This is a genomic window from Mangrovimonas spongiae, assembly GCF_003944795.1.
Lineage (GTDB): Bacteria > Bacteroidota > Bacteroidia > Flavobacteriales > Flavobacteriaceae > Mangrovimonas > Mangrovimonas spongiae.
This window is the reverse complement of sequence record NZ_RWBG01000001.1, coordinates 346,029-576,714: the sequence shown is the minus strand read 5'-3', so window position 1 is coordinate 576,714 and position 230,686 is coordinate 346,029. Positions and strand designations below refer to the sequence as shown.

General features: G+C 34.3%; 199 protein-coding genes and 1 tRNA gene (2 of these 200 only partly in view). 86 read left to right on the top strand and 114 right to left on the bottom strand.

The window, feature by feature from the left end; all coding sequences use genetic code 11:
• Nucleotides 1-451, top strand: the final stretch of a protein-coding gene (locus tag EJA19_RS02635) for a M16 family metallopeptidase (RefSeq protein ID WP_125466788.1). 1,613 nt of this gene lie to the left of the window's left edge; the window shows 451 of its 2,064 coding nt (coding positions 1,614-2,064); the start codon falls outside the window, past its left edge; its stop codon occupies nt 449-451.
• A 35-nt stretch (nt 452-486) separates the two neighbouring features.
• On the opposite strand, the gene EJA19_RS02630 is transcribed toward EJA19_RS02635, so the two are convergent.
• Complete coding sequence (locus tag EJA19_RS02630) at nt 487-1,371, bottom strand: DMT family transporter (protein ID WP_125466787.1); 885 nt, start codon at nt 1,369-1,371, stop codon at nt 487-489.
• A gap of 89 nt (nt 1,372-1,460) precedes the next feature.
• On the opposite strand from EJA19_RS02630, the gene EJA19_RS02625 reads away from it, so the two are divergent.
• Complete coding sequence (locus EJA19_RS02625; protein WP_125466786.1) at nt 1,461-1,967, top strand: heavy-metal-associated domain-containing protein; 507 nt, start codon at nt 1,461-1,463, stop codon at nt 1,965-1,967.
• Nucleotides 1,968-2,017: 50 nt separating this feature from the next.
• Here the strand turns inward: EJA19_RS02625 and gldD are convergent, their stop codons facing one another.
• The 4 genes from gldD to mutY form a co-directional block, all read right to left on the bottom strand.
• On the bottom strand, nt 2,018-2,599 hold the full coding sequence (gldD, locus tag EJA19_RS02620) for a gliding motility lipoprotein GldD (RefSeq protein WP_125466785.1): 582 nt from the start codon (nt 2,597-2,599) through the stop codon (nt 2,018-2,020).
• A gap of 3 nt (nt 2,600-2,602) precedes the next feature.
• Entirely contained in the window at nt 2,603-3,910 is a 1,308-nt protein-coding gene (locus tag EJA19_RS02615) for a gliding motility-associated protein GldE (protein WP_125466784.1), read from the bottom strand.
• Between the two features lie 36 nt (nt 3,911-3,946).
• Nucleotides 3,947-4,393, bottom strand: coding sequence for a single-stranded DNA-binding protein (locus EJA19_RS02610; protein WP_125466783.1), 447 nt, complete (start codon nt 4,391-4,393; stop codon nt 3,947-3,949).
• Nucleotides 4,394-4,477: 84 nt separating this feature from the next.
• Nucleotides 4,478-5,512, bottom strand: coding sequence for an A/G-specific adenine glycosylase (gene mutY / locus EJA19_RS02605; protein WP_125466782.1), 1,035 nt, complete (start codon nt 5,510-5,512; stop codon nt 4,478-4,480).
• 119 nt (nt 5,513-5,631) lie between these two features.
• Between mutY and EJA19_RS02600 the strand changes: the two genes are divergently transcribed.
• Nucleotides 5,632-5,940 (top strand): HU family DNA-binding protein, encoded by a 309-nt coding sequence (locus EJA19_RS02600; RefSeq protein WP_317124821.1) that lies wholly within the window; start codon nt 5,632-5,634, stop codon nt 5,938-5,940.
• A 308-nt stretch (nt 5,941-6,248) separates the two neighbouring features.
• Nucleotides 6,249-7,793, top strand: coding sequence for an Rne/Rng family ribonuclease (locus tag EJA19_RS02595; RefSeq protein ID WP_125466780.1), 1,545 nt, complete (start codon nt 6,249-6,251; stop codon nt 7,791-7,793).
• Nucleotides 7,794-7,851: 58 nt separating this feature from the next.
• On the opposite strand, the gene EJA19_RS02590 is transcribed toward EJA19_RS02595, so the two are convergent.
• The 6 genes from EJA19_RS02590 to EJA19_RS02565 form a co-directional block, all read right to left on the bottom strand.
• On the bottom strand, nt 7,852-9,759 hold the full coding sequence (locus tag EJA19_RS02590) for an OmpA family protein (protein WP_125466779.1): 1,908 nt from the start codon (nt 9,757-9,759) through the stop codon (nt 7,852-7,854).
• Nucleotides 9,760-9,780: 21 nt separating this feature from the next.
• Nucleotides 9,781-10,692, bottom strand: coding sequence for a PorP/SprF family type IX secretion system membrane protein (locus EJA19_RS02585; protein WP_125466778.1), 912 nt, complete (start codon nt 10,690-10,692; stop codon nt 9,781-9,783).
• Nucleotides 10,693-10,718: 26 nt separating this feature from the next.
• Nucleotides 10,719-16,478: a T9SS type B sorting domain-containing protein gene (locus tag EJA19_RS02580; protein ID WP_125466777.1), complete on the bottom strand. Its 5,760-nt coding sequence runs from the start codon at nt 16,476-16,478 to the stop codon at nt 10,719-10,721.
• 219 nt (nt 16,479-16,697) lie between these two features.
• Nucleotides 16,698-17,735, bottom strand: a complete 1,038-nt coding sequence (locus tag EJA19_RS02575; protein WP_125466776.1) for an aldo/keto reductase — start codon at nt 17,733-17,735, stop codon at nt 16,698-16,700.
• A gap of 57 nt (nt 17,736-17,792) precedes the next feature.
• Nucleotides 17,793-18,752, bottom strand: a complete 960-nt coding sequence (locus tag EJA19_RS02570; RefSeq protein ID WP_125466775.1) for an OmpA/MotB family protein — start codon at nt 18,750-18,752, stop codon at nt 17,793-17,795.
• Between the two features lie 21 nt (nt 18,753-18,773).
• Nucleotides 18,774-19,538 carry an exodeoxyribonuclease III gene (locus EJA19_RS02565; protein WP_125466774.1) on the bottom strand — a complete coding sequence of 255 codons (765 nt, stop codon included), beginning with the start codon at nt 19,536-19,538 and terminating at the stop codon, nt 18,774-18,776.
• 124 nt (nt 19,539-19,662) lie between these two features.
• Between EJA19_RS02565 and EJA19_RS02560 the strand changes: the two genes are divergently transcribed.
• The gene (locus EJA19_RS02560; RefSeq protein WP_125466773.1) at nt 19,663-23,097 is read left to right on the top strand and encodes a hypothetical protein; all 3,435 of its coding nucleotides are present in this window, start codon (nt 19,663-19,665) and stop codon (nt 23,095-23,097) included.
• A gap of 189 nt (nt 23,098-23,286) precedes the next feature.
• Here the strand turns inward: EJA19_RS02560 and EJA19_RS02555 are convergent, their stop codons facing one another.
• From EJA19_RS02555 to EJA19_RS02515, 9 genes are all read right to left on the bottom strand, one after another.
• The gene (locus EJA19_RS02555; RefSeq protein WP_125466772.1) at nt 23,287-23,586 is read right to left on the bottom strand and encodes a hypothetical protein; all 300 of its coding nucleotides are present in this window, start codon (nt 23,584-23,586) and stop codon (nt 23,287-23,289) included.
• Between the two features lie 27 nt (nt 23,587-23,613).
• A complete protein-coding gene (locus EJA19_RS02550) occupies nt 23,614-24,045 on the bottom strand; it encodes a DUF6705 family protein (protein WP_125466771.1) in 432 nt (143 codons plus the stop codon).
• Nucleotides 24,046-24,097: 52 nt separating this feature from the next.
• Nucleotides 24,098-24,358 carry a hypothetical protein gene (locus EJA19_RS02545; RefSeq protein WP_125466770.1) on the bottom strand — a complete coding sequence of 87 codons (261 nt, stop codon included), beginning with the start codon at nt 24,356-24,358 and terminating at the stop codon, nt 24,098-24,100.
• The gene (locus EJA19_RS02540; protein WP_125466769.1) at nt 24,355-24,612 is read right to left on the bottom strand and encodes a hypothetical protein; all 258 of its coding nucleotides are present in this window, start codon (nt 24,610-24,612) and stop codon (nt 24,355-24,357) included. Before EJA19_RS02540 ends, EJA19_RS02545 begins: the two co-directional genes overlap by 4 nt.
• A gap of 26 nt (nt 24,613-24,638) precedes the next feature.
• Nucleotides 24,639-25,115 carry a hypothetical protein gene (locus EJA19_RS02535; RefSeq protein WP_148101709.1) on the bottom strand — a complete coding sequence of 159 codons (477 nt, stop codon included), beginning with the start codon at nt 25,113-25,115 and terminating at the stop codon, nt 24,639-24,641.
• Between the two features lie 100 nt (nt 25,116-25,215).
• Nucleotides 25,216-25,683 carry a hypothetical protein gene (locus EJA19_RS02530; protein WP_125466767.1) on the bottom strand — a complete coding sequence of 156 codons (468 nt, stop codon included), beginning with the start codon at nt 25,681-25,683 and terminating at the stop codon, nt 25,216-25,218.
• A 12-nt stretch (nt 25,684-25,695) separates the two neighbouring features.
• A complete protein-coding gene (locus EJA19_RS02525) occupies nt 25,696-26,091 on the bottom strand; it encodes a hypothetical protein (RefSeq protein ID WP_125466766.1) in 396 nt (131 codons plus the stop codon).
• Nucleotides 26,092-26,326: 235 nt separating this feature from the next.
• On the bottom strand, nt 26,327-26,944 hold the full coding sequence (locus EJA19_RS02520; protein WP_125466765.1) for a DUF6705 family protein: 618 nt from the start codon (nt 26,942-26,944) through the stop codon (nt 26,327-26,329).
• A 14-nt stretch (nt 26,945-26,958) separates the two neighbouring features.
• On the bottom strand, nt 26,959-28,494 hold the full coding sequence (locus EJA19_RS02515) for a hypothetical protein (RefSeq protein WP_125466764.1): 1,536 nt from the start codon (nt 28,492-28,494) through the stop codon (nt 26,959-26,961).
• Nucleotides 28,495-28,821: 327 nt separating this feature from the next.
• Here EJA19_RS02515 and EJA19_RS02510 point away from each other — a divergent pair, with 327 nt between their 5' ends.
• The 4 genes from EJA19_RS02510 (at nt 28,822) to EJA19_RS02495 (ending at nt 35,965) form a co-directional block, all read left to right on the top strand.
• On the top strand, nt 28,822-29,856 hold the full coding sequence (locus EJA19_RS02510) for a flavin-containing monooxygenase (protein WP_125466763.1): 1,035 nt from the start codon (nt 28,822-28,824) through the stop codon (nt 29,854-29,856).
• A gap of 92 nt (nt 29,857-29,948) precedes the next feature.
• A complete protein-coding gene (locus EJA19_RS02505; protein ID WP_125466762.1) occupies nt 29,949-30,338 on the top strand; it encodes a hypothetical protein in 390 nt (129 codons plus the stop codon).
• Nucleotides 30,339-30,403: 65 nt separating this feature from the next.
• On the top strand, nt 30,404-34,723 hold the full coding sequence (locus tag EJA19_RS02500; protein WP_125466761.1) for a CusA/CzcA family heavy metal efflux RND transporter: 4,320 nt from the start codon (nt 30,404-30,406) through the stop codon (nt 34,721-34,723).
• Between the two features lie 93 nt (nt 34,724-34,816).
• The gene (locus tag EJA19_RS02495) at nt 34,817-35,965 is read left to right on the top strand and encodes an efflux RND transporter periplasmic adaptor subunit (protein ID WP_125466760.1); all 1,149 of its coding nucleotides are present in this window, start codon (nt 34,817-34,819) and stop codon (nt 35,963-35,965) included.
• A 76-nt stretch (nt 35,966-36,041) separates the two neighbouring features.
• Here the strand turns inward: EJA19_RS02495 and EJA19_RS02490 are convergent, their stop codons facing one another.
• Both EJA19_RS02490 and EJA19_RS02485 read right to left on the bottom strand, forming a co-directional pair.
• Complete coding sequence (locus tag EJA19_RS02490; protein WP_125466759.1) at nt 36,042-37,583, bottom strand: glycine--tRNA ligase; 1,542 nt, start codon at nt 37,581-37,583, stop codon at nt 36,042-36,044.
• Nucleotides 37,584-37,646: 63 nt separating this feature from the next.
• On the bottom strand, nt 37,647-38,447 hold the full coding sequence (locus EJA19_RS02485; protein ID WP_125466758.1) for a hypothetical protein: 801 nt from the start codon (nt 38,445-38,447) through the stop codon (nt 37,647-37,649).
• 141 nt (nt 38,448-38,588) lie between these two features.
• Between EJA19_RS02485 and EJA19_RS02480 the strand changes: the two genes are divergently transcribed.
• Both EJA19_RS02480 and EJA19_RS02475 read left to right on the top strand, forming a co-directional pair.
• Entirely contained in the window at nt 38,589-39,266 is a 678-nt protein-coding gene (locus EJA19_RS02480; RefSeq protein ID WP_125467127.1) for a ComF family protein, read from the top strand.
• Nucleotides 39,267-39,327: 61 nt separating this feature from the next.
• Nucleotides 39,328-40,959 carry an Ig-like domain-containing domain gene (locus EJA19_RS02475; protein ID WP_125466757.1) on the top strand — a complete coding sequence of 544 codons (1,632 nt, stop codon included), beginning with the start codon at nt 39,328-39,330 and terminating at the stop codon, nt 40,957-40,959.
• Here EJA19_RS02475 and EJA19_RS02470 read toward each other — a convergent pair.
• The 3 genes from EJA19_RS02470 to EJA19_RS02460 form a co-directional block, all read right to left on the bottom strand.
• On the bottom strand, nt 40,919-41,698 hold the full coding sequence (locus tag EJA19_RS02470; protein WP_125466756.1) for an amidohydrolase: 780 nt from the start codon (nt 41,696-41,698) through the stop codon (nt 40,919-40,921). The genes EJA19_RS02475 and EJA19_RS02470 overlap by 41 nt on opposite strands.
• 1 nt (nt 41,699) lies before the next feature.
• Nucleotides 41,700-42,176, bottom strand: coding sequence for a hypothetical protein (locus EJA19_RS02465; protein ID WP_125466755.1), 477 nt, complete (start codon nt 42,174-42,176; stop codon nt 41,700-41,702).
• Nucleotides 42,177-42,250: 74 nt separating this feature from the next.
• Nucleotides 42,251-43,393: a methionine aminotransferase gene (locus EJA19_RS02460; protein WP_125466754.1), complete on the bottom strand. Its 1,143-nt coding sequence runs from the start codon at nt 43,391-43,393 to the stop codon at nt 42,251-42,253.
• Nucleotides 43,394-43,479: 86 nt separating this feature from the next.
• Between EJA19_RS02460 and EJA19_RS02455 the strand changes: the two genes are divergently transcribed.
• Nucleotides 43,480-45,570 carry a S46 family peptidase gene (locus tag EJA19_RS02455; protein WP_125466753.1) on the top strand — a complete coding sequence of 697 codons (2,091 nt, stop codon included), beginning with the start codon at nt 43,480-43,482 and terminating at the stop codon, nt 45,568-45,570.
• 56 nt (nt 45,571-45,626) lie between these two features.
• Here EJA19_RS02455 and EJA19_RS12795 read toward each other — a convergent pair whose 3' ends face one another.
• The 6 genes from EJA19_RS12795 to EJA19_RS02430 form a co-directional block, all read right to left on the bottom strand.
• Nucleotides 45,627-46,142 carry a MutS-related protein gene (locus EJA19_RS12795; RefSeq protein WP_317124820.1) on the bottom strand — a complete coding sequence of 172 codons (516 nt, stop codon included), beginning with the start codon at nt 46,140-46,142 and terminating at the stop codon, nt 45,627-45,629.
• Between the two features lie 6 nt (nt 46,143-46,148).
• Nucleotides 46,149-47,396 carry a DNA mismatch repair protein MutS gene (locus tag EJA19_RS02450; RefSeq protein ID WP_317124818.1) on the bottom strand — a complete coding sequence of 416 codons (1,248 nt, stop codon included), beginning with the start codon at nt 47,394-47,396 and terminating at the stop codon, nt 46,149-46,151.
• A gap of 85 nt (nt 47,397-47,481) precedes the next feature.
• On the bottom strand, nt 47,482-48,228 hold the full coding sequence (locus tag EJA19_RS02445; RefSeq protein WP_125466752.1) for a succinate dehydrogenase/fumarate reductase iron-sulfur subunit: 747 nt from the start codon (nt 48,226-48,228) through the stop codon (nt 47,482-47,484).
• Nucleotides 48,229-48,236: 8 nt separating this feature from the next.
• Complete coding sequence (locus tag EJA19_RS02440; RefSeq protein ID WP_125466751.1) at nt 48,237-50,249, bottom strand: fumarate reductase/succinate dehydrogenase flavoprotein subunit; 2,013 nt, start codon at nt 50,247-50,249, stop codon at nt 48,237-48,239.
• Between the two features lie 12 nt (nt 50,250-50,261).
• Nucleotides 50,262-50,936 carry a succinate dehydrogenase cytochrome b subunit gene (locus EJA19_RS02435; protein ID WP_125466750.1) on the bottom strand — a complete coding sequence of 225 codons (675 nt, stop codon included), beginning with the start codon at nt 50,934-50,936 and terminating at the stop codon, nt 50,262-50,264.
• A 104-nt stretch (nt 50,937-51,040) separates the two neighbouring features.
• A complete protein-coding gene (locus EJA19_RS02430; RefSeq protein ID WP_125466749.1) occupies nt 51,041-51,910 on the bottom strand; it encodes a hypothetical protein in 870 nt (289 codons plus the stop codon).
• 120 nt (nt 51,911-52,030) lie between these two features.
• Here EJA19_RS02430 and EJA19_RS02425 point away from each other — a divergent pair, with 120 nt between their 5' ends.
• Nucleotides 52,031-53,323, top strand: a complete 1,293-nt coding sequence (locus EJA19_RS02425; RefSeq protein ID WP_125466748.1) for an aminopeptidase P family protein — start codon at nt 52,031-52,033, stop codon at nt 53,321-53,323.
• Between the two features lie 51 nt (nt 53,324-53,374).
• Here the strand turns inward: EJA19_RS02425 and EJA19_RS02420 are convergent, their stop codons facing one another.
• Nucleotides 53,375-54,697: an aspartate kinase gene (locus EJA19_RS02420; protein ID WP_125466747.1), complete on the bottom strand. Its 1,323-nt coding sequence runs from the start codon at nt 54,695-54,697 to the stop codon at nt 53,375-53,377.
• 106 nt (nt 54,698-54,803) lie between these two features.
• Here EJA19_RS02420 and EJA19_RS02415 point away from each other — a divergent pair, with 106 nt between their 5' ends.
• From EJA19_RS02415 to EJA19_RS02405, 3 genes are all read left to right on the top strand, one after another.
• Nucleotides 54,804-55,460: a hypothetical protein gene (locus EJA19_RS02415; protein ID WP_125466746.1), complete on the top strand. Its 657-nt coding sequence runs from the start codon at nt 54,804-54,806 to the stop codon at nt 55,458-55,460.
• Between the two features lie 8 nt (nt 55,461-55,468).
• Entirely contained in the window at nt 55,469-56,242 is a 774-nt protein-coding gene (locus EJA19_RS02410; RefSeq protein WP_125466745.1) for an alpha/beta fold hydrolase, read from the top strand.
• Between the two features lie 66 nt (nt 56,243-56,308).
• On the top strand, nt 56,309-56,542 hold the full coding sequence (locus EJA19_RS02405) for a hypothetical protein (protein WP_170160045.1): 234 nt from the start codon (nt 56,309-56,311) through the stop codon (nt 56,540-56,542).
• 341 nt (nt 56,543-56,883) lie between these two features.
• Here the strand turns inward: EJA19_RS02405 and thiL are convergent, their stop codons facing one another.
• Entirely contained in the window at nt 56,884-57,930 is a 1,047-nt protein-coding gene (thiL, locus tag EJA19_RS02395; RefSeq protein WP_125466742.1) for a thiamine-phosphate kinase, read from the bottom strand.
• Between the two features lie 134 nt (nt 57,931-58,064).
• On the opposite strand from thiL, the gene EJA19_RS02390 reads away from it, so the two are divergent.
• The 11 genes from EJA19_RS02390 to sufD all read left to right on the top strand — a co-directional run bounded on the left by EJA19_RS02390 (nt 58,065) and on the right by sufD (nt 68,933).
• Nucleotides 58,065-59,513 carry a choice-of-anchor B family protein gene (locus EJA19_RS02390; RefSeq protein ID WP_125466741.1) on the top strand — a complete coding sequence of 483 codons (1,449 nt, stop codon included), beginning with the start codon at nt 58,065-58,067 and terminating at the stop codon, nt 59,511-59,513.
• 4 nt (nt 59,514-59,517) lie between these two features.
• A complete protein-coding gene (locus EJA19_RS02385; protein ID WP_240640190.1) occupies nt 59,518-60,867 on the top strand; it encodes a choice-of-anchor B family protein in 1,350 nt (449 codons plus the stop codon).
• 3 nt (nt 60,868-60,870) lie between these two features.
• Complete coding sequence (locus EJA19_RS02380; protein ID WP_125466740.1) at nt 60,871-62,217, top strand: hypothetical protein; 1,347 nt, start codon at nt 60,871-60,873, stop codon at nt 62,215-62,217.
• A gap of 7 nt (nt 62,218-62,224) precedes the next feature.
• Nucleotides 62,225-62,995, top strand: a complete 771-nt coding sequence (locus EJA19_RS02375) for an MbnP family protein (RefSeq protein ID WP_125466739.1) — start codon at nt 62,225-62,227, stop codon at nt 62,993-62,995.
• A 7-nt stretch (nt 62,996-63,002) separates the two neighbouring features.
• Nucleotides 63,003-64,085 (top strand): cytochrome-c peroxidase, encoded by a 1,083-nt coding sequence (locus EJA19_RS02370; RefSeq protein ID WP_125466738.1) that lies wholly within the window; start codon nt 63,003-63,005, stop codon nt 64,083-64,085.
• Between the two features lie 102 nt (nt 64,086-64,187).
• Entirely contained in the window at nt 64,188-64,517 is a 330-nt protein-coding gene (locus EJA19_RS02365; protein ID WP_125466737.1) for a HesB/IscA family protein, read from the top strand.
• Between the two features lie 21 nt (nt 64,518-64,538).
• Nucleotides 64,539-65,987: a Fe-S cluster assembly protein SufB gene (sufB, locus tag EJA19_RS02360; RefSeq protein WP_125466736.1), complete on the top strand. Its 1,449-nt coding sequence runs from the start codon at nt 64,539-64,541 to the stop codon at nt 65,985-65,987.
• A gap of 11 nt (nt 65,988-65,998) precedes the next feature.
• A complete protein-coding gene (locus EJA19_RS02355; protein ID WP_125466735.1) occupies nt 65,999-66,379 on the top strand; it encodes a hypothetical protein in 381 nt (126 codons plus the stop codon).
• A gap of 4 nt (nt 66,380-66,383) precedes the next feature.
• Nucleotides 66,384-67,136 (top strand): Fe-S cluster assembly ATPase SufC, encoded by a 753-nt coding sequence (sufC, locus tag EJA19_RS02350; RefSeq protein ID WP_125466734.1) that lies wholly within the window; start codon nt 66,384-66,386, stop codon nt 67,134-67,136.
• Between the two features lie 42 nt (nt 67,137-67,178).
• On the top strand, nt 67,179-67,538 hold the full coding sequence (locus EJA19_RS02345) for a four helix bundle protein (RefSeq protein ID WP_125466733.1): 360 nt from the start codon (nt 67,179-67,181) through the stop codon (nt 67,536-67,538).
• A gap of 81 nt (nt 67,539-67,619) precedes the next feature.
• A complete protein-coding gene (gene sufD, locus EJA19_RS02340) occupies nt 67,620-68,933 on the top strand; it encodes a Fe-S cluster assembly protein SufD (protein ID WP_125466732.1) in 1,314 nt (437 codons plus the stop codon).
• Between the two features lie 38 nt (nt 68,934-68,971).
• Here sufD and EJA19_RS02335 read toward each other — a convergent pair whose 3' ends face one another.
• From EJA19_RS02335 to EJA19_RS02325, 3 genes are all read right to left on the bottom strand, one after another.
• The gene (locus EJA19_RS02335) at nt 68,972-70,627 is read right to left on the bottom strand and encodes a serine hydrolase domain-containing protein (protein WP_125466731.1); all 1,656 of its coding nucleotides are present in this window, start codon (nt 70,625-70,627) and stop codon (nt 68,972-68,974) included.
• Between the two features lie 179 nt (nt 70,628-70,806).
• Nucleotides 70,807-71,235: a hypothetical protein gene (locus tag EJA19_RS02330; RefSeq protein WP_125466730.1), complete on the bottom strand. Its 429-nt coding sequence runs from the start codon at nt 71,233-71,235 to the stop codon at nt 70,807-70,809.
• Nucleotides 71,232-71,570, bottom strand: coding sequence for a PadR family transcriptional regulator (locus EJA19_RS02325; RefSeq protein ID WP_125467125.1), 339 nt, complete (start codon nt 71,568-71,570; stop codon nt 71,232-71,234). The genes EJA19_RS02330 and EJA19_RS02325 overlap by 4 nt, the downstream gene beginning before the upstream one ends.
• Before the next feature lie 121 nt (nt 71,571-71,691).
• Here EJA19_RS02325 and EJA19_RS02320 point away from each other — a divergent pair, with 121 nt between their 5' ends.
• The 8 genes from EJA19_RS02320 (at nt 71,692) to EJA19_RS02285 (ending at nt 77,954) form a co-directional block, all read left to right on the top strand.
• Nucleotides 71,692-72,921, top strand: a complete 1,230-nt coding sequence (locus EJA19_RS02320) for an aminotransferase class V-fold PLP-dependent enzyme (protein WP_125466729.1) — start codon at nt 71,692-71,694, stop codon at nt 72,919-72,921.
• Nucleotides 72,922-73,080: 159 nt separating this feature from the next.
• A complete protein-coding gene (locus EJA19_RS02315) occupies nt 73,081-74,154 on the top strand; it encodes a zinc metalloprotease (RefSeq protein ID WP_125466728.1) in 1,074 nt (357 codons plus the stop codon).
• A gap of 78 nt (nt 74,155-74,232) precedes the next feature.
• Nucleotides 74,233-74,691 (top strand): hypothetical protein, encoded by a 459-nt coding sequence (locus EJA19_RS02310; RefSeq protein ID WP_125466727.1) that lies wholly within the window; start codon nt 74,233-74,235, stop codon nt 74,689-74,691.
• Nucleotides 74,692-74,730: 39 nt separating this feature from the next.
• Nucleotides 74,731-75,153, top strand: a complete 423-nt coding sequence (locus tag EJA19_RS02305; protein WP_125466726.1) for a SufE family protein — start codon at nt 74,731-74,733, stop codon at nt 75,151-75,153.
• A 1-nt stretch (nt 75,154) separates the two neighbouring features.
• A complete protein-coding gene (locus EJA19_RS02300) occupies nt 75,155-75,481 on the top strand; it encodes a DUF59 domain-containing protein (protein WP_125466725.1) in 327 nt (108 codons plus the stop codon).
• A gap of 4 nt (nt 75,482-75,485) precedes the next feature.
• Nucleotides 75,486-75,992, top strand: coding sequence for a DUF2480 family protein (locus EJA19_RS02295; RefSeq protein WP_125466724.1), 507 nt, complete (start codon nt 75,486-75,488; stop codon nt 75,990-75,992).
• 73 nt (nt 75,993-76,065) lie between these two features.
• Nucleotides 76,066-77,007, top strand: coding sequence for a DUF3078 domain-containing protein (locus tag EJA19_RS02290; protein ID WP_125466723.1), 942 nt, complete (start codon nt 76,066-76,068; stop codon nt 77,005-77,007).
• 26 nt (nt 77,008-77,033) lie between these two features.
• Nucleotides 77,034-77,954: a DUF3078 domain-containing protein gene (locus EJA19_RS02285; protein ID WP_125466722.1), complete on the top strand. Its 921-nt coding sequence runs from the start codon at nt 77,034-77,036 to the stop codon at nt 77,952-77,954.
• Between the two features lie 34 nt (nt 77,955-77,988).
• Here the strand turns inward: EJA19_RS02285 and hflX are convergent, their stop codons facing one another.
• Nucleotides 77,989-79,197 carry a GTPase HflX gene (hflX, locus tag EJA19_RS02280; protein ID WP_125466721.1) on the bottom strand — a complete coding sequence of 403 codons (1,209 nt, stop codon included), beginning with the start codon at nt 79,195-79,197 and terminating at the stop codon, nt 77,989-77,991.
• Between the two features lie 86 nt (nt 79,198-79,283).
• Between hflX and EJA19_RS02275 the strand changes: the two genes are divergently transcribed.
• Nucleotides 79,284-80,228: an endonuclease/exonuclease/phosphatase family protein gene (locus EJA19_RS02275; RefSeq protein ID WP_125466720.1), complete on the top strand. Its 945-nt coding sequence runs from the start codon at nt 79,284-79,286 to the stop codon at nt 80,226-80,228.
• A gap of 50 nt (nt 80,229-80,278) precedes the next feature.
• On the opposite strand, the gene EJA19_RS02270 is transcribed toward EJA19_RS02275, so the two are convergent.
• Both EJA19_RS02270 and EJA19_RS02265 read right to left on the bottom strand, forming a co-directional pair.
• Nucleotides 80,279-81,661: a DUF5689 domain-containing protein gene (locus EJA19_RS02270; protein WP_125466719.1), complete on the bottom strand. Its 1,383-nt coding sequence runs from the start codon at nt 81,659-81,661 to the stop codon at nt 80,279-80,281.
• A gap of 40 nt (nt 81,662-81,701) precedes the next feature.
• Nucleotides 81,702-84,518, bottom strand: coding sequence for a carboxypeptidase regulatory-like domain-containing protein (locus tag EJA19_RS02265; protein WP_125466718.1), 2,817 nt, complete (start codon nt 84,516-84,518; stop codon nt 81,702-81,704).
• Nucleotides 84,519-84,657: 139 nt separating this feature from the next.
• Between EJA19_RS02265 and EJA19_RS02260 the strand changes: the two genes are divergently transcribed.
• Nucleotides 84,658-85,719: an endonuclease/exonuclease/phosphatase family protein gene (locus EJA19_RS02260; protein ID WP_125466717.1), complete on the top strand. Its 1,062-nt coding sequence runs from the start codon at nt 84,658-84,660 to the stop codon at nt 85,717-85,719.
• Nucleotides 85,720-85,780: 61 nt separating this feature from the next.
• On the opposite strand, the gene EJA19_RS02255 is transcribed toward EJA19_RS02260, so the two are convergent.
• The 10 genes from EJA19_RS02255 to uvrC form a co-directional block, all read right to left on the bottom strand.
• Nucleotides 85,781-86,218 (bottom strand): hypothetical protein, encoded by a 438-nt coding sequence (locus tag EJA19_RS02255; protein ID WP_125466716.1) that lies wholly within the window; start codon nt 86,216-86,218, stop codon nt 85,781-85,783.
• A 100-nt stretch (nt 86,219-86,318) separates the two neighbouring features.
• Nucleotides 86,319-88,925, bottom strand: coding sequence for a TonB-dependent receptor (locus tag EJA19_RS02250; protein WP_125466715.1), 2,607 nt, complete (start codon nt 88,923-88,925; stop codon nt 86,319-86,321).
• Nucleotides 88,926-89,110: 185 nt separating this feature from the next.
• Nucleotides 89,111-90,754 (bottom strand): glucose-6-phosphate isomerase, encoded by a 1,644-nt coding sequence (gene pgi, locus EJA19_RS02245; RefSeq protein ID WP_125466714.1) that lies wholly within the window; start codon nt 90,752-90,754, stop codon nt 89,111-89,113.
• An 8-nt stretch (nt 90,755-90,762) separates the two neighbouring features.
• Nucleotides 90,763-92,076, bottom strand: a complete 1,314-nt coding sequence (locus tag EJA19_RS02240) for a M23 family metallopeptidase (RefSeq protein WP_125466713.1) — start codon at nt 92,074-92,076, stop codon at nt 90,763-90,765.
• On the bottom strand, nt 92,034-92,951 hold the full coding sequence (locus EJA19_RS02235) for a tryptophan 2,3-dioxygenase family protein (RefSeq protein WP_125466712.1): 918 nt from the start codon (nt 92,949-92,951) through the stop codon (nt 92,034-92,036). Before EJA19_RS02235 ends, EJA19_RS02240 begins: the two co-directional genes overlap by 43 nt.
• Nucleotides 92,952-93,737, bottom strand: a complete 786-nt coding sequence (locus EJA19_RS02230; protein WP_125466711.1) for a DUF3108 domain-containing protein — start codon at nt 93,735-93,737, stop codon at nt 92,952-92,954.
• Between the two features lie 148 nt (nt 93,738-93,885).
• Complete coding sequence (gene hppD, locus EJA19_RS02225; protein ID WP_125466710.1) at nt 93,886-95,046, bottom strand: 4-hydroxyphenylpyruvate dioxygenase; 1,161 nt, start codon at nt 95,044-95,046, stop codon at nt 93,886-93,888.
• A 238-nt stretch (nt 95,047-95,284) separates the two neighbouring features.
• Nucleotides 95,285-96,442, bottom strand: a complete 1,158-nt coding sequence (locus tag EJA19_RS02220; protein ID WP_125466709.1) for a homogentisate 1,2-dioxygenase — start codon at nt 96,440-96,442, stop codon at nt 95,285-95,287.
• A gap of 198 nt (nt 96,443-96,640) precedes the next feature.
• Nucleotides 96,641-98,866 (bottom strand): patatin-like phospholipase family protein, encoded by a 2,226-nt coding sequence (locus EJA19_RS02215; RefSeq protein ID WP_125466708.1) that lies wholly within the window; start codon nt 98,864-98,866, stop codon nt 96,641-96,643.
• Nucleotides 98,863-100,656 carry an excinuclease ABC subunit UvrC gene (gene uvrC, locus EJA19_RS02210; protein WP_125466707.1) on the bottom strand — a complete coding sequence of 598 codons (1,794 nt, stop codon included), beginning with the start codon at nt 100,654-100,656 and terminating at the stop codon, nt 98,863-98,865. The genes EJA19_RS02215 and uvrC overlap by 4 nt, the downstream gene beginning before the upstream one ends.
• A gap of 114 nt (nt 100,657-100,770) precedes the next feature.
• On the opposite strand from uvrC, the gene EJA19_RS02205 reads away from it, so the two are divergent.
• Genes EJA19_RS02205 through EJA19_RS02190 form a run of 4 tightly spaced genes read left to right on the top strand, consistent with a single transcriptional unit; the run spans nt 100,771 to nt 103,608 of the window.
• Nucleotides 100,771-101,190: an ATP-dependent zinc protease family protein gene (locus tag EJA19_RS02205; RefSeq protein ID WP_125466706.1), complete on the top strand. Its 420-nt coding sequence runs from the start codon at nt 100,771-100,773 to the stop codon at nt 101,188-101,190.
• A gap of 1 nt (nt 101,191) precedes the next feature.
• Nucleotides 101,192-102,067 carry a 30S ribosomal protein S6--L-glutamate ligase gene (gene rimK, locus EJA19_RS02200; protein ID WP_125466705.1) on the top strand — a complete coding sequence of 292 codons (876 nt, stop codon included), beginning with the start codon at nt 101,192-101,194 and terminating at the stop codon, nt 102,065-102,067.
• Nucleotides 102,064-103,035, top strand: a complete 972-nt coding sequence (locus EJA19_RS02195; RefSeq protein ID WP_125466704.1) for a succinylglutamate desuccinylase/aspartoacylase family protein — start codon at nt 102,064-102,066, stop codon at nt 103,033-103,035. The genes rimK and EJA19_RS02195 overlap by 4 nt, the downstream gene beginning before the upstream one ends.
• A gap of 6 nt (nt 103,036-103,041) precedes the next feature.
• Complete coding sequence (locus tag EJA19_RS02190; RefSeq protein WP_125466703.1) at nt 103,042-103,608, top strand: 5-formyltetrahydrofolate cyclo-ligase; 567 nt, start codon at nt 103,042-103,044, stop codon at nt 103,606-103,608.
• Between the two features lies 1 nt (nt 103,609).
• On the opposite strand, the gene EJA19_RS02185 is transcribed toward EJA19_RS02190, so the two are convergent.
• The 9 genes from EJA19_RS02185 to panC form a co-directional block, all read right to left on the bottom strand.
• Nucleotides 103,610-104,230, bottom strand: a complete 621-nt coding sequence (locus tag EJA19_RS02185) for a lipoprotein signal peptidase (RefSeq protein ID WP_125466702.1) — start codon at nt 104,228-104,230, stop codon at nt 103,610-103,612.
• Between the two features lie 30 nt (nt 104,231-104,260).
• Nucleotides 104,261-104,860: a hypothetical protein gene (locus tag EJA19_RS02180; RefSeq protein WP_125466701.1), complete on the bottom strand. Its 600-nt coding sequence runs from the start codon at nt 104,858-104,860 to the stop codon at nt 104,261-104,263.
• Nucleotides 104,861-104,928: 68 nt separating this feature from the next.
• Nucleotides 104,929-105,312 carry a TraR/DksA family transcriptional regulator gene (locus EJA19_RS02175; RefSeq protein ID WP_125466700.1) on the bottom strand — a complete coding sequence of 128 codons (384 nt, stop codon included), beginning with the start codon at nt 105,310-105,312 and terminating at the stop codon, nt 104,929-104,931.
• Nucleotides 105,313-105,316: 4 nt separating this feature from the next.
• Nucleotides 105,317-108,721: an isoleucine--tRNA ligase gene (ileS, locus tag EJA19_RS02170; protein WP_125466699.1), complete on the bottom strand. Its 3,405-nt coding sequence runs from the start codon at nt 108,719-108,721 to the stop codon at nt 105,317-105,319.
• A gap of 72 nt (nt 108,722-108,793) precedes the next feature.
• Entirely contained in the window at nt 108,794-110,158 is a 1,365-nt protein-coding gene (radA, locus tag EJA19_RS02165) for a DNA repair protein RadA (protein WP_125466698.1), read from the bottom strand.
• Nucleotides 110,158-111,306, bottom strand: a complete 1,149-nt coding sequence (locus tag EJA19_RS02160) for an alpha/beta hydrolase (RefSeq protein WP_125466697.1) — start codon at nt 111,304-111,306, stop codon at nt 110,158-110,160. The genes radA and EJA19_RS02160 overlap by 1 nt, the downstream gene beginning before the upstream one ends.
• A 70-nt stretch (nt 111,307-111,376) precedes the next feature.
• Nucleotides 111,377-112,354: a lysylphosphatidylglycerol synthase transmembrane domain-containing protein gene (locus tag EJA19_RS02155; protein ID WP_125466696.1), complete on the bottom strand. Its 978-nt coding sequence runs from the start codon at nt 112,352-112,354 to the stop codon at nt 111,377-111,379.
• A gap of 3 nt (nt 112,355-112,357) precedes the next feature.
• Entirely contained in the window at nt 112,358-112,708 is a 351-nt protein-coding gene (gene panD, locus EJA19_RS02150) for an aspartate 1-decarboxylase (RefSeq protein WP_125466695.1), read from the bottom strand.
• 13 nt (nt 112,709-112,721) lie between these two features.
• Entirely contained in the window at nt 112,722-113,570 is an 849-nt protein-coding gene (gene panC / locus EJA19_RS02145) for a pantoate--beta-alanine ligase (protein ID WP_125466694.1), read from the bottom strand.
• A 108-nt stretch (nt 113,571-113,678) separates the two neighbouring features.
• Here panC and EJA19_RS02140 point away from each other — a divergent pair, with 108 nt between their 5' ends.
• From EJA19_RS02140 to EJA19_RS02105, 8 genes are all read left to right on the top strand, one after another.
• A complete protein-coding gene (locus tag EJA19_RS02140; protein WP_125466693.1) occupies nt 113,679-114,488 on the top strand; it encodes a glycogen/starch synthase in 810 nt (269 codons plus the stop codon).
• 34 nt (nt 114,489-114,522) lie between these two features.
• Nucleotides 114,523-116,079, top strand: coding sequence for a DUF4270 domain-containing protein (locus tag EJA19_RS02135; RefSeq protein WP_125466692.1), 1,557 nt, complete (start codon nt 114,523-114,525; stop codon nt 116,077-116,079).
• Nucleotides 116,080-116,084: 5 nt separating this feature from the next.
• A complete protein-coding gene (gene glmS, locus EJA19_RS02130) occupies nt 116,085-117,932 on the top strand; it encodes a glutamine--fructose-6-phosphate transaminase (isomerizing) (protein WP_125466691.1) in 1,848 nt (615 codons plus the stop codon).
• Nucleotides 117,933-118,106: 174 nt separating this feature from the next.
• Complete coding sequence (locus tag EJA19_RS02125; RefSeq protein WP_125466690.1) at nt 118,107-120,854, top strand: TonB-dependent receptor; 2,748 nt, start codon at nt 118,107-118,109, stop codon at nt 120,852-120,854.
• A gap of 12 nt (nt 120,855-120,866) precedes the next feature.
• Entirely contained in the window at nt 120,867-122,471 is a 1,605-nt protein-coding gene (locus EJA19_RS02120) for an SGNH/GDSL hydrolase family protein (protein ID WP_125466689.1), read from the top strand.
• 171 nt (nt 122,472-122,642) lie between these two features.
• Nucleotides 122,643-124,151: a F0F1 ATP synthase subunit beta gene (gene atpD / locus EJA19_RS02115; protein WP_125466688.1), complete on the top strand. Its 1,509-nt coding sequence runs from the start codon at nt 122,643-122,645 to the stop codon at nt 124,149-124,151.
• A 90-nt stretch (nt 124,152-124,241) separates the two neighbouring features.
• Nucleotides 124,242-124,535 (top strand): F0F1 ATP synthase subunit epsilon, encoded by a 294-nt coding sequence (locus tag EJA19_RS02110; RefSeq protein ID WP_125466687.1) that lies wholly within the window; start codon nt 124,242-124,244, stop codon nt 124,533-124,535.
• A 78-nt stretch (nt 124,536-124,613) separates the two neighbouring features.
• A complete protein-coding gene (locus EJA19_RS02105) occupies nt 124,614-125,156 on the top strand; it encodes a hypothetical protein (RefSeq protein WP_125466686.1) in 543 nt (180 codons plus the stop codon).
• Here EJA19_RS02105 and EJA19_RS02100 read toward each other — a convergent pair.
• From EJA19_RS02100 to EJA19_RS02070, 7 genes are all read right to left on the bottom strand, one after another.
• The gene (locus EJA19_RS02100) at nt 125,143-126,795 is read right to left on the bottom strand and encodes an MFS transporter (protein WP_125466685.1); all 1,653 of its coding nucleotides are present in this window, start codon (nt 126,793-126,795) and stop codon (nt 125,143-125,145) included. The genes EJA19_RS02105 and EJA19_RS02100 overlap by 14 nt on opposite strands.
• Nucleotides 126,796-126,842: 47 nt before the next feature.
• Nucleotides 126,843-127,283: a LexA family protein gene (locus EJA19_RS02095; protein ID WP_125466684.1), complete on the bottom strand. Its 441-nt coding sequence runs from the start codon at nt 127,281-127,283 to the stop codon at nt 126,843-126,845.
• Nucleotides 127,277-128,536, bottom strand: coding sequence for a Y-family DNA polymerase (locus tag EJA19_RS02090; protein ID WP_125466683.1), 1,260 nt, complete (start codon nt 128,534-128,536; stop codon nt 127,277-127,279). Before EJA19_RS02090 ends, EJA19_RS02095 begins: the two co-directional genes overlap by 7 nt.
• Before the next feature lie 121 nt (nt 128,537-128,657).
• On the bottom strand, nt 128,658-128,864 hold the full coding sequence (locus EJA19_RS02085) for a helix-turn-helix domain-containing protein (protein ID WP_125466682.1): 207 nt from the start codon (nt 128,862-128,864) through the stop codon (nt 128,658-128,660).
• A 2-nt stretch (nt 128,865-128,866) separates the two neighbouring features.
• Nucleotides 128,867-129,343: a DUF2975 domain-containing protein gene (locus tag EJA19_RS02080; RefSeq protein WP_125466681.1), complete on the bottom strand. Its 477-nt coding sequence runs from the start codon at nt 129,341-129,343 to the stop codon at nt 128,867-128,869.
• Nucleotides 129,344-129,345: 2 nt separating this feature from the next.
• Complete coding sequence (locus EJA19_RS02075; RefSeq protein ID WP_125466680.1) at nt 129,346-129,855, bottom strand: DUF2975 domain-containing protein; 510 nt, start codon at nt 129,853-129,855, stop codon at nt 129,346-129,348.
• Between the two features lie 53 nt (nt 129,856-129,908).
• Nucleotides 129,909-131,399, bottom strand: coding sequence for an aminotransferase-like domain-containing protein (locus tag EJA19_RS02070; RefSeq protein ID WP_125466679.1), 1,491 nt, complete (start codon nt 131,397-131,399; stop codon nt 129,909-129,911).
• A 78-nt stretch (nt 131,400-131,477) separates the two neighbouring features.
• On the opposite strand from EJA19_RS02070, the gene EJA19_RS02065 reads away from it, so the two are divergent.
• The 3 genes from EJA19_RS02065 (at nt 131,478) to EJA19_RS02055 (ending at nt 134,793) form a co-directional block, all read left to right on the top strand.
• On the top strand, nt 131,478-133,295 hold the full coding sequence (locus EJA19_RS02065; RefSeq protein ID WP_125466678.1) for a TonB-dependent receptor plug domain-containing protein: 1,818 nt from the start codon (nt 131,478-131,480) through the stop codon (nt 133,293-133,295).
• Nucleotides 133,296-133,356: 61 nt separating this feature from the next.
• A complete protein-coding gene (locus EJA19_RS02060; protein WP_125466677.1) occupies nt 133,357-134,226 on the top strand; it encodes a cupin-like domain-containing protein in 870 nt (289 codons plus the stop codon).
• A gap of 39 nt (nt 134,227-134,265) precedes the next feature.
• On the top strand, nt 134,266-134,793 hold the full coding sequence (locus tag EJA19_RS02055; RefSeq protein ID WP_125466676.1) for a DUF6646 family protein: 528 nt from the start codon (nt 134,266-134,268) through the stop codon (nt 134,791-134,793).
• 47 nt (nt 134,794-134,840) lie between these two features.
• Here the strand turns inward: EJA19_RS02055 and EJA19_RS02050 are convergent, their stop codons facing one another.
• Nucleotides 134,841-135,314: a regulatory protein RecX gene (locus EJA19_RS02050; protein WP_125466675.1), complete on the bottom strand. Its 474-nt coding sequence runs from the start codon at nt 135,312-135,314 to the stop codon at nt 134,841-134,843.
• Nucleotides 135,315-135,430: 116 nt separating this feature from the next.
• Between EJA19_RS02050 and EJA19_RS02045 the strand changes: the two genes are divergently transcribed.
• Entirely contained in the window at nt 135,431-140,317 is a 4,887-nt protein-coding gene (locus EJA19_RS02045; RefSeq protein ID WP_125466674.1) for an InlB B-repeat-containing protein, read from the top strand.
• 52 nt (nt 140,318-140,369) lie between these two features.
• Here EJA19_RS02045 and EJA19_RS02040 read toward each other — a convergent pair whose 3' ends face one another.
• The 4 genes from EJA19_RS02040 to gdhA form a co-directional block, all read right to left on the bottom strand.
• Complete coding sequence (locus EJA19_RS02040; protein ID WP_125466673.1) at nt 140,370-142,775, bottom strand: TonB-dependent receptor; 2,406 nt, start codon at nt 142,773-142,775, stop codon at nt 140,370-140,372.
• 8 nt (nt 142,776-142,783) lie between these two features.
• Nucleotides 142,784-143,500: a DNA repair protein RecO gene (recO, locus tag EJA19_RS02035; protein ID WP_125466672.1), complete on the bottom strand. Its 717-nt coding sequence runs from the start codon at nt 143,498-143,500 to the stop codon at nt 142,784-142,786.
• A complete protein-coding gene (gene porZ / locus EJA19_RS02030; RefSeq protein WP_125466671.1) occupies nt 143,500-145,848 on the bottom strand; it encodes a type IX secretion system anionic LPS delivery protein PorZ in 2,349 nt (782 codons plus the stop codon). Before porZ ends, recO begins: the two co-directional genes overlap by 1 nt.
• 120 nt (nt 145,849-145,968) lie before the next feature.
• Complete coding sequence (gene gdhA / locus EJA19_RS02025; protein WP_125466670.1) at nt 145,969-147,312, bottom strand: NADP-specific glutamate dehydrogenase; 1,344 nt, start codon at nt 147,310-147,312, stop codon at nt 145,969-145,971.
• A gap of 236 nt (nt 147,313-147,548) precedes the next feature.
• On the opposite strand from gdhA, the gene EJA19_RS02020 reads away from it, so the two are divergent.
• Nucleotides 147,549-148,379: a THC0290_0291 family protein gene (locus tag EJA19_RS02020; RefSeq protein WP_125466669.1), complete on the top strand. Its 831-nt coding sequence runs from the start codon at nt 147,549-147,551 to the stop codon at nt 148,377-148,379.
• Nucleotides 148,380-148,457: 78 nt separating this feature from the next.
• On the opposite strand, the gene EJA19_RS02015 is transcribed toward EJA19_RS02020, so the two are convergent.
• Nucleotides 148,458-149,597, bottom strand: coding sequence for a cystathionine gamma-synthase (locus tag EJA19_RS02015; protein ID WP_125466668.1), 1,140 nt, complete (start codon nt 149,595-149,597; stop codon nt 148,458-148,460).
• A gap of 100 nt (nt 149,598-149,697) precedes the next feature.
• Between EJA19_RS02015 and EJA19_RS02010 the strand changes: the two genes are divergently transcribed.
• Nucleotides 149,698-150,423, top strand: coding sequence for a DUF3298 and DUF4163 domain-containing protein (locus tag EJA19_RS02010; protein WP_158611344.1), 726 nt, complete (start codon nt 149,698-149,700; stop codon nt 150,421-150,423).
• A 12-nt stretch (nt 150,424-150,435) separates the two neighbouring features.
• Nucleotides 150,436-150,789, top strand: coding sequence for an arsenate reductase family protein (locus tag EJA19_RS02005; protein WP_317124816.1), 354 nt, complete (start codon nt 150,436-150,438; stop codon nt 150,787-150,789).
• Between the two features lie 30 nt (nt 150,790-150,819).
• On the opposite strand, the gene EJA19_RS02000 is transcribed toward EJA19_RS02005, so the two are convergent.
• Nucleotides 150,820-151,296: an acyl-CoA thioesterase gene (locus EJA19_RS02000; RefSeq protein WP_125466665.1), complete on the bottom strand. Its 477-nt coding sequence runs from the start codon at nt 151,294-151,296 to the stop codon at nt 150,820-150,822.
• A gap of 173 nt (nt 151,297-151,469) precedes the next feature.
• Between EJA19_RS02000 and EJA19_RS01995 the strand changes: the two genes are divergently transcribed.
• The 4 genes from EJA19_RS01995 (at nt 151,470) to EJA19_RS01980 (ending at nt 155,744) form a co-directional block, all read left to right on the top strand.
• The gene (locus EJA19_RS01995; protein WP_125466664.1) at nt 151,470-152,327 is read left to right on the top strand and encodes a YicC/YloC family endoribonuclease; all 858 of its coding nucleotides are present in this window, start codon (nt 151,470-151,472) and stop codon (nt 152,325-152,327) included.
• A complete protein-coding gene (gene gmk / locus EJA19_RS01990) occupies nt 152,327-152,908 on the top strand; it encodes a guanylate kinase (RefSeq protein WP_125466663.1) in 582 nt (193 codons plus the stop codon). The genes EJA19_RS01995 and gmk overlap by 1 nt, the downstream gene beginning before the upstream one ends.
• Nucleotides 152,905-153,483, top strand: a complete 579-nt coding sequence (nadD, locus tag EJA19_RS01985) for a nicotinate (nicotinamide) nucleotide adenylyltransferase (RefSeq protein WP_125466662.1) — start codon at nt 152,905-152,907, stop codon at nt 153,481-153,483. Before gmk ends, nadD begins: the two co-directional genes overlap by 4 nt.
• A 446-nt stretch (nt 153,484-153,929) precedes the next feature.
• Nucleotides 153,930-155,744 (top strand): sulfatase-like hydrolase/transferase, encoded by a 1,815-nt coding sequence (locus EJA19_RS01980; RefSeq protein ID WP_158611342.1) that lies wholly within the window; start codon nt 153,930-153,932, stop codon nt 155,742-155,744.
• An 81-nt stretch (nt 155,745-155,825) separates the two neighbouring features.
• Here the strand turns inward: EJA19_RS01980 and lysM are convergent, their stop codons facing one another.
• Nucleotides 155,826-156,320 carry a peptidoglycan-binding protein LysM gene (gene lysM / locus EJA19_RS01975; protein WP_125466660.1) on the bottom strand — a complete coding sequence of 165 codons (495 nt, stop codon included), beginning with the start codon at nt 156,318-156,320 and terminating at the stop codon, nt 155,826-155,828.
• Nucleotides 156,321-156,469: 149 nt separating this feature from the next.
• Nucleotides 156,470-157,417, bottom strand: coding sequence for a nicotinic acid mononucleotide adenyltransferase (locus EJA19_RS01970; protein WP_125466659.1), 948 nt, complete (start codon nt 157,415-157,417; stop codon nt 156,470-156,472).
• Between the two features lie 133 nt (nt 157,418-157,550).
• Here EJA19_RS01970 and EJA19_RS01965 point away from each other — a divergent pair, with 133 nt between their 5' ends.
• From EJA19_RS01965 to EJA19_RS01935, 6 genes are all read left to right on the top strand, one after another.
• Nucleotides 157,551-158,552 carry an NAD(P)H-dependent glycerol-3-phosphate dehydrogenase gene (locus tag EJA19_RS01965; RefSeq protein ID WP_125466658.1) on the top strand — a complete coding sequence of 334 codons (1,002 nt, stop codon included), beginning with the start codon at nt 157,551-157,553 and terminating at the stop codon, nt 158,550-158,552.
• Nucleotides 158,553-158,625: 73 nt separating this feature from the next.
• Nucleotides 158,626-159,093 carry a hypothetical protein gene (locus tag EJA19_RS01960; protein WP_125466657.1) on the top strand — a complete coding sequence of 156 codons (468 nt, stop codon included), beginning with the start codon at nt 158,626-158,628 and terminating at the stop codon, nt 159,091-159,093.
• Nucleotides 159,094-159,285: 192 nt separating this feature from the next.
• Nucleotides 159,286-159,528 (top strand): type II toxin-antitoxin system ParD family antitoxin, encoded by a 243-nt coding sequence (locus EJA19_RS01955; RefSeq protein WP_125466656.1) that lies wholly within the window; start codon nt 159,286-159,288, stop codon nt 159,526-159,528.
• A complete protein-coding gene (locus EJA19_RS01950) occupies nt 159,525-159,827 on the top strand; it encodes a type II toxin-antitoxin system RelE/ParE family toxin (protein ID WP_125466655.1) in 303 nt (100 codons plus the stop codon). The genes EJA19_RS01955 and EJA19_RS01950 overlap by 4 nt, the downstream gene beginning before the upstream one ends.
• Before the next feature lie 264 nt (nt 159,828-160,091).
• Complete coding sequence (locus EJA19_RS01940) at nt 160,092-160,655, top strand: helix-turn-helix domain-containing protein (protein WP_125466653.1); 564 nt, start codon at nt 160,092-160,094, stop codon at nt 160,653-160,655.
• Nucleotides 160,652-161,458: a hypothetical protein gene (locus EJA19_RS01935; RefSeq protein ID WP_125466652.1), complete on the top strand. Its 807-nt coding sequence runs from the start codon at nt 160,652-160,654 to the stop codon at nt 161,456-161,458. The genes EJA19_RS01940 and EJA19_RS01935 overlap by 4 nt, the downstream gene beginning before the upstream one ends.
• 28 nt (nt 161,459-161,486) lie before the next feature.
• Here the strand turns inward: EJA19_RS01935 and EJA19_RS01930 are convergent, their stop codons facing one another.
• Complete coding sequence (locus EJA19_RS01930; RefSeq protein WP_125466651.1) at nt 161,487-161,882, bottom strand: hypothetical protein; 396 nt, start codon at nt 161,880-161,882, stop codon at nt 161,487-161,489.
• 64 nt (nt 161,883-161,946) lie between these two features.
• On the opposite strand from EJA19_RS01930, the gene EJA19_RS01925 reads away from it, so the two are divergent.
• Entirely contained in the window at nt 161,947-164,310 is a 2,364-nt protein-coding gene (locus EJA19_RS01925) for a S9 family peptidase (protein ID WP_125466650.1), read from the top strand.
• Here EJA19_RS01925 and EJA19_RS01920 read toward each other — a convergent pair.
• From EJA19_RS01920 to EJA19_RS01890, 7 genes are all read right to left on the bottom strand, one after another.
• Entirely contained in the window at nt 164,307-164,894 is a 588-nt protein-coding gene (locus EJA19_RS01920; RefSeq protein ID WP_125466649.1) for a TetR/AcrR family transcriptional regulator, read from the bottom strand. The two genes, EJA19_RS01925 and EJA19_RS01920, sit on opposite strands and share 4 nt — an antisense overlap.
• A 4-nt stretch (nt 164,895-164,898) precedes the next feature.
• Nucleotides 164,899-166,296: an efflux transporter outer membrane subunit gene (locus EJA19_RS01915; RefSeq protein WP_125466648.1), complete on the bottom strand. Its 1,398-nt coding sequence runs from the start codon at nt 166,294-166,296 to the stop codon at nt 164,899-164,901.
• 2 nt (nt 166,297-166,298) lie between these two features.
• Nucleotides 166,299-169,436: an efflux RND transporter permease subunit gene (locus tag EJA19_RS01910; protein ID WP_125466647.1), complete on the bottom strand. Its 3,138-nt coding sequence runs from the start codon at nt 169,434-169,436 to the stop codon at nt 166,299-166,301.
• A gap of 19 nt (nt 169,437-169,455) precedes the next feature.
• Complete coding sequence (locus EJA19_RS01905) at nt 169,456-170,583, bottom strand: efflux RND transporter periplasmic adaptor subunit (protein WP_125466646.1); 1,128 nt, start codon at nt 170,581-170,583, stop codon at nt 169,456-169,458.
• A 13-nt stretch (nt 170,584-170,596) separates the two neighbouring features.
• On the bottom strand, nt 170,597-171,085 hold the full coding sequence (locus tag EJA19_RS01900) for a GbsR/MarR family transcriptional regulator (RefSeq protein WP_125466645.1): 489 nt from the start codon (nt 171,083-171,085) through the stop codon (nt 170,597-170,599).
• A 127-nt stretch (nt 171,086-171,212) separates the two neighbouring features.
• Nucleotides 171,213-172,232 carry a phenylalanine--tRNA ligase subunit alpha gene (pheS, locus tag EJA19_RS01895; protein ID WP_125466644.1) on the bottom strand — a complete coding sequence of 340 codons (1,020 nt, stop codon included), beginning with the start codon at nt 172,230-172,232 and terminating at the stop codon, nt 171,213-171,215.
• Between the two features lie 34 nt (nt 172,233-172,266).
• Nucleotides 172,267-172,623 (bottom strand): hypothetical protein, encoded by a 357-nt coding sequence (locus EJA19_RS01890; protein ID WP_125466643.1) that lies wholly within the window; start codon nt 172,621-172,623, stop codon nt 172,267-172,269.
• A gap of 50 nt (nt 172,624-172,673) precedes the next feature.
• Between EJA19_RS01890 and EJA19_RS01885 the strand changes: the two genes are divergently transcribed.
• The gene (locus EJA19_RS01885; RefSeq protein WP_125466642.1) at nt 172,674-173,204 is read left to right on the top strand and encodes a CvpA family protein; all 531 of its coding nucleotides are present in this window, start codon (nt 172,674-172,676) and stop codon (nt 173,202-173,204) included.
• On the opposite strand, the gene EJA19_RS01880 is transcribed toward EJA19_RS01885, so the two are convergent.
• The 17 genes from EJA19_RS01880 to EJA19_RS01800 all read right to left on the bottom strand — a co-directional run bounded on the left by EJA19_RS01880 (nt 173,201) and on the right by EJA19_RS01800 (nt 193,443).
• A complete protein-coding gene (locus EJA19_RS01880; RefSeq protein WP_125466641.1) occupies nt 173,201-175,384 on the bottom strand; it encodes a PepSY domain-containing protein in 2,184 nt (727 codons plus the stop codon). The genes EJA19_RS01885 and EJA19_RS01880 overlap by 4 nt on opposite strands.
• Nucleotides 175,385-175,395: 11 nt before the next feature.
• Nucleotides 175,396-175,878 (bottom strand): DUF2271 domain-containing protein, encoded by a 483-nt coding sequence (locus EJA19_RS01875; protein WP_170160044.1) that lies wholly within the window; start codon nt 175,876-175,878, stop codon nt 175,396-175,398.
• A 49-nt stretch (nt 175,879-175,927) separates the two neighbouring features.
• Nucleotides 175,928-177,406 (bottom strand): ankyrin repeat domain-containing protein, encoded by a 1,479-nt coding sequence (locus EJA19_RS01870; protein ID WP_125466640.1) that lies wholly within the window; start codon nt 177,404-177,406, stop codon nt 175,928-175,930.
• 124 nt (nt 177,407-177,530) lie between these two features.
• On the bottom strand, nt 177,531-179,396 hold the full coding sequence (locus EJA19_RS01865; RefSeq protein WP_125466639.1) for a SulP family inorganic anion transporter: 1,866 nt from the start codon (nt 179,394-179,396) through the stop codon (nt 177,531-177,533).
• 87 nt (nt 179,397-179,483) lie between these two features.
• On the bottom strand, nt 179,484-180,113 hold the full coding sequence (locus EJA19_RS01860) for a carbonic anhydrase family protein (RefSeq protein ID WP_125466638.1): 630 nt from the start codon (nt 180,111-180,113) through the stop codon (nt 179,484-179,486).
• A 15-nt stretch (nt 180,114-180,128) separates the two neighbouring features.
• On the bottom strand, nt 180,129-180,923 hold the full coding sequence (locus EJA19_RS01855; RefSeq protein ID WP_125466637.1) for a universal stress protein: 795 nt from the start codon (nt 180,921-180,923) through the stop codon (nt 180,129-180,131).
• Nucleotides 180,924-180,928: 5 nt separating this feature from the next.
• Nucleotides 180,929-182,521: a SulP family inorganic anion transporter gene (locus EJA19_RS01850; protein ID WP_125466636.1), complete on the bottom strand. Its 1,593-nt coding sequence runs from the start codon at nt 182,519-182,521 to the stop codon at nt 180,929-180,931.
• Nucleotides 182,522-182,594: 73 nt separating this feature from the next.
• Entirely contained in the window at nt 182,595-182,900 is a 306-nt protein-coding gene (locus EJA19_RS01845; protein ID WP_125466635.1) for a hypothetical protein, read from the bottom strand.
• Nucleotides 182,901-182,968: 68 nt separating this feature from the next.
• Nucleotides 182,969-183,718 (bottom strand): SH3 domain-containing protein, encoded by a 750-nt coding sequence (locus tag EJA19_RS01840; protein ID WP_125466634.1) that lies wholly within the window; start codon nt 183,716-183,718, stop codon nt 182,969-182,971.
• 1 nt (nt 183,719) lies between these two features.
• Entirely contained in the window at nt 183,720-185,489 is a 1,770-nt protein-coding gene (locus EJA19_RS01835; protein WP_125466633.1) for a BatD family protein, read from the bottom strand.
• Nucleotides 185,489-186,334: a tetratricopeptide repeat protein gene (locus EJA19_RS01830; RefSeq protein ID WP_125466632.1), complete on the bottom strand. Its 846-nt coding sequence runs from the start codon at nt 186,332-186,334 to the stop codon at nt 185,489-185,491. The genes EJA19_RS01835 and EJA19_RS01830 overlap by 1 nt, the downstream gene beginning before the upstream one ends.
• Before the next feature lie 128 nt (nt 186,335-186,462).
• On the bottom strand, nt 186,463-187,506 hold the full coding sequence (locus tag EJA19_RS01825) for a vWA domain-containing protein (RefSeq protein WP_125466631.1): 1,044 nt from the start codon (nt 187,504-187,506) through the stop codon (nt 186,463-186,465).
• A gap of 15 nt (nt 187,507-187,521) precedes the next feature.
• Nucleotides 187,522-188,526, bottom strand: a complete 1,005-nt coding sequence (locus EJA19_RS01820; protein WP_125466630.1) for a vWA domain-containing protein — start codon at nt 188,524-188,526, stop codon at nt 187,522-187,524.
• On the bottom strand, nt 188,526-190,226 hold the full coding sequence (locus EJA19_RS01815) for a BatD family protein (RefSeq protein WP_125467123.1): 1,701 nt from the start codon (nt 190,224-190,226) through the stop codon (nt 188,526-188,528). Before EJA19_RS01815 ends, EJA19_RS01820 begins: the two co-directional genes overlap by 1 nt.
• Before the next feature lie 4 nt (nt 190,227-190,230).
• The gene (locus EJA19_RS01810; protein WP_125466629.1) at nt 190,231-191,097 is read right to left on the bottom strand and encodes a DUF58 domain-containing protein; all 867 of its coding nucleotides are present in this window, start codon (nt 191,095-191,097) and stop codon (nt 190,231-190,233) included.
• A gap of 113 nt (nt 191,098-191,210) precedes the next feature.
• On the bottom strand, nt 191,211-192,212 hold the full coding sequence (locus tag EJA19_RS01805) for an AAA family ATPase (protein ID WP_125467122.1): 1,002 nt from the start codon (nt 192,210-192,212) through the stop codon (nt 191,211-191,213).
• Between the two features lie 154 nt (nt 192,213-192,366).
• On the bottom strand, nt 192,367-193,443 hold the full coding sequence (locus EJA19_RS01800) for a DUF4382 domain-containing protein (RefSeq protein WP_125466628.1): 1,077 nt from the start codon (nt 193,441-193,443) through the stop codon (nt 192,367-192,369).
• A 179-nt stretch (nt 193,444-193,622) separates the two neighbouring features.
• On the opposite strand from EJA19_RS01800, the gene EJA19_RS01795 reads away from it, so the two are divergent.
• Nucleotides 193,623-194,762: an ATP-binding protein gene (locus EJA19_RS01795; RefSeq protein WP_125466627.1), complete on the top strand. Its 1,140-nt coding sequence runs from the start codon at nt 193,623-193,625 to the stop codon at nt 194,760-194,762.
• Nucleotides 194,763-195,052: 290 nt separating this feature from the next.
• Here the strand turns inward: EJA19_RS01795 and amaB are convergent, their stop codons facing one another.
• On the bottom strand, nt 195,053-196,606 hold the full coding sequence (amaB, locus tag EJA19_RS01790) for an L-piperidine-6-carboxylate dehydrogenase (RefSeq protein WP_125466626.1): 1,554 nt from the start codon (nt 196,604-196,606) through the stop codon (nt 195,053-195,055).
• A 130-nt stretch (nt 196,607-196,736) separates the two neighbouring features.
• On the opposite strand from amaB, the gene EJA19_RS01785 reads away from it, so the two are divergent.
• Together EJA19_RS01785 and EJA19_RS01780 are read left to right on the top strand one after the other, a co-directional pair.
• A complete protein-coding gene (locus tag EJA19_RS01785; protein WP_125466625.1) occupies nt 196,737-197,042 on the top strand; it encodes an antibiotic biosynthesis monooxygenase family protein in 306 nt (101 codons plus the stop codon).
• A 70-nt stretch (nt 197,043-197,112) separates the two neighbouring features.
• A complete protein-coding gene (locus tag EJA19_RS01780; protein ID WP_125466624.1) occupies nt 197,113-198,024 on the top strand; it encodes an AEC family transporter in 912 nt (303 codons plus the stop codon).
• A gap of 3 nt (nt 198,025-198,027) precedes the next feature.
• Here EJA19_RS01780 and EJA19_RS01775 read toward each other — a convergent pair whose 3' ends face one another.
• Together EJA19_RS01775 and EJA19_RS01770 are read right to left on the bottom strand one after the other, a co-directional pair.
• Complete coding sequence (locus EJA19_RS01775) at nt 198,028-198,567, bottom strand: YciI family protein (RefSeq protein WP_125466623.1); 540 nt, start codon at nt 198,565-198,567, stop codon at nt 198,028-198,030.
• Between the two features lie 7 nt (nt 198,568-198,574).
• Nucleotides 198,575-199,048 (bottom strand): CYTH domain-containing protein, encoded by a 474-nt coding sequence (locus tag EJA19_RS01770; RefSeq protein WP_125466622.1) that lies wholly within the window; start codon nt 199,046-199,048, stop codon nt 198,575-198,577.
• Nucleotides 199,049-199,093: 45 nt separating this feature from the next.
• Between EJA19_RS01770 and dinB the strand changes: the two genes are divergently transcribed.
• Entirely contained in the window at nt 199,094-200,197 is a 1,104-nt protein-coding gene (dinB, locus tag EJA19_RS01765) for a DNA polymerase IV (RefSeq protein WP_125466621.1), read from the top strand.
• Nucleotides 200,198-200,225: 28 nt separating this feature from the next.
• Here dinB and EJA19_RS01760 read toward each other — a convergent pair whose 3' ends face one another.
• A complete protein-coding gene (locus EJA19_RS01760) occupies nt 200,226-201,710 on the bottom strand; it encodes a helix-turn-helix domain-containing protein (protein WP_125466620.1) in 1,485 nt (494 codons plus the stop codon).
• Nucleotides 201,711-201,834: 124 nt separating this feature from the next.
• Between EJA19_RS01760 and aceB the strand changes: the two genes are divergently transcribed.
• Together aceB and EJA19_RS01750 are read left to right on the top strand one after the other, a co-directional pair.
• A complete protein-coding gene (aceB, locus tag EJA19_RS01755; RefSeq protein ID WP_125466619.1) occupies nt 201,835-203,433 on the top strand; it encodes a malate synthase A in 1,599 nt (532 codons plus the stop codon).
• Nucleotides 203,434-203,507: 74 nt separating this feature from the next.
• Nucleotides 203,508-205,142 (top strand): isocitrate lyase, encoded by a 1,635-nt coding sequence (locus EJA19_RS01750; RefSeq protein ID WP_125466618.1) that lies wholly within the window; start codon nt 203,508-203,510, stop codon nt 205,140-205,142.
• A gap of 80 nt (nt 205,143-205,222) precedes the next feature.
• Here the strand turns inward: EJA19_RS01750 and pyk are convergent, their stop codons facing one another.
• From pyk to EJA19_RS01725, 5 genes are all read right to left on the bottom strand, one after another.
• Entirely contained in the window at nt 205,223-206,665 is a 1,443-nt protein-coding gene (gene pyk, locus EJA19_RS01745) for a pyruvate kinase (protein ID WP_125466617.1), read from the bottom strand.
• On the bottom strand, nt 206,665-207,159 hold the full coding sequence (locus EJA19_RS01740) for an IPExxxVDY family protein (RefSeq protein WP_125466616.1): 495 nt from the start codon (nt 207,157-207,159) through the stop codon (nt 206,665-206,667). The genes pyk and EJA19_RS01740 overlap by 1 nt, the downstream gene beginning before the upstream one ends.
• A gap of 126 nt (nt 207,160-207,285) precedes the next feature.
• The gene (rnc, locus tag EJA19_RS01735) at nt 207,286-208,026 is read right to left on the bottom strand and encodes a ribonuclease III (protein WP_125466615.1); all 741 of its coding nucleotides are present in this window, start codon (nt 208,024-208,026) and stop codon (nt 207,286-207,288) included.
• Nucleotides 208,027-208,033: 7 nt separating this feature from the next.
• Complete coding sequence (gene fabF / locus EJA19_RS01730; protein WP_125466614.1) at nt 208,034-209,284, bottom strand: beta-ketoacyl-ACP synthase II; 1,251 nt, start codon at nt 209,282-209,284, stop codon at nt 208,034-208,036.
• Nucleotides 209,285-209,299: 15 nt separating this feature from the next.
• On the bottom strand, nt 209,300-209,533 hold the full coding sequence (locus tag EJA19_RS01725) for an acyl carrier protein (protein ID WP_008269813.1): 234 nt from the start codon (nt 209,531-209,533) through the stop codon (nt 209,300-209,302).
• Between the two features lie 181 nt (nt 209,534-209,714).
• On the opposite strand from EJA19_RS01725, the gene purN reads away from it, so the two are divergent.
• Entirely contained in the window at nt 209,715-210,281 is a 567-nt protein-coding gene (gene purN, locus EJA19_RS01720) for a phosphoribosylglycinamide formyltransferase (RefSeq protein ID WP_125466613.1), read from the top strand.
• On the top strand, nt 210,274-210,915 hold the full coding sequence (locus EJA19_RS01715) for a ribonuclease H1 domain-containing protein (protein ID WP_125466612.1): 642 nt from the start codon (nt 210,274-210,276) through the stop codon (nt 210,913-210,915). The genes purN and EJA19_RS01715 overlap by 8 nt, the downstream gene beginning before the upstream one ends.
• Before the next feature lie 44 nt (nt 210,916-210,959).
• On the opposite strand, the gene ygiD is transcribed toward EJA19_RS01715, so the two are convergent.
• The 3 genes from ygiD to EJA19_RS01700 form a co-directional block, all read right to left on the bottom strand.
• Complete coding sequence (gene ygiD, locus EJA19_RS01710) at nt 210,960-211,784, bottom strand: 4,5-DOPA-extradiol-dioxygenase (protein WP_125466611.1); 825 nt, start codon at nt 211,782-211,784, stop codon at nt 210,960-210,962.
• 87 nt (nt 211,785-211,871) lie between these two features.
• Nucleotides 211,872-212,453, bottom strand: coding sequence for an ester cyclase (locus EJA19_RS01705; RefSeq protein ID WP_125466610.1), 582 nt, complete (start codon nt 212,451-212,453; stop codon nt 211,872-211,874).
• Between the two features lie 86 nt (nt 212,454-212,539).
• Nucleotides 212,540-213,373: a helix-turn-helix transcriptional regulator gene (locus tag EJA19_RS01700; RefSeq protein WP_125466609.1), complete on the bottom strand. Its 834-nt coding sequence runs from the start codon at nt 213,371-213,373 to the stop codon at nt 212,540-212,542.
• Between the two features lie 301 nt (nt 213,374-213,674).
• Here EJA19_RS01700 and EJA19_RS01695 point away from each other — a divergent pair, with 301 nt between their 5' ends.
• Both EJA19_RS01695 and EJA19_RS01690 read left to right on the top strand, forming a co-directional pair.
• Nucleotides 213,675-214,601, top strand: coding sequence for a PfkB family carbohydrate kinase (locus EJA19_RS01695; RefSeq protein WP_125466608.1), 927 nt, complete (start codon nt 213,675-213,677; stop codon nt 214,599-214,601).
• A gap of 62 nt (nt 214,602-214,663) precedes the next feature.
• Nucleotides 214,664-216,562, top strand: coding sequence for an amidophosphoribosyltransferase (locus tag EJA19_RS01690; RefSeq protein ID WP_125466607.1), 1,899 nt, complete (start codon nt 214,664-214,666; stop codon nt 216,560-216,562).
• Nucleotides 216,563-217,023: 461 nt separating this feature from the next.
• Here EJA19_RS01690 and EJA19_RS01685 read toward each other — a convergent pair whose 3' ends face one another.
• Nucleotides 217,024-217,632 (bottom strand): superoxide dismutase, encoded by a 609-nt coding sequence (locus EJA19_RS01685; RefSeq protein WP_125466606.1) that lies wholly within the window; start codon nt 217,630-217,632, stop codon nt 217,024-217,026.
• A 139-nt stretch (nt 217,633-217,771) separates the two neighbouring features.
• On the opposite strand from EJA19_RS01685, the gene EJA19_RS01680 reads away from it, so the two are divergent.
• The 6 genes from EJA19_RS01680 to EJA19_RS01655 all read left to right on the top strand — a co-directional run bounded on the left by EJA19_RS01680 (nt 217,772) and on the right by EJA19_RS01655 (nt 228,010).
• Nucleotides 217,772-220,921, top strand: coding sequence for a UvrD-helicase domain-containing protein (locus EJA19_RS01680; protein WP_125466605.1), 3,150 nt, complete (start codon nt 217,772-217,774; stop codon nt 220,919-220,921).
• A 22-nt stretch (nt 220,922-220,943) separates the two neighbouring features.
• On the top strand, nt 220,944-222,137 hold the full coding sequence (gene kbl / locus EJA19_RS01675; RefSeq protein ID WP_125466604.1) for a glycine C-acetyltransferase: 1,194 nt from the start codon (nt 220,944-220,946) through the stop codon (nt 222,135-222,137).
• A gap of 125 nt (nt 222,138-222,262) precedes the next feature.
• Nucleotides 222,263-223,621 (top strand): OmpA family protein, encoded by a 1,359-nt coding sequence (locus tag EJA19_RS01670; RefSeq protein WP_125466603.1) that lies wholly within the window; start codon nt 222,263-222,265, stop codon nt 223,619-223,621.
• 72 nt (nt 223,622-223,693) lie between these two features.
• The gene (locus EJA19_RS01665) at nt 223,694-226,438 is read left to right on the top strand and encodes a PD-(D/E)XK nuclease family protein (protein ID WP_125466602.1); all 2,745 of its coding nucleotides are present in this window, start codon (nt 223,694-223,696) and stop codon (nt 226,436-226,438) included.
• A 95-nt stretch (nt 226,439-226,533) separates the two neighbouring features.
• Nucleotides 226,534-227,301, top strand: coding sequence for a hypothetical protein (locus EJA19_RS01660; RefSeq protein WP_125466601.1), 768 nt, complete (start codon nt 226,534-226,536; stop codon nt 227,299-227,301).
• Nucleotides 227,302-227,530: 229 nt separating this feature from the next.
• Complete coding sequence (locus tag EJA19_RS01655; protein ID WP_125466600.1) at nt 227,531-228,010, top strand: hypothetical protein; 480 nt, start codon at nt 227,531-227,533, stop codon at nt 228,008-228,010.
• 86 nt (nt 228,011-228,096) lie between these two features.
• Here EJA19_RS01655 and EJA19_RS01650 read toward each other — a convergent pair.
• Together EJA19_RS01650 and EJA19_RS01645 are read right to left on the bottom strand one after the other, a co-directional pair.
• Nucleotides 228,097-228,170 (bottom strand) — tRNA-Ala (locus EJA19_RS01650).
• A gap of 55 nt (nt 228,171-228,225) precedes the next feature.
• Complete coding sequence (locus EJA19_RS01645) at nt 228,226-229,023, bottom strand: universal stress protein (RefSeq protein ID WP_125466599.1); 798 nt, start codon at nt 229,021-229,023, stop codon at nt 228,226-228,228.
• 137 nt (nt 229,024-229,160) lie between these two features.
• Between EJA19_RS01645 and EJA19_RS01640 the strand changes: the two genes are divergently transcribed.
• A complete protein-coding gene (locus EJA19_RS01640) occupies nt 229,161-230,495 on the top strand; it encodes an MATE family efflux transporter (RefSeq protein WP_125466598.1) in 1,335 nt (444 codons plus the stop codon).
• Nucleotides 230,496-230,502: 7 nt separating this feature from the next.
• Nucleotides 230,503-230,686: the 5' portion of a hypothetical protein gene (locus tag EJA19_RS01635; RefSeq protein ID WP_125466597.1), read on the top strand. 2 nt of this gene lie beyond the right edge of the window; the window shows 184 of its 186 coding nt (coding positions 1-184); the start codon lies at nt 230,503-230,505; its stop codon straddles the right edge of the window (only 1 of its three bases is visible, at nt 230,686).

Below are 230,686 nucleotides of genomic sequence, written 5' to 3'. Positions count from 1 at the left end.
CGCACCAATGATGACTGTTGTTGTTACTCAAGAAGAAACTTTTATGAAAAGAGGTGGCATGAAACAACCACTTCCTGAAAATATGGCTAATGACATGAAAATTATGGCAGGCTTATTTTTAGAAAAAGATTTATTAAACTCGGACAAAGCCAAGCTTTCTGGGATAGAAAAAATCGATGGTAAGGATGCTTATAAAGTTGATGTTGCTGGAGAAGTTGTATCTGTTAGCATGTATTACGATATAGAAACAGGTCTTAAAGTAAAAGAAGTTCAAACCACTTCTATGCAAGGACAAACACAAACTCAAGAAGCCGTTTTAAAAGATTATAAAGATTACGATGGTATTCTTTTCCCTTCAGTTAAAGAAGGTACTCAAATGGGACAACCTATTACATCTAAATTAATTGAGGTAATCATTAACGAAGGGGTTTCTGAAGAAGACTTCAACTAAGTTTTAAACTTAAATATTTTAAAAGCCCGAATGATTTATTCGGGCTTTTTTCGTTTATGAGAAAGATAAACTCCTAATAAGATAATAAAGGTTGCTAAAGCTTGTAACACACTAAAACCTTCTCCATCTAAAACACCCCATAACAACGCTATAACAGGCATTAAATACGTTGCCGACGAGGCGAATACTGGTGTTGATATTTGCACCAATCTATTAAATATAACTTTTGCCATTGCTGTACCAAACAACGCTAAAATGGCTACAAATCCCAATGCTTCCATAAACATAACTCCATGAATGGTTTTTGACGTAAAAAACCCTGAAAAAATCAAAACCAATAGTGCTGGCAAGAAAATAACAAGATAATTCCCTGTGGCAATAGCCAATGGTTTAACATCTTGTAAATACCGCTTAATAATGTTTACATTAAACGCATACATAACCGTCGCAGTAATCACGAAAAGCGCATAAAAGTAATTTTGGTCTGGATTAACATCAGCCCCTTCAAAAATTAATATTGCTGTACCCACAAAACCAATCATCACACCTAATATTTGGCGTTTTGTAGAAATAATTTTAAAAATTGTAAGTCCAATTAAAGTCGTATTTAAAGGTACCAAAGAGTTTAAAATGGACGCGATAGAACTATCTATCTCTGTCTGAGCAAACGCAAACAGAAACGCCGGAAAAAAAGACCCTAGAAACCCCGACAACGCAATCCATTTCCATTTCTCCTTAGGAATATACTTTAGATACTTAACTCCAAAAACCAATAAAATCAATCCTGTAAGCACAGATCTTAAAGCTCCTAACTGAAAAGGCGTAAACCCTAAGAGTGCCTTTTTTATAAGTATAAACGAACTTCCCCAAATAAGAGATAATGACATTAGAAAAAGCCACTTTGGATGTATATTTTTCATAGCTAATTTTAAAAGCGTACAAAATTCTAACTTTTAGTAGAATAAAAAGCAATATTTCTTAATTTTGTATGAAATAAAATTCATTAAAAATGAAACACTTAAAATATTTTTTTGCTGTAGTTACCATTTCGTTATTAACTATAGCCTGTAAAGAAAACACGACAACTCCAGAAGTAAAAACTGTAGAAGTTGAAACATCTAAAACAAAAAAATTAAATCCTAATGCCACATTTGCTAAAGCAGAATTTAATATAGACGGCATGACATGTGCTGTTGGTTGTGCGAAAACTATTGAGAAAAAATTAGCCAATATGGATGGTGTAAAATCTGCAACAGTAGATTTTGATAAAGAATTAGCCATGGTTGAGTACGATGTAGCAACTGTTAACACCTCTTCTTTAGAAGAAACTGTAAAGAAAGCTGGCGACATGTATTCTGTAAAAAACATGAAAACTCTTGATGGATCTTCAATGAAAAAAGGATGTAAAGCAGATTGCAAAATGGCTTGTTGTGCTAACAAAGAAGAAGCTAAAAAAGAAACTGCCTGCGCTAAAGATTGTAAAAAACCATGCTGTGCAGATAAAAAACAAGCGTAAAACAAAATACAATACTTACATAAAAAGCACTCTAATTTAGGGTGCTTTTTTTATTGCCATTTTACTGTTTCCATGATACGTTTAATATCATTCTCTAAGTATTTTGCAGCTGGTAAAATAGAATCGTAATTTGGTTTTGTATAAAAATAAAGTGACCCTGTTAAAAAGTGATTTAAACTATCTGTTACATAAAACTGAGATTGCGAAGCGGCATTGCCGCCAACTTCATAAAACATCCCGTAAACTTTTCGCTCTTCGTTTAAATAAGGCTGCTCAACAATTTCATCGGCTTTTCTAGTGTGCTCTTGTGTAAATTTTTGAGCATCTTTTAAAAACGTTATTAAACGTTCTTTATCTCTTTCAACACGTTTATAGGTTAAATATATAGTGCCTTGCAAATTTTCATATACTAAATCTATCCCAACAGTTTTTGTTTCGCCTTGAAGTTGCCTAACATTGACTTTAGAAACCTCTTCATTTTTATCGAACACAATTGGCGTACTACTTGACTGATACTGCTTATACTCTGGCTTTGGATAATCTAACCTTAAATATGCTTTAGGTTTTGGCAAAGGGTCTTCACCACAACCTAATAAAACAAACATGGTTAAAATTGAAATGGTAAATCTCATAAATTAAGGTATCGTTACTTTTATTCTTTTAAGACGTTTTTTATCTAACGATTCTATAGTAAAAACGTAATTTTTATAATTTATTTTACTCCCTAGTTTGGGAAAACTTCCTGATATTTCAAGTACAAAACCTGCTATGGTTTCGGCCTCACCTTTTTTCTCCTCAAAGAGAGTATTATCATCTATCTTAATAATTTTATAAAAGTCTTTTAGCTGTGTTTTTCCTTCAAAAACATAATTGTTTTTATCTAATTTAGAATACACGAGGTCTTCATCATCAAACTCATCGCTAATATCGCCAACAATTTCTTCTATAATATCCTCTAATGAAATAACGCCAGAGGTTCCTCCATATTCATCAACAACAATGGCTAAGTGTACTTTCTTTTCTTGAAACTCGACCATTAAATCGTCAAGCTTTTTATTTTCGGGCACAAAAAAAGGTGCTCTTATTAAAGTTGTCCAATCAAATTGTTTTTTATCTATATGCGGTAGCAAATCTTTTACATACAACACGCCTTTTACGTTGTCTATGTTGTCTTCAAAAACGGGAATCCTAGAATAACCATTATTGACAATTTCAGGAATAACTTCCTGATACTTTTGATTGATATTAAGTGCAAAAATGTCTATTCTAGGCTTCATAACCTGCTTGGTATCGGTATTACCAAAAGACACAATCCCTTGTAAGATTTTGTGTTCCTCGCTTGTAGTGTCTTCTTCGCTTGTTAACTCTAAGGCTTGCGAAAGCTGATCGACACTTATATTTGTTTTTTGTTTACCCAAACGTTTATGAATCCCTATTGTAATGCTTCGCATAGGTAAACTTAAAGGTGAGAAAATGGTGTCTAAAACTTTAAGCGGATAGGCTATAAAAGTGGCAAATCTAAGGTTGTTTCTGCTGGCATAAATTTTTGGTAAAATTTCACCAAACAGTAATATAAAAAATGTCACTACAACGACTTCTACTACAAATCTTAACCATAATGTGGTTAAGCTTTTAAATAAAAACTCACCTAAATAAGCAAATAATATAACTATAGCAATATTAACAAAGTTGTTTGCTATAAGTATGGTAGCTAATAATTTTTTAGGCTTTTCAAGTAATGTTGTAAGTATTTTAATTGATGTAGGCTCGTCTTCAATACTATTTTCAATATCTGACTTTGTGAGAGAAAAAAGCGCTACTTCTGCTCCAGAAATTAATGCAGAGCATAGTAACAAAATAAAAAGCAAGGCAAATCCAAATACAATTGAGTAATCAATTGTTAAAATATACATTAACAGTAAACTCGGAGGTTCTGAATCCAATAGTAAAACTTTGGTTAAACAAACGTTAGTGGTTTATTAAAAAGGCAAATCATCATCTTCATTATTACCTGAAGTTTCTTTGTTCTCAACAGGCTTTTGTGGCGATGGTGTTGCTTGTTTTGGCTGTTGGTTATTACCACTTTCAGATTTTGTAGTTAAAAACGTAAAATCTGTGCATTGTATTTCGGTAGAATATCTTTCATTACCGTTATCGTCTGTCCATTTTCTTGTTTTTATTCTACCTTCTACATAAATGCGGTCACCTTTACTTAAGTATTTTTCACAAATTTCTGCTGCTTTGTTTCTTACAACAACATTATGCCATTCGGTGTTTGTAACACGCTCGTTAGTTTGTTTATTGGTGTATGTTTCATTTGTAGCCAAAGGAAAACGCCCAATGCATCCGCCGCCATCAAAGTAATGCATTTTAACTTCATCTCCTAAATGCCCAATAAGCATAACTTTATTTAGTGTTCCTGACATGTCTTTATTTTAGTTTTAAATAACAAAATTACGTTTTTGCTTTACATCTCATTAAAATTAATAAAAAAATATGAGCTTACAGCTTTATGAAAAGTTAAACGCTTCAATAAATTTCTCAATTAAAACAGGAACAGGATAATTTTTTAATTCTGAAATTAAAATACTGTTTTCTGAAAGTTCCTGAACATCAATAATCCAAAACTTGGTATGCAAATGTTGATGAGATAGCTTGTGTACTATATCTTTTGTATTAAAAAGCCTTAAATCAAATGCTTGCTTTTGATTATTTGCAATTTGTTTTTTTAAATCTGTATGTGTTATTGGTTTTTCGGTTTCTAATAAAGGAAATTGATACAATCCTTTCCAAATCCCCTTACCTGTTCGCTGCTCTAAGAATGTTTTATTATCTGTCGATAAGTAAACCAAGAAGTTATAATATTTCTTTTTAGGCTTTTTTGCCTTCAATTTTACAGGTAACACATCCACTAGATCTTTTCTGTAGGCAACACAACTTTCTGATAACGGGCAATTATTACACTGTACTTTTTTAGGCGTACATTGTGTGGCACCAAAATCCATAATAGCTTGGTTATAATTTGCTGGATTATTACTATCTAGTTGCTCTTGCGCTAAGGCTTTAAAAACTTTAAACCCTTTTGATGTATTTATAGGTTCGTCAACCCCAAAATATCTAGACAAAACCCTGTATACATTACCATCTAACACTGCTTTTTTTTCGTTATAACAAATAGATGCTATAGCACTTGCTGTATAATCGCCAACACCCTTAAGTTTTAATAAGTCTTTATAACTATCTGGGAAGTTTCCATTTAGGTTATAAGCAACATGTTTTGCAGTTTCATGTAAGTTTCTTGCCCTAGAATAATATCCCAAGCCTTGCCATAGTTTTAAAACATGATCTTGTGGAGCATCTGCAAGTTTTTTTACATCTGGATAAGCATTCACAAATGCTTGATAATAAGGTAATCCTTGCTTAATTTGTGTTTGCTGCAAAATAATTTCTGATAGCCAAATACGATAAGGCTCAACGGTGTTTCGCCAAGGTAAATCGCGTTTATTTATTGAGTACCAATTAGTTAAAGTTTGTGAAAATACCATGAAAAATATATACTAAACGCAAAAATAAACGTTTATAATGTTAAATTTTAGTTATTTAGGTTTGAAAAATTGAATATTAAATGACTATATTTGCAACCCTTTTATAATTAATAGTAACTATACAAAATATTTTAAAAATGACTAAGGCTGATTTAGTAGCAAAGATTTCTGAAAGATTAGGAATAGAAAAAGGAGATGTTCAAGCAACAGTTGAAACTTTTATGGATGAAGTAAAAACATCTTTAGAAAGTGGAGATAACGTTTATTTAAGAGGTTTTGGAAGTTTTATCGTGAAAACTAGAGCTGAAAAAACAGGACGTAACATTTCTAAAAACACAACTATTAAAATACCTGCTCACAACATACCAGCATTTAAACCTGCTAAAGTTTTCTTAGAAGGCGTAAAAGCAAATGTTGAAGTAAAGTAATTAAAACACAATATTAATTTTAAACCCATGTAACTTATGCCAAGTGGTAAAAAACGTAAAAGACACAAGGTAGCTACGCACAAGCGTAAAAAAAGAAGACGCGCTAATCGTCATAAAAAGAAAAAATAAACCCAAAAAAGTAGTTTGTTAACTACTTTTTTGGTTTTACAGTAAAACGTTCTTTGATAACGGGTTTTATATAAAAGATAGCGCTTACCTTACGCCATCTAAAACCCTCTGGATTAACAATCCTGTGAAATTATTATTTAATCCATCTGTACGTAATTGTATGGATAAAAATTAACAAAATGGAAAAAGAATTGATCATTAGATCTGATTCAGAACATGTTGATTTTGCCTTATTAAAAGATGGAAAATTAATTGAATTACATAAAGATGAAGAAAGTAATAACTTTGCTGTTGGCGATGTATTTATTGCCAAAATAAGAAAAGTTATTCCCGGCTTAAACGCTGCTTTTGTAAATGTAGGCTACGAAAAAGATGGCTTTTTACATTATCACGATTTAGGCCCAAAACTATCTTCCCTTTTAAAATTCACAAAACGTGTAAGCACAGGAAAACTAAAAGATTTTTCTTTAAAAAACTTCCCATTTGAAAAAGAGATTGATAAAGACGGCAAAATAAACGACGTCTTAAAATCAAATCAGTCTATTTTAGTACAAGTAGTAAAAGAACCTATATCAACAAAAGGGCCGCGCATAAGTTCGGAACTTTCGATAGCGGGCAGATACATCGTTTTAGTACCTTTTTCCAACCGTATTTCTATTTCGCAAAAAATAGAAGACAAAGACGAAAAAGACCGCCTAAAACGACTTGTTAAAAGTATCACACCGCAAGGATTCGGAATTATTGTACGTACTGTAGCCAAAGGCAAAAAAGTGGCTGAATTAGACAAAGATTTACACAACCTTATGGGGCGTTGGAACGCCATGTGTAAAAAATTACATAAGGCTCATCACCCAACCAAAGTATTAGGAGAGTTAAACAAAGCCTCGTCTATTTTACGAGACATTTTTAACGATACCTTTACTAGCATTCATGTTGATGATGAAGAGCTTTATATTCAAATTAAAGATTATGTGCAGCAAATTGCACCTAAAAAAGAATCTATAGTTAAGTTATATCAATCTAAAGTTCCCATTTTTGAAAAATTTGGTATAGAACGCCAAATAAAAACCTCTTTTGGGAAAACTGTTTCTATGGCAAAAGGAGCCTATCTAGTAATAGAACATACAGAAGCGATGCATGTCGTTGATGTAAATAGTGGAAACCGCTCTAACAAAGCCAAATCGCAAGAAGAAACAGCCTTAGAAGTTAACCTTATTGCCGCAACAGAAATGGCACGACAATTACGATTACGTGACATGGGTGGCATTATTGTGGTTGATTTTATTGATATGACAAAAGCTGAAAATAGAAAAAAGCTCTACAATCATTTAAGAGATGAAATGAAAGACGATAGAGCAAAACACAAAATATTGCCTCCAAGTAAATTTGGATTAGTACAAATAACAAGACAGCGTGTAAGGCCTGAAATGAACATTAAAACAAGGGAAACAAACCCTAATGGCACTAATGGCTCCGAAATTGAAGCACCTATTGTTTTAGTACAAAAAATAACTCACGAACTTGAGCAATTATTTAAAAAAGACTATAAAAAAGTAACGCTTAACGCACACCCTTTTATAGCAGCCTTTTTAACAAGAGGATTTCCATCTATACGTTCAAAATGGTTTTTTGAACATAAAAAATGGGTTAAAGTTTTACCAAGAGATGCTTACACATATCTCGAATACCATTTCTTTGATAAGAATGGTAAAAAGATTAAATAACAAAAAAGCCTTGCTATTAATTTAGCAAGGCTTTTTTTGTTTTAGTTATATCTTAAATTTACTCTTGTGAAGGTCCTCCACTTACTATAATAAATTCAGATCGTCTATTTTCTTGATGCTCTTCTTCGCTACACTTAGAACCACAATCTACCTTTGGTTCGTTTTCTCCTTTTCCTACTCCTGATATTCTAGAGGCATCTATTCCTTTAGAGATAACATACTGTACTGTAGACTGTGCACGTCTTTCAGATAATTGCTCGTTATAACGTTTTGGCCCTCTACTATCGGTATGCGATTCTGCTGAAATTACCATCTCTGGGTATTTCTTCATCACTTCTACAAGCTTGTCTAACTCAAAAGCACCTTGCGATGTAATATTAGATTTATCAAACTCAAAGAATATTGGGTTTAATACCACACGATCTTTAACTATAATCTTGTCTATTGGCTTTAAGTTAACTTGAAAGGTGTCTTCTTCTTTTTCGCTTCCAGAAAAAGTAACTTGATTACTTTCATAGTCAGCTAATTTTGCAGAAATATCTAACGATTCTGAACAAGGTACAGTATACATAACCTCTCCTTGATTGTTGGTCGTTTCAGTTAAAACAACTTTCCCATTAGCATCGGCTACGGTTACATTGGCTCCTGGTAAAGGGTTATTAGTATCTTGATCAACCACAACTATAGTTAAATCTACATTGCAAGGCTTTAAACGTTGTACGCCATAAATATCGTCGCTTCCTTGTCCGCCTTCTCTATTAGATGATACATAACCTTCACCTGTTTCTTCGTTAATTGTGAAAGCTAAATCATCGGCTTTACTGTTAACTGGTGTTCCTATGTTTTGAGCTTTTCCAGCATCATCAACATAAAATACATCTAATCCCCCAAGACCTAAATGTCCTGTTGATGAGAAGTATAGTGTTCCATTATCACTAATGTAAGGGAACATTTCTTGCCCTTCTGTATTTACTTTGTTTCCTAAGTTTTCTGGGGTCCCAAAAGAACCATCAGCGTTTACAGATACTTTATAGATATCATACTCACCTATTCCTCCAGGCATGTTAGAGGCAAAATATAATGTTTTACCATCTTTGCTTAACGATGGGTTTTTAACCGAGTAATCTTCACCGTTAAATGGCAATAACTCAACATTTCCCCATTGTACGCCATCTTTGGTAGCCTTATATAAATAAAGGTAGCTTATTTTTGTTCTGTCGTCTTTATTCTTTTCGTAAACACCTTCATAAAAGCTTTCTCTAGAAAAGTACATGGTATTACCATCTGGACTAAACGTTACTAAGCCTTCATGGTATCTTGTGTTAATGTCTCCTGAGACTTTCTCGGCTTCGGCTACTTCACCATCTGTCATAGACATATCTGCTTGGTAAACGTCTAAAAATGGCTCTTCATTCCATCCGTAATCTCTTCGAGCATTATTTCTTGCCGATGCAAAGTAAAGTACGCCATCCTGTAATGTTCCTCCAAAATCGGTAACTTCGGAGTTAATATCTAAGGATGATAATTCATACTTTTCTTTTGCATTTAAAATACCAGAAACATAATCTGGATTTGACGTAAACGCTTTTGCACGATCGTCTTTAGGCTCCATGTTGGCAAATTTTTGCATCCATGTATTAGATTGATCGTATTTACCATTGGCTCTTAGCATTTGTGCATACTTATAAACCATTTCAGAGTCTTGATCTTCTGAGCTTTCTAAGGCTTTTGCATACCACTTCTCGGCTTCCTCGGTATTAAAAATATTGTAGTTAGCTTCGGCCAATTGCCCGTAAACATAACTATCGGCCTTACCTTTTTCTACCAGTTTATTATAATCCTCGATAGCTTCGACAAACTCGTATTTTGCAAAACGTTTGTCTGCTTCTTTGGTGTGTTTATTTTGAGCAGTTACACTTAAACTACTCATTAATAGTAATGTGATAAATATTTTAATTTTTCTCATAATGTTTAGCTTAAGTAGTTATTAGAAGTAACGTGGTGAACGCGATACTTTCTTCGTTAAATTAATATCAAAATTGATAAAAATTTCATGAGATGATGAGGTTTCAATGTCTAAATCTGATTGAATACTATCATACGCATAACCTATTCTTAGGTTTGGTGTGATTAAGAAATTAATCATTCCACTAAACGAATCTTCTAAACGGTAACCAACTCCTAATTCTACCAAATCGTACATAAATAAGTTGGCATTAACATCAAAACTCACTGGTGCATCTACAGCCGCTTTAAGAAACGCATGTGGTTTTAACTTAAAGTTGTCAGACAAACCAAACACATAACCTGCTGCTGCAAAAAAGTGTTGTACTTCTGAGCCTATTTTTGTTCCATTAGTATCTAAATGTACCGAATTCAACATATTCGGCATAGATAAAGACACGTAATATCTATTAGGTTGATATAAGTACAATCCAGCTCCTATGTTTGGCGTTACTTCGTTAATATTTTCTCTTAAAGGATCATTCTCCTCAATAACATCTAAGTTACCTAAACCAATGTCGTGAAAGGTAGCTCCGGCTTTAACACCAAAGGCTAATTTATGATCTCCACCAAGTGGCAATGTGTATGAGAAATCTGCATACACATTGTTTTCATTTACTGGACCTATCTCGTCACTTATAAAAGAAAGTCCTAAACCAACTCGTCTACCTACCGGCGAGTGAATAGAAAATGTTCCTGTCTTGGGGGCACCTTCTAAACCAACCCATTGGCTTCTATATAACGCGCCTATAGATATAGCATCTTCAACTGATCCTGCATAGGCCGGGTTGATGACATTCATGTTATACATATACTGCGTATATTGTGGGTCTTGCTGTGCTTGCACTTGCCATGCAAGCAAAACTGTTACGATTATTATATATAGTTTTTTCATTATAATATTTTAGTTGATTTAGTGGTTTACTTCTGTCTATTGATGTATAACCAAGCCGTTTTAACTTGATCGCCTTGATACTTCATTACATAGTAATAGGTTCCTGTAGGCAATTCTTCGCCATCATCTGAAATACCTCCAAACTCATCTGTATAGTTTTGTTTACTATAAACTTTAACACCATACCTATTAAAGATCTCTAAACTACTCACATTAAACCCATCTAAATCAAATACATCATTACTACCATCATTATTTGGTGTTATTAATTGAGGAATAGTACATACTTCTACAGTAACATCAACTACCATTGATTCTGGACACTCGCCTGCTGTTGTATAAAGAACAGAATAAGTGGTTCCAATGGTGCCGCCTGTTATCTCTCCAGTGTTAGAGTTAATCTCAGCGTCATCAGACGGTGGCGTGTCAAAACTGAAAGTTCCTCCTGATGTCATCACACTTCCGGATACTACTTGTGCACCACAAACTGTTGGCTCCATCTCAAAATAAGGATCGTCACTAGATAATGTAGTAACTGTTACTGTTGATGTCGCCCAACATGTACCAGAAGTCGTATACTCTACTGTATAACTCATATCTGGTGTACCGCCTGTTATCTCTCCTGTTTGTGGGTCTATTAATGCGTCATCATTTGGCATTGGATTAAATGCAAATGTGCCGCCCATGTCGCCTGTTATTGTTGCTGTTGCGCCGTCACAGGTTGGTTCCATAGTAAATGTAGCATCTTCTGCAGGTAGCACTGTTAAAGATTGTGTCCCTACAACTGTACAACCTACTGTAACAGTATATTCAATCGTATAAGTTGCTCCTGGTGTACCGTTAGTAACTTCTCCTGTTGCTGGATTAATAGTGGCTCCATCATTCGGCATTGGATTAAAAGCAAATGTTCCACCTGTATCTCCAACAATGGTAACAGTTCCACCATCACATGTTGGTGCAACAGTAATCGTTGGGTCACCTCCAGATAATGTAGTTACTGTTTGTGTTAAAACTGCTGGACAATCTCCTGGTGAAGTATACTCCACAGTATACGTTGTTCCTGTGTTACCCCCTGTTATCTCACCTGTATTTGGATTAATAACTGCATCATCAGTTGGTGCTGGGTTAAAGGCAAATGTTCCACCTGTATCTCCTGTAATAGTTGCTGTAGCACCATCACATGTTGGCTCCATAGTAAATGATGCATCTCCTGCACCTAATACAGTAACTGTTTGCGTTTCGATAGCAGGACAGTTTCCTAAAGTTGTATATTGAACGGTATAGGTTTCTCCTGGTGTACCACCAGTTACTTCTCCTGTTGCAGGATCGATAACTGCAGTATCTGTTGGTGCAGGGTCTAATTCAAATGTCCCTCCTGTATCAGCTGTACTAGAAAGAGTTGCTATTCCTCCATCGCATGTTGGTTCCATAGTAAACGATGCATCAAAACCATCGCCTCCAATATATTCAACAAGGACTTCATCAGAAACTGTTGCTTGACCACCAGTACATAAATCGTAAGTTACTTCGAACGTATAGTTTTCTGTTTCACCTGGTGATACTGTTACTGTTTCTGTATTTCCTACAGAGTTTCCATCTTCATCTAACCAGTTTAAGGTATAGTTAGGTGTTCCAGAAGGTGAGAATCTCCATGATTCTGGTTCTGTTACATCCCAAATCCCCATGTTACGTCCAGGAGGTGTTGTTGCTTGCGTATCGTCTATACTTTGTAAACCAACAACAGCTAAACCTCCATCGTTCCACCCTGGACAAGTTGGTTTTTCAATAATATGAATATCGATATTATTAGAAGACTCATGTAACACAATCTGGCTAGTTGATTGTATATCATTACAACTAAAATGACAAACTGAATTAAAGTTAACTACGAATTGTCTGTAAGGTGCTGATCCTAATACAACATAATCAATACTACCACATACGCTAGGGTCGATATCATGACCTACTCCAAAAATATTACCTTCTGTTATAGACGCATTATCATTATTAGGCAAGGTGTCTCCTGGATCAAAAGCCCAACCATTTCCTGTTTCTGCAAATTGCGTTTCAAAACTAATTACACCATTAGATCCTATTATAACTTGGTCGTAAACCCCACCATAGAAACAGAATTCAAATCCAAGGTCAATAACTTCTGACCATACATCATCACTATCTACACTTGTTGGTGTAGCACCATCAACTGGTGGTGAAGGGCATGTATCTATAGCATTTATTTCATAATTTTCCGTATCCTGACCATATAAATGGAAGTTTGCAGAAAGTGTTGCTTCTGGGTTTTCACAATCTACTACTTGATCTTCACCAGCATAAGCAATAGAACATGGATTTGGTGGTGGTGGGCACAAGAACGATAATGGATTACTTTCTACGATACAGTTTGAATCGTTAGTGTTTTCTGCAGTTATAACAACATTAGTAGTTGCTGGATAAGGTCCAAAAGTTAATATACCAACTTCAGTTGCAACTTGTGGTGTACCACCTTGATCATCTGAAACTGTAATTGAAGTTGCATCTCCCATATCGGAAATATCGACAGCAACCTCAAAAACAGGGTTATCAGGATCTGTAACACAATCACCATTTATAATATTAAAACTAACGTCTTGTGTAATACACGTTTGACACCAAACGTCGAAATCCCATGGAATGTAACCACTACTTGAGCAACTACCAAAACCATCTGAATCTATTTGAATCGTTAGTGTGTCTCCTGAACTAGTAAATGACAGACCTGTTAAATCTCCGCCATTATCTCCTTGGTATAAAACACTACCATCTGAATCTAAAATAATGATCTCATCCCAAGTTTCTTCTATTTCACCTGCGTTAAATTCTAAGCTTAATGGATAGCCACTTGAACTCGCAAAATAAAATTCCATAGGATCATTATTAGTATAACAATATGTTGTATTGAACACCTGACCGGCCTCACAGTCAATTACTTGATTAGGATCTGGTCTTGTGGTAAAGCTATATTCTGTACAATCGGCAGCATTACCGTTATCGTTATAAGGTACTATAGTTACATAATAGGTTGTATCGTACTCTAGTGTTCCTGGATCGTATGTTAATACGTTTCCTACATCTAAGTTATCAACTACATCTGTTCCTCCTGGAGTTGTTCCAACAGAAAGCGTATAACCTGTAACGAATACTGTTGCAACATCCCAGTTGATATCAGCATTTTCATCATTATCTATAGATCCATCTACTGGAGATGTCAAAGCTGCATCACAGTTTGGAACCGCAGAAGTATCAACACAAGTTACATCAAAATCCCATTGAGTTTGTGAACCACTTTGGCAGCTTACAGAACCATCAGATTCAACATATACTGTAATTGAACTCCCTGTGGATGTAAAGGAAAGTCCTGCTAAATCTCCGCCATTCCCATAAGGTGTTGCGGCATTTAAATTTGTTCCATCAGAATCTATAATATATAATTCATCAAAGTTGTTCTCAACAGTTCCTGAGTTAAAAATCAAGAATAAAGGGGCACCATCGCTACTAGCAAAGCTATAAGCAATTACACCTTCGTTTTCATTACTATCATAACAGTGAACTGTATTAATAACCTCATTAGTAGAGCAATCAACAATCTGATTAGGGTCTGCTCTTGTTGTAAAGCTATATTCTGTACAATCGGTAGCATTACCATTATCGTTATAAGGCACTATAGTTACATAATAAGTTGTTTCGTAAGCTAAAGTTCCAGGGTCGTATGTTAATACGTTTCCTACATCTAAATTATCAATTACATCTGTTCCTCCTGGAGTTGTTCCAACAGAAAGCGTATAACCTGTAACGAATACCGTTGCTTGACTCCAGTTTAAATCATCGTTTTCATTAATTCCTGTAGCTCCATCTGCTGGTGCTGTTAATACAGCATCACAATTTGGTAGTGCAGAGGTATCAACACAAGTTACATCGAAATCCCATTGAGTTTGTGAACCACTTTGACAGCTTACAGAACCATCAGAATCAACATATACTGTAATTGAATTGCCTGTAGACACATAAGTAAGTCCTGTTAAATCCCCACCATTTCCATAAGGTGTTGCAGCATTTAAGTTTGTTCCATCAGAATCTATAATATATAACTCATCAAAGTTGTTCTCAACAGTTCCTGAGTTAAACGTTAATGATAAGGGTGCTCCATCACTACTAGCAAAACTAAAAGCAATTACCCCTTCATCTTCATTACTATCGTAACAGTGAACCGTATTTATAACCTCATTAGTAGAACAATCTACAATTTGGTTAGGATCGTTTCTAGTTGTGAAACTATATTCTGCACAATTTACAGCAGGTCCGTTATCGTTATAAGGTACAATAGTCACGTAATAGGTTGTTTCGTAAGCTAATGTTCCTGGATCGTATGTTAATACATTTCCAACATCTAAGTTGTTAACTACATCTGTTCCTCCAGGAGTGGTTCCTATAGAAAGTGTATAGCCTGTAACTATTACAGAAGCGGCACTCCACGTAATATCTGAGTTTTCGTTAACATCTGTTTCTCCATTTGTAGGGCTTAATAGTGAAGCATTACAGTTTGGCACGGCAGTTTCATCTATACAAGACACATCAAAGTTCCAAGGTGTTGTACAACATGTACTTCCAGAATCGCAACTAACACTACTATCTGCATCGATTTCAATAAAAATAGAATCTCCAGTTGAATTAATTGACAATCCTGCTAAATCTCCTCCATTATTACCACCGTACAATAATGTTCCTGTATTATCTGTTCCATCATAAATAAAAATCTCATCACAGCAAGACTCAATTCCTCCTGAATTAAAGAACACATTTAATGGCGCTCCACTAGAACTTTGGAAGTTCCATGTAGTTGTATCTCCGTTAGTATAACAATGTACTACATTTATTGGTGTTCCTGAGGCACAATCTACAGGTGCATTTGGATCTGCTCCTGTTGTAAAAGTTTGTTCTTCACAATCAACAGCAGGACCATTATCATTGTAAGGTATTATACTCACATAATATGTTGTTGAATAATCTAATACTGGTAACGTATTATAAAATGTAGATAAACCAACATCTTCGTTATCTATTATTTCAGTTCCTCCAGGCGTTGTACCTACAGATAACACATATCCATTTGGTAACCCTGAAGCACTACTCCAAGACAGTGTTGTATTGATACTAACTGACGTTTCTCCATTTGTAGGTGTTGTCATGGTAACGCAAGAAGGTGGATCTGCAACAACTTGATTAGCTACAACATTATCTATATAAAAATAATAATCTCCAGCACCCCAGGTATTAGCAAACCTAAGTTTAAAATCTGAGCCTGTTGGTATATCTGCAGCTGGCAACACCGTATTAAATGTCGCACATGTATTTGATGTTGTATGATTACCATCATCTATAGTGACAAGTGTAATCCAATTCCCTCCATCATCTGTTGAGTATTGAACATCCATCTGCCCCCAACCTGGCGGCGTAGCTTGTGTTCCTGCAGACCAGTCTACGACTTTATAATCGAAACTAATATTAACATCTGTACCATTTGATTGCCCTGCAACATTTGGTGATGTTAATTGATCTGTAGTATTAGTATCATTTAAGTTACCTCGCAAAGAAATAACGTTACATACTTCAGAAACTGTCCAATTGTAAGAATCTGTTGTCCATCCGGGAGGCAACCCAGCTTGACCATCGAAGTTTTCCACTAATCCTATTTGAGAATAACCAAAGAAAGCTATAAACCCAAACAAGATAGAGAGTGTAATTTTTTTCATGTGTTGTTAAATAGTTAGTTATTAATCTTTTTCATTTATTGACAGTAAATTATCAATAAAAACATTACGTACTTATCATTTTGATAGGCATTTTAAAAATAATCCTACAAAATTTTTAATCCTTAAAATTAGAAAAAAACTATCGCAAGAATAAGTTAACATATACTTAATAGATAAAAAGCTTTTTTCTTCGACAAAATGACTATTCCTTTAAAAGTATCATGGTGCTGGATTAGGTATTTCGGCATGAACCTCGTTAATCTCATGTAGGATTTCAGAATCTAGCGAAATATGGATGCTATTAATGTTCTCTTCTAACTGATTGATATTTGTAGCCCCTATAATATTAGAGGTTATAAATGATTGCTGATTTACAAAAGCTAATGCCATTTTTGCCATAGACAATCCGTATTTTTCTGAAATTGCCATATACTTTTTAGTTGCTAAGGTTGCCATCTTACTACTATACCTTGTATATCTTGAAAATTGATTTAATCGTGAGTTTTCGCTATCTAATCCTTTAATATACTTTCCTGAAAGTACGCCAAATCCCATTGGGGAATAGGCTAACAAGCCTACATTTTCTCTCATGGAAACTTCTGCTAAATCGCCCTCAAAAGTTCTATTTAAAAGCGAATACGGATTTTGAATCGTGATTACTCTTGGCAGATTATGTTGTTTGGCTTCTTCTAAATAGCGCATGGTTCCCCAAGCTTTTTCATTTGATATTCCTATCTGCCTAACTTTTCCAGATGTTACTATCTCTTGAAGCGATTGAAGAACCTCTTGAAAATTATCTTCCCACTTATCATTAGGATTATATTTAAAATCACGTGTGCCAAACGTATTGGTATCGCGTTCTGGCCAATGTAGTTGGTATAAATCGATATAATCTGTTTTCAGTCTTTTTAAACTGTTATCTACAGCATTGTTTAAAGCTTCTTTGGAAAACCCATTGGTTCTTATATGCGCTGTATAATCGCCATTCCCCGCTATTTTTGTTGCAAGTACAACCTTATCTCTATTTTTTGTTTTTTGAAACCAATTACCAATAATACGTTCGGTTTCGGCATATGTTTCGGCACAAGCTGGCACAGGATAGAGTTCGGCAGTATCAAAAAAATTGACGCCTTTTTCTAAGGCAAAATTCATTTGTTTAAAACCTTCTTCTTGGGTATTTTGGTTACCCCAAGTCATGGTTCCTAAACAAATTTTACTAACTTTTATATTGGTATTAGGTAGTGTGGTATATTTCATTTTGTTTTAATAAAAAAGACGCATCTTACGATGCGCCTATTTGTTAATTACTTTTTACTAAATATCGTTTAGCAGTTTTGACACCTCATCTAGTTTTGGTGTTAAAATAACTTCTATTCGTCTATTTTTTGCTCGCCCTTCTGAGGTTTCATTACTTGCGATAGGTGCAAACTCTCCTCGACCAGCTGCTGTTAAATTACTTGGATTAATATTTGGGTTATCTCTTAATATATTAACGATAGCTGTGGCTCTTTTTGTAGATAAATCCCAATTACTGGTTAATTGGCCACGTCCAGAATATGGTACATTATCGGTATGCCCTTCAATAAGGATAGCAATATCTGGATTATCTGCCAAAACAGTTCCTAATTGCTTTACGGCTTGGGTTCCTTTACCACCTACAGCCCAACTTCCTGATTGAAATAAGAGTTTATTCTCCATAGACACATATACTTTTCCATCGCGTTGCTCTACAGTTAGTCCTTTACCTTCAAAATCGGTTAAAGCCGAAGAAATAGCATCTTTCAACTTTGTCATGGCTTGGTCTTTTGCTGCAATAACACTTTCAAGTTCTGCTACACGATTAGAGCGTTCTTCTAATTCTCTCTTAAGTTTTTCTAATCTAGCATTCTCGGCAGCTAAAGCAGTTTCCTTAGCTTCTAATTGTGCTAAAAGCTCTCTGTTTTTTTGTGCGTTTTTGGCAATGGAAGCCGAACTGTTTTTTTCCAAGGCTTCATAAGATGCCTTTAAGTTATCTAAATTTGTTTTTGCTGCTTTATAATCTTGTTGATATTGGTCTCTTTCTGCTATGGCTTCATCGTAAGCTTGCTGAAGTTGCGACAACTCGTTTTCTGCTGTTGTGGCTTTACTAAGCAAACCTTCATTTTCTTCGGCGAGTGCTTTATTCTCTTTTTTTAAGGTAGCATACTTACTCTCTAAATCTTTATAGACTTTGGGTGATACGCATGAAGTGGCTAAAATAACGCCGAATACAGATGTTGCAAGTTGTTTTTTCATAATAAATAAGTTGTTCATTTTTTAATGTTCTATTTCAACCATTATGGGGCAATGGTCACTGTGTTTTGCTTCTGGCAATATAACGCCGCGTTTAAGTTTTTCTTGTAATGGATTTGCTACCATGGCATAATCTATCCGCCAACCTTTATTGTTAGCTCTTGCATTAGCACGATAACTCCACCAGCTGTAATGATGTGGTTCTTTATTAAAAAATCTAAACGAATCTATAAAACCACTTTCTATAAAATTGCCTATCCACTCACGTTCTACAGGTAAAAAGCCAGATGTATTTTTGTTCCTTACAGGATCGTGAATATCTATGGCTTCGTGACAAATATTATAGTCACCACAAATAACTAAGTTAGGATAATCTTGCTTTAAGGTATTTACATACTCTTGAAACATGGCCATGTAGTCTAATTTATGTTCTAATCTAGCAATGTTCGTCCCTGATGGCAAATACAAACTCATAATAGAAATATCATCAAAATCTACTCTTAGGTTTCTGCCTTCGGCATCCATAGATTGAATTCCCGTTCCATATTCTACATGATTGGGCTCTTCTTTACAAAAAATAGCTACACCACTATAGCCTTTTTTCTGTGCTGAAAACCAATAATGATACTTATAACCAGCTTCTTCCAAAACGGCAACATCAACCTGTTCTTTCAGGGCTTTTGTTTCTTGAATACAAATAACATCTGGATTGGCTGTTTTTAACCAATCGGTAAATCCTTTTCTTATAGCGGCACGAATGCCATTTACGTTGTATGAAATTATTTTCAAAAGAATGATTTTTTAAGAATTTCAGCTAAAATAAATAATGCGTTACTTTTACACCATTAAATTAAAAGGCTTTTAACATCTCATAGCCATAAAATATTTTTAAAGTTATCAAGTTTTACTGTTAATGAAAGGAATTCTTTTACTTCTTATCTTTCTATTTGGACTTGGTGCTTTTGCCCAAGACACAAACAGTAATTACAAAACAAAACGTGTGGCTGTTGCCGATAGTATTGTTATTGATAGTGTAAGTATTAACCCGAATTTCTTTTCTTTAAAAACAAAAAATGGCGTTTACCTAGATGATAGTTACTACAAAATAGATTACACAAAATCTCTCTTAACAATTAAAAAACCTATTAATAGCGACTCGTTAATTATTGATTATTTAAACTATCCTGATTTTTTAACGAAAACCTACAAGCAACTTGACGAAAACATTATTGTAGAGCGCAGCAATAATCTTCAAAAACTTTATAAGTTTTCGCAACCAAGCGACCAAAAAACCTTTACGCCGTTTGATGGCTTAACCACTTCTGGTAGCATCTCGCGTGGAATTGTTATTGGCAACAATCAAAACTCGGTTTTAAATAGTGAATTAGATTTACAAGTAACAGGAAAACTCACCGATAAAATTTCTTTAAAAGCCTCAATACAGGACTCCAATATCCCGCTACAAGAAAGTGGGTATTCGCAACGTTTAGACGAGTTTGACCAAGTATTTGTCGAGCTTTTTAGCGACAATTGGAAAATTCGTGCTGGTGATATCGACCTTACAAACACACACTCCTATTTTGCTAATTTCTCCAAGCGTGTTCAAGGATTAAGCATTCAAGCTAAACTTAATCACAAGGCGTCTAACACCAATTTATTTGCCTCTGGTGCTTTGGTTCGTGGGCAGTTTACAACAAGTCAATTTACGGCACAAGAAGGCAATCAAGGACCATATAAATTGCGTGGCCCCAACCAAGAACTTTTTGTGCTTATTGTTTCGGGAAGTGAAACCGTTTATGTTAACGGTATTGCTTTAGAGCGCGGTGAAAACAACGATTATATTATTGATTATAATGCCGGTGAAATTATTTTTAATGCTAATTTTCCGGTAACCTCAGAAATGCGTGTTACTGTAGATTATCAATATAGCGAACGTAATTACTCGCGATTGGTTGTTTTTGGTGGCGGACGTTACGAAAGCGACAATCTTAACTTAGGCGTTTCTGTATATAGCGAAAACGATTCGAAAAACAACCCCTTACAACAAAATCTTTCCACCGAACAAATTGACATTCTTGCCAATGCTGGCGATAACCAAGACCTTATGTTGGCACCGTCAAGTACGCCAGAAGAGTACAACGAAAATCGTATTTTATACCGAAAAGAACTAGTTAATGGCGAAGAAATTTTTGTGTTCTCTAACAATCCAGAATATGAGTTATTTAATGTTCAGTTTACTTTAGTTGGCGATAATCAAGGAAATTATATTATAAGTACGAGTAACACTATTAGCAATATTTACGAATATGTTGCGCCTATAAATGGTATCCCGCAAGGTAATTACGATCCTGTAGTACGCCTTGTCGCTCCTACAAAACTACAAATGGCTGTTTTAAACGGAAATTACAAACCCACCCAAAAAACAGATATCGCCTTTGAGGTTGCAGGTAGTAAAAACGACTTAAACCTGTTTTCTAATATAAATGATGATGATAACGACGGCTACGCAGCGAAACTAAAAATTAACCAATCCATTGTAAAAAAAGATAGTCTTTGGAATTTAAATGCTATGGTAGATGGCGATTATATAAATGAAAACTTCAAATCTATTCAACGTATCTATAATGCCGAATTTAACCGCGATTGGAATTTAGGCAACAGCTCAGACTCTTACATTGCTACCAATTTAGGGCATCAAACGTTATTAAAATCTGGCTTGCAAGCCTTTCATCATAAAAAAGGATTTGCCGAATATCAATTTGAATATTTAAATTATTCTGAAAACTTTAATGGCAGTCGTCATGTATTTAATACCAATCTAATGTTAAATCGTTGGCATATCGCATCAAATTCTAGTTTTTTAAACGCCTCATCAACGGTAAATACCTCAACCTTTTTGCGCAGTTACAATCGCATTACATATAGTTTTAACAAAGCATGGATTGGCACAAAATTAGCCATTGAAGACAACGAACAGAAAGAAAAAGCGACCAATAATTACACCCCATTAAGTCAACGCTATAAATCGGCCGATCTATTTGCTGGTATTGGCGATAGCACCAATGTGTTTGTTGAAGCAGGATATAAATTTCGTGTAAACGATAGTTTGCAAAACAATCAATTACAACAAGTAAACACCTCAAACACCTATTATTTAAACTCGCGACTTATAAAAAACCAAAGAACAAACTTATCGCTTTACGCCAATTACAGAACACTGAAACATGACGATGATACTTTAGAGGATGAACACTCTATAAATTCTAGATTGCAGTTTAGCCAACGCTTATTCAAGCAATTAATATTTTTGAATACTGCTTACGAAACCAACTCGGGAACCTTACCACAACAAGATTACACTTTTGTTGAAGTAGAACCCGGACAAGGCGCGTACGTTTGGATAGATTACAATCAAAATGGCATTCAGGAATTGGAAGAGTTTGAAGTAGCGCAATTTCAAGATCAAGGAAAATATATTCGCGTTTTACTCCCTAATCAAGTCTATATAAAAACGCATCAAAATAGATTAAGCTTAAATTTAACACTTAATCCGCAACAATGGTCCACAAGCAATAATGGGGTTTTAAAAATACTATCTCGTTTTTACAGTCAGACATCATATTTAGTTGACCGCAAACAACGTCGTGAAGGCAATAATTTTAACCTAAACCCTTTTAAAAGTGATGCCGAAAACGAATTAGGGTTACAATCTAATTTTAGGCATGTGTTATTTTTTAACCGCGGTAAACAACGCTACACCACATCGTACACATATTTACAGAATAACACCAAAAACACCTTAAGTGTTGGCCTTATTGAAAATGCTTTAACTAGTCATAAATTTCAGTTTACGCATAAATTTGCTAAAAGTTGGTTGCTTAATTTGGAAAGCAACTATAACAACAACGAGAGTTTTAGTGAAAATTTTACAAGTAAAAACTTTAATATTGATGAAAACAACATCCATCCAAAACTCTCTTATTTGTTTAACGACAATGCCCAATTTGATGTTTTTTACCAATACAGCAGTAAAGAAAATACTATTGGTAGTTTAGAAACCTTATCGCAACAACGTTATGGTGTGTCTTTTGCCTATTCCAATACCGAAAAAATAGCGTTAAATGGGGAGTTTAATTACTTCTCCAATACTTTTTCTGGAGATAATAATACACCTGTTGCCTACCAAATGTTGGAGGGTTTACAACCAGGTACCAATTTTACATGGAGCCTTTTAGCACAAAAAAAGATTACCAAATACTTAGACTTAAACTTAAATTACTTAGGCAGAAAAAGCGAAACCAGTCGTGTTATCCATACGGGAAACATCCAGTTAAAGGCGTATTTTTAAAACATAACTCTACCTATTAAATGTGGCATGTTATGGTAAATAAAAAACACCTTCACTAGTTAAACTATTTCAGGAAAGCACATAATTATTAAGTCTTTCAAGTTGAAGCTGTGCTTTGCAACTAAAAATAAAGCCTAATACGCACAATATTATTAAATTATTTTTATGAATTTTTTAAAAAAATTAATTCTAGAAAAAGTTTAAAATAATAGGGAAAAAGACAATAGCAATAGTTAAAAAATAAATAATTAGAAAAAAGATATTTGTTACTCTTTTTTTCTTAAAAAGCTCTTTATCGCCTTTAATAACATACCCTATCTCAATGATTGAAAGAACGATCAATAACCAAAAATAGAAATAGACCAATAAATAAAGATAGCCATAAATCACTTCAAAAAGCACAAAAAAAAGATAAACCAATAAACAAAATATGTTTACTATTCTAACTATGTAAAACAACATAGGGTAATCTGGTACTTTATTAGGCATATAGATCGGTTTTTTTAAAACATAACTCTACCTATTAAATGTGGTATGCTGTGGTAAATAAAAAACACCTTCACTAGTTAACACATCTAAAGTTATACTATCATTAATAGCATCATAGATAATTCTTAATGTTCCTGTACCGCCATGAGAAAAACTTTGAAATGTTCCTTCGTAAGTATTATCCTCTGTTCGACTTAAATTAATACAATATGAGGACTCAAGTTCCTCGCAATCAACCTTAGAACCGTTAAAAAACACAGAACAATAATTACCTTGTAATTCATTTTCATTTGAATCAACAAAGTTAAGTTTTATTTCTGTTATATGCTTTCCGTTATCATTTTGCCAATTCCATACACCTGTAATTTCCTGAGCATCATATAAATTTGTTTGAGATTGAGCTTTACAGCTTATTGCAAAGAAAAATAACATTGGAATTATTAAAGCTATTGTTTTCATAATTGATTACAGTTTGCAATCGGATTATAATCTTTAGAGCCGCTACTGTAGGCTATGTTTTTTCGATATATATTATTTTGGAAATAACATTAGTTTCTTGATTGAACCTTATGGAAATAAAATTATTACATCCATCACAAGGCATATAAACAATGCTTTGGTCTCCATTGTTCATTGTGTTAAATACCACATCGCCTAAAAGACTTATGTTATCACCTACAGTTATTGTCGTTCCTTGAATTGTAATATTATAATTACTATTGACAATCTCAAAACTTCCTATTTCGGTTTGGCTTTGGTCACTGCTTGTCATAGCTGAAAAACCAATGCTAAATCCGTTATATGTATAATGTGAAATTCTCCATCAGAATCGATAATTGTTTCATCTGCCACTCCAAATAACAACGCCATAGCATTTTGATTGCCATATGTATCTTTTATATCAATTAATTTGTTGCCATTAATCTCTATGTCGTTAAACTCTGTTTCTGAAATTACATTAGCTGTTTGGCATTGTGCCACACTTGTAAAAACTATTAATAATATTAAAGCTATGCTTTTCATCATAATTCCATCTTTAGCAAAGAAATTACTTAAGTCCAAACAAAATACTCAATTTTAGTGATCAAATCTGAGCTTTGGTCAAATTCAATTATAATTGAAAACCCATCATAATCAAAAAGAGAAAAAATAATAGACTGAGTTCCATCAACATTCTCATTCATAATTATGTCGTCACCTAACACATTGATGTTATCTCCAATACTTGCTGTTTGATTATTTATCGTGATGGAATTTACATTAAAATAAGAAATGCTTGGTGTTGTTAAGTTAGAAGATAAGCCATTAAAAACAATACAGGAGTTATTGACATAAACAAACTTTCTAGTATGTTCTCCAATTTCAACACCTTTGTCAACCATGGATTGTGGCGTTCCAAAAAGAGATGCCATTTCTTCAACATCACCATTTGTTTGCTCAATATCCAACTTAAGAATTCCATCAATTCTTATGTTATCAAATTGCTCCTGAGTAAGTTCATTTGTTGCTGGTTGTGACTTACAACCCATTCCTATAAAAAAGAATGCTAATATTGTTATTGCTTTTTTCATATGATGTTTTAACCCAACCACTATGTAAAAATTCTTGTAGTGGCGAAAGGAGTCTTTTTTAATATACATTTAGATTTATTTTATGAATAAAATCATTAGCGTCATAATGTATTGAAATAAAATAATCTGCATCAGTAAAAGTGATTATGATTTCCCCATTCTCTCTGTTTGAGTAACTAAATGGATATATATTTTGAATTGAATCAATACTATCCCCTACCGAAATACTATTACTCGTGAAGTTGTATAGATTTGAGTCAATTTCAAAACTATCAATTTTGTCATCTAATAGATAAAAAGAGGCTCCTAAATAATGATAAATTTCACCCGATGAATCCTCAGTTTCAAAAAAATAACTTTCAATACTTTCTGGTTGGCCAAAATTTTCAATTAAAAAATTGCTTGAAGCTTTAAAGACTATATGATCATTAATTGTTGCTTGGTTTTTACTTATCGAGTTATTTTGAGCCTTACAGCTTATTGCAAAGAAAAATAACATTGGAATTATAAAATTACTCTTTTTCATTGTTTGCGAACACTATTGGCGTAAATAGGTGGTTAACTTACCTATACCACCTCCAGGGCGTTGATATATCAAAACTAACCTCTCATTATTTAAGGTATCGATCTCGTAATCATATTGCTCGTCAGTGTTAGCTATATTAGTTAAAATTAAATGGCTAACGGTTAAACCACTTGGGGTTTGTGATTCGGTTATTTGCCAACTATAATAGTCGGTTTCAAAATCACCACCATACTCTTTTGTTGCGGTGTAATCATTATTCACAACAAACAAATAGTCGGAAGGGTTTTCTTCAATATGCCAAGTGCCAACAATAAGCTCTTCTTCGGTTGGTTGCTGTTGTGATTGAGCAAACCCCAAGAGTGCTATAACCAATATGCTTACACTTAAAATTCTTTGTGCTGTTTTCATTGTTTTATAAACTCTACGTTTCTAAAATCACTCAACTTTAATTAAATGATTAATTTTTAGTCAACCTATTTCAGGAAAGTTCATTTCTCTAATTGGCTACAAAGGTCTCGCATATGAAAAGCAGTAGGCTTATATGTGCTATTTTTCTGTCGTGAAACAAAGATAGCAGAAAAGAACTAAACTTTAAGTTTACCCCTTAACTACTATTTTTTATATACGTGGTTGTGGTTAGTTTTTATTGTTTTGTTAGAGTTATATTATTTGGTATGGTAAACTCTGGGTCTCTTGGGTTTTGTCCATTTACATTCCAATGTTCTCTATTGCTTAAAGTTAGTTTAGCTTGAGTAACATTAAATTCACCATTTAAATCTGTTAGTAAATCTAATAATTCAAACTTAGCTACTTCTCCTTTATCTTTTAAATAGTCCATAAATGAAAAATCTGCAAGTGTTGTATTACGATAACATGCTCCTAACATTGGAGCTAACATTCTTTTAGGGTAGTTTGGGTGTAAATCCCATGCGTTATTAGCATTAATATCATAATCTAATGTATTAAATATTTCTACACCATTTTCTACATATTTGTATTTACCAATCAATTGATCCGTATACATTTCACTTAAATTATTGTAGACCATTTCAATTTTAGAAAAAACTATAGTAAGTGTATCCGTTCCATTAGTCCATTGCCAAGTACCTATAAATGGTGCAAAAGAGTTATTGACATCTTTTAAATAACAACCATCTACAATATCATCAGAATCATAATCTGATGCTATGTTTACGATTGGTGATTGCGCTTTACAACTTAATGTAAATAATATGATTAAAGTTAAAATTATATTTTTCATTTTTTTATATGTTTTTAGTTACAAGGTGTTTCTTTAAATGTTCCGTTTTTATATTCTATTTTTGTGAATTCTGTAAAATCATCATTCGCTCTAAATAATGTTAAGCCTAAATTTTCGTTTGCTAAAAATTTAGTAAATGCTAATTCATTTTGTCCATTAGTTTTGTCTGGCAATATATTATATCGTTTAGCTCCGTATTGGTTTTCAGCTTCTTCACGAAAATTGCTAAACTCCCAGCCTATAAAATATTTAATAGCGAAACTTGAATTCACAAAAGCATTAGAGTCGTTAATTTGTATAGCATAATTTGTGCCATGTTCGGTTGTTAAGAAATTAGTAAACGTATTTGGGCTAAAAATATGACCAGTACCGATAAATTGATACATTTCGTAAATATCTTGTAGTGAGAAAACTGAAAGTTGTTTTTTATTTTCTGTTTCGTTGTTGTAATGTAGGTGCATTAAAACACTTACAGCATTTGTTCCTAAATCCATAGCAACTTCGTCTGCATTTTCTTCACCTTCAAAATAAGAAGGAATAAATTGAGATTCTGTTGTATCTGTTGGATTTAGAAAATATCCCATTTCTTTTGTGGTAGTAGATGAACTATCCTGAAGTTGGTTCAATAATGTTCCAACTTCTTTTCTTGGTAGTTGGTTAGTAACGGATTTGCTAATTAAATTTTTTAATTTTATGCAGTCTTCTTCCGTCTCTTGAATCTCCTCATCAATAATAGGTGTTGTTATAACTTCACCTGTATCACCACAACCCTTGCAACTGTGGTCAAAGTCATCATCACTACCATCAGAAGAACTACCGCCGCTTCCACCACCGCCGCCATCACCACCATCACTAGAAGACGTTCCGCTACTAGTAGGAAATTCTGGACACTCAGGATCGGACCAATACAAATCACCCCTGTCTGCAGCAATACAAGCATCTCCTGCTGGATGATCTCCTTTCCAAGGACACATTAATGTAATAACACAACCATAAGAGTCGTAAGTTGTCTTAAGTTGTGAATTATTATACTCTATAGGTGTTATTTCAGTTTCTGCATCTAAAATATATGCCTTATCATCTGCAATGTATCTAGATTCTGAATTCAATACATATTTAATGATATATGCTTTTGGAATATTTGTACTGTCTATTTCTACCACTAGATTTTCAATAAAATTATCAGAAATGGTATCTCTACGAATAAAAAACGTGTAAGACGTATAACCTTCTGTTGAAATTTCTTTTATTAGTGTGGAGTCTATGGTAAACCCATATTGCTCTTCCATAACTGTTCTAGCATTAAAATTTGCATTAGCTTTTCCTTTACTAAAAACATGGTTTACTGCACCTACAAACCTAGAATCATCATGTAACTCGGCAAAGGTTTTCTCTTTTAATTTAAAAGGTATCTTGCTTTTTACTTGGTCTTGGGTGCCATTAATGTCTCCTACAGTATCGTCGTACTGGCAATTGGTTAATATAAATAAAACACCAAACAGTAATACTATAGATTTTAAGGGAATTTTTAATCGGTTTCTTTTCTCCATAAGTTTAAACACTTTATAAAATTAAATAGTTTTGCTTTTTAAATGGTGTTATTGGTAGCAAATTATTACATAAGCCTTAGGTTTTTTATACGTATAACTACGTATTTTGCCTAGTATACCACCCAAATACAGCTAAACCATTACGGAAAAACCGTAATTATCTAAAAAACTTTTAAATTAAGCTAAAGATTTAAACCCTAAAACACCAACTTGAAGTAATAAGTGGGAATTATAGGAAATATGTGTAATGTTTAAAAAATACACGCCGCTTCAACTTGTATAAAACCACGAAAAGATGTATACTCCCCAACAACCACAATTGTATACATGAAGGATTTTATAATAATTGGTGCAGCTCAAGCTGGACTTTCTATGGCGTATTTTTTAAAACAGCGTAACAAAGATTTTTTAATCATAGATAAAGAAGACCAAATTGGCGCCTCTTGGCTTAACCGTTGGAACTCATTAAAATTATTTACGCCAACCGAATTTAATCATTTGGCAGGCATGCCTTTTCCTGCCCCAAAAGGACATTATCCAGATAAATATGAAGTTGCCGATTATTTTAAAGCTTATGTAAAAAAATTTGATTTTCCAGTACAATTAAATACCCTTGCTGAAAGCATTGAGAAAACAAACAATCATTTTATTATAAAAACCAATCAAGGCAATTTAACATGTAAAGAAGTTATTGTGGCGACTGGACCGTTTCACATCCCATACACACCGAAGTTTCACAACAAACTTTCCGAGGAGATGTTTCAAATACACAGCAATTATTATAAAAATCCAGAGCAATTACAAAAAGGGGCAACTTTAGTTGTTGGTGGTGGCGACAGCGGGTTTCAAATTCTAGATGAAATTTCTAAAAACACCTCAGAAACCACCTATTTTTCTGGAGACACTAACATAAGAACCTTGCCTCAAGAAATTTTAGGAAAAACACTTTGGTGGTGGTTTACCATAACAGGTTTTTTGAGTTTTAGTAAAAACTCATGGATAGGTAAAAAGATTAGCAAGTCTAAACAACCCATAATTGGCACCGATGTCAAATCTATTATTAAACGGGATAATGTTACTCCTGTAGGTTACACTTTAGATGCAGATAATAACACGATTAAAACCTCTAAAAAAACACTTAACGATGTTAAAAACATTGTTTGGGCAACAGGCTACAAACCCAATTTTAATTGGATAAAAAATATTGAACTTAATCAAGACGGCTACCCAAAACACCACAGAGGAATAAGCACTACAAAAGGACTCTATTTTATAGGATTACCATGGTTACACACAAGAGGATCTGCTACTTTAGGAGGCATAAAAAAAGATGCCAAGTATTTAGCAAAAAGCATTTTATAGCTTAATACGTTAATTATAAACATTCTATATTAGCGTTACTATGTAACTTTTGTCACAGATAAATACCTAATTTTTTATAATTTCGTGCTGTTATGAGTAAAGTTGTGGCATTAACATATTCGCTTTTAATTCTTCTACAGAGTTTTAATATTAACTTAGAAGACATTAATAAAATTAATGCCTTGATGGAACATGCCCAATTTCATAAAGAAATGTATGGTGATTCGTTTGTTCAGTTTTTAGCGGAACATTATGGCGATGCAAAAGAGAACCACGAAAGTCATCACAGAGAACATGAAGACCTTCCTTTTAAAGATTGTCATCACCTTTGCACACACATTAATGCAACTTTTATTAGCCCAAATACTTCCTTTAAAATAAGTAACGAAGAATTTATTGAAATTCCTTGTAACTTCTTTTACAAAGAAAGCTTCACATCCTTTGAAAAACCTACAGTTTTTCAGCCCCCAAAACACGCATAATTTTTAAAAAAACGATGCTGATTTATTAAATCAGATAAATCTTAATTTTTAATTAATTATGAATCATGTTAGAAAAAATCATAAAATTAAGCTTAAACAATAAGCTAATCATTTTCCTATTAACAGCGTTTATTATTGGTTTCGGAATTTTCTCTTTAACCCAAATTCCTATTGGCGCTGTACCAGATATAACCAATAATCAAGTTCAAGTTATCACAACATCACGTAACTTGTCTACTCAAGATGTCGAGCAATTTATCACCTACCCTGTCGAGTTAGAAATGGCTAATTTACCTGGTGTTGAAGAAATTAGATCGGTATCTAAATTTGGGCTTTCTGTAGTTACTATCGTTTTTGAAGACGATATGGGAACCTATCTTCCAAGGCAACTTATTGCCGAAAAAATAAAATCGGCTTCCGAGAAAATCCCCGAAGGTTTTGGCTCTCCAGAAATGGGGCCAATTACCACAGGTTTAGGCGAAATTTACCAATACATTTTAGATGTAAAACCTGGTTATGAAGATCAATATACTATAACCGAATTACGTACCATTCAAGATTGGATTGTGAGACGTCAATTATCGGGTATTCCTGGGGTTGTCGAAGTCAATACTTGGGGTGGTTATTTAAAACAATACGAAGTTGCCATTAACCCAAATAAACTAAACGCTATGAATATTACGGTATCGGAAATTTACGATGCCTTAGAAAAAAATAATAGTGTCGCCGGTGGCGGATATATTGAAAAAAGCAACGAAGCCTATTTTATACGCGGTGAAGGTTTGGTAAAAAACCTAAAAGACATTGAGCAAATCGTGGTTAAAAACCAAGGTGCTCCTATTTACATTAAAGATGTTGCTTCCGTTGGTTTTGGTGGCGCCACACGTTTTGGTGCTATTACCGGTAATGGTGAAGGCGAAAAAGTGCTCGGGCAAATTATGATGCTTAAAGACGGGAACTCCAAAGCTATTATCGATGCCGTGAAAGAACGCGTTGCCTCCATTCAAAAAACGCTACCAGAAGGTGTTTACATAAACGGGTTTTTAGAGCGTAGCGAACTCATAGGAAAAACGACTTTTACCGTTTCTGAAAACCTCATTTTAGGGTCGCTAATCGTGATTTTTGTTGTGGTTTTATTGTTGGGTAATTTACGCTCTGGATTAGTAGTGGCATCGGTTATTCCGTTAAGCTTATTATTCGCAATTTCTCTAATGAATATTTTTGGTGTCGATGCCAATTTAATGAGTCTTGGCGCCATAGATTTTGGTATTATCATTGACGGCGCTGTGATTATTGTCGAGTTTATTGCTTTTAAAATTATTACACAAAGCGACCAACTAAAAACACTTTCAAAAGTAGAAAAACAGTCGAAAATCGATCAAATCACCTTAAAAAGTGCTTCAAAAATGATGAATTCGGCCATTTTTGGGCAACTTATCATCTTAATTGTATTTATCCCCATTTTATCATTAAGCGGTGTAGAAGGCAAAATGTTTAAACCCATGGCACTCACGTTTAGCTTTGCGTTAATTGGCGCAATGCTATTGTGTTTAACATATGTTCCTGTCGTATCATCATTATTCTTAAAACCCAAAAAGCCAAGCGATAAAAATATTTCGGTTAGGTTAATGAAAGTCTTAAATAGTTGGTACAAACCATCTATACATTGGGCCTTACAACACAAAAAGCTAGTTGTTGTTTTGGCTAGTGTTTTACTTGCCTTAAGCGTTTGGGTTTTCAGTAAAATGGGTGGCGAATTTGTACCTACATTGGACGAAGGCGATTTTGTTATTCAACCCGTTTTAAAAACGGGAACATCATTAGGAAAAACGATTGAAATAACCACCAAAATCGAACAAATTCTACTAGACAATTTCCCCGAAGTCGATCAAGTTGTGACGCGTATTGGTGCCGCCGAAGTACCAACAGACCCAATGTCTATGGAAGAAAGCGACGTCATAATAAAACTAAAACCAAAAGACGAATGGGTTTCGGCAGAAAGCAAAGACGAATTAGCCGATAAATTTAAAGAAGCACTCACCGTAATTCCTGGTATGGAAGTGGAGTTTACACAACCTATAGAAATGCGTTTTAACGAGCTTATTACAGGAGTTAGAGCCGATGTGGCCATTAAAATTTTTGGTGAAGATTTATCCATACTAGCCAACAAAGCAGACGAAGTAAAAGAATTAATTAAAGATGTTGAAGGCGCTTCGGATATTGTTATTGAAAAAGTAGAAGGCTTACCACAAATGAGCGTAACATTCAACCGCAGTAAAATTGCGCGCTACGGACTTAATATTTCCGATGTTAATCAAATGATTTCAATGGGATTTGCTGGCGGCACAGTAGGAAGCATTTTTGAAGGTGAAAAACGTTTTGACTTAGTGATGCGCCTAAATAAAAACAACCGAAAAAACCTAGCTAGCCTTCAAAACTTATATGTCGATACACCTAATGGTGTTAAAATTCCATTAAGCGAATTAGCCGATATAAAATACACCACCGGACCTGCAAAAATTTCAAGAGACGATACTAAACGTCGTATTGTTGTTGGTATTAATGTGCGTAACCGCGATTTGCAGTCCGTTGTAGACGATGTAAGAAATATTCTTGAAAACAACTTACATTTACCTGCGGGATACAACGTAACTTATGGCGGACAATTTGAAAATTTACAAAGTGCCAAAGCGCGATTGCTTGTTGCTGTGCCAGTGGCATTGGCTTTAATATTTATCTTACTGTATTTTGCTTTTGGCTCTGCCAAAGAAGCCTTATTGGTGTATTCTGCCATCCCATTATCGGCTGTTGGCGGCGTCCTATTACTTTGGCTACGTGATTTACCGTTTAGTATTTCTGCTGGCGTAGGGTTTATTGCACTTTTTGGTATTGCTGTGCTTAATGGTATTGTGCTTATTGAACATTTTAAAGAATTAAAAGAACAAGGCATAGATGATATTGAAGAACGTATAAAAATTGGTACTGCCGATCGATTAAGACCCGTATTGCTAACAGCTTCTGCTGCAGCACTTGGATTTTTACCAATGGCTGTATCTACCAATGCTGGTGCCGAAGTACAACGCCCCTTAGCCACGGTTGTTGTTGGGGGTCTTATTACCGCAACCGTTTTAACTTTAATTGTCCTGCCCGTACTTTATGCGTGGTTTGAAACAAAAAAAGAATTAAAAATGAATAAAACAGCCATTATTGGCATTATAGGTTTCTTTTTTCTAACTAATGTTAATGCGCAATCAAAATTAACTATTGAAGAAACTTTAAGCCTAGCTATTGAAAACAATGCGGGTTTAAAAGCTTCTAACCTAAAAGTAGATGAAAGCAAAGCGTTAGTTGGAAGCGCTTTTAATTTTGATAAAACATCTGTCTATTACAGTTACGACGAAAACAATCTAGCTGTAAACAACGAACCGCTTAAAGTTTTTGGTATTGCACAAGATTTTAAATTCCCAACCATTTATTTTGCTGATAAAAAAGCCAATAAAGCCAAAGTTGGTTTGGAAGAAACCCATTACAATTTGCAATTACAGCAACTACAAAAGGCTGTTTATGCTAATTATTATCAATTAAGCTACGCAAAAAACAAGGTGAAAACCTATAAATATTTAGATAGTTTGTATCAAGATTTTGCTAGAAAATCGGAGCGTCGTTTTGAACTAGGTGAAACTAATTATCTGGAAATGATTACCGCCAAGTCCAAACAAAAACAGCTAGAAACTTTATACAAACAAGCCTTAAAAGAAGTCGCTTTTTCAAAAGAACAACTAAAAAGTGTCGTGCAAGTAGATACGATAGATATTGTGGACCAACCTTTACAACAGCTAGAACTACAAAGTATCTCAACAACCGATAACCTTGGGTTACAATATTTTGAAAATGCTAAAACCTATCAAAAAGCAATATATAGCAAAGAAAAACAAACCCTCTTGCCCGATATTAGTGTGGAATATTTTCAAGGCTCTAACAGTCAATTAAACGACAACATTCAAGGCTATCAATTGGGATTGAAAATTCCGTTATTGTTTTCTGGAAATGCCTCGAAAATAAAAGCATCTAAAATTGCGCGAGATATTGTAGAACAGCAAGAACTAGATTATAAAACAAAACTAGAAGCTAAATACCAATCGCTTATTGCAACACTCGAGCAACATAAAGAAGCTGTTAATTACTATAAAAGCGAAGGAAGCACTCTAAAAGAGCAAATTATAAAAACGGCCAACCGGACGTTTAAAGAAGGGGAGATTAACTTTTTTCAATACATACAAAGTCTTGAAAATGCTAGCGAAATCGAGCTCTCTTATCTTAACGATTTAAACGCTTACAATCAAACCGTAATACAAATTAATCACTTGATATTAAATATTAACTAAAATGAAAGCCCATAATGGGCATTTGGCAAATAGAGACCAATAACTTTAGAAAAGTAAATAACTGAACCAATAGTTCTTGAAAATTTTAAACCTATGAAAAACATATATATCCTTCTTTTTTCGCTTGTATTCTTAGCCTGCGGAAATAAAGAAAACAACTCAGATTCTATTGAGCAAAAAACAACCAAAAGTAACATTGTAACCGTTACTAAAGCTCAATTTGACAGTGAAAAAATGGCTTTAGACAGTATTAAAACCTTGCAGTTTAACAATACAATACAAGTTACAGGAATGATAGATGTTCCGCCTAAAAACAAATCCAGTATTACCACATTTGTAGGTGGTTATATTTCTCACACGCCTCTTTTGGTTGGTGATGAAGTAAAAAAAGGACAACTTTTGGTCAGTTTAAAAAACCCTGAGTATGTCGAAATCCAGCAAGGCTACTTGGAAATTGCCGAGCAACTTAATTATTTAAAAGCTGAATACGACAGACAAAAAACACTTTACGATGAAAACATAACTTCAGAAAAAAACTATTTAAAAGCTCAAAGCACCTACAAAAGTAGCTTGGCAACTTACAATGGCTTACGCAAAAAATTACAGATGATGAATATTAACCCTAAAACTGTTGAGCAAGGGCAAATTACCTCAACTATTAACTTGTACGCACCAATAAACGGACACGTTACCAAGGTAAATGTTAGTAATGGTGCTTATGTGTCGCCAAACGATGTGATTTTGGAAATTGTAGATATAGATCACATTCACTTAGAATTATCGGTGTTTGAGAAAGACATTATGCATATTAAAAAAGGGCAAGACATTCAATTTAAAATACCCGAAGCTTCCAACGATACTTATAAAGCCGATATTCATTTGGTTGGCACGACAATAGACGAAACCACAAGACGTGTGAAAGTTCACGGTCACGTCGATAATGATGAGCAAAACTTTATTGTTGGTATGTTTGTAGAAGCCAATATCATTACTGGAAGTAACTCAGGAATGGGACTACCCAAAGAAGCCCTAACCTCTGTTGATGATAACAACTATATTCTTGTTCTAGATGAAAAGCTAGATAATGAATATCGTTTTAAAAAAATTGCCGTTGACATAGGACAACAAAACGAAAACTCTGTAGAAATTTTAAACTCGGAAGCCTTAAAAAACAAACCTATTTTGGTTAAAGGCATTGGAATGCTTTTAAATGATAATGAAGGCGGTGGACATAGTCATTAAGTAATGATAACAAAAACACCCAAGCGTTTCACTTGGGTGTTTTTTATTTTATAGATGCTTTCTTTTGAAAACAAAATTACATCTTCATTAACCACTCTTTTACGTCGACTTCTTTTTTAATAATGTCGCGTAATTCTTCAATGTTAACACGTTTTTGCTCCATAGTATCACGATGGCGAATGGTAACCGTGTTATCTTCCAAAGTATCGTGATCTACAGTAATACAAAATGGTGTCCCATTGGCATCTTGCCTACGGTAACGACGCCCAACAGCATCTTTTTCGTCGTAACTTACATTAAAATCCCATTTTAAATCATCTACAATTTTCTTGGCAATTTCTGGTAAACCATCTTTTTTCACCAACGGTAACACAGCGGCTTTGGTTGGCGCTAAAACGGCTGGTAATTTTAATACTGTTCTTGTGGTATTGTTGTCTAATTCTTCTTCCATTAAAGCATTAGAAAATACCGCCAAAAACATTCTATCTAAACCTATTGAGGTTTCAATAACATAAGGCACATAGCTTTTGTTCTCTTCGTGATCGAAATACTGCATTTTCTTGCCTGAGAATTTCTCGTGTTGGCTTAAATCGAAATCGGTACGCGAATGGATGCCTTCTAACTCTTTAAACCCAAAAGGAAATCTAAATTCTATATCGGCAGCAGCATCGGCGTAATGTGCTAATTTTTCGTGGTCGTGAAAACGGTAGTTATCCTTTCCTAAACCAAGTGATAAATGCCATTTCATTCGGGTATCTTTCCAAGACTCATACCATTCTTTTTGCGTACCTGGCTTTACAAAAAATTGCATTTCCATTTGCTCGAACTCACGCTGACGGAAGATAAACTGGCGCGCCACAATTTCATTTCTAAAGGCTTTTCCTATTTGGGCAATACCAAACGGAATTTTCATTCGTCCTGTTTTTTGAACATTCAAGAAATTAACAAAAATACCTTGTGCGGTTTCTGGACGCAAGTATAAATCCATGGCAGAATCGGCCGAAGCACCTAACTTGGTGCCAAACATTAGATTAAACTGTTTCACATCGGTCCAATTTTTAGAACCCGAAACAGGATCAGCAATGTCCAATTCTTCAATCAATGCTTTCACATCGGCTAAATCTTCATTTTCTAAAGACTTCCCTAAGCGTTTTAAAATGGTGTCTATTTTTTCTTGATACCCCAACACTCTTCCGTTTGTGGAAACAAATTCTTCTTTGTTGAAGGCATCGCCAAAGCGTTTTTTGGCCTTTTTGATTTCTTTTTCAATTTTAGCCTCAAGCTTTCCGCAGTAATCTTCTACAAGAACATCGGCACGATAGCGTTTCTTAGAGTCTTTATTGTCTATTAATGGATCGTTAAAGGCATCGATATGCCCAGAAGCTTTCCAAGTGGTTGGATGCATAAAAATAGCTGCGTCCAAGCCTACAATATTATCGTGCATTTGTACCATGGCTTTCCACCAATAGTCGCAAATGTTTTTTTTAAGTTCTACACCGTTTTGAGCGTAATCGTAAACAGCACTTAGTCCGTCGTAAATTTCACTACTTTGAAATACGTAACCATACTCCTTTGCGTGAGCGATTACTTTTTTAAATTGATCGTCGTTATTTGCCATGGCACAAAAATAAAAAACCGTTCTGACAAGAAGAACGGTTTGTACAAAAATATATTTGGTAAATTAATTGAGTTTCAGTTGTGTTTTCCCTAAAAAATAGGATTCTTGAAAAATGCTTACTAAATAATCGCCTTTTATAAGTTTGCTGTCCTTGTTCACATCAATCTTTGCACAAACCTCCTGCTCTCTTTTAAGGTTATTAACCGTAGTTTTTCCGCTGTAAGCCAAAGATTTATCATTAAAACTGGCAACACCTTTACCTGCAATTACTTGGTGGTTTGGATCTAGTATTTGCACATAGATGGTTTTGTTTCCTTCGGGTACAAACGTGTTATTCTTTAGATTAAAACAAACTTTAATATGATCTGCTTTGTCTGCTTTATTAGTTGGATAAATAGCGTTTAAGCTTACTGTTCTTAAAGCTTCTGCCTTTATACTTGTAGCCTGTAAGGCTTCTACAGATTGTATTGTTTGTTTTAAGTTTTTATTGACTCTCTCTAAGGAATCTATTAGTGTAAAAAGCGCTTTATTTTGCTTTTTTACTTCGCTTAATCGGGCTTTATACTTAGAAAGCGACGCGACATTGGCTTTTTCTATATTAAGTGAATCCTGAACAAGTAACAACTGCTGTTTTGATTTTTTAAAATCGCTTTGCAATATATTCTTATTAAGACTTAATGTTTCATACAGGGTAATTATTTCGGTTAATTCACTCTGAACCAAAGACCTTTCTTGTTCTAAAAAATCTTGCTGTTCTTTTAAAGCGTTGTAGTTTGCCAAACTATACGACCCTAAAGCAACAATGGAAAACAACAATGTACCGATAATTAATCTGTAGTTAAATAATTGAGGGGTAACTATCATCTTAATTTCTAAAAAAATGGATTAATCAATTGTAAACCACAAAATTAAGAACATGTAAAGAGTTTTTTAATTTTTATCGATAAAACGGTAAAAAAATTGTTAAACTTGTTTTATCAACATTATGAAATCGTTATAAATACCATGTTTGAAAGTATTATCCGACTATTTTTTCCTGATGTTTGCCTAGCTTGTACCCAAATGTTAACCGATAATGAAATTTATATTTGCACGTCTTGCAGACACAATCTTCCGGTTACTAACCAAGAATTTGGTAAAAATAACAGTACTTACAAGGCGCTTTATGGACGTGTTAAAATAGAATCGGCTATATCGTTATTACGTTTTGAAAAAAAGGGCATTACACAAAAATTGTTACACAACCTAAAATATCGAGGTTACGAACAGGTTGGTGTTTTTTTAGGGAAGTGGTTAGGGGAAACCATTAAAGAAACTTCTCTTAAAAAAGATATAGATATTGTTATTCCTGTACCTATTCATAAAAAGAAACTACGAAAACGAAAATATAATCAAGTTGATAAATGTTCGCATGAAATTGCTTGTGCTTTGGAAGCCAAATACTACCAAGATGTGTTAATAAAAGTTCGTAATGTAACATCGCAAGTAGGTAAAAAACGATTTAAAAGGTGGTTGTCTAATCAAGAAGTATTTCAACTAAAAAATGCTTCTAAAATAGAGAATAAGCATATTCTTTTAGTTGACGATATTATTACTACTGGCGCCACTATGGAAGCTTGTATTTCTATACTACATCAGGCGAAAAATGTTAAAATAAGTATTGCCACTATGGCAATCGCTTAAGGACAGTTTATTTAATGATAAATATATTGTTTCTTTGTATTAAAATAGAGGTGCCCAAAACATGAAGAAATACTTTTACAACGTTTTACTTATCGTTTGCCTGTTACTTATGGCTAATTGTGCTAATAGAGGGCGCCCAAGTGGTGGACCAAAAGACGTTACACCTCCAGAAATTGTTAGAGCGACTCCTAAAAACTTCTCTACCAATTTTGAAGGAAACGAAATCCGCATTTACTTTAACGAGTTTATTAAAGTAAATAACATTCAAAAACAGCTTATTATTTCGCCACCAATAGAGCCTGCACCAGAAATAATTCCTTTAGGAACCGCTAGTAAATATATTTCTATAAAAATTAACGATACACTTGAACCCAACACAACGTATGCATTTAATTTTGGTAATAGTATTGTAGATAATAACGAAGGAAATCCTTATCCGTATTATCGCTATGTTATTTCAACAGGAGATTACATTGATTCGCTTTCGGTAAAAGGGAATATTATCGATGCCACAAAACGCCAACCAGACGATTTCGTTTCTGTTATGTTGTATGAAATAGACTCCACGTATTCCGACTCTATTGTTTATAAAGAAAACCCTAAATACATTACCAATACACTAGATAGCACTACCAATTTTTCTATAAATAATATTAAAAAAGGAACCTATTTGCTCGTTGCTATGAAAGATGAAAACCAAGACAATAAATTTCAACAGAAAGCAGACAAAATAGGATTTCATAACACCTTTATTACTGTGCCTTCCGATACAACTTACACGATAAAACTTTTCAAGGAAAAAACCGATGATAGAATTATAAGACCACGCTTAATTTCTGGTGAAAAAATAGCATTTGGTTATGAAGGCGATTACAAAAATTTCGATATTAAATTACTCTCTAAAGTATCTGATAGTTTTAATTATCGCATAACAAAAGACCCTAAAACCGATTCGCTTAATTTCTGGTATGTTCCTAGACTTAAAACCGATTCTTTAATATTTAAAGTCACTAATAACAAAAATTACACAGAAGAGTTTACCGTAAAAATAAGCGAACAATCTCGCGATACGTTAAACATTACTCCAGAACCTAAAGGAAGCATAAATTTTAGCGATCATTTTAGCATTACAGGTAGTACACCATTAGTCGATTTAAAAAAAGAACACATTACTATTCTTGATAAAGACTCTACAAAAGTAGATTTTAAAACCCGTTTAGACACCTTATCAAACAAGTACTATCTTGAATTTGATAAAACCGAAAAAAACAAATACAACATTACTTTTTTACCCAATAGTGTTACCGATTTGTTTGGTAATAGCAACGACACGCTAAGCTATAATCTTTCAACTAAAGAATTTTCCGATTATGGTAATGTTCGCGTTAATTTAAAAAACGCTACTTACCCAGTAATTATTCAATTAACCGACGACAAAGGTGATGTGGCTTTTGAAAAAATAAGTAACAAACCCGAACCTATAGATTTTAGAAACACTACGCCTGGGCAATATTTTTTAAGAGTTATTTTTGATACAAATGGCAACCAAGAATACGACTCGGGTAATTTCTTAAAAAAACAACAACCTGAACGCGTAAGTTATTATCCAGAAAAACTTGATGTGCGCTCTGGATGGGATTTAGTACAAGAATTTATTCTATCTGAAAGTGATCCCGATCCTCTAAAAAATTAAATTTTTTACGATTTTTATTAATATGATCTTTTGAAAGTGATATTACTTCAACTGTTTCTTTGCTTTCAGGAATAGTATCTATACGATTCCCTAACACATTAAACGCCATAGAATGGCCATTGTATTCATGGCCATTACCATCTAGTCCAACACGGTTTACTCCTATACAATACGTCATGTTTTCTATGGCACGTGCTTTTAACAGAGCGTCCCATGCATGTATGCGTATTTTAGGCCAATTAGCCACATAAATTAGCACATCGTAATCTTCTGTATTTCTAGCCCAAACAGGAAAACGCAAGTCGTAACAAATCATTGGGCAAAGTTTCCACCCTTTGTAATTTACAAGCAGTTTTTTTTTGCCCGCTGTATAAACATTATCTTCTCCTGCTAGTGAAAACGTATGCCTTTTATCGTAAAACTCTAAATCTCCATTAGGAAACACAAACAATAATCTGTTGTAAAAATTATTTTGGGCTTCTATTACCAAACTCCCAACAATAGCAACCTTGTTGTCTTTGGCTTGTTGTATCATCCAATTTACCGTTTTGCCAGTCATTGGTTCTGAAACTTCAGAAGCATTCATAGTAAACGCAGTAGAAAACATTTCTGGTAGCACAACAAGATCTGCATCTTTAGAAATGGTTTGTATTTTATGTGCTAAGTTTGTTCTGTTTGTTATAGGATTTTCCCAAACCAAATGGGTTTGTACAAGTGCTATGTTTAGGGTGTTACTCAAATTATAATTTATTTAGGTTCTCTTTGGCTTCTGCAACATCTTCGGCTAATTTTTTAAGCTTCTTAGCCCATTTTTCTTCATCATTTGGCGACAATTTTCCGTTTTTATGAAGACGCTCATATTTATTTTTTTGATCTTTTAATTTTTCCTTTGCGTCAAAAAAAGCTTCTCTAGCATCTTCTTTTTCTTTTAATTCTTTTTCTATTTCTTTTTGTTGCTCTTCAGCTTCTTTTTGTGCTTTTTCTAAAGCTTCTTGTTGTTCTTCAAGTTCTTCTTGTTTTTCTAGGCGTTCTTCTAAAGTATCTAAAATAGCGTCTCTTCTGTCTTTTTTTAACGTTTCTGTAACTTCTGTGCCATCTTTAAAAATCTTGTCGCCTTTCACTTCGTAAACTTCATGATTATCCATAATTACTTTATGGGTTGTACCACATGAAAGTATTAAAAACATTAGAAAAACAACACTTAATAACTTTTTCATAATTTAAATAGTTTAATTTATGATTTAGACACAAAAATTGAAAAAAGTTACTTTTTTATTATTCTTTAACAAACTTATAGACTACATAAAATTTTTGCAGCTTTCTCTAGTGTTTCATCGGTTTTGGCAAAACAAAACCTTAAAACGCTATCATCACGATTGTTTTCGTTGAAACCTGATAATGGAATAGACGCCAATTTATAATCAACCGTTAATCGTTTCGCAAAATCTACATCGGACTCGTCTGTTATATTAGAGAAATCTACTATTTGAAAATAAGTTCCTTTTGATGGTTTTACTTTAAATTTTGAATCCTTAATTAATTTTAAAAATAAATCCCGCTTCTGTTGATAGAATGCCGAAAGCTCTAAATAATGACTTGGAGTTTGCATGTAATCGGCTAATCCTTTTTGCATGGGATGGTTTACCGAAAACACATTAAACTGATGTACTTTCTTAAACTCTTTCATTAATACTTCTGGGGCACAGCAATACCCCACTTTCCATCCTGTATTATGAAATGTTTTGCCAAACGAAGCCGTTATAAAACTACGCATTTTTAACTCGGAAAATAAACATACGCTTTGGTGTTTTTCATCATCAAAAATAATATGCTCATATACTTCATCACTTAACACAATAATATTGGTGTTTTTGGTTAACTCCTGCAATTTTAGCATATCACTTTTAGTCCATAATGTTCCTGTAGGGTTATGTGGCGTATTAATGATAATCATCTTGGTTTTAGAAGAAATTTTTGCTTCCACGTCGTCCCAATTCACTAAATAATTAGGCGCTTCTAATTGCACCGAAACAGTTTTGCCGCCATGCAATGTAATCGCTGGTTCGTAACAATCGTAAGCTGGTCTAAAAATAATAACTTCATCTTCTAATTTTACAAAAGCAGAAATAATGGTAAAAATGGCTTGCGTAGCTCCAGCGGTAACGGTAATCTCCGTATCGGTCTGGTAACTACTGTTATATAGTGATTGAAATTTGTTGGCTATGGCCTGTCTTAATTCCATATTTCCGGCCATTGGCGCATATTGATTATAACCAGAATGCATAGCCTGCGTAACGTATTCCATTAATTTTTTATCACTTTTAAAATTGGGAAACCCTTGTGATAAATTTATCGCATCGTGCTTGTTTGCTAAAGCACTCATTTCTGTAAAAATGGTCGTGCCTACTTGGGGTAATTTTGAAATATGTCTCATACTTTTAAAGGTAAGAACTTCTTTCTATTTTTTATCATAAGAACTCGTATCTTTGGGAAATTCAATTTTTCAATCAACATAAAACAATGAAATACTTAAAACTTCTCGCATTATTTTTATGCTTTCAGGTTTCGGCCCAACAAGGTGGCATGTGGATTCCTTCACTTTTAAAAGGCATGAATGAAACCGAAATGACAAACCTAGGTAGTAAACTTACCGCTCAAGATATTTATGATGTTAACAATTCTAGCCTTAAAGATGCTATTGCACATTTTAATGGAGGTTGTACTAGCGAGGTTATTTCTCCAAATGGATTACTATTAACCAATCATCATTGTGGATTTGGTCAAATACAATCACATTCGTCATTAGAAAACGACTACCTAAAAGATGGCTTTTGGGCTATGAATTACAATGAAGAACTTCCTAACGAAGGCCTTTTTGTAGAGTTTATTGTAAGAATAGAAGATGTTACACAACAGGTACTTTCCGGCATTACTAATGCTATGGATGAAAAGACAAAGCAGTCTACTATCGATAAAAATAGTAATGCATTACAGGCACAAGTTAACAAAGAAACATGGCAGGATGTAAAAGTAAAATCGTTTTACAAAGGCAACCAATATTTTCTATTTGTTACCGAGCGTTATGAAGACGTTCGCTTAGTAGGCGCCCCGCCTAGTAGCATTGGAAAGTTTGGTAGCGATACCGATAATTGGGTATTTCCAAGACATACAGGCGATTTTTCGTTATTTAGAATTTACGCCGATAAAAATAATCGCCCTGCTAAATACAGTAAAGACAATGTCCCTTACAAACCAAAACACTTTTTACCAGTCTCGTTAGATGGTGTTGAAGAAAACGACTTCACCATGGTATTTGGTTTTCCAGGAACCACCAACGAATATCTGCCAGCAGTTGCTATAGAACATATTACAAAAGAATTTAACCCAAGTAATATTGCCATTCGTGAAGCCGCATTAAAAGTTATTGATGCGAATATGAAAGCGAGTGATGACATTAGAATTAAATATGCTTCTAAACAGGCCAGAATAGCCAATGCATGGAAAAAGTGGATAGGCGAAAATCTAGGTATCGAAAAAAGTCAAGCTATTGCTAATAGAAAAGCCTTTGAAGAACGCTTTAAAAAAGCGCTAAAAGACAAAAAACTGGAAGATGCCTACGGAAACATTCTTCCTGAATTTGATAAACGCTATAAAGATTTTGCCGATATCAATATTAAACGTCGAAACTTTATCGAGGTCTTTTTAGTTACTAACGAGCTAATGCAAATGACTTTTAGAGCGTATCAATTTGAAGAAGCCCTAACCAACAGACCCGAAGTGTTAGATCGTGCTAAAGCATCTATAGAAAACACTTTAAAAGGCATTCATAAAAACTACAATGTTTCTGTTGATAAAGGTGTTTACGAAGCCGTGATGCCTTTGTATAAAAAGAACAATGTAGACCCAACTATTTACGACAAAACTGCTTTTACAAAGCTAGATAGTGCCTTAAAGTTATTTGAAGGTTCTGCTGAAACGATTATTGAAAAATTAAACAACGATGCCGCTTATGTTTACGCTAAACCTCTTATTGCAGCATTTTTTAACGACATAAACCCTGAATATACCGAGAAAAACCAAGCAATTTCTGCACTGCAAACCCAATACATGACAGCCTTAATGAAAGCCTTACCAGACGAACGTTATTTTCCTGATGCTAATGGAACTTTACGAGTTACTTATGGCCAAGTAAAGGGATATTCTCCTAGAGATGCTGTATACTACAACCATGTTAGTTATTTAGATGGTGTTATGGAAAAATATGTTCCTGGTGATTATGAATTTGATGTGCCGCAGAAATTAATCGATTTATACAATGCTAAAGACTATGGAAATTATGCTGACACCAATGGTAAAATGCCTGTATGCTTTATTGGTACAAACCATACTACTGGTGGAAACTCTGGAAGTCCAACAATTGATGCCGAAGGTAATTTAATAGGTTTAAATTTTGACCGTGTTTGGGAAGGTACTATGAGCGACATGAATTATGACCCAGAAATTTGCAGAAATATTATGGTAGATATTCGTTATGTCTTATTTATTATAGACAAATATGCTGGTGCGAAACATCTTGTCGATGAAATGTCACTTGTACATCCTAAAAAATAAGATAATGGTTTACTCTATTAATAAAGGCCTCATAAATTTATGAGGCTTTTTTATTTTTAAACTATCTCCATTTTCTTTAACAGAAAGCTCGCGTTCATATTTTGGCAGACGCCTTTTTTAAGTTTGTAATCAAAATAAAGCTCATCGTTTTTTATTTCGGCATCAAAAAAGTAGTTTTTTACCTGTTCTAGACTCGCTTCAATTTTAGTTAAACTTAAATCGTGAGTGGCTATAATTCCAGTAGCTTGGCTAGACACTAATTTTTCAACAAATTTCTGAGACCCAATAGCTTTATCGGTGCTATTTGTTCCTTTTAAAATCTCATCGAGAATAATAAAATAGGATTCGGTTTTAATAGCTTCCACAATAAATTTTAATCGGGTTAATTCTGAAAAGAAATAACTACTATCGTCGGTTAACGAATCGCTTGTCCGCATACTTGTAATAAGTTTTATTGGGCTATATTCACTTTTTTGTGCACAAACAGGTAATCCTACATTTGCCATGACAATGTGTAAGGAAACGGTTCGTAAAAACGTACTTTTTCCAGCCATATTAGCTCCGGTGACAATAAAAAACTATTCATTATCTATATTTAAGTCGCTATCCACACGTTTATCGGCTTGTAATAACGGATGCCCTAATTGTTTTGCTTTAATACAAACATGGCTATCCACCAATTCAGGAAACACGAACCTTGGATGGTTAAAAGCATAATTTCCTAAGGAGTTATAGGCATCGAAAAAAGTCACCACTTCAAACCAATCGGCAACTGTTTTATTATATGTTGCTATCCATTGTTCGATTTTATAACTGTTTTTTAAATCGGTTAAAAACAAACCATTGCCAAAAATGGCACCTATTAAATTATTTCTATTATCTAAAGCATCTAAATACTTTGAAAAGTGCTTAAATATAATGGATGCTTTTTTATGGTCGCTCTGTATTTTTTGTTGTTTTTCTTGTAATAATTCTGATGAAAACGAGGTGCTTTCAATTTGCTTTAAAAGTTGCGAATACTGCTTAAAAGTGTCCTTAGCTTTATCTGTTTGCGAAGAAAGAACATTTATTTTTTTTACATAAGCTCCAGTAATAAACAAACCCAATAACAGCCAATATCCTAAAATAGAAACGTCTAGTGTTTTAAAGAGGAATAAGACAAAAAATAGAACAGATATCCCGCTAAACATCATTGGTAACCACCGTATTATTTTAGGTAAAAACTGCTTGTGCTGTGTTAACCATTTAATAATATTTTTTGCAGAAACCTCAACATGAATTAAAGATGCTGTAGCTGAATATAATTGGCGCCACTCAGGTTTTGAGCTTAGCTCCTGTATTGCTTCTTGTTTTAATTTAATATTAGTAATGTTATTAGCCTTTAAAAGGTTTGCTAAAGCGGTTTTACCTTCAGTAATGGCCGTTCTATTAATAAACTGAAAGAACGACCCGTTTCCAAATAAATCAATATCTAAACTGTAAAAATGTTTAGAGTCTTGAAATTCAGCACCTTTGTCTCTATGGTGAAATTCTCCTGAAGCAATTCTTAATTCTTCTTCATTTATTTTAACTAAAGCCTTATTTAAGTCGCGTTCCCGTTTAGCATCGGTATATTTTGATAATGTGATTAAAAAAGCCGCAATACCCACAACACTAATGGCTGCTGTAATTTGCCAATTAGTATAGGTAAAATAAATGCCTATTACTGTTAATACAAATACGGCTAATCTAATAAAGCTTAAACCTACTAAGTGTTTATTAAAACGATTAACCTGCAGCTTAAATGTATCTAATTGTGTTTTATAAAAACGGATTGGCTGTGGCATACTTAATTTATTGAATTGTAAAGAAACAAAAAATCCCAACAAGACGTTGGGACTTTTATTATTGTGTAGGTTTATAAACCCTAATCTATCCTTTAAAAGAGGCTTTTAAGTACTCACGATTCATACGTGCAATGTTTTCTAAAGAAATTCCTTTAGGACATTCTACTTCACAAGCACCTGTGTTAGTACAGTTACCAAATCCTTCTTCATCCATTTGTTTAACCATGTTCATAACACGGTCTGTAGCTTCTACTTGTCCTTGAGGCAATAACGCAAATTGCGATACTTTTGCTCCTACAAATAGCATTGCAGAAGAATTTTTACAACTAGCAACGCATGCACCACATCCTATACAGGTAGCTGCATCAAAAGCGTCGTCTGCATCGTGTTTGTTTACTGGAATTGAATTCGCATCAATAGTATTTCCAGAAGTGTTTACCGAAACAAACCCTCCAGCATGTTGTATACGATCGAAAGCACTTCTATCTACCACTAAATCTTTTACAACAGGAAATGCAGCTGCCCTAAATGGTTCGATATAAATGGTATCGCCATCGTTAAACATACGCATGTGTAATTGGCAGGTTGTAACACCACGATCTGGTCCATGTGCTTCACCATTAATGTAAAGCGAACACATACCACAAATACCTTCACGGCAATCGTGATCGAATGCTACAGGTTCTTCCCCTTTATTAATTAACTCCTCATTTAAAACGTCTAACATTTCAAGGAAAGACATATCTGGTTCTATCCCACTTATTGGATAGTCAACCATTTTTCCTTTATCGTTAGCGTTTTTTTGACGCCATATTTTCAACGTTAAATTCATAGTCTTCCTTATTTATAACTTCTTTGTTTTAATTCTATATTTTCAAATACGAGATTTTCCTTGTGTAATAGGGCTTCTTTGGGTTCTCCTTTGTATTCCCATGCAGCCACATATTTAAAGTTTTCATCGTCACGCTTAGCTTCACCTTTTTGCTCACCACTTTCTTCTACAGATTCCTCGCGGTAGTGTCCACCACAAGATTCGTTTCTGTGTAAAGCATCTTTAGCAAATAACTCACCTAACTCAAGGAAATCGGCTACACGACCTGCTTTAGCCAATTCTTCATTAAATTCATCGGCTGTTCCAGGAACTTTTACATCTTTCCAGAATTCTTCACGTAATGCTGCTATTTCTTCTATAGCTTCAGATAAACCTTTAGCATTACGAGACATGCCTACTTTATTCCACATAATTTTACCTAACTTCTTGTGGAAATAGTCTACAGAATGTGTTCCGTTATTATTAATTAGAGATTCTATACGGTCACGAACATTTTTTTCAGCTTGTTCAAACTCTGGTAACTCTGTTGAAATTGGTCCAGTACGGATATCGTTAGATAAATAATCTCCAATAGTATATGGTAATACAAAGTATCCATCGGCTAATCCTTGCATTAAAGCCGAAGCTCCTAAACGGTTAGCGCCATGATCGGAGAAGTTAGCTTCACCAATTGCATACAATCCTGGAACGGTTGTCATTAAATTATAATCTACCCAAATACCGCCCATAGTGTAATGCACTGCTGGGTAAATCATCATTGGGGTTTCGTATGGGTTTTGGTCAACAATTTTTTCATACATCTGGAATAAGTTTCCATACTTATTCTTAATCACTTCTTGACCTAGTTTTTTAACTAAAGCCGCATCATTTTCGTTTAATCCTTTAACGTGCGCTTGCTCTTTACCGTAACGTTGAATTGCCGAGGCAAAATCTAAGTAAACAGCTTCACCTGTTTTATTTACACCGTAGCCGGCATCGCAACGCTCTTTAGCAGCACGAGAAGCCACATCGCGTGGCACTAAGTTACCAAAAGCTGGATAACGACGCTCTAAATAATAATCTCTATTTTCTTCAGCAATTTCGGTTGGTTTTAACTTACCTTCTCGAATTGCTTTAACATCTTCCATATGTTTTGGCACCCAAATACGGCCATCGTTTCGTAACGACTCAGACATCAATGTTAATTTAGATTGATGATCTCCAGATACTGGAATACAAGTTGGGTGAATTTGTGTGTAACATGGATTAGCAAAATAAGCTCCACGTTTATGAGCTTTCCAAGCTGCAGTTACATTGCTTCCCATCGCATTAGTGGATAAGAAAAATACATTCCCATAACCTCCAGTTCCTAAAACAACAGCGTGAGCTGAGTGTCTTTCAATTTCTCCTGTTACTAAATTACGTGCAATAATACCTCGCGCTTTGCCATCTACAACAACCACATCTAACATTTCGTGGCGGTTGTACATTTTAATCTTACCTCGACCAATTTGTCGGTTCATGGCAGAATACGCTCCTAGTAGTAACTGTTGCCCTGTTTGACCTTTGGCGTAGAAAGTACGAGATACTAAAACCCCACCAAAAGAACGGTTATCTAATAACCCACCATACTCACGAGCAAAAGGAACACCTTGTGCTACACATTGGTCGATAATATTTGCTGATACTTCGGCTAAACGATATACATTGGCTTCACGCGAGCGATAATCGCCACCTTTTACTGTATCGTAAAATAAACGGTAATCAGAATCGCCATCACCTTGATAGTTCTTGGCAGCGTTTATACCACCTTGAGCAGCAATAGAGTGTGCGCGACGCGGCGAGTCTTGAAAACAGAATGCTTTTACATTATAGCCAAGCTCTGCTAAAGTTGCAGCAGCAGAACCACCAGCTAAACCAGTTCCCACAACAATTACATCTATTAAACGCTTGTTAGCTGGATTTACTAAGTTAATATTGTTTTTATGATTAGTCCATTTATCAGCTAAAGGACCTTTTGGTATTTTTGAATCTAAAGCCATGTTAGATGTATTTTAATGATTAAAATGGTGAACTAATGCAATAATGATAAACCCTAAAGGAATAACAATAGCATATGCTTTTCCAAATCCTTTTAATGCCCTTGTGTATTTATTGTTTGCTCCAACCGATTGAAAGGCCGACATAAATCCATGCAATAAATGCAATGCTAAAAACACAAACCCTAAACAATATAGCGCCACACGCCATAATGGTTGGAATTTATGCACAAGCTCTTCGTAGTATCTGTACTCACCACTTGGCAACAACCCAGACATATCGCCTTGGATATATTTAGTATTGATTTCCGGAATCCAGAAATCGATAAAGTGAATAACCAAGAAAATTAAAATGAATAACCCGCTGTAAATCATATTACGGCTCATCCATGATGAATTGGCAGCACCATTGTTTTTTGCATACTTAATTTGTCTAGCACCTTTGTTTCTTATCTCCAGAATAAATCCCATTACAAAGTGAAAAACGACACCAAAAATCAATACAGGTTGCATAATGTATTGAATTAACCAATTGGTTCCCATAAAGTGAGACAGATTGTTAAAAGCGTCTGCACTAATTATAGATGAAAAATTGATAATAAAGTGTTGTAACAAGAAAATCATTAGGAAGAGGGCCGAAAGTGCCATGGCAAATTTTCTTCCTATCGAAGAATTTAGAATTCCGCTCATTGTTGAAGTTTAATTTTTTATCCAAACAAAGATACACTACATCTAAATTTTAGACAAAAACTCAAACGTTATAATTAGGTATTTAGAATGATTTTAAACAGAAATTACTCTGAAACCATTGGAATAAGCCCCCGAAGTCCCATATCCACAACTTGCTCTCCTGCACTTGGCTCGTATTTACCATCGGCATTAACCTCTGTCCATTCAAAACTATTATTTATTGAAAATGACAAGACAACTTCAACATCTTGTGTTTCTTCACCTGTTATGGTAAACCCATTTTCAAACGCACCAGTTACCACACAAGATCCTTGAGGAATAGGTGACGAATCGAATAATGGATTAGGAACTGTCGTTGCTCCAGCAGGCGCTTGACCTTGCGTAGCAAATCCTTCGGCTTCAAAAGCCCAGAAGCCTTGTAATCTATTTCCATTTACATCTATACTTTGCCCGTTTAGGTCGAACGTAGTAATGTAAGTATTATACCCAACAAAGCTTGCTAAAGTTCCGGTATAATCAACACCATCTAAAAGAAAGTCGATATCCCCTTCTTGATAGGCCAAAGATACACGAACCCATTCGTATGTTCCCACAGAAACTTGGTTTAACGGCAAGGTTAAAAACACCTCATTATTTCCAGCAAATCGTGCGTTTTGAAAATTAATCGCTCTGTCACCTCCAGCTGTTGTTTCCGAACCATTAAAAATAATTTCACCTTCTCCTAAGGGTGTAAATGCACCTGGAGCTAATTCAATATAATTTGCACTCATTCTTGAAATAGTTGGTGATTGCGCGGCGTTACCATCTGGTATAGTGGCTGGTTCGCCAATATTATTTAAGCGTTCCTGACTAGGATCAAACTGTAACTTTATAACTAAATTAGGTGTATTAGGTTGCTGCGTATCATCGTTATCTTCGCTACAAGACATGACAATTAAAAAAGTTAAAAAGCAAATTTTAAATAGATGTTTCATGATTTGAGGTTTAGTTTAATAACCAAATTTGTTAAAAAATATTGCATTAATAAAGTTTTAACAAGCTTATTTTATTAGAATTATTGGATTGAGTACCTTTGGAAAAATTCAATTTTTAATATGAAATACTTACCTATAGACAGCAAATTATTTATTAAAAACCGTAAAAACTTCATGGCTAAAATGAAACCTAATAGTTTAGCTGTTTTTAATAGTAATGATATTTATCCTATTGGTGCCGACAGTACCATACCTTTCCAACAAGATCGCAATATTTTTTATTTAAGTGGTGTTGATCAAGAAGAAAGCATTTTGTTATTATTTCCTGATTGTCCAAACCCTAAGCATCGTGAAATTTTATTTCTAACTGAAACAAACGATCATATTGCTGTTTGGGAAGGCGAAAAACTAACCAAAGATAAAGCTTTTGAAACGGCTGGGATAAAAACCGTGTATTGGCTTCAAGATTTCGATAAAGTTTTTAGAGAAGTCATGGCACAATGCAACACCGTTTATATTAACACTAACGAACATTACCGAGCTAATATAGAAACACAAACTCGCGAAGACCGTTTTAATAAATGGTTAAGAGAGAAGTTTCCAGCGCACAGTGTAGAGAAAAGCAACCCTATATTACAACGCCTTCGTTCTGTAAAAGATCAGATAGAGCTTGATATTATGCAACAAGCCTGTAGAATTACCGAAAAAGGCTTTAAACGTGTGTTGAATTTTGTAAAACCTGGTGTTTCAGAATTTGAAATTGAAGCCGAATACATGCACGAGTTTTTAAGAAATCGCTCTCGCGGTTTTGCTTACACGCCTATTGTGGCCTCTGGGAATAATGCTAATGTGTTACACTATATAGAAAACAATCAACCGTGTAAAGATGGCGACTTAATTTTAATGGACGTTGGCGCAGAATACGCCAATTACTCTAGTGATATGACTAGAACGATTCCTGCTTCTGGAAAGTTCTCTAAACGCCAAAAAGAGGTTTACAACGCTGTAAACCGTGTTAAAGATGAAGCCACAAAAATGCTTGTTCCAGGAACTATTTGGGCCGATTACCACGTTGAAGTTGGTAAATTAATGACTTCAGAATTATTAGACTTAGGCTTATTGGATAAAGCTGACGTGCAAAACGAAAATCCCGATTGGCCAGCTTACAAAAAGTACTTCATGCATGGTACCAGTCATCATATTGGTTTGGACACGCATGATTACGGTATTTTAACCGAGCCTATGACAGCTAATATGGTATTTACCGTAGAACCTGGTATTTATATTCCAGATGAAGGTTTTGGTATTCGTTTGGAAGACGATGTTGTTATTCAAGAAACAGGCGAACCATTTAATCTTATGCGCGACATTCCTATTGAAGCCGATGAGATTGAAGATATTATGAATTCCTAAAAAATAAAAAGGCCGGTTAAACCCGGCCTTTTCTGATTTAATTAAAAAAACCTATACCATTTCCATTTCAAACACATAACGATTTAGTTTCCTTAAGGTTTCTACTTTATCGCTTGTATTAATTAGTAATGATATATTATTGTTACTACCACCATAGGCAATCATTCTTACATTAACATCTTGTAATATTTGAAATAATTTTGGCGTATCTGGATGAAACACAATATTATTTCCTACTAAACAGACAATAGTTCTGTATGCATCTACCTCAACCATAGCAAACTGCTCTAATTCTTGAATTATTTCCTTTAAATAGTTAGTATTATCTATGGTTAAAGACACAGCAATTTCCGAGGTTGTAATCATATCAATCGCCGTTTCATATTTCTCAAAAACTTCAAAAACGCGTTTTAAAAATCCGTGCGCCAACAGCATTCTTGCCGATTTAATTTTTATGGCTGTAATACCATCCTTTGCCGCTATAGCTTTAATACCTTCACCATGAATGGAATTTGTTATTACTGTTCCATGAGCATTTGGTGCCATCGTATTTTTTAATCGCAACGGAATGTTCTGCTCTCTAATAGGCATTACGGTTTGTGGATGCAGAATTTTTGCACCAAAATATGCTAGCTCTGCCGCTTCATCAAACGATAGGTTTGAAATAGCCTGTGTATCGTTTACAAATCTTGGATCGTTATTATGAAACCCATCTATATCGGTCCAAATTTGTACTTCTTCAGCGTTAATAGCAGCACCAATAATACTTGCCGTGTAATCACTTCCGCCACGTTGTAAGTTTGCAATACACCCATCGGCATCTAAACAAATAAACCCTTGTGTAATGTAAATATCGGCTTGGGGAAGTTCGTTTATAATTCTGGATAAATTCTGTTTGATGTAAAAATTATCGGGCTCGTTAGATTTGTCGATTCTCATAAAATCTAAAGCCGAAATCAATTGCGCATTAACACCTTCTTGTTGTAAAAATCTACTGAACAAAAACGTAGACAATAACTCGCCTTGAGACACCATACGGTTGTGCAATAATTGGGAAAAAGGCTGATGTACAAATTCATTAAGCGTATTAAATACAGATTGGATATAAGCTTCGGCCTCTTTATACAATGTTTTGTTTGAGAGCAAATCATCTAAAACATCAACATAAGTAATGTACAACGCATCTAATAATCGAATAGCCTCTTTGGTTTTTGCTTGTTTAATAGTATCAGAAATAGCTACCAAAGCATTTGTTGTTCCAGACATTGCCGAGAGCACAACTATTTTTTTCGTACCATCATTTATAATGCCCTTTACATTAGTCATATTTTGCACTGAACCAACCGACGTTCCTCCAAACTTTAAAACTTGCATATTAGATTTTTTATTTATGTGAACAAAACTAACGTAGAGCAGCTTTTTAAAAATAAAATTGAAAAAATTAAACTAAATTTGCACACTTAGTTAAATAATTAACAATATGAAAACTATTGCAGCATGTGTTGAAGAACTCTTAGTTGCTCAACCATTTTTAGAAGAAGCTTTATCACGGAACATTATAAACTATTCGGCATTAGCTGAGGAGCTATCAAAACCTGTAAGCGACATGCTAAGAAAACCTGTAAAAACAGGTGCTATAATGATGGCTTTGCGTCGTTACAACCCACCTAAAGATTTGGGCAGTTCACCACGGTTAAAGCGAGTTATTAAAAGCTTAGGAGACATCACGGTTAGATCTAACTTAAGCGATTTTACATTTCAAAACTCAAATACATTAATAGAAAGTCATTCAAAAATATTAGGGCAAATCAACTTAAACGCCAATGTATTTTATGCCTTTACAAGAGGCATTTTAGAGAGCAATATTATTGTATCAAGCTCGCAAAAACAGCATGTTCTAGAGCACTTTAAAAATGAAAAGCAAAAAGGTGTAAAAGAAAACCTTTCGGCAATAAGCATTAGTTTACCAGAAAACAACTCAAAAGTTACAGGTTTGTACTATCAAATTTTTAAACGTTTAGCTTGGGAAGGCATCGCGCTTTATGAAGTGGTGTCAACCACGAATGAATTTACTGTTTTGGTTGAAGACGATTTGGTTGACAAAGCATTTTCGGTAATAAAAAAGTTAAAACAGTAATATAACACATGGTTATAAAACACAAAAACATAAACATTAATTATAGCCATATAGGTAATGGAGAAGCCGTAGTGCTACTTCATGGTTTTTTAGAAAACTTATCTATGTGGGATAATTTAGTCTCAGACCTTGAAAGCTCTTATCAAGTTATTACCATTGATTTACTAGGGCATGGTAAAACAGATTGCTTAGGCTACATACATACCATGGAAGATATGGCCGAGGCCGTAAATGCAGTTTTAAATGAATTAAACATTCAAAAGGCTCATTTTATTGGGCACTCTATGGGTGGTTATGTTGCTTTAGCATTACTTGAAAAAATCCCTAACAAAGCGTTAAGTGTTTGTTTGTTAAACTCGACATCGGAAGCAGATAGTAAAGACAGGCAAGCTAATAGAGATCGCGCTATTAAAGCGGTAAAACAAAACCATAAAGCGTTTATTAGCATGGCTATCTCTAATTTATTTGCTAAAAACAACAGAGAGAGGCTATCTTCTGAAATAGAAACCGTAAAACAAGAAGCCTTAAAAACGCCACTTCAAGGTATTATTGCTGCACTAGAAGGTATGAAAATTAGACCAAATAGAACCGTTTTTTTCAAATCTTTACATTGCAAAAAAATGATTATTTACGGATTAAAAGACACGGTTTTAGACGCAAGTAGTATTAAAAACCTCTTTCATTCTACTAACATTAAATTACATGAATTCCCTGATGGACACATGAGTCATATAGAAAATACGAAAGAATTATCTTACTTAATTATGCGTTTCATCGAATAAAACACCAATTTTAACTGTTATTATATGATTTTTTTCTAAGTTTAGAATCCCCAAATCTTTTATATTATGAAAAAATCTACTAACCAAAATGCCTTTAAAATTATTTGCGATATTATTGGTCACAAGTATGTTGTTAGCAAACAAGTCACCTCTCATGTTAAGGAGTACACCTGCAAATGTTGTAAAAAGCAACTAACGACTAATAGCAATGGTGACTTAACTGAATTAACACCTACATTTAAAGAAATAAATTCCATTCTTGAAGACATCTACACAAGAAGAATGGTACGTATAAAATAACAGCAATTACACTAATTTATAAAATCTTAACACTAAAGGTTTTATCACTTCAATTATTTTTTTAAGTTAGTGGTTCATTAATAATTGAATTGTCAAACCTTAAAAAAACAGTCATCTTGAAAAATCTCTATTGCAGATTGTTCAAACATAAATTTGTAGTAAAAAAGTATGTAACCGCATCGGTAAAAGAATACAGATGCATACACTGCAACAAACAAGTTACCACAAGCGACAGAGGGCATTTAACCCCTCTTACCAAAAAACGCCAAGAAATAAATAAAGATTTAGAACGCTTGTATAAAACTCGTACTAAAAGAAGGCAAGAAACTTGCTATTCTTAATTAATTCTCTAAAGAATTCCACCCTTGTGCTTTTAATGGAATAGCTTGTTCTGCACGCGTAATTAAGTGCATGCCTTGGCTTTTATCCTTTACAAAACCTATAACTGTTACATTAGGATTACCTTTAATTTTAGGAAAATCTTCTTGACTTATTGTAAACAATAATTCGTAATCTTCTCCACCATTTAGAGCAACCGTAGTACTATCTATATTAAATTCTTCACAGGTAGAAATAACTTGCGGATCTAATGGGATTTTGTTTTCGTATAACTCGATACCAACATCGCTTTGTTTGCATAAATGAATAATCTCCGATGATAAACCATCGCTAATATCAATCATAGACGTTGGTTTAACCTCTAATTCCTTCAATAACGTAACAATATCCTTTCTAGCTTCTGGCTTTAACTGTCGTTCAACAATATAAGTGTAAGGTTCTAAATCTGGTTGATTTTGCGGATTAACTTTAAACACTTCTTTCTCACGTTCCAATACTTGCAATCCCATGTAAGCACCACCTAAATCTCCAGTAACAACTAATAAATCGTTTGGCTTAGCACCATTTCTATAAACAATACTCTCTGTATCAACGTCACCTAAAGCTGTAATTGATATAATTAATCCTGAAGTAGACGATGTTGTATCGCCACCAACCAAATCGACACCATAAACCTCAGCGGCAGTTTGAATTCCAGAATACAATTCTTCTAGTGCTTCTAAAGGAAAACGGTTAGAAACTGCTATAGAAACTGTAATTTGTGTTGCCGTAGCATTCATCGCATAAACATCAGATAAATTAACCATAACAGATTTATAGCCAAGATGTTTTAATGGCATATAACTTAAATCGAAATGCACTTGCTCAACAAGCATATCTGTGGTTACAACTACTTTTTTATCAGAAAAATCTAAAACAGCAGCATCGTCACCAATGCCTTTTACCGTAGATTCTTTAGATATTTTAAAGTGCTTTGTTAAGTGGTCTATAAGACCAAATTCGCCTAATTCCGAAAGTGGTGTTCTTTCTTGGTTTTTATCTTCAATCATAATGCAAAAATAATCGCTTTCATTGAAATAGCCTTATAACTCATAAAATCTTTAATTTTAACGGTTCAAAAACACACAATTCCCCTATTTTCATGTAATTTTGTTTGTCATTTTTAATTTTTTAACAAAAAAACGTGAAAAAAACTTTACCCTTAATCTACGCTCTTTTTATAACAACCCTTCTTTTTTCGCAAACACCTTGCAATAACGGTTTTGCAGGAGCATACCCCTGTAACGATTACGATTTACTTGCCAACATACCAGTATCGGTATTAGCAAACACACAAGGTAACCCGGAAGGTAGTGATATTTGGGGATGGACAGACCCAACAAACGGAAAAGAATACGCCATTATAGCCATGACAAACAGCACAGCTTTTGTAGATATTTCAAGCCCTATAAATCCAATTTTCCTTGGCCGTTTAGATACTGCCGCAGGAACGAGTTATTGGCGCGATGTAAAAGTATATAATAATCATGCCTTTATAGTAGCCGATCTTGTTGGCAACCACGGTATGCAAGTTTTTGATTTAACTAGACTTAGAAATGTAACCTCTCCACCTGTAACATTTACTGCCGATGCACATTATACAGAGTTTGGAAGCGCACACAATATTGTTATCAACGAAGATACTGGATATGCCTATATTGTTGGAACAAGTAGAAGTGGTCCTTATGCTGGCGGCCCTGCATTTATTGATATTTCCAACCCGACCAACCCTACTAATGCTGGCGGCTATGCCAATGATGGTTACTCCCACGATGCACAAGTAGTCACATATAACGGCCCAGACACCGAACACATAGGAAAAGAAATTTATATTGGTAGCAATGAGTCTGAAGTTTTAATACTTGATGTCACAGACAAAAATAACGTTGTAAAGCTTTCAGAAATCACCTACCCACAAATTGGATACACACACCAAGGTTGGTTTACAGATGACCAAAGATACTTTATATTAGGTGATGAAACAGACGAACAAGGATATGGCTTTAACACTAGAACACTAGTTTTTGATTTTAACGATTTAGACAACCCTATTCTTTCATCTACCTACTACGGCTCTACACCTGCGATTGATCATAATGGATACGTTTTGGGTGATAAATTTTTTATAGCAAATTACAGAGCTGGATTACGTGTTTTAGATATTACTAACATATCGGCGGCAACAGATGCTATGGAAGAAATTGGTTATTTCGATACGCATCCTGAAAGTAATGGTACAGCGTTTAATGGTGCATGGAGTGTTTACCCTTATTTTTCTAGTGGAAATATTATCATTAGTGATATTGAAAGAGGGTTATTTGTTGTTAGAAAAAGTGGCACATTAAACACTAGTACTTTTAAAACTAAAGAAACAATCACTTTGTTACCTAACCCAGCAATAAATCAAACTAAAATTAGCTCTAAAGAAGGGATAATTCAATCTATTAAAGTGTACAACACATTAGGAAAAGTTGTCTTTAAATCAAACAATATCAACCTTAAATCTTTCGTTTTACCTACAAAAAAACTTACAACAGGTTTGTATTTAGTTAAAATAAATAATACAACCATAAAAAAACTAATTATCAAATAACCTTATGATTATTAAAAAAAGTATTATAAAAACACTATTAATAACACTTAGTTTTAGTGTTATGTTATCTTGTGACAACGAACCTGTGGCTGAAATTGCAGTAATCGACACAGATAACGATGGCGTTCCAGATAGTGAAGATAATTGCCCACAAGTAGCCAATGCAAATCAAGCCGACTCTAACGAAAATGGTATTGGCGATGCATGCGAAGGCAATACACCGCAGCCACTTGCAGAGTGTATTGATGGAATGGCAGACATTTACCCTTGCGAAGGCTACGATCTTATTGGTTACATGTCTTTAGATGAACTAGCCGAACCTAATGCCGAAGGCAATGATTGTTGGGGATGGACAGACCCCGTAACAGGAAAAGAATATGCGTTAGTATGTTCTACTCAAGGAACAGCTTTTGTAGATATTTCCAACCCAACACAACCACAACTTATAGGAAAACTCGCTAGTGCCAATCCAGGAAATAATGGCAATATTTGGCGTGATGTTAAAGTGTATAATAATCACGCTTTTATTGTAAGTGAAGCCACTGGGCATGGTATGCAAGTTTTCGACCTTACAAGACTAAGAAACATAACACAACCCCAAGACTTTACAGCCGATACTCATTTTACCGATTTTGGTAGTGCGCACAACATTGTAATCAACGAAAACTCTGGTTATGCCTACATTGTTGGCACTTCAAGAAGTGGCACCTATGGCGGCGGACCGCTTTTTATTAACATTCAAACCCCACTATCACCAATTAGCGAAGGTGGGCTACATGACTATTCTCACGATGCACAAGTTATCACCTACAATGGTCCAGATAATGATTATCTAGGAGAAGAGATTTTAATAGGAAGTAATGAAGATGAAATTGTTATTGCCAATGTTAGCGATAAAAGCAACCCTACAATCATTTCAACCATAACCTACAATAATATTGGCTATGTACACCAAGGATGGTTTACCGAAAATATGGAATACTTTATTTTAGGCGACGAACTAGATGAACAATATTACGGCAACAATACAAGAACTTTGGTTTTTGATGTGTCAGATTTAGACAACCCATCTTTTCATTTAGATTATTCAGGCCCAACACCTGCTATAGATCATAATGGCTATGTAAAAGGCAATAACTTTTTCCTAGCAAATTATAGTGCTGGTGTTCGATTTATTGATGTATCTAACCTTGCTTCAGGTTCCATGACCGAATCTGGATATTTCGATACTTACCCAGAAAGTAATACGGCTAATTTTCAAGGCGCTTGGAGTGTTTACCCTTATTTTTCTAGCGGTAACATTATTGTAAGTGATATTGATAGAGGCTTGTTTATAATTAGAAGTCAGAATTAAAATATGTTTAAAAAAACAAAACATACAACACTAATAATATTACTTTTCTGCGCCACTTTTAGTATGTACAATTGCTCTAAAGGTGACGACTCCAATCCACTAAACATTGTCACTAGAGACATTGTTAGCATAAACACATTTGGTGGAAGTTTAAACGATGCCGCAACATCTATTACAAATACGCAAGATGGCGGTTATGCTATTCTAGGTTACACACAAAGTATGGATGGCGACATTTCAGACAAAAACAATGAAAGTTTTGATTTTTGGGTATTAAAATTTAATAGCGAAAACACTTTACTTTGGAGTAAAACCTTTGGCGGTACTGGAAATGACAGAGGAAATTCAATTATTGAAACCCCAGATGGATCTCTAGCCGTTTTAGGGTTTAGTGATAGTAACGATCAAGATGTCACCAATAACCATGGACTAAAAGATTATTGGCTAGCAAAACTATCTCCTAACGGGAATTTATTATGGCAACAGTCTTTTGGTTATGCCGGAATAGATACTGGATATTCTGTTATTCCAACATCGGATAACGGCTTTCTTATTTCTGGCGTGTTAGATGTTACTGCTTCTAACGGCGAAGGTAATTCTAGAACAAATGCCAGACATGCTGGCGGTGATTATTGGGCATTAAAACTTGATGCTTCTGGAAACTTAGAATGGAGTCGTTATTATGGCGGATTTTTCACCGACACACCTTATGGCGTAACCGAAACAAATGATGGCGGTTTTATAATAGTAGGCTCATCGGATAGCGACGATGTAGACATATCCAATAATATAGGGACTTACGATTTTTGGATCGTTAAAACCTCTAGCACAGGAGACATTGTTTGGGAAAAAAACTTTGGTGGTACCGAAATTGACGAAGCACGTGCCATTACCCAATCAAACGACGGTAATTACTTAATTGTTGGAGATACTAGAAGTGACAATGAAGATGTCAGTACAAACTATGGCTTGGCAGATTTATGGCTTATAAAAATAACACCTGAAGGCGATTTATTATGGCAAAAGTCGTTTGGTGGAAGCGGTTTCGATGTTGGACGCTCTATTTCTAAAACTCAAAACAATAACTTTGTCATATCTGGTAGCTCTAGAAGTATAGATGGTAATCTAACAAATAACAACGGGCAAAACGATGCTTGGGTTTTTGAAGTAAACAACAAAGGCAACTTATTATGGCAAAAAACTGTTGGTGGCTCACAAATAGACTTTTTTTACAATGCCGTTCAAATTAATAACGGTAATATTATAACTGTTGGCGAATCTAACAGTTTAGATTTTGATATCATTGAAAACAAAGGGTTTACCGACCTTTTAATAACAGTTTTAAAATAACTTGAAAATGAAAAAAATAGCTTTAATCCTCATTTTAGGAATGCTTACTTTCTCTTGTACTGAAGATAATGACGATAAACTAGGCAGCAACAACATTAATGTTACTCCCACATTTACCTTTACGCAAAATTGGGATGACACAGCAATTTCTCCTTCCGATATTGAAAACACGCAATACACCAATGCTAATGGAGAAGTACTAACTATTACACGACTTAGATATTTGCTGTCTCATTTTGAGCTATTAGACGAAAACGGCAACACAACACCTTTACAAGGCTATCAGCTTATCGATTTATCTGATGCTGAAACATATAATTTTATTCCCACAAGTGCTGTTACACCAGGAAATTACACTTTAAAATTTGTTTACGGATTTAACGAAGCAGATAATATTGATGGTGCCTATACCGATTTAAATTCGGCATCTTGGAATTGGCCAGAAATGTTAGGTGGCGGTTATCATTTCCTACAATTTGACGGGCAATACAACGTTAATACTACAACGCCAATGCCTTTTAATTATCATAATGGTATGGCAATGGTAAGCGAAGACAATTTTGAACAAAACTTTGTTGCTTTTGAATTTCCGACAGAAATACCTATTTCTGAAACCACAACAATTGAAATTCAATTTAATCTTGCCGAACTATTTAAAAACCCTAACTTATGGGATTTAAATACTTACAACACATCTTTAATGCCTAATTACGAGGCTCAAAAAATGATGCAAGAAAACATCGCTTCCGCATTCACATTAGGAGAAATTACACAATAAAAAAGTAATGAAAAACCGCTGGTATATTCATATTATAATCATATTTCTATTAAGTTCCTGCTCAAGTAGCAGTTCCGATAATGATTATGTACCAACGCAAAACACCCCAACACCGTCGCCGTTAGACATTCCTCAGGTTTTTGAAGACAATATCATAGCCCCAATAATCCCCACAGATAACCCACAAACAGTTGAAGGCGTAGCTTTAGGAAAAAAATTATTTTTCGACCCTATTCTATCTGTAGATTTTACTCAAGCATGTGCTAGTTGCCACTTACCTCAAAATGCATTTACAGATAGTAATACGTTTAGTACTGGTGTAAATGGCGATTTAGGCATAAGAAATTCTATGCCACTATTCAACCTTGCCTGGAATTACGACGAAAACTTTTTTTGGGATGGCAGAGCTTTTAGGTTAGAACATCAAGCCCTACAACCTGTAACCGATCCTACCGAAATGGCAAATACTTGGAGCGAAGTGGTTACTAGATTAAACAACCATGAAGAATATCCAGACCTTTTTAAAGCTGCTTTTGGTAACCAAAATATCACCAAAGAATTAACAACCAAAGCCATTGCGCAATTTGAAAGAACCTTAATTTCTGCTAATTCTAAATTCGACCAATATTTACTAGGTCAAGCGACGTTAACAACGCAGGAACAAAATGGTCTAAATATTTTTATGGATGAAGATCGTGGCGATTGCTTTCATTGTCACGGAAACCCTAATAATCCATTATGGACAGACAATGCCTTTCATAATAATGGACTAGATACCACTTTTTCAGATAACGGCTTAGGACAAATTACAGGCGATCCAGCCGATAACGGCAAATTTAAATCGCCATCATTACGAAACCTAGCCTACACAGCACCCTACATGCACGACGGGCGTTTCTCCACATTAGATGAGGTTATAAACCACTACAGCGAAGGTTTGCAAGACTCCCCTACCATTGATCCTTTAATGAAAAAAGTAGATCAAGGCGGCGTACAACTTTCAAATCAAGATAAAGCCGATTTAAAAGCTTTTTTACTCACACTCTCAGATCCATCCTTTATCAACAACCCAAACTTCTCAAACCAATAGCTAAACCCTATCACACTATTTATTAATATAATGTTAGGTAATATGGTAAAACCCTACTTATATTGTATATTTGCATTCTATTTTAATTAATCTAAATAATATATGATAAAAGTATCGGAATCAGCTAAAAAGAAAGTCATTGAATTAATGACTGAAGACGGCTATAACGCTGAGACAGACTTTGTTCGCGTTGGCGTAAAAAGTGGCGGTTGTTCTGGTTTATCATACGATTTAAAATTTGATAAAGAACAGCTAGAAGGCGATAAAGTTTTTGAAGATAACGACGTAAGAATTATTGTTGACAAAAAAAGCTTTTTGTACCTTATAGGAACCACATTAGAATATTCCGGTGGATTAAACGGCTCTGGGTTTGTTTTTAACAACCCTAATGCTAATAGAACCTGCGGATGTGGCGAATCATTTTCACTGTAACTTTTTGAAGCGAGAAAACTAATGAGCAAGTATACCGAAGACGATTTAAGAGAAGAACTAAAAACCAAAGAATACGAGTACGGGTTTTATACCGACATAGAATCGGACACATTCCCTGTAGGCTTAAATGAAGATATTGTTCGTGCTATTTCAAAGAAAAAGAACGAACCAGAATGGATGACCGAATGGCGTTTAGAAGCCTTTCGTGTTTGGCAAGATATGGTAGAACCCGATTGGGCTAACGTACATTATGACAAACCAGATTTTCAAGCCATTTCGTATTATTCGGCACCAAATAAAAAACCTAAGTACGAAAGCTTAGATGAAGTAGATCCAGAATTGTTAGATACATTTAACAAACTGGGCATCTCTCTAGACGAGCAAAAAAAACTAGCTGGTGTTGCTGTAGATGTTGTCATGGATTCGGTTTCCGTAGCCACAACGTTCAAGAAAACATTAGCAGAAAAAGGCATTATTTTCTGTTCCATTTCCGAGGCCATTCAAGAACACCCCGAATTGGTTAAGAAATACATTGGTACCGTTGTTCCTAAAAAGGACAACTTTTATGCGGCATTAAACAGCGCTGTATTTAGCGATGGTAGTTTCTGTTATATTCCAAAAGGTGTGCGCTGCCCAATGGAATTATCTACGTATTTTCGTATCAACCAAGCAGGAACAGGACAATTTGAAAGAACCCTTGTTGTAGCCGATGAAGGTAGCTATGTAAGTTACCTTGAAGGTTGTACTGCACCAATGCGTGACGAAAACCAACTACACGCCGCTGTGGTTGAATTAATTGCTTTGGATGATGCCGAAATAAAATACTCTACCGTACAAAACTGGTATCCAGGAAATGCCGAAGGTAAAGGTGGTGTGTTCAATTTTGTGACCAAACGTGGGTTGTGCGAGAAAAACGCTAAAATCTCTTGGACACAAGTTGAAACAGGAAGTGCTGTAACATGGAAATATCCTAGCTGTATACTTAAAGGCGATAATTCTGTTGGCGAATTTTACTCGATTGCAGTCACCAACAATTTTCAACAAGCCGATACAGGTACCAAAATGATTCATTTAGGTAAAAACACCAAATCAACCATTATCTCCAAAGGTATTTCTGCAGGAAAATCGCAAAACAGTTACCGTGGATTGGTTCAAGTTAACTCGCGCGCAGAAAACGCCCGTAACTTTTCGCAATGTGATAGTTTATTAATGGGTAACGAATGTGGTGCACATACCTTTCCATATATAGAAAATAAAAATCAAACCTCGCAGATAGAGCACGAAGCAACAACCAGTAAAATTGGTGAAGATCAAATTTTTTACTGTAACCAACGTGGTATAGATACCGAAAAAGCCATTGCTTTAATAGTCAACGGATTTAGTAAAGAAGTATTAAACAAATTACCTATGGAATTTGCTGTTGAAGCTCAAAAGTTATTAGAAATAAGCTTAGAAGGATCTGTAGGATAATAACAAACACTATGAAAAAATTAGCACTATTACTTTTAACGTTTACATTACTAGTATCCTGTAAAAACGATACTAAAAAACAAGATACAGAAAGTGATAATTACACACTACTAAAAGGAGAGTTTGTGTATTTAGCTGATGCTGCTGTGCTACAAACCAACTTAGAAGTTTACGGCGTTATTATTAACGACAAAATGCACGAGTTAGATAACCAAGTAAAACAATATAAAAAAGAAGATACCGATATGGTTCCTGTTGAAATAATGGGACTAATTACACCTAAACCTGAAAATGAGGAAGGTTGGCCATTTCGAGTTGAAATAAAAGAAATTATTAAGGTCTCTAAACCAGACCCAAACAATAAAGACGTTGTTAAATTAGGAAGCGAATAAGACTATGTTAAAGATTAAAAACCTACACGCAAGTGTTGAAGATAAAGGAATTTTAAGAGGTATTAACCTTGAAGTTAACCCAGGTGAAATACATGCTATCATGGGACCAAATGGTTCTGGGAAAAGCACGTTAGCCTCTGTAATTGCTGGAAAAGAAGAATACGAAGTAACCGAAGGTGAAATTATTTTTGAAGGTGAAGATATTAATGAATTAGATGCCGAAGAACGCGCTCACAAAGGGGTGTTTTTATCGTTTCAATATCCTGTAGAAATCCCAGGGGTTTCGGTAACTAATTTCATGAAAACAGCTATTAACGAAACTCGAAAAGCAAAAGGGCTTGATGATATGCCAGCCAACGAAATGCTTAAAATGATTCGTGAAAAATCTGAACTTCTAGAAATAGACCGTAAGTTTTTATCTCGCTCTTTAAACGAAGGGTTTTCTGGTGGTGAAAAAAAACGTAACGAAATTTTCCAGATGGCAATGCTAGAACCAAAACTAGCCATCCTTGACGAAACCGATTCTGGTTTAGATATCGATGCATTACGTATTGTAGCTAACGGCGTTAACAAACTAAAAACTAAAGACAATGCCGTAATCGTCATTACGCATTACCAACGCTTACTAGACTATATTGTACCAGATTATGTACATGTTTTACATCAAGGAAAAATCGTAAAATCTGGATCTAAAGAATTAGCTCATGAGCTTGAAGAAAAAGGGTACGATTGGGTAAAAGAAGAAGTTAACGTTTAATAGTCTAAAGTTGGAACGCCGAAAGTCTCAAAGTTAAAAGTAATGAAAAAAATAAATGCTTTTGAAGATATAATTGCTTGGCAAAAAGCCAGGTTATTTAATAAAAGTGTTTATACTATTACTAATAAAAACTTTGAACGTGATTTCGATTTAATTAGACAAATAAGAAGAGCTTCGGTTTCAATATCGTCAAATATTGCTGAAGGTTTTGAACGTAACACCGATAAAGAATTTATCCACTTTTTATTTGTCGCAAAAGCATCGGCAGGCGAAGTTAGATCTCAATTGTATTTAGCATTAGATTTAAACTATCTAACTCAAAAAGAATTCGACCAATTAAGTTCTGAAATCATTGAAATTTCAAAACTTATAAGTGGTTTTATAACATATTTAAACAAATAATTCACTTAAGTATAAATGTCTTAACGGTCATGTTTTTTTAACTTTCGACTTTAAGACTTTTAACTTTAAGACTAATACATAATGGAATTACAAGATAAATTAGTATCATCATTTATGGCTTTCGAGGATCATTTAGAAGACGCCTCGCCCATACATGATGTAAGAAACCAAGCCATTAAATTGTTTGAGCAAGAAGGCTTTCCTACAAAAAAGGATGAAGCTTGGAAATACACTTCTCTAAAATCTGTTTTAAAACACGATTACAGCTTATTCCCTAAACAGGAAACAAGTATAGAATACAAAGACATAAAAAAATACCTAATTCACGATATTGATTCGTACAAGATTATTTTTGTTGATGGTAAATACTCATCTTACCTTTCTGAAACAACTCACGATGGTATAGATGTTTGCTTAATGTCTGCTGCTTTAGCAAAACCTAAGTATCGCTTAGTTATTGAAAATTATTTTAATAAAGCTGCGACAAAAGATAGTCTATCATCTTTAAACACTGCATTTTCAAGTGAAGGTGCTTACATTCATATTTCTAAAAACAAGCTTGTTGAAAAACCAATTCAAATTGTGCATTTTTCTACAGGTAACGAAGCCGCTTTAATGCTTCAACCTAGAAATTTAATTGTGGTTGACGAGAATTCTCATGTTCAAATTATAGAACGTCACCAGAGTCTTACCAATAATCCTGTATTAACCAATTCGGTAACGGAGATTTTTGCCAATAAACGCGCTATTGTTGACTATTACAAAATTCAGAACGACAATCAAAATGCCTCTTTAATAGATAATACATTTATTAAACAAAAGCAAGAAAGTCACGCTTCTGTACATACCTTTTCGTTTGGTGGAAAATTAACGCGTAACAACCTTAATTTTTATCAAAACGGTGAACGTATGGATTCTACCTTAAAAGGTATCACTATTATTGGAGACAAACAACACGTAGATCATAATACTTTAGTACATCATATTGAGCCTAATTGCGAAAGTCATCAAGATTACAAAGGTATTTTTGGCGACAGTGCTACAGGTGTTTTTAATGGCAAAGTGGTTGTTGAAAAAGAAGCTCAAAAAACTAATGCTTATCAATCTAACAACAATATTTTGGTAAGTGATAAAGCGACTATCAACTCTAAGCCACAATTAGAAATTTTTGCAGATGATGTAAAATGCTCTCACGGTTGTACTATTGGCCAATTAGACGAAAGTGCTATGTTTTATATGCGTTCGCGAGGTATTCCTGAAAAGGAAGCTAGAGCATTACTTATGTATGCCTTTAGCAATAATGTTTTAGAAAGTGTAAAAATTCCTGAAATAAAACAACGCATTACCAAACTTATTGCTAATAAACTTGGTGTTGATATTGGGTTTGATTTGTAAATCTTACTAAGAAACATAAATAAAAAAAGGATGGCTATTTAGCGGTCCTTTTCTTTTTTAAAAACAATATCTTTCACCGTTCCGTCGCAAGATAATAGCATTTCAGTAATCTCATTATTTTTATCTTTCACAAAATGATAGAGCGTTCTATCGTTATTTCCAAATTCGTTTAATTGAATAGGCTTTAAAGTAATGTTTTCATGACCTTTATAACTTAGTTTAAGCGTATTGTTTTCTGTATAAAAATGATAGCTAACATCTAATTCTTCAGCATAAAAGTCACCAATATAATCTGATATATTTACCGCGTTTGTATCAACAAAATGAGCGCGTTTAAAATAAAATGGCGTGCCACCAAATGAAATTATCATATCATGATTTTCAGAAATAGTGAAATCATACTTCACATTTTCACTTTGTGCTCTATGAAATTTATCCTTAGCAAATTGTACGAGAGAAACAGGCATTTTACCCATTGAACCCAAAGCTTTCAAAGTGTCATTCTCAACAAATAGCGTCATGGTCATATCGCTATTCACTTCTTTGTACTCACTTACAAAATTATTAACGTCTTGATTTTCAAAGGATATATTCGTTTCATTTTCCACTTGACCGACCTCTTCATTGTATAAAAGAATATCTAAAATTTGATAAGCGATTCTTGTTGCATTGATAATTTGCGTGTTTGTTAAAACAACAATGCCTATTTGCTTTTCTTTAAGGGCAAGTAAGTGCGAGCGCCCACCAAAACCATAGCCACTATGCCCAACAACATTAAAACCTTTATAGGTGTCTAACATTAGTCCTCTAGCATAGTTTGCTTTTTTTCCAGAGTTTAACGTTTCCGTGTGTTTTAAAAATTGCGCTAAGGGTTTAAAGCGAGGGATCTGTTCGTTTAGCATTCGCGTCCATATAGCTAAATCGTTCACAGAAGCATACATACTTCCTGCGCCATAGCTTAACTGGTTACTCGTTGAAAACTTAAAACCATTGTTATCTTTTTTATAACCAACGGCTTTATTTTTAACTGGTTTACCATATTCTACCCTAACAAAAGTGGTATTCATTTTTAACGGGTTAAAAACATGATGCTTCAAATAGTCGTTTAAGTTTTGTCCAGAAATACGCTCTATAATAATGGTCAATAAATTATAATTGGTATTGGAATAGCTTACTTTTTCACCTGGCTGATGGTTTAGGTGCTTTTGTTTGATAGCTAATTCCAAAACAGTGTTATTATCGTAATAAGCTGAATCGTAATCAAAACCAGCTAAATACATTAGAGTATGATAATTTCTAATGCCGCTAGTATGATTTAATAAATGTTTAATCTTAATAGATTTATCATACTCTGGAAATTCTGGCAAATAAGTTCTAATGTCATCTTCCAAACTGATCTTTTGGTCTTTAATCAAAGACCAAATAGCAGATGCTGTAAATTGTTTTCCAATAGATGCAACATTGTAAACGGTAGAGTCTGAATTTTTAACAGTATAATCTAAATTGGAAAGTCCGAAGCCTTTGGAATAGACAGGCTTACCTTCATTAATAACTTTTACACTTAATCCTGGCGCATCGTTAGAATTGTAAACACTTAACAGTTTATCAATCTTTTCAGTAAAATTGGTTTGTGCATTAACATTACAAGCAACCAATAAACTAAAAACTACAATACCATATTTTAAGACTGACATTGCTTGTATTTTTGATAAAAATAGGTTGGTATTAGTCCAAAATTAAGAAACAAAAAACCAATAAATACGATGATACCTCTGTAAGGCCAAGTTAAAAACTCAAACATGGCACCAACACCAAGAATATAAAAGGTAATAAAACCAAGAATATAAAATGATTTTTTTCATATTTATAGTGTTTAAGAAAATTTATGAATAGCTAGTTTATACTTAAAATATAAGTGTATGGGAAGAATAACTAAAACTGAAAGTGCAGTAGCAGCTAACAACCAAGCATTAGCATAAGGCCATTGCATCATTTGAAAAACTAAACTCATAACTAAAAGCAGGATAACTACAAACCCCACATAAAATTTCAGCCTGTTAATTGTAATTATCTGTTTAGCAAATTTTTGATAATTGGTTTCTAATTGCAAATTCTGAAAGCTCGCATAACCACCAAACTTCCGTATCGCTTTTTGATATAATGTATTAAAATCACTGGTCTCTTCATTTTCAATATAAGTGCATATATGATCAACTAAATCCTCTCTCAACGCTTTATCTTCAACACCATAAAGTGTTAAACTACGCTCTATAAAATCGATATGTTTGTCTGTTAACTTCATGATATTGTTGGTTTAACATTAAAAATAGTTTGTAACGTTATTATAAAATCGTTAATCTCTTTCGTTGCCTCAATCACTTTTTGTTTCCCGTCTTTAGTAACACTGTAATACTTCCTTACACGCTTGCCTACATATATTTTTTCCGTAACCAAAACTCCTTGAGCTTCTAGTTTATGAAGAATGGGATACAACGCTCCTTCAGAAATATCAATCTTACCAGAAGTTAGTTTTTTAACCTCTTGCGTAATCTCATAACCATACATTTTATCCCTACTACTAATTAGTTTTAAAATGATGGGTTGTAACGTTCCTTTAGTCAATTCTTTACTATACATATCACAAATATACATTTTTTTTAAATACATTTTATAAAAATGTATTGTTTTTTACAATCACAACTTAAAATGCACCTCTATTTATGTTTATAGATACACCAATGCTTTGTACCTTTGTGCCATGAAATTAGAGACACCTTTTAATGTTGAAGCCTTAAGAAAAGATTTCCCTATCCTTAATCGTAAGGTTAACGGAAAGCCTTTGGTCTATTTTGATAATGCGGCCACATCGCAAACACCACAACAAGTCATCAATTGTATTGCAGATTATTACACTAACTACAATGCCAATATACATCGTGGTGTGCATAGTTTAAGTCAAGAAGCCACAGATAAATACGAAGTAGCACGGCTTAAAATTCAAAAACATTTTAACGCCAACAAGCCTTACGAAATCATTTTTACTTCTGGGACAACTCACAGTATTAACTTAGTAGCCAATGGGTTTTCATCTTTATTAAATACAGGCGATGAAATTATTGTTTCGGCCTTGGAACATCATAGCAACATTGTGCCTTGGCAAATGCTTTGTGAACGTACAGGAGCAGTTTTAAAGGTTATTCCTATGAATGCAGATGGCGAATTGGTAATTTCAGAGTACGATAAACTACTTAACAATAATACCAAACTAGTTTTTGTTAATCACATTTCAAACGCTTTAGGAACCATAAATCCTATTGAAGAGATTATTAAAAAAGCGCATCAATTTGGTGCTGCGGTTTTAGTGGATGGGGCTCAAGCATGTCCACATATAAAACCCAATGTTCAAGCTTTAGATGTTGATTTTTATGTGGCATCTGCACATAAAATGTGTGGGCCAACAGGCGTTGGAATCCTTTACGGAAAAGAAGAATGGCTTAATAAATTACCTCCTTACCAAGGTGGTGGTGAAATGATTGCCGAAGTCACTTTTGAAAAAACCACTTACGCCAATTTACCGCATAAATTTGAAGCAGGAACACCAAACATTTGCGGCGGTATTGCTTTTGGAGCTGCAATAGACTACATGAATGCTATTGGTTTTGATAATATTTCCAATTACGAACATAAACTTTTAGAGTACGGAACAAAAAAACTACTCGAAATTGAAGGCTTAAAAATTTATGGCACCTCGAAACATAAAACCTCGGTTATTTCCTTTAACATTGAAGGTATTCACCCATACGACATAGGCACTTTACTAGATAAAATGGGTATTGCTGTTAGAACCGGGCATCATTGTGCACAACCTATCATGGATTACTATAAAATTCCAGGAACCGTTCGTGCCTCGTTTGCCTTTTATAACACCAAAGCAGAAATAGACGCCTTAGTTGAAGGGGTTAAAAAAGCAAAAATGATGTTATCATAAAGCTCACCCAAATTACAACTATTAAGCGCCCTAATTGGGCGCTTTTTTTATTTTACAAAAATGCATTTCATCGAAAAAATGGATTAAAATAATTTATTTCATATGTTTTTAACATTTTTTTTATACTTTCAACCGATTTTAATTAAAAACACACTAATAATGAAAAAACTATTTTTAAGCTTAACTGCGTTAGGGTTAATCTTGTCATCTTGTAGTGACGATTCAAATGAAAACTTAGCAAACGATCAGCAATCTAAAATTGATATGAGCGATTTTTATGTTTATACAGATGCTGACATAGATGAAACAAATAGATTAGCGGAAGGAAAAGGAAAATCCTGTTATTCTATGGTTAATCTTAATAGATTGCTAAATGAAAACCCTGGGTTAGAAAAGAAAATGTACGATATAGAATATAACACAAGAGCTTTTATTGCTGGAAAAAAACCAGATGGTGTAGGAAACGGCAATGGTAATGGCGGCGGTGGAAATGATGGCGGCGGAGACGGCGGCGGAACAGGCGATAATTTAGGTGTTATAAACATTCCTGTTTATGTACATGTAGTTTACAGCAACTCTGCTGAAAATGTTAGCGACCAACAAATTAACTCTCAAATCGCTGTTTTAAACGAAGATTTTAGAGCAACAAATAACGATTTAAACCAAGTGCCTTCAGAATTTTCAAGTGTTGTAACAGATTCTGAAATTAATTTTACCCTTGATGGCGTGTTCAGACATGCTAATCCGCAAACATCTTGGGGAACAAACGATGCTGTTAAAAACGAATATCCTCCTATCACACCAGAAACTCACTTAAACATTTGGGTATGTAATCTTGGTGGTGGCATTTTAGGATATGCGCAATTCCCAGGTGGTCCTTCTAACACAGATGGCGTAGTATTGCTTTATTCTTCTTTACCAGGTGGTTCTGCAGCACCATATAACGAAGGTAGAACAGCTACTCACGAAGTAGGGCATTACTTAAACTTAAGACATATTTGGGGTGACGGTAGATGTAACAGAGATGATTTTGTTGCTGATACACCAGAATCTGATGGTCCTAACTATGGTTGCCCATCTTACCCAACAGTTAATTGTAGATCTACCGATATGACTATGAACTATATGGATTATGTAAATGATGCTTGTATGTATATGTTCTCTGAAGGACAAAAAGAGAGAATGCGTGCTATTTTCCAGTCTGGAGGATCAAGATCGGCTATGGCTAATTAAAAAAGCTATGTCATAACAAATTAAAAAAGACGTCAACTTTGGCGTCTTTTTTGTATTATTATAGTAAAACATACTACTATGAAAATTCTTACTATATTATTTAGTGTCTTTGTTATGAATTCTTGTGGAACTTCAAAAAACAATAACACAACAAGTCTAGCTGAATTAAAACAAACCGACGACACTTATATTTTTAACTATAAAGCGGTCACTAGAGGAAGTTTTAAAGAAATAAAAGTAACCCCGGAAAGCATCACATATCAAAACGGATTAAACTCAAAACCTATTACAAAACCTGTATCTAAAGAAGCTTATCAAAGTCTTATAGAAAAAGTAGAGGTTTTAAATTTAGACGATTTAAAAACTCTAGAAGCCCCTTCAAAAGCGTTTCAATATGATGGTGCCTTAATCGCCAATTTAAAAATAACGCGTAATAATAATTCGTATCAAACCACATCTTTTGATCATGGAAACCCACCTAAACTTATTAAAGCTTTGGTAGAGGAATTGTTATCATTATCTGAAAAGGTTGAATAGCAACTTTACTATTTGTATTTTTGCATAAAAGAAAACAACGTGAGTATTACTGAAATACAAAATGAGATTATAGACGAATTCTCAATGTTTGACGATTGGGAAGAACGTTACCAATACATGATAGATTTAGGCAAAACATTGCCATTAATTGACGAACAATACAAAACTGACGATCATCTTATAAAAGGGTGTCAAAGTCGTGTTTGGGTTCATGCCAATTTAGAAGGCAACAAAGTCGTGTTTACTGCAGATAGCGATGCCATTATTACCAAAGGTATTATTGCTATTTTAATACGTGTATTTTCAAATCAACACCCAAAAGATATTATTGAAGCAAATACCGATTTTATTGATAAAATTGGGCTTAAAGAACATTTATCACCAACCCGTGCAAACGGTTTGTTAAGTATGATTAAACAACTCAAAATGTATGCTGTAGCATACCAAACACAATTAAGTTAAAATGAGCGAAACCACAATAGATACCAATGCCTTAGGAGAGCAAATAGTAAAAGTTTTAAAATCTATTTTCGATCCTGAAATACCCGTAGACATTTACGAATTAGGGTTAATTTATGATGTTTTTGTAAACGAAGATTACGATGTTAAAATTTTAATGACGTTAACTACACCTAATTGCCCTGTAGCCGAAACACTTCCTATGGAAGTTGAAGAGAAAGTAAAATCCTTAGACAACGTTAAAAGCGCCGAAGTAGAAATTACGTTCGATCCACCTTGGAGTCAAGACCTTATGAGCGAAGAAGCCAAGTTAGAATTAGGCATGTTATAACATTATGGCAGAAGAGATTATAAATCGTATTGCTAACAGTAAGTTAGTTACTCTAGACTTGGAAGACTTTTACCCAAAAGGACAACGAATCGTTTTTGATATAAAAGACTGGTTGTACGAAGAACTTATTCTTAAAGAAAAAGACTTTAGGAATTATGTAGAACAGCACGACTGGAGTCAATATAAAGACACTTATATAGCATTAACCTGTAGCGCCGATGCCATTATTCCTTCTTGGGCGTTTATGCTAATTACCACAAAACTAACACCTTTTGCCAATACTGTAACGGTTGGTAATTTAGACACGCTAGAAACCGTTATTTACCAAAATATTATAAATAGCTTACCGTTAGAAGACTACAAAGACAAGCCTATTATTATAAAAGGCTGCGCTAATAAACCCATCCCCGAGTCTGCTTACACGTTACTTATTTCTAAATTACAACACATAGCAAAATCGATTATGTTTGGTGAAGCTTGCTCTACCGTACCTTTATTTAAGAAAAAATAGTTTTGCAACTATTTACCCTAACTATTATATTTGCAGGCTTTTAAAATTTAAAACAACAATAAAAACAAAACATATGACTAAAAATTTACTTACAGCCATCTTGTTTTTGCTAACCTTAAGTACAGGGTTTGCTCAAACTTTAGAAGAGTTAAAAGCCAAACAAGCTGCTAAAAAAGATTCTATTGCAGCTATTCAAGGGCGAGTTGACGACATTCAAAAACAAATTGATGAGATGCCTGGTTGGCGATTTGGGGCTGTTGGTATTATTGGTGGTAGTTTCTCAGAGTTTAATAACTGGTACGCACAAAGTTCGCCAAATAACTCCTCTGGTAAAATTGGTGTTACTTTTACACCTTATGCTAAATTAATTAAGGAAAATTACTTTTGGTACAACAATGCTAATGTTAATCTTAGCTGGGTTAAATTTGATGATAAAGACGACCCGACAGACGAGAAAGATTGGCGCGAAGCTACAGATGTATTTAATGTAACCTCTCTTTTTGGTTATAACCTAACAAAAACCATTGCTGTGTCTACTCTAGCCGAATACAGAACAACCGTATTAGATAACTTTAACGATCCAGGTTATTTAGATGTTGGTGTTGGTGCTACTTGGAAACCTAATGCCGACTTAGTTGTTGTGGTACATCCATTAAACTACAACTTTGTTTTTGCTGATAATGACGCTGTTTTCGATTCCTCTTTAGGTGCTAAAATTGTAGCTAACTATACGAAAACTTTTGGTGGCATTAACTTTATCTCTAATTTATCTGCTTTTCAAAGTTATAAAGATTCAGACCTTTCAAACTGGACATGGATAAACTCTGCTAGCTATACATTATGGAAAGGCATAGGTGTTGGTGTTGAAGTTGGCTTGAGAAATAATAAACAAGAAGCGTTAAATTATGCTATAGGACAATACGATGCAACCACTACAAATCCAGAACCAACATTCGACAATGTAGATAACGATATTCAAGTTTACACTACTTTTGGTTTAAGCTATTCTTTTTAAGCTAACCAATATTAAAAACACGTATTATGAAGAAATCGCTATTAATCATCTGCTTTATCACGTGCTATTTTATAACTAATGCACAAGATGCTACTGTAAAAGCAGACTCTTTAGAAGGTTGGAAAGGCTCTGGAAAAATCACACTCTTAGTTAACCAAACAGCATTTGCTAATTGGCAAGCTGGTGGCGACAATAACTTAGGTGCCAATGCTAGTATAAACTACGACCTTAATTATACTAAAGGTGCTTGGATATGGGATAATAAACTTCTTGCTAACTATGGTATTAGTATTAACGAAGATGATGGTAAAAGAAAAACCGATGATCGTTTAGAAATTAACTCCATTGCTGGTAGGAAAATGAAAAATGAAAATTGGATTTTTTCCTTTTTTATGAACTTTAAAACCCAGTTTTCTGATGGCTACGATTATAATGACGATTTTATCGGCGACAACGAAGATTACAGAACTTCCGGACCATTTAAACCAGCTTATTGGAGTTTTGGACCAGGTTTTTTATGGAAAAAAAGCGACAATTTAAATGTTAACTTAGCGCCAGCAACTTCAAAATTTACCTTTTTAACAGGTGAAGTTTTCACAATTAATGACGATGATAGCAATAATGTTTTTTACGAGTCTAGTGACGATGTTGAAACTTACGGTGTTGCGCCAGGAAGAGGCATTTTATATGAATTTGGTTTAAATGTTAGAGGCTACTATAAGTTTAATATCATGAAGAATATTAGCATGGAAAACATAATCATGCTGTATTCTAATTATTTAAATAAGCCTTTAAACACCGATATTGATTACACCATGAATATGGTTATGAAAATTAACGATATATTTTCAACAAACCTTACCTTCCAAACCATATACGATGATGATGCCTTTGAAGGTTTTCAAATTAGAGAGGTTTTTGGTTTAGGTATTCATGTAAACCTATAAATAAAAAAGCGTTTCAAAATAGAAACGCTTTTTTTTATTCTTCATCATAATCTGGATACAGAAAGTTATTATAAGGAAATCGTGTGACATGAATTTTCCTAACTTCTTGATAAACCTTCTTCCTAAACGACTCCATATTGTCTTTGTTTAATGCCGATATAAATAACGCATTACCATCCATTTTATTCATCCAGGTGCGTTTCCACTCTTTTAAGCTATAATTAGCTGTTGTCCGCTCAGTCATTAAATCATCCTTATCAAACGGTTCTGGTTCGTAGGCATCAATTTTATTAAACACCATAATTGTTGGTTTATTAGCACTTTCTATTTCGCCTAGTATTTTGTTTACAGATTCTATATGTTCTTCAAAATTAGGGTGAGAAATATCAACCACATGTAATAATAAATCGGCTTCTCTAACTTCATCTAGAGTACTTTTAAAACTCTCTACTAATTGTGTTGGTAGTTTTCTAATAAATCCAACGGTATCGGTCATTAAAAACGGTAAATTTTTAATAACAACTTTTCTTACCGTAGTATCTAAGGTAGCAAACAACTTATTTTCGGCAAATACTTCACTTTTGCTTACCACATTCATTAATGTTGATTTTCCTACGTTAGTATACCCTACTAAAGCTACACGAATTAGCTGTCCACGGTTACCACGTTGCACAGCCATTTGTTTATCAATAGTCTTTATTTTCTCTTTTAATAAGGCTATTTTATCGCGTACAATACGTCTATCTGTTTCAATCTCAGTTTCACCAGGCCCACGCATACCAATACCTCCTTTTTGGCGTTCTAAGTGTGTCCACATCCCTTTTAAGCGTGGTAATAAGTATTCACACTGTGCTAATTCTACTTGTGTTCTAGCATAACTTGTCGTGGCACGTTGCGCAAAAATATCTAGAATTAAATTGGTTCTATCTAACACTTTACATCCTAGAATTTTACTAATATTTCGTTCTTGAGCTGGAGAAAGCTCATCATCAAAAATAGCAGTACCAATATTATTCTCTTTAATAAAAACTCTTACATCATCTAATTTTCCTGAACCTATAAAGGTTTTGGGGTTTGGCGTATCTAGTTTTTGGGTAAATCGTTTTACAACTTCACCACCGGCTGTATAAGTTAAAAACTCAAGCTCGTCTAAATATTCTTTAGATTGTACTTCATCTTGGTCTTGAGTTATAATCCCTATCAACACCGCATTTTCTAGCTCTATATTTTTCTTTTCTAACATAGTTACAAAGTTACGAGTATTAAAGTTATTTTCAGAAAAAACGAAACGCCTATTAATCTGTATATTTACAAAAAACATAATTGCTTATGCCTAAAAAACAGTTTACTGTAGCTTTTTATAATCTGGAGAATCTTTTTGATATTTATGATGATGACTCAACCCATGACAATGATTTTTTACCAAATTCTGCCAAGCGCTGGACCTCTAAGCGATATTATAACAAAATACGAAAACTATCTTACGCTATAAAAAACATTGGCTTGGAAGAAACTAATTTTCCTCCGGCTTTACTAGGTTTTGCCGAAGTAGAAAACAAATTAGTTTTACAGGATTTGATTGATTCTAGCGATTTAAAACATTACAAATACGATTTCGTGCATTATAATTCTCCAGACGAACGCGGTATAGATGTGGCATTATTATACAATAAAACCATATTTACCGTTACACGTTCCGAACCTTTTTCTGTAGATATTTATAATGAAGATGGTACAAAAGATTACACAAGAGATATTTTATTAGTCACCGGTCAATTAGACAATTCCCAAGTGCATATTATTGTAAATCATTGGCCATCTCGCCATGGTGGCAAAGATATTACAGAACAAAAACGCTTGACTGCTTCAAATGAAGTGGATAACATTATAAACTTGATTAAACAAGAGCATGAGAGCCCTAAAATTATTGTTATGGGCGATTTTAATGATGATCCATCCAATAAAAGTATGACGCAACTAACCGAAAAACAAGGTCTGTTTAATCCTATGAGGACATTACAATCTCATGACAAAGGTACCACGGTACATTATACGGATTGGAATTTGTTTGATCAGATTTTGTTTAGCACCAATTTTTTTGAAAAAAGAAAAGGTGAACTTACGTATAAAGAAAGTGATATTTTTAACGAGCGCTTTTTACAAGTTTTTAAAGGCAAATATGAAGCTGCGCCTTTTAGAACCTATATTGGTAAAAAATACCAAGGTGGTTACAGCGACCATTTTCCTGTATATATTCTTTTAGAATCTTATTAATAAAAAAGCCTGCAAATTGCAGGCTTTTTATTATATCTAATACATGTTAATTATGGAACATAAACTGTTACGTTTTCTACATGTAATGTCATGTTTTCGTTTGAAGTATCACTTCCTGTATATCTAAAAGCAATGTAAGCTGTACCTGAATAAGTTGATAAATCTATTTCTCCAGAGCTTGTAAATGTAAACCAGCTATCGTAATCTTCTATATAACTTACAGCAAATTCTAAAGATGTCCACGTAGCTGTGGCAATACCTTCTTCTGTTCCATCAAAATCAGTAGAAATTAACACGTCTAATGGGTCGTGTCCAGAATCTGGATAAGCATGTTCTGTTTGAAACGATAGTAATTCTCCTTCTTGAGCATCTAAATCGATACCTGGAGTAATTAACCAACCAATATTAGAAGAATCGCCTGAGTTGTATGGGTTATATTCTGCATATCCGTTATTACTAAACACTTGCTCTGTCCAAAGTACCGATCCAGCCTCAGCATAGTTAATCCAACCATCAATATTTAATGTTGTACCATCTACTGCAGAGTTAAAAGACTCTTCAAATACAGGATCACATCTTTCTTGATCAAAATAAATATCTTCTGTAGTATTAAGAACCATTACTCTTGGTGAACCACCAAATCCTTGCGTAATAACACCAGAAATACTTCCTCTACCATCTGTAGGTAAAGGTTCTTGTTTAAAACTAGCAAAAGAGCTTGTTTCTAACTGAAACTCTGAACCGTCTTCACAGCTAACCATTGAATATCTTGTATCGAAATCGTTTATTGGGTTATGAAAAGTCATACCTGAAACTGCCATTGGGAATTGCATATTGTTAAACGTAGCATAAACACCAAGGTGAGAATCGTTAACTGTTCCAGGAGTTAACTCTAAAGGAATAATCTCCATTGTGTTATCAGATCTAAAAAGGTGTAGCCCTATTTGGTTGGCTGTCATAGCTTCAACATTTCCACCATCTAACACACCTCCTACAGTAATAACATCTGAAGAGTTTTCACCTAAATATAATCCTTTAAGTTTAATGTAAACTTCTCTTCCCATATTAAATTGGTTGTAAGAATCTACCTGATTTAAAACAACGCCTATGGCTGCTGTTGGGTTTTCTGGGGCATCTTGTAAATAGAACTCTTTGTAGAAATTCCCTGTACGATCAGAAGAACTTACGTACCCTTTCACAACAATATCAGACTCTATTAATTGAGTTGCCCCTATATGCATAGCTTTTAATTCAGCAATCGTAACTTCTTGTAAGCTTTCATCTTCAATACCTTGTAATATGTTTTGAAGACCAGCGTTTTCTTCATTTCCTAAGCTTGCTGGCACTGCATAATCATCATCCTGAACACAGGATACAATAACTAAAGCTGCCATTAAGCCTGTTATTAGTGTTAAAAATTTATTAGTTTTCATAATCTTGTAATGTTTTAATTAATTTTTCTTTTTCTAGTATTTAGAATCTAAAGTTAAGGTTTAAAAAGTAAGTTGCACCGCGTCCGTACCAATATTTTGATCCGAAAACACGTTTAGGGCTATTTACATCGTCTCTAAGTTCTCTGTAATTAGCGTTTCTCCCTTGTTCAAAACCTCCTGTTTTATAAACTTCATCTAATAAGTTGTTTACACTCGCAAAAAGACCAATATAGTAATCGTCTATTTTCCAAGATTTACCTCCTATTAAATTAACAGTAAAGTAATCATTAAACTCTTCTTGTTTTAATAATTCTCTAGCAATATCTTCATCGTAATCATTAAACGGTAATCCATCTACATCTGTATAGAAGTTTCTTGTTCTTGTTAATGGACTTACATCTAAATAAGCATTGGAGAAATAATTTAACGTAGCACCAAACCACCAGTAATCTGGATCGCGGTACTCAAAGCCTACTGAGTAAGCTTGATGTGGACCTGCTGACAACTTATAATCTTTTAAGAAAGATTTTCCGTAAGACACGGTCTGACTATCTGAGGAAAGGTATAAGTTAGGATTATTGTCGTAAGTAAATTGTCCTACCGACGCTACCCCTTTAAGTTTTAGTGTTGGTAGTACTTGTGCTTCTATACCTAATTCGGCTCCAATATGTTTTTTATCTACGCCTTGTAAGGTTTCTGATATTAAATCGCTTGCTACTACTATACCTTGATCATTTTGAAAACCAAACACGCCATCGGCATAATAAAACGACACCTCATTAGCGTCTTCTATTTTTGTATAATACCCTGTTAATTTAGCTTTAACTATTGGTGAACGAAGAATATAACTTACATCTAAACTTGTTATTTTTTCTTCGGTAATTTCTCCAACACCATCTATGGCTTCTAAATTACTTACACCTACATAATCGTGATTAGAACGTGAGTTTGTATACGTGTTTCTTAACGTTGGTGCTTTTGTTAAATAGCCTGCATTGGCATCTATAATATGTTTACCTGTAATTTTGTATGTAAAACCTGCTTTAGCACCAAAACCATTAAACGTTAATTTTTCACCTTTACCATAAGAATTATCTTTAACAATTTGCCCCGCATCGTTAAACTCTACGTTAGCTTCATTTTGGAAAAGTCCTTCTCTCTGGTATTGGGTGTTGGTATAACTACCAGATAGATAGAAATCTATTTTTGTATATTTAAACTGTGCTTGTGCATACCCAGAAACCACATCGGCATATAAGTTATAATTATACCTATACTTATCTCCTACACCTAAAACTTGATTAGGGTTTCTGTAATCGTATTGGAAGCTATCAAAAGAATCAAAATTTAAATAACCTGTTGTACTTCCTAACATATCTAATATTTCCCCAAAGTTTTCTGATTTTAATTTTTTATAATTTACAGAAGCATTTAAAAGAATATTAGAGTTTAACTCTGTACTTAAAATAGAGTTAATGGTTAACTGTTTATCGTCAGACCTATCTTCATATAAAGCATAAGCAGCATTAACTCCATTCACATTATTGGTAACGTTAGCGTCAATAATACGTTCCCAATCAATTTGACCGCCATTAATAAAATTTTGTTCTAGTTGATAAGCCGTAGCGTAATCTGGCCCATCAGGATCTGCTAAAGCATAACTAGGTAAATTTTGATAATATGCTGGACTTGGGTTTCCACCACCAGCATAATCTAAACGACTGTTCCCTAGTTTACCAAATTGGTAACCAACATTGGTGTTTAAACGTGTTTTATCACTTATATCCCAATAATGGTTAAGCATTAAAATAGGCTCTTCAATCTCTTTAATTCTAGAGTTTTTCTTTTCGCCATCTAACCATCCCCAATACTCATTGTACTTTATACCTTTTAAATCATACACCTCTTGTGTATTTGGTGATGATTTACCACGTCTGTTTGGCGTGTAAATTGATGTAAAGTTTAAACTATGCTTTTCACCAAATTTCTTTTCAACAGTGGCAAAAAATGAATTTGAATCATAAAGTGTTGCCTCTTGATAGCCTTCTTTACCCCAACGTCTTGAAGCCATAAATGCAAAAGACCAACCTTTATCTAACTGCCCAGAGGCATAGCTAGCCATTAAACGATTGGTATAACTTCTGTTCGATGTTGAATAAGTAACACGGCCACCTTCTCTATACTGAGAGGCTCTAACATTCATGTTAGTTGTTCCTAAAATACCGCCAAAATTATACTCTGAAGGTTTTAGGCCTGTGGTTAATTCTTGGTTTCGAAGCATGTCGTTTAGGCCTCCCCAATTACTCCATTGTGGGCGACCATTGTACAACTTATTCATTTCGATTCCATTAATTAAAACCGATCCATTTTCAGAATCTAACCCTCGTACCCTAAAGAAAGACGAGCTAAACTCGAAAGCGGCTGTACGTTGAAAAACGTCTTGAGAAGATTGTAACAATCCAGAGATATTATCCATACCACTAGTATCATCATTCAACTCATCATCAGATAAGGTAATGGTAAACAAATCGGCATCGGTTACAACTTTATCTAAAGTCATATCCGTAATGTTTAACGTTTTACCTTCATTTACAATAATAGGGTATCGTTTAGATACATACCCATTTTTGGAAATCTGCAATACCTGTTCACCTAAAGGAACTTGTTGAAGAAATTGAAACTCTCCAGATGTATCAGTTGTTGTAGAAACACTAGTACCCTCAATGGTTACTGTTACATCTGGAATAGGCTCATACGAATCTCCTTCTGTTACACTTCCTTTAACCACAGTCTCTTGAGCTGCAGCGGTAAATGTAGCTAGAATTCCAAATAAAAAAATAAATAAACTTTTTTTCATACTTGAATTTATAGTTAATAGTTCTTTTTGCGTTAAATAATTATTATTTAAGGCTTGCAAATTTACATTTTTTATAATAAATATCTACTTTTGGCGCAACATTTGTATGAACGTAACACAAACATAACATTCTGATTAGATGAGAAAACTTAGACTATTTACAACAGCTATAATTACATTACTTGTCTTTGGACTTCAAGCACAAAACAAAAAAAAATACATCGCTCACACCGTGGCTTTTTACAATCTTGAAAATCTTTTTGACACTGAAAACGACCCAGATAAATATGATGAAGCCAGCCCCATTATGGAAATGAATGGTGATGTTGAAGAGGTTTACAAGAAAAAAGTGGTTAATATGGCTAAAGTTCTTGCCGATATTGGCAAAGAAGTCACTCACAATTCACCAGCTGTAATTGGGGTTTCTGAGGTTGAAAACATTCACGTTCTAGAAGACGTTGTAAACGACCCACAATTAGTTGATAAAGATTACGGTATTGTACACTACAATTCTCCAGACGAGCGTGGTATTGATGTGGCTTTAATATATCAAAAAGCGCTGTTTACGCCATTACACACAAGTAGTCACGAATTAGTTTTGTACGATGATAACTCTACAAAACGAGATTACACAAGAGACCAGCTATTAGTTAGTGGTAAATTAGATGGTGAAATGATTCATGTTATTGTTAACCACTGGCCATCGCGAAGTGGTGGAGAAGCAAGAAGTAGACCCAAGCGTGTAGCTGCAGCAAAGTTGAGTAAAAAACTAGTTGATTCGTTACAAAATAACGATCCTTACGCAAAAATATTTGTCATGGGCGATTTTAATGACAATCCTACAAACGACAGCCTTGCTAAGGTTTTAAAAGCTAATGATGAGGATAAAGAAGACGTTGCCTTTAAAGGTATTTATAACCCTTATTACAGCATGTTTAAAAAAGATGGTTTAGGAACTACTGGTTATAGAGATTCTTGGAGTTTATTCGATCAAATTCTTGTTAGTCAACCGCTACTAGAAAAAGACTTTTCTTCATTTAGATACTACAAAGCTGGTATTTATAACAAAAGTTATCTTGTAAGTAAACATGGTAGATGGAAAGGTTATCCTAAAAGAAGCTTCTCTAATGGGCGTTTTGCCGATGGCTATAGCGACCACTTCCCTGTGTATGTTTACGTTTTAAAAGAAGTAAAAGAATAACAATTATATTTAAACATAAAAAAGGCGACCTAATTGGTCGCCTTTTTTGTTATTATTTATCTTATCCTAACCAAGCATCCCAAGGAATTCGAGATAAGAACAATACCAATGCAATGGTGTAAAAAATAGCAATAGTATTAAACTTGGCTTTTGAGATTAATTTCTTTTTATGTTTAGAGTATCCTATGGTAATTAAAGCAATTGCTAAAATGTTTACAAATGGATGTTCAACAAGATATAATCTAGCTAGTGAATTACTCATAACACCACCTCCTAATTCGCTCCATAACTCAAACCTTGGTGATACAAAGTATAAAACCAAGCCAATTAATAACTGTAAGTGCGACACGATTAATGTAAAGAGTGATATTCTGAAATCGAAAGCCAGGTAATCTTTCCCTTTAGCTCTTTTAACAAGACTATTTATAACTGCAATAAAAAGGATTAACAGCACTATATAGGCCCAATAAGAATGTAATGTTTTAACAATGTCGTACATAATAAATTTAGATTAGTATTTATAATACACAAAGGTAATGAATATAGTCATAAAAAAACCCCTTCAAATTGAAGGGGTTTTTAATTCTATTATCTAATGATTAGAAGTTATAACGGATACCGAAGTTCCAAGTTCTACCATTACCAAAATATACTTGATTGTTAACATTTAAACCATCATAAGTTTGATCACCTGCTTCTGCTTTAATTGCTGTACTTGACTCTGAAATATACTCTTCATCTAAAACATTGTTCATGTTAAATCTTAAGTTCACAGAGTTAGTTTTATTTTTACCTACTAACATTTTATAAGAAATACCAGCATCAGTTACACCAAAACCAGGCAACTCTAAGTTTTCTTTTATAGCCCCAACATCAGCATACAAGTTATTATAGTATCTATAATCTGCATCAATGGAGAATCTTTCTAAGATTTCATAATCAAAACCTAAACCAAAGGTAGTTTGTGCAGCTCCACCAACTTTTCCTCCATCAACATCTTCCATTTCTACAGATAATGTATTAAGATTCTCATCTCTTGTTGTGGTTTGTGCATCACCAACATATTCCCAATTTCCTACAGAAACAAAACCTTTAAGTCTAAGTGCGCGGAAAGGTCTTGCTGTTAATTGAAGTTCTGCACCTGTATGTAATTGCTCCACTCCTTCGTCTGTTTCATAAAATAAATCATTAGTGTCACCGTCTGTATAAGAAGATGTTGTAACTCTATCTTTCCAAGATGTTCTATAAAGATCTAGACTTGCACTAAATACTGATGATGTATAAGTATATCCTAACTCTAATCCTAGAATTTTTTCATTCTCGGTTAATGGATTTATATCATTAGTATAGTTTAAGTAAATGTTGTCATGATATGGTTGACGCGAATAATACCCAGCATTAGCATAAACTGTATTTCTATCATTAAAAGAATAGCTACCACCACCCTTGATATTAAATCCAGTATTATTTACTGATTCGGACTCTTCTTCAGCTTCAACATATTGAAATCTATCCCATCTTATATGACTTTGAGTAGAAACTGACCCTTGTACAAAAGCTGAGAACTTGTCTGTTGCGTATTCTAATTGGCCAAAAACACCTCCATAATTAATACGTTCATCATAATCGTAATCTACTCTTTCATCTTCATCGGCATAATTAAACATAGTAGACCATGGGTTTATACTATAAGTTTCAGAAACCACATAAGAGCTTGGGTATTGTAAACTAATTCCACCTTCTTCAAATCCATTTAACCCTAGTAGGTTTACTAATTGTCTAAAGTGAGTTCCTTTGTATGTACGTAAATCAGCCCCAACATTCATAGAAAGGTTATCAGTTAACTGATTTTCATAGTTAGTCACTAAACCATACCAAGCATGGTTATTCATAGAGCCTCTAATTGCAGAACCTGTATATGTACTAGCATCTCCAATTCTATTAGGAACAGTACTATTATAATCTACAACAGCATTCCAGTTTATTAAACCATTGTCTGTTACACCGTTATCAATATAGGTGTTACCAGTACCATAACTTCCAGTTCCGCCACCGCGTCCCCATGATGCATATAATACGGTAGATAAATTAGATTTCTCATTAATATTCCAATCCCAGTTTAAGTTAGCAACTGGTTTATGATAAAAGTTTCTTCTTAAGCTTAAGTATTCTCCATTTAAGTAACCGTAGTTATAGTTATACTTTTTACCATAAGTTAAATAATCAGAAATTCTTTTTCTATAGTTTTGATCATGCCATTGTGGTGCACCAGTTAATAAGAAGTTTAACTCATGAGCATCATTAATTTTATACCCTAAAGAAATAAAATATGTTTGGCCTTGTCCTTTTGTTCCAAAGTTATAACCATCTCCTTGCCAATGAGACATCATAACCGAGGCTCCAAAACCTTTCTCATTAAGGCCAGTACTATAACTTAAGGTTGTTTTTAAGTAATTATTATACCCAGTAGTAACTGAGGCAAAACCTCCTTGATTTCTATCAGTTGCTTTGGTAATAAAGTTAACAGTACCACCAACAGAAGAAATGGCTAATTTAGAAGACCCTAAACCACGCTGAATTTGTACAGCACTAGCAATATCTGAAACTCCAGACCAGTTAGACCAGTACATTTTACCATCTTCCATACCATTAATTGGCTGACCGTTTAGTAAGAAGGCTGTGTTGTCTTGCTCAAATCCACGCACTCTAATGTTTGTATCTCCAAAACCACTTGCTTGGCTTGCTACATATACTGATGGTGTATTCACAAGAGTCATAGTCACATCTTGTGCGCCTACTTTTTCTTGAATTTCAGTAGCCTTAATGGTAGATACAGCTATTGGTGTTTTTCTATCTTCTGCTAAATCGATAAGTCCAGAACCTACAATTACAACTTCATCTAAAGAGTTGTCTGGCGTTAATGTGATAGATCCTAAATTCGTATCGCCATCAAAAGACACGGTTACTTTTCCATAACCTACGTATGATACCACAACTTCTCCTGAAGCAGCTTCAGTTGTTATGGTAAAATTTCCATCAAAGTCGGAAGACACTCCGTTTGAAGTCCCTTTCTCAACAATGTTTGCACCTGGTAATGGCGCATTCATTTCGGCATCCATTACAGTACCAGTTACTGTACTTTGAGCCATAGAAAAAGCAGTAAACATAAACGCTACTGCTACAAAAAATCTAGTAATGTTTCTCATTTTTATAAAAAGATAATTGGTTTTAATTCTCGGCAAAATTACGCAACTCTTTCAAATATATATATTACGTAATTGTTAATTATGCATGCATATTACTTCTTTACTTTACTAATAAGCAAGTTACACATACTAACAACTAATTATCAGATGTTTAAGCAGTTTTAATTAACAAAGATGTTAACAGTTTAATTGTTGGCCTTGTAGAATTTTATAAGGTTTAGTGTAGAACCGTCGTGTTTACTTATAGCATCGTGTTGCAAATCTTTAAGGATTTCTCCTGCCAATTTTTTCCCTAGTTCCACACCAAATTGGTCGTAACTAAAGATGTTCCAGATAACTCCTTGTACAAAAATCTTATGTTCGTATAATGCGATAAGCTTCCCTAGACTTTCTGGAGTTAATTGGTCTATAAACAGCGTGTTTGTTGGCTTGTTACCTTCAAATACTTTATATGGTGCTAATTTCTCAATTTCCGATTTTGACAAATCACTTCCTTCAAACTCTTGCATTACCTCTGCTTTAGTTTTCCCATTCATTAAAGCTTCGGTTTGCGCGATAAAATTTGATATTAGCTTATCTTGATGGTCTTGGTTACCGTACAAAGATTTTGCAAAACCAATAAAGTCTGCTGGGATTAATTTGGTGCCTTGATGTATTAATTGAAAGAAAGCGTGTTGTGAGTTTGTTCCTGGTTCACCCCAAATTATAGTGCCTGTTTGGTAATTTACTTTACTTCCATTTCTGTCAATATACTTCCCATTACTTTCCATAATACCTTGCTGAAGATATTTAGCTAGTTTCCCTAAATATTCGGAATAAGGAATAACCGCTTCGCTTTCTGCATTAAAGAAGTTGTTATACCAAATGGTTAAAAGTCCTAAAACAACAGGAATATTTTTATCGAAAGATGTATTTTTAAAATGCTCATCCATTTTATTGGCTCCAGATAATAGGCTCTCAAAATGTTGATAGCCTAACGATAAGCTTATTGAAAGACCTACAGCGCTCCACAACGAGAATCGCCCACCAACCCAATTCCACATAGGAAAGATATTGTCTTGCTCTATACCAAACTCCTGTACTTTTTCAAGATTGGTAGACACGGCAACAAAATGCTTAGCTATGGCTTCTTCTGAAGCATGTTGTAAAAACCACGCTCTAATGGTGTTGGCATTAGATAAAGTTTCTTGTGTTGTAAATGTTTTAGAAACAATAACAAAAAGTGTGGTTTCAGGATTGATTTTTTTAATGATTTCGTTAACATGGTCGCCATCAACATTACTTACAAAGTAGGTTGTTAAGTTGTTTTTGTAATACTGAAGCGAATCCACAACCATGGCTGGCCCTAAATCAGATCCACCAATACCAATATTTACAATATGTGTAAATGGTTTTCCTGAATACCCTTTACGTGTGCCATTAACAATGTCTTCGGTAAAGGTTTTAATTTTGTTTTTCACCTTATATACCTCAGGCATAACATTTTTACCATCTACAAAAAATGTGTCGTTCTCTTTGGCTCTTAGTGCTGTATGAAGCACCGCTCTATGCTCTGTTTCATTAATTTTTTCACCAGAAAAATAGGCTTCTATGGCTTTGTCTAACTTAACCTCTTTAGCTAATTCTTGTAATAACTCTAGAGTGTCGTTGGTGATTCTATTTTTAGAAAAATCGACTAAAAAATCTTCCCAAGTAATGGTCATTTTTTGGGCTCTATCAGCATCTTGTGCAAATAGCTCTTTTAAATGTAACTCTTTTACTTGATTAAAATTATCTTCAAGCTTTTTCCAGGCTTGAGTTTGGGTAGGGTTAGTTTTTGGTAAAGCCATATAATTTATTAATACGCTTGAGTAATAAGATTGGTGTCCGGATTATTTTCTAAAAGTAATTCATCCTCGAAAGGGATGTTATCTAATTGGGTTTTTATTGGTGAAATAAACTCTAGGTATTGTGCTTTTAAGCTATCGGAAATAGGTTTAGCTTCTGGTAGTTTTTGTTTAAAAGGATCCACTTGTCTACCATTTTTCCAAAAACGGTAACACACGTGAGGTCCTGAGGTATTTCCGGTCATTCCTACAAGTCCAATAATATCGCCTTGCTTAACAAAGTCGCCCACTTTTACCTTGCGTTTACTCATGTGAAGGTATTGTGTTGTGTACACCGAATTATGTTTAACCTTTACATAATTCCCGTTACCTCTTGTATAACTTGATTTTATAACGGTTCCGTTGGCTGTAGCCATGATTGGTGTACCTACTGAAGCTGCAAAATCTGTTCCTTTATGTGGACGAATACGGTTACCATAAAGTGCAATACGGCGTCTTAGGTTATAACGAGACGATATACGGCTAAACTTAACTGGCGCTTTTAAAAAAGCACGACGTAGGTTTTTAGCGTCTTCATTAAAATAATCTACAATACCTTTTGCGCTATCTGTTTCAAATTCGAAAGCATAAAAAGGTTCTGCTTTGTGTTCAAAATAGGCTGCTTTTATTTTACCTATGCCTGCATAAACAGAATCGTCTATGTATTTATCTTCATAAATAACTTTAAAGCGATCGCCTTTTTGAAGACGTCTAAAATCTATAGTCCATGCATAAATATCATCCGCTAGTTTATAAGCCAGTCTTTGACTTAACCCTTTTTCTTCTAAAGTTTGAGAAATACTACTGTTAATTACTCCAGAAATTTCTTTCTCAACAAAATTTATAGGCTTTCGGCTTTTGTATGTATGAATAGAATCTTGAAAGTTTATAACAACATACTCTTCTTTGTTGGGTTGATAGATAAAGCACTTGGGCTCTTGAAGCGTATCTTTAGAACAAAGTAATGTGTAAGGTTTTCCTATTTGGATAGATCTAATATCGAATCCTTCTTTGGCTTGTTCTGCTATTTGATAAATTTTTGGGTACCCTAGCTTGTTACGCTCCATAATAACGCCAAACGTATCGCCAGAACGCACGGTATCTCTTTTAACAGTAAAATCGTTTAAGTTAAACCCAAACTCGTAAATATCTTTTGGTTGGGCAACTGCTAATTCTTCGGTGTTTTTAATCTGGGGTTTTTGGTCTTGTTTACAGCTTGCTACAAATATAATAGCAGTTATAGCTAAACATTTTCTCCCCAATGCTTTAATTCGTCTTCTGTCCATAAATCTGGAAAAAATATTCGTCTTTGATATTTTGGGTGCATATATTTTACCCATTCGCTTCCTCCTGTTGCTTCTGCTGTTTCGCCATTAATATTTAAATAATGGTTTGCAGTATTATAATGTGCCATAACCCATTTTATATTTACGGTATGATCGTAATGGCGCATGGCTTTAATTAATTTTTCGTCTTCTTTAACACTATTAGGCAAGGCTTTAAACTTTGTCCATAAGTTGTTTGTGTTATAGAATTTCGCAAATCTAATAAATTCCTCTTTGTATTTTTCTTCAAAAACTGTTAATAAATAGCTTTTTTTACCTGTTTTGTAGTCTTTTCCTGCTGCTTGCCAATATAAATGCTCAAAAGCATGCTCGAAAGACGTGTTTCTATCTATGGTTTTTCTAAATCTGTTATCTATTAAATTAATGAGTTCTGTTGAGGCAAATTCTATTTTTCGGTATTGTGCACTTTGAAATCCACTAGCAGGAGTTAGTGTTGTTCTAAACTTGTTGTATTGTTCTACTTCCATTCCATCCTTCATAATATTAAAAGAAGAAGTTAACATATCGAAGTAGCGACTAATTCGCATAAGTTTTTCTGAGAAAAAATCGACGGTAAGCTCTTTATGGTTAGCCACTTGGTCTATTTCCCAAAGTATCATTTTAAACAACAATTCGTTAATTTGATGGTACATTATAAACACCATCTCGTCTGGCAAGACACTTCGCTGCGTTTGGAGATCCAACAGAGCATCTGTTTGAATATAATCCCAATAGTTTATGGGCTTACTATAAAGCAACCCTTCTAAATGGGTATCTAAATCTTGCCCTATTTTATTGTATTTATCTTTTAGCTGATTGGTTATGTTTTTATTCATTTAATTTTTTACTAAAATTTTAAACGGATGTTTTAACCCTTTAAAAGCATCTAAATCGGCACGTAACGAGCCTACTGCTAAATCTGCCTTTATACGCAAAGGTACTCTATTTTTATCGTTAGAAACCCAAAGCGTTAGACTTTCTTCTTCTTTAAAAACTCTTCCCGCCATTACATAAGGTCTAAATTTTAAGGCATTTACTTTACCAAAATTAGTGGATATGGTTTCTTCGCCAAGGTATTTAATTTTAAACCCATAGTTTTCTTTATCGAAAAACATATTTACAAAAACCTCGTCGCCAATTTTCAAGTTAGACACATCTAGTTGATTGCGTAAATAATAGAATGTCGATACCATATCTTGAACGTTTGGCTCTGTCTCTATAACCGATTTCTGCCTATGTTTTTTATCGTTTATGTAAGCTTTTTGAACCTCTTGATCAAAATGAATTACAACATCTTTGGTATGGCCACCTTCATCTATATCTCGTATAAATTTATATGGTATGATGGTGCTTTTATCGAAATAGCTCTCGTAACGGTCCTCTACTTTAAAAAACCATTTAATAGCCCCTGTTGTCCAACCTTTACCTACAACATGATATACTGGTGTGCCTTTATAGGTTTTGTCTTTCACCTCTAAGGTGGCTTCTCCTGCTTTTAAAAAGCCGCTATAACTCATTTCAAAACGAAACCATTCGCCTTCTTTAAATGCCGATTCGCTTTGAGCAAACAGCCCTTGAAAAGACAATGACATTACTAGTATTAAGAGCAGAGTTTTTTTCATGATTTTGCGTTGTAAGTGTAACTAAATATTATTAATAGTGATCTATTTTATTTTATAAATTACAATTACTGTTCCAAAAGTATTAAAACAAAAAAACTCCATCAAAAATTGCGATGGAGTTTTTACTAATATACTTGTTAATTTTATGTTATAACGTACCACGCTTTTCTTGCTCTCTTTCAATAGATTCGAAAAGTGCTTTAAAGTTTCCAGCACCAAAGCCTCTTGCTCCCATACGCTGAATAATTTCGAAAAACAGTGTTGGTCTATCTTCTACTGGTTTGGTGAAAATTTGTAATAGATAACCTTCTTCATCGGCATCTATCATGATACCTAAATTTTTAAGTTTTTCAATGTCTTCTCTAAGTTCATGATCAAACTCTTCTAGTCTGCCTGGTACAGCTTGGTAGTAAGCTTCTGGCGGATGTGATAAAAACTCCACGCCTCTAGCACGTAAATTAGCTACTGTTTTTATAATATCATCTGTTGCTACAGCTATGTGTTGTACACCTGGGCCTTCATAAAAATCTAAGTATTCTTCAATTTGTGAGCGTTTTTTACCTTCGGCTGGCTCATTTATTGGAAATTTAATACGTCCGTTTCCATTACTCATTACCTTACTCATTAAAGCTGAATATTCGGTATGTATTTGCTTATCGTCAAATGATAGGAAATTAACAAATCCCATGACGTCTTCGTACCATTTTACCCAAGTATTCATTTCTCCCCAGCCTACATTACCAACCATGTGGTCTATAAATTTTAGCCCTACGGGTTCTGGGTTATACTCTGATTCCCATTTTACAAATCCTGGCATAAACTGCCCGTTATAGTTTTTACGCTCCACAAACATATGCACGGTTTCACCATAAGTGTATATTCCAGCTCGAACCACTTCACCGTGTTCGTCTTTTTCTACGGTTGGTTCCATAAAGGATTTGGCACCACGTTTGGTTGTTTCTTCGTAAGCACTTCTAGCATCTTCTACCCAAAGCGCCACAACTTTAACACCATCGCCATGTTTTACAATATGGTCATTTATGGGGTGTTTTGAATTTAAAGGTGTCGTTAACACCAAACGTATTTTATCTTGTTTTAACACATAAGATACGGTTTCTTTACTGCCTGTTTCCAGACCTTTGTAAGCGTAAGATTGAAAACCAAAAGCCGATTTGTAAAAATGTGCGGCTTGCTTGGCGTTACCTACGTAAAACTCGACGTAGTCGGTTCCTAAAAGCGGAAGGAAGTCTTCGGCACCTTCAAATATTTTTTCTAATCCGTAGTTTACTGATTCTATATTCTTGCTCATATTTTATGTTTTAGAGAGAAGAGAAAATAGAGAAAAGATATGAGACTTATAGTTTGTTTTGAAAACTCATGGTCATCTTTTGAAATTCTGCTATTTTATCTTCAAGTTTATTTAATGGTTTTTAGCCCTGATTGAGGCAGTTTGTTGGAGCTCTTTTGTTTTCAGATTCTGTATTTTAGTTCAGAGTTAAAAAACAAAAAGCGACTGCCAAAAGCAGGATTAGCTTCTTATTAATATATTATTCCAGCCAAGATTTAAAGTAATCTTCGTCGGCTATTGTTAATGCGTCTTCTGTTATTTGTAACGGTTTAAAGGTATCTACCATAACGGCTAATTCATCGGTTTTTACTTTACCAATACTTCTTTCGGTAGCACCAGGATGTGGCCCGTGAGGGATTCCCGCTGGATGTAATGAAATGTGTCCTGCATCGATATCGTTACGGCTCATAAAATCGCCATCGACATAATACAGCACCTCATCACTATCAATATTGCTATGATTGTATGGTGCCGGAATGGCTTCTGGATGATAATCGTATAGCCTTGGCACAAAACTACATACCACAAAAGCATCGGTCTCGAAAGTTTGATGTACTGGTGGCGGTTGATGTACGCGACCTGTTATAGGTTCGAAATCATGAATTGAAAAAGCATATGGATAGTTATACCCATCGTAACCCACTACATCGAACGGATGTGTGGCATAAACCATTTCAAAAATATCGTCTTGTTTTTTAACTTTCATTAAAAAGTCGCCCGTTTCGTTATGAGTTTCTAGTTCTTGCGGTTGGCGTAAATCGCGTTCACAGAACGGCGAATGCTCCAATAATTGCCCAAACCAATTGCGATAGCGTTTTGGCGTATAAATTGGGCGACGGGATTCTACAATAAACAATCGATTATCCTCTGTATCGAAATCTATTTTATAGATAATTCCTCGCGGTATTAGCAAGTAATCGCCATATTTAAAATCGAGGTTTCCTAAGTGTGTTCGCAACTTACCGCTCCCGCGATGTACAAAAATAAGCTCGTCGGCATCGGTGTTTTTGTAAAAATAATCTTTGGTTGATTGTTTTGGTGCTGCTAGAATAATACTACAATCGCTGTTGGTTAACACCGTTTTTCGGCTTTCTAAATAATCGTTTACTTGCGGAATTTTAAACCCATGTAATCTATAGGATTGTATATGGTTGGCCTTGGCAATTTTTGGCGCAACACTATATTGTTTTTTTATGTCTTTAACTTGTGTTGGCCTATGTTCGTGATACATATTGGTAGACATACCATCGAACCCAATGGTACCAAATAGTTGTTCGTAATACAAACTACCATCTGGTTTTCTAAATTGTGTGTGTCGTTTATGAGGGATTTTCCCTAATTTATGATAAAAAGGCATGTTGCTTTATTTTAATTTGAAACTTAATGAGTTACCGTTTATTTTGCTTTAAACTACTATGTATAAAGATACAAAATATGAAACTTATTCTGGGTTTCTCTTGATAAGAAAATGTAAGTGAAGTAATAAGTCTTTCCAATAGAGTTTCATGCCTTCAAATATGCGAATTTTTGATTGAATTTTCAAATATTGCACTAGCTAGAACCAAAATCCTAAATTAAAAAAGAAATGGTTTTCTTTTATTTCTGGAGACCACGTGTACTTAAGCTCGATAGGTCCTAAAAAAGTTTCGAAAGCATAACCTAAGGCATAACCTGTATATTCTGGTGCTGATAACCATTCTCCTGTTGAAAATATATCGTCTTCTACATTGGCAATGTTTGCTGCTATGTTGATATGATGCTTTTTAAAAAGCTCGTAATCTAATGTAAGTATACTATTTACGTAACTATCTCCTGTAATTGACAAGAAATCGTACCCATAGAATGGCTCAAAATTATTTATAAAGTTATTACCATAACCGCCTAAGGTAAAGTTTAAATATGGGTTTTCATCTTCGCCAATTCTAAACCCACCTTTTGCTGTTAAATTGGCTGTAAATTTGCTTGAAAAACTATGCGAATATCCCATTGTGGCTTTGGCTATGGAAAACTCTGAAAACGAATTACTATAATCTGAAGAATATAGATACAAATGAAAATCGCCATTAAAGTAAAAGCCTTTATTAGGAAAATACTTGTTGTCGTACGTATCAAACTTCAAGCCGCCAAACAAGCTTAGGTAATCGCTATTTTCAAACACCGTTTCTTTATCGTTAGAGTTTGACAAAATAGTTTCTGTGCTTACTTTTAGTTTTTTGTGTTCTGCTCCTAATGTTAAAGAAAAATCTTTTCTAAATAATGTTTGCAGATAAAATTGATTGGTAAAATCGCTTAATTTCATATCAAGCTTATTAACTCCAGAAGTGTTGTTATCAGGAAAAACACTAGCACTTGGTGTTTCATCTTTAAACCTATTAAAACGCGACCTTATACCCAAACTCCAATAGAAGCCTTTATCAATATAATATTCAAAATTGTATCTTATATTATCGCCAAAAATAAAATCGATTGAAGCTACGTCGTTTCCAAAAAACAACTGTTTCCTCGTGACATTAACTAAAGCGGCACTTTTATAAAGGTCGTCGTAATGAACGCCAAATTTTAAAAATGTTTTTTTAGGACTTTCTTTAAGATTAAAATCTACATTATACTCATTACCCTTACCTGTTGCATGAAAACTATAGGTTACATTTTCGAAGTTATTTGTTGCTGCTAAATTATTAACACCGTCTAAAAACGTTTTAAACTTTATTTTATCGCCAGGACGAAATTTAAACTTCCCTAATACAAAAGCTCTTGAATACTTTTCATTTCCATGAATATTAATAGCATTTATAGTGATACTATCGACAGGTTTTATAGGTGGTCTATTTTCTCTAGGCGATACCTGTTCTTGCTTGAGTTGTTTTAATTGGTTTATTTTTTTTATGGTCGCCACCTCACCATTATCTATAATATGCCGCCCTTCATCAAAAGAGACAACAGTGTAACCTTCTATATTGGGTTTTATATATATATCAGTTAATTTCGATTTTTTCTTCATCGCGTTTATAGTGCGATAATTATTTATTTGAAGTAAAATATCGGGCGCCGATTTTAGCTCTTCTCTTGTCGCTAAATCATCCTGAACATCAACACCTATAATAACATCCATACCCTTAGCTTTTAACAGTTCTATAGGATAATTATTAACCACGCCGCCATCAATAAGTAGTCTGCCTTCTATATTTACAGGTTGAAATAATGATGGAAAGGCACCACTTGCTGTAATTGCTAAAGGTAAGCTGCCGTGGTCTAAAATAACGGCTTCCCCAGTTTCAATATCTGTCCCAATACAGAAAAACGGAATGGGAAGTTCTTCAAAACGTTCTATATGACTTACATGAAGTGTTAACTTAGAAAGTAAACTTAACATGTTTTGACCTCTAGATAAGGCCGATGGTAAAGAGAGCTTAAATTTATCGAAAGGCAACGTTATGGCATATTTTTCTGAATTGTCTCTTTCGTAAAACGTTTTGGCTTCTCGTGGTAACTCGTCGTTTATAATTTTATCAAAATCAACACTATTAAAAATAGAATCAATCTCTTTTCCAGAGTAGCCCGATGCATACATAGAACCAATAATGGCTCCCATACTTGTTCCAGCAACATAATCTACTTTTATCCCTAAGCTGTCAATAACTTTTAAAACGCCTATATGCGCCAACCCCTTTGCTCCACCGCCGCTTAAAACCAAACCAACTTTTTGGTTTTTTGGCTGCTCGTTTTGAGAAAACGTCACCAAATGGGTTAATATGAATAACGCGACTAAAAGTTTTTTCATTTGTTATGGTAGTAGTTATAAATAATATTTGCTTTGTGTTTGCCTACAACGTCTTCTAGCTCGTCTAATTTTGCATTGGAAACACGTTTTGCCGATTTAAAGGTTTTTAATAATTCGACTACTGTTTTTTCGCCAATACCCGATATGGTTTCTAGCTCGGTGTTTAAAGCGTTTTTACTACGCTTATTTCTATGATGCTCGATACCAAAACGGTGTGCTTCGTTACGAAGTTGCTGAATAATTTTTAGGGTTTCACTTTTTTTATCTAAATATAAGGGAATTGGATCGTCGGGGTAAAATAATTCTTCCAAACGTTTCGCAATTCCGATGATTGCAATTTTTCCTCTTAAATGTAACACTTCTAAGCTTTTTAACGCTGAAGAGAGCTGTCCCTTTCCGCCATCAATAATAATTAATTGTGGCAAGGGTTTTTCTTCATCAAGTAGCCTTTTGTAACGCCTATAAACAACCTCTTCCATGGAAGCAAAATCGTCTGGGCCTTCAACTGTTTTTATATTAAAATGGCGGTAGTCCTTTTTGCTTGGTTTACCGTTTTTAAATACCACACAAGCTGCTACAGGATTTGTCCCTTGAATATTAGAATTATCAAAACATTCAATATGGCGTGGTTCTTCATGCAAACGTAAATCGGCTTTCATTTGCGCCATAATTCTATTGGCATGCTTATCGGGATCTGTTATTTTTACTTGTTTAAAACGCTCCATACGGTAATACTTCGCGTTTCTTAACGATAAATCTAAAATGTGTTTTTTGTCGCCCAGTTTTGGAATCGTCACTTTTACATCGCCACCAACATCAACTTTAAAAGGCACAAAGATTTCTTTGGATTTCGAATTAAAACGTTGTCGTAATTCGGTAATTGCTAATTGCAAAAGTGCTTCATCGGGTTCTTGAAGTTTTTTCTTTATTTCTAAGGTATGCGACCTAATTATAGAGCCATAAGATATTTGTAAAAAGTTAACATAGCCATAGCTTTCATCGCTTACTATACTAAACACATCTACATTACTAATTTTGGGATTTACGATGGTTGATTTAGCTTGATAGTTTTCTAAAACCTCTATCTTTTCCTTTATTTTTTGGGCTTCTTCAAACTGCATCTCTTCAGCAAAACGTGCCATTTGTGCTTTAAACTGATAGAGCGAGTCTTTAAAATTACCTTTTAAAATCTCTCGAATTGATGCAATGTTATTATGATATGACACCTCGGTTTCCAAACCTTCACATGGGCCTTTACAATTTCCTAAATGATACTCCAAACACACTTTGTATTTCTCGGCTTCTATCTTCTCTTGAGCCAAATCGTAATTACACGTTCTTAGTTGAAATAATCCTCGAATTAAATCTAACAGCGTATTTACTGTTTTCATACTCGTGTAAGGCCCAAAATATTCGCTACCATCTTTTATAACACGTCGTGTGGAAAACACTCTAGGGAACCGTTCTTTTTTTATACAAATCCACGGATAAGACTTATCGTCTTTAAGTAGCACATTATAGCGTGGTTGGTATTTTTTAATAAGGTTATTTTCCAGAAGTAAAGCATCTGTTTCTGTAGCAACAACAATATGTTTTATGCTAACAATTTTTTTTACCAGCACTTTGGTTTTGCCGTAATCATGTTGCTTATTAAAATAAGAACTAACACGCTTTTTTAAATTCTTAGCTTTTCCAACATAAAGTATCGTATCATTCGAATCAAAAAACTGATACACACCTGGCTGATTTGGCAAGGTTTTTAATTGTACGTCAAGCGATGTTTCTCCCATTATTTCAAAGGTAATTATTTTAACGCATAGCCCTAAAAAATTAGTGAAATTTTATAGCTTCAAATTTGGTAAATTCATTACTTTTCGCCACTTTTTTAATACTGAAAAACAATCATGCAAAAACCCATTATAGGTCGTATAGATATCATAGACTTTCCTAGCTTAGGATTGTTTAATATTGATGTTAAAATTGATACTGGCGCTTATACATCTGCCATTCACTGCTCAAAAATCATTGAGGAAAACAAAACTTTAAAATGCACTTTTTACAGCAAAGACCATCCTAATTTTAGTGGTGAAGAGGTTACCTTTACCAATTACTCTAAAACCGATGTAAAAAGCAGTAATGGATACAAAGAAAATAGGTTTAAAATTAAAACTGATGTGGTTATATTTGGTAAAACATATCCAATTAACTTAACTTTAAGCACACGAGACGATATGAAATTTCCTGTGCTTATAGGACGCCAGTTTTTAAGCAAGAAGTTTCTTGTAGATGTTAACAAACAAAACTTATCACACAACACCCGCTAAAATGAACATTGTTATTCTCTCTAGAAACACCAATTTGTATTCAACCCAACGTTTGGTTGAAGAAGGGCTTCATCGCGGTCATGACGTAGAAGTTATCGATCCGCTTAAATGCGAAATCATTATTGAAAAAGAACAGCCTAAAATTTATTACAAAGATCGCTATTTAGATTATGTCGATGCTATTATTCCACGTATTGGCGCTTCTGTGACCTTTTATGGTTGTGCCGTTGTAAGACAATTTGAAATGATGAATGTGTTTACTACCGTCACCTCCGACTCTATTGTGCGGTCACGAGATAAATTAAGAAGCTTACAACGCCTTACCAAAGCCGGTGTAGGCATGCCAAAAACTGTATTTACCAACTATTCTAGAGATGTTGAGGAAGTCATTAACTCGGTTGGTGGAACACCTGTAATTATAAAACTTTTGGAAGGCACCCAAGGTTTAGGTGTCGTTTTAGCCGAAACAAAAAACGCCGCCGAATCTGTTTTAGAAGCTTTTAATGGGTTGCAAGCACGAGTTATTGTTCAAGAATTTATTAAAGAAGCCAAAGGTGCCGATTTACGTGCTTTAGTGGTAGATGGTCAAGTTGTTGGCGCCATGAAACGCCAAGGCAAAGAAGGTGAGTTCCGTTCTAACTTACATCGTGGTGGTTCGGCCAATATTGTAAAATTAGATGAAGCTGAATTAAAGCTTGCCATGAAAGCCTCTCGCGCTTTAAAACTTCCCGTTTGTGGAGTTGATATGTTACAATCGGAACGAGGACCGTTACTTTTAGAAGTTAACTCGACACCTGGCTTAGAAGGTATAGAAACGGCTACAGGACGAAATATTGCTCGCTCAATTATTACATTTATCGAAAGAAATTATAAATGACCTACAATCAAAAGAAGAGCATAACCATATTAGGTAAGGACATAAATGTTGGCGAAAGTCGTGAACTAAGTTTTGGTGTTGCCAACTTACACACCTCATCAAGTGTTGATGTACCCGTAATTGTTGAGCGATCTAAAAAACCTGGCCCTGTTGTTTTATTTACAGCGGGCATTCATGGCGATGAAGTAAATGGCGTTGAAATTGTGCGGCAAATTATTGCCAAAGGCATAAATAAGCCTAAACGTGGCACCATTATTTGTATGCCTGTAATTAATGTATTTGGTTTTGTTAATTTAGAACGTCAATTCCCAGATGGTAGAGATTTAAACCGTGTTTTTCCAGGAAGTAGCAAAGGCTCTTTAGCGAGTCGTGTCGCCCATAAGCTAATGAAAGAAATTATTCCCGATGTCGATTTCATTTTAGACTTTCACACAGGCGGTTCAGGGCGTTTTAATGCCCCACAAATTAGACTTATAAAAGATAAACCTGACTTAGACGATTTTGCCCATGTATTTAACGCGCCCTTTGTACTATATTCCAAAAACATAAAAAAAACGTTTAGAAACGCTTGTACAAAACTAGGCAAGCCTATACTGTTGTATGAGGGCGGGAAATCTTTTCATATTGATGCTCAAGTCACCAATACTGGCGTTAATGGTGCCAAACGTATTTTGAAGCATTTTGATATGTTATCCTCAAAATTTAAAACAACAACACCTAAAATAAGTCCAGTGTTTATAAATAATAGCCGCTGGCAACGCGCTAATTTTTCAGGAATGTTTAAACCTTCGGCTAAAATAAGTTCTAAAGTAAATAAAGGGGATGTTTTGGGTAATATTACCGATCCTTATGGCAAACTCAATCACTTTGTTAAAGCATCACATTCGGGCTATATTATTAATGTTAACGAATCGCCAATTGTCTACCAGGGCGATGCGCTATTCCATATTACAACTAAGCTTAAATAATAACTTATGGCTAGTAAAGCTGAACTTAGAAAAGCCTACAAAAAAAAACGACAAGCACTTTCTGTAAGTCAATTAGACGATTTAAGCCTTAATATTGCTAATCAGCTTTTAAAGCTTGATATCTGGGATTATAATTACTACCATATTTTTTTAAGTATAGCAGAACAACGTGAAGTTAATACCGATTATATTCTGAATATTCTTTCTGGGAAAGACAAAAACATTATTATTTCGAAAAGTGATTTTAATACGTTTGAAATGACACATGTTTTACTAACAGATGCTACTGTAATTAAGAAAAACCATTATAATATCCCCGAACCTGTTGATGGTATTGATATACCCAACGCTAAAATAGAGGTTGTTTTTGTACCGCTATTAGCTTTTGATAAACAAGGTCATCGTGTAGGTTATGGCAAAGGGTTTTACGACAAATTTTTATCGAAATGTCGTCCAAACACCTTAAAAATTGGGTTAAGCTTTTTTGAAGCTGAAGATTGTATTGAAAATACCTTTAAAAACGATATTCCTTTAGATTACTGCGTAACGCCAAAACAGGTATATCGGTTTTAAACTACTCCTTTGAAAACGCTTTTTTATTAAAGACAATTAACATTCCAAAGCCGGTGCTAATGGCCACATCGGCGATATTAAAAACGGGTTCGAAAAAGGTAAAGTATTTACCACCGTAATAAGGGATCCATTCGGGTAGATAGCCTTTCCATATTGGGAAATACAGCATATCTACTACTTTTCCATGAAACAAGGTATCATAGCCGCCTTCTTCTGGTAAAAAACTAGCAATTTGCCCATAACTATCGTTAAAAATAGCCCCGTAAAATACCGAGTCGATTATATTTCCTAGGGCTCCAGCAAAAATCAATGCAACTGAAACCACCAGTATTTTAGAACTTTGCTTTCTTGTAACATCGTATAGCCAGTAGCCTATTCCAAAAATGGCTACTACGCGAAAAATAGTGAGTGACAACTTAGCTGTTCTATCAGAAATGGAAGGTATAAAATCGCTAATTTTTGTTCCCCAAGCCATACCATCATTTTCAATAAAATAAATTCGAAACCATTTAAAAATCTCGACATCATCACCAATAACAAAATGTGTTTTAATATAAATTTTACTCACTTGATCGATAAGTAAAATAATAAATATAAGTAGTATAGATTTCTTTAATGACATGCCAAAGGGTTGACAGCAAAAATAGACATATTATTCAATTTTAGAGATAAATATACTACCATTAATAGAATTTAAAGTTTGTTTAAATGTTTTATTAACGATTGTTTTAGATGATCTATTTTGAGACTTAAAATGTGTTTGTTCTGTATAAATCGTTTGTATATAAATGTTCCCTCGAATGGTATTTATGGTTGCGTTTCCAATTATATTATCACCATGAAATTGCCCATTAACCAACTCTATGACTAAACGGTTAAACTCACCTTTACAAAACACATTTGCTATATCGCTTTTTAGATAAACCTCTTTCTCTTGAGGTAAACTTATGTCTAACTCTAAGGACGTTACTTTATGTGCGGCAAGTTTATCATCATATACCTTAAACAAAGGTTGAAACTCACTCGAGATATAAAGCGTGTCGTTTTTAATTGTTGTAATTAAAGCTAGCTGATTTCCGTACTCACCTTCAGATTTTAACGTTACTTCTGCTCTTGTAGTATTGTTTGTTTTAACTTGTACTTTAAAGCTTTTATTGGCATTTATATTAATATGCTGTACGCTTGATAAATCTATTTGGCGCTCTATATGTTGTTGCGCTATTAAAACCGGTGTAAAAAACCAGATTAACACATAGATTAAAAACAAAAAGCGCTTCGATAGGGAAGCGCTTTTAATACAATATGTTATTAATAAAGAGATTATTTTTGCATGTTTTTAGCTTCAATACTTAACGTAGCATGTGGCACTAGCAACAAACGTTCTTTTTTAATAAGTTTTCCGGTTACACGACACACGCCGTAAGTTTTATTTTCAATTCGGATGAGTGCATTTTTTAAATCACGAATAAACTTTTCTTGACGAATAGCTAATTGCGAATTGGCTTCTTTACTCATGGTTTCACTACCTTCTTCAAACGCTTTAAACGTTGGAGAGGTATCGTCTGTACCATTGTTTAAATCGTTCATGTAGGCCGATTTGATTAAGCCCAAATCATGTTCGGCTTTATCAATCTTTTCTTGAATAATTTGTCTAAACTCTTCTAAATCTTTATCTGAGTATCTTACGTTTGTATCTGCTGACATAATGTTAATGTTTTTGTATAAACAATTTGGTCGTTACCTCATCAAAGGCAATTTCTATACCATTGTTTACAGAGTCCATAATTTCAAGTTCTTCGGTTAAGGTTTCAGACTTGATATAATCAAGGTTTGTATCTACAGCCTTAACAATATTATCATCTTTTTGAAGCTTTACATCGATACGATCTGTGACTTCAAATCCTGAATCTTTACGTAAATTTTGAATACGGTTTACGAGCTCACGAGCAATACCTTCTCTTCGTAAATGATCAGTAAGTGTTACATCTAAGGCAACGGTTAAGGAGCCTTCGTTAGCTACCAACCAACCTTCAATGTCTTGCGATGTAATTTCCACATCGGCAAGCCCTAAAGTAACATTTTTTCCATTAATTTCAACGTCAATTTCACCATTTTGCTCGATTTTTTTGATATCTGCTGCCGAAAACTGGTTTACCGCACTAGCAATCAGCTTCATATCTTTTCCAAAACGCGGTCCTAATACTTTAAAGTTAGGTTTTATTTGCTTCACCAAAATATCGGAAGCGTCTTCCATGAGCTCGACTTCTTTAATGTTAACCTCTCGTTTTATCAAATCGGCAACCGCCATAATTTCTTCCTTTTGTTGTTCATTATCAACTGGAATCATTATTTTTTGTAATGGTTGGCGCACTTTTATTTTCTCCTTAGCTCGTAACGATAACACTAAAGACGAAATGATTTGTGCATTCTCCATTTTGCGTTCCAAGCTTTTATCAATATAACTTTCATTATATTTTGGGAACTCAGCCAAATGTACGCTTTCAACGTTTTCTTTTTGTGTTACCTGTGTTAAGTCTTGGTAAAGTCTGTCCATATAAAATGGTGCTATTGGCGCACCTAATTTGGCTAGGGTTACCATACACGTATATAAGGTTTGGTAAGCCGAAATCTTATCAGCTTGGTAATCACCTTTCCAGAAACGTCTTCTACTTAAACGCACGTACCAGTTACTTAAATATTCTTGTGTGAATTCTGAAATGGCTCTTGCCGCCTTTGTAGGTTCGTACCCGGCATAGAATTCATCTACCTTTTTAATTAAGGTATGCAATTCCGATAAAATCCAACGGTCTAATTCTGGGCGTTCTTCTAGAGGAATATCGGCTTCTTCATATTTAAAGCCATCCAGATTAGTATATAAGCTGAAGAAAGAATAAGTGTTGTAAAGTGTTCCGAAGAACTTACGTTTTACTTCTTCTACACCATCTAAATCGAACTTTAAATTATCCCAAGGATTAGCATTACTTATCATATACCAACGCGTAGCATCGGCACCATAGTTTGATAAGGTTTCAAACGGATCGACAGCATTTCCTAAGCGTTTAGACATTTTTTGTCCGTTTTTATCTAGCACCAAACCATTTGACACCACATTTTTATACGCTACCGAATCGAAAACCATCGTTCCAATGGCATGAAGCGTATAGAACCAACCTCTAGTTTGATCGACTCCTTCGGCAATAAAATCGGCAGGATACGAGGTGTGTTCATCTATTTTTTCTTTGTTTTCAAACGGATAATGCCATTGTGCATATGGCATACTTCCAGAATCGAACCACACATCAATTAAATCGGCTTCGCGTTTCATTGGTTGCCCCGATGGTGACACCAAGGTAATTTGGTCGACAATATTTTTATGCAAATCTAAAGTGGCATAGTTTTCGTCGCTCATATTGCCTACTTCAAAATCTTCAAAAATATCTTTTGAAAGCACACCCGCCTCAACAGCCTTTGCCATTTCGGTTTTTAATTCTTCAACCGAACCGATACAGATGTCTTCTTTACCATCTTCGGTTCTCCAAATTGGCAATGGAATACCCCAATAACGTGAGCGCGACAAGTTCCAATCGTTGGCATTGGCCAACCAATTACCAAAACGCCCTGTTCCAGTAGCTTTTGGTTTCCAGTTGATGGTGTTGTTTAATTCCACCATACGCTCTTTAACATCGGTTACTTTTATAAACCAAGAATCTAATGGATAGTAAAGAATAGGCTTATCTGTACGCCAACAGTTGGGATAACTGTGTTTGTATTTTTCAACCTTAAAGGCTTTGTTTTCTATTTTAAGTTTAATGGCTAGTTCTACATCAACTGATTTTTCTGGAGCTTCGCCATCGTTATAATATTCGTTTTTAACGTATTTTCCAGCAAATTCACCCATTTCTGGACGGAATTTCCCTTGTAAATTCACCAAAGGCACTAAATTATCATTCTCGTCTTTTACCAACATTGGTGGCACTGGCGGATTGGCTTGTTTAGCTACCAAAGCATCATCGGCGCCAAAGGTTGGCGCAGTATGAACGATTCCTGTACCATCTTCTGTAGTCACGAAATCTCCAGAAATAACGCGGAAAGCATTCTCAGGGTTATCGTTTGGTAAAGCATACGGTAATAATTGTTCGTATTTAATCCCTACTAAATCGACACCTTTAAATTCTTTTATGATGCGATATGGAATTTTCTTGTCTTCTTTAGAATAATTTGTAATATCTGCTTCACTTTCAGCTTCAACATATTTTCCTGTAAATTGTTTGCCTACTAATGGTTTTCCAACCACGACTTTTATAGGCTCGAACGTGTATTGGTTAAATGTTTCTACCAACACATAATCTATTTTTGGGCCAACGGTTAACGCTGTGTTACTTGGTAACGTCCAAGGGGTTGTCGTCCAAGCTAAAAAGTGAATATCGCCTTGGTTTTCCAGAAAATCAGGCAAGGTGTTTTCTATAGCTTTAAATTGCGCTACAACCGTGGTATCGGTCACATCTTGATAAGTCCCTGGCTGATTTAACTCGTGCGAGCTTAGCCCAGTTCCTGCTTTAGGTGAATATGGCTGAATGGTATAGCCTTTATACAGTAAGTTTTTATTGTAAATCTGTTTTAACAACCACCAAACGCTTTCCATATATTTGGGTTCGTAGGTTACATATGGATCGTCCATATCTACCCAATACCCCATTTTTTCGGTAAGGTCGTTCCAAATATCGGTATAACGCATTACGGCTTTTCGACACGCTTCGTTGTAGTCTTCTACAGAAATGGTTTTCCCAATATCTTCTTTGGTAATCCCTAATTCTTTCTCTACACCAAGCTCAACAGGCAACCCATGAGTATCCCAACCTGCTTTACGTTTTACTTGATAGCCTTTCATCGTTTTGTAACGTGGGAAAATATCCTTGATGGCGCGTGCTAAAACGTGATGAACACCAGGCAACCCATTGGCCGAAGGCGGCCCTTCAAAAAACACAAATGGCTTGTTACCTTCGCGAGAGGTTACACTTTTTTCAAAAACTTTATTTTCTTTCCAATACTCTAAGATGTCTCCTGCTACTTTTGGCAAGTCAAGACCTTTATATTCAGGGAATTTTTTACTCATTATTTCATTAATTCTAATCGACCTGCGAAATTAATGATTTTTAAGTAAATAGGACTGTTGAATTGGTGTAAATTAAACCAGAATTCCAACCAAATCTTCTACTTTAGAAATTAACTGAATTGTAATTTTGGTGTTTTTAAGGGAAATTTTGTTGTATTTCGACACAAAAATGGTTGAAAACCCTAGTTTTTCGGCTTCTAAAATACGTTGTTCTACACGTTGTACTGGTCGCACTTCTCCTGACAAACCAACCTCGGCAGCGAAACAATAATCACTTGGTAAGGCCTCATCTTCGTTAGACGATAAAATAGCTGCGACTACAGCTAAATCAATCGCTGGATCATCGACTGTGATACCTCCAGTGATATTTAAAAAAACGTCTTTTGCTCCAAGGCGAAACCCAGCACGTTTTTCTAAAACAGCAAGCAACATATTTAACCGCTTGGCATTAAATCCTGTGGCGCTACGTTGTGGTGTACCATAAACAGCTGAGCTAACTAGTGCTTGCACCTCTATCATTAACGGGCGCATACCTTCTAGAGTTGCAGCTACGGCATTTCCGCTAAGCTCGCCATCTTTTTTGGAGATTAAAATTTCACTAGGATTGGTTACTTCACGTAAACCCGAACCTTGCATTTCGTAAATCCCTAATTCGTTAGTAGAGCCAAAACGGTTTTTGTGTGCTCGAAGAATTCTGAATACATGATTGCGGTCGCCCTCAAACTGTAAAACCGTATCAACCATATGTTCCAAAATTTTTGGCCCAGCAATATGACCGTCTTTGGTAATATGACCAATAAGAATTACAGGGGTTGCCGTTTCTTTAGCAAATTTAATGAGTTCGGTGGTGCATTCTTTAATTTGCGAAATACTTCCGCTAGAACTTTCAATATAATCGCTATGTAGTGTTTGGATAGAATCGACTACGACAATATCTGGCTCTAATGCTTCAATTTGTCTAAAGATATTTTGAGTTTTGGTTTCTGTTAAAATGTAGCAATTATTGGTTTTAGGGTTAATGCGTTCGGCACGCATTTTTATTTGCTTTTGGCTCTCTTCACCAGAAACATAAAGGGTTTTGAACGGTAATTTTAAAGCTATTTGAAGTAGCAGCGTACTTTTTCCAATACCGGGTTCGCCACCTAATAGGGTTAAAGATCCTGGAACTAATCCGCCACCAAGTACGCGGTTAAATTCGGTGTCTTCGGTATTAAACCGAATATCCTCAGTCGTATCAATATCGCCTATTTTGAGTGGTTTGGATACACGCTTTGTTGGGGTTGTAGCATTATTGGCTTTCCAGTCGCTTTTTTCTGGTTTTTGCACCACTTCTTCCACAATCGTATTCCAGGCTTTACAAGCTGTACATTGCCCTTGCCATTTTGAAAATTGACTGCCACAATTTTGACAGAAAAAGGTAGTTTTTACTTTAGCCATTAATATCCAAAATCTGCTTTAATTTGTTCTGCTCTTTCCAATACTTCGTCTTTGGTAATTCCGCCAAGCTCTTCTAACACATAAGCCGATTGGTATGTTTTCATGGCTTTTTTAGGTTCGTTGGTTTCTTCGTAAAAGCGTGCTAGATAGTAGCTTCCTAAAATGGCTTCGGGATACTCTTTTCTAGCTAATTTTCCCAAAGCTTCATAATATTGGTATTGTTCGGTTTTTTCGATAGCTGCAGAAATGGCTCTAAAATCGTTAACTAGAATTTGCTTTTCTATGCCAAAAAGATCTTCAATCATCTGGTATTTCTCTTCTAAATATTCAACAGGAGACGATTCTAGCTTTAAAATAGTGTTTTTGTATTCTTTTTTACTAATAGGTTGGTAGACAAAAAAGATTTTCATTAATGCATCTGGAATGGCATAAGCCGGAACAGCATAATGTGTTGGACCTTCAAAACTACGGTAGTTATATAGAATGTTTTTATTTTCTAATTTATTTATTTCTGTATCTAGTGTTTTTGTAATCTCTTTAATATGGCTAACATCGTTTTTTGAAGATGCTAAATAGTAAAAAATCTTAGACTCAACTTTTTGTAATTTCTCTGGAATATAGCTAATCATATCTGGTGCTAAATCTGGCGACAATACTACGTATCCTTGAAATAATGGTTGCCCTTTAAGCAAGTAATAGTTTATAAAATTTGCTGTTTCTCCATGACCAATGGCCATTTTAAAGTTTTCTGTTCTATAGTTTTTTTCTAAATATGGCATTAATTCCATTCCTATAAATTCGAAAAAACTCACGCCTGTTTCAACGGGTAATGAGTTTTGCTCGGAATACAAACAATCATCATATCTTTTATCTAATTGATTAATGCCTACTACGATGGCTTCGGGCATGTCCTCCCAATAGGAATAATAATCGACGTTTCCTGCTACGACTTCAAACATATAGTCGCCATCTAAAACGATAATTAAAGGATAGCTTTTATCGGTATTATCACTATATCCTCGTGGTAATTGTATTTTTAACTCACGTTCTTCACCTAATTTCTCAGAAAAAAGTGTTTGATAATCAACTTGTGAAAAGGCAAATTGTGTACTACATACAAGTACTAAAATATAGATTAGGTTTTTCATTTTTATCTTGGTTAATATGATATGGCAAGATAAAAAAATAAAGTATAGATTGGAAGTGATTTAAGCCTTGTTAATGGCTTGTTTTAGGTTTGGTAGACTGCTTTTTGTTATAAAATGGTAAAAACACTAATGATACGCCTCCTAACAAAACAAGCATTATGGTTTGCGAAGACCACATAATCCATCCAAAAGCACGACTTGGATCTTCTGGCAAACTAAACAATAAAAAGGCGATTACAACGGCTTCTGGATAAGACCCTACACCTCCATTTGTTGCTGCAATACTAAAAGTAGCTGTAATAAAACCAACTAATATAGCCGAAAAAGGTATGGGCTGGATCTCTTCAAATGAAAACGATGTAACATAAAACATAAGTATGTACATAGTCCAAATAAATAGTGTATGAAAAATGAAAGCCCACTTATGTTTCATTTTAAAAATACTTAAAACACCTTCTATTAAACCTTCGACAAAACCTCTTACTTTAATAGCTAACTTAGAGGTACTTTTTTTAAAGTAGACTACCATAAAACCTCCTAGAACGATTAAAACAACTAATCCTAAGAGAATTTTTTTTGTATCAAATTTATCAACGAGTAGGTTGTAAATAAAGTCGAATTCTATAAGTAGCGTAATAGCAATAATAAGGAGTAAAACAATCATATCGGCAACACGTTCAGATACAATAGTTCCTATACTTTTTTCAAAAGGGACTTTTTCGTAATTTGTTAAAACAGTAGCTCGTGTTACTTCTCCAGCTCTAGGAATAGTATAGTTTATTAAATAGCCAGAAAAGACGGCCATAACACTGTTTAAAAACCTAGGTTTATACCCTAGCGGTTCTAGCAAGTATTTCCAACGATATGCTCTAGAAAAATGACTTAAAACACCAAAGAATACGCCAACAATCACCCATAAATAATTGGCATTTTTAAAGTAACTTATAAGTGTTGAAATAGATATTTTGGAAAGTGAGTACCAAACTAAAATCACTCCTAAAAGAAGTGGTAATAAAAGCTTAATTAAACGTTTAGCTTTACTATTCACATGCTATTTTAATAAGTTAGTAGCCTCGTCTGGAAAAACAAGCGATGGTTTGAAGGTTTTTGCTTTTTCAATATCCATAAAACCATAAGTAATTAAAATTAACACATCTCCAACAGCTACCTTTCTTGCGGCAGCACCGTTTAGTGTAATTTCACCACTATTTCTTGGTCCAGGAATAGCATAGGTTTCAAGACGTTCACCATTGTTGTTATTTACAATTTGAACTTTCTCACCTTGTATAATGTTGGCGGCATCCATTAAATCTTCATCTATAGTTATACTTCCAATATAATTAAGATCTGCGCCGGTACATTGTACTCTATGAATCTTCGATTTTACTACTTGTATTTGCATGGTGCAAAGATAATTAATTTAGGGCTATATTATCAATCAGTCTAATATTATCTGCATATACTGCTATAAACGCCCTATATTGTTTTTGTTTTGATTTACGTTTTGCTGGTAATAAGGTTTCAGTATCAGCGATAGTGAAATATTCAAGCTTGAGCAACTCATGGTTTTTAAACTGATTTTCAACCCATTCCGTTACTACATTAGCACTTTTTGTGCCAAACTTTTCTTTGGCAGACATTAACGTTTTGTAAATAAAAGGCGCGGCAGTTTTACATTCAGGTTTAAGCCTTATATTTCTTGAGCTCATAGCTAAGCCTGAAGACTCTCGAAGAATATCGCAACCTATAATATTTACAGGAATCTTAGCAAGATGAACAAGCTTTTTTATAATAAGTAATTGCTGGTAATCTTTCTTCCCGAAATAGGCATTATCTGGGGTTACAATTTCAAAAAAACGCTTAACTACTGTAGCCACACCGTTAAAATGCCCTTCCCTAAACTTGCCTTCCATGGCTTGGTCGAGCCCATTAAAGTTAAAATTATCAGATACGACCTGATCTTGGTAGATATCATCCACAGATGGTGCATATACATAGATACACTCTGACAAAGAGGACAGCATCTCAACATCGGCATTTAAATCTCTAGGGTATTTTTTTAAATCCTCTTGGTTATTAAACTGTGTTGGATTAACAAAAATACTCACAAACACTATGCTATTTTGCTTTAATGCTGTTTCTATCAAAGATAAATGCCCCTCATGCAAGGCTCCCATTGTAGGCACAAAACCTATAGTTTTCCCTGCTGTTTTCAAGCCTTTCACGGCCTTAGCAACTTCCTCTCTGTTATAAAAAATTTTCACAATTAATAAAAAATTAACGCGTGCAAACTTAAGATTTTACGGTTAATTTGCATAAATTTTTGTAATTTTGCGTGTTTTTTATTTTGAATTTCAAAAGCAATATAATTTATGAAAGATAAGAGGATATTGTATGTATCATCTGAAGTAGTTCCTTATTTACCAGAAACCGAAATTTCTTCAATGTCGTTTGAAGCACCTCGCATGGTGAATCAACAAGGCGGTCAAATTAGAATCTTCATGCCTAGATACGGCAACATTAATGAAAGAAGACACCAATTACACGAAGTTATAAGGCTTTCTGGAATAAATTTGGTAATTAACGATTTAGACATGCCTCTTATTATTAAAGTTGCTTCTATTCCTAAAGAACGTATTCAGGTTTATTTTATAGATAACGATGAGTATTTTAAAAGAAAAGCTACTTTAACAGACGAAGATGGTAATTTGTTTCCCGACAACGATGAACGTGCTATATTTTTTGCCAAAGGCGTTATTGAAACCGTTAAAAAATTAAATTGGGCACCAGATATTATTCATGTCCATGGTTGGTTAGCATCTTTACTACCTCTTTACCTAAAAGAATATTACAAAGGAGAACCTTTGTTTAATGAGAGTAAAATTGTTACATCTATATACAATCAAAGTTTTGATGGCACGTTAAATAAAGACATGCAAAGTAAAATTAAATTTGATGATATTGACGATGATGCCATTAAGGTTCTAAAAAAGCCAACCTACAACAACATTATGAAATTGGCTATAGATTATTCTGATGCTTTAATTATTGGCTCTGAAGAAATCCCAGAAGACATTACAAAACATCTTGATGATTCCAAAAAACCTGTATTAGAATACAAAACTAAAGACGAATTTGGCGAAGCCTATACAGAGTTTTACAACACTAAGGTTTTAGGTTAACAAGACCTGTTAACTTGTACCACAAAAATATACTATGAAAAAGTTTACCCAAATATTAAAACCTGCATTAGCATTAGTAATACTCGCTATTACGTTTATTGCTTGCGATAAAGATTATACCTCGTTAGAAAGCGATATTCAAGGTGTTCAAAACTTTGATGTTGTTACAGAAAAATTTCCTGTAACAGCTTACAATCAAAAAATGGGTCCTGTACAAACAGATAATCTTAGCTCTAACTTGCTTGGTGTTTACAACGACCCTATTTATGGAAAAACAACTGCAAGCATTGTAACTCAACTAGTACCAACATCTAATAATTTCAACCCGGATTTTGGGGAAAATCCGCAATTGGTCTCTGTTAAATTACATATTCCGTTCTTCAATACTATAACAGGCACTAATGAAGAAGGAAGTTCTTCTTATGCAACCGATTCTATATTTGGAAATAATGCATCTCCTATAAAATTATCGATTCATAGAATAAACTACTTTTTAAGAGATTACACTCCTGATAGTGATTTCTCTGAAGAGGAAATTTATTTTTCTAATTCAAATCAGACTATAAATTTTGACAACCATCTATTAGAAATGTTATATACAAATAATTTCACACCTGAAATATCTGAGGATTTTGTCGAAGAAGCCCCTGGTTTAAACCTAGATTTAAATGATGAAAACATCGTAGATCCTGATTTTTGGGCAACAACATTTTTCCTAAATCAGGACAGTCCAAAATTAAGTAATGCAAACAATTTTAAGGACTTTTTTAGAGGACTATATTTCAAGGTTGAAACGATAGGTAGTGAAGATGGGCATATGATGATGCTTGATTTTAACAACAATGCATCAGGAATTACAATTGAATATACCAATAACGATACCGAAGAAGATGAAACCCTAGAGTACAATCTATCATTTATTAATGTCAATCGACTAAACATTTTAGAAAATGACCCAACTAATACAGTAATTGACGATGCATCTGATAACGCCGATCAAATAAATGGTGATAATACATTATACCTTAAAGGAGGTGAAGGTTCATATTCTATAATAACTCTTTTTGAGAATCAAACTTCTTTTGAAGACTTTAAAACTGACTTTGTTGATAATGATGGTAATCCCAAGAAATTAATTAATGAAGCCTCTATTTCATTTTACGTTAACCAAAACATTGTTAATGGTAAAGAACCTGATAGAATTTTACTTTATGATTTAAAAAATAACACTCCAGTAGTTGACTATTATTATGACGGCACAACAAGTACTCAAAACCCTTTGTTCTCTAAAAATTATTTTTCAAGAGTATTAGAGAGAGATAATAATAACAACGGAGTTAAGTATAAAGTTAATCTTACCGAACATTTAAATAATATCTTATTACGAGACTCAACTAATGTCGAGCTAGGACTTTTTATTACTACAAATATTAATGAAGTTGACAACGTTAAAATTTTAAATCAAGAGAATTTTACATCAACAGGAACAATAATATCACCAAGAGGAACCGCAATATATGGCAGTAATGCTAATGTCCCTGAAGATAAAAGATTACAATTAGAAATAAATTACACAGACCCTAATCAATAAAACATATGTGCGGAATTGTTGGCTACATTGGTAAAAGAGAAGCTTACCCTATAATTATTAAAGGACTTAAGCGACTTGAATACAGAGGTTATGATAGCGCCGGTATTGCATTATACGACGGCAACGATATAAAGCTTTGTAAAACCAAAGGAAAAGTAGCCGGCTTAGAAGAAAAAATACAACAAGAAATAACAACCGATGGAACTCTTGGCATTGGCCATACAAGATGGGCAACACATGGTGTTCCTAATGATATAAACTCACATCCACACTATTCTAATTCAGGGAATCTTGTTATTATTCACAATGGTATTATTGAAAACTACGATGCCCTAAAACAAGAGCTCATTAAAAGAGGATATTCCTTTAAATCTGACACAGACACAGAGGTTTTAGTTAACCTTATTGAAGATGTCATGAAAAAAGAGCACATTAAACTTGGGAAAGCCGTACAGGTTGCTTTAAATCAAGTTGTAGGGGCTTACGCCATTGCTGTTTTCGATAAAAACAAACCAAACGAAATTGTCGTAGCCAGACTTGGTAGTCCATTAGCTATTGGTGTTGGTGACGATGAATTCTTTATCGCCAGTGATGCTTCTCCATTTATAGAGTATACAAAAAATGCCATTTATTTAGAAGATGAAGAAATGGCCATTGTAAGACGTGGTAAAGACGTTAAAATTAGGAAAATCAAAGATGATTCTCTAGTCGATCCTTATATGCAAGAGCTTAAGCTTAACCTTGAGCAAATTGAAAAAGGCGGCTACGAGCATTTCATGCTTAAAGAAATTTACGAGCAACCAAGAGCCATTCTTGACACCTTTAGAGGACGACTAAAAACAGATCAAGCCATTATTAAAATGGTTGGTGTTGAGGATAATATGAAAAAATTCCTGAATGCCAACAGAATTATTATTGTGGCTTGCGGAACATCTTGGCATGCTGGTTTAGTTGCCGAATATATTTTTGAAGACTTAGCAAGAGTCCCTGTTGAAGTAGAATACGCCTCAGAATTTAGATATAGAAACCCTGTAATTACCGAAAATGACATTGTTATTGCAATCTCACAATCAGGTGAAACAGCCGACACCTTAGCCGCCATTAAACTGGCTAAATCCAAAGGTGCTTTTGTTTTTGGTGTTTGTAATGTTGTAGGTTCTTCTATCGCTAGAGAAACAGATGCAGGTGCTTATACTCACGCCGGACCTGAAATAGGCGTTGCTTCCACCAAAGCATTTACAACTCAAATTACCGTTTTAACCCTTATGGCTCTTAGACTAGCTAGAGCTAAAGGCACAATTTCTAGTTCCGATTACAGACATCATTTAATCGAACTTGAGCTTATCCCTGAAAAAGTTGAAAAAGCTTTACAATCAGATAATAACGTAAAAACCATAGCTAACATCTATAAAGATGCTAAAAACTGCCTTTATCTAGGCAGAGGATACAACTTCCCAGTAGCTCTTGAAGGTGCTTTAAAGCTAAAAGAAATTTCATACATCCACGCCGAAGGCTATCCTGCCGCCGAAATGAAACACGGCCCTATTGCTTTAATTGATGAAAACATGCCTATTGTAGTTATTGCTACAAAAAAAGGGCATTATGAAAAAGTGGTTAGCAATATTCAAGAAATAAAGTCTAGAAAAGGTAAAATTATTAGCGTTGTTACCGAAGGAGATACACATGTTAAAGAACTTGCCGACCATGTTATCGAAATCCCTGAAACACTAGAGTCTTTATCGCCATTACTTACTACAATTCCATTACAATTACTTTCTTACCATATAGCAGTCATGTTAGGTAAAAATGTAGATCAACCTAGAAATTTAGCTAAGTCTGTAACTGTAGAGTAATTTTTTTTAAAATTTATCATTTTATATTATATGTGTAATTAATTGACAATTACACATTTTAACATGCTTTAAATTATCAAAATGTATTATGCATGCATAATTTTTTGAGAAAAATGCATATTTTTTTTATAGTTTTATATATATTGCTTTATTATTAATTAACTAAACTAAAAAATGAAATCATTATTTTCACTATTTCTGTTTTTTGCAGGCATAACACTTTATGCCCAAACCACAGTTACTGGTTCAGTTGTAGACGACAGCTCCCAACCTATTCCTGGAGCCAATGTTATAATTGAAGGAACCTCTTCTGGTACTGTAACAGACTTTGATGGAGCATTCTCTATAACAGTTGATAAAGAACCACCTTTTACACTTCAAGCAAGCAGCATAGGATTCGAATCAGCTTCAGAAGAAGTAACATCAAACAACCAAACAATTAACTTCGTATTAAAAGAAGGAACCTCTTTAGATGAAGTCGTTATTTCTGCTTCAAGAACGCCTGAACGTATTTTTGAATCTCCTGTAACAGTAGAACGTTTTGGTCTAAAAGAAATTAAAAACACAGCTTCTGCAGATTTTTACGACGGTTTAGAAAACCTTAAAGGTGTAGATATTAACACCAATAGTTTAACGTTTAAATCGGTTAACACACGTGGTTTTGCCACTTTTGCTAACACACGTTTTATGCAGTTAGTCGACGGTATGGACAACTCTACCCCAGCATTAAACTTTCCTATTGGTAACCTAGTTGGTATGAACGAGACCGATATTCAAAGTGTCGAGCTTCTCCCTGGTGCTGCTTCTGCTCTATATGGTGCAAATGCCTTTAATGGTATTTTATTTATGAGAAGTAAAAGCCCTTTCGATCATCAAGGTATTAGTGCTTACCACAAGCAAGGCATCACTTCTCAAGATGCCGCTGGAGATAACACTTACAGAGATTCTGGAATTAGAATGGCTTACAAGTTTAGTGATAAGTTTGCCGCAAAAGTAAATTTTGGTTGGTTAAAAGGAACCGACTGGATGGCAAACAACATGCAAGGGAAGCCTGGGACAGGAAACACTAGAGCATCTGTGGGCTACGATGGTTATAATGTTTACGGAGACGAAGTATCTACAAATATTAGAGCTGCCGCTGGTGGTTTAGGGATTGTTCCAGATGTTGTTGTAAGTAGAACTGGGTATAATGAAGCCGATTTAACCGATTACAATGCCGAAAGTATTAAAGCCGATTGGGGATTATATTATCGCCCTTGGGGTAATGATTTTGAAATTCAATATGTAGGTAAAATTGGAACAGGATCTACCATTTATCAAGGAACTAACCGTTATTATATTGATGGCTTTACCCAACAACAACATAAACTAGAACTTAAAAACGATAATTTCTTTTTACGTGGTTATGTAGTTGCAGATAAAGCTGGAGATTCTTACGATATGGTGTTTACAGGTATTAATATTAACCGTTCTTGGAAAAGTGATGAGCAATGGTTTAGCGAATACATTAACACCTATGTGGGAGCTACTTTAGGTGGTGCTACAGACGAACAAGCTCACGCAGCTGCGAGAAATCAAGCTGAGTCTGGACGTTTAGAACCAGGAACGCCAGAGTTTCAAAGAGCGTTTAATAAGGTTATTGCTGATCCCGACTTTACTACAGGGTCACAATTTAAAGATGCTTCAAAATACTATCATGTAGATGGTAACTACAATTTTAGTCATTTATGGGATGTTGTTGAAGTACAAGTGGGAGGGTCTTTTAGACAATATAGCTTAAATTCTTCGGGAACTATTTACACCGATTACGATGGCAACATCGATTACAACGAATTTGGTGTTTACACCCAATTACAAAAACAATTCGATTTAAATGAAACCCTAAAACTAAAGTTAACAGGATCTATCCGTTACGATAAATCAGAATTTTTCGATGGTTTTGTATCACCAAGATTATCAGCCGGTGTTACACTTAATGAAGATCACAATATTAGAGCTTCTTACCAAACAGGGTTTAGAAACCCAACTACACAAGATTTATTTATTGGCTTAGATGCTGGTCGCGCATTATTAGTTGGTGCAGCACCAGAAAACTTAGATAGATATACAAGAACCTACAATGTAAGTGCTTCAGGGCAATTACTTGGTGCTCCCGCAACAGTATCTCAATCTGGTAGAGCGGCTTATTACAATTCATACACAGCTTCTTCAGTACAGTCATTTGCAAATTCTGAAAACCCAGCTGATTTAGAAATAGGAAACTCAGATTTAGTTAAACCAGAAAAAGTAACCTCTTTCGAAGTAGGTTACCGTGGTAAACTAGACAGAACTATTGTAGATTTAAGCGTATATTATAATAAATACCAAGATTTTATCTCTGGTGAAAATGTTATCGCACCACTTTATGGAGAAGTAGGCGATAACTCATTATCTGTAGCTGCAATTGCAAATGGCGACTATAATGTTTACCAAACCTATACTAACTCCCCTGCCGATGTTAACGCCTTTGGTGGATCGGTTGGTGTATCTACAAAAGTGTTAAACGGTTTCGATTTAAGTGCTAACTACACTTACTCTAAACAAGATTTTGATGAAGACAGATATCCTGACTTTAGAACAAACTTTAACACACCAGAACACAAAGTAAAATTAGGTTTAGGTAACACCGATGTATTTAAAAACTTCGGATTTAATGTGGCTTGGAGATGGAGCGACCATTACAAGTGGCAAGCTACATTTGGCGATGGGGAAATTCCAGCATACCACACCTTAGATGCACAAATTAACTACAGAGTACCATCTATTAAATCATCATTTAAAGCTGGTGCAACCAATATTTTAGGTGACGAATACTTTACAGCTATTGGTACAGGTTACATTGGTTCAATGTACTATCTATCATGGACAATTAACAACCTATAAAAAATTATGACAATGAAAACGTTAAAATACATTTTACTATCCACAGTACTAACAGGCTTTGTTGCTTGTAGTAGTGATGACGATAGTTCTAGCATGAACGAACCATTACCGGCTTTAACAGCTGGTGAAGCCGATTTTTCTAACTATGTTGCCGTTGGCGCATCATTTTCAGCTGGCTTTACAGACAATGCGTTGTTCATAGCTGGGCAACAAAACTCGTTCCCAAATATGCTATCGCAAAAATTTGCTATGCTTGGTGGCGGAAGTTTTAACCAACCACTAATGAACGATAATATTGGTGGATTTTTAGTAGGTGGCATGTTGGCTGCTGCCCCTAGACTTTATTTTAATGGTGAAGGCCCTGTTGTGCTTCCTGCTACACCAACAACAGAAATTACAACACCTGTTACTGGGCCGTTTAATAACTATGGTATTCCAGGTATGAAAAGTTTTCATATGGGAATTCCAGGTTATGGGACATTAAACCCATACTTTGGAAGAATGGCTTCTAGTGCTAGCGCAACCGTTTTAGGAGATGCTGCTTCACAAGGTGCTACCTTTTTCACTCTATCAGAAATTGGAGGAAACGATGTCTTATCTTATGCAACATCTGGAGGAACAGGTGTTGACCAAACAGGTAACATGGATCCTAACACATATGCAGGAAACGACATAACAGATCCTAATATATTTGCCGCTTCATTTTCGGCAGCCGTAGATGCTTTAACAGCTAATGGTGCCAAAGGTGTAGTTGCTAATGTGCCTTATATTACAAGTTTAGCACATTTTACAACCGTTCCACATAATCCTTTAGAGCCTTCAAATCCAGATTTTGGTCCACAAATACCAACATTAAATATGATTTTTGGGGCTTTAAATGAAGTGTATGTTGCTTTAGGACAACCAGAACGAGCTATTGTATTTTCAGAAACAGAAGCTAGCGCAGTTGTTATTAGAGATGAAAGTTTAGCTGATATATCTGCTCAAATTACAGGCGCTTTAATGGCTAGCCCAACCTTTCCTGCATTTATAGGACAATTTGGTCTTCCACCATCTGCCGCTCCACTAGTGGCTGGTTTACTAGGGCAAACCTATGGCCAAACAAGACAAGCAACAGCTGAAGATTTATTTGTATTACCAAGTAGCTCTGTTATAGGAACAGTAAACGAAGATTATGCTACTGCATTAGTTGGTCAAGGGTTACCTCCTACACTTGCTGGACAATTTGCGATAGAAGGAATTACCTTACCATTAGAAGATAAATGGGTGCTAATTCCATCAGAGCAACAATTAATCATGACAGCTACCGATGCTTATAATAACACTATTCAATCAGTGGCTGATGCTAACGGATTAGCTTTAGTAGATTTTAAAGGTATTCTTCAAGAAGCATCTACAACAGGTATTTCCTCTGGAGATTTTACATTAAATACAAGTCTTGTAACAGGCGGCTTAATAAGTTTAGATGGTGTCCATTTAACAGCAAGAGGTTATGCTGTTATGGCAAACGAAATGATGAAAGCAATAGATGTTACTTATGGTAGTAATTTTGAGGCTTCTGGCAACTTATTAAATGCGGGGAACTATCCAACAAATTACCCACCATCTTTACAATAAGAAAGACACTACAAAAGATAACTAAAACACCTTCAATACGAAGGTGTTTTTTTATGCTTAAAAAAGCCATGAAAAATGACTTTATATTTAAATTAAAAAACATATCTTTGCAGCGCGAAAACTAGATGTGTTTTCAAAGATTTAAATTGCATAATATTAAACATATAAGTAATGTCAAAAGTTACAGGTAAAGTTGCACAAATTGTAGGTCCAGTTATCGATGTTGAATTCGGTTCTGAGGCTGAACTTCCAAAAATTTATGATTCATTAGAAATTAAAAACCCAGATGGTTCTACATTAGTACTAGAGGTACAATCTCACATTGGTGAAGATACTGTTCGTACTATTGCAATGGACTCGTCTGATGGTTTAAGTAGAGGAACCGAAGTTGTTGCAACTGGTGCTCCAATCCAAATGCCAATTGGTGACGACGTTTATGGACGTTTATTTAACGTAATTGGTGATGCTATTGATGGATTAGGTGATTTACCAAAAGCTGGAGACAGCGGACTTCCTATTCACAGGGAAGCACCAAAATTTGAAGATTTATCAACATCTACTGAAGTTTTATTTACAGGTATTAAAGTAATCGATCTTATCGAGCCTTACGCTAAAGGTGGTAAAATTGGATTATTTGGTGGTGCTGGTGTAGGTAAAACTGTATTAATTCAGGAGTTGATTAACAATATTGCAAAAGGTCACGGTGGTTTATCAGTATTTGCTGGTGTAGGTGAAAGAACACGTGAAGGAAACGACCTTTTAAGAGAAATGCTTGAATCTGGAATTATTAAGTACGGTGACGACTTTATCCATTCTATGGAAGAAGGCGGTTGGGATCTTCAAAAGGTTGATAAAGCTGCTATGAAAGATTCTAAAGCAACGTTCGTATTCGGACAAATGAATGAGCCTCCTGGAGCACGTGCTCGTGTAGCATTATCTGGATTAACTATTGCTGAATATTTCCGTGATGGTGCTGGCGACGGACAAGGAAAAGACGTTCTTTTCTTCGTAGATAATATCTTCCGTTTTACGCAAGCAGGTTCAGAGGTATCGGCACTTTTAGGTCGTATGCCATCTGCTGTAGGTTACCAACCAACCTTAGCAACCGAAATGGGTGCGATGCAAGAGCGTATTACATCAACTAAAAAAGGATCGATTACATCGGTACAAGCGGTTTACGTACCTGCAGATGATTTAACTGACCCGGCTCCTGCAACAACCTTTGCCCACTTAGATGCAACAACTGTATTATCTCGTAAGATTGCTGAGCTTGGTATTTATCCAGCGGTAGATCCATTAGATTCTACATCTAGGATTCTAACAGCGGATATTTTAGGAGATGAGCACTATAACTGTGCACAACGTGTAAAAGAGTTATTACAACGTTATAAAGAATTACAAGATATTATAGCCATTTTAGGTATGGAAGAATTGTCTGAAGAAGATAAATTAGCCGTATCTCGTGCAAGACGTGTACAACGTTTCTTATCGCAACCTTTCCACGTAGCCGAACAGTTTACAGGTATTCCTGGAGTATTGGTTGATATTAAAGAAACTATTAAAGGCTTTAATATGATTATGGACGGTGAATTAGATCACTTACCAGAAGCAGCCTTTAACCTTAAAGGAACTATCGAAGAAGCTATCGAAGCTGGAGAGAAAATGTTAGCTGAAGCGTAAAACTAATTCGGAATTATGGATGGTGAATTATAAATGAAGACTTTCAAATTAATTCTTAATTCTTAATTCTTAATTCTTAATTAAAAAGAAATGTATTTAGAAGTTGTATCCCCAGAAGACACATTATTTAGTTCAGAAATAGATTCTGTAGTTGTACCAGGTGTAAATGGTGATTTTCAAATGTTAAATAATCACGCACCAATTGTATCGCTACTAAAAAAGGGAACTATACAAATTCACACACATTCTCAAAGTCACTTGGTGTTAGATGATTTACATGCTAGTATTGTGCCTCAAAAAGCAGATAACAAGGTATTAACTGTTGAAATCACTTCTGGAACCATTGAAATGAAAGATAACAAAGTAATTATTTTAGCAGATTAAAGAATAAACTCACAGATAAAAAAGCTCGATAAGTCATTTATCGGGCTTTTTTCATTTTTATGCCTACTTTTATGTCATATGAAAAATGATGACATTATTGTTTCAGAAAGAAATAGACCATTTTGGCAAATTGTTATTGCCTCGTTATGTTTTACCGGAGCATTTGCTATATTACTTTCTTTTATACTCCAGTTTTTTATAAACAATCCTATCCTTAAATTATTTGCAGAACAATTATTTATAAGCTTTTATTTAATTCCTATAGCCATTGGATATTCGTCGCAAAAACGAATTTATATAGATCTTAAAAACTCAAAACTAAAACCTTCTTACGAAATTGGTCCAGTAAAAGTTGGTAAGTGGAAAACTATAAAAAATTACGATTATGTTTCTGTATTCAAACAATTATTAAGTGACGGGAACTATACCTACCAAGTTAATTTATGGTATAATGGTAATAGACATCTCGAGCTTTATGAAAGACAAAATATTACCGATGCCTTTTACGTAGGATTTGAACTTTCTGAACAATTAAATATTAACTTATTAAATGCCGTTAAACAACCCTACGAATGGGTTAATAAAGACAATTGGAAAGAACAATTATCTAAATCTCCTTAGTAATAACACCTACTCTTTGGGCGAAAAAAGCTAAATAAACAAAGCATAAAGCCGCTATCCAATAAGAAGGTAATATTCCTATAATATCGGCCAGTTTTCCTTGCAATGGTGGAATTATTGCGCCGCCTAAAATCATCATAATTAAAAACGCAGAGCCTTGTGAGGTGTATTTCCCTAGTCCCTTTATACTTAAAGCAAAAATACAAGGCCACATAATGGAACAAAACAACCCGCCGCTAATAAAGGCAAACAAAGCCACATAACCACTAGTAAACATACCTATTAACACAGCAAGAAGTCCTAATAGCCCAAATATTTTTAAGGTTAAAGCTGGTTTGTCTTTGCCTAAGAAAAAACCACCTATTTGAATAGCAATACAAACGGCAAATAAAAATAAGTTAGACACATTAAATCCTGTAATATAATTTACAAAAAGCACCACACCAAAAGCCACATAAGGCACTAGGATATATAACCATGTTTTTAGTGTATTAGAAGGATTAAACACCGTTATCGCTCCAGCCCAACGCCCAATCATTAATCCACCCCAATACAAGGAAATTAAGGGTGCAATTTCAGAATCGTTCATCGCTTTTAAGCCTAAAGCATTAAAGGAAACACCATCAATTGTATGTGTTACAAACTTGAGCAACTCACCCAAATTACTTTGAATAGTAACTTCTACGCCTACGTAAGTAAAGATAGCTAACATTCCTAATACAAGTTGCGGAAAACGCATAGCGCCCCAACCTTCACTATTCTTCTTTGCTAAATAGTTAGAGATTAATAAAACACTTACTACAGAGACTAAACCTAAAATGGATAACTTTAAAATAAAATCGTTATTTGGTATTCCTGTATATTGATCAAAAATAAAATAGAAACAAATGACTAATAAAACCGTCATTATAGATAATGATTTAACTGCGTTAGGCGCTTTTATTATTTCGGGATTGGCTTTAGCTTGTGGTAATTTTTTTGAAAAGTAAAATAATGCTGCTGCCAAAAGAAATAATCCGCCCACAGCTAAATAAAGATACTGTATGGTTGATAATGAAATCTCGTGATTGTCTATCATTTGTTTTAATTCGGCTCCCGTTTTTGGTGTAGAACCAAATAAAATAAGTGCAATAACAATTGGGCCTATGGTAGTTCCGAAAGAATTTACACCACCAGCCAAATTTAAACGATGTGCTCCTTTTTCTGGATCGCCTAAAGCAATGGCAAATGGATTGGCTGCCGTTTGCTGTAAAGAGAACCCTAAGCCAACAACAAACAACGCTATAAGCACATAATAAAACACATTAGAATCGCCAGGACTAGCGCCATTAATGGCAGGATACATGGCTACAGCCCCTAAACAACTTAACAATAACCCATAAATAATACCATTTTTATACCCCCAACTATTCATAATGTCCCTGCCTAATGTATTTGATACAACAAATAAGAACAAGGCTCCAAAATAGTAAGCCCCATAAAATGCAAAGTCTACTAATTGAGATTGAAACTGATCGATATTGAAATAGGTTTTACAAAAAGGGATAAATACGCCATTAGATGCCGCGATAAAGCCCCAAAAGAAAAACACTGTAACTAATGTATACAGTGCTTTATTGTAGTTTTTTTGCTCAGTCATTCTTTTTAATTTGTTGTAAGATAGTCTTTTTTAATTGATCTCTAATGTTATAGCTTTTTTATAACATTTGTAACAATTCCCCAAATGACAAATTCGTTTTCGGGGGAAATTTTTATAGGTTTATAGTTTTTATTAGCTGGTAACAACCAAAGTCCATCTTTTTCTACTTTTAAACGTTTTACGGTAAACTCCCCATCTAAAAAACAAACCGCAATTTTATCGTTTTCTGGTTGTAGGCTTCTATCTATTACTAATAAATCGTTATCATCTAAACCTGCATCTATCATACTTTGCCCACTAACTCTTGCAAAAAATGTAGCTTCTTTGTTTTTTATTAACTCACTATCTAACGATAAACGTTCTTCTTTAAAATCGTCTGCTGGCGATGGAAATCCTGCCGAGATACCAGAATCGAAAAAAATGGCACCTTCACTATTACTAGTATCTGGTAGAAAAAAAGTTAGGTTTGTAGATTTCTTAGCTAGCATTTTACTGTTATTATTTGGTTGATATTTGTTGTGTATTTTAAAGATAACCGCTCTTGGCGCATTTTCCAAGTGCGCTCTAAATCCTGATTACCTAATTTTATTTTATAGTCTTTATATTTTTCATTTAGCTTATCTATAGCCAGCATTAATGGTTTGTGTTTAGGGTTTTCATGCTCAAACAAATGTAATTGATAATTATTATTTGGCACTAATCCCATAACAATAACACCTGCGCGTTTATATTTTATACCAGATTTAAACATACTTATTGCCGCTTTTACAGCTTGACTACTAATAATTAATGTTGAATCTGTTGGATACGCTAGATGAACCATTTTACTCGTGCGATGTTGTTGCGTTTCTTTTTTATGCCTATCACTGCTTAAAGTTACTAATATCATATAACAACTAGATTGCTGCTTACGCAATTTTTCGGCACAACTTGTCGCAAAGGTAGACACACGTTCTTTAATATTGTCTATATCTGAAAACGTGTACTCGAAACTTCGTGTTGTGGCAATAGCTCTTTTATTGGTAACCTCATCTAACTGAATGCTAGGAACACCTTCTAAGTCGTTTTTTAATTTTAATTCGGTAATAGAAAAGTTCTTACGAACCCAGTCATTAGAAAGTTGCGTGAAATCAAACGCCGTATCGCATCCTTTTGCTTTTAAACGTTTTGCTAAACGACGACCTATACCCCAAACATCTTCAATTTTAAGCCATTTTAGCGCTTTTATCCGTTTGGTTTCAGAGTTAATTACATACACACCATTTGTTTCATTTGGAAATTTACGCGCTATTTTATTAGCCACTTTACTTAATGCTTTTGTAGGAGCAATACCTACACAGGTTGGAATGCCTGTCCATTTTAAAATACGACGGCGCATTTGGGTACCATAATCGTTAAAATCGTAATATTGAAATCCTTTAAATTGCAAAAAGGCTTCGTCTATACTATACACTTCAACATCTGGAGTAAATTGTTTAAGAATGCTCATAACCCGGCTACTCATATCGCCATACAATGGATAATTAGACGAAAAGATGTGAATGTTATTTTGTTTACAGAACGCTTCCCATTTAAAAATAGGCGCTCCCATGGGTAGTCCTAATGTTTTTGCTTCGTCGCTACGAGAAATGACACAGCCATCGTTATTGCTTAAAATAGCCACTGGTTGCCCTTGCAAGTTTGGATTAAAAACCCGTTCGCAAGACGCATAAAAATTATTACAATCTACTAAGGCGTACATAACAGTGAACTATTAGCAATAAACAACACAAAATTAAAAAAGAGTTGGGCTAAAATAGGAGAAGATAATAGAAAGATTTTAACAGCTTAGATATTAAGCTATGAGAAGTAACATAGTAAAATTAGTCTGGAACATACTCTAAAATATCTGCTGGTTGACAATCTAATGCCTTACAAATGGCCTCTAGTGTTGAAAAACGCACTGCTTTTGCCTTTCCTGTTTTTAATATAGAAAGGTTGGCTGTTGTAATGCCAATAATGTCTGCTAGTTCGTTACTTTTCATGCCCCGTTTTTCCAATACAGCATCTAAATTTATTTGTATCGGCATAATTATATGGTTAAATCGTTTTCTTTTTTTATTAAATGTCCGTTTTTAACAATGTCTGTTATTACTAACATTCCTAAACCAATAATAATTAATAACACATCTGAAGCACCACTAATTGGCATTTTCCCTTTAGAATAAAAAAGGAGTAGTAAATACCATAAAAAACTTAAACTACCTGTAATTAGAAATATGTTGCCTGAAATTTTAAATTGTTTAGAACATTTAGCATTAAAGAAACCTTCTTTAATAATTACGCCTAAACCAGATTTAACATAAAACAATGCAATAAATGTTAGTATTGAAAAAAATAAACTCACAAACTGAGTATAATACCCAAAAATAAATTGAGAATAAAATGTTTTAGGAAAGTTTAAAAATTCAGGTTTATAATACATCAAGAATGTATTCATTATAAAATGAATAATATATAAAACTATACTAATAAAAATCACGGTATATAAAATTTTCACCTTTTTCATAATTATATCGTTAAGTTATTTTCATCTTTCATTTGTTTTGCCGAAGCAAAAGCCTCACTTAAAAACATCATAAAAAGCCCCATAATCAAGAATATCATAAATGTTGAATTTATGTTTATTGAAAATTGGCTAAATAGCACAAGATTTATAAGGAGTTTTAATACTGAAAAACCAAAGGCACAGACAATAAATAGCTGGCCTATCTTTTTTAAATTTATTATTACATCATCTGAAAAATAATTGCCATACGACATGATATTAACCGTTTGCTTTATTAAACGTATCGCGACAAAGTAAATGCCCAATACCGCAATCATGGAAACCACAATTATTAATGTCTCCAAGGTGTCTAGCATACCCAAATCAATTGGTTCCGAATCAAATATATTAACTTGATAGCTTTGATTAGTAAATAGCAAAATAGGCAAGGTTATTACACCAAAGACTAAAGCCATTAACATCAAGTAATAATAAATATCAATGGCTGTTTTAAGAAGCTTGATAGTTTTCATAAATTATTGTTTTTCGATAACAAATATATAAAAATTATCGAAAAACAATAATTTTAATCTACAATATCATTATAAGCCTGTTGCAATTTTTTAATCACCTCTTTAATTTCTTCTTCATTTAAATGCCCAAAACCAAACCTAATGGCACACGTATTTTTATCGTGATACAAGATAGTTTTCGGCAACAATAAATCGTAATGTTTTGCTTTTTCGGCTAATTTTATAAGCGATATTCTCGGGGTGAAATGCAACCAAATGGCTAATCCGCCGGAGGGTTTTTGCCATACCATTTTTGTTTTGAAATACTTTTTAAGGCAATCGCACAAATAATCTAATCGTTGTTTATAAACGGTGCTGTTTTTTTTAATTAAACGGTGTATTTCACCTTCGGCAATAAGCTCGGAAAGCATTTGCTTTTGTATTAAATCACCCTGCTTATCTAATATCTGTAAATAATTTTTAGCTTCATTAATTATATACTCTGGAGCAACAACAAATCCTATTTGAAAACTAGGAAACAACGATTGCCCTAACTTTCCTAAATAGATAACCATGCCATATGCGTCGGAACTTGCCATAGGCTGCATGGCAGATCCTTCAAACTGAAAATCGTAATCGTAATCATCTTCTATAATAGCAAACTTATAAGCTTTTGCTAACTGTAGCAGTTTTAAACGGCGCTCGGCACTTAACGTTACCGTTGTTGGATAATGCCTATGTGCACAAACATAAACACATCGTATGTTGCCTTTTGTAAAATGTGTTTTTATAAAATCGACATTAATGCCATGAGCATCAACAGGAATGGTTTTTACTGTAGCTCCCGCTTGTTGAAAAATCATATTCGATTCAAAATGACTTAAATCTGCTACCAATACAATATCGTTGGGCTTTATTAATAATTGCGACACAATATACAAGCTCATTTCGGTACTTCGCGTACTCATAATATTGTTGGGCGTAATGTGAAATCCCCGCGTAGCGTTTAAATAATTGCTTAAATATTTCCCGAAATTGTATGATGGCTCGCCAGCTCTATTCCATTTAGAAATTAATCCTGTTCGTTTCATAGATGCACTATACCAACGCGAAAATTGATGCGTAGGGTGTAACCGTAAATCGGGTTGCCCATCGTTAACACTATAAGTACAATTTGAAAACTCTTGAGTAGAGGCTAAATTAATTGAGGATTGAAAAGGAAATCCTGCTTTTTTAGGATAATCTCTTACGTGATCTATTCCATGTGTTGTCGCTTTTATTGTTGCTGTTCTTTTTTCTGGAAGAAGTACAAACGTTCCTTTATTAGGAACAATATCTACCCAACCTTGCGATGCTAATTCTTCATAAACAGCTACAGCTGTATTTCTGTTAATTGATAGTAACTCCCCAAATTTACGTGTTCCAGGCAAGACTGTACCTTCAATTAAATAGCCTCGCTGGATTGCATTAATAATTTGTTGTGCTATTTGAATATAAACCGCTGTGGGTTGTGTTTTTTCGAAAAAAATTAAGCGTTTTAATAAAGTTTCAACCGGACCATTCATAGTTTTAAAACTGGACTATTTTAATGATCCGGAAAGTTACGACTTTTGCCGCGTTAAAAAACATGAACTAACAGTATTATGAAATTTATACCCTTTTTCTCATTATTTATATTAGCTACGCTTACAAGCTATGCTCAAGAATTACAACAACAAGATCTAGATTCAGTTGTTATTACATCCTCTAGAATTGATTTACCTTTTAAAGAAAACTCTAGAACCATTACTGTAATATCATCAAAAGATATTAAAGAAAGTCCTGCAACTAGTGTTTCAGATTTATTACAACAAGTAGCTGGTGTAGATATAAGACGTCGTGGCTCGAATGGTATGCAAGGTGACCTTTATATAAGAGGTGGAGGTTTTGATCAAACCCTTCTATTAATTGATGGTATGAAAATGGACGATGCCCAAACGGGACACCACACTCTTAATATGGCTTTACCACTTGATGTTATTGAGCGTATTGAAATAATAAAAGGTCCTGCCGCTCGTGTTTTTGGGCAAAATGCCTTTACTGGAGCTATTAATATTGTTACTAAAAGTAATGTAGACAACATTAATTCAGTGGGGTATCAATTAGGATCTAATAACCAGCAATTAATAAATGGTACGTTTGGGTTTAATATCAAAGGATCGTCACATATCGTGCATGCCTCTTCTAATACTTCCGACGGTTACCGCTATAATACCGATTATGAAAACAGAAATTATTTCTTAAAAAGCACCTTTAATCAAAATAAAAAAATGCCTATAAGTGTAACTGCTAGTTATCAAGAAAGAGATTTTGGTGCTAACGGGTTTTATGCGTCGCCAAGTGCTAAAGACCAATACGAAGAAACGAAAACAAGCTTACTTGGAGTTTCTTCTAATTACAGAAATGGAAACCTTACTCTTAAACCAAGATTGTACTGGAAATGGAATCAAGACATGTACGTGTTTATAAGACACAACCCTGCAGTTTACCGAAACTTGCACCAAACCAACAAAATTGGTGCAGAATTACACGGATCGTACAAATCTAAATTAGGAACCACAGGTTTTGGTGTAGACCTTGCCAAAGTGTATATTTCTAGTAATAACTTAGGTCAACGCGATAGATTTATGACTAATGTATTTATGGAACACCGATTTAAGTTAATAAATGATAACTTAGATATTACACCTGGTGTGGCAATAACGTATTTTTCTGATTTTAAATTCCATGCTTTCCCTGGTATCGATTTAGGCTATCAAATAAACGATAAACTTCGTGTGTACGGAAACATAGGATATACATACAGAATTCCTACATATACCGACTTATACTATAGCGACCCAACTACCCTAGGAAACGAAAACCTAGATCCTGAAGAAGCTATAGCCGAAGAAATTGGTTTAAAATTCAACTCTGGAAAACTACATGCCACAGCAACTGTTTTTAATAGAGACTCTAGAAAATTAATCGACTTTGTAAAAGAAAACGACACCGACCTTTGGCAAGCTACTAATGTAAGAGATGTTAACACAAAAGGGGTGGAGTTACAAACAGACTACACCTTTAATTTGGCGCAATTACCTCAAAATATATCTTTAGGATATACCTTTATCGATGATGATGTAAAAGCTGTGGCCAATAACTTCTCAAGATATTCTATAAACTCTTTAAAACACCAAGTTGTAGGAACTTTAAAAACATCGTTTATAAAACATCTAAATCATAGTATTGTTTATAAATATCTAGAACGCACCACTGGGCAATCGTATATTGTTCTTGATGCCAATGTTACAGCAACTATAAACCAAAAGTTAAACCTATCTCTTATAGCCAATAACATTTTTAACCAAGATTATTACGAAACTAATTTAGTTCCTATGCCAAAAGGCAATATTATTCTTGGTATTAATTACAGGTTTTAACATAACATAAATAGTATTTCCTAACGTTTTCTTAACTTTGATTCTTAAATCTTAAGAGACGTTGAAACTACAACTTCAAGACATTCCTCGGGTTAAAAACATTACCCAAGAGGACTTTATAAAACATTACTACAAACCACAGAAACCTGTGGTTTTAGAACAATTTATTGAAGATTGGCCGGCTGTTTCAAAATGGAATTTAGACTATATAAAAACCATTGCTGGCGACAAAACGGTACCATTATATGATGACAGACCAGTAGATTACAAAGATGGATTTAACGAGCCTCATGCCAAAATGAATTTGGGCGATTATGTAGATTTACTTAAAAAAGAACCGACTAGATACCGCATTTTCCTTTGGAATATTTTAAAAGAAGTTCCGCAATTACAAAAGGATTTCTCATACCCAAAATTAGGTTTAAAATTCTTAAAAGGATTACCTATGCTTTTTTTTGGTGGTGAAGACTCGTACACATTTATGCATTACGATATTGATTTGGCCAACATCTTTCATTTTCATTTTGAAGGGAAAAAAGAAATTATTCTTTTTAATCAGGACCAAAGTAAATACTTGTACAAAGTACCACACTCGCTTATAACACGAGAAGATATCGACTTTTCAAACCCAGATTTTAACCAATGGCCAGCCTTACAGTATGCCAAAGGATTTAAAACGCAGTTAAATCACGGCGAAGTCCTTTACATGCCCGAAGGGTATTGGCATTACATGAAATATGTGACCCCAGGCTTTTCTATGAGTCTAAGAACTATAGCAAAGCGTCCTAAAAATTTAAGCAAAGCGCTTTACAACATTTTTATCATGAGACATTTCGACAACCTAATGCGACGTTTAAGAGGGCAACGTTGGATTGATTGGAAAAATGACCAAGCCATTGTAAAAACCAACGGCTATATTAAAAACTTGTAATATATTTACGCCCTCAAAAAAACAGATAAACACCTTATTATGAAAAATTTACTTGTTATTATCGCATTACTATCTTTTGCTTTTGTTAATGGGCAAGCCTTCTCTGGAAAAGGAGACCAAAAACTACAAGTTGGTGCTAACTTTCAAGATAGTGCAACAGGAGTTAATGTAAGTTACGACCTTGGTTTAGGCGAAAACATTTCAGTAGGTATAACATCAACTTATGCATTAGGTATTGCTAATGGTTTAGAAGACGATGTGGTTGTTAACGGAGAGACTATTGTTGAAAAAGCCGATTTTTTAGATCGATTTGATTTAAAAGCACGTTTTAATGCCAATATTGGTAATGTATTAAACATAGACGAGAATTTCGATTTATATCCAGGATTAAACCTTAGTCTTAAAAACTTTGGAGGACACGTTGGTGCGAGATACTTTTTTACCGATGGGTTTGGTGTCTACTCCGAAGCACAATTTCCTATTGCTAAATATAACGACAAGCTAACTCCAGCAGAGCATATTCACAACCAATTTACGGTTAATTTAGGCGCTGTTTTTAATTTATAATAACATGCATTTTGAATAAAAAAAGAGCCTAAAAAAGGCTCTTTTTTTTATGGAATTAACTCGTTTACTTTCTCATAAACCAAATGCGATTCCCACCCACGATACAATAAATAATCGGCAAGCTTTTTACGCTTTTTCCAAGTGTTCGTTTCCTTTATAGTGTTTAAACGCTTAGATGCTAACACATGAAATGTTTCATAATATTCAACCCCCGATATTTGCGCTAAAGCTTTAGTTATATTGTAAGTAGAAATATCGCGTTGTTTTAACTCACGCTTAAGTCGGTGTTTCCCCCATTTTTTTAATCGGAATTTTCCTCGCACAAAAGCTTCGGCAAAACGTGTTTCATTTAAATAGTTATTTTCAATAAGATGCGATACAATAACATCAATAGCTTGAGGAATCATATGCATTTGCTGCAACTTGTCAACCACCTCTTTATGACAACGCTCTTGGTAAGCACAGTAATTTTCTAGGGTTCGCTTGGCCTCATCAACCGTATATGTTTTGTGTTGCGGCATGTGGGTAAAAATAATAACATTTTGTTAATAATCTATAAACCTCAACAACTTGATTTGTAAGTGATTTCATATATATTTGTAAGTCCTATTTTTAAAAATAGCAAAAAATTCCCCTTATGATTAAAAAATACGCGTTCTCATTAATAGCTTTTTTAAGCCTTATTCTATCTGGATTTGGGCAATCTGACATAATCATTAGTCAATATATTGAAACTGATTCAGGAAGTGCCCCTAAAGGTATAGAAGTAATGAATATCTCTGGTTCTGATATTACTTTTACAACAGATAATAGCTTAGAAGTTTTTCAAGGCACTAATGGCTCTGGTTGCAACAACATAGCGGCGGCTGAAACAACCTCAGGGACTTTAAGAGCTGGTGAAGTTTGGGTTATTGGAACAAACAACCTAGTTACATATGCCATTAATAATGGAACGGATTTAAGTGGAACTACTGAATACGGGTTTAGTTTCAATGGAGATGATGCTCTTCAAATTAGGTTAGCGGGAGTTATTCAAGATCAGTTTGGTGTTTGTGGTTCTGACCCAGGTTCATCATGGGCCAATAATGATGTTTCAACAGCAAATAACAATTTACAAATTCTACCTAGTATTTGTGATGGTGATACCGATGGTTGGATTGATCCTAGTCTAAGGTTTGAAGAAATTAGTATTGGTTCAACTATGACTGGTTTTGGTAATTCTTCATCTATCTGTTTAACCTCAGACAACACCATAACCGTGACACAAGCAACTGGCGGTACAATTACGCCAGGAACAATTGGGGTAGCCAATAACGACGACCAAGCCTTTACAGCAACGCCAGATAGCTGCCATACGTTTGATTACTGGCTAGTTGATGGCGCTAATGTAGGAAATACCAATCCTTATACCTTTACCAATGTTACAGCAGACCATACTATTACAGCCGTATATATAGCGGATACTTTTAATATTACTGCATCTGCAGGTGCCAATGGAAGCATCTCTCCGAATGGAACTTCAGCAGTAAACTGTGGTGATGATATCACCTATACCATCACACCAGATGCTGGTTATGCTGTACAAGATGTTTTAGTTGATGGCGTATCAGTAGGTGCTGTCACCTCTTACGATTTTACTAATGTAAGTGAAGCACATACCATTAGCGTAACGTTTGAGGTTTATACTGGGCCTTGCTTGGAGGAAGGGTTTGAAGGAGGAGAACCCTTAAATTGGACAAATAATGGTTCTTACTTTAATACTGGCACTGCAAACAATGGCACTGGGAAAGCAGGAATGAATGATACAAATGATTGGATAAGAACAGAACAAATCTCTAACCCTAACAATATTATTTTTTGGGCAAGAGTATCAGGAACTACATCTAATTACTCTATCACACTACAGTATTCATTAGATAATATTACATGGATTGACAGTAATCAATTTTCAGCAGACGGAAATAACTCTGGTGATATTACAACATCCTACCAACAATTTAATGTTAATTTAAATCTAACTGGAGATTACTATTTAAGATGGTATATGAGTCCAAGAAGTGGTGGCTCATTCTATCTTGATGATGTTGAAATATATTGTGGCACACCTTGCACACCACCAGCAGATCCTACAGGAACAATTTCTGGAGCAACACCTGTTTGTGCAGCTAATACCACATTAAGTTTTTCGGGAACGGCACCTGCTAATGTAGTTTACTACTGGCAAAATACATCGTTAGGTGAAGATCAAACAAACGATGCTTCAAGCGACTTAACAGTTAGTACTTCTGGCGATTATTATGTAAGAGCTTACAATACAGTAGAAGGTTGTTGGTCGGATGGTGAGATTGGCCCATACAATGTCTCTGTAACGTCATCTGTACCAACCATAGATACACATCCTAGTGATATTACAACGGGTGTTGGCGGGTCGGCATCGTTTATGGTGTCTAGTCCAAATGCTGTAAGTTATCAGTGGCAAGAATCGACAGACGGTGGCAGCACATGGTCCAACATTGGAACCGATTTAAGTGTGCTAGTTGTTAACAATCTTCAATTAGCTGATGATGGCAATTTATACCAAGTGATTGTAACCAATATCTGCGGAAGCACAACGTCTAATTCGGCAACAGTATCAATAACCTCTTCAACAATATTCAACCCTGGAGAACTTATTTTTGTAGGCTATGATGGGCAAGTTAATGGTAGCGGTGCTAACGATGAATTCTTAATTGCCACATTGGTTGATATTACAGCTGGCACAGAATTCTCTTTAGTAAATTCACGTTATGAAGCTGGCGCGCCAGCAAATGTAAGAACCCAAAAATGGGGTGGAGGAAGCAATGATGCCAGTCAACCACCTTTCGAAACTAAAATAACCTATACAGGGGCTTCCGTTATTCCTGCTGGATCAGTGCTTCAATTTGAAGTTACAACTTCAAGTACCTTTATTGTTTATGCAAGTGTAACCGAGGGCACAACCACAACAACAAGAACGAGCGATTTTAATGCTACTGTTGTTACGCCCGGTTTAAATGCTAATATATCTACTTCAGGAGCTGACCAATTATACCTTATGCAAGGTGATTTTATTTCAGATGGTACTATAGATGCCAACGAAGCAAATTATTACTTTTCAGGAACATTATTACACGGTATTACTATAGATACACCTTGGGTGCCTTTAACAAGTGCTTGTGGTGGTTCTACATCAGACTCTGATCGTGTTTCACGTTTACCTGCAGAATTACGCTGTTTTAACGTTGAAAGCGAATATGATATTAGAGGGTATTATGAAAACGATAAAGAGCATGGCCTAGCAACCATAAGAACCATTGTAAATAATGTCTCGGATGTTGCTGGTAACTGGACTCTAGGTTCATATAATTTCGACCCAACAGATAACTCCGCTTCAAGTGCCGGAAAAACATTTACCATAAGCCCAAGCAACCCTGCAGGACAATGGGTTGGCGATGTAGACACTAACTGGTTTAACTGTGCTAATTGGGAAGGTTTGGCTGTACCAAAAAATGCCACTAATGTTACCGTTGATGATTCAGCTTCCAATATAGCAACTATTGATTATACTGCTGATTACTCAGATGAATTTAACGATATTGCCCGCTGTAATAACTTAACTATTGATGGTCATACCGTTAACTTATCTGGAAGCGTCAATAACATTCTAGAAGTTCATGGTAATTTACAAATAGACGCCAATCCTACAAGTTTATTAAATATGGATGATGGTAATACAGCTACGGACGACGGTTTACTATATTTATATGGCGACTGGACTAACAACCAAGGAACGCTAGCATTTGAAGAAGGTAATGGTACTGTTATTTTTACAGGAACCACAGATCAAATAATTTATTTTAATCCACAACCACCATTGCCACCAATTACTACTGAGCAATTTTATAATGTTGTATTAGATAACAATTTTACCACAGGCATTTCTGGCGAGTTATTTGCTAATGGTAACCTAACAATTAATAACACTAGAACACTTACAACTTCTAGTGACGACTATGTTTATGTAAACCTATCCGTAATTAACAATGGTACATTTAACATAGAAAATAATGGATCGTTAGTTCAAGGCGATGACTCTAGCGTGAATACAGGAACTTTAAACATGGAACGCTTAGCATCGGTAAGAAACTTAGATTACGTTTACTGGTCTTCGCCTATTTCAGGATTTAACGTTAGTAATATTTCTTCTACATCGCGCATTTATAAATGGGATCCAACAATAACAAACCCTAATGGTGGAGAAGGCAACTGGGTATCGGCCGTTGGCGAAACCATGGAACAAGGCATTGGCTACATTGTTAGAGGAAATAATGGCCAAGGTGAACCTAGCTCGAGTACCGATTTAAATTTTACAACCAACTTTAACAATGGCGTGCCTTTTAATGGGTATTTCACGGTTGATGTTTCTAGAGGCGACGATGCTACAAGCGATGATGATGATTGGAACCTAATAGGAAACCCATACCCCTCAGCAATAGATGCATACGAATTTTTAACAAATGCTACCAATAGTGCTGTTTTAGATGGTTTTGTAAATCTTTGGACACACGGCACATTACCTGATGCTGCTATTGTTGATCCGTTTTATGACGATTTTGGGGCTAACTATACGGCTAGCGATTATATTCCTTATAATGCCTTAGGTAGTGGTGCTGGTCCTGGACAAACAGTAATAGCCGCTGGGCAAAGCTTTATGGTAAATATGCTTGATGGCAACACAACCACAGAACAAATAGAGTTTAGAAACAATATGCGAGGTACTGCTTTTGATAATTCACAATTTTACCGACAATCTAGCGCCTCGCAAACTCAAAGTGACCGTCATCGTATTTGGCTTGATATAATTCATAACAATCAATCTTTAGGCCGCATATTATTAGGATACAATGCTAATGCCACCGCAGGTAGAGACCGACTTTATGATGCCATAACTGATAATCAAAAGTTATATTCATTAATAAATAATGAGAAATTTAGCATCCAAGGACGTTCTCCATTTCATATTGATGATGCTTTCCCAATAGGTTACGACCTTGATAATGCAGGAAATTACACTATAGCCATTGCTTATTTTGATGGAATGTTTGATGGCGAACAAACCGTTTATTTAAAAGATAACGATTTAAATTTTATCCACAATTTAACCGATGCTCCTTATCATTTTGCTTCTGAGAGTGGCGAATTTAACAATCGTTTCGAAATTGTATTTAGAAACACCTCTTTATCTGTTGAGGAGAATTTACTGTCTAATAACAACCTAACTATTATTGAATTACAAAACGACAATGTCCAATTTTCGGTTAATGAAAGACATAAAATTACCTCTATTGAAATTTTAGATTTACTTGGAAGACAAATTTACACTTTACAAGGCACTAACTCTAGCAAGGTAACACACAACTTATCTAACTTAAGTAGTGCTACTTATATTGCTAAAGTAACCTTAGCTAATGGACAGGTGATTAATAAAAAAGCGATAAAGAAATAAGTCAAAGTCACTATAAATAAAAAAGCGCTGCACAATGCAGCGTTTTTTTTAGTTATAAGCTATACGTGAGAGATACTAAAAAGTTTCGTCCAGCAGAAGCTATTCCAGAAGAATACGTTTTATAACGCTGATCGGTAATATTCTCTAAGCCTGCTGTAATTGTTGCAGAAGGCGATAAACTATATTTAGTTTTAAGATTCACCGTATACCATGACGGTGCATAAGGATTTCCATTCGCATCTAATGCATACATATAAGCTTTACCTTGTTCTGAAGGTGCTAATTGATTATACGATAGCTCTCCGTTATAATTTGCATAAAAATCAACTTTAAGTTTTTTGTTTTCCCATACAAGATGAGTATTTCCAAATTGTGGTGCCACATGCCTTACGGGAACATCTTTTCCATTATTGTCTTCATCGCCACCAATAAAGTTATATTGCGACGTTAATTTTATATGATTACTAACATGCAATTGAATGCCTACTTCAAATCCATAAATATTGGCATGAGATGCGTTTTGAACAGCTTGAATATCGCTTAACTCGCCATCGTACATAATTTGTGATTCCCCATTTAAAGTAAAGTCTCTACGCACAAGCGCATTGTCTAAATAGGTGTAATATGTGGCCAGATCTATTAAACATATTTGATTAAAATTAAGTCCAAGACCTATTTCAGCATTATAAGCATATTCAGGTTTTAAATGGTTATTTGGCACCACTACCGAGCCTGGTTCCGAATCGAAAACTTTACCAACATCGTCTATATTAGGTGCACGAAAAGCTGTTGAAGTATTAACTTTCCAATGTATCATTTTATTAGGTATCCAACTAATACCTAAAGATCCTGTTACGGCATCGGAGTTAATTTTTGTGTCGTTAAAAGGTAAGTTTAAAAAGGTATTATTATTGGAAAAATCGGCATACGTACTTATATAATTGTAACGGATTCCAGATTGTAAAATAAATTGCTCACGTGGTTTGTACTTCAAGTTTAGATAAGCTGCTGCCGATTGCCAATTTGAATTGTCCGGATATCTAGATACAGTATTGTTAGTTGTTCCATTTACAATATTTTGTTCTTTTCCTTTGGAGCTTACTTTATTAAACACATATTCAGCTCCATAAAATAACTCTGTTTTTTGGGAAAGTAGTTTTTCAAAATCGGCATTAAACGAAAGCGCATCAACTTGCTCCTTTCTTATATTCTTTATGGTTGACTGGTAGTCTCTATCGTACCTACTTTCTTCGAAATTTTGATATGCTAAAGTCGTTTGTACTTTATTGTATAAATTAGAACGGCTGCTTAATTTAGTAAATTGAAGATTTCCCATAAACCATTTTTGAGGGCCGTAATACCATTCTGCCGAACGCAAATTCTCGCCACGATAACGAATTAATCTATCATATCTCGGGTAATTAGATGTTTCGGAATAATGCAACCCTAAATCAAAAGCAACATTGTTATTAGGCTGAAATGCCACCTTTTGCATGACATTTATTTGATTGTAGCCTGTTGGTTTTTGCACTTTAGGGTTATCGTTACGTTTTATGTAATCATTTCCGTTGTCATCTTGCACCACATATTCAGGTCTTAAATATGCTTTTGGTCCATGACGTCCCATTCGTAAATCATCAAAATCACTATAACTTACACTAGTTAAAAACGCCCATTTTTTTAATCCAAAATTAACGTCAAAATGGCCTGTTTTTTCATGATTTGCTGTAGCATATCGTACCGTAGTGTTTAATTTAAAGTGAAGGCTATCGGTATAAGACAGTTTAGGTTTTTTTGTATAAAACCCCATAACACCACCAACGGCATCGCTACCATAAACGACCGATCCCGCACCGAGACTGACTTCGGTTCGTTCTACAGAAAAAGGATCGATAGAAATAACATTTTGTAAATTCCCACTTCTAAAAATGGCGTTATTCATACGTACACCATCCACTGTTATAAGAAGCCTATTTGTTGAAAACCCTCTTATCATAGGACTTCCACCACCTAATTGACTTTTTTGCACATAAATAGCACCAGTATTTTCTAATAAATCGGCACTGGTTTGTGGGGTGTTAAATGCTATATCTTCGGCATGAAGACTCATTATTTTTTGAGGAATGTCTTTTTTCTTTTGTTTGAATTTGGAGGCCGCTATAAACACTTCGTCAAGCCCCTCTACCGTTGGTGTTAGGTAAATAATACTTTCTATTTGCGATTTTTCTATACTTAAGTCCTGATAAAGTATGTGGTTAAATGTTATGTTATCGTTTTCAAGAAATTCCGAAATATTGGCCTCACCATCAAAATTAGTAATTGTTGATGTGGTTTTTAATGTATTATAAATGGATACCGCTGGAATAGGTTGTTTAGAGGTTTTATCTAAAACCTTGATTTGTTGAGAAAATACAACGCCTACGATTAGAAAAAAAGCTAGTGTAAAAAAGGGTTTCATAGGGTTTGTTAGTTAAATACTTGGTTTAACACGCTTAAAGATTTTGGTTTTTTAAAGCTTTCTATGTGAAATTCGTAATACATGATAAGCATTTTTAAAAAATCTTGTCTTTGTAAAGCATTTATTTTTATGCTATTTAACGCATCAAAACCTATGCCTAACATGGATTTTAAGATTGTTAAACTATCTCCTGAAATAGCAAATTTGTTTGGGTTGTCTTGAAATTCACCCTCTTCTAAATTAAAGTAATTAGCAGACAGGTTTGTGGTATCTGGATAAAACCCTAAGTGCTTGGTTAGTTTTAGTAAAAAATATAAATGAAAGTTTGAAAATTTATGTTCTGTATCCAACCATAAAATGGCATGCTCTAAAAAACCATATAAAGTTGTATTTTTTTCTTCTTCTTTAAGGACTTGGCTTAAAATTTCGGAAAGAAACATGACGATAGAACTTTTTAACACATTGGTATGAATGCTTGAATATGCATGATCTATTTTTATGTCTCTTACAGCTTGTAAAGATGCTGTGTTTTTATGGACAACCTCTAATTGTAATTGAGATAATAATTGAAAATAAGCTGCTTTTTGGTGTCCCTTTCTAGATTTAAAAACGCCTCTAATAAGATAACTTACAGTGCCAAATGTTTCGGTATAGCATTTTACTATTAAATCGCTATCCCTATATTTAATTTTTGATAAAACAATGGCACGAGTAGAAGCTTGCATTATCTAATTACCATGATTTTTAAGACTTTAGTTTCTAGAGAATCTAAATCGGTTAGCATTACTAAATAAACACCAGATGCAACGGTGTTATTTCCTAAGTTTTTTCCATCCCAGAATGCAGAACCACCATCAATTTCTAAATGATACCCTTTATATCTTAAATTAACATTGGATTGGGCTTCGGCTACCAGATTCCCTTCTATATCGGTAATTTTTATATTAACATTTTCTGGCAATCCTCTAAACTTCACTTTCTTCTCAGCCATATTAAAGTCTGGCCTTACAGGATTAGGGTACACAAACGCTTCTTCAAAATCTTCTTCGGTGCCAGAACTTCCAGACCCATAAGCTAACAAGCCTTTATCGGTGGCAATATACACTTTACCGCTATCATCATCTATAGAAACATCCATAATATTGTTTGATGGCAATGGAGAGTTATCTTTTGTAAAGTGAAAAATGGTTTCTTGTCCACCTGAAGAAAAGTAAAACAACCCCGAACCTGTAACACCTACCCATTTGTTATTGGCACCATCGACCTCAATATCGGAAATAGCTTGTTGATATAAAAGTTCACTTGGCAAACCATCTTGTTCAACTATAATTGATTGAACTTCTATGGCTTCATCTTGAAATATATTTCCTGTATTGTATAACACTCTTAAGCCTTGTAAGGTTCCTATCCATAATTGATTATTTTGGTCAAAAGCTAAAGTATTTACATAAGCAGATGGCATATTTTGTTCTTCTAAAGCTATATTTATAAGCTGTTGATTGCCATTATTCTCTCTAAAAACAATAACTCCATTATTAACACTTGCAATCCATTTTGTGTTATTAAAGTCTATAACAATATCGTTGTAACCTATTTCTCCGTTAAATCCGTCTGGTATTAAACTGGTAAAATCGTAACTATTCCATTGACCATTATCTGGATTATAAGATTTAAGCGGCTCCTCAATCCTTGCGGTTAACGACCAGAGTACTCCAGACGTGTCAAATGTTTTTGCATCTAATCTAATACTCTTATAGTTTGGTGCAGATGGCACTACTAACGACTCTAACCCGCTATTACTTTCATCATATAATATTGTAGGTTCGTTATTATTAACCTCTAAAATACCAAAGTGTGGTGCGCTAATAAACACTTGACTTGCATTGAGTGGGTTAACATCTATCTGTCCTAAATTTCTAGCTCCTAAAACATTTTCAAATGGGACATTAAGCCACTCGTCTCCAGTTAATCGACTAAATCCTTGGTTTTTAAAGGGTGTTGGTGTATGATAATAATTATAATCGCCGTAAGTTACCCACAAACTATTATATTGAGCTAGAATACTAAAAGGGGTATTTGCTAACGGCCCTAAAGGATGTAATTCTTCATAACTTATGCCTATATCAATATCGGTTTTTAAAACACCGTGGCTTTCTGTTCCTATATATAAAAACCCTGAATGAAAACTTGCTGATGTAAAACTTGTATTTAGCTCTTCATTAAATGTTGGGTTAAGTATTAAATTGAAGTTTACATCGTAAACATACACATCATTTTGGGTTGTTATTAATAAATAGTCATCGTTTGATTTAACATCTAAAATAGGGTCGTTTAAAATGGTTAACTGATTTAAAACTCCATTTTCAATTCTGTACACTCGTCTATTTGCTCTTACGGCAAATACACTTCCTAAATGTTCTTGTACGCTCACAAAATTTCCTCCAGAAATGGTATTCCACTCCTGAAAGTCGATTAAATTATCACTCGCGACTGAGGCTTGTTTAATGCCGTTATTATCAAAACATGCTGCATAAATATAACCGCCGTTTACTGTGGTTTGTTCTACGCGAATTTGGGCTCCATTATCACCTATATAATAAGTATCACCAAATTCTAAACCTGTTAAATCGTAAACCGATATTCCAAAATCTGTAGCAATATAAACAACTCCGTTATACTCGTTAAAATGATTAATACGCTTATTTGTGGGTGGTATTGTAGGTTTATCTAAAATATCTACTACCGTTAAAACATTAACTTCGCCATCAACAACAATTTCTATCAAGCCATTGTCATAACCAATTAACAGCAACCCATAATCTTGACTGTAATGAATTGTAGAAATGGTTTCTCCTGAAAGCCCGTTTATAGTCGATATTTTTTCAATTTCAAACGTATTAATGTCATAGGTGAAAATGGCATTTTCGGCTGCTGCATAAATTTTATTTTCGCCTCTAGAGGTATCTTTAATATTTAAATATGAATAATGTCCTTCCCAAAGTGCAGAATAGTCTTGAGACTGCATTAATGTTGCAAAAAGCATTATTACAATTACCAGAATTTTACGTTTCATAGCCTACTTAAAAGTTCAAATATATTTATATATAACGAGTTTTATATTAAAAACATATAGATATAACAAAAAAGCTTCCTTGTTCAAGGAAGCTTTTTTAAGTTATAGTAATTATTTAGATTATATAACGCCTTGTGCTAACATAGCATCGGCCACTTTTACAAACCCAGCTATATTGGCTCCTTTTACATAATTTACATAACCATCTTCTTCTGTTCCAAAGGTGGTACAAGATTTATGAATATCTTCCATAATCTCTTTTAATTTTTTATCTACTTCTTCTCTAGTCCAGTTAAAGCGTAATGAATTTTGAGTCATTTCAAGCCCTGAAGTTGCTACACCACCAGCATTTGATGCCTTTCCTGGTGCAAAAAGTATTTTAGCATTATGGAATACTTCTATAGCGCCTTTTGTAGATGGCATATTAGCTCCTTCGCTAACACATATACAACCATTCTCTACTAATTTTTTGGCATCTTCTTCGTGTAATTCGTTTTGTGTTGCACAAGGAAGTGCTATATCACACTTAACTCCCCAAGGCGTTTCTCCTTTGTGGAATTCGGCATTTGGATATTTTTCTAAATATTCATGTATTCTAGCTCTCTTTTCATTTTTAAGATACATAACATGTGCTAGTTTCTCCTCATTAATACCTTCTTTATCATAGATATATCCAGATGAGTCTGACATGGTTAAAACGACACCTCCTAATTGAAGTACTTTCTCTGCTGCATACTGAGCTACGTTTCCTGAACCAGAAATAACAACATTTTTACCGTTAAAAGAGTCTCCTTTTGTTTTTAGCATACTATCAGCAAAATACACATTACCGTAACCTGTGGCCTCTGGTCTAATTAAAGAACCTCCCCAAGACAGTCCTTTTCCTGTAAGCACTCCTGTAAATTCATTTCTTATTTTTTTGTACATCCCAAAAAGGTATCCTATTTCGCGAGCACCTACACCTATATCTCCTGCTGGAATATCGGTATTTGGGCCAATGTGTCTAAATAGTTCCGACATAAAGGCATGGCAAAAACGTCTTATTTCACCATCGCTTTTTCCTTTAGGATCAAAGTCGCTACCACCTTTTCCACCACCCATTGGCAGTGTAGTTAAGCTGTTTTTAAACACTTGCTCGAACGCTAAAAACTTCAATATACTTAAGTTAACCGTTGGGTGAAATCTTAATCCACCTTTATAAGGTCCAATAGCAGAATTCATTTGAATTCGGTACCCTCTGTTAACCTGTATTTCTCCAGCATCATCTACCCAACAAACTCTAAAAGATATAACACGTTCTGGTTCTACCATTCTTAAAAGAATGTTTTTACCAAAATAAATGTCATGTTTTACAATGTAAGGTATTACAGTTTCTGCAACTTCCTCGACAGCTTGTAAAAACTCAGGCTCATGCCCATTTCTGACCTTTACTTGCTCTAAAAATGCTTCTACTTTATCTCTCATTTATCTTTAAATTATGATATTGTTATTGAATGTAAAATATTAAAGAACAAATATACGGTATCTTTAAAAAAGAAAAGATTTTTTTTAAAATTTCATATTTATTTTACTTCACATTATCAAATTCCAATAAATCTATATAAAAATAAAAAGATCTCATTTAAGCATTAAATTTGGTAGCTTTAGGGGTTTTGTTATATTTGTTATATTAAGTGCTCTATTTTTTTTGATACCATATTATGCTGAATATAAAATATTTGCCCGCCTTCATCCTACTTATATGCGGAATTCAATTGGGGTTTTCCCAATTAGGCTTCTCTCATGAAATTGGAGCTATTGTAGGTCCTGTTCAATTTAGGTCAGATTACGGTATCCGTAATAATGAGGAAACAAACTTTGGTAATACTGGTATAGGTGTTGGTATTATTCATTATATAAACTTTGCTTACAGAGCAGATTGTAATTGCTACTCTACCGATACGTATTTTAACGATCATTTTAAATTAAGAAGTGAAATTTCTTGGAATAAAACAAAACTTAAGCACTATGGCCGTTGGGTTGCTCCAGACAGAACAAGTGATAATGCAGATAAGTTAAGAGCTCATACTGGAGAAGCGCAAAATTTTGACATAGGTATGCAGCTTGAATACTTCCCGTTAAGTATTAGATCATTCCAAGCGTTTAGTTATCGGTTTGCGCCTTTTGTTAGTTTAGGTGCGCATTATACATCTTCACATCCTAAAGCACAAACCACTTATGGTAGCGGAAATGTTATGGACGAATCTTCGATTTACTCTTATTGGTATGAAGACGAGTCTCATTTACCAGCTTTAGCTCCTGGCGAATTAAGAGAGTATCCTATTAATACAGAAACAACCGACGCTTGGTCTGTTGTAGCTAGTGTTGGAGTAAGGTATAAACTTACCAAGTTGTCCGATTTAATGTTAGATTTACGTTGGCAATATTACTTTAGCGATTGGATTGATGGGTTTGATCATCAACTAGATTACAACAAACATAACGATTGGTTAGTGTGGCTAAACTTTGGATACATTTATTATTTAGATTAGACAGACTAGAAAACATATAATAAAAAAGCCTAAACAGTTAAAAGTTTAGGCTTTTTTTATATTTTAAATAGGTAATTGTTATCCTATAGCTTGTTTTAAATCTTCAAGTAAATCGGCTTCATCTTCAATACCAACACTTAATCTTATTAACGAATCAACCACACCTGTTTTTTCACGCTCTTCTTTTGGTATACTAGCGTGTGTCATGCTTGCTGGATGTCCTGCTAAAGACTCTACACCTCCAAGAGATTCGGCTAAAGTAAACACTTTTAAATTTTCCACTATTTTAATAGCGTCTTCGTAACTATTCCCTTTTGTAGTAAAAGAAACCATCCCTCCAAAATCGTTCATTTGAGATTTGGCAATATCATGATTAGGATGACTTTCAAAACCTGGCCAATAAACATTTTCAATTTTTGGGTGATTATTCAAATACTCGGCTACAGCACGACCATTTTCGCAGTGACGTTGCATACGAATATGAAGCGTTTTTATGCCTCGAAGTACTAAAAAACTATCTTGTGGCCCACAAACTGCACCACTAGCATTTTGGATAAAATATAGTTTATCGGCAAGGTCTTTATCTTTTACAACTAAAGCCCCCATAACCACATCGCTGTGACCACCTAAATATTTTGTAGCAGAATGCATTACTATATCTGCACCTAAATCTAATGGTTGTTGTAAATAAGGGGTTGCAAAAGTATTGTCTACCGTTAAAATTAAATCGTGTTTCTTAGCAATTTTAGCAGCAGCTTTAATATCAATAATATTCATCATTGGGTTAGTTGGTGTTTCAACCCAAATTAGTTTTGTATTATCGTTTACATAGTTTTCAATGTTTGCGGCATTTTCCATACCTACAAAATGAAACTTAATACCAAAACGTTCAAAAATACTTGTAAACAATCTATAACTTCCTCCATATAAATCGTTTGTCGAAATAACCTCATCACCAGGATTTAAGAGTTTCATTACAGCATCAATAGCAGCTAAACCAGACCCAAATGCTAAACCAAAATTCCCGTTTTCTATACTTGCTAAAGCATTTTCTAAAGCTGATCTTGTTGGGTTTTGCGACCTAGAATACTCGAAGCCTTTGTGTCCTCCAGGAGTAGACTGCGCGTAAGTTGATGTTTGATAAATAGGAGGCATTACAGCACCGTAAGCTTTATCATGTTCTTGACCTCCGTGTATGGTTTTTGTGTTAAATTTCATAAACTAGTTCTTTTCTTAATGCAACAAATTTAAGGTTTAATTCGGTCTATTCAAATGGATGCTGTACCTTTAGTCTATGTTTAACAAAAACTTGTCTGTAATGATAAAAAGGCTCGCTTTTTTAAGTCTATTTATACTTCTTGTGTTTTCTTGCGAAGAGGATATTGCTATCACTTTTAAAGACACTATTGTATCTCCTAAAACTACTGCCGATATTGATATATTATACCCCAAGGCAAAAGAAAATCATACTGTCGCAAAACAAATGAATAATGAGATAGAAGGCTATATTGCACAGCAAATTAATTTTAAAGATACCACCAATACACTTTCTATTAAAGAGGCGATTTCTAAGTTTGACAGCCAATTAAATCAGTTTAAAGCAGATTTCCCAGAAACACCACAAGAATGGGAAATAAGTATTGAAGGCGAAGTTTTACTGCAAACACCAGAAATTATTTGTGTTGGTATGAGCTCATATATGTATACTGGTGGTGCGCATGGAAATGATAGAATAGACTTTTTAAATTTTGATACAAAAACGGGGGGATTAATGACTATAACTGATCTTATTACTAATATAGATGGATTTAGCAAGTTGGTTGAAACCCACCTAAAAAAAGAAATTGAAACCAATAAAAACGACACTATAGAGGATTATTTCTTTGGGCAAGGTTTTATACTTCCAGAATCTATTGGATTTAATGATATAGGTGTTATTATTTTGTATAATCAATATGAAATAGCCTCTTACGCACAGGGCATTACAGAATTTGTTATCCCATATAACGAAGCCGAACCTTTTTTAACAATAATGCCGTTATAAATTTTTAGAATTATGATTTTTTACTACTTAAAAACATGCAATACGTGTACAAGAATTATTAACGCGTTAAACTTACCTAGCAATGTTGTTATGCAAGACATCAAATCGGAACCAATTACCGTAAAACAACTTGAAGAAATGCTTAAACTATCTGGCAGTTACGAAGCCTTATTTAGTAAACGTGCTAAGTTATACAAAGAGATGGGTTTAAAAGACCAAACGCTAACCGAAAAAGATTTTAAGCACTACATTTTAGAGCACTATACCTTTTTAAAACGCCCTGTATTACTTCTTGAAAATCAAATTTTTATTGGCAACAGTAAAAAAACCGTCGAAGCTGCTAAACAAGCTATAAGCAATATGTAACGTTTAACAACTTCGTTTTTATATTCTAGGTTAATTTAAATTTACTGGTTTTTTACCGTGTTTTCTAGTATCCTCTCTAGTAAGTGTTTTGTAATGCTTTGCTTTAGGAAATGCATTGGCTATTTCTAATAAGTTTTCTGGTAAATCGGTTAATTTACGTCCTTTTAAATCCATCCAAGCGCCTAACATTTCGCAATGTGCCAAATGCTCACCTTTATGGTTGTAAAAATTATGATCGAACATAAAAAACGTGCCATCTTCACTTAGCCCAGAAACCTCTAAGGTAACTGTTAAAGGCCTTCCCATAAATGCTTCTTTAAAATAAAACATATGCTCGTAAAACACTACTGGTCCAATATTATACTTAGCAAGTTCTTTCATACCAAAGCCACTTTCAATTAAAAAAGCCATTCTTGTATGGCTCATAAAATTGGTATAAGCACTATTGGCTAAATGTCTGTTAGCATCTACATCGCTCCAACGAATTTCAAATTCTTTTTTAAACATAAGTGTCGTTTTGGGTTTCCACAAAAGTATGGAATTTTATTATGCAAGCATAACAGTTTAACATCCTTAAAAAAACCTAGCAATTTGTTACCTTTGCGCAAAATAAATATACCCTTTCGCATGACGTGTTTGGGAATAAAGCCCACTTTGTGGGATGCAATACAAATTGGTGTATGATTCAATCTATGACAGGTTATGGGAAAACCGTGGTACAACTTCCTACCAAAAAAATCTCCTTAGAAATAAAATCGTTAAACAGTAAAAACCTAGATTTAAATGCTAGAATGCCCTCTGTTTATAGAGAAAAAGAATTAGAGATAAGAAAGCGCATTGCAGCGGTTTTAAATCGTGGTAAAGTGGATTTTTCATTATATATGGAAATTACAGGTGAAGACACGTCTTCTCAAATTAATAAAACGGTTGTTAAAGAGTATATAAAACAACTTAAAGAGGTTGTTGATGGCGATGAAACCGAACTCTTAAAAATGGCCGTGCGTTTACCTGATGCCGTAACTACTGAACGTGACGAAATTGATGATGATGAATGGAAAACAATTTCTGATGCTATTGATGAGACGCTTAAAAAAATTGAACAATACCGTATAGATGAAGGTAAAAGTCTGGAAACCGATTTTATAAATCGTGTAAAAAATATTAGTCAGCTTTTAGACGATGTTATCGCTATAGATCCAGAGCGTATTGAAGGCGTGAGAGCGCGTCTAGAAAAAGGCATTGCAGAAATTAAGGAAAAGGTAGACGAAAACCGTTTTGAACAAGAGTTGGTTTACTACATTGAAAAATATGATATTACCGAAGAAAAAGTACGCTTAAAAAATCATTTAGATTACTTTTTAAAAGTATTAAACTCTAAAGAATCTAACGGAAAAAAGCTAGGGTTTATTGGTCAAGAAATGGGACGCGAAATCAATACTATTGGGTCAAAATCTAATTACGCACCTATGCAAAAATTAGTCGTTCAAATGAAAGACGAGTTAGAAAAAATTAAAGAACAACTCTTAAACGTACTATAATGAAACAAGACGGTAAACTTATTGTGTTTTCGGCGCCTTCGGGTTCTGGAAAAACCACTATAGTAAGACATTTACTTAAACAAAAAGAGTTGGGCTTAGAGTTTTCCATTTCGGCTACCTCGCGAGATAAACGCGGCGAAGAGGTTGATGGCAAAGATTACTATTTTTTATCGTTTGAAGAATTTAAGCAAAAAATTAAAAACGATGAGTTTTTAGAATGGGAAGAAGTGTATCGTGATAATTTTTATGGTACACTAAAAACCGAAGTCGAGCGTATTTGGGCAAAAGGCAAACACGTTATTTTTGATATTGATGTGTCTGGTGGCTTGCGTATTAAACGTAAATTTCCAAAGGAAACCTTGGCTATTTTTGTAAAACCACCAAGTATAGACGAACTTAAAATTAGGCTTAAAAAACGTCAAACAGAAACCAACGACAAAATCAATATGCGGATTGCTAAAGCCTCTGCCGAATTGGCTACAGCACCATTATTTGATCATATTGTAATTAACGACACCTTAGAACACGCTTTAGAAGAAGCGTATAATTTAGTTTCGGAATTTATAAAACAAAAGGTATGAAAATAGGGTTATACTTTGGCACCTTCAACCCCATTCATATTGGTCATTTAGTCATTGCCAACTACATGGTTGAGTTTAGTGATTTAGACAAAGTTTGGTTTGTAATTACACCACATAGCCCATTTAAGAAAAAAAGCTCGTTGTTGGATGATCATCATCGCTACGAAATGGTGTACCGTGCCACCGAAGCTTACGAAAAACTTGAACCAAGCAATATTGAATTTAATTTACCTCAGCCTAATTATACCGTTAATACCTTAACGCATCTTTACGAAAAATACCCTAATCATGAGTTTTCGTTAATTATGGGTGAAGACAATTTAAAAAGTTTTCATAAGTGGAAAAACTATCAGGTTATTTTAGAGCATCATGATATTTATGTGTATCCACGAATTTCAAAAGGAAGTATTGAAACACGTTTTGAGGATCATACAAAAATTCATCATATTAACGCGCCAATAATGGAGTTATCCTCCACATTTATTCGCTCAAGCATACAAGAAGGCAAAAATATTAAGCCTATGCTTCCTGAAAACGTTTGGGAATATATTGATGAAATGAATTTTTATAGGTAAGCATTGTGAACGTATTAAAAAAAATAGCATATACATTTGGAGGGAAGTTTTTAATACTCAATCTATTTTTTTTAATTATTAGTTTTCTTTTTATAGCTTCTTTTATAAAGGAAAAAACCATAAGGTTTATAATAGCAATAATATTTAGCACTGTAACTGTTCTTCAAATTTGCTCTTCATATATCTTAAAATCATTTATTGATTATAGTTTTATTATTCACTTCAATACAAGAGATATCAGTGCGATGATAAGCCTCTTTAAGTTTCAAGTTATATTGTGTTTGATAGCTTTTGTTTGTTTTACAACTATATACTTTTATGCTTCTTTAATCATTATAAAAATAGTAACACTTTTGCAGAAGTATTTTCCCTCTACAAAACACTTATTAAAGACTTCCGTGATTAAATATACCAAGGTTATTATATTATTTATAGCGGTTTATACAATGTGTTTACATAATGGTATTTTACAAAAAAGCTATACGTTATTCACAACATTAAAAGTTGAAAACAAATCATTTAATGAGTATTTACAAGCTCTAAAAATGACGAACTATGTTTTTCCCGAAAATTTGGAAGTTTCTGGTTCAGGCAAGAATATTATTGTTATTTCCCTTGAATCCTTTGAAAAAGGGTATTTAAGTGAAAAGTATTCAAAGTTAACACCTTTTTTAAGATCATTAATAAGAAACCCTTCTTGGCAATATTATGAAATGAATCAAAATGAAGGTAGTAAATGGACTAGCGGCTCTTTATACACATATCTAACAGGGTTTCCTGCTTATTTTGGAACTATGCATAATAATATTTTTCAATCTAGTTATCATTCTAACATTACTGGACTTGGACATATATTAAAAAAAGAAGGCTACAAAACAACATTTATTGGCACCGATGCTAAAGTATCTGGAACTCAAGATATGCTTTACGCATTAAAGATTGATAATATTATTGACAAATCAACTCTAGGAGCATTTTCTCAAGATAAAGACTTATTTAATGTTGCTAAAGAAGCTGCCCTAAACAGCAGTAAAACAAACACACCCTTCTCTTTGTTTATATCAACGTTAAGTACACACTTTCCAAATGGAATTTATGACAAACGCATGGAAGCATATATCACACCTAAAGCTTCTGATTTAGAATTTATGGTAGCTGCCACAGATTATATGCTTAAAGATTTTATTGACTACTTAAAAGAAGTGGGCATTTACAAAAACACTATTATTTATATATTTCCAGATCATCTTAAAATGGGTGATGACACTATATTTAAAGGTACAGGAGAACGGGGGCTTTTTATCTTAACCAACGCAAAAGAGGAGGTTGTTGAAACAAAAAACCTTAAAAATCTCTATCAAATAGATTTGCCTGAAATTATTTTAAAAGGTGCTGAAATAAATACTAATGCCACATTTTTGACAAACCATGTTAATGGCGATAAAAACCAATTCATACAAGACCACATAAGTGACATTACTGCTTTAAACGTTTCGGGTTTTGAGCGAACAGAATTAAGCCCTTATATCATTCCTGAAATTTCAAAACACGTTAAAACTTATAAAAAAGACACATTACGTTTTATTGCTCATGCAGGAGGGAAAATAGATGACAAAATTTATACCAATTCGTTAGAAGCATTAAATACAAACTACGCAAAAGGTTTTAGATTATTTGAGTTAGATATTCTCACTTCCTCAGACAACAAGTTTGTTGCTGCTCATTATTGGGATGATTGGATAAAAATGACCGAATACACAGGAAAAACTCCTGTTTCTCGTAAAGAATTTATGTCTCATAAGCTATATGGAAAATACACCCCATTAGATATGAAATCTATTAACAATTGGTTTAAGAGTCATCCTGATGCTGTATTGGTCACTGATAAAATAAATACCCCTAAAGCATTTGCATCACAGTTTATAGACCCTGATAGGCTAATTATGGAATTATTTACCTGGAATGCTGTTAGAGAAGGCTCTCAAGCAAAAATTAAATCTGTTATGCCCTCTCAAAATGTAATATTCGATTTAAAAAAAAATTATTTAGATTCACTTAAAAAGTACCACATAAAACATGTTGCCATATCGCGAAATATTATTGCTTCAAACCAAGAGCTTTTAAATACCCTTAAAGCAAATAATATTAAAGTGTATGCCTACAATATTAATGAATACATTGATCGTGATGAAATGTATGTAGTAAAACATGAAATGGACTTTATTTATGGTATTTATGCAGACGACTGGTTTTTTAAATAAAATTAAGATGTAAATAATATTAACTAATTAAAAATGCCAACTTAAAGTTGGCATTTTTAATTTTTATTTAGTGAAAATCGCTTAGTCCAACGCAGGAATACGTAATACTTGTCCTGGGTAAATTAAATCTGGATCTTTAAGCATAGGCTTATTGGCTTCAAAAATAACAGGGTATTTCATCGCGTTTCCGTAATATTTTTTAGCAATTTTTCCTAACGTATCGCCACTTACAACGGTATGAAATTGCGCTTCAGGTTCTGGGTTTTCAACCGTCATTTGGTCGTCTACAGTAGCTATTCCCGCCGAGTTACCAACAACTAACACCACTTTTTCCTTGGTGGCTTGGTCGTAAGCAGCACCTGTTACGGTAGCTTTATCATCATCAATATGAATGTTTAAGTTTTCTACTTGTAATGATAAATCTGAAATAGTTTCTTCTAATGTGCTTGCAGCAGCTTCTTCTGCTTTTAACTTGGCTTCTGCGGCTTCGGCTTTAGCTTCGGCGGCTTTTTCTGCTGAAGTTTTTCCGCCAAAAATCTTTGCTCCTGCGTCTTTAATAAATGAAAATAATCCCATAATGTGTGTGATTTAAAATGTTTAAATTAGTTAATGTAAATCTATCTTGGTTAGGGTTAATTTTAGGGTAATATACTAAAAAAAGAGAGTGCTACAACATTACTATATTGTTAAAGCACTCTCATCAACTAACTAATCAACCAAAATATTTATGACTTTCTTGTATTTTCTCTTGGGTTTGCTTTTTTCTTTGTTTTTTGTTTACGTTTTTTAGGCTCTTGGGTTTGCTTACCTGCGGCATTTCTCATGTATTGTATATAACCTCTTCCTGTAAACTCGTATAAGGTTCCTGAGGAAGGATGGTATAACTCGATACGCTGATCGTTTAATACACTTAATTCAAAATGTTCGTTATCAAAATAATCGTAGTCTAAGGTTAATGTTTTTAAGTACATATTGTTAGCAACATTACCTACACCATAAACCCCTGTATAATCCCAATATAAATTTTCTGGGTTTAACCCTACAGGGTCTTTAGAACTTCTAAATTCTGAGTCGTTTCCGCCAGCTAAAAATTGCAAGTAATTTTCATTGTCAAATTCATTTAATTCACCATAATTACTTGTATAGGTTTTCTCCCAAGCTTCATATTCTTGAAGGAAATAGTGGATATTATCGTAAAACACAAAATCATAATCAAACGTATTGCGTTGATACCCATGTAAAAAATACGATGTATCTGTATAAGGGTTGTATAATTCTATGGTATTGTAATCAACCTCGTAAACGTCAAATGTTTGGTATCCATCTATATCGTGGTACACATCTAGTATCATGTTATAGGCATCATAATCGCCAACTGGAATACCAAAACCATTACCCTGGCTTCCAAAACCTACTAAATTATTGTTGGCATATAACACACCGTTTCTAAACGATAAGGTAAACGCTATTTCCATAAAAGGCGTGCTTCCATAACCTATGGTTTGATTAATATCTACGTACCATAACTCGTAAGACCGTAGTATATCGTCAGATGTTACCGTATGTGTTGGGCCTGGATTATAATTATCGTAAACAACTTCTTCTTCGTAAATACACGATGTAAATAAAAAGGCTGTTAGCACAAATGCAAAAAGTAGTTTTAAAGTTTTCATAAGCCACATTTTTAAGGGTTATGCTTGAAGTAATTCAAAACACGTGCCAAAAATTAAAAAGCATCCATAACTTACCTTTACAAACCATTATATTTTATGTATTTTTGAGAAAATTAATATGTTAAATCCGTACATGGAAACACCTTTAAAATATGCCGTTTTTGGTGCTGGAAGTTGGGCCACTGCAATTGTAAAAATGCTATGTGAGAATTTAGATGAAGTAGGTTGGTACATGCGCAGCGTTTATATTAAAGAACACCTGTTAAAAGAAGATCATAACCCAAGTTATTTAAGCTCGGTCGAGTTTGATACCGCACAATTAAAACTTAGTAACGACATTAACGATATGGCCAAATGGGCCGATGTGCTCATATTTGTTATCCCCTCTGCTTTTATGTATTCTGAATTAGAAAAACTAACGGCAGATATTTCAAACAAAACCATTGTTTCGGCTGTAAAAGGTATTATCCCTGAGTCTGGCTTACTAGTTGGCGAGCATTTTCATGATGTTTATAAGATTCCTTTTGAAAACATTGCTGTTATTGCAGGCCCTTGCCATGCCGAAGAAGTTGCCTTAGAGCGTTTATCATACCTTACCATTTCTTGTGCCGATTCTAAAAAAGCAAAAGCCATTGCCAAAAACCTTTCTAGCGACTATATACAAACCAAAACTAGCGATGATGTTATTGGTACCGAATATGCTGTTATGCTAAAAAACATATATGCTATTGCTGCAGGAATTGCTCATGGCTTAGGGTATGGCGATAACTTCCAGAGTGTGCTTATGAGCAATGCTATTCGCGAAATGAAACGCTTTATTAAAAAGCGCCATAAAATGAAACGAAATATTAACAACTCGGCTTATTTGGGCGATTTATTAGTAACGGGGTATTCTACATTTTCTCGAAACCGTATGTTTGGCAATATGATAGGTAAAGGCTATACCGTAAAATCGGCACAAATGGAAATGAACATGGTTGCCGAAGGGTATTACGCCACAAAAAGCGCCCATTTATTAAACGAACAAAGCAAAAAGAAAACACGAACACCTATTATTAATGCTGTTTACGATGTGTTATACCAAGGTAAAAACCCTAAAAAAGTATTTAATAAGTTAACAGAAAAGTTGGATTAATAGTCTCTTTATAAGAAGCTGCCCATAATAGCGGAACATGACTCTGAAAATCAATTTTAAAAAAACATAGAAAATGAATAAACCACTTCTGATTTTATTACTGTTTTCAATTAATGTTACAGCACAAAAACTTGACAGAAAAACGTACTATGAATATTCTGAAAATCTTGAATTTCGAATATTTGGAATAAATAAACAAAGAGTAATTGATCGAGGAAACGGATATTACGCAAATAACATTGTAGCTGAAAAAGGCAGAAGGTTTATTACTGTGATTTTTGAATTTAAAAATAATTCTTCCCAATCTCAAGAAATAGATTTTAATAAAATTTATCTACGCGATAAAAACGGGGAATTACATAAAATAGATTTTGTTGTGATGTCTATGAAAATGACTTCGAGAACAAATAAATTACAACAAAAATTAAATGCCAATAAAAAAAGAAAAATAGTCGCTCAATTTAGACCTTCATTTGATAAAGATGAAATTATTCACGAATTAGTAATCGGAGAAAAAATTATTAAGCTAAATTATAACTAAAGCTACTATGGGCAACACCAAGTATAGCTCATTGCGGCAGAATTCCTAATCGGAATTCTGCAAATTGTTATATTTGGTTCTACAGCGGAAAATCCTCTGCGGATTTCCCGCAACAAGCCATACACAAACCCGTTGTGTACAATTTGCACACGTTACCAAGATTTGGTATATTTGATAAAAACAATATCCAAAATGGGCAAAAACACATCAATATCACTTGGAAATCATTTTGAGGATTTCATTAAAGAAGAAGTAAAATCTGGTAGGTACAGTTCAGTCAGTGAAGTCATTCGTTCTGCCTTAAGACTTTTAGAAAGAGAGGAAAAAAAAGAAAGAGAACTAATTAAAGCTCTCGAAATTGGAGAACAAAGTGGATTTGTTGAGAATTTTGACCCAAAACAAACTTTAAAAGAATTACATCGCCAATACTTATGAGTAAAAACCAATGTCGAATAAGTCAAGAAGCGATTAAGGATTTAAAAAACATTTGGGTTTATACTCTAAATAAATGGTCAAAAGAAGAAGCGGACAGATATTACGACTTAATAATTTCAGAGATTGAGTTCATAGCGGATAATTTTTTGACTGGAAAATCAGCAGAGCAAACTAGAAAAAATTATCGTGTGACTAAAATAAAATCTCATTTGATTTTTTATAGAAAAGTTGAAAATGACATCGTAGAAATTGTTAGAATTTTGCACCAAAGAATGGATATAAAAAAACGACTGAAATAAAAAAACTGTACACAACAATGGCTATAAGTAATTGCTTGTTCTCGCCTACTTCTGAAAATCCTCGCGGATTTTCTGTTCGGTTTTTATTTGCTAAATTACGTACTTGACCACGCAACAAACCATATACAAACTCGCTAGCACGAATTAAAAAACTCAACAAAGTCAGTATATCGACAAGAATGTCGTAAAAATGTCGCAAAGAAACCGTTATCAAAAAGACACTTTCATAAGTAGTTTTGTAAAAACAATAAATCAAAATTAACTATGAACGAGATAGGAAAAAAAATTAAGGAATTAAGAAGGAAAAAAGGGTTTTCCCAAGAAGAATTAGCTGAATCGGCAAAAGTAAATTTAAGAACAATTCAGCGCATCGAAAATAACGAAAGTGAGCCTCGTGGGAAAACCCTGAATTTGATTTGTGAGGTTCTTGAAATCAACGCAGAAGATGTTTTGGATTATGGAAAACAAACAGACAAAACTTATCTAACTATTTTTCATCTTACTGTACTAACCTTTTTAGCGATTCCTGTTGGAAACATAATTATTCCTTTAATTATGTGGATGAATAAAAAGGATAAAATAATTGGATTTAAAAAAATCGGAGCAAATTTATTGAACTATCAGATAATATGGTCAATTTTCACTTTTATATCTATAACTACATTCGCTTTTTTTAAAATCATGCATTATGGATATTACCCCATTCTATTTTATATTTTTATTGGGCTTTATGCCATAAACATAATATTGCCAATAATTTTTGCTTTTAAAACAAGTAAAGGAAAAACGGAAAGTTTATATCCGAGTATAATAAAACTAATAAAATGAGAACTCTACTGAACATTATAATTCCAATCTTATTATTAACTAGCTGTAGTAACGATGATGAAATAGAAAATGAGTATTCGAATAATCTTCTAGACAGTGACGTTCAATATCTTTTATTTAATGATGATATCAGGTTTACTGATAATAATTTTACGTTTTCTCAATTAGATTCTATTGTATTTAATTACCAAAATCAAAATATAACTAAAGTAATTGGAGGGTTTGAGATCTATGATCCATTTTCATCTTACCTAAACAAAAGGTTGACTAATGATATTTACGATTCAATAATTAAATTAAATGATACTTATAAAGTTTATACACATCCAGAAACGGCACCTTATTATTTTACCGATAATCCCGAAAATCCTGTTGAATACATAATTAGTAATAATCAAATACAGAAAGCTATAAGGAGAGATGGTTTGGTACTAAACTATTATTATGGAGACAATTTGATTCTCGAAAAAAATGATGAAAATTTACTCCTCAGAAAATTTTATCTAGAAAACAATAACTTAATAAAAGTTGAAAAATTCAAGTATGATCTAAATTTCGAAATAAATGATAAGACTGAAATACTGTTTCAGGAATATGATTCAAGCCCTAATCCATTCAAAGGAAAACACTATTTACTTGGAGCTTTCTATCGCTCATTCTCTGAAAACAATTATAGCAATTATGTAATAAATGCATATGACAGATTGGACGATGGTACTTTTCAATTATATTATACACTTGAAGTATCAACACCTTTTGGATATAATGATGACAATTATCCTTTATTTGGAAATTATGAATAAAATTCTGCAGCCAACTATGTATTAACTTTCACCTAACCAAAACCCCTTTGGTTTCCATTAACGGAATTGTTTGTAATGCATTTTTATTAATCGTGTTTTTCTTAAAAATATAGGTTTTATCAAACATTTGGCTATCCTTAAAAAAAGTAACTTTAAACTCGTTATTTAAAGCCAAAACATCTTCTTGTAAAAACTCGACTTTCGCATAGCTTTTTGCTGGTAAAACATCTAATTTATGGCGCATAACAGATGTTTTCTTATCGGTTGAATACCCTAAAGACACAATTAATACCGTATCCAAAGCAAACTCATTGTCATTCACTAAATACACATTCCAGTCGTGCGTTCTATGGGTATCGTTAAACTCACTTACCGCAGCCATATAAACACCTTCAACCTTTGGGATTTCAATATCTTTTTTCATCTGTTTTTTTACTTAAACCTAAATAGGTTACTTTTAGTGCAAAATTAATCTTTTAGCCTGCAATATGAAATATCTTCTGTTTTTATCGCTTTCTTTATTTTTATCATTTTCCGGATTCACTCAAGTAAAAAACACCTCAACACTTGCTATTGATGAGATAATGAAAGGCGAGGACTTTGTGGGCTACTTACCTACAAACATTAGTTGGTCCGAGAACAGTAACGATATTTATTTTAGTTGGAACCCAGATAACGATACCATTCGTTCTACATACAAGGTTAACACCACCACAAAAGCCATTGAAAAAATGACTTTTAAAGATTTAAAAGCAAAAACCAATCAAGGCAATTTTTCAAGCGATTTTACCATGAAAGTCTATGCTAAAAGTGGGGATATTTTTTTAATGAATACTCATAATTACAGTATTAAACGCATTACACATACGGTTGAAAAAGAAAGTAACCCTGTTTTTTCTGGCGATAACAAAAGTATTGTTTACAAAAAAAGTAATAACTTATATCAATGGGATATTAATTCTGGCACAACAAAGCAACTCACCTATTTTAAAACAGGTAAAGAACCTCGTGATAAAAAGCCTTCCTCTCAAGAAGAGTGGTTAGAAAACGATCAACTAGCACTTTTTGATATTTTAACCGAAAGAGAACACCAAAAACAAGCCAAACAATATAGGCGCGAACAAAGCGCATTAAAACAGCTAGAACCAACCTATATTGGAAAATGGCGAATTGGAAACTTAACTATTTCACCTAGCTTAAAGTATGTTGTTTACAAACTTTATAAAACGCCTAACAGAAAAAACACTATTGTTCCAGATTTTGTTACTAAAGATGGATACACTAAAGATTTGAATGCACGTTCAAAAGTTGGTAGCAAGCAATATAACTACCAAACTTGGATATTAAACCTTAACACAAATAAAACTTACCAAGTAAAAACTAATGAAATCGAAGGCATTAAAAACAAACCTGACTTTTTAAAAGACTACCTTGAAAATTCAGAAGAATACAGTAACACTTACGACGAACCAAGACCTGTAAATTTTGGTAATCCTCTATTTTCTAAAGATGATAAAACACTAATAAATATCACCTCGCAAGATTACAAAGACCGTTGGATTATGACTATTAATTTAGAAGATGGTAGTTTAAACCTTGTAGATCATCAACATGATGACGCTTGGATTGGCGGTCCTGGTATTGGTTGGTTTTCTAGACCAGAAATGGGTTGGTTAAACCAGGAAACTGTTTGGTATAAATCTGAAAAAACTGGTTATGCACACTTATATACTACAAATGTAACTTCTGGAAAAACATCAGCTTTAACAAAAGGACAATTCGAGATCCAAACTGCAACACTTTCTAAAGACAAGTCCACCTTTTACATAACTAGTAATAAGGTTAGTCCACATGAAACACATTTTTATCACTTATCTGTAAATGGCGGAAAACTCCATCAAATAACTACAAAAAAAGGGGGGCATGAAGTTACCATCTCACCAGATGAAACCAAATTAGCTATACGATACTCTTATAAAAATAAACCTTGGGAATTATATGTTATGGATAACACCCCTAAGGCACCCATGACGCAACTTACAAACTCTACTTCAGAAGATTTTGAATCTTATTCATGGAAAGATCCCGAAATTATATCATTTAAAGCCAGAGATGGAGCAAAAGTTCCTGCTACATTATTTAAACCAAACCCTGAAAAAAGTAATGGTGCCGCCATAATTTTTGTTCACGGTGCTGGTTATTTACAAAATGTGCATCAATGGTGGTCGTCTTACTATCGTGAATATATGTTTCATAACCTCTTAGCAGATAATGGTTATACGGTTTTAAATATTGATTTTAGAGCTAGTAAAGGCTATGGTAGAGACTGGCGAACGGCCATTTACAGGCACATGGGAGGAAAGGATTTAACCGATCAAATTGATGGAGCTAAATATCTTGTAGAGCATCATAACATCTCTAAAGATAAGCTTGGAATTTATGGTGGTTCTTATGGTGGGTTTATTACTTTAATGGCCATGTTTAAAACACCTGACACCTTTAAAAGTGGTGCAGCATTACGTTCGGTTACAGATTGGGCTCATTACAACCATGGCTATACTGCAAATATTTTAAATACACCTGTTGAAGATCCTAAAGCTTATAAACGTAGCTCGCCTATTTATTTTGCCGATGGCTTAAAAGGACATCTTTTAATGTTACACGGTATGGTTGATACTAATGTGCAGTTTCAAGATGTTGTGAGGCTCTCGCAACGTTTAATAGAATTGAAAAAAGACCGTTGGGAATTAGCTGTATTCCCTATGGAAGGTCACGGATTTATTGAAAGCAGCAGTTGGTCTGATGAATACCGACGCATTTTTAAACTGTTTCAAGAAACACTAAATAACTAATAATAAGGGTTAGAATATCCTTTGTTTGAAATGCCTTTTAAATTAAATATTACAAAATGATTTAATAACTCTGTATTTGAATACGTTTCAAAAAGGGCATTGTTTTTAAAGGCCATTTCTTCAAATCTATTAAAATACAACTCGCAAAAAAGGTTTAAATTAACATCGTTACTTATAAACTCTTTTTGCTGCGCTTGCTGTAATAACCCATAAATAGTATTATTTACAATATTATCTCTAAAGGCATCAAACACTTGGTTTGCTTTTGGGTAATACTTTTTTAGCCCAAATATAAAAGATGGTTTAAAATGTTTTAATCGCTCAAAGCCATGTTTATAAATTTCAATAATACAAACAAGAGGATCTTGTTGTTTTGTAATAATGTCGCTAACGGTTTTTTCAAAATCTGTTACTAAAAACGACACACTATCTACAACTAGATCCTCTTTGCTATTGTAAAATTTATAAATAGTTTTTTTAGAAATACCTAAGGTACTCGCAAGTTCATCCATAGTAAACCGTTTACTACCAAAAGCCGTAAAATTGGCTACCGAACATTGTAATAAGTTATCCTTAGTTATCATTATTTTATTTCCAGCCGCCACCAAGCGCTTCATATAAATTTACCACACTTAATAGTTGATTAAGCTTATTGTCAATCATGTTAAGTTCTGCACTTAAAGCACTTTGTCTAGCTGTTAATAAATCTAAGTAGTTAGCATAACCATTTTTAAGTAACTCTTCTGAGTTTGCTTCGGCATTACGTAATGCTTTTACTTCTTTTTCTCTAAACTCAAACTTCTCGGTTTCAGCATTATAATCGTATAACGCGTTTGATACTTCGTTACCTGCGGTTAATAACGTTTTCTTAAAATTTAATAATGCTTGTTCTTGTTGTGCTACAGCTACTTCGTGTTGTGTTTTTATAGCGCGTTTATTAAAAATAGGTTGTGCTAAACCGCCAATAATATTCGCAAATAACGAGTTGGCATTAAATAACTCGTCTAACTCTAAACTTTGAAATCCGCCAGTAGCTGTTAATGTTAACGAAGGATAAAAATCGCTTCGTGCAACATTTGTCATTTCAAATGCATTAATTAAGCCATATTCGGCAGCCATTACATCTGGTCTGTTACGTAATAAGGTTGCTGGAACACCTAATTTAATATCGGCCTCCAATTGCTGATTATCTAAAGCACTACGTTCTATCGTTGCAGCTGGCCTGCCTAAAAGTAAGTTAAGTGTGTTTTCGGTTTTAAAAATTGCTGCCTCTAACTCTACTTTTAAAGCCTTAGCATTGTTATACTGAGCAATATTTTGGTCTACAGCAACTTGGTTTACTTGTCCGGCATTTTTTAACTCTTTAATTGTGTAAACACTACTATCCCTTGTAGCAATAGTTTGCTCGGTAATTTTTAATTGAGCATCTAAAGCCACTAACTGATAATAGGTTGTTGCAATAGCCGACACTAACTGTGTTTTCACAGCTTGATGTGCTGCTACACTTTGTAAATAACTAGCTTCTCCTGCTCGCTTATTACTGCGTATTTTGCCCCAAATATCGGCTTCCCAAGATAAGCTTCCAGAAAGTTCGTATTGATCTATGGAAGAGAAAAATCCACCAAACTGACTGTTTTCTGATAACTCTTGATGTGTCATTTGTGCATTGGCATTAAAACTTGGTAAATACCCTGCTTTACCTTGTTTCATATATGCTTCGGCAGCAGCCATTTGTTGTATGGCCACACGAATATCTAAATTATTTTGAAGGCCTTCTTCTACATACTGTTGTAAATACGTATCGGTAAACATATCTTTCCACGATACATCTGCCATAGATAAACTATCTTGTGGTAAATTATCGGTACGATATAAATGTTCTGTTTCATCTAACTCTGGACGCGTATAGTCCTTTGCCACAAAACAACTTTGTAAGGTTGTAGCCATCACGACTACAATGAGTGTTTTATTTATAATTGAATTCATATTTAAGCGTCTTTAGTTTCAATAACAACTGGTTTACTTGATACTTTTTCTTGCAACCATTGGAATAGAATGAATAAGATGGGAATAACAAATACCCCTAATATGGTTCCTATTAACATACCGCCTGCGGCTCCTGTTCCAATAGAATTATTTCCTTCGGCACCAACACCTTTTGCTAACACTAAAGGCATTAATCCTAAAATAAAGGCAAAAGAGGTCATTAAAATAGGACGTAAACGTGCTTTGGCACCATGTATGGCAGCATCTACTAGATTTTCGCCATGTCGTCGTCTTTGCAATGCAAATTCTACAATAAGAATAGCATTTTTAGCCAACAGACCAACTAGCATAATTAGGGCAATTTGGAAATAAATGTTGTTTTCTAAGCCCATAATTTTGGTTGAAAAGAAAGCCCCAAATACCCCAAGTGGTAATGAAAGTATTACCGCTAATGGCAACAAATAACTTTCGTATTGCGCTGCTAATAAAAAGTAAACAAATACAATTACTAACAAGAATATCACGGCGGTTTGGTTTCCTGCATTTACCTCTTCACGAGATAACCCTGAATATGCTACATCAAAATTACTTGGCAACTTTTTAACCTCTTCGTTTACAATAGCAATAGCATCTCCTGTACTAAATCCTGGGTTGGAAGCACCACTTATTTTTGCTGAATTATACAAGTTAAAACGGGTTACCGATTGTGGTCCATAAACACGATTTAAATCAACAAACTGAGTGATAGGTGCCATGTCTCCGCTACCTGTTTTTATATATAACTCGTTTAGAGAATTCGCATCTGTTCTATCTTCTGGCAAAGCTTGAACATATACGCGATATTGTTTACCAAATCTCGCAAAGTCTGCTGCATAAACACCTCCTATATACCCTTGTAAAGTAGAGAAAATACTGCTTATTGAAACGCCATATCTTTTTGCTAATGGCACATCAATATCTAATTCGTATTGCGGATATTTTGTGTTAAATGATGACTGGCCATACTGAATTTCTGGATGTTTCATCAAGTTACCAATAAACTGTTGTGTGGCAGCATCTAGATCTTCAAAACTTCCACCAGATTTATCCATTAAATTCACCTCAAAACCACCTGAAAGTCCAAAACCAGGGATACTTGGCGGCGCAAAGAAAATAATATTAGCATCTGGTATGGTTGCTGCAATACCAAAAAGCTTGCCTACAATAGCATTTGATGACAGGTCTTCTGTTTCTCTTTCACTCCAATCATCTAACATAACAAACCCTAATCCGTAGTTAGTTCCAGCACCACTAATTAAACTTCTACCATTAATTACGGTTACACCATTAACGCCAGGAATTTGTGTTGCTTTTTTGTAAAGTTCTTGAGTTACTGCATTTGTTCTATCCATAGAAGCTCCTGCAGGTAATTCAATGTTCATAAAAACAACCCCACGATCTTCATTTGGTACAAATCCTGTTGGTGTTGTATTGGCTGCCCACCAAATACCAACTCCAGAAAGCACTAATAAGACACCTGTAATCCATTTGTTTTTGTATAAAAAGGCTAGTGATTTTCCGTAACGTTCGGTAGTGGCATTAAATCCTGCATTAAACTTATCGTAAAATTTCTGTAAGAAGCTTTTGTTTTCATGTTCATGCTCATCATGTCCTTTTAAAAATAAAGCACATAATGCTGGACTTAATGTTAAAGCATTAATGGCTGAGATTAAAATAGCTACAATTAATGTTACCCCAAATTGTTCGTAGAATACTCCTGTTGGTCCTTGAATAAAGGTTACCGGAATAAATACCGCTGCCATAACTAGAGTAATAGAAATAATGGCTCCAGAAATTTCGTGCATGGCATCTAATGTTGCTGTTTTAGCACTTTTAGCACCTTCGTCTATCTTGGCATGCACCGCTTCTACCACAACTATGGCATCATCTACTACAATACCAATAGCTAATACTAAGGCAAAAAGCGTAAGTAAGTTTACAGAATAGCCAAATAAATTAAGGAAGAAAAATGTTCCTACAATGGCTACGGGCACAGCAATAGCTGGAATTAATGTTGAACGGAAATCTTGAAGGAAAATAAACACCACCAAGAATACCAAAAGGAAAGCCTCTATTAGAGTATTTCTTACTTTGTTCATTGACGCCGTTAAGAAATTATTCGTATCGTAATTAATTTGATACTTTATGCCATTAGGAAAATCTTTAGATAAACGGTCTAATTCGGATTTAATGTTTTTTATAATCTCTTGGGCATTAGAACCTGCGGTTTGGTAAATCCCCATATTAACACTTGGAAATCCTTTAGTAAACCCATACGAATCGTAACCTTGTGCATCTAGCTCTATTTTAGCAACATCTTTTAAACGTAAATACTCGCCATTATCTAAAGCTTTTATAATGATCTCTTCGTATTGCTTCTCGGTTTTAAAACGTCCGCTATATTTAATATTATACGAAAACGCTTGACCATCATTTTGTCCTAAAGATCCAGCAGAAGCTTCTAAACTTTGCTCTCTTAACGCAGCCGTTACCTCTGAAGGCACTAAATTATAGCTAGCCAGTTTTTCTGGTTTTAACCAAATACGCATGGCGTAATCCTGATTAGAAAATACGTTTACATCTCCTACACCATTAACCCTTTGTAAGGCTGGAATAACATTAATTTTTAAGTAGTTCTGTACAAACGTGGCATTGTAATCTTCATTTTCGGAGTAGACCGACAAGAACATTAATGCCGATGTTTGTTGTTTTTGTGTTGTTACTCCTGTTTGTATTACTTCTTGTGGCAATAATGGGTTGGCACGTGCTACACGGTTTTGTACGTTTACAGCAGCAATATCTGGATCCATTTCTTGATCGAAATATACTGTAATATTTGCCGTACCATTGTTTGTAGCAGAAGATGTCATATAGGTCATGCCTTCAACACCATTTATTTGCTCTTCAATAGGAATGATAACACTTTCTAAAATGGTTTCGGCACTGGCACCAGGATAGGTGGCATTCACCTGAATGGTTGGCGGTGCAATATCTGGGTACTGTTCAACAGGTAATGCTGAATATCCTAAAATACCCAAAATAACTATGATGATGGAAATAACGGTAGATAATACCGGTCTTTCTATAAATGTTTTTAACATAATTCTTTTCTTCTAAATGTTATTGAAACAGCGGTTTTATAGGCTTTACAATACTATCAAACGCCACTTTTTGAGGTTGTATAGGCATTCCGTTTCTTAATTTAGCTATACCTTTTACTACAATTAAATCACCTGATTTTACGCCTGATTTTACAATTAAAAACATATCGCTTTTGTCTTGTATTGTCATTAAGGTTGATTTAGCTGTATTGTCTTTTCCAACAGTGTACACATAGGTTTGTCCTTGTTGCTCAAAAGTAGCCGATTGTGGTACAACTGTAGCATTTTCGTACTGTTTTGGTATTTTAATTGTTCCGCTGTTACCATTAGTTAATAGTAAATTTGGGTTATTAAAAATAGCTCTAAAGCTTACCGTTCCTGTATTGGCATCAATCTGTCCTGTTACTGTTTCTATAGTTCCTTTTTGCTCATAAGCTTGTCCATTGGCTAATACTAATTCTACTTTAGGAAAGTTTTTAATTTTATCTTGTAGTGTCTTTCCTTCTGTTTGTTGTAGAAAATTTAAATATTCGGTTTCATTCATGGAGAAATAAGCAAACACTTTTTCTATACTAGCAACGGTTGTAAGAGGTTTTGCGCTTGTGGCACTTACTAAAGAGCCTTCTCTATAAGGAATGGCACCAACATAACCATCTACTGGACTTGTTACAGAAGCATACCCAATATTTGCAATTATACTATTGTAAGTACTTTTGGCTTGTGCTAAATTGGCTTTAGCGGTTTCTAATTGTACTTCGCTAATAATATTTTTGTCTACTAAGGGTTTTAGTTTGTCAACTTCAACTTGTGCTACATTTACCCTCGCTTTAGCTGCTTCGGCATCTTGACTTAACGACTGTGTTTCTAGTTTAAATAAAGCTTGTCCTTTTCTTACTTTCTGCCCCTCATCAACTAAAACTTTTTGTATATAACCCGAAACTTTGGCGCGAACTTCACTATTTATTACACCCTCTATATTCGTTGGGTAGGTTGTATATACTGTAACATTCTTTTGTGGAACTGCTGTTACTGCCAACGGCATGGCTTGTTGTTGCTGTTGCCCTTGTTGTTGGTCTTGTTTACAACTTGTAAAAAATAAGGCAACCATGCCTATTACAGCAATACTATATAATTTTGATTGTTTCATTTTTATCTATTGATTAGTGTTTATTATTAATTATCGTTTCTTTTAATTTGTTTATTGAGATTATGGCGCCATCTAAAAACTCTATAAAGCTTTTATGATAGTCAAGTTCAAATTGGTTTTCCTTTTCTAAGCTTTTATTAACATCTTCTTTGTATGCTTTTATTTCTAAATGTAATTGTTTTTCATCCTTCCACTCGTTTATCATATTACTAATGGTCTGCACCGTAGTATCTTTGTTTATGATAAAGTATTTTTTTCTATCCCCAGTTTTAGTAAAATAACTAAGCTTTTTAAGGTCTTGTAAATGATTAAGGTGTGTAGAAATAGTGCTTTTACTAGCACAAAGGTTAGAAACTAAATCCTCGAAAGTGGTTCCTTGTTTGCCTGTTAAAATTATGTATGAAAAAATTCTAGCAGCTACAGGAGCCATGTGCTCTTTTTTCTCTAAAAAAATACCTAGTTTTTCAACTAGTTCGCATTTTCTTTTTTCACCTTGATTCATTGTCATTATAATTTTAGATTGCAAAATTACATTTTGGTTCGGAACAAACCGAACTAAACGAAGTTAAATAAATGTTAAATAAAAAAGCCGACAGAATTGCCGGCTTAAAATACGTATGTTTTTTAGCTTATAAAGCGCTTTTAAACTGCTCTAAGAAACGCACGTCATTTTCACTTAGCAAGCGAATATCTCCTATTTGATGCAATAACATGGCAATACGATCGATACCCATACCAAAAGCAAAACCAGAATATTCTTTAGGGTCGATACCACAGTTTTCTAGCACATTAGGGTCTACCATACCACAACCCATAATTTCTAACCAACCAGTCCCTTTGGTTATACGGTAATCTATTTCAGTTTCCAAGCCCCAATACACATCTACCTCTGCACTTGGCTCGGTAAATGGGAAATACGATGGGCGTAAACGTATTTTACTTTTCCCAAACATTTCGGTAGTAAAATATTGAAGTGTTTGCTTAAGATCGGCAAAACTCACATCTTTATCAATATACAGTCCTTCTACTTGATGAAAGAAACAGTGCGAACGTGCTGAAATGGCTTCATTACGATACACACGACCTGGTGATATAGTACGAATTGGCGGTTTATTGTTTTCCATATATCGCACTTGTACCGAGCTAGTATGCGTACGTAACAAGATATCTGGATTGGTTTGAATAAAGAACGTATCCTGCATATCGCGAGCTGGATGGTATTCTGGTAAATTTAAAGCCGTAAAGTTATGCCAATCATCTTCAATTTCTGGACCTTCACTAACGTTAAAACCAATACGCGAAAAAATATCTATAATTTGATTTTTTACTATAGAAATAGGATGACGTGCACCAATTTCAATAGGTTCGCCAGGTCTAGACAAATCGCCATATATACCTTTAACTTCTTCTTTACTATCTAATTCGTCCTTTAAAGCGTTTACTTTATCTTGAACGGTATTCTTTAAAGCATTAATGGTTTGACCAAACTCTTTTTTTTGGTCGTTTGCAACGTTTTTAAACTCTGCAAAATACTTATTTAAAATTCCTTTTTTACCAAGGTATTTAATTCTAAAATCTTCTACATCACTTTTAGTATCTGCAGTAAAGGCTTCTACTTCGGTAATAAGTGCTTTAATCTCGTCTATCATAATAGTTTAAAAATGAGTGCAAATTTAATAAAAGTTAGTCTATAAACTCGGCTTCAATAAAATAGTTTACAATGGCTTCTTTCATAAGTATGCTTTGTTCACCCGATTTTAAGTGTGGTAATTGCTCTTTTACTTTATAGTGTGGCCAGCCATCGTCATCAAAAAAGTCAAACTCATAATACCCATAAGGTTCCAATAGGCGGCAAATAGCAATATGCATTAAGTCTAACTTATGATCTTTTTTAAAACGTCTATGGAATTGCCCTAACTCCTGGACTCCTATAAGGTAAATAATAGCATCTAAGTCTAATTCATCGCCATCTGCAAACTGTTTAGAGAGTTTGGTAACCACCAAATCCCAACGTTCTTTTAATTGTTCGTCTCTTGCCATAATAATTTTAAAGTTGCAAAGTTAGTTTATATTTACAGAAATATTAAATTATGAGCGGTATTGATATTGTTTTAGCGGCTTTAATCCTCTTTGGGTTGGTACGTGGCTTTATGAAAGGACTTTTTGTAGAAGTGGCTTCTCTTGTAGCTTTGGTAGCTGGCGTATACGGCGCTATTCATTTTAGTAATTATGCTGCTGAGTTTTTACAAGCCAAGGTAGATTGGGACGAACAAGCTATTAATGTTACAGCCTTTGCCATTACGTTTGTTGTTATTGTTTTGGCTATTGCTTTAGCAGGAAAAGCATTAACCAAATTAGCCAATTTTGCGGCTTTAGGTATTATAAATAAACTTTTAGGTGGTGTATTTGGCGCACTTAAAATTGCCCTAATTTTAAGTATTGTTTTAATTGTATTTGATAAAATGAATAAAACAATCCCATTTGCCAATGAAGACAGTTTAAGTGAATCTTTACTATATCAACCTGTAAAAGCTTTGGCACCTACTATTTTTCCTAGTATATTGAATACCGAAGATTCTACAGAAGAACATTCAGAAAACACAGAAACACCTACAGCTTAATAACAATCGCTCTTTATTTGCTGCTTGTTTTGGTAATAACTTAATGGTTTATTGTTATACGTTACCGTAATCTCTTCCAATACACTCATCACACTTTTATGCATTGCCAACGAGCCACAAATCATAATTACACAATTATTATAAAGTAATTTGGCAACCGCTTTAGCATCTCTCTTTAAGAGATCTTGAACATAGTGTTTGTCGCCTACTCTAGATAATGCCAAATGATGTTTTGTTAATTTACCATCAAACAGAAATTGCTTTATTTGCTCTTGATATATCTGGTAGGATTCTTCTGTTCGCAACCCTAAATATAAATGTGATTCAACCTTCTTATTTTGTTGTAACATCCCTAAAAATGGCGCCACGCCTGTACCATTAGCAATCATAAGTATTTGCTTAGCTTTTTTGGGACAATGAAATGCCGAATTTTTCACCAAACGCACTTTGATTTTATCTCCATCTGCTGCCGAATGTAAAAACCCAGAACCCAACCCATTCTCGTGTAATTTTACACTTAATTGGATGTTTCCAGCTACTTTTCCTATAGAATACAAGCGCTCTCTATAATCATTTTTAGGATAAACCGCTAATAAATCGCCTGATGTAAATTGATGATGCTTTTTAGGTTTTAAAGTGATTAAAAAGGTATTGTCAACATTCGTTTTAGTCTTGCTTATCACTTTTAATTTTTTAAGCTGTTTGGGCTGTATTGTTAAATGTTTTTGCGGAATAGTTACTGAAATCCCTGAAACCTCACTCCAATCGCTAACCCATTGGCTAAATGCATCAACCGATTTATCGTTAATGGTAAATATGGGCAACACGGGTTTATAAACTTGCTGAAGTGCTTGATCGACATCATAAGCAAACTGGCAAAAATCTGGATAAGCTAACGACCCAAAACCTACGACTGAAAATTTAAGATCTTTTGTATTGGTAATTTCCTTTAACTTTTGAAGAAATTGGTTCGCATTGGTTGGTGCATCGCCTTGCCCATAAGTCGCCGTCATAACCACCAAATGTTTGGCGTTTGGATACTGTTGATAAGCATTCATTTCGGCAATAAAAGCATTTTGATTTTGCTTAATTAATTGCTTAAAAAACATGTTGGCGTAATGAATGGAGCTTCCATTTTCCGAGCCAACAAGAATTATAATATCGGCATCTTCAGCTTTAACCTTGTTTTTCAAGCGGCTTTTTCGACGTTTTAACGTCATTGCAAAACCAGAATAGACAAAAAACAGAATATTAGCCGTGGCAACTGCTAAAATAATAGACCACAAAATACTGCCTTTCCCAGTATGTAAATTTAAACTTAATGCTGAAAAAACTTCAACTTTTGGCGTATTGACTTCACTTAAAATAGCTCCTGTAAATTGATTAATAAGTAAGTCTTTATCGTGTAATTTTACTGTAAAATAATCTTCCACATCACTGGAAAACGGAAATTCAACATGTTTTACTTCGGAAAGTGACGTGTTTGTAAAAACGCTAAAATTTGAAGCATTCTGTTTTGGTGATTCTATAAGCGTATCAAAATCTACTTGATGAGTAGTTTTTGTTTTTGGTAAGGCATCAAATTTTTCTAAGGATAAATAGACGCCTGTAATCGTAATAATAATGATAGGAAGTAAAGACAGTCTACCTAAAACGACGTGCCAATATTGATTAAAATCTTCATTAATTATTTTTGAAAAAAAGCGCTTAAAACCATGTTGTCTTTTAATGATTAGAATGGTTCCTGTAACCGCTATTAAAAACAATAAAAAGGAACATAATCCTACAAAAAACCGGCCGACGCTTTTTAAGAATAACGACCTATGGAAATTGGTTACCCATTGAAAAAAAGGTGAAGGCTTTAATTCTTCTCCTAGATATTCGGCTGTTTGGGGGTTAAAATAGCCGCTTAAATTGTTTCCGTCTTCGGTAAAAACTGTAGCGATTACAAAATCGTTGGCATCAACTTTTATGTCAATAATCTCCGGATAGTTATCTTGAAAAACAGTGACTGTTTCGGCAAGTGTAATATTATCTAAATTGGCCACATTGTATGGCTCTAACTGTTCGGAAATAGGCTGAAATGCCAGAATAATTCCGGTAACAGATGCTAAAACAATAAAAACAAAAGAAGATACAGCCAACGCTAAGTGGCTGTATCTCCAGATAGAAATAGTCATAGTTTTTAATTCTAATTCGGCATCATTCTTATATAACGAATAAACCCTTTGCCTTCGTGCTTGCCTTTAATATTTTCGGTAGTTAAAGGGAATTGCACATCGTTTATATAATACTCATCGTCTTCAACTGCTGTTTCAAAACGAATACTGTATCCAGCGTCGATTTTAGAGTCTTCAATATCAATAACCTCAATAGCACGACCACCACCAGAAACAGTTGCGCCAGTAATGGCATCGATATTATGTTGCTTTTTGTCATAAAACTGCCACCATTGTTCAACGGTGTTGTACCACTCATCGTCATCGCCTTTTACATATAAAGTTTTGTCGTATTCGCCTTCTGGGTTAATTAACGAAATAACAATATAAGCGCCTTCTCCCGTATAATTCGTCATTTGAATCATACATTTATACTTAGTAGATTCTGTCAAGGTAGTAAATGATAATAGGCCTAAAACCAATACACTTAATATGGATATATGTTTTAATTTCATATGCTTGTTTTTTTTATGAGTTTCTGAATCAAATTCAGGAGGAGGACTTTTATTTTAAGAAATCTATTGAAATGTTGTTCTTTTTTAGCAACTCGTTTTCTAAGGCTAAATCGTACGCTGTTTCTTCAAAATCGGTTGTAATAGATTTATCTGCACCTTGCGCTAAAAGGAATTTTAAAATACTATCATCTTGTGCTTTCATAGCGGCTAAAATTAAGGCTGTATTACCTTCGCTATTTTTGGCATTAATATCTTGGTTTAATTCTGCAGCTATTTTTAATAATTCTAAACGTTGCTTTTCGACAGCAAGATGATACCAGGTATTACCGTTTTCTTGCGGTGATTTAATATCTAATCCTGCCGATTTTAAAAGCTTTAATTTCTTTACAAACTCATCTTTATTTCTATCAGAAAAGCTATTGATAAGGTAGTATGTTACATTATTGCCTCTGTTATTGGCAAGTTTAAAATTGGCACCTTTTTCAATTATGAAATTAACAACTTCTGGATGATTACCTTCTGTTGCCAACATTAATGCTGTTTCGCCTTTTTTATTGCTTTGATTAATGTTTTTAACCTTATTAAACAGGAGGTCTATAATTTTTAAATTATTTCTAGAAGCTGCATTTAAAAAAGGGGTGTTTCCGTTGTGGTCTTGAGCATTAACATTTAAACCTTTATTTAAAAAGTAATTAATGATTTCTGGGTTTTTTGATCTTGCCGCAACTATATGCAAAGGCGAAATTCCTTCTTGATTTGTTGTTTTGGGGTTTAAGCCTTTTTCTTCTAAGAATTGATACACCTCCAAACCATTAGTTTTTCCTCGCGTTCCATATGCTGCAAATAAAAATGCTTGATTATTACCTTTTATACCTTGTTTAAAAAGTTTATCCATTAATGCTATCTTTCCTGTTCTTGCAACATAATTAAAAGCATCATTACCATTGGCGTCTTTGCTATCAATCTTCAAACCTTTTGAGGTAAAATACTTGGTTAGTGATAAATCGTCATCTTTAGAAATAGCCAATAATAGCGCATTAGCGCCATCTTGATTTAAGTCTTTTTCTAGGTTAGCACCATGCTTTAAGCATATGTCGTATACCTTAGTATTGGTTACTCCAGCATTGGCTGCAAAATTTAAAGCAGTTAGTCCATGATCGTCTTTAATATCTGTTTTGGCGCCTTGTTTTAAAAGGTGTTCCATTAGTTCCACATTACCTTTGTAAGCTGCCCAAAAAATATAGGTTCTCCCATCGTGCGTTAATTTATTAACATCGTTTCCTTTTTGAGATTGAAGATATATTATACTTTTAAGTGGTGCGCCTTGCAAAGTAGCAATAACAACACCATCAAAATTGCCAGCATTGGCTTCGGAGGGGTCATGCCCTGCTTTAATTTTAGCTTTTATAACTTCTGGTGAAGGTTGGGTTTTCCAAAATTCACGCTTTAAAAAAACATTGTCTTGTGAAAAGCTTTGACTTCCAAAAAGGAAAACCATAGCGAACAATACTGATTGTAATAGTTTCATATAAATTATTGATATTTGACGGCAAAAATAAAGAAGAATCAGTCTAAATAAAAATAATTTACATTTTTTTCACACAGAAAATTAGTCTTGATTGACAGTGAGCTGTTAGGATAATTTTGTGTTGTTAATACTCGTCTTTTACATTGTTTTTTATCCAGCGTGTACAGTCTTTAAAATTTTTAAAGATATACTCATTTGAAATCAAATCAGGAATAATATCAATGCGTTCCATCATATATCTAGGCTGTTTTAATAGATCTACGAATAGTACTTGCACCTTATTTTTTCTGAGTTCCTGTAATACATCTTCCATGGCATACAAGCCAGATTGGTCCATATATTGCATTCTTCCTAATCTTATAACTACGGTTGAAGCCGTATCGGGAATTTGAGCTGCCAAACTTTGAAAATCGCTTGTTGAGCCAAAAAACAAGGGGCCTTTTAGGTGCTTGATAAATACTTCTTCCTTAAGTTTTTCTGGAAAGCCTTTTTCGTCTGCCCAAGCTTTTTCTTCTCCTAGTTTTTTTACATCAGAACGTTTGGCAGTAAGATCGCCTAACTTTTTCATAAACATTAACGAGGCAATCACCAATCCTATTCCAACGGCATAAACTAAATTCCAAAATGTTGATAATACTAAAACTACCAACATAACCAATACCTCAGAACTTAATTTTAATGGCCCAATTTTAATATCCTTTGGAAGCGCTGGAATGGCTCGTAAGCCTTTATAGTCCATCACACCAATACCAACGGTTATTAAAATCCCCGCCAAAACTGCTGCAGGTATTTGAGAAGCTATAGGTCCTAATGCTAAAAGAACTACTAATAATAGTACGCCAGCAATCATACCAGATAATCGTGTTTTTCCACCTGATTGAATATTAACAACCGTTCTAATAGTTGCACCAGCCCCTGGAAGCCCTCCAAAAACAGCTGCTATACTATTTCCTATTCCTTGTCCAACTAACTCTTTATTAGGTTTGTGCTTTGTTTTAGTCATGTTGTCTGCAACTACACTTGTTAGTAAGGAATCTATCGCTCCTAAAAGAGCTAGAGTTAATGCTGTAAATACATAAGGTGTAATGCTACTTAATTGAAATTGTGTAATGATTTCTAGGTTTGGTATGGGAAATCCACTAGGAATTTCTTCAATTGGGCGATAATCTAATCCAAAACCAACAGCAATTCCAGACATGACCAGTAATGCTACTAACGTACTTGGTATGGCCGTTGTAATTCGTTTGAAACCGTAAATAATAAGTATAGTTCCAAGTGCTAATAGAACTTCCAACCAATTAATGTTCCCTAAGGCTCTATCAATAACTTTAAATGTTCCTAATACACCTGACGCTTCTTTTGCCGCTAAGGTTTTAGATTCTTTTAAAATGTCTGCTTCTGTTACTTTCTCTGCTCTATTAATGGTTTCTTTAAAGTCTTCTAAAACTAAAATGCCTTCGCCTGCTTCTTCTTTTAAAATATTTTCTAAAATAACTTCTTCGGCTTGAGGTTTAAAGGTATCTACAAAAGTCATGTCTTCTTTTGGATAGTAACCTACTGCTGGGAGTATTTGTGTAATTAAAATAATAACACCTATAGCCGTCATAAATCCAGACACGACTGGATAAGGAATATACCTAATATACTTACCCAAACCTAAAGCACCTAAACCTATTTGCATTAAGCCTGCTAACAAAAAAACAGTTAAAATAGCTGGTAAGGCTTTATTAACATCGCCGTCGTTGGCTGCTATAATTCCTGCTATCACCACCATACTTACCGCTGTCATTGGAGCTGTTGGACCCGATATTTGTGTATTTGTTCCTCCAAAAAGTGAGGCAAAAAAACTAATAAAAATAGCACCATAAAGTCCTGCACTTGGGCCTAAACCAGAGGACACACCAAATGCTAAAGCTAATGGCAATGCAACAATACCCGCTGTAATACCACCAAAAGCGTCACCTTTTATATTTGAGAAAAACTGTTTCATAATTGGTTGATGTTTTGAATTTATAATATAAAAAAAAGACTGTTACAATAACAGTCTTTTTTACAACATTATTTAATGTATATAATCCTATTCAAAAAAGGAAACGGCTCCTGTATTAATATCGTACATAGCTCCAACAATTTTTATCTCATTGTTATCCTCCATTTCTTTTAGTACTGGGCTTTGTTGTCTTATATTTTCTATTGTTAAAGCAACATTCTTTTTAGCTACGTTATCTACAAACTCTAAGTTTTTAGAGTTTCTAAGGCTTTTATCTTGAGGTTCGCTTATAGCTTCTACAGCTGGTTTTATCTTAGCCAACATGGTTGTAAGGTTGCCTAGTTTAGCATCGTCGCAAGCGCCTTTAATAGCACCACAGCTTGTATGCCCTAAGACTACAATTAATTTTGTGCCTGCTAATTTACTAGCAAACTCCATGCTCCCTAAAATGTCTTCATTTACAAAGTTACCTGCTATTCGCACGCTAAAAATATCGCCTAAACCTTGATCGAATACCAATTCTGCAGAAACGCGTGAATCGATACAACTTAAAATAGTTGCAAAAGGGAATTGCCCCTCGCTAGTATCGTTTACTTGTTCTAAAAGATTTCGGTTTGCTTTAAGGTTACTTTGAAATCGTTGGTTGCCCTCCTTTAAAAATTGTATTGCTTTTTGAGGCGTCATTGTTGCCTGCGTTTCTTTTGTATGTGCTTTCATAATATATTTTAATTTTTAAGATGTATAATAATTTCTGTTTCCTGTAATAAATAAAGGAACATTAAGGTTACTAACAATATCTTTTATTGATGTCTTGCTGCTATTATTTGTATCTCTTTCTACACACAATAAATTAATATTGCTTTTTAACAGATAATTAGATATATTTTTTATAACATTGTTTCCTTGATCAAAAATGTGTTCTACAACATCGTTTTCATGTTTAATTTTTTCAGTGTCTTCTCCTGCAATTTGAAATGATTTTAAGGGCTTGTTAATATAAGCCATTAAATCTTTTATAAACATTTGATTTTGAAATTCGTTAGTTACGTTAAACACGCCAAAGTTAAACCCTTTTTCAAAATCGATAAGATTGTTGTTATTGGCTATTATAACGGTACCTTTAAATTGCTTTAACACAAAGTCGGTGATATTATTTCCTAGAGGATTAAACAATTTATTACGTTTACCTAAAACAACAATGTCTGGTTTTTGTGCTTCTATATAGTTATCTATTTCTGTTTTAACATTTCCAAAAACATAGTTGTAATTAATCGTTACATTATAGGTTTTGGATATAGGCTCTATTAAACTTAAAAGCTTTTTGTCTGTTTTTGAATGTGTTTCGTTAAGCGTTCGCATGGCAGACAATTGACTTTCTCGTTTAACAATATCGGTAAGCTGTTTAACATGAAATAATTCAATATCGGCATGGATTATTTTTGCTAAACTAACAGTACTTTTTAGAATATCTTCTACTGGCGTTTTTAAATCGGCCAGTAGAAGAATTTTATGTTTAGGCTTTCCCATAGCAATTAGCTTAAGCTTATATCTGATTTTGGCCTTGTTCTAAAAAACTCGGCAAAACTTTCTGGATTTTCTTCTACACCTCGCTTAGAAACGAGTTTAATATCAATGTTTCGTTCTTTTGCTTTGTGTGAAAAATCATCTAAAATCTCAATAATATCATTATCTAAATACCTGGTTTTTATTAAATCAAGCTCTAAATACGTATCGCGAGGTAAACTATCTAATTCTTTTAAAATGGCTCCTTTGTTAAAGAATGTTACTTCTTCAGCTAATGTCATTTTAATTTTATGTTTTCCATTACTTTTATCTTCAATATGTAAGAAGTGTGAGTTTTGGTAGCTCTTTAAAAGAATTACTACAATACCTACTAAAAGTCCTAAGCCTATACCAAATAGTAAATCGGTAAATACAATCCCTACAACAGTTACTATAAAAGGCACAAATTGTTTCCATCCTAACTTATACATTTGCTTAAATAGTTGTGGTTTTGCTAATTTATACCCCACTATTAATAGAATTGCTGCTAGAACAGATAGCGGGATCATATTAAGTAATGTTGGTATTAAGATAACAGAAATTAATAATAAGAAACCATGAATAATGGTCGACATTTTACTTTTTCCTCCAGATTGAATGTTAGCAGAACTTCTTACAATTACTTGTGTAATTGGTAACCCACCTATTAAACCAGAAATTACATTTCCTGTACCTTGGGCTAACAGTTCTCTATTCGTTGGTGTGACGTTTTTATCGGGGTCTATCTTATCTGTTGCTTCTACACACAACAGTGTTTCTAAACTAGCTACTAAAGCAATTGTAAAAGCCGTAACCCAAATATCTACATTGGTAATTACTGAAAAGTTTGGAAAACTAAATTGATTTAAAAAATCGGAAGCACTTTCTGGAATAGGAACACTAACTAAATGATTGGAGGTTATATTTAATAACTCATTCCCTTTAGTTACAGTAAAAAATATAATACCTAATACCACAGCCACAAAAGGTCCTTGAATTAACTGAAATATTTTTCCTTTTTTGCTTAATACTTTATCCCAAAATAATAATATTAATAAGCTAATTACACCTATTAAAGCTGCTCCAGGATGAATATTATTAATTACTTGAAAAATCTCTGAAAATGTATTTCCACCATCAATCTCGAAGAATTCTAAATCCCAAGCTGATTCTTCATCATATCCAAAAAAGTTAGGAATCTGTTTTAAAATAATAATAATACCAATACCTGTTAACATACCTTTTATAACAGAAGACGGAAAATAATAACCTATAACACCTGCTTTTAACACACCAAATAAAATTTGGATAACACCTGCAATAACAACTGCTACTAAAAAATTTTGGTATCCTCCTAAAGCGCCAATAGCTGTTAATACAATAGCAGCTAATCCAGCGGCTGGACCACTAACGCCTATTTTAGAGCCACTTAAAGCTCCAACAACAATTCCGCCAATAATACCGGCAATTAATCCTGAAAATAATGGTGCGCCACTAGCAAGTGCAATACCTAAACACAATGGTAAAGCCACAAAAAACACGACAATACTAGCTGGCAAGTCGCTTTTAATATACTTGAACATATATAAAGTTTTAAAATTTTAGAAAATAAAGTACAGCTCCAAATTAATGTCTGGAAAAACTGTGTAAAACGTATTATAATATGTTCTGTTCTGGGGGAGGAGAGACACACTCTAAAACAAGAGGCGAGTAGTTTTTTAAGTAATAGCTAAAAGAATTATTTTCATCATTATCCCAAAAAACACTAGAAAAACCTAGGTTTTCTAAATATTTAACTTCTAAATTCTTTTGAACTTCGTTTTGCTCCTTATTTTCTTCTTCGTTAACACTATAAAAAATAGTAAGATCATAAGTGTCTTCAATAACCGAAATAACCGTAGGAGCTACGAGAAACATCATAAAAATAATAGAAAAAAATATGGCTATTCTCGTTTTTGGCATATTTAAGGTTAATTGAACTGCAAATATAGGGTTTGTAAGATATTATTACGTTAAATATATTTTAAATCTTATAGCGCCTTTATATCTCCAGATGATATCCAGCCTGTTTTGCCGTCTGATAATTTAATTTGTTTCCAATTATTAACGGTGTCTAAAATTTGAACTTTTGTGCCTTCATGAAGTTTAAACGACTCGATACTGCGTAAATTAGGCTCACTTTTAACTTGGGCTTCTTGCGAGAAAACTATAGCCGGTTTATCGTTTTTATCTAAACTATATTTGTGGAATGCAAAGGACAATGTAATAACCGAAAGTAATAAAAAGGCTAAACTAAGCACAAAAGAAAGACGTTTTCTAGCTGTTGAAGAGTTGAAATAATAGACTAAATACAATACAATAAAAAATAGCATAGCAAACACCGCAAAATACGCCCAACCATCAAAACTAAACGAATTAGTAACTGCTTTTAAAAAACGTGATAAGCCAACTTCTGGAACGGTATCAATAGCATCTATAGTCATATTCTTAGCAAATGCCATATTGTTTTTAATTTCTTTATCGTTAGGTGCTAATTGCAATGCCTTTTCATAATTATAAATACTTGGTGCTATATGGTTTAGCTTATAATGTGCATTAGCCAAGTTATAGTACAACTCTGCCGAATGTTGCCCGCTTTCTAGTATCTTTTCGTAGCGTTTGATAGCCTCGTCGTATTTCCCTTGATTGTACAACTCGTTTGCTTGGTTAAACCATTGTTGATTTTGTGAAAACCCTGTTACCACAACGAAAAACAATATGTAAAACAAAAACTTTTTCATCTTATTTAGCTTGTTTATCGATTAATGAAATAGTTTTAGCTGCTTTGTCATAATCTTGCTGCATTTCTACATTACTCAACGGCGTATAACGTGCCAATTCACAGTTTTCAAGCAACTCTAAAAATTCGTCCACAACCGTAGTTTCAACTCCTTTTGATCGTAGTAATTCTTGAATTTTATCCTTGCTAAAATCGCTTGTTTCAATATGCAATTTGGCTTTTAGGTAATTATGAAGTGCTTTTTCCAACGCCACATAAAAAGCTTCTTTTTGCCCTAGTGTTTTCTTAGCTTCACTTAAATATTTCTTGGCTAATTTATCGGCTTTTCTAATTTTGTTTCCAAAGACATCGGCATCGCGTTTTTCTTTTTCTCTACGGAAAACAATGGCTAACGGAATAGCTAATAATGGCGCTAATAACGACGCCCAAAACCCAACCGATTTAAAGAAATGTTTAGGTGTTTTAGATACAAATCTTGTCTCGGTTTTTACAAAAGCGAATTGGTCGTTACTCATAATCACTTTTTGTTTGTTGGCTGCTGTAGATGCAATATTGTCGTTAGATGACGCATTGGTTGGACCATCTAATACATCAACAATAATTTCATTGGAGTTTACGCTTTTATAGCTTTCGGTTTTAGGATCGAAATATGAAAACGAAATGTTAGGAATAGGGTATTTCCCTTTGTATTGTGGCACTACGGTGTAGTTGTCGGAAATACTACCTTGCATGCCACCTAGATTGGTTCTAACATTCTCGATATGTTCTGGCTCGTAAATCTCTAAAGAACTTGGTACGGAAACCTTTGGTAATTCAAACAGTTTTAAGTTTCCATTACCAAACACTTTTACTTGTAATTGTAATGATTCCGATGCTTTTAATTTCTCCTTTGATGTGGTTACAGCAAAATCAAAATCACCAACGGCACCAGTAAATCCAGCTGGTTTACCTTGCTCAGGAAGTGGTTTTACATGTATGGTTCGGCTGCCTGCCGAAATGGTTCTATGTACCTGACTCATTAGTCGACCACCAAAAATATCACGACGATTGGTAGGCACCTCAACCGTAATATCTAAACTTAAAGGTTCTATTTCTAGTTTGCCTGTTTTTTGTGGGTACAATACTGTTTTTCGTAATACAACATAGCGATAATCTTCGCCTTTATACGTGCCATTTTGAACTTTTAAACCTTTAATATCGATGTTTTGACTCCAGAAATCGCTGTACTTAGGGTTATCTATTTCACGCCAATTACTTACACCCGTATTAGGGTTAACGTATAGTTTATAAACAACCGTTATCGCTTCATTTAAATATGGATTTGCTTTTGAAACCTCGGCAACTAAATGAATGTTTTCTGAAGCAATATACTCGGCATTATTACCATCTTTAGGCTTATTAACCGCTTTGGTAACCACAATACTTACAGGTGTTGTTTTGTAGGTTTCTCCTTCAATTTCTATGGTTGCTTGGTTTATAGTAAACGTTCCTAAGCGTTTTGGGGCTAAAAAATAACTATATGTTTTTGAAAACGAACGCTTTCCATTGACCCAAGAGTGACTTACCGATTGGTTAGGACCACCAACTACTGTAAAATTTTGAAAGTTTGGCGGATTAAAATTATCGCCGTCTTGATTCATTTCAAAATCGATGCGCAAGCGTTCATTAACTCCTAATTTTTTCTTACTTACCTTAGCTTCAAACTTAACTTGTGCTAGTCCAAATACTGAAGTAAAAAGAAATACTATAAGAATATATGTTTTCGTTTTCATTACCAATCTTTATCTGTTTGCACTTTTACGCCTTTTTGCTTTTCGGCATTCATTTTCTCTTGTACTTTTTGCTCTTGGTTGTTCATCGCTTCCAATAAGTTTTTTACTTGCTGTGGCGACAACTGACCTTGTTTAGGTTTTGGTTGTTGTTGCTTTTTATCTTGATTTTGCCCTTGTTTGTCTTTAGGGTCTTGTTTTTCATCTTTAGGCTTACCATCTTCATCTTTCTTGTCTTCACCTTCTTTTTTATCTTGGTCGCCTTCATCCTTATTATCTTTGTCTTGATCGTCTTGCTGATCCTGTTTATCTTTCTGGTCTTGTTGATCCTTATTTTGGTCTTTGTCCTTATCCTTATCGTCTTGATTTTGCTCGTTCTCTTGCTTTTGTTGTTCGGCACATTCCTTGGCTAACGCATAATTGTATCGCGTTTCATCATCAGAAGGATTGTTTCTTAGAGCGTTTTTATAAGCTTCAACAGCTTCTTTACAACGCTTATTTTTATATAAAACATTACCAATGTTATGAAAGGCTTTGTGTTTCTCATCTTTTGTTGTTGCTGCTTTCGTGGCTTGTAGCAAACGGTACAACGCTTCATCTAGGCTTCCATTTAGGTAATACGATGTTCCTAAATTATAGGCGCCAACAGTATGATTAGGTTGCTCTGAAATAGCTTTTCTATACTCCATTTCGGCAGACACATAATCGTCTTCCCCCAATAATTCATTGGCTTCATACACTAAACCATTGGCTTTTTGTAAGGCTAATTGTTGCTCTTTTTCAGCCTCATCTTGAGCCCAACAAAAACTGGTGATACAAAGTAATATTATAGAAAGTAGTGGTTTCATTTTCTTTTTCAACGATTGTAATGATTTATTCAAAAGTATCGTTTCTTCAATGTTATTTATTTAGCTTACTAATTTATAAAGCCTTAGTGGGTTTATACGTTAAAGGTTTTATAAAAGTTGTAAGCACATTATAGATTTTCATTGAATAGGTTAAGCTTTTTTAGCCAAGCTGTTTTTCGTTCTAGTAGGAAAACATCTAACAATAAAAAAGCTAAGGCAAACCCTAAAAACCATTGAAATTGGTCTTTAAAATCGGCAAATTCCTTGGCTTCAAATTCGGTTTTGTCCATTTTATTTAAAATATCGCGAATGTTATCGACAACCTCGTTGGTGTTTCGCCCATTAATATAAGCACCATTGGCTTCATCGGCAATGGCTTTTAAGGTATTTTCGTCTAGCTTGGTAATTACCGTTTCGCCTTGACTATCTTTTTTATAATTTAACACCACGCCATTTCTTTTAATGGGGATTGGGCCACCTTTTACATCGCCAACGCCTATGGTAAAAATCCTTATCCCTTCGTTACTGGCTTCTTCTGCTACATTCACCGCAACATCGGTATGGTCTTCGCCATCAGAAATAATAATTAAAATCCGGTTGGTTTGCTCTTCATTATCAAAATAGGTTTTTGCTAACTCAATAGCTTCGCTAATGGCTGTTCCTTGCGAGGATAACATATCGGTATTCATATTCTGAAGGAACATTTTTGCCGCAGCATAATCGGTTGTGATAGGCAACTGCGGAAAAGCTTTTCCTGCATAGGCAATAATACCTACACGATCGCTTGCTAAATTGTTGATGATTTGCGTTACCAATTGCTTGGATTTTTCCAAACGGTTAGGCGCAATGTCTTCGGCCAACATACTTTTAGATACATCAACGGCAAAGACAATATCGACACCTTCACGTTTTACAGTTTCCAACTTAGTGCCTATTTTAGGATTAACCAAGGCCAATACCAAACACGCTATGGCCAAACTCCAAACCACCAATTTTAAAATAGCTTTAAATAGTGATTGGTTGGGACTTAGTCGTTTTAAAAGGGCTTTATCGGCAAAGCGTTTTTGGGTGCGTTTTTTCCAAAACTGAAGCACTAAAAACATAAGCACAACTACTGGAATAACCAGTAATGCCCAAAACCATATTTTTTCTTCTAATTGAAAATAATCCATCTGCTCACAAATTCATCAAATAAAACTTCTAAAAATAGTGTGTTTCAACAACACTTCCAGCAACAATAGTAAACCTGCTAATAATACTAATGGGCGGAATTTTTCTTGGTAATTGTAATATTTGAATTCTTCTATTTCGGTTTTTTCTAGTTTATTAATTTCGTCGTAAATCTCGGCCAATTTCTGGTTGTTAGTCGCTCTAAAATAGCGTCCGCCTGTTACCTGTGCGATTTCCTTTAATAAATCTTCATCTATTTCTACTTGAACACGACCGTATTGAAAATTCCCATTAGGTAAAATAGCTACTGGCGATAATGCCATACCATTAGTTCCTAAACCAATGGTATAGGTTTTAATGCCGTATTCAACGGCTAATTCACTAGCAATTTTGGGGTCGATAAATCCAGAATTGTTTACCCCATCGGTTAACAAAATAATGACTTTACTTTTGGCCTTACTGTCTTTTAATCGGTTTACAGCGGTGGCGAGACCCATACCAATGGCGGTTCCACCTTCGATGATGTTGTTGTATTTTATGTCATCTAAAGAACGTAACACAATAGCTTTATCGCTTGTAATTGGTGTTTTGGTATAACTTTCGCCAGCATATTCTACCAAGCCAATACGATCATTTGGACGTCCTTTTATAAACTCCGCAGCCACATCTTTTAACGCTTCCAAGCGGTTTGGGCGTAAATCTTTAGCCAACATACTTGCCGAGACATCAATAGCCATGACAATATCAATACCTCGTGTGGTTTTGGTCTTTGTAGACACATCAACCGTTCGTGGTCTGGCCAAAGCTGTAATAATTAAAGCTAATACCAACAAACGTAACACAAACAACAGATGTCTTAGTTTGGGCAACCAAGAACTTGAGGTCTTAAAACCTTTTAGGCTTGACATTTTTAGCTCGGCTGTTTGTTTGTTTCGCTTAAACACATACCATGCTATGGCTATTGGTAGGAGTAGCAATAACCAAAAGAATTCTTTATTTAAAAACTCGATTCCTTCTAACATTATTCTTCTGTTTCGGGTTTTTCAGGTTGCAATTCTACTGAATTTATTATACGTTCTACCATCTCGTCTGCGTAACTATCGTTTTCTGGCCAAGTAATAATAATCTGTTGCAGGACATTTTGCGATGTGAAAAGTAGTATGGTATAATTGGCCGTTTTATAATTTTCGGTTTGTAAAATGGGAACGCTCATTGTTCCGTGGGTTTTTAAACCTTCAGCACCATTTGGGGTTGTGAATTTATCTTGTTTCACAAAAATATCGCTCATGCCTTGTTGCTCCATTCCTTTAATCACATTTTCAGCAACCATACTTAAGTCTATTTCTGGAGCTTGCTGTTGTTTTTGACCTTGAGATTGTGGTGCTTGTTGCGATTGTTCAAAAACCGATGTTACCACCGTAATGCTAAACATATCTAGCATTGTACCATAATTAAAACCAATGGTTTTAGCGTTTTGTTGTGCCTCTTCTGGCATTGGAATTTCGGTACGTTTTAATACTTTGGGTGTAGAAATAGTTATAGGCGGCACACCATAATCGCTAGTCACCCAATGACCTTCTAACAGTTCTTTACTTTCATGACCAATAATGGTATCTTTAACGTAAGTAAACCCGTATTTTACACCAAATCCAATAAACGCAGCTATGGCTAAAAACATACAAACAGCTACAGTAACAACAACCTTTTTGCGTTTTTGTTTACGCTCTTGCTCTTCTTTGTATTTTTCGTCTAGTAGCTTTTCTTCTTCCGAAGGTTCTGGAAGCGCTTCTTTAACATGATCGATTTCTTGATCTATGGTTTGCCTGTCCAATTCGGCTAAGGCAACATCTGGAGCAGATTTGGCAAACTTCACTAAATCGGCACGACGTAAAATGGATTCTAATTTTTGAATATCATCTTTGCTAATATCTATTTGATTACCTTCCTTTAATAAGTTTAATCGCGTAATCAACTCATCGGTAGTACTTTCTAACGCGCGATCGTACACTTTTTCATCGAGATAACGTCTGATAATAAAGGTTAATTCAGAATAATATTCCTTTAATTCTGCATTTTGTAAAAAGCTACTTTCATCTAACTGTTTCAAGGCTGCCTTGGCTTTGTCGTATGGTGGCAACATCGCTATTTTTTCGTCTTCTGTCAATGGTTTTTTGCGCCATATAAACCAATACAACAAAAAGGCAACAACTGCTAAAATGCCGAGTACAATAAGTGCTGTTTTCCACCAGTTGCTTGCGGGTTTTTCTACGGCAATCAGCGGTTTTATGTCGTACATACCTTGCTTTGTGGTATCGACTTGAATGGAATTGACCGTAACTTGAAGTGAATCGGTTAACAGGGTTTTATCACCAATAAGAATTTTTTGTGGTGGAATAGTATATGCTCCCGAATCGAATTGGGTTAAACCATATTTCTTGATGAGTTGAAACTTGGCATCTTGCTTAGTGGTGTCTATTTTGTACGATTCAATCATTTCCAACGGCATAAAGGTTTGACCTTCGGGGAAGATGACCAAATCCGTAGAGTCGGCTTCAACTTCAATTTTATAGGTGATTTGTTCACCTATTTTTATGGAAGTAGAATCAATAGATGACGTAACTTGAGCTTGAGAAAACAAAGAAAACAGAACAAAGAAAAGAGACAAGACAAACCGTGTTACTTGTTTCTTTTTTAAATTCATAATTCGTGATTTGTGATTCATCATTTTATCCTCTTCGTTTAAAATAGCCTAACAATTTTTTTACGTAGCTTTCATCGGTTCTACAAGCTAAACTTCCTGCACCCGATTTGGTAAAGCTCTCTTTAAAATAAGCCACTTTCTCCCTGTAAAAAGCCTCATAATTACGGCGCACTTTTTTGGATGCTGTATTTATCAGCTGTAATTCGCCTGTTTCTTCGTCTTGCATTTGCACCATTCCTAAATTAGGGATTTCAACTTCGTGTTTATCATACACGCGAATACCTGTAACATCGTGCCTTCCAGAAGCTATTTTTAAGGTATGTTGATAATCGTCTGAAATAAAATCGCTCAATACAAAGACAATAGCTTTCTTTTTCATAACGTTGGAAAGAAACTTCAATGCCTCGGTAATATTGGTTTGCTTGCTTTTGGGTTCAAACTCGATAAGTTCTCGAATAATGCGTAATACGTGCGAACGCCCCTTTTTTGGCGGAATATAAAGTTCCACCTCATCCGAAAATAAAATCAGTCCTATTTTATCATTGTTTTGTGTGGCCGAAAAGGCTAAAGTGGCTGCAATTTCGGTAACAATTTCGCTTTTAAATTGCTGGTCGGTACCAAAAAACTCCGATCCCGATATATCGACCATCAGCATCATCGTTAGCTCGCGTTCTTCTTCGAAAACCTTAACGTAGGGTTCATTGTAACGTGCGGTAACATTCCAATCGATGTTTCTTACATCGTCACCAAATTGGTATTGGCGTACTTCGGAAAACGTCATACCACGCCCTTTGAAGGTAGAATGGTATTCGCCTCCAAAAATATGATCGGACAACCGTCGTGTCTTGATCTCTATTTTGCGTACTTTTTTGAGTAATTCCTTGGTATCCATTTTTTAGTTTGCAGTTTTCAGTTTGCAGTAAGCAGTTCTAAAAAAGTATTCAGTTTTTAATTCAGCTTTTTTTAATAATCCCATAAAACTGAACACTGAATACTGCTAACTCTTTATGGTACTTCGATTTCGTTAACAATTTTATTGATAATATCAACCGATGTGACGTTTTCGGCTTCGGCTTCGTAAGTGATTCCTATTCTGTGGCGCAATACATCGTAAACTACTGCACGAACGTCTTCTGGAATAACATAGCCACGACGCTTAATAAACGCATAGCATTTGGCTGCATTGGCCAGGTTAATACTACCACGTGGTGATGCCCCAAAAGAAATTAATGGTTTTAAATCGGCTAGCTTGAATTTCTCTGGATAACGTGTTGCAAAAATAATGTCTAAGATGTATTTTTCAATCTTTTCATCCATGTAGACTTCGCGAACAGCTTGTTGTGCTTTTAAAATTTGCTCCAACGATACCACAGGATTTACTTTTTCGAAAGCGCCTTTTAAGTTGGCGCGAACAATAAGTTGCTCTTCGTCTTGTTTTGGGTAATCGATTACCGTTTTTAGCATAAAACGATCTACTTGCGCTTCTGGTAAGGGATAAGTTCCTTCTTGCTCAACGGGGTTTTGTGTAGCCATTACCAAGAATGGTTTATCCAACACAAAGGTTTCATCGCCAATGGTTACTTGCTTTTCTTGCATGGCTTCCAGTAATGCTGATTGTACTTTGGCTGGCGCACGGTTAATCTCATCGGCCAGAACGAAGTTAGCAAAAATAGGTCCTTTTTTAATGGAAAAATCGTTTTCCTTGATGTTGTAAATTAGCGTACCAACCACATCGGCTGGTAGTAAATCTGGTGTAAATTGAATCCTGCTAAAACTACCATCTACTGCTTGAGACAAGGTATTAATGGCTAGTGTTTTTGCTAAACCGGGAACACCTTCAAGTAAAATATGGCCTTGTCCTAAAAGACCAATAAGCAACCGCTCGACCATATGTTTTTGGCCAACGATAACTTTATTCATCTCTCTGGTAAGTAAATCAACAAAAGCACTTTCGCGTTCTATCTTTTCATTAATCGCTTTAATATCAATTGTACTTGTTTCTTCCATCATTTTTCTATGTTTTAAAAAGCTCGAATATAGTTTGCTTATTTGAGTGATGCAAATTGTTAATTTTTTTTCTGTAGCGCTGTTAATAATTGGTTAAAAAACAAAAGAGCGGCACATATGTACCGCTCTTTAACAAAAATTTATATGGATTTGATTATTCGAGAGTCATCTCTCCTAAATCTGTTGTCATGTCTTGTGTAACTTCAACATCAGGAACAACTGTTTCTGCTAAACCAGAAGCTTCATCTGGCGTAATCGTTACATCGTAAAACCCTACTGGTAAATCGGCAAGTAAAAATACACCTGCTTCATCAGTAGTGGCTTCTACTACTTCACCTTCAACCATTACAGAAACGGTTGCCGAAACACCTTCGTTTAAAATAGTTCCTGTAATTGATCCTACAACAGGTATTTCTTGTAATTCTACAGTTCCTATATTAGTTACTTGCCCGTTAACCACTTCTACATTTTCTACTGTGGCTACAGCATATACAGATTCTGGATCTGGCGTAATTGTTACTGTATACGTACCTCCTGGCACACCGTTTAACATAAATGCTCCATTTTCATCGGCGTATGCTGTAATATCGCCATCGGCTGTTGTTACAGATGCTTGAACTTGAAAATCGAATAGTGTTACCATACCTTCAATTTTTCCTGAAGATACTTCGGCCGTTGCACGAATAACTGGTTTTAGATTGATATTTCCAGAATTTCCAGCTACAACTATTGATTCATCTACATCGAAATCTAGAATATAATCATATGTATATCCAGGTTCGATAGTTTGATTAACTTGCACTTTTAATCCTGACTGTTGTGCACTTGGTGTGTTTAATGGGTGTGTTTCGCCATCGATAACAATAGAGTTATCTTCACCAAGAACTAGTCTTATTTGGTTTAAAGTTCCTGATGGAATTTGAAAATCATCGGCCAACAGTACGTTAACACCTCCTGTAAGGTCTAATAAATCGTAAACACCTGTGTTAATAGGATCTAGACTTACCCAACCCGATTCACTTTCGCTATCGTCGTTAACCTTAACCATAACATCAACAACCTCAACAAATACATTGTCGTAATCTCCTGGATCATCAACAAGTTTTACAGAAATAAACGATTCTCCAGTAGCTTGAGGCGTACTGTTATTATCGTCTGAACAATTAAAGAATGTTAGTGTTAACGCTAGTAATGAAAGATAAATTAATTTTAGTTGCTTAAAAGCTCTCATAAATTCTAAGGTTTTTTTGATTTGTATAATTATATACGGTAGTAAAGCTGTTTTTAGATTATACACACATTAAAAGATTTTGTTTTTCTTAAGTTACAATAAGTTTTTTAAGTATCTTTTAAGTGCAAAACAAACTGTTTTTCAATTCATTATTTTTTTAAATCATATTATTATAAAGAATGATTAATAAACGCCTACTTATAAAAAACCTCTTGGCGCATAACGACGAGAATAGTTTTTATGATAAAAAGCGTAAAATTGATATTGGTCAAAAAGAAGGCAAAGCCAAGTTTTTAAAACATATTTGTGCCCTTTCCAACAGCAACCCTAAAAACAACTCTTACATTGTAATTGGCGTTGATGATGAGGACAACAATATAATAGGTGTCGATTTTTTTGATGACAGCAAAATACAAAACCTCATAAACGCCTATTTAACCAATCCGCCTATTGTCCAGTATGAAAACATTCCGTTTCCGCATTTGCCAGACGATAAAGTTGTAGGCTTAGTAACCATTAGACCTAAGGGTGATAACTCCATAACATCGCTTAGAAAAAACATTTGGAAATACTATGGCGGCTCGGTATTTTTTAGAGATGGCAGTATGAGTATGCCCAAAGTGTTTGACATTGAAATTAAAGATGTTAATTCCAACATTGTTTCTCAAATTGAACGTCACGCACAAAACAATATAGAACACACTTTGGATGGTGTTTTCGATTTTATGAAAACCCGAGAAGATTTTAATCCTCAGTATAAAGTATTCAAGGAATATTTTGTGGTTTGCTGGGCTGGGTTGAAAAAGATTGTAAAAGATGATATTTTCTTTTCTAGAGTTGATATTAAACTCATCAACGAGCAAGTACGGTTGTTCTACTCCAATTTAGATGAAGTTTCCATTACTTACGATGACGATAGCTTTAAAATTATTGAATACGTAAGCTTGGGGCTTCAAAACTCTTATAAATACTATCCGTTGGAGGAAACTATTTTCAGTTTTGACAATAATGGATCGTATCAAATAAATAGCGAGCTTTTATTCCAGCCGCCACAATTCGACAAAAAAGTGCTACATCATATTTACAATGCCAACAATGCTATACTAGAAAAACTAAAAAAAGGATTAACCTTAAACAAAACTGAACAAGCCGACATTAAAAACCTTCCTGCAACCTATTTACTTTGTTATTTAAACCTATTTCACGAAGCCTTAGATAAGCTTCACGAAGCCAAACCCTACCTTAAAGCGTATAGTGATGACGTGTATTCGCTATACAAAGATGCTGTTAGAATTTTAAGAAAAGTGAAATATAGCTAACTACAAATCAACCGTTTATATGGTTTTTTATGCTATTCATAGGTTTTATTTTATCCAAACTGGATTTTTTTAGACATTAGATTTGCTATTAATTAATCAATTAAAATAAACACCTGCTTCCGCGATATTATTTTCGACATGAAGCAGGTTTTATTATGTAAAGTTGCCACTAAATCTTTATAAAAGGTTTTCTTCATGGCTTTTTAATTGAACCTTTCTTATGTAAGAATATAAAAAAGGCTCATTTCAAAAAAGAAATGAGCCTTTTGTTTTAATGATTTCTTATGATATTATAAATCAAATTTAATCCCTTGTGCTAAAGGCAATTCGGTTGTATAATTAATGGTATTTGTTTGACGACGCATGTATACTTTCCAAGCATCGCTTCCAGATTCACGACCACCACCTGTTTCTTTTTCACCTCCAAAAGCGCCTCCTATTTCGGCTCCCGAAGTTCCAATATTTACATTGGCAATACCACAATCCGATCCTTCTACAGATAGGAAACGTTCAGCTTCACGTAAATTATTGGTCATAATTGCTGAAGATAATCCTTGGCGAACACCGTTTTGTAAGTCTAATGCATTAGATACATCGCCTTTGTACTTCATGATATAAAGTATTGGTGCAAAAGTTTCGTGTTGTACAATTTCAAAATGGTTTTCGGCTTCTGCTATAGCTGGTTTTACATAGCATCCACTTTCATAACCTTCACCTTCTAAAACACCACCTTCAACTAATATGTTACCACCTTCTTCTACAACTTTAGTTAAAGCATTTTGATAATTTTTAACGGAGTCCTTATCGATTAACGGTCCTACGTGATTATTTTCATCTAACGGATTTCCTATTTTAATTTGCTTGTAGGCATCTACTATGGCGTTTTTAACTTTATCATATACATCTTCATGAATAATTAAACGACGGGTTGACGTACAACGTTGCCCACAAGTTCCTACAGCTCCAAAAACAGCCCCAATTACGGTATTTTTTATATTGGCATCTGGCGTTACAATAATAGCATTGTTACCACCTAATTCTAACAATGTTTTTCCTAAACGACCAGCAACTTCTTTGGCTACAATTTTACCCATTCGCGTTGATCCTGTTGCCGAAATTAACGGAATACGCTCGTCTTTAGTCATCATTTCACCAACGGTATAATCTCCTGTAATTAAACATGAAATACCTTCTGGCACACCGTTTTCTGAAAATACACGAGCTGCAATATTTTGACAAGCTACTGATGTTAAAGGGGTTTTTTCTGATCCTTTCCAAATACAAGCATCACCACAAACCCAAGCTAAAGCTGTATTCCAACTCCAAACAGCTACTGGAAAATTAAATGCCGAAATAATACCTACAACACCTAACGGATGGTATTGCTCGTACATGCGATGTCCTGGGCGTTCGGAATGCATGGTTAATCCATGTAGTTGGCGTGATAAACCTACAGCAAAATCACAGATATCTATCATTTCTTGAACCTCTCCTAAACCTTCTTGGTAAGATTTTCCCATTTCGTAAGACACCAATTTCCCTAGTGGTTCTTTAAGACGACGTAACTCGTCGTTAAATTTTCTTACAATTTCGCCACGTTGTGGTGCTGGCATAGTTCGCCATGTTTTAAATCCTTCGGTAGCGGTAGTAATTACTTTTTCGTAATCTTCTTTTGTAGTCGATTTTACTTTCCCTATAAGTTGTCCATCTACTGGAGAATAGCTTTCAATAATTTCTCCACTTGAAAAATTATTGGCTCCTGTTGATGTACCATTATTAATATCGTTAACGCCTAGTGCTTTCAAGGCTTCAGTAATCCCAAAATCTGTAGCAACTGCTTGCATATTTTTCTCTTTTTTATATTTATTTATGTGAATTTTTGCGAATATACTAATAATAAGTCGCTTAATTAAACAATCTCTGGGGTTAAAATTTGTTAACTTTATGTTTAGTTAATTAAGAATAAAAAATTAAATGACAACACCTCGCCAACCTTATTATGCTGTGATTTTTACTTCAAAACAATCTAAAAACACAACAGGCTATGCTAACATGGCTAAAAAAATGGAAATACTAGCTAAACAACAAGATGGTTTTTTAGGTATGGAAAGTGTACGAAGTAATATTGGCATTACCGTAAGTTATTGGGCATCTCTTAATGCTATAAAACAGTGGAAACAACACAGCGAACATGTTTTAGCACAACAAAGAGGACGCGCAGTCTGGTATGATTGGTATCGTGTTAAAATTTGTAAAGTAGAACGAGAATATGAGTTTTAATGCGTATTTCTTTTTTAATTAATATGCTAGTTCAACTTTTAGGGTATATCTTTACAGCCATATTTCTACTATGGCTAATATTATTTTACTTTTTACATGTCTCTTTTTAGGCTTCTTTTTTAAAAAAAGTAATCTCTTTCCTAAAGAAACACCTGTAGTTTTAAATAAGTTTGTCATCTACATTTCCTTGCCAGCCATGGCATTACACTATTTACCTAAAATTGAATTATCTCCTAAACTATTGTATCCTATTGGGGCTGCTTGGATAGGTTTTTTTATTGCCTTTGGTTTGTTTGCCTCCTTAGGCAAATGGCTAGGATGGTCTAAAAAACTTACAGGTTGTTTAATACTAACTAGCGGTTTGGGAAACACTTCATTTATAGGCATTCCTGTTATTGAAGCGCTTTATGGTAAAGAAGGTTTAGAGACTCTTGTTCTTGTAGATTTACCAGGCTCTTTTATTATGTTATCTACACTAGGAATTGTTGTTGCTACAACCTACTCTAGAGGGAAAACGAACCTAAAACAAATAGGGCGACAAATAATTAGCTTTCCACCTTTTATAGCTTTCATTATTGGCATTTTACTTATTTTGTTAAATCAAACACTTCCTGAAACTATAGATGGTGTTTTTGAAAAATTATCATATACCATTTCCCCACTTGCTTTGGTTTCTGTTGGGTATCAAATTAATTTAGAAAAACGCAGCAAACACTGGAATTTTCTAATATTAGGATTAACATACCAATTAATATTGTGGCCTTTAATTATATTGGTGCTTTACAAAGTTATTTTAAATCAATCTGGAACAGCCATAAATGTTTGTATTATGGAAGCTGGAATGGCTCCTATGATAACAGCTTCTATTGTAGCAAGTGCTTATGGTCTTAAACCTAAATTAAGTAATATGATGGTTAGTATAGGTATTCCCATTTCGTTTATAACTTTAGCGTTTTGGTATTGGGTATTAACAGTCGTTTAAAAATCACCTTAAAGGGAACCCTTTCCCTGCCCACCAAGGGTGTACTTCTATGACTAAACGCCCGGATTTTACCATAGGGTCTAAATTAGCTAAACTATCGGCCATTTTAAGTGTTGGCACATTATAAATAGTAATTCCTCGAATGTTGCCATCGTCACCAAAAGGCCCTGAAATATCAGCATAACCCTCTTCGTACATACGTCGTAAATGCGCCAAATGCGCTTCTTGCAACTTAGCCGCTTCTTCTTCATTTTGTGTACGTATAGGGCCACTTTTTAAAAACACCATAAAATACTGCTGCATTAAAATGGTATCGCCTGTTTTTTCATTTACATAATCAAAAGTTTGATACCCAGATTCCTCTAACTCCTGTTTAATTTTTGCTATAGATTTTTTCGAAACTTCTTCTTTAAATAGAGTATCTGAAGAAATTTCTATAGCTTCTGAGTCTTTGGCACCCTCTTTTAATGTGGTGCTTTTTTCATTATTATTACAGGCCGTAAAAAATAATGTTAAGGCAAAAATGGTTAAAAACTGTTTCATAGTGCTATCATTTATTCCACGTGTTATATGGACGTTTACTTAATTGCGAATTATAATATTGTGATTGCCCCGTGACTTCGTCTCCCAACCAAAGCGGTTTTTTAAAAACCTCGGTAACATGATTTAGTTCTACCTCGGCAATAATTAAACCTGCATTCTCTCCAGAAAACACATCTATTTCAAACGTATGATTTCCTACAAGAACTTCATATCTTGTTTTATCAATCATGCCTTTTTCGCAAAGTTTTAAAAGATTCTCGGCTTCGGTTTTACTAACTTGGGTTTCCCATTCAAAACGGCTTGTTCCATCGCTAGTCGATTTTCCTTTTACTGTTAAAAACCCTTGCTCGCCTTTCAACCTTACTCTTACTGTTCGTTCTGGATGTGTATTTAAAAACCCTTGTTTTATTTTAGTTTGTGATGTCGCTTCGGCTTTAAACGCATTAGAAATCACTAAAAACTTACGTTCTATTTCAATCATTAAAAAATCAATTATTAAAAGGCATTTAATGCCTAAATTTACGGTATGTTAAGCGATTTACCAATTAGAAAAATTATTCATGTAGATATGGATGCCTTTTATGCTTCTGTAGAGCAAATGGATAATCCAGACTTAAAAGGAAAACCCATTGCTGTAGGCGGAAGCAGTAAGCGTGGTGTGGTAAGCGCTGCAAGTTACGAAGCTAGAACATTTGGTGTACGAAGCGCTATGAGTGGTGTAAAAGCTAGACGCTTATGTGAAGATTTAATTTTTGTTAAACCAAGGTTTGACAGATACCAAGAGATTTCAAAAAAAATTCGCAAGATTTTTTACGACTATACCGATAAAGTAGAGCCTTTATCGCTTGACGAAGCTTATTTGGATGTTACCAAAAATAAAAAGGGCAACCCAAGTGCTACATTAATCGCCAAGGAAATTAGAGAGCGCATTTTTAAAGAGGTTGGCTTAACGGCTTCAGCAGGTATATCTATTAATAAATTTATAGCCAAAGTAGCTAGTGATTACAACAAACCTAATGGACAAAAAACTGTAAATCCTGAAGATGTTTTACCTTTTCTGGAAGCTTTAGATATTAGAAAATTTTATGGTGTTGGTAAAGTAACCGCCGAAAAAATGTATCAACTAGGCATTTTTACAGGAAAGGATTTAAAAAACAAATCTGTAGAATATTTAGATAACCATTTTGGTAAATCTGGACGTTATTACTATCATGTGGTTCGCGGTATTCATACAAGTGAAGTAAGCCCTAATCGCATAAGAAAATCGCTAGCTGCCGAACGCACGTTTCGTGAAAACTTGTCTTCAGAAATATTTATGCTAGAAAAACTTGAACATATTGCCAAAGAGGTTTCTAAACGATTAACCAAAAGTAAAGTCGCCGGTAAAACAGTAACCCTAAAAATAAAATATAGCGATTTCACCCTACAAACTCGTAGCAAAACCTTACCGTATTTTATTAGCGACAAAAGCATTATTTTAGAAACCGCAAAAGATTTGTTATATCAAGAAAAACTACAAAACTCTGTTAGACTTCTAGGAATATCACTTTCTAATCTTAATACAGAAAAAAAAGCAAAGCAGATTAAACCTAAAAAAGAAGTAAGTGTACAATTGCGATTTGCGTTTTAAGATTTTAAAACCTCTTTAAATAAAAAATTTACAATGCTTTTGAAAACACATTGTTTAACGTGCTAACAATATCTTCAATCTTTTTATTCTTCTCTATTTTATCTAAAACTATGGGCGGAGCTTCTCTTAGCTTACACTCTTTAATAGCACAACGTTCGCAAGTTACGCCTACATCTTGCGTTTTAATCGCTTTATCGTTTAAAAAATTTAGTTTTCGCTCTAATTGCTTATTAAGCAATAGACCGATGGTAATACTTCGGTATTGATTAGGCTTAAATGGATCTTGCGTTGCCGATGACAAAACCAAATAGGTCATATCATCGTTTACATAATTAGAAATCTGAATATCAAACTCATGTGTTTTTTTGCTTTTACTAATATCTTTTAAAACCTTTAAAGACGCCCAACGTCTACAATAATGCTCGTTAGTTTCATTGGCTCGTGGAGAATGTTGATGTGATAAATGAAGTTCTTTTTTTAAATAAAATTTATTGCTATTAGCCTTGTGTGTAAACCTTAAAAAGAATAAGTTTTTAATATTAAACGCTTTGGGTAACACATTGGTTAGCCTTTGGTAAAAAGACTCTGGAGAGGCATTAAAGCTTTCCATTGTTTTTAAAAACTGTGTTTTATCAAAAGTATCTTTTTCAAAAACATCTTGCAGTTTCAGCGTTAATTCTTCTTTTGGTAATACCAATGCACCTGCAAAATACGAGGCATAAAAGTTGTTAAGCACTTGATCGAAACTGTCAAATTTTATCCACGGAAATGTAAATAATCTATCTGTAATCTCTAAAAAATGGTAGGCTATTTCTTTGGCAAAAATAAAGGCACGTTGCGCTTCATCAACACCACTTGCCAATAACAAGGTTTGAGTTTTAGGCACAAAAACCGAGCGTAAATTATCTAAGGCTTCATGCTTACCTAGTTCCGTTTCGTTAATAGTATAACCGTATTCTTCAACAAGTATTTCCTCCAAATCTTTTGATAAAACGGGTTGTGTTAAATCAACCTGATATGATTTGGCGAATTTTAAAACCTTTTGCTCTAAATCGTCAAAATAATTATTATTTGCCTCTTGAAAAGAACGTACAGAAGCTAAGAAAAAACTTTCTCGACTAAAATTATAATGCTTAGCGATTTCTATAATTGTACTAATAAAAGCATTCACTTTAGCTGGTGCATTGGCTACAATATCTATCAGGTTACTTTCTTTTATTCCAAAAAGGTCGAAAGGAATTTCTTTTAAAATTTTAGACTGAAGTATTTCACCCACAGGTGCTAAATTCTTATCTAATTTTAAAGACACTAATTGGTCGTAAGGTACATCTAACCTGTCCGATAAGATGGCTATTTTATCTGGCTTAGGATATTTCTTTCCTTTTTCTATTTCATTTAAATACGATTTTGATAATCCTGTAAGTTTAGACAAGCCAAACAACGATAAATTTTTATCGGTTCTAATTTGTTTAAGCTTAAGCCCAAATATGAGTTTTATATAGTCTTGTTCCATAGTTAAAAACAAAAATAAACAATTTTGCGAAACAAAAACAAAAAGCGAAAATACATTTTTAGCGAACGTTCGCTTGTTTTTTTAAAATCTTTATCATAATATTGTCTTGTAAAATTTAAATGTCATGGAAAAAACACTTGTAAAACAACCTAAACTTAAGTTTAGTGCTAACGTTAAAAACACCTACCCTGGCCTATTAACTGATGCTGCTGTAGATTTTATTCTAACACTTCACGAAAAGTTTAACAACACACGTTTAGAGCTTCTTGAAAATCGCAAAACCCAACAAGAATATTTTGATTCTGGCGCATTTCCTTCCTTTCCAAAAGGAACGAAGAACATACGGGAACAAAACTGGACGGCAGGAACAATTCCTAAAGACCTTCAAGACAGAAGAGTTGAAATTACAGGTCCTGTGGACAGAAAAATGATAATCAATGCTTTAAATTCTGGCGCCAAAACCTTTATGGCCGATTTAGAGGACAGTAATTCTCCAACTTGGGATAATTGCATGCAAGGACAACAAAATTTAATTGATGCGAACCAAAAAACCATTAGCTTAACAGATGCTTCACGTGATAAAACGTATTCATTAAAACGAGAAACAGCTGTACTTTTAGTAAGACCACGTGGATTACATTTAAACGAAAAACACTTGCTATGTGATGATAAAGAACTTTCTGGAAGCTTAGTAGATTTTGGTCTTTATGTATTTCATAATACTAAAACTATGCTAAAAAATGGCACAGCACCATATTTCTACTTACCTAAATTAGAGCACTATTTAGAAGCTCGTTGGTGGAATGATGTTTTTACTTTTTCAGAAAATTATTTAAATATTCCACAAGGCACTTTTAAAGCTACAGTGCTTATCGAGACTATAACAGCAAGCTTTCAATTAGACGAAATTATCTACGAGCTTAAAGAACATATTGTAGGCTTAAATTGCGGCCGATGGGATTATATTTTTTCATACATAAAGAAGTTTAGAAATCACCAAAATTTTATCGTTCCAAATAGAGACCAAGTAACCATGACATCGCCATTTATGGATGCCTATTCAAAATTGGTGATTCAAAAATGCCATAAACGTGGCATATTAGCGATTGGTGGTATGGCAGCGCAAATCCCTATTAAAAATAACGAAAATGCCAATGCCCAAGCTTTAGAAAAAGTACGAAAAGATAAAGAACGGGAAGTTAAAAATGGACATGATGGTACATGGGTTGCACATCCTGCTTTGGTGAAAATTGCCATAGATGAATTTAACAAACACATGCCAACAGCAAATCAAATACACATAAAAAAAGAAGACCTAATAATTACCGAAGCCAATTTAGTAGAACAACCTAAAGGCACCATTACAGAGGCTGGAATTAGAAAAAATATTAACGTAGGTATTCTTTACTTAGAAGCGTGGTTACGTGGTTTTGGCGCTGTAGCATTATATAATTTAATGGAAGATGCCGCAACTGCCGAAATTTCTAGAACACAAGTATGGCAATGGTTAAAAAACGAGGTAAAACTTGAAGACGGTAGGATTTTTACAAAGAACCTTTACCAAACATTATTGGATGATGAAGTTGAAAAAATTATAACAGAAGTTAGCAATAGCAACATCAAAAACACCAAATTTAAATTAGCTATAGACCTATTTAACAATCTCGTTACTGCAGAAGAGTTTGAAGAATTTCTCACCACTCCTGCTTACAAACATATCTAAAAAAAGCAATCCTGCGATTGCGGCAACAATCGGCAGGATCTCATTATTAATTAAAAATAACGTATTACAAAATTATGAAAAATTTAGCACAAAGCAATTACCAATCTGCATTACAAACAGTAAAAACTCTTAAAGAAAAGCACGGCAAAACCTGGAATACTATTAACCCAGAAAACGCCGCCAGAATGGCCACTCAAAACCGTTTTAAAACAGGGCTTGACATTGCAAAATACACCGCCGCTATCATGAGAAAAGATATGGCCGAATACGATACCAACCCTTCAAAATATACTCAATCCCTTGGTTGTTGGCATGGTTTTGTAGCACAGCAAAAAATGATTGCCGTCAAAAAACACCATAAAACGACTAATAAAAAATACCTTTATTTATCTGGGTGGATGGTTGCCGCGTTACGTTCGGAATTTGGCCCATTACCAGATCAATCTATGCACGAAAAAACAGCAGTTCCTGCTTTAATTAAAGAAATATATGACTTCTTACGCCAAGCTGATGCCATTGAGCTAAACGATTTATTTAGACGATTAGACAACGGCGAGGATGTTCAAAAAGACATTGATAATTTTGAAACACATATAGTCCCAATTATTGCTGATATTGATGCAGGTTTTGGCAACGAAGAAGCCACCTATTTACTTGCCAAACAAATGATTCAAGCAGGTGCTTGTGCTATTCAAATTGAAAACCAAGTCTCAGATGCTAAACAATGCGGCCATCAAGATGGCAAAGTAACTGTGCCGCATGAAGATTTTATAGCCAAACTAAACGCCATTAGGTATGCTTTTTTAGAGCTAGGAATAGATGACGGTATTATCGTTGCCAGAACAGATTCGGAAGGTGCAGGGTTAACCCAAAAATTACCCGTAAGTCAAACTCCTGGCGACTTAGCGTCACAATATCTGGCGTTTGTAGAGGCTGAAGAAATTACTATAAAAGACGCAAAAGAAAATGATGTGCTTCTTAAACGAGAGGGTAAATTGGCTCGCCCTATTCGATTAGAAAATGGGCTTTATAAATTTAAAGAAGGGTCTAATATAGATCGTGTGGTGTTAGACTGTATTACAAGCCTGCAACATGGCGCCGATTTACTTTGGATTGAAACCCCAACACCAGATATTAAACAAATAGCTCACATGGTAAATCGAGTTAAAGCGGTTGTGCCAAAGGCCAAGTTAGTCTATAACAACTCACCATCATTTAACTGGACATTAAACTTTAGAAATCAAGCTTATGATGAAATGTTGGCCGAAGGAGAAAACATGACAGCTTATGATCGTAATGATTTAATGAACCCGAAGTACGATAACTCGGAATTAAGTTTTCGTGCTGACCAAAAAATCAAATCCTTCCAAAAGGATGCGGCACGTGAAGCAGGAATTTTTCATCACCTAATTACACTCCCAACTTATCACACTACGGCGCTTGATATGAACAACCTTACAGAGACCTATTTTGGTGAAGACGGCATGCTTGCCTACGTAAAAGGTGTGCAAAGGCAGGAGATTAGAAAAGGCGTGTCTTGTGTAAAACACCAAAGAATGGCTGGCTCGGATCTTGGTGATGACCACAAAACGTTTTTTGCTGGTGAAAAGGCTTTAAAAGCAGGTGGCGAAAAAAATACATCAAATCAATTTGAAACATCTAATTCAACCCTAGAAAAAGTAAATAAATCGCTAGGTGTCGTCGCTTGATAAGCATACATACTAAAAAAACAAAATGCGTTAGATTTAAAGCCTCTAACGCATTTTGTTTTTAGTGTGTGTTATTTTCTTTAAAAACTACAGCTTGTAATCTCTGTTACTCGTAATGTGTTTACCATACCTTTTTCCTGGATTGGCATAGCGGCTAAACTAATAATCATATCGCCTACCTCTACAAAACTCTCTTTACAAGCAATTTTGTTTACATCTTCAATAGTTTCATCGGTACTTACATACTTATCGTAATAAAAAGCCCGAACGCCCCAAAGTAAATTTAGCTGTGTAAGAATGCGTTTATTAGACGTGAATACTAAAATATGTGCTTTTGGTCGCCAAGCTGAAATTTGAAAGGCTGTATACCCACTATTAGTTAACGTTGAAATTACTTTAGCATCAATTTCGTTAGCCATATTGGCAGCGTGATAACAAACCGATTTTGTAATATAACGCTTGGTACGAATATGTGGTGGCGATTGTGGTACTTGTATTAAATGAGAGTCTTCAACACTTTTAATAATATTAGACATTTGGCGAATTACCTGAACAGGGAATTGCCCTACCGATGTTTCTCCAGAAAGCATCACGGCATCGGCACCATCCATAACTGAGTTTGCTACATCGTTAACCTCAGCGCGGGTTGGTGTTAAACTAGAAATCATAGTCTCCATCATTTGCGTAGCAATAATAACAGGAATTCTAGCTTTTTTGGCGCGTAATACTAATTGCTTTTGCACTAAAGGCACTTCTTGTGCTGGGATTTCAACACCTAAATCGCCTCTTGCTACCATTAAACCATCGCAATAAGCCACAATTTTATCTATATTCTCAACAGCCTCTGGTTTTTCTATCTTTGCTATAATAGGAATTTTGTGTTCGCTATGTTCACTTATTAAAGCTTCTAGCTCCATAAGATCTTCTGCATGACGTACAAAAGAAAGTGCCATCCAATCTACATCTTGACTAATAGCAAAAATGGCATCTTCAATATCTTTTTCGGTTAATGCTGGCTGTGATATGTTGGTGTTAGGCAAATTAACACCTTTTTTAGAACGCAAAGGACCACCTTGAATTACACGCGCTTTAACTTCCGACTTTTTATCTGTAGAAACTACTTCAAAAATTAACTTACCATCATCTAAAAGAATTTTTTCGCCAGGTTTTGCATCTTGCGGAAAATTATCGTAAGTCATGTAAACACGCTCTTTGGTACCTTCAAAACGTTTTCCTGTAGCAAAAATAATCTCGTCTCCTTCGTTAACAATCACCTCGCCTTTCATAATACCTACACGAAGTTTAGGGCCTTGCAAATCGGCAAGTATAGCTGCATTATATCCATACTCGTCGTTAAGCTCTCTTATCATTTTTATACGTTCCTTAACGGCATCGTAATCGGCATGCGAAAAGTTAATTCGAAACACATTAGCTCCTTCATCCAACATTTGCTTTAAAGTCTCTTTGCTACTTGTTGCTGGTCCTAATGTGGCTACTATTTTTGTTTTCTTTTGTTCTGGCATTAATAAAAGATTAAATTGTTTTTTGATTTAAGTTGACTAGCATCTATGCTATAAGCTGTTATAACATGATGTATATCTTGTATTTGATTTATAAAATGCTGACCCACCATGGTATTGGCTTGGCCGTCTTCAATTTTTAACAAATAGTTTACTTTTTTATACTCTGGCAATAAATATGTTGTTTTAAAATACGTTTTATTACCACTAAATAAACTCTGTTCGTCTTCCATTTCTTGATTTCCCGGTATTAGCTCTAGCTTACAAGTATTTGCAACAAGGTGCCAAGTGACTTGTTTTTTATCGTCGTACCATTGGAAAATGGGAAATATTGAAGCATCTCCAAATTCAAGATCGTGTTTTTGTCTTTTAAGTTTTAGGTTTAAAGCTTGGTTAAGCAAATACGCTAACCGGTAATCTTCTATAGAGGTGTGAATACCAACTAAACGATAGTCGATTTCATCAAACACATCCAGATGTAGTTTACGTATACCCATAACTTAATGTTAGTCAAATATACTATATATAAGTGTTAAAAAAGTTATGTTTTCTTTAATCTTAGGTGATTTTATCAACGAAAACGTTATAGTTTAAGCGCTATAACACGATGTTTATCAAAAAGATTAAAAGGTTTTAGAAATTTGATTTTGGAAGACAAAAAAAGCACGCTTTGATGCTTTTTCTTCGGCTTTCTTTTTTGAAGTTGCGCGTGCCTTGGAAACAACTTTATCGTCGATAGATAATTTAACTGAAAAATGTTTTATATCGTCATTTCCAGTATCTTCATAAACGTTATAATCGAACGTTTTCTTTTCTTTTTGGCACCATTCTATAAGTAAGCTCTTATAACTAATAACTTTCCCTTCTAGTTTTTCTATATCAACATAAGGGATAATAACTTTTTTATAAATAAATTTTTCGCAGTATTTATACCCACGATCTAAGAAAATAGCACCTACTAAGGCTTCAAATAAATTACCATGAATATTATCGCCAAATTGGCCTTTAGGAATTTTGCTTTCCACCAACGAAATAAGCTTTAGGTCTTTACCTAGTTCGTTTAAATGCTCGCGACTAACAACTTTTGAACGCATTTTGGTTAAATAACCTTCATCGCCACTTGGGACTTCAAGATACAAATGAGAAGCTATAACAGATCCCAACATGGCGTCGCCCAAAAACTCTAATCGCTCATAATTAACGGCGTTTCCATTATCGTCCTTAATATTCATAGAACGATGTGTAAAAGCGGTTCTATAATAGTGTAACGCTTTAGGCTTAAATCCTAAAATATGACGAACTGCAACAAAAAAATTCCCGTCAGAATCTGAACGGGAATTAAATATGTTTTTAATGTAACTCATTTAGGAATTAATCCATTTTTTTAAATAACACACAAGCGTTATGACCACCAAAGCCAAATGTGTTACTCATAGCAACTTTAACGTCTCTCTTCTGAGCTTTGTTAAGTGTTAGATTTAATGTTGGATCAATATTTTCATCAACCGTACTATGATTTATAGTTGGCGGCACAACACCATGCTCCATAGCTAAAATGGAAGCAATAGCTTCTATTGCACCTGCTGCACCTAATAAGTGCCCGGTCATAGATTTTGTTGAGTTAATATTGATGTCTTTAGCATGATTCCCAAAAACTTCTTTAATAGCCTTTAATTCGGCAACATCACCTAAAGGTGTTGAAGTTCCATGTGTATTAATGTGGTCTACATCTTCGGGTTTCAAGCCAGCATTTTCTAAACAATTTTTCATTACAGCTATAACGCCTATACCGTCTGGGTGAGGTGCTGTCATATGATGTGCATCGGAAGATAAACCTCCTCCAACAACTTCAGCATAAATTTTAGCGCCTCTTGCTTTAGCGTGCTCATAATCTTCAAGAATAATAGCGCCTGCACCTTCTCCTAAGACAAAGCCATCTCTTGTGGCATCAAAAGGTCTTGAAGCGGTTTCAGGACTGTCGTTTCTTGTAGATAGCGCATGCATAGCATTAAAACCACCCATTCCTGCAATGGTTACAGCAGCTTCACTACCACCAGTAACTATAACATCGCAATGCCCTAAACGGATATAGTTTAGTGCATCGATCATGGCGTTAGCCGATGAGGCACATGCAGATACGGTTGTGTAATTAGGTCCCATAAAGCCATTTTTAATGGATATGTTTCCTGGTGCAATATCTGCAATCATTTTAGGGATAAAAAATGGATTGAATCTTGGTGTTCCATCGCCTTCGGCAAAATTAATTACCTCGTTTTGGAAGGTTTCCAAGCCACCAATTCCTGCTCCCCAAATAACACCCACTCGTAATTTATCTACAACGTCAAGGTTTAATTTAGCATCTGCAATAGCTTCGTCTGAAGCAACCATAGCATACTGCGTAAACCTATCCATTTTACGAGCTTCTTTTCTATCTAGATAGTCGGTAGCGTTAAAGTCTTTTAATTCGCAAGCGAATTTAGTTTTGAACTTTTCAGCATCAAAATATGTTATAGGGGCAGCACCACTTTTCCCATTAAGTAAGCCTTCCCAATATTCATCTTTGGTTTTGCCTATAGGTGTAAGTGCTCCTAAACCAGTAACTACAACTCGCCTTAATTCCATAAATTACGTAATGAATTACTTTGCTTCTTCTATGTATGAGATAGCTTGACCAACTGTTGCAATGTTCTCAGCTTGATCATCTGGGATTTGAATATCGAATTCTTTTTCGAATTCCATAATTAATTCTACAGTGTCTAATGAGTCTGCTCCTAAATCGTTAGTGAAGCTTGCTTCAGTTACAACTTCGTTCTCATCTACACCTAATTTGTCTACGATAATCGCTTTTACTCTTGATGCAATGTCTGACATAATTTTTAATTTTAAGTTTAAATTTAGGACGCAAAAATATAAAACTTTATTTTAATACACACCTTTGACCTAAAAATGTGATTGTAATTTACTAAAATTACTTTGAAGTATTTCAATTTTGCGTCTTAATTGTTAATAATAATTCTTTTTTTTGTCAACAACAATAGCACTATACCTATAAATGAAACGAATTGTAATTTTTGCGTCCGGTAGCGGCTCTAATGCTGAAAATTTAATCAGGTTTTTTCAAAATCGAGATGATGCTACTGTTGTTCAAGTTCTCACTAACAATCCTCATGCCAAAGTACTAGACAGGTGTAAAAACTTAAAAACTAGCGCTTTATCATTCAATCGTACAGCTTTCACAGCTACAAATGATGTTTTAAACCTTCTTAAGGCTACAAAACCCGATTTAATTGTTCTTGCTGGGTTTTTATGGAAATTTCCACAACATATCTTAAACGAATTCCCTAATAAGGTTGTAAATATTCATCCTGCTTTATTACCCAAATATGGTGGAAAAGGTATGTACGGCATGCATGTTCATGAAGCTGTTGTTGCTAATAAAGAAACAGAAACTGGGATTACAATTCATTATGTAAACGAAAATTACGACGAAGGCGCTATTATTTTTCAGGCCAAATGTAATGTTGAAGCATTAGACACAGCTGAAGATGTTGTAGCAAAAATACATACATTGGAAATGGAACATTTTCCTAAAGTTGTTGAAAGATTACTAAATGAGTAAGAAAAAGAAAAAATATTACACGGTTTGGAAAGGCCATAACACTGGTGTTTTTGAATCGTGGGAAGACTGCAAAGCGCAAATAAAAGATTTTAAAGGTGCTATTTACAAGTCTTTCTCTTCTTTTGAAGCGGCTAAAAAAGCCTACAAAGGCAACTATAAAGATTATGTAGGTAAATCGAAACGTTTTAAAAGTGACCTTTCAGAAGAACAACTCAAAAAAATAGGACAACCTAATTATAATTCTATTGCTGTTGATGCTGCATCTTCTGGAAATCCAGGAAAAATGGAATATCGTGGTGTAGACACCAAAACCAAAAAGCAGCTTTTTATTCAAGGTCCTTTTGAAGAAGGCACCAACAATATTGGCGAGTTTTTAGCTATTGTTCACGGCTTGGCTTTCTTAAAACAACACAAGAGTAACCGAATTATTTATACCGACTCCAAAACAGCTTTAAGTTGGGTTCGTAAAAAAAACTGTAACACCAAATTAGAACGGAACGAGAAAAACAAACCTGTTTTTGAACTTGTTGATCGCGCCATAAAATGGCTAAAAGAAAACAGCTATACAACAACCATTGTAAAATGGGAAACTAAAGCTTGGGGAGAAATTCCTGCCGATTTTGGTAGAAAATAAATCTTCCCATAATACTATAATTTCCCTATTTTAAATTTTTGACTCTACCCAATCTTTAAAGAGGTCATTGTTAAGGATCCCGCAACAGGCTTGTCGTTAAATAGGGTTATTTTTTCATTGTCTTCTTTTAAAGCTAAGCTGTAAAGCAATGGCAAATAATGTTCTGGTGTAGGAATTGCCAAATCGAAAGCTTTTCCTTGCGATTTAAAATCAATTAAAGGCTGAAAATCACCACTTAAAATATGGCTTTTCATAGTTTCGTTGGCTTCAGTTGCCCAATCAAAAGCAAATTCTTCATTTAGTTTGTTCCATGCTACCCTTCTTAGGTTATGCACCATATTTCCACTACCAATAATTAATACGCCTTTTTGACGAAGACTGTTTATTTGTTTTGCTAATTCATAATGATAACGTGCTGGTTTGGTATAATCAATACTCATTTGTACAACTGGAATGTTAGCGTTTGGATAAAGGTGCTTTATAACACTCCACGCACCGTGATCAAGCCCCCATTTGTCGTCCAAACCAACCTCTGTTTGGGTAATTAGGTTTTTTGTTTGTTTGGCCAACTCTGGGCTTCCTGGCGCTGGATACTGCACATCGAACAGCGCTTGTGGGAAACCTCCAAAATCGTGAATAGTTTTAGGGTTTTGCATAGCTGTTACAAACGTTCCTCTAGTTTCCCAATGAGCAGAAACACATAAAATAGCATTGGGTTTTGGTATTTCTTTACCTATTCTTCTAAATCCTGCAACAAATTCGTTTTCTTCAATGGCGTTCATTGGGCTTCCGTGACCTAAGAATAATACAGGCATTTGGCCCGTATTACTCATGTTTGAGGTCATTTTATCTAAATCTCTTAAATTCATAGTTGTACCTATTAGTGGCACTAGGGCCAATGATTTTATAAAGTTTTTTCGATTCACAGAGCAATGTTTTCAAGGTTTACTTTTATTTTATTGAGCTAGTCCAATTTGTTTCATAAAATCTTGGTTGTCGTAAAATAAATACTCCTCTGTCATTTTGCCATCTTTCCAATGGGCTATGGTTGCCATTCTTAATTTGAATTTTTTACCTGTAGGAGCAATTGTTTTCCCTTCACCAATTGGCATTGGCTCTGTAAAAGTTCCTTTTAACTCTCCTATAACAGCTGTCCAATCGCCATTTCCAAACTTTACAGGATGATTTTCTATACGAGTATCAGGTGCAAATACAAACATAGGTTTTAAATCGTTAATATGTGCTGGATATAACCCTTTGCTAATGCTTCCATCTGCATTATAAACAACAATATCGTTAGCATGACTATGACTAAATTTATCCCATTTTTGATTTGTATAAAATTCGTAGTCTAGCGTATCAAAAACCATTAAGCGTTGTTGAGTTTTTGTTTCGGCATCTTTATAACTTTGTAATTCGGCTTCTAAAGTTTCTATTTTAGATTGCAATTCTGCGCTATTGTTTGTACAGTTAGTTAAAAACACTGTAAAACCTACAACAGCTAATACTTTACTTAATGTTTTAAAATTTGTTTTCATTTTGAATAGTGTTTAATATTGACATTGCAAAGATGCGTACAAATGATGCTTTATTTTTTACACTTTTCGGAAGTCTTAGGGTAATTTTAGGAAATAAGCGTGTTTTGCATCTCTTCGCGGAAGTCTCCTGGCGATTGCCCAGACTTCTTTTTAAATACTTTAGAGAAATAAGACCCCTCGTTGTACCCTAACTCATAGGCTATTTCGGCAACTGTTTTGTTGGTAGAAATTAACAGGTTTTTGGCTTCGATTAATTTTCGAGTTTCTATAATTTCTGAAACGCTTTGCTCTAGGATATTTTGGCAAATTATGTTTAGGTTTCTCGAGGACATAAATAGTTTTTCTGCGTAAAATTCTACTCCTACAGGCCTATGATAATTTTCTTCTAGAATGCTTAAAAAATTGCCGAACGAAATGTGTTGTGTTTTTTGGGTGGTTTCATCTGTTGGAAGCATTTTTTTTCTTTCGGACTCAATCATTGTTAAAAGTACACTTAATAGCTGTCGGATTATAGCATAGTCAGGTTGTTCTTGCTGTGTTTCATCAAACATCATTTTGCAAATGGTAATCAGCCGTTGAAAACAATTGTCTTTTTTTAATTTTATATTGGCTTGGTTATGATACAGCGCATACAATTGAAATGTAGTTTCTGGTATAAATTCGCTTTTAAACCGAATACCCCAAATTTCACAGTTACCATTTATAGGTTTTGGCAGTACTCTATGCATTTTCCCTTTGGTTATAAAGCTCACAAAAGGTGCTTGAATTTTCGAAGATTCAAAGTCTATAAAATGCTCTAATTCACCTTGAATTCCTATAAGAAGCTCTTCAAAATTATGATTATGGGGTTTGTTTGGCAATTCCGAAATTCGTTTTGCTTCTGTTGCATCTACTTTAAATATATGAAAGAGCTTATTCATATTCGTCAAATTTATATGTCATGCAAGGGTTTGGCTTATACAACTAATTTAATTAAAAAACTCTTGATGCAGAGAAAATTATTATGGCTTTTTCTATAACTCATTGAATGAGTAAATTATAATTGACAATACGGGTTGTTTTATTCTATTACACCGAGTCACTTTTCTTTTTTTAATACTTTAATAACATCTATAAGTCCGCCATTAAATCGCTTACAAGAAGTAAATACACCACAAACAATTATTATCCTGCTCTTCTTTAAAAAACCACTATATTTGCAAAAAATTCATAACACCATAAATGAGCAAATTAGTTATTGTAGGTACAGTAGCCTTCGACGCTATTGAAACACCATTTGGCAAAACCGATAAAATTTTAGGAGGAGCAGCTACTTTTATAGGCCTCGCAGCCTCTCAATTTGATATTGACAGCGTAGCAGTATCTGTAGTAGGCGGCGATTTTCCACAAGATTACCTAGACCTACTTCAAAATAAAAGCATCGATATTTCTGGAGTTGAAATCGTTAAAGAAGGAAAAACATTCTTTTGGAGCGGTCGTTACCATAACGACATGAACACTAGAGACACGCTAGCCACAGAGCTTAACACACTGGCCGATTTTAATCCTGTAGTCCCTGAAAACTACAAAAATGCCGACTATGTTATGCTAGGAAATCTACATCCACTGGTACAATTAAGTGTATTAGAACAAATGGAAAACAAGCCAAAATTAGTCGTATTGGATACTATGAATTTTTGGATGGATAATGCTTTAGAAGACTTACACAAAGTCATTAACAAAGTTGATGTTATTACCATTAACGATGAAGAAGCAAGACAACTAACAGGCGAATACTCTTTAGTGGTTGCTGCAAGAAAAATTCACGACATGGGACCTAAATATGTGGTGATTAAAAAAGGCGAACACGGGGCGTTATTATTTCATAACGACAATGTTTTCTATGCACCCGCTTTACCATTAGAAGAAGTTTTCGATCCAACAGGAGCTGGCGATACCTTTGCTGGAGGTTTTATTGGTTTTTTAGCAAAAACCGATAATATCACTTTCGAAAACATGAAAAAAGCCGTAATTTATGGATCAACACTAGCATCATTCTGTGTTGAAAAATTTGGCACAGAGCGCATGCAAAACCTAGAAAAAAACTTGATAAATAAACGCTTACAAGAATTTAAACAACTAACACAATTCGATATCGAATTAGCATAAATAGGCGCGCTCAAAATTGAGCGCGTTTTTTAATTACATTACAAAACAACACAACACACATCATGAGCGACGCACTTAAACACGAATGCGGAATTGCACAAATAAGGCTTTTAAAACCCTTAGAATACTACAAAGAAAAGTACGGTAGCGCTTTTTATGGCGTAAATAAAATGTACTTAATGATGGAAAAACAGCACAATCGTGGTCAGGATGGTGCTGGATTTGCAAGCATAAAACTAGACACCCAACCTGGCGAACGCTACATTAGCCGAGTACGCTCTATAGCACAACAACCCATACAAGATATTTTTGGTCAAATTAACGAGCGCATTAATAAAGAACTTGCCGAGCACCCAGAATACGCTAACGATGTTGCGCTACAAAAAAGACACATTCCGTATGTTGGCGAAGTCCTTTTAGGACATGTGCGTTATGGCACCTTTGGAAAAAATAGCGTGGAAAGTGTTCATCCGTTTTTACGTCAAAACAACTGGATGCACCGTAACTTAATTGTTGCAGGTAACTTTAATATGACCAATGTTAATCAACTATTCGATAAATTGGTTAAACTCGGCCAGCACCCAAAAGAAAAAGCCGACACCATTACTATAATGGAAAAAATTGGTCATTTTTTAGATGATGCTGTATCAAAAATATATAAGAAGCTTAAAAAAGAAGGTTATAGTAAAAATGAATGTTCGCCTTTAATTGCTGAACGTTTAAATGTTGCTAAAATTTTAAGAAAAGCCTCTAAGGATTGGGATGGAGGTTATGCTATGGCTGGGCTACTTGGGCATGGCGACTCGTTTGTACTCCGCGATCCTGCTGGAATTCGCCCCGCATATTACTACAAAGATGATGAAGTTGTTGTAGTTGCCTCTGAGCGTCCTGTTATTCAAACTGTTTTTAATGTAGATTTTGACGACGTTAAAGAATTAGATCCTGGGCATGCCATAATTACAAAAAAATCTGGCGAAGTCGCTATTAAAAAAATTATAGAACCACTGGAAAGAAAAGCGTGTTCTTTTGAACGTATTTATTTTTCTAGAGGTAGCGATGCTGAAATATACCAAGAGCGTAAAGAACTAGGAAAACTACTTATGCCTAAAGTATTAGAATCTATAGAAAACGACACAAAAAACACAGTGTTTTCCTATATTCCTAATACAGCTGAAACCTCCTTTTTTGGAATGATTGAAACGGTAGAAGCCCATTTAAACGAAAAGAAAACCCAAGCCATTTTAGATGGAAATGGGCAATTATCTGCAGATCAAGTTACCGATATACTTTCTGAAAGACCTCGCATTGAAAAAATTGCTATTAAAGATGTTAAACTACGAACCTTTATTACCGAAGATAGTAGCCGTGACGATTTAGTAGCTCACGTTTACGATGTAACGTACGGTGTTATTAAACCTACCGACAATCTTGTTATTATAGACGATAGTATTGTACGAGGTACCACATTAAAAAAGAGTATTATAAAAATGATGGATCGCTTGAGTCCAAAGAAAATTGTTGTGGTATCATCGGCTCCTCAAATTCGTTACCCAGATTGCTACGGTATTGATATGGCTAGGCTAGAAGACTTAATTGCTTTTAGAGCTATGTTAGAATTATTAGAAGAAAATAATAAATATCACTTAGTAAAAGAAGTTTACGATAAATGTAAAGCTCAAGTAAACTTAGAAGATAAAGACGTAAGAAACTTTGTAAAAGATCTATACAAGCAATTTACAGACGATGAGATTTCTAATAAAATAGCACAACTTATTTCAGATGATACAGTAAATGCTAAGGTAGAAACCATTTTCCAACCTGTAGATAACCTTCATAAAGCCTGTCCTAAAAATTTGGGCGACTGGTATTTTACAGGTAATTATCCTACTGTTGGTGGAAATCGTGTTGTTAATAGAGCGTTTATTAATTTTTACGAAGGAAACAAAGAAAGAGCTTACTAATCAGAGAGTTGCATATACACTTTATCCTACAAAACAAACTGTTTGGCTAATAAAATAGCGTTTTATCTATTTTTTAACGCAACTTAATTTAATAAAATCTACCTTAGTAATACCATAACATAAGTAGGTTAAGTTCATGGTAGATTTGGGGCAAAAAAGGCGAACATCTTGTTCGCCTTTTTTATTAAAACCCTGTCTATTTTATAAAAAATCACCAGTTTCAACGCAACTTTTTAACTTTTAGACTGATTTATAAGTAGTTTATCCAATATTTTTAATCGGTTTTACCCTATTCCATAAATTTGTTGCCACCATAACATAAGTAGGTTAAGTTTATGGTAGATTTGGGGCAAAAAAGGTGAACACTTGTTCACCTTTTTTCATTTTAAAAATATTTATATTGAAATAAAAAAAAGCAAACCAAAAATGGTTTGCTTTTTTATTCTATTAAGAACGTGTGGTTATTTAGCCTCAGCATAACGACGTTCTACTTCGTTCCAATTAATTACGTTAAAAAATGCCTCAATGTAATCTGGTCTTCTATTTTGATAGTTTAAATAATAAGCATGTTCCCAAACATCTAATCCTAATATAGGTGTTCCTTGGCAAGTTACATCTGGCATTAATGGATTGTCTTGGTTTGGCGTGGAGCATACTTCAACTTTACCACCTTTGTGCACACACAACCAAGCCCATCCAGAACCAAATTGTGTTGCTGCAGCTTTGCTAAAAGCGTCTTTAAAAGCCTCTACAGATCCAAAAGCGTCTTCTATAGCGTCTTTTAACTCGCCAGACAAACGTCCTTTTCCTTCAGGATTCATCACCTCCCAAAATAATGAGTGGTTGTAAAACCCACCACCGTTATTTCTAACAGCAGCATTACTCATATCTAAATTTGTAAGAATATCTTCTATACTTTTTCCTTCTAAATCTGTGCCTTCAATAGCAGCATTTAACTTAGTGGTATAGCCGTTATGATGTTTTGTGTGATGTATTTCCATAGTACGAGCATCAATATGTGGTTCTAATGCGTCGTATGCGTATTTTAATTTTGGTAATTCAAAAGCCATAATATGTTATGTTTTAGTGATTAAACTTAATTCTTAAGCCAAATTTAATGATTATTGAGGATTTTATAGACAAATTGAAAATAATAAATTGTTATGAAGTTATTGATTGTTTTTATCTTGTACCAAAAGATTTTAGTAAATGCCACAACAAGATACGTTTACCATTTATAATGCTTCGGCAGGAAGCGGAAAAACCTATACGCTAGTAAAAAATTATTTACAAATTATTTTGGCTTCTAATAGCGCCTTAAAATTTAGAACACTTTTAGCGTTAACCTTTACCAATAAAGCTGTTAACGAAATGAAATCGCGTATTATAGAAACGCTAAAGCTTTTTTCTGAAGAAAGCATTCTAATGGCAAACCACCCTATGTTTAATGATTTAACACAGGAACTTCGTATCTCATCCGAAGAACTCCACGAAAAGTCTAAAAAACTGCTGCAAACTATGGTTCACAATTATGCGGCTTTTGATATTTCAACCATAGATAAATTTAACCATAGACTTATAAGAACGTTTGCTCATGATTTAAAACTGCCTGTTAACTTTGAAGTAGAACTAGACACAACCTATTTATTAGGAAAAGCCGTTGATTTACTTATTGAAGAAGCTGGAACGAATAAAGAACTAACCAAAATATTAGTTGATTTTGCTATTGAAAAAGCCGATGACGACAGAAGCTGGAATATTGCTTACGATTTTAATCAGATAGCAAAACTTTTAATTAACGAAAACGACATTCCTTATATAAACGAGCTTAAAGGAAAAACCGTTACAGATTTTGCCAATCTTAAAACAGCTTTACTTAAAACACAAAAAGAAAAGAGTAATTATATTATTAATCAGGCAAAAAATGCTTTAGAACTTATTGAAGCAGCAAGTTTAGAACATAACGATTTTAGCCGCGGCTCACTCCCAAAGTACTTTACAAAACTTTCTAACAAGAATTTTAAAGACGAATTTACTGCTGCATGGCAAAAAGATTTAGTAGAAAACAATACGCTTTACCCCAAACGCGTACCCGATATGGTTGCTAATACTATTAACGAAATACAGCCACAATTAGCGGCTTTTTTCGAAACAACAAAAACAGCTATTACCGAGTATAATTTTCTTAAAAACTGCATAAAAAACATAACGCCACTATCAGTAATACATGCTATTAGCGAAACTTTAGATAATATTAAAAAAGAGGACGATTTATTATTAATTTCAGAATTTAACACCATTATACACAACGAAATTAAACAGCAACCAGCACCTTTTATTTACGAGCGTCTTGGCGAAAAGTTTAAACATTATTTTATCGATGAATTTCAAGACACCTCCATATTACAATGGACTAATTTAACGCCTTTAATAAGTCATGCGCTATCTAACGAAAATTTAAAAGGTGAAACAGGAACAGCCATGTTAGTTGGTGATGCCAAACAAGCCATTTATCGTTGGCGTGGCGGACGCGCAGAGCAATTTATAGATCTGTATACAAAAACCGTAAATCCCTTTCAGGTTAACGCTAAAGAAAAATCTTTAGACTATAACTTTAGGAGCACCAAAACTATTGTAGAGTTTAACAATACGTTATTTAAACACCTTTCTGGCTTTGTATTTTCAAATCCCAATCATGCAGCCATATATCAAGCTAGTGAGCAAAAAACTTCTATACAAGAAACAGGATATGTAGAACTCAGCTTTTTAGATGTAAAAGATCAAGACAAAGATGAATTACATTGTGAAAAAACACTACAAATAGTACAGAAAGCTCTTAAAGAAAATTTTGCACTTGGCGACATTTGTATTATTACTAGAAAAGGAAAAGAAGGTGTTGCTATTGCCGAGTACTTAAATAATGAAGGTTTGAATGTTGTCTCATCGGAATCGTTATTACTAAGCAATGCATCAGAGGTTTTATTTATTGTTGATATGTTTCAGCTTAGTTTACAACCTAAAAACAACGAAACAAAATTTGCGACACTAACCTTCATTGCAGAACATATTTTAAATATTAACGATAAGCATAATTTTTATGCCCAATACATAGATTTAAATCCTGTAGATGCATTTAACCAACTATGTGAAAATCAAATAACTTTTAATTTTAATGATGTTTCAAGTCTTCCTATTTACGAAGCAACCGAAAGTATTATAAGAGCTTTCAATTTATGTGAAAAACCTAATGCATACGTTCAATTTTTTCTCGACGAGATTTTAGATTATTCACATAAACACGATGCTAGTATTTCTGGATTTTTAGAGCTTTGGGACAGAAAAAAAGACAAGCTCAGTATTGCCGCGCCGCAACAAAGTAATGCCATCCAGATTATGACCATTCATAAATCGAAAGGATTAGAGTTTCCTGTGGTTATTTTTCCTTATGCAAATCAAGACGTTTATTTCGATTTATCTCCTAAAGTCTGGTTTCCTTTAAATCCAGAAGAGTTTCATGGACTACCATGCATATATATTAACAAGAATAAAGAACTTGAAACCTACGGTAATATAGGACAACAGCTGTATACAAACTATCAATCTGAACTTGAACTAGACGCGATAAACTTACTTTATGTCGTTTTAACGCGTGCCGTAGAACAGTTATACGTTATTTCAGAACTAGACTTCGATAGAAAAAATCAGGAAAACATTAAAAAATATTCTGGCTTACTAATTAATTACCTTAAAGCAAACCACTTGTGGAATGATAATGAAACCGAATACTCCTTTGGAGACTCTAAAAGAACGCTTCAACCTAAAAATAAGCAAACCACCAAAACATTAGAAAGATTTATATCGACCCCTAGAGAACAACACCGTTTAAAAATAGTCACCAACTCTGGATATTTGTGGGACACTAATCAGGAAGCTGCTATTGAAAAGGGGAATTTAATCCATAATATTATGGCTAATATTAAAACCCAAAAAGATGTGCCTCTTGTTTTTAAAGACTATATAACTAAAGGCAAAATAACACCAACACAAGAACTCGAGCTACAAGAAATGGTTTTACAAATTATTAATCATCCAAAATTAACAACCTATTTTAGCAACCAACAAGTCATTTACAACGAAAAAGATATTATAACTAAAGATGGAACTATTTTAAGACCCGATAGATTAACCATTGATAAAAACCAAGATGTTACCATTCTCGATTATAAAACAGGGCAAGAAGAAGAAAAACATCAAGTACAAATAGAACGTTACCACAATGCACTTATAGATATGGGATATAACGTAACTAAAAAAATACTCATTTACATTAATCAAGATATTACGGTAAAAGAATTATAAATTTGCAAAAAACAATACAATCATGTACGGAAAAATAAAAGACTACTTACAAGAAGAATTACAACACATAAAAGACGATGGTTTATTTAAAGAAGAACGTATTATAACATCGTCTCAAGATGCAGAAATCACTTTAAACACAGGGGAAAAAGTTCTAAACTTCTGCGCTAACAATTATTTAGGGTTAAGTAATCACCCAGACGTGATTCAAGCTGCTAAAGACACTATGGATACCCATGGTTTTGGTATGTCTTCGGTACGATTTATTTGCGGAACTCAAGACATTCATAAAACCCTTGAACAAAAAATTGCCGAGTTTTACCAAACCGAAGACACTATTCTTTATGCAGCAGCTTTCGATGCTAACGGCGGTGTGTTCGAACCTTTATTAACTAAAGAAGATGCAATAATTTCCGACTCTTTAAACCACGCCTCTATTATCGATGGTGTTCGTTTATGCAAAGCTGCTAGATACCGTTACCAAAATAACGACATGGCAGACCTTGAAAAACAACTAATAGCAGCAAATGAAAATGGCGCAAGGTTTAAAATTATAGTTACAGATGGCGTATTTTCTATGGATGGATTGGTAGCACCATTAGATAAAATCTGCGATTTAGCCGATAAATACGATGCCCTTGTAATGATTGACGAATGTCATGCTGCTGGTTTTATAGGCGAAACAGGTCGCGGAACCTTAGAAGAAAAAGGTGTTATGGGGCGCATAGACATTATCACAGGAACACTTGGAAAAGCTTTAGGTGGCGCTATGGGAGGTTATACAACAGGGAAAAAAGAAATTATAGAAATGTTGCGTCAACGTTCAAGACCATACTTATTCTCTAATTCATTAGCACCAGCAATTGTAGGCGCTTCAATTAAGGTTTTCGATATGCTTTCTAACAATACCGAGCTAAGAGACAAACTAGAATGGAACACAAACTATTTTAAAAACGGGCTTAAACAAGCAGGTTTTGATATCATTGATGGCGATTCTGCCATAGTTCCTGTTATGCTTTATGATGCTAAGCTATCGCAAACCATGGCTAATATGTTACTTAAAGAAGGAATTTATGTAATAGGTTTCTTCTATCCAGTGGTACCAAAAGAAAAGGCTAGGATACGAGTACAATTATCAGCAGCACACGAAAAAGAACATTTAGATAAAGCCATTAAAGCATTTGTTAAAGTTGGAGAAAAGTTGGAAATCATTTAATTTTTTCATAGAATAGCCTATAAATTAGGGCAAATATTCAATATTTTTCTATATTTGTCTTTGTTAATATTATTTAACAACTTACTTTTGCTTACAATTAACACTTAAAAATTAAATTTTTGAATATGAAAAATCTTAGCAGATTATTGTTCGCGATGTTGCTTATATTTGGCCTAAGCAATGCCAATGCGCAAGATGAAAACAACCCATGGGCTATAAGCCTAGGAGTAAACGCGGTTGATTTTTACCCTACTGGTGAAGATGCTCCACTTGGCGATTACTTCGACGAATATTTTAATGCCACAGATCACTGGAACATTTTACCTTCACTTTCTAGCCTTACTGTATCAAGATATATTGATAGTGGTTTTAGTTTAGGTGTTACAGGTTCTATTAACAGAATTGACAGCTATGGTGATGCCTCTGTTAATGATCTTTCTTACTACGGACTTGACGGTACAGTTAAATATAGCTTTTCTGAAATCTTAAACTCAAACTGCATTGAACCTTTCTTAGGTGTTGGTGGTGGTTACACTTGGGTTGACGAAATTGGAGCTGGTACTTTAAACGGAACTGTAGGAATTAATTTCTGGTTATCAGAACACATTGGTTTAAACTTACAGAGTACTTACAAGCACGCATTCGAAGATTATTTAGATACACATTTCCAACATACTGCTGGTTTAACATTTAAGTTTGGTGGTAAAGATACAGACGGTGACGGTATCTACGATAAAGACGATGCTTGTCCAGAAGTTGCTGGTCTTGAGGAATTCAACGGATGTCCTGATTCTGACGGTGACGGTATCGAAGACGGTAAAGACGATTGTCCTAACGAAGCTGGTTTAGCTGAATTTAACGGATGCCCTGATACAGATGGTGACGGTGTAGCTGATAAAGACGATGCTTGTCCTGCAGTAGCTGGTGAAAAAGCTTTAGCTGGATGTCCAGATGCTGACGGTGATGGTATTGCTGATAAAGATGATAACTGTCCTAACGAAGCTGGTCCTGCCGAAAACAACGGATGCCCATGGCCAGATACTGATGGTGATAACGTTTTAGATAAAGACGATAACTGTCCAGATGTTGCTGGTACTGTAGCTAACAACGGTTGCCCAGAAGTAACTGAAGAAGTGCAAAAAACACTTAACGCTTATGCTAAGACCATCTTATTCGACACAGGTAAAGCATCTATTAAATCTGAGTCTGAAAAAGTGTTAAGCGATATTATCGCCATCTTAAACGAATACCCAACAGCTAAATTTACTGTTGAAGGACACACTGATAGCGTTGGAAGCAGCAAGCTTAACCAAGGCCTTTCTGAAAAACGTGCCCTTTCTGTAAAAGAATACTTAGTAGCTAACGGTGTAGATCAGTTTAGATTATCTTCAATGGGCTATGGTGAAGACAAGCCTATCGACACTAACAAAACAAGAGCTGGTAGAGCTAACAACAGACGTGTAGAAATTAACTTAATAAAATAATTACTGGTTAACACACCATTATAAATTTTAAAAAAACGCTCCGAAAATCGGAGCGTTTTTTATTTTTATAACATGACAACAACTTTTCTTGAAGACATAATTATAGACCTAAAACAACAAGGTCGTGATATTTCTAAATTAACCTTTGTGCTACCTAGCAAACGTGCTGGTGTATTTTTAAAAAACACCTTAAACAAGCACATTCCTGGCACCTTTTTTAGTCCAGAAATAATTTCTATCGAAGAGTTTGTTGAACAAATATCTAACTTAGAACAAATTCCTAATACCGAGTTATTTTTTGAATTTTATAGGGTTTATCTAGACATTACCCCAAAAGAAGATATTGAACCATTTGATAGGTTTTTTAAATGGGCACAAATAATTATTCAAGATTTTAATGAGATTGATCGCTATTTAATCGAACCTAACAACATTTTTGATTACTTAACCGAAATAAAAAAAATAGAACATAACCATTGGTCTATAGAAGCTAATCAAACACCATATATAAAAAGTTATTTGTCCTTCTGGAATAGGTTAAAACTATATTACCAAACGTTAACTAAACAGCTTATATCGAAACAAAAAGGCTATCAAGGTTTAGTTTATAGAGAAGCCTCAAACAACTTAAAGACTTTTGTAAAAGAAAATACAGCTAATAAATATATTTTCGCTGGTTTTAATGCTCTTAATAAAGCCGAAGAGATAATTATTCAAGAATTATTAAATCAAGGACTGGCAAACATTTACTGGGATATTGATGCGCATTTTATAAATAATAACCTACACGACGCAGGCTATTTTATTAGGTCGCATACAGAACATTGGAACATTTTAAAAAAACAAGGTTTTAACTGGAAAACCAACCACTATCGTAACAGTAAACACATAAATATTACAGGAACGCCTAAAAATGTTGGGCAAATAAAATATATTGGAAACTTATTAGAAAAACTAAGCACCAAAAATGAATTAAAAAATACAGCTGTAGTGTTAGGTGACGAATCGCTTCTTATTCCGTTAATTAACTCGCTCCCTGAGAATATTAGTGCAATAAACATTACTATGGGGTTGCCCCTGCATCAAATTCCTTTAGCATCACTTTTCGAAAAATTATTCGGTATATATAAATCGAAAAAGCCTATTATTTATTACAAAGAGATTGTGAATATATTATCGCATGAATACATTAGACCACTGTTATGGGATAATAACTTAAATCATGCCGATGTTATTATAGAGCATATTCAAACAAATAACATTGTATCACTTTCTGTAAATGAACTTGTTGAGTTAGCCCCTCAAAAAAAAGAGCTGCTCACCTATCTTTTTAAAACCTGTAAAAATGTACCCAAGGAAGCATTGCAAAATTGCAAAAAGATTATTTTAAGCATAAAAACACATCTTAATAATAACAAATCTAGCCATTTATTAGCTTTAGAATATTTATATCGCTTTAACGAAGTATTTAACTCCTTAGAGCAAATGATGGCACAATTTAACTATATAGAAACCGTTGACACCTTATATAGTTTATACAAAGAGCTTATAAAAAATGACACACTAGATTTTCATGGAGAACCCTTACAAGGTCTGCAAATTATGGGAATGCTGGAATCTCGTGTCTTAGATTTTGATACGGTTATTATCGCATCGGTAAACGAGGGAATTTTACCCGCTGGAAAAACACAAAACTCGTTTATTCCGTTTGATGTGAAATTGGAAAACAACTTACCTACATACAAAGAAAAAGACGCCGTTTATACCTATCACTTTTATAGATTATTGCAACGAGCAACCAATGTTCATATTGTTTATAATACAGAACCTGATGTACTAAACGGTGGCGAAAAAAGCCGATTTATAACACAATTAGAAATAGATAAAATTCATAACGTAAACTCATCAATAGTAACATCTCCTGTCCCTTCAGTATCAAAAAAACTATTAGAAGTTGAAAAAAATAATGCCGTATTAAACCGATTAAAAGACATCGCGAAAAAAGGGTTTTCTCCTTCGGCATTAACTAATTATATAAGAAACCCTATAGACTTTTATTCTCAAAAAATTCTAGGCATAAAAGAGTTTGATGATGTTGAAGAGACCGTAGCCGCAAATACCTTAGGAACAACAATACACAACACTCTCGAAGATTTATATAAACCACTAATAAATCAAGAGTTAACCGAAGTTGTACTTAAAGACTTAAAAAGCAAGGTAACCAATCTTGTAAGTCATCATATAAAAAATGAATTTAAATCTGGTGATATTACTACAGGGATAAATCTTATTATTTTTGAAATCGCTAAACGCTATGTCAACAACTTTATCAACCTAGAACTTAATCAGGTTAAAAATGGTAATAGTATTAAAATAATCGCTGTCGAAGCCTCTTATAAAGTGCCTTTGCATATCCCTGAACTTGATTTTCCAGTACACTTAACTGGTATGGTTGACCGTGTTGATGAGTTTAATGGCATAACTAGAGTTATCGATTACAAATCTGGTAAGGTAGAACCAAGTAAAGTAAAAATTAAGCAGTGGGAAGACCTTACAACCGATTACGATAAATACAGTAAATCGTTTCAAATATTGGCCTATGCTTATATGATGAATCACAATAATCCGTTTGAAAAACCTATTCAAGCAGGCATTATTTCTTTTAAAAATCTAGGGCAAGGATTTATGTCGTTTCATGACAATAAAAACAACCTTATAACTCAAGACACCTTAGATAACTATTTTCAGCAACTAAAACAGCTAATATTAAAAATTTGCAATCCTAACAGTCCATTTGTAGAAAAAGAAATCCACTAATAGGTTATCCATTATACGTCATATGCCGTATTTTAATAAACATTGTTTTGTTGTTCCTTTGAATAAGAATCAATAACCTAACTAAACGTAACATTATGGCATCAAAACTTCTTTTAGTCTTAACATTGTTTTTTACCGGACTTTCTTTTTCTCAAGACAAAATAAAATATACTGATGATGAAATAGATATGCTAAAAGCATACTACTTTAATGAAGGCTTTAACACACCAGCTAGAAAAAAGCTTTCTACACTAATCATGAAAGATGGCACAACTTATAAAGGCTATTGCAAAAGTGTTATTACAAAAAAGGGGCAAATACACAAAGTATATTTTAAAGACAGTATTTCTGGGGATAAAATGACACTTAATGTAAAAGATATTGCCGAAGCTTATTTATTTGCTAGCGGTATGGAAAAATTTAACAAAGCTTCCAAAAAAATAAATAATTGGGGAATGGGTAGAAATAGCATGAGCAAAGTAACCTCTAGCGATCAAATTTATTTTGAAAACCAGATGGTTTCTTTAAAAAACAAAAAAGACAAACAAGAGTTTTTAATGCAGCTTTTAAACCCTAATTTCAGTCATATTATTGCTGTATATCACGACCCTTTTGCAAAAGAAACGGGTGGTGTTAGGTTTGGCGGAGCGCCTAAAATTGGCGGCGGTGTTATAAAATCGTATTATGTAAAAAAAGACGATAAAATTATTTGGCTACACAAAAGTGATTTTGAAGAGAATTACAACTTTTTATTTGGCGACAACGAAAACTTTATAAAAAAATACCCTTACAATGCTGTAGACTGGGATTGGTTTAGTGGTTTGGTATTAGAATACACAAAAATGTCCTCAGATAAAAGTTAAGCAGAAAATCGTATTTTATTGTATGTTTTAAAAAGAAAAACCCCGAATAATTTCGGGGTTTTGTGTGGAGCGTAATTATACTTAACCTTTACCTTATTTTAAAAAGCATAATGAAAATATAAGGTAAAATCACTACATTATTAATAGGCCTGCAATATTACTTAATATAGTTTTTGGGTAGTAAGAATTAAATAATTATCTAAATTTAAGACATTTAAAAATTTCATAAATGAAAAATAACAAACAAGCCCCTATGACAAGGAGTGACTATTTGAGAGCTGTTGAAAGAGTGAAAAAACATATTCATGATGAAAATGTCGATTATTGTGGTGCAACATTTGCGATAAAACAAGTTATGGGGAATGATTATAAACCACATTCATGGCAATTAAAAAGAGTTGCATTTAAGTTAACCGTAACTGGTAAGTACTATAAAGAAATATCTGTTGATAAAAAGTATTTTGATATTGATATTATTCCATATCCTAAAAATACTCTAAGAATGAAAAAATGGCAAATGTATGCTTTTTGGCCTACATTTATAATTGCCGTTTTTGGTGGTTTATATACAATATATAATGGTTTTTATGAAAGCCCGAAACAACAATCTAAAATTGAAGTTTTAGAGGCTAAAGTCAATAATCTACAAAAAGAAATAAACCAAGTAAAACAGCTAATTGAAAAACAAGATACACCTAAAAATAAGTGATTTTTTTATGCTGTATAAATGTGGGCACAATTAAAAAACCCTATCCACGAAAACAACGTAAATAGGGCATATATAAAAAATAATTGTGGAGCATATCGGAGTCGAACCGATGACCTTTTGGCTGCCAGCCAAACGCTCTAGCCAGCTGAGCTAATGCCCCATTATAAAAGCGAAAATAGTATTTTTATAAACATAAATACTGTTTTCTTATAAATTTATTTTAGTCCACTTAATACTAAAACAGGCAACGTTTTACTATTAAAGTCTTTTTTAAGAATCGTATTCTTCTCCCAAAGCTTAGTGAAGAAGCCACGTTTTCTTCTTACTACGCACAGTAAATCCGGGTCGTTATCTTTATAATGCTCTAACACGCCTTGAAATGTTGTCGCGTTTTCACTTTTAGTGGTCTTAGTAAGTAGTGCTTGCAACTCGGTATTTACATCAAAATCGCCTTCATTGTAAAACGGCGTTTTTACCAATAATAAATTAACAATAGATTTAAATTGGTTTTGGATATCTTTTAATGGCTTTAAAACACCTTCTTTCTTAATATTAGCTGATTTTAGAGCTATTAAAATATAAATAATAGGCTTAAAAGTATAGCCTTCTGGAACAATTAAAGCAGGAATATTGGTTTGCTTAACAATTTTACCTGAGGTCTTCCCTAAGTACACTTCTTCACGGTTAGAATTAGTTCTAGGTTCAATTAAAATTAAGTCTATATCAAGCGTTTTACAAACCAATTCTATGGTATCTATAAGCTTTCCTTTAAATGTTTTAACCTCAACCTCAACACCTTTTTTATCAACTTTACTAACATGAGAATTTAAAAACTCTAAACTTTCGCGCTCCAAAATATGATCTACTTTTAGCATGGTTCCTGCTTTGGTATATACATTGTAAATTTGCACTACATACACCTTGGCGCCAAAAGCTTTAGCAAAATCTATAGCGTATTGTAAATGGTTTACAGCATTTTTCGAGGATCCCACAGGAACTAATATAGACTTCATAATCAAGATTATAAACAAGTTAGAATGCAAAAATACACATTAAATTTATTTTGATTGCGACTTCTTTAAATGTATTGATTTAATAAATTTTACGACCTTAGCAGTTCTAAAAAAAATCACACTTACAATTTCATCTCTTGAACGCAGATTTAAGCACAAAAAACATAAACCGATTGGCCATTCCTGCATTAATAGCTGGAATTTCCGAACCTATACTATCGTTAACCGATACGGCTGTAGTAGGTAATATAGATGTTAATGCTACCCAGTCGCTTGCTGCTGTTGGCATTGTTACAACTTTTTTGTCTATGCTTATTTGGGTGTTTGGGCAAACACGAAGTGCTATTTCGTCTATTATTTCGCAATATTTAGGCGCAGGAAAATTAGATGAAGTTAAATCGTTACCTGGACAAGCTATTGTTATTATTATAATGATTAGTGTGTTTATTATTGTAACTACATTCCCATTTTCTGAGCATATTTTTAAGCTATATAATGCATCAGGATTGATACTTGATTATTGTGTAGAGTATTACAACATACGAATATTTGGGTTTCCGTTTACATTATTTACAATTGCTGTTTTTGGGGCTTTTCGCGGACTTCAAAACACATTATACCCTATGATTATTGCTATTATTGGCGCATCAACCAATATTGCTTTAGATATTATTCTGGTTTATGGCATAGATGGTTTAATCCCTGCTTTACACATTAAAGGTGCTGCTTATGCTAGTGTTATTGCTCAAATTTTAATGGCGCTTATTTCGGCTATTTATTTACTTAAAAAAACGCCTATACCACTAAAAGTGCAATTACCATTAAATAAAGAACTTAAAAAATTTAGTGCTATGGTACTTAACCTCTTTATAAGAACCATTGCGCTTAATGTGACATTATATTTTGCTAGTTCCTTTTCAACTAGCTATGGTGCAGAGTATATTGCTGCTTATACCATTGCTATTAATATTTGGTTTTTTGGTGCTTTTTTAATCGATGGCTATGCTAGTGCTGGCAATATTTTATCTGGAAAACTGTATGGTGCAAAACACTACCATTCCTTAATTAAATTAAGTAATAAACTTATTGGTTTTGGAATCGTTTCTGGAATAGTTATCGCTATTTTTGGCGCGTTGTTTTACTATCGTATTGGCGAAATTTTTACCGATGACCAAGCGGTTTTAAATCAGTTTTATAATATTTTCTGGATCGTACTTGCCATGCAACCACTTTGTGCTTTAGCATTTATTTTTGATGGTATGTTTAAAGGGTTAGGAATGATGAAATATCTAAGAAACCTCTTACTCTTTGCTACTTTTATCGTCTTTATTCCTGTGCTTTTATTTTTAGACCAGTTGGAATATAAACTCTATGCTGTTTTTACAGCCATGACGGTCTGGATTATTGCCCGAGGCGTACCATTAATTATAAAATTTAGACAACTCTTTTTACCATTAGCACAAAAACAATAACTTTGTTATGCTTATAAAACAGGTTATGTTAGCACTATTACAACAAGTAAATATTGAAGAAAAAATAAAAAACGCTCCTGATAATCACTACGAAATAGGTGTGTTTATTGGAACCTTACTGCCTTTTGTAGTATTAGTTGCTATTGCCTACTTATTTTATAGGTACAATAAAAATAAAATGAACAACAATT

What these genes read in the sequence shown, in the direction of transcription:
- ygiD (WP_125466611.1), bottom strand. Translation starts at nt 211,784, where the DNA reads ATGAATTTAAGAGATTTAGATAAAATGACCTCAAACATGAGTAATACG.
- EJA19_RS02415 (WP_125466746.1), top strand. Translation starts at nt 54,804, where the DNA reads ATGAAAACTATTGCAGCATGTGTTGAAGAACTCTTAGTTGCTCAACCA.
- EJA19_RS02440 (WP_125466751.1), bottom strand. Translation starts at nt 50,249, where the DNA reads ATGGCTTTAGATTCAAAAATACCAAAAGGTCCTTTAGCTGATAAATGG.
- EJA19_RS02495 (WP_125466760.1), top strand. Translation starts at nt 34,817, where the DNA reads ATGAAAAACATATATATCCTTCTTTTTTCGCTTGTATTCTTAGCCTGC.
- EJA19_RS02535 (WP_148101709.1), bottom strand. Translation starts at nt 25,115, where the DNA reads ATGGGTTGTAAGTCACAACCAGCAACAAATGAACTTACTCAGGAGCAA.
- EJA19_RS01780 (WP_125466624.1), top strand. Translation starts at nt 197,113, where the DNA reads ATGGCTAATATTATTTTACTTTTTACATGTCTCTTTTTAGGCTTCTTT.
- EJA19_RS02260 (WP_125466717.1), top strand. Translation starts at nt 84,658, where the DNA reads ATGAGAAAACTTAGACTATTTACAACAGCTATAATTACATTACTTGTC.
- dinB (WP_125466621.1), top strand. Translation starts at nt 199,094, where the DNA reads ATGTTAAGCGATTTACCAATTAGAAAAATTATTCATGTAGATATGGAT.
- EJA19_RS01705 (WP_125466610.1), bottom strand. Translation starts at nt 212,453, where the DNA reads ATGAAAACAAATTTTAAAACATTAAGTAAAGTATTAGCTGTTGTAGGT.
- EJA19_RS01955 (WP_125466656.1), top strand. Translation starts at nt 159,286, where the DNA reads ATGGGCAAAAACACATCAATATCACTTGGAAATCATTTTGAGGATTTC.
- EJA19_RS01660 (WP_125466601.1), top strand. Translation starts at nt 226,534, where the DNA reads ATGGCATCAAAACTTCTTTTAGTCTTAACATTGTTTTTTACCGGACTT.
- fabF (WP_125466614.1), bottom strand. Translation starts at nt 209,284, where the DNA reads ATGGAATTAAGGCGAGTTGTAGTTACTGGTTTAGGAGCACTTACACCT.
- EJA19_RS02310 (WP_125466727.1), top strand. Translation starts at nt 74,233, where the DNA reads ATGAAAATTCTTACTATATTATTTAGTGTCTTTGTTATGAATTCTTGT.
- EJA19_RS02555 (WP_125466772.1), bottom strand. Translation starts at nt 23,586, where the DNA reads ATGCCTAATAAAGTACCAGATTACCCTATGTTGTTTTACATAGTTAGA.
- EJA19_RS02630 (WP_125466787.1), bottom strand. Translation starts at nt 1,371, where the DNA reads ATGAAAAATATACATCCAAAGTGGCTTTTTCTAATGTCATTATCTCTT.
- EJA19_RS01845 (WP_125466635.1), bottom strand. Translation starts at nt 182,900, where the DNA reads ATGCCAAAAACGAGAATAGCCATATTTTTTTCTATTATTTTTATGATG.
- EJA19_RS01840 (WP_125466634.1), bottom strand. Translation starts at nt 183,718, where the DNA reads ATGAAAAAGTTTTTGTTTTACATATTGTTTTTCGTTGTGGTAACAGGG.
- EJA19_RS02550 (WP_125466771.1), bottom strand. Translation starts at nt 24,045, where the DNA reads ATGAAAACAATAGCTTTAATAATTCCAATGTTATTTTTCTTTGCAATA.
- rnc (WP_125466615.1), bottom strand. Translation starts at nt 208,026, where the DNA reads ATGAGTTACATTAAAAACATATTTAATTCCCGTTCAGATTCTGACGGG.
- EJA19_RS02285 (WP_125466722.1), top strand. Translation starts at nt 77,034, where the DNA reads ATGAAGAAATCGCTATTAATCATCTGCTTTATCACGTGCTATTTTATA.
- EJA19_RS01960 (WP_125466657.1), top strand. Translation starts at nt 158,626, where the DNA reads ATGAATAAACCACTTCTGATTTTATTACTGTTTTCAATTAATGTTACA.
- gdhA (WP_125466670.1), bottom strand. Translation starts at nt 147,312, where the DNA reads ATGAGAGATAAAGTAGAAGCATTTTTAGAGCAAGTAAAGGTCAGAAAT.
- EJA19_RS02355 (WP_125466735.1), top strand. Translation starts at nt 65,999, where the DNA reads ATGAAAAAATTAGCACTATTACTTTTAACGTTTACATTACTAGTATCC.
- EJA19_RS01930 (WP_125466651.1), bottom strand. Translation starts at nt 161,882, where the DNA reads ATGAAAAAAGATATTGAAATCCCAAAGGTTGAAGGTGTTTATATGGCT.
- EJA19_RS01670 (WP_125466603.1), top strand. Translation starts at nt 222,263, where the DNA reads ATGAAAAATCTTAGCAGATTATTGTTCGCGATGTTGCTTATATTTGGC.
- pheS (WP_125466644.1), bottom strand. Translation starts at nt 172,232, where the DNA reads ATGATAGACGAGATTAAAGCACTTATTACCGAAGTAGAAGCCTTTACT.
- recO (WP_125466672.1), bottom strand. Translation starts at nt 143,500, where the DNA reads ATGCAAGCTTCTACTCGTGCCATTGTTTTATCAAAAATTAAATATAGG.
- panD (WP_125466695.1), bottom strand. Translation starts at nt 112,708, where the DNA reads ATGCAAATACAAGTAGTAAAATCGAAGATTCATAGAGTACAATGTACC.
- EJA19_RS01725 (WP_008269813.1), bottom strand. Translation starts at nt 209,533, where the DNA reads ATGTCAGACATTGCATCAAGAGTAAAAGCGATTATCGTAGACAAATTA.
- EJA19_RS01820 (WP_125466630.1), bottom strand. Translation starts at nt 188,526, where the DNA reads ATGTTAGAAGGAATCGAGTTTTTAAATAAAGAATTCTTTTGGTTATTG.
- EJA19_RS01695 (WP_125466608.1), top strand. Translation starts at nt 213,675, where the DNA reads ATGAGCAAATTAGTTATTGTAGGTACAGTAGCCTTCGACGCTATTGAA.
- pyk (WP_125466617.1), bottom strand. Translation starts at nt 206,665, where the DNA reads ATGCCAGAACAAAAGAAAACAAAAATAGTAGCCACATTAGGACCAGCA.
- EJA19_RS02455 (WP_125466753.1), top strand. Translation starts at nt 43,480, where the DNA reads ATGAAATACTTAAAACTTCTCGCATTATTTTTATGCTTTCAGGTTTCG.
- EJA19_RS02450 (WP_317124818.1), bottom strand. Translation starts at nt 47,396, where the DNA reads ATGCCACAGCCAATCCGTTTTTATAAAACACAATTAGATACATTTAAG.
- EJA19_RS02075 (WP_125466680.1), bottom strand. Translation starts at nt 129,855, where the DNA reads ATGAAAACTATCAAGCTTCTTAAAACAGCCATTGATATTTATTATTAC.
- EJA19_RS02510 (WP_125466763.1), top strand. Translation starts at nt 28,822, where the DNA reads ATGAAGGATTTTATAATAATTGGTGCAGCTCAAGCTGGACTTTCTATG.
- EJA19_RS02590 (WP_125466779.1), bottom strand. Translation starts at nt 9,759, where the DNA reads ATGAGAAAAATTAAAATATTTATCACATTACTATTAATGAGTAGTTTA.
- EJA19_RS01850 (WP_125466636.1), bottom strand. Translation starts at nt 182,521, where the DNA reads ATGTTCAAGTATATTAAAAGCGACTTGCCAGCTAGTATTGTCGTGTTT.
- EJA19_RS02290 (WP_125466723.1), top strand. Translation starts at nt 76,066, where the DNA reads ATGACTAAAAATTTACTTACAGCCATCTTGTTTTTGCTAACCTTAAGT.
- gmk (WP_125466663.1), top strand. Translation starts at nt 152,327, where the DNA reads ATGAAACAAGACGGTAAACTTATTGTGTTTTCGGCGCCTTCGGGTTCT.
- EJA19_RS02085 (WP_125466682.1), bottom strand. Translation starts at nt 128,864, where the DNA reads ATGCCGATACAAATAAATTTAGATGCTGTATTGGAAAAACGGGGCATG.
- EJA19_RS02300 (WP_125466725.1), top strand. Translation starts at nt 75,155, where the DNA reads ATGAGCGAAACCACAATAGATACCAATGCCTTAGGAGAGCAAATAGTA.
- EJA19_RS02425 (WP_125466748.1), top strand. Translation starts at nt 52,031, where the DNA reads ATGAAATACTTACCTATAGACAGCAAATTATTTATTAAAAACCGTAAA.
- EJA19_RS01910 (WP_125466647.1), bottom strand. Translation starts at nt 169,436, where the DNA reads ATGTTAAAAACATTTATAGAAAGACCGGTATTATCTACCGTTATTTCC.
- EJA19_RS01935 (WP_125466652.1), top strand. Translation starts at nt 160,652, where the DNA reads ATGAGAACTCTACTGAACATTATAATTCCAATCTTATTATTAACTAGC.
- EJA19_RS02430 (WP_125466749.1), bottom strand. Translation starts at nt 51,910, where the DNA reads ATGAAACATCTATTTAAAATTTGCTTTTTAACTTTTTTAATTGTCATG.
- EJA19_RS02345 (WP_125466733.1), top strand. Translation starts at nt 67,179, where the DNA reads ATGAAAAAAATAAATGCTTTTGAAGATATAATTGCTTGGCAAAAAGCC.
- EJA19_RS01775 (WP_125466623.1), bottom strand. Translation starts at nt 198,567, where the DNA reads ATGAAACAGTTTTTAACCATTTTTGCCTTAACATTATTTTTTACGGCC.
- EJA19_RS01950 (WP_125466655.1), top strand. Translation starts at nt 159,525, where the DNA reads ATGAGTAAAAACCAATGTCGAATAAGTCAAGAAGCGATTAAGGATTTA.
- EJA19_RS01800 (WP_125466628.1), bottom strand. Translation starts at nt 193,443, where the DNA reads ATGAGAGCTTTTAAGCAACTAAAATTAATTTATCTTTCATTACTAGCG.
- EJA19_RS02405 (WP_170160045.1), top strand. Translation starts at nt 56,309, where the DNA reads ATGAAAAAATCTACTAACCAAAATGCCTTTAAAATTATTTGCGATATT.
- EJA19_RS01915 (WP_125466648.1), bottom strand. Translation starts at nt 166,296, where the DNA reads ATGAATTCAATTATAAATAAAACACTCATTGTAGTCGTGATGGCTACA.
- EJA19_RS02175 (WP_125466700.1), bottom strand. Translation starts at nt 105,312, where the DNA reads ATGTCAGCAGATACAAACGTAAGATACTCAGATAAAGATTTAGAAGAG.
- EJA19_RS02295 (WP_125466724.1), top strand. Translation starts at nt 75,486, where the DNA reads ATGGCAGAAGAGATTATAAATCGTATTGCTAACAGTAAGTTAGTTACT.
- EJA19_RS02320 (WP_125466729.1), top strand. Translation starts at nt 71,692, where the DNA reads ATGAAATTAGAGACACCTTTTAATGTTGAAGCCTTAAGAAAAGATTTC.
- EJA19_RS02215 (WP_125466708.1), bottom strand. Translation starts at nt 98,866, where the DNA reads ATGAAAAAACTTTTAGTCGCGTTATTCATATTAACCCATTTGGTGACG.
- EJA19_RS01770 (WP_125466622.1), bottom strand. Translation starts at nt 199,048, where the DNA reads ATGATTGAAATAGAACGTAAGTTTTTAGTGATTTCTAATGCGTTTAAA.
- hppD (WP_125466710.1), bottom strand. Translation starts at nt 95,046, where the DNA reads ATGAGCAAGAATATAGAATCAGTAAACTACGGATTAGAAAAAATATTT.
- EJA19_RS02575 (WP_125466776.1), bottom strand. Translation starts at nt 17,735, where the DNA reads ATGAAATATACCACACTACCTAATACCAATATAAAAGTTAGTAAAATT.
- EJA19_RS01875 (WP_170160044.1), bottom strand. Translation starts at nt 175,878, where the DNA reads ATGAAATTAAAACATATATCCATATTAAGTGTATTGGTTTTAGGCCTA.
- EJA19_RS02315 (WP_125466728.1), top strand. Translation starts at nt 73,081, where the DNA reads ATGAAAAAACTATTTTTAAGCTTAACTGCGTTAGGGTTAATCTTGTCA.
- EJA19_RS01890 (WP_125466643.1), bottom strand. Translation starts at nt 172,623, where the DNA reads ATGGCAAGAGACGAACAATTAAAAGAACGTTGGGATTTGGTGGTTACC.
- EJA19_RS01855 (WP_125466637.1), bottom strand. Translation starts at nt 180,923, where the DNA reads ATGGGAAAGCCTAAACATAAAATTCTTCTACTGGCCGATTTAAAAACG.
- EJA19_RS02000 (WP_125466665.1), bottom strand. Translation starts at nt 151,296, where the DNA reads ATGTTTAAAAAAGAATTTGAAATTCGTTGGAGCGATGTAGATGCTAAC.
- EJA19_RS02335 (WP_125466731.1), bottom strand. Translation starts at nt 70,627, where the DNA reads ATGTCAGTCTTAAAATATGGTATTGTAGTTTTTAGTTTATTGGTTGCT.
- EJA19_RS01665 (WP_125466602.1), top strand. Translation starts at nt 223,694, where the DNA reads ATGACAACAACTTTTCTTGAAGACATAATTATAGACCTAAAACAACAA.
- EJA19_RS02240 (WP_125466713.1), bottom strand. Translation starts at nt 92,076, where the DNA reads ATGGACAGAAGACGAATTAAAGCATTGGGGAGAAAATGTTTAGCTATA.
- mutY (WP_125466782.1), bottom strand. Translation starts at nt 5,512, where the DNA reads ATGGTATTTTCACAAACTTTAACTAATTGGTACTCAATAAATAAACGC.
- EJA19_RS02250 (WP_125466715.1), bottom strand. Translation starts at nt 88,925, where the DNA reads ATGAGAAACATTACTAGATTTTTTGTAGCAGTAGCGTTTATGTTTACT.
- EJA19_RS02490 (WP_125466759.1), bottom strand. Translation starts at nt 37,583, where the DNA reads ATGGCAAATAACGACGATCAATTTAAAAAAGTAATCGCTCACGCAAAG.
- EJA19_RS02370 (WP_125466738.1), top strand. Translation starts at nt 63,003, where the DNA reads ATGAAAAACCGCTGGTATATTCATATTATAATCATATTTCTATTAAGT.
- EJA19_RS02480 (WP_125467127.1), top strand. Translation starts at nt 38,589, where the DNA reads ATGTTTGAAAGTATTATCCGACTATTTTTTCCTGATGTTTGCCTAGCT.
- EJA19_RS01870 (WP_125466640.1), bottom strand. Translation starts at nt 177,406, where the DNA reads ATGAAACTATTACAATCAGTATTGTTCGCTATGGTTTTCCTTTTTGGA.
- EJA19_RS02330 (WP_125466730.1), bottom strand. Translation starts at nt 71,235, where the DNA reads ATGAAGTTAACAGACAAACATATCGATTTTATAGAGCGTAGTTTAACA.
- EJA19_RS02545 (WP_125466770.1), bottom strand. Translation starts at nt 24,358, where the DNA reads ATGACAAGCAGTGACCAAAGCCAAACCGAAATAGGAAGTTTTGAGATT.
- EJA19_RS02270 (WP_125466719.1), bottom strand. Translation starts at nt 81,661, where the DNA reads ATGAAAACTAATAAATTTTTAACACTAATAACAGGCTTAATGGCAGCT.
- EJA19_RS02465 (WP_125466755.1), bottom strand. Translation starts at nt 42,176, where the DNA reads ATGAAAAAGTTATTAAGTGTTGTTTTTCTAATGTTTTTAATACTTTCA.
- EJA19_RS02325 (WP_125467125.1), bottom strand. Translation starts at nt 71,570, where the DNA reads ATGTATAGTAAAGAATTGACTAAAGGAACGTTACAACCCATCATTTTA.
- EJA19_RS02020 (WP_125466669.1), top strand. Translation starts at nt 147,549, where the DNA reads ATGCTGAATATAAAATATTTGCCCGCCTTCATCCTACTTATATGCGGA.
- gldD (WP_125466785.1), bottom strand. Translation starts at nt 2,599, where the DNA reads ATGAGATTTACCATTTCAATTTTAACCATGTTTGTTTTATTAGGTTGT.
- EJA19_RS02625 (WP_125466786.1), top strand. Translation starts at nt 1,461, where the DNA reads ATGAAACACTTAAAATATTTTTTTGCTGTAGTTACCATTTCGTTATTA.
- EJA19_RS01750 (WP_125466618.1), top strand. Translation starts at nt 203,508, where the DNA reads ATGAAAAATTTAGCACAAAGCAATTACCAATCTGCATTACAAACAGTA.
- EJA19_RS02420 (WP_125466747.1), bottom strand. Translation starts at nt 54,697, where the DNA reads ATGCAAGTTTTAAAGTTTGGAGGAACGTCGGTTGGTTCAGTGCAAAAT.
- EJA19_RS02040 (WP_125466673.1), bottom strand. Translation starts at nt 142,775, where the DNA reads ATGAAACCCTTTTTTACACTAGCTTTTTTTCTAATCGTAGGCGTTGTA.
- EJA19_RS02265 (WP_125466718.1), bottom strand. Translation starts at nt 84,518, where the DNA reads ATGAAAAAAAGTTTATTTATTTTTTTATTTGGAATTCTAGCTACATTT.
- EJA19_RS01920 (WP_125466649.1), bottom strand. Translation starts at nt 164,894, where the DNA reads ATGATAACTAAGGATAACTTATTACAATGTTCGGTAGCCAATTTTACG.
- EJA19_RS02230 (WP_125466711.1), bottom strand. Translation starts at nt 93,737, where the DNA reads ATGAAAAAAACTCTGCTCTTAATACTAGTAATGTCATTGTCTTTTCAA.
- ileS (WP_125466699.1), bottom strand. Translation starts at nt 108,721, where the DNA reads ATGAGTAAAAAATTCCCTGAATATAAAGGTCTTGACTTGCCAAAAGTA.
- EJA19_RS02185 (WP_125466702.1), bottom strand. Translation starts at nt 104,230, where the DNA reads ATGTCATTAAAGAAATCTATACTACTTATATTTATTATTTTACTTATC.
- EJA19_RS02255 (WP_125466716.1), bottom strand. Translation starts at nt 86,218, where the DNA reads ATGTACGACATTGTTAAAACATTACATTCTTATTGGGCCTATATAGTG.
- EJA19_RS02530 (WP_125466767.1), bottom strand. Translation starts at nt 25,683, where the DNA reads ATGAAAAAGAGTAATTTTATAATTCCAATGTTATTTTTCTTTGCAATA.
- uvrC (WP_125466707.1), bottom strand. Translation starts at nt 100,656, where the DNA reads ATGGGAGAAACATCGCTTGACGTACAATTAAAAACCTTGCCAAATCAG.
- EJA19_RS02445 (WP_125466752.1), bottom strand. Translation starts at nt 48,228, where the DNA reads ATGAATTTAACGTTGAAAATATGGCGTCAAAAAAACGCTAACGATAAA.
- EJA19_RS02475 (WP_125466757.1), top strand. Translation starts at nt 39,328, where the DNA reads ATGAAGAAATACTTTTACAACGTTTTACTTATCGTTTGCCTGTTACTT.
- porZ (WP_125466671.1), bottom strand. Translation starts at nt 145,848, where the DNA reads ATGAAACGTAAAATTCTGGTAATTGTAATAATGCTTTTTGCAACATTA.
- EJA19_RS01645 (WP_125466599.1), bottom strand. Translation starts at nt 229,023, where the DNA reads ATGAAGTCTATATTAGTTCCTGTGGGATCCTCGAAAAATGCTGTAAAC.
- EJA19_RS02500 (WP_125466761.1), top strand. Translation starts at nt 30,404, where the DNA reads ATGTTAGAAAAAATCATAAAATTAAGCTTAAACAATAAGCTAATCATT.
- purN (WP_125466613.1), top strand. Translation starts at nt 209,715, where the DNA reads ATGAAACGAATTGTAATTTTTGCGTCCGGTAGCGGCTCTAATGCTGAA.
- EJA19_RS01905 (WP_125466646.1), bottom strand. Translation starts at nt 170,583, where the DNA reads ATGAAACAATCAAAATTATATAGTATTGCTGTAATAGGCATGGTTGCC.
- EJA19_RS02010 (WP_158611344.1), top strand. Translation starts at nt 149,698, where the DNA reads ATGATAAAAAGGCTCGCTTTTTTAAGTCTATTTATACTTCTTGTGTTT.
- EJA19_RS02045 (WP_125466674.1), top strand. Translation starts at nt 135,431, where the DNA reads ATGATTAAAAAATACGCGTTCTCATTAATAGCTTTTTTAAGCCTTATT.
- EJA19_RS02375 (WP_125466739.1), top strand. Translation starts at nt 62,225, where the DNA reads ATGAAAAAAATAGCTTTAATCCTCATTTTAGGAATGCTTACTTTCTCT.
- EJA19_RS01685 (WP_125466606.1), bottom strand. Translation starts at nt 217,632, where the DNA reads ATGGCTTTTGAATTACCAAAATTAAAATACGCATACGACGCATTAGAA.
- EJA19_RS01835 (WP_125466633.1), bottom strand. Translation starts at nt 185,489, where the DNA reads ATGAAAACGAAAACATATATTCTTATAGTATTTCTTTTTACTTCAGTA.
- EJA19_RS02485 (WP_125466758.1), bottom strand. Translation starts at nt 38,447, where the DNA reads ATGATAGTTACCCCTCAATTATTTAACTACAGATTAATTATCGGTACA.
- EJA19_RS02505 (WP_125466762.1), top strand. Translation starts at nt 29,949, where the DNA reads ATGAGTAAAGTTGTGGCATTAACATATTCGCTTTTAATTCTTCTACAG.
- EJA19_RS02090 (WP_125466683.1), bottom strand. Translation starts at nt 128,536, where the DNA reads ATGTACGCCTTAGTAGATTGTAATAATTTTTATGCGTCTTGCGAACGG.
- radA (WP_125466698.1), bottom strand. Translation starts at nt 110,158, where the DNA reads ATGGCTAAAGTAAAAACTACCTTTTTCTGTCAAAATTGTGGCAGTCAA.
- EJA19_RS02540 (WP_125466769.1), bottom strand. Translation starts at nt 24,612, where the DNA reads ATGATGAAAAGCATAGCTTTAATATTATTAATAGTTTTTACAAGTGTG.
- EJA19_RS02120 (WP_125466689.1), top strand. Translation starts at nt 120,867, where the DNA reads ATGAAAACGTTAAAATACATTTTACTATCCACAGTACTAACAGGCTTT.
- EJA19_RS01900 (WP_125466645.1), bottom strand. Translation starts at nt 171,085, where the DNA reads ATGAATCAAGGTGAAAAAAGAAAATGCGAACTAGTTGAAAAACTAGGT.
- EJA19_RS02380 (WP_125466740.1), top strand. Translation starts at nt 60,871, where the DNA reads ATGTTTAAAAAAACAAAACATACAACACTAATAATATTACTTTTCTGC.
- EJA19_RS02220 (WP_125466709.1), bottom strand. Translation starts at nt 96,442, where the DNA reads ATGCCTTTTTATCATAAATTAGGGAAAATCCCTCATAAACGACACACA.
- EJA19_RS01815 (WP_125467123.1), bottom strand. Translation starts at nt 190,226, where the DNA reads ATGAATCACAAATCACGAATTATGAATTTAAAAAAGAAACAAGTAACA.
- aceB (WP_125466619.1), top strand. Translation starts at nt 201,835, where the DNA reads ATGGAAAAAACACTTGTAAAACAACCTAAACTTAAGTTTAGTGCTAAC.
- EJA19_RS02610 (WP_125466783.1), bottom strand. Translation starts at nt 4,393, where the DNA reads ATGTCAGGAACACTAAATAAAGTTATGCTTATTGGGCATTTAGGAGAT.
- EJA19_RS01715 (WP_125466612.1), top strand. Translation starts at nt 210,274, where the DNA reads ATGAGTAAGAAAAAGAAAAAATATTACACGGTTTGGAAAGGCCATAAC.
- EJA19_RS02585 (WP_125466778.1), bottom strand. Translation starts at nt 10,692, where the DNA reads ATGAAAAAACTATATATAATAATCGTAACAGTTTTGCTTGCATGGCAA.
- kbl (WP_125466604.1), top strand. Translation starts at nt 220,944, where the DNA reads ATGTACGGAAAAATAAAAGACTACTTACAAGAAGAATTACAACACATA.
- EJA19_RS02070 (WP_125466679.1), bottom strand. Translation starts at nt 131,399, where the DNA reads ATGAATGGTCCGGTTGAAACTTTATTAAAACGCTTAATTTTTTTCGAA.
- EJA19_RS02460 (WP_125466754.1), bottom strand. Translation starts at nt 43,393, where the DNA reads ATGAGACATATTTCAAAATTACCCCAAGTAGGCACGACCATTTTTACA.
- EJA19_RS02160 (WP_125466697.1), bottom strand. Translation starts at nt 111,306, where the DNA reads ATGAAAAACCTAATCTATATTTTAGTACTTGTATGTAGTACACAATTT.
- EJA19_RS02195 (WP_125466704.1), top strand. Translation starts at nt 102,064, where the DNA reads ATGACCTACAATCAAAAGAAGAGCATAACCATATTAGGTAAGGACATA.
- EJA19_RS02435 (WP_125466750.1), bottom strand. Translation starts at nt 50,936, where the DNA reads ATGAGCGGAATTCTAAATTCTTCGATAGGAAGAAAATTTGCCATGGCA.
- sufB (WP_125466736.1), top strand. Translation starts at nt 64,539, where the DNA reads ATGAGCAAGTATACCGAAGACGATTTAAGAGAAGAACTAAAAACCAAA.
- EJA19_RS02140 (WP_125466693.1), top strand. Translation starts at nt 113,679, where the DNA reads ATGAAAGATAAGAGGATATTGTATGTATCATCTGAAGTAGTTCCTTAT.
- EJA19_RS01795 (WP_125466627.1), top strand. Translation starts at nt 193,623, where the DNA reads ATGATTAATAAACGCCTACTTATAAAAAACCTCTTGGCGCATAACGAC.
- hflX (WP_125466721.1), bottom strand. Translation starts at nt 79,197, where the DNA reads ATGTTAGAAAAGAAAAATATAGAGCTAGAAAATGCGGTGTTGATAGGG.
- EJA19_RS02595 (WP_125466780.1), top strand. Translation starts at nt 6,249, where the DNA reads ATGGAAAAAGAATTGATCATTAGATCTGATTCAGAACATGTTGATTTT.
- nadD (WP_125466662.1), top strand. Translation starts at nt 152,905, where the DNA reads ATGAAAATAGGGTTATACTTTGGCACCTTCAACCCCATTCATATTGGT.
- EJA19_RS02190 (WP_125466703.1), top strand. Translation starts at nt 103,042, where the DNA reads ATGGCTAGTAAAGCTGAACTTAGAAAAGCCTACAAAAAAAAACGACAA.
- EJA19_RS01825 (WP_125466631.1), bottom strand. Translation starts at nt 187,506, where the DNA reads ATGGATTATTTTCAATTAGAAGAAAAAATATGGTTTTGGGCATTACTG.
- EJA19_RS01680 (WP_125466605.1), top strand. Translation starts at nt 217,772, where the DNA reads ATGCCACAACAAGATACGTTTACCATTTATAATGCTTCGGCAGGAAGC.
- EJA19_RS02065 (WP_125466678.1), top strand. Translation starts at nt 131,478, where the DNA reads ATGAAATTTATACCCTTTTTCTCATTATTTATATTAGCTACGCTTACA.
- thiL (WP_125466742.1), bottom strand. Translation starts at nt 57,930, where the DNA reads ATGATTGAAGATAAAAACCAAGAAAGAACACCACTTTCGGAATTAGGC.
- EJA19_RS02015 (WP_125466668.1), bottom strand. Translation starts at nt 149,597, where the DNA reads ATGAAATTTAACACAAAAACCATACACGGAGGTCAAGAACATGATAAA.
- EJA19_RS01965 (WP_125466658.1), top strand. Translation starts at nt 157,551, where the DNA reads ATGGAAACACCTTTAAAATATGCCGTTTTTGGTGCTGGAAGTTGGGCC.
- EJA19_RS02520 (WP_125466765.1), bottom strand. Translation starts at nt 26,944, where the DNA reads ATGAAAAATATAATTTTAACTTTAATCATATTATTTACATTAAGTTGT.
- EJA19_RS02110 (WP_125466687.1), top strand. Translation starts at nt 124,242, where the DNA reads ATGTATTTAGAAGTTGTATCCCCAGAAGACACATTATTTAGTTCAGAA.
- EJA19_RS02515 (WP_125466764.1), bottom strand. Translation starts at nt 28,494, where the DNA reads ATGGAGAAAAGAAACCGATTAAAAATTCCCTTAAAATCTATAGTATTA.
- EJA19_RS01885 (WP_125466642.1), top strand. Translation starts at nt 172,674, where the DNA reads ATGAGCGGTATTGATATTGTTTTAGCGGCTTTAATCCTCTTTGGGTTG.
- EJA19_RS01925 (WP_125466650.1), top strand. Translation starts at nt 161,947, where the DNA reads ATGAAATATCTTCTGTTTTTATCGCTTTCTTTATTTTTATCATTTTCC.
- EJA19_RS01995 (WP_125466664.1), top strand. Translation starts at nt 151,470, where the DNA reads ATGATTCAATCTATGACAGGTTATGGGAAAACCGTGGTACAACTTCCT.
- sufD (WP_125466732.1), top strand. Translation starts at nt 67,620, where the DNA reads ATGGAATTACAAGATAAATTAGTATCATCATTTATGGCTTTCGAGGAT.
- EJA19_RS02105 (WP_125466686.1), top strand. Translation starts at nt 124,614, where the DNA reads ATGAAAAATGATGACATTATTGTTTCAGAAAGAAATAGACCATTTTGG.
- EJA19_RS01865 (WP_125466639.1), bottom strand. Translation starts at nt 179,396, where the DNA reads ATGAAACAGTTTTTCTCAAATATAAAAGGTGACGCTTTTGGTGGTATT.
- EJA19_RS01830 (WP_125466632.1), bottom strand. Translation starts at nt 186,334, where the DNA reads ATGAAACCACTACTTTCTATAATATTACTTTGTATCACCAGTTTTTGT.
- EJA19_RS01810 (WP_125466629.1), bottom strand. Translation starts at nt 191,097, where the DNA reads ATGGATACCAAGGAATTACTCAAAAAAGTACGCAAAATAGAGATCAAG.
- EJA19_RS01980 (WP_158611342.1), top strand. Translation starts at nt 153,930, where the DNA reads ATGTGTTTACATAATGGTATTTTACAAAAAAGCTATACGTTATTCACA.
- EJA19_RS01785 (WP_125466625.1), top strand. Translation starts at nt 196,737, where the DNA reads ATGACAACACCTCGCCAACCTTATTATGCTGTGATTTTTACTTCAAAA.
- pgi (WP_125466714.1), bottom strand. Translation starts at nt 90,754, where the DNA reads ATGGCTTTACCAAAAACTAACCCTACCCAAACTCAAGCCTGGAAAAAG.
- EJA19_RS01970 (WP_125466659.1), bottom strand. Translation starts at nt 157,417, where the DNA reads ATGAAAACTTTAAAACTACTTTTTGCATTTGTGCTAACAGCCTTTTTA.
- sufC (WP_125466734.1), top strand. Translation starts at nt 66,384, where the DNA reads ATGTTAAAGATTAAAAACCTACACGCAAGTGTTGAAGATAAAGGAATT.
- EJA19_RS02125 (WP_125466690.1), top strand. Translation starts at nt 118,107, where the DNA reads ATGAAATCATTATTTTCACTATTTCTGTTTTTTGCAGGCATAACACTT.
- EJA19_RS02570 (WP_125466775.1), bottom strand. Translation starts at nt 18,752, where the DNA reads ATGAAAAAACAACTTGCAACATCTGTATTCGGCGTTATTTTAGCCACT.
- EJA19_RS02080 (WP_125466681.1), bottom strand. Translation starts at nt 129,343, where the DNA reads ATGAAAAAGGTGAAAATTTTATATACCGTGATTTTTATTAGTATAGTT.
- EJA19_RS01940 (WP_125466653.1), top strand. Translation starts at nt 160,092, where the DNA reads ATGAACGAGATAGGAAAAAAAATTAAGGAATTAAGAAGGAAAAAAGGG.
- EJA19_RS02235 (WP_125466712.1), bottom strand. Translation starts at nt 92,951, where the DNA reads ATGAATAAAAACATAACCAATCAGCTAAAAGATAAATACAATAAAATA.
- EJA19_RS02005 (WP_317124816.1), top strand. Translation starts at nt 150,436, where the DNA reads ATGATTTTTTACTACTTAAAAACATGCAATACGTGTACAAGAATTATT.
- EJA19_RS02385 (WP_240640190.1), top strand. Translation starts at nt 59,518, where the DNA reads ATGATTATTAAAAAAAGTATTATAAAAACACTATTAATAACACTTAGT.
- EJA19_RS02100 (WP_125466685.1), bottom strand. Translation starts at nt 126,795, where the DNA reads ATGACTGAGCAAAAAAACTACAATAAAGCACTGTATACATTAGTTACA.
- atpD (WP_125466688.1), top strand. Translation starts at nt 122,643, where the DNA reads ATGTCAAAAGTTACAGGTAAAGTTGCACAAATTGTAGGTCCAGTTATC.
- EJA19_RS01655 (WP_125466600.1), top strand. Translation starts at nt 227,531, where the DNA reads ATGAAAAATAACAAACAAGCCCCTATGACAAGGAGTGACTATTTGAGA.
- EJA19_RS02055 (WP_125466676.1), top strand. Translation starts at nt 134,266, where the DNA reads ATGAAAAATTTACTTGTTATTATCGCATTACTATCTTTTGCTTTTGTT.
- EJA19_RS01700 (WP_125466609.1), bottom strand. Translation starts at nt 213,373, where the DNA reads ATGAATAAGCTCTTTCATATATTTAAAGTAGATGCAACAGAAGCAAAA.
- lysM (WP_125466660.1), bottom strand. Translation starts at nt 156,320, where the DNA reads ATGGGATTATTTTCATTTATTAAAGACGCAGGAGCAAAGATTTTTGGC.
- EJA19_RS02365 (WP_125466737.1), top strand. Translation starts at nt 64,188, where the DNA reads ATGATAAAAGTATCGGAATCAGCTAAAAAGAAAGTCATTGAATTAATG.
- EJA19_RS01690 (WP_125466607.1), top strand. Translation starts at nt 214,664, where the DNA reads ATGAGCGACGCACTTAAACACGAATGCGGAATTGCACAAATAAGGCTT.
- glmS (WP_125466691.1), top strand. Translation starts at nt 116,085, where the DNA reads ATGTGCGGAATTGTTGGCTACATTGGTAAAAGAGAAGCTTACCCTATA.
- EJA19_RS01740 (WP_125466616.1), bottom strand. Translation starts at nt 207,159, where the DNA reads ATGGGTATACGTAAACTACATCTGGATGTGTTTGATGAAATCGACTAT.
- rimK (WP_125466705.1), top strand. Translation starts at nt 101,192, where the DNA reads ATGAACATTGTTATTCTCTCTAGAAACACCAATTTGTATTCAACCCAA.
- EJA19_RS02205 (WP_125466706.1), top strand. Translation starts at nt 100,771, where the DNA reads ATGCAAAAACCCATTATAGGTCGTATAGATATCATAGACTTTCCTAGC.
- EJA19_RS02560 (WP_125466773.1), top strand. Translation starts at nt 19,663, where the DNA reads ATGAAAGGAATTCTTTTACTTCTTATCTTTCTATTTGGACTTGGTGCT.
- EJA19_RS02275 (WP_125466720.1), top strand. Translation starts at nt 79,284, where the DNA reads ATGCCTAAAAAACAGTTTACTGTAGCTTTTTATAATCTGGAGAATCTT.
- EJA19_RS02050 (WP_125466675.1), bottom strand. Translation starts at nt 135,314, where the DNA reads ATGCCGCAACACAAAACATATACGGTTGATGAGGCCAAGCGAACCCTA.
- EJA19_RS02135 (WP_125466692.1), top strand. Translation starts at nt 114,523, where the DNA reads ATGAAAAAGTTTACCCAAATATTAAAACCTGCATTAGCATTAGTAATA.
- EJA19_RS02410 (WP_125466745.1), top strand. Translation starts at nt 55,469, where the DNA reads ATGGTTATAAAACACAAAAACATAAACATTAATTATAGCCATATAGGT.
- EJA19_RS02525 (WP_125466766.1), bottom strand. Translation starts at nt 26,091, where the DNA reads ATGAAAACAGCACAAAGAATTTTAAGTGTAAGCATATTGGTTATAGCA.
- amaB (WP_125466626.1), bottom strand. Translation starts at nt 196,606, where the DNA reads ATGCAAGCAGTTGCTACAGATTTTGGGATTACTGAAGCCTTGAAAGCA.
- EJA19_RS01860 (WP_125466638.1), bottom strand. Translation starts at nt 180,113, where the DNA reads ATGAAAGCACATACAAAAGAAACGCAGGCAACAATGACGCCTCAAAAA.
- EJA19_RS02580 (WP_125466777.1), bottom strand. Translation starts at nt 16,478, where the DNA reads ATGAAAAAAATTACACTCTCTATCTTGTTTGGGTTTATAGCTTTCTTT.
- EJA19_RS01880 (WP_125466641.1), bottom strand. Translation starts at nt 175,384, where the DNA reads ATGACTATTTCTATCTGGAGATACAGCCACTTAGCGTTGGCTGTATCT.
- EJA19_RS01805 (WP_125467122.1), bottom strand. Translation starts at nt 192,212, where the DNA reads ATGGAAGAAACAAGTACAATTGATATTAAAGCGATTAATGAAAAGATA.
- EJA19_RS02095 (WP_125466684.1), bottom strand. Translation starts at nt 127,283, where the DNA reads ATGCTAGCTAAGAAATCTACAAACCTAACTTTTTTTCTACCAGATACT.
- EJA19_RS01760 (WP_125466620.1), bottom strand. Translation starts at nt 201,710, where the DNA reads ATGGAACAAGACTATATAAAACTCATATTTGGGCTTAAGCTTAAACAA.